The organism is Nocardia sp. CY41 (assembly GCF_009829325.1).
Lineage (GTDB): Bacteria > Actinomycetota > Actinomycetes > Mycobacteriales > Mycobacteriaceae > Nocardia.
On sequence record NZ_VUOS01000012.1, the window covers coordinates 111,984 to 282,279 of the forward strand.

At 68.8% G+C, this 170,296-nt stretch carries 183 protein-coding genes, 4 tRNA genes and 3 pseudogenes (1 of these 190 running past the window's edge); 116 read left to right on the top strand and 74 right to left on the bottom strand.

The annotated features are described in order from the left end of the window. Window positions 1-810, bottom strand: the 5' portion of a protein-coding gene (locus GVY64_RS14210; RefSeq protein ID WP_159841475.1) for an XdhC family protein. Its footprint begins 228 nt before the window's first position; 810 of the gene's 1,038 nt are visible here — the first part of the coding sequence; its start codon is at window positions 808-810; its stop codon lies beyond the left edge, outside the window. 13 nt (window positions 811-823) lie between these two features. Further along, window positions 824-1,420 (bottom strand): nucleotidyltransferase family protein, encoded by a 597-nt coding sequence (locus GVY64_RS14215; protein WP_159841477.1) that lies wholly within the window; start codon window positions 1,418-1,420, stop codon window positions 824-826. Window positions 1,421-1,555: 135 nt separating this feature from the next. On the opposite strand from GVY64_RS14215, the gene uraD reads away from it, so the two are divergent. The 9 genes from uraD (at window position 1,556) to puuE (ending at window position 12,317) form a co-directional block, all read left to right on the top strand. Continuing rightward, window positions 1,556-2,059 (top strand): 2-oxo-4-hydroxy-4-carboxy-5-ureidoimidazoline decarboxylase, encoded by a 504-nt coding sequence (uraD, locus tag GVY64_RS14220; protein WP_159841479.1) that lies wholly within the window; start codon window positions 1,556-1,558, stop codon window positions 2,057-2,059. Then, the gene (uraH, locus tag GVY64_RS14225; RefSeq protein WP_159841481.1) at window positions 2,056-2,373 is read left to right on the top strand and encodes a hydroxyisourate hydrolase; all 318 of its coding nucleotides are present in this window, start codon (window positions 2,056-2,058) and stop codon (window positions 2,371-2,373) included. Before uraD ends, uraH begins: the two co-directional genes overlap by 4 nt. A gap of 6 nt (window positions 2,374-2,379) precedes the next feature. Further along, complete coding sequence (gene pucL, locus GVY64_RS14230; protein WP_159841483.1) at window positions 2,380-3,285, top strand: factor-independent urate hydroxylase; 906 nt, start codon at window positions 2,380-2,382, stop codon at window positions 3,283-3,285. Then, window positions 3,273-4,631 carry an 8-oxoguanine deaminase gene (locus GVY64_RS14235; protein WP_159841485.1) on the top strand — a complete coding sequence of 453 codons (1,359 nt, stop codon included), beginning with the start codon at window positions 3,273-3,275 and terminating at the stop codon, window positions 4,629-4,631. Before pucL ends, GVY64_RS14235 begins: the two co-directional genes overlap by 13 nt. Before the next feature lie 288 nt (window positions 4,632-4,919). After that, complete coding sequence (locus tag GVY64_RS14240; RefSeq protein ID WP_159841487.1) at window positions 4,920-5,762, top strand: FAD binding domain-containing protein; 843 nt, start codon at window positions 4,920-4,922, stop codon at window positions 5,760-5,762. Further along, a complete protein-coding gene (locus GVY64_RS14245) occupies window positions 5,762-8,668 on the top strand; it encodes a molybdopterin-dependent oxidoreductase (protein ID WP_159841489.1) in 2,907 nt (968 codons plus the stop codon). Before GVY64_RS14240 ends, GVY64_RS14245 begins: the two co-directional genes overlap by 1 nt. Continuing rightward, a complete protein-coding gene (locus GVY64_RS14250) occupies window positions 8,665-9,882 on the top strand; it encodes a DUF6986 family protein (protein ID WP_159841491.1) in 1,218 nt (405 codons plus the stop codon). The genes GVY64_RS14245 and GVY64_RS14250 overlap by 4 nt, the downstream gene beginning before the upstream one ends. Window positions 9,883-9,902: 20 nt before the next feature. Beyond that, a complete protein-coding gene (alc, locus tag GVY64_RS14255; protein WP_159841766.1) occupies window positions 9,903-10,895 on the top strand; it encodes an allantoicase in 993 nt (330 codons plus the stop codon). A gap of 486 nt (window positions 10,896-11,381) precedes the next feature. After that, window positions 11,382-12,317 carry an allantoinase PuuE gene (gene puuE / locus GVY64_RS14260; RefSeq protein WP_159841493.1) on the top strand — a complete coding sequence of 312 codons (936 nt, stop codon included), beginning with the start codon at window positions 11,382-11,384 and terminating at the stop codon, window positions 12,315-12,317. 71 nt (window positions 12,318-12,388) lie between these two features. On the opposite strand, the gene GVY64_RS14265 is transcribed toward puuE, so the two are convergent. The 7 genes from GVY64_RS14265 to GVY64_RS14295 form a co-directional block, all read right to left on the bottom strand. Further along, window positions 12,389-12,877 carry a hypothetical protein gene (locus tag GVY64_RS14265; RefSeq protein WP_159841495.1) on the bottom strand — a complete coding sequence of 163 codons (489 nt, stop codon included), beginning with the start codon at window positions 12,875-12,877 and terminating at the stop codon, window positions 12,389-12,391. A gap of 391 nt (window positions 12,878-13,268) precedes the next feature. Next, window positions 13,269-13,664, bottom strand: coding sequence for a hypothetical protein (locus GVY64_RS14270; RefSeq protein WP_159841497.1), 396 nt, complete (start codon window positions 13,662-13,664; stop codon window positions 13,269-13,271). Window positions 13,665-13,696: 32 nt separating this feature from the next. Further along, entirely contained in the window at window positions 13,697-14,074 is a 378-nt protein-coding gene (locus tag GVY64_RS14275) for a hypothetical protein (RefSeq protein ID WP_159841499.1), read from the bottom strand. Window positions 14,075-14,424: 350 nt separating this feature from the next. Further along, window positions 14,425-14,568, bottom strand: coding sequence for a DUF397 domain-containing protein (locus tag GVY64_RS14280; protein ID WP_236566825.1), 144 nt, complete (start codon window positions 14,566-14,568; stop codon window positions 14,425-14,427). A 90-nt stretch (window positions 14,569-14,658) separates the two neighbouring features. Beyond that, window positions 14,659-14,868, bottom strand: coding sequence for a DUF397 domain-containing protein (locus tag GVY64_RS14285; RefSeq protein ID WP_159841501.1), 210 nt, complete (start codon window positions 14,866-14,868; stop codon window positions 14,659-14,661). Continuing rightward, a complete protein-coding gene (locus tag GVY64_RS14290) occupies window positions 14,865-15,746 on the bottom strand; it encodes a helix-turn-helix domain-containing protein (RefSeq protein ID WP_159841503.1) in 882 nt (293 codons plus the stop codon). Before GVY64_RS14290 ends, GVY64_RS14285 begins: the two co-directional genes overlap by 4 nt. A 313-nt stretch (window positions 15,747-16,059) precedes the next feature. Next, window positions 16,060-16,221 (bottom strand): hypothetical protein, encoded by a 162-nt coding sequence (locus tag GVY64_RS14295; protein WP_159841505.1) that lies wholly within the window; start codon window positions 16,219-16,221, stop codon window positions 16,060-16,062. A 116-nt stretch (window positions 16,222-16,337) separates the two neighbouring features. On the opposite strand from GVY64_RS14295, the gene GVY64_RS14300 reads away from it, so the two are divergent. The 6 genes from GVY64_RS14300 (at window position 16,338) to GVY64_RS38720 (ending at window position 22,952) form a co-directional block, all read left to right on the top strand. After that, window positions 16,338-16,697, top strand: coding sequence for a hypothetical protein (locus tag GVY64_RS14300; RefSeq protein WP_159841507.1), 360 nt, complete (start codon window positions 16,338-16,340; stop codon window positions 16,695-16,697). A gap of 134 nt (window positions 16,698-16,831) precedes the next feature. Continuing rightward, entirely contained in the window at window positions 16,832-17,035 is a 204-nt protein-coding gene (locus GVY64_RS14305; RefSeq protein ID WP_159841509.1) for a hypothetical protein, read from the top strand. A gap of 477 nt (window positions 17,036-17,512) precedes the next feature. After that, on the top strand, window positions 17,513-18,802 hold the full coding sequence (aceA, locus tag GVY64_RS14310) for an isocitrate lyase (protein WP_159841511.1): 1,290 nt from the start codon (window positions 17,513-17,515) through the stop codon (window positions 18,800-18,802). A gap of 297 nt (window positions 18,803-19,099) precedes the next feature. Continuing rightward, entirely contained in the window at window positions 19,100-19,969 is an 870-nt protein-coding gene (locus GVY64_RS14315; protein WP_159841513.1) for a 3-hydroxybutyryl-CoA dehydrogenase, read from the top strand. 440 nt (window positions 19,970-20,409) lie between these two features. Next, window positions 20,410-22,716 (top strand): 5-methyltetrahydropteroyltriglutamate--homocysteine S-methyltransferase, encoded by a 2,307-nt coding sequence (metE, locus tag GVY64_RS14320; RefSeq protein WP_159841515.1) that lies wholly within the window; start codon window positions 20,410-20,412, stop codon window positions 22,714-22,716. Then, on the top strand, window positions 22,599-22,952 hold the full coding sequence (locus tag GVY64_RS38720) for a TetR-like C-terminal domain-containing protein (RefSeq protein WP_159841517.1): 354 nt from the start codon (window positions 22,599-22,601) through the stop codon (window positions 22,950-22,952). Before metE ends, GVY64_RS38720 begins: the two co-directional genes overlap by 118 nt. Here the strand turns inward: GVY64_RS38720 and GVY64_RS14330 are convergent. The 4 genes from GVY64_RS14330 to GVY64_RS14345 form a co-directional block, all read right to left on the bottom strand. Continuing rightward, a complete protein-coding gene (locus GVY64_RS14330) occupies window positions 22,942-24,276 on the bottom strand; it encodes a tetratricopeptide repeat protein (RefSeq protein WP_159841519.1) in 1,335 nt (444 codons plus the stop codon). The genes GVY64_RS38720 and GVY64_RS14330 overlap by 11 nt on opposite strands. A 105-nt stretch (window positions 24,277-24,381) precedes the next feature. Beyond that, a complete protein-coding gene (locus GVY64_RS14335) occupies window positions 24,382-24,558 on the bottom strand; it encodes a hypothetical protein (protein WP_159841521.1) in 177 nt (58 codons plus the stop codon). Window positions 24,559-24,689: 131 nt separating this feature from the next. Further along, on the bottom strand, window positions 24,690-25,868 hold the full coding sequence (locus GVY64_RS14340) for an AI-2E family transporter (protein ID WP_236566827.1): 1,179 nt from the start codon (window positions 25,866-25,868) through the stop codon (window positions 24,690-24,692). Window positions 25,869-25,941: 73 nt separating this feature from the next. Then, a complete protein-coding gene (locus tag GVY64_RS14345; protein ID WP_159841523.1) occupies window positions 25,942-26,994 on the bottom strand; it encodes an NAD(P)-dependent alcohol dehydrogenase in 1,053 nt (350 codons plus the stop codon). Window positions 26,995-27,155: 161 nt separating this feature from the next. Here GVY64_RS14345 and GVY64_RS14350 point away from each other — a divergent pair, with 161 nt between their 5' ends. Beyond that, window positions 27,156-28,277: a S1C family serine protease gene (locus GVY64_RS14350; protein WP_159841525.1), complete on the top strand. Its 1,122-nt coding sequence runs from the start codon at window positions 27,156-27,158 to the stop codon at window positions 28,275-28,277. Between the two features lie 6 nt (window positions 28,278-28,283). Here GVY64_RS14350 and GVY64_RS14355 read toward each other — a convergent pair whose 3' ends face one another. The 3 genes from GVY64_RS14355 to GVY64_RS14365 form a co-directional block, all read right to left on the bottom strand. Further along, the gene (locus GVY64_RS14355; protein WP_159841527.1) at window positions 28,284-28,850 is read right to left on the bottom strand and encodes a vitamin K epoxide reductase family protein; all 567 of its coding nucleotides are present in this window, start codon (window positions 28,848-28,850) and stop codon (window positions 28,284-28,286) included. Continuing rightward, the gene (locus GVY64_RS14360) at window positions 28,847-29,626 is read right to left on the bottom strand and encodes a DsbA family protein (protein WP_236566828.1); all 780 of its coding nucleotides are present in this window, start codon (window positions 29,624-29,626) and stop codon (window positions 28,847-28,849) included. The genes GVY64_RS14355 and GVY64_RS14360 overlap by 4 nt, the downstream gene beginning before the upstream one ends. Window positions 29,627-29,734: 108 nt before the next feature. Then, entirely contained in the window at window positions 29,735-30,379 is a 645-nt protein-coding gene (locus GVY64_RS14365; RefSeq protein ID WP_159841529.1) for a TetR-like C-terminal domain-containing protein, read from the bottom strand. A 106-nt stretch (window positions 30,380-30,485) separates the two neighbouring features. Between GVY64_RS14365 and GVY64_RS14370 the strand changes: the two genes are divergently transcribed. Next, window positions 30,486-31,811, top strand: coding sequence for a carboxylesterase family protein (locus GVY64_RS14370; protein ID WP_236566829.1), 1,326 nt, complete (start codon window positions 30,486-30,488; stop codon window positions 31,809-31,811). A gap of 123 nt (window positions 31,812-31,934) precedes the next feature. Next, window positions 31,935-32,798 carry an LLM class flavin-dependent oxidoreductase gene (locus GVY64_RS14375; RefSeq protein ID WP_159841531.1) on the top strand — a complete coding sequence of 288 codons (864 nt, stop codon included), beginning with the start codon at window positions 31,935-31,937 and terminating at the stop codon, window positions 32,796-32,798. A gap of 31 nt (window positions 32,799-32,829) precedes the next feature. Here GVY64_RS14375 and GVY64_RS14380 read toward each other — a convergent pair whose 3' ends face one another. The 4 genes from GVY64_RS14380 to GVY64_RS14395 are packed head-to-tail and all read right to left on the bottom strand — an operon-like array spanning window position 32,830 to window position 35,530. Continuing rightward, window positions 32,830-33,678, bottom strand: a complete 849-nt coding sequence (locus tag GVY64_RS14380; RefSeq protein ID WP_159841533.1) for a polyphosphate kinase 2 family protein — start codon at window positions 33,676-33,678, stop codon at window positions 32,830-32,832. A 34-nt stretch (window positions 33,679-33,712) separates the two neighbouring features. Next, window positions 33,713-34,438, bottom strand: coding sequence for an ESX secretion-associated protein EspG (locus GVY64_RS14385; protein ID WP_159841534.1), 726 nt, complete (start codon window positions 34,436-34,438; stop codon window positions 33,713-33,715). Then, window positions 34,435-35,097, bottom strand: coding sequence for a hypothetical protein (locus tag GVY64_RS14390; RefSeq protein ID WP_236566830.1), 663 nt, complete (start codon window positions 35,095-35,097; stop codon window positions 34,435-34,437). Before GVY64_RS14390 ends, GVY64_RS14385 begins: the two co-directional genes overlap by 4 nt. A 40-nt stretch (window positions 35,098-35,137) precedes the next feature. Then, complete coding sequence (locus GVY64_RS14395) at window positions 35,138-35,530, bottom strand: hypothetical protein (RefSeq protein WP_159841536.1); 393 nt, start codon at window positions 35,528-35,530, stop codon at window positions 35,138-35,140. A gap of 182 nt (window positions 35,531-35,712) precedes the next feature. Between GVY64_RS14395 and GVY64_RS14400 the strand changes: the two genes are divergently transcribed. The 3 genes from GVY64_RS14400 to GVY64_RS14410 all read left to right on the top strand — a co-directional run bounded on the left by GVY64_RS14400 (window position 35,713) and on the right by GVY64_RS14410 (window position 36,897). Beyond that, complete coding sequence (locus GVY64_RS14400) at window positions 35,713-36,459, top strand: GntR family transcriptional regulator (RefSeq protein WP_159841538.1); 747 nt, start codon at window positions 35,713-35,715, stop codon at window positions 36,457-36,459. A gap of 61 nt (window positions 36,460-36,520) precedes the next feature. After that, the gene (locus GVY64_RS14405; protein WP_159841540.1) at window positions 36,521-36,712 is read left to right on the top strand and encodes a hypothetical protein; all 192 of its coding nucleotides are present in this window, start codon (window positions 36,521-36,523) and stop codon (window positions 36,710-36,712) included. A gap of 41 nt (window positions 36,713-36,753) precedes the next feature. Beyond that, window positions 36,754-36,897, top strand: coding sequence for a hypothetical protein (locus GVY64_RS14410; RefSeq protein ID WP_159841542.1), 144 nt, complete (start codon window positions 36,754-36,756; stop codon window positions 36,895-36,897). Window positions 36,898-36,952: 55 nt separating this feature from the next. Here the strand turns inward: GVY64_RS14410 and GVY64_RS14415 are convergent, their stop codons facing one another. From GVY64_RS14415 to GVY64_RS14430, 4 genes are all read right to left on the bottom strand, one after another. After that, window positions 36,953-37,585 carry a class I SAM-dependent methyltransferase gene (locus tag GVY64_RS14415; protein WP_159841544.1) on the bottom strand — a complete coding sequence of 211 codons (633 nt, stop codon included), beginning with the start codon at window positions 37,583-37,585 and terminating at the stop codon, window positions 36,953-36,955. A gap of 13 nt (window positions 37,586-37,598) precedes the next feature. Then, complete coding sequence (locus GVY64_RS14420; protein ID WP_159841546.1) at window positions 37,599-38,849, bottom strand: saccharopine dehydrogenase family protein; 1,251 nt, start codon at window positions 38,847-38,849, stop codon at window positions 37,599-37,601. A 36-nt stretch (window positions 38,850-38,885) separates the two neighbouring features. Next, window positions 38,886-40,298, bottom strand: a complete 1,413-nt coding sequence (locus tag GVY64_RS14425; protein ID WP_159841548.1) for an ABC1 kinase family protein — start codon at window positions 40,296-40,298, stop codon at window positions 38,886-38,888. Between the two features lie 222 nt (window positions 40,299-40,520). Then, on the bottom strand, window positions 40,521-41,204 hold the full coding sequence (locus GVY64_RS14430) for a TetR/AcrR family transcriptional regulator (protein WP_159841550.1): 684 nt from the start codon (window positions 41,202-41,204) through the stop codon (window positions 40,521-40,523). Between the two features lie 218 nt (window positions 41,205-41,422). Here GVY64_RS14430 and GVY64_RS14435 point away from each other — a divergent pair, with 218 nt between their 5' ends. The 5 genes from GVY64_RS14435 to GVY64_RS14455 all read left to right on the top strand — a co-directional run bounded on the left by GVY64_RS14435 (window position 41,423) and on the right by GVY64_RS14455 (window position 45,563). Next, window positions 41,423-42,757, top strand: a complete 1,335-nt coding sequence (locus GVY64_RS14435) for a DUF445 family protein (RefSeq protein WP_201298012.1) — start codon at window positions 41,423-41,425, stop codon at window positions 42,755-42,757. A gap of 104 nt (window positions 42,758-42,861) precedes the next feature. Beyond that, window positions 42,862-43,368: a helix-turn-helix domain-containing protein gene (locus tag GVY64_RS14440; RefSeq protein WP_159841552.1), complete on the top strand. Its 507-nt coding sequence runs from the start codon at window positions 42,862-42,864 to the stop codon at window positions 43,366-43,368. Then, complete coding sequence (locus GVY64_RS14445) at window positions 43,365-44,054, top strand: heparin-binding hemagglutinin (RefSeq protein WP_159841554.1); 690 nt, start codon at window positions 43,365-43,367, stop codon at window positions 44,052-44,054. The genes GVY64_RS14440 and GVY64_RS14445 overlap by 4 nt, the downstream gene beginning before the upstream one ends. Window positions 44,055-44,136: 82 nt before the next feature. Beyond that, window positions 44,137-44,427: a DUF2516 family protein gene (locus tag GVY64_RS14450; protein ID WP_040870424.1), complete on the top strand. Its 291-nt coding sequence runs from the start codon at window positions 44,137-44,139 to the stop codon at window positions 44,425-44,427. 92 nt (window positions 44,428-44,519) lie between these two features. Continuing rightward, the gene (locus GVY64_RS14455; protein WP_159841556.1) at window positions 44,520-45,563 is read left to right on the top strand and encodes an alpha/beta fold hydrolase; all 1,044 of its coding nucleotides are present in this window, start codon (window positions 44,520-44,522) and stop codon (window positions 45,561-45,563) included. A gap of 19 nt (window positions 45,564-45,582) precedes the next feature. On the opposite strand, the gene purU is transcribed toward GVY64_RS14455, so the two are convergent. Further along, window positions 45,583-46,473, bottom strand: a complete 891-nt coding sequence (gene purU / locus GVY64_RS14460; protein WP_159841558.1) for a formyltetrahydrofolate deformylase — start codon at window positions 46,471-46,473, stop codon at window positions 45,583-45,585. A gap of 148 nt (window positions 46,474-46,621) precedes the next feature. On the opposite strand from purU, the gene GVY64_RS14465 reads away from it, so the two are divergent. Then, window positions 46,622-46,873, top strand: a complete 252-nt coding sequence (locus tag GVY64_RS14465; protein ID WP_159841560.1) for a FitA-like ribbon-helix-helix domain-containing protein — start codon at window positions 46,622-46,624, stop codon at window positions 46,871-46,873. After that, window positions 46,870-47,286, top strand: coding sequence for a type II toxin-antitoxin system VapC family toxin (locus tag GVY64_RS14470; protein ID WP_159841562.1), 417 nt, complete (start codon window positions 46,870-46,872; stop codon window positions 47,284-47,286). The genes GVY64_RS14465 and GVY64_RS14470 overlap by 4 nt, the downstream gene beginning before the upstream one ends. A 114-nt stretch (window positions 47,287-47,400) precedes the next feature. On the opposite strand, the gene GVY64_RS14475 is transcribed toward GVY64_RS14470, so the two are convergent. Then, window positions 47,401-47,943, bottom strand: coding sequence for a GNAT family N-acetyltransferase (locus GVY64_RS14475; RefSeq protein ID WP_159841778.1), 543 nt, complete (start codon window positions 47,941-47,943; stop codon window positions 47,401-47,403). Window positions 47,944-48,097: 154 nt separating this feature from the next. On the opposite strand from GVY64_RS14475, the gene deoC reads away from it, so the two are divergent. Then, a complete protein-coding gene (deoC, locus tag GVY64_RS14480) occupies window positions 48,098-48,766 on the top strand; it encodes a deoxyribose-phosphate aldolase (protein ID WP_159841564.1) in 669 nt (222 codons plus the stop codon). A gap of 71 nt (window positions 48,767-48,837) precedes the next feature. Here deoC and GVY64_RS14485 read toward each other — a convergent pair whose 3' ends face one another. Then, window positions 48,838-49,560: an LmeA family phospholipid-binding protein gene (locus tag GVY64_RS14485; protein ID WP_201298013.1), complete on the bottom strand. Its 723-nt coding sequence runs from the start codon at window positions 49,558-49,560 to the stop codon at window positions 48,838-48,840. Window positions 49,561-49,659: 99 nt separating this feature from the next. On the opposite strand from GVY64_RS14485, the gene GVY64_RS14490 reads away from it, so the two are divergent. Beyond that, window positions 49,660-50,268, top strand: coding sequence for a type IV toxin-antitoxin system AbiEi family antitoxin domain-containing protein (locus tag GVY64_RS14490; protein ID WP_159841566.1), 609 nt, complete (start codon window positions 49,660-49,662; stop codon window positions 50,266-50,268). A gap of 12 nt (window positions 50,269-50,280) precedes the next feature. On the opposite strand, the gene GVY64_RS14495 is transcribed toward GVY64_RS14490, so the two are convergent. From GVY64_RS14495 to GVY64_RS14505, 3 genes are all read right to left on the bottom strand, one after another. Then, on the bottom strand, window positions 50,281-51,087 hold the full coding sequence (locus tag GVY64_RS14495) for a class I SAM-dependent methyltransferase (RefSeq protein ID WP_159841568.1): 807 nt from the start codon (window positions 51,085-51,087) through the stop codon (window positions 50,281-50,283). Further along, window positions 51,057-51,578: a DUF2505 domain-containing protein gene (locus GVY64_RS14500; protein WP_159841570.1), complete on the bottom strand. Its 522-nt coding sequence runs from the start codon at window positions 51,576-51,578 to the stop codon at window positions 51,057-51,059. Before GVY64_RS14500 ends, GVY64_RS14495 begins: the two co-directional genes overlap by 31 nt. 121 nt (window positions 51,579-51,699) lie before the next feature. Further along, window positions 51,700-52,185, bottom strand: coding sequence for a DUF2505 domain-containing protein (locus GVY64_RS14505; protein ID WP_159841572.1), 486 nt, complete (start codon window positions 52,183-52,185; stop codon window positions 51,700-51,702). 199 nt (window positions 52,186-52,384) lie between these two features. Between GVY64_RS14505 and GVY64_RS14510 the strand changes: the two genes are divergently transcribed. Together GVY64_RS14510 and GVY64_RS14515 are read left to right on the top strand one after the other, a co-directional pair. Then, window positions 52,385-53,479 (top strand): UDP-N-acetylmuramate dehydrogenase, encoded by a 1,095-nt coding sequence (locus GVY64_RS14510; protein WP_442939583.1) that lies wholly within the window; start codon window positions 52,385-52,387, stop codon window positions 53,477-53,479. Window positions 53,480-53,560: 81 nt separating this feature from the next. Further along, entirely contained in the window at window positions 53,561-54,784 is a 1,224-nt protein-coding gene (locus tag GVY64_RS14515) for a L,D-transpeptidase (RefSeq protein WP_159841782.1), read from the top strand. Window positions 54,785-54,790: 6 nt separating this feature from the next. Here GVY64_RS14515 and mscL read toward each other — a convergent pair whose 3' ends face one another. Next, window positions 54,791-55,264, bottom strand: coding sequence for a large conductance mechanosensitive channel protein MscL (gene mscL / locus GVY64_RS14520; protein ID WP_159841784.1), 474 nt, complete (start codon window positions 55,262-55,264; stop codon window positions 54,791-54,793). 127 nt (window positions 55,265-55,391) lie between these two features. Next, window positions 55,392-56,126, bottom strand: coding sequence for an SDR family NAD(P)-dependent oxidoreductase (locus tag GVY64_RS14525; protein WP_159841576.1), 735 nt, complete (start codon window positions 56,124-56,126; stop codon window positions 55,392-55,394). Window positions 56,127-56,196: 70 nt separating this feature from the next. Here GVY64_RS14525 and GVY64_RS14530 point away from each other — a divergent pair, with 70 nt between their 5' ends. From GVY64_RS14530 to GVY64_RS14565, 8 genes are all read left to right on the top strand, one after another. Beyond that, a complete protein-coding gene (locus GVY64_RS14530; protein WP_159841578.1) occupies window positions 56,197-57,018 on the top strand; it encodes an alpha/beta fold hydrolase in 822 nt (273 codons plus the stop codon). Window positions 57,019-57,095: 77 nt separating this feature from the next. After that, window positions 57,096-58,532 carry a D-inositol-3-phosphate glycosyltransferase gene (gene mshA / locus GVY64_RS14535; protein WP_159841580.1) on the top strand — a complete coding sequence of 479 codons (1,437 nt, stop codon included), beginning with the start codon at window positions 57,096-57,098 and terminating at the stop codon, window positions 58,530-58,532. Continuing rightward, window positions 58,529-59,032 carry a YbjN domain-containing protein gene (locus GVY64_RS14540; RefSeq protein ID WP_442939584.1) on the top strand — a complete coding sequence of 168 codons (504 nt, stop codon included), beginning with the start codon at window positions 58,529-58,531 and terminating at the stop codon, window positions 59,030-59,032. The genes mshA and GVY64_RS14540 overlap by 4 nt, the downstream gene beginning before the upstream one ends. Window positions 59,033-59,098: 66 nt before the next feature. Then, a complete protein-coding gene (locus tag GVY64_RS14545) occupies window positions 59,099-59,989 on the top strand; it encodes an ROK family protein (RefSeq protein WP_159841582.1) in 891 nt (296 codons plus the stop codon). Between the two features lie 81 nt (window positions 59,990-60,070). Then, window positions 60,071-60,808: a phosphoglyceromutase gene (locus GVY64_RS14550; RefSeq protein ID WP_159841584.1), complete on the top strand. Its 738-nt coding sequence runs from the start codon at window positions 60,071-60,073 to the stop codon at window positions 60,806-60,808. 214 nt (window positions 60,809-61,022) lie between these two features. Further along, complete coding sequence (locus tag GVY64_RS14555; protein WP_159841586.1) at window positions 61,023-63,080, top strand: CocE/NonD family hydrolase; 2,058 nt, start codon at window positions 61,023-61,025, stop codon at window positions 63,078-63,080. Window positions 63,081-63,268: 188 nt separating this feature from the next. After that, window positions 63,269-63,688, top strand: a complete 420-nt coding sequence (locus GVY64_RS14560) for a YciI family protein (RefSeq protein ID WP_159841588.1) — start codon at window positions 63,269-63,271, stop codon at window positions 63,686-63,688. A 15-nt stretch (window positions 63,689-63,703) separates the two neighbouring features. After that, window positions 63,704-65,005, top strand: a complete 1,302-nt coding sequence (locus tag GVY64_RS14565; RefSeq protein ID WP_159841590.1) for an RNA polymerase sigma factor — start codon at window positions 63,704-63,706, stop codon at window positions 65,003-65,005. Between the two features lie 11 nt (window positions 65,006-65,016). On the opposite strand, the gene GVY64_RS14570 is transcribed toward GVY64_RS14565, so the two are convergent. Further along, window positions 65,017-65,676 (bottom strand): NAD(P)-binding domain-containing protein, encoded by a 660-nt coding sequence (locus GVY64_RS14570; RefSeq protein WP_159841592.1) that lies wholly within the window; start codon window positions 65,674-65,676, stop codon window positions 65,017-65,019. Window positions 65,677-65,767: 91 nt separating this feature from the next. Between GVY64_RS14570 and GVY64_RS14575 the strand changes: the two genes are divergently transcribed. The 3 genes from GVY64_RS14575 to GVY64_RS14585 all read left to right on the top strand — a co-directional run bounded on the left by GVY64_RS14575 (window position 65,768) and on the right by GVY64_RS14585 (window position 68,229). Beyond that, a complete protein-coding gene (locus tag GVY64_RS14575; RefSeq protein ID WP_159841594.1) occupies window positions 65,768-66,166 on the top strand; it encodes a winged helix-turn-helix transcriptional regulator in 399 nt (132 codons plus the stop codon). Window positions 66,167-66,307: 141 nt separating this feature from the next. Beyond that, on the top strand, window positions 66,308-67,543 hold the full coding sequence (locus tag GVY64_RS14580; protein WP_159841596.1) for a sensor histidine kinase: 1,236 nt from the start codon (window positions 66,308-66,310) through the stop codon (window positions 67,541-67,543). After that, entirely contained in the window at window positions 67,540-68,229 is a 690-nt protein-coding gene (locus GVY64_RS14585) for a response regulator transcription factor (protein ID WP_039802162.1), read from the top strand. The genes GVY64_RS14580 and GVY64_RS14585 overlap by 4 nt, the downstream gene beginning before the upstream one ends. 192 nt (window positions 68,230-68,421) lie before the next feature. Here the strand turns inward: GVY64_RS14585 and GVY64_RS14590 are convergent, their stop codons facing one another. Both GVY64_RS14590 and GVY64_RS14595 read right to left on the bottom strand, forming a co-directional pair. Then, window positions 68,422-68,751, bottom strand: coding sequence for a hypothetical protein (locus tag GVY64_RS14590; RefSeq protein WP_159841598.1), 330 nt, complete (start codon window positions 68,749-68,751; stop codon window positions 68,422-68,424). A 108-nt stretch (window positions 68,752-68,859) separates the two neighbouring features. Then, window positions 68,860-69,732, bottom strand: coding sequence for a hypothetical protein (locus GVY64_RS14595; protein WP_236566833.1), 873 nt, complete (start codon window positions 69,730-69,732; stop codon window positions 68,860-68,862). 65 nt (window positions 69,733-69,797) lie between these two features. Here GVY64_RS14595 and GVY64_RS14600 point away from each other — a divergent pair, with 65 nt between their 5' ends. The 9 genes from GVY64_RS14600 (at window position 69,798) to GVY64_RS14640 (ending at window position 78,338) form a co-directional block, all read left to right on the top strand. Next, a complete protein-coding gene (locus tag GVY64_RS14600) occupies window positions 69,798-70,832 on the top strand; it encodes a Ppx/GppA phosphatase family protein (protein ID WP_159841600.1) in 1,035 nt (344 codons plus the stop codon). Then, window positions 70,829-72,409 (top strand): hypothetical protein, encoded by a 1,581-nt coding sequence (locus GVY64_RS37250; RefSeq protein WP_201298022.1) that lies wholly within the window; start codon window positions 70,829-70,831, stop codon window positions 72,407-72,409. The genes GVY64_RS14600 and GVY64_RS37250 overlap by 4 nt, the downstream gene beginning before the upstream one ends. A 115-nt stretch (window positions 72,410-72,524) precedes the next feature. Then, the gene (locus GVY64_RS14610; RefSeq protein ID WP_159841790.1) at window positions 72,525-73,403 is read left to right on the top strand and encodes a sugar phosphate isomerase/epimerase family protein; all 879 of its coding nucleotides are present in this window, start codon (window positions 72,525-72,527) and stop codon (window positions 73,401-73,403) included. Between the two features lie 133 nt (window positions 73,404-73,536). Continuing rightward, window positions 73,537-74,424 carry a thioesterase family protein gene (locus GVY64_RS14615; protein WP_159841602.1) on the top strand — a complete coding sequence of 296 codons (888 nt, stop codon included), beginning with the start codon at window positions 73,537-73,539 and terminating at the stop codon, window positions 74,422-74,424. Between the two features lie 32 nt (window positions 74,425-74,456). After that, window positions 74,457-75,275, top strand: a complete 819-nt coding sequence (proC, locus tag GVY64_RS14620) for a pyrroline-5-carboxylate reductase (protein WP_159841604.1) — start codon at window positions 74,457-74,459, stop codon at window positions 75,273-75,275. Window positions 75,276-75,420: 145 nt separating this feature from the next. Further along, window positions 75,421-75,723, top strand: coding sequence for a helix-turn-helix domain-containing protein (locus GVY64_RS37840; RefSeq protein WP_416382523.1), 303 nt, complete (start codon window positions 75,421-75,423; stop codon window positions 75,721-75,723). A gap of 226 nt (window positions 75,724-75,949) precedes the next feature. Further along, window positions 75,950-76,051, top strand: a complete 102-nt coding sequence (locus GVY64_RS14630) for a 30S ribosomal protein bS22 (RefSeq protein WP_003402602.1) — start codon at window positions 75,950-75,952, stop codon at window positions 76,049-76,051. Between the two features lie 209 nt (window positions 76,052-76,260). Continuing rightward, window positions 76,261-77,334 (top strand): NAD-dependent epimerase/dehydratase family protein, encoded by a 1,074-nt coding sequence (locus tag GVY64_RS14635; protein WP_236566835.1) that lies wholly within the window; start codon window positions 76,261-76,263, stop codon window positions 77,332-77,334. Then, on the top strand, window positions 77,331-78,338 hold the full coding sequence (locus GVY64_RS14640) for a lysophospholipid acyltransferase family protein (RefSeq protein WP_159841606.1): 1,008 nt from the start codon (window positions 77,331-77,333) through the stop codon (window positions 78,336-78,338). Before GVY64_RS14635 ends, GVY64_RS14640 begins: the two co-directional genes overlap by 4 nt. A 195-nt stretch (window positions 78,339-78,533) precedes the next feature. On the opposite strand, the gene GVY64_RS14645 is transcribed toward GVY64_RS14640, so the two are convergent. Beyond that, the gene (locus GVY64_RS14645) at window positions 78,534-79,481 is read right to left on the bottom strand and encodes an HAD family hydrolase (protein WP_236566848.1); all 948 of its coding nucleotides are present in this window, start codon (window positions 79,479-79,481) and stop codon (window positions 78,534-78,536) included. Between the two features lie 223 nt (window positions 79,482-79,704). Between GVY64_RS14645 and GVY64_RS14650 the strand changes: the two genes are divergently transcribed. The 5 genes from GVY64_RS14650 to GVY64_RS14670 all read left to right on the top strand — a co-directional run bounded on the left by GVY64_RS14650 (window position 79,705) and on the right by GVY64_RS14670 (window position 85,232). Beyond that, entirely contained in the window at window positions 79,705-79,965 is a 261-nt protein-coding gene (locus GVY64_RS14650) for a glutaredoxin family protein (RefSeq protein ID WP_159841608.1), read from the top strand. Between the two features lie 238 nt (window positions 79,966-80,203). Next, the gene (locus GVY64_RS14655) at window positions 80,204-81,049 is read left to right on the top strand and encodes a redox-sensing transcriptional repressor Rex (RefSeq protein ID WP_159841610.1); all 846 of its coding nucleotides are present in this window, start codon (window positions 80,204-80,206) and stop codon (window positions 81,047-81,049) included. Window positions 81,050-81,119: 70 nt separating this feature from the next. Continuing rightward, window positions 81,120-82,553, top strand: a complete 1,434-nt coding sequence (locus GVY64_RS14660; protein WP_159841612.1) for a glutamyl-tRNA reductase — start codon at window positions 81,120-81,122, stop codon at window positions 82,551-82,553. After that, window positions 82,550-83,605 carry a hydroxymethylbilane synthase gene (gene hemC, locus GVY64_RS14665; RefSeq protein WP_236566836.1) on the top strand — a complete coding sequence of 352 codons (1,056 nt, stop codon included), beginning with the start codon at window positions 82,550-82,552 and terminating at the stop codon, window positions 83,603-83,605. Before GVY64_RS14660 ends, hemC begins: the two co-directional genes overlap by 4 nt. Window positions 83,606-83,669: 64 nt before the next feature. Next, window positions 83,670-85,232 (top strand): uroporphyrinogen-III synthase, encoded by a 1,563-nt coding sequence (locus GVY64_RS14670; protein WP_159841614.1) that lies wholly within the window; start codon window positions 83,670-83,672, stop codon window positions 85,230-85,232. Window positions 85,233-85,408: 176 nt separating this feature from the next. On the opposite strand, the gene GVY64_RS14675 is transcribed toward GVY64_RS14670, so the two are convergent. Next, on the bottom strand, window positions 85,409-86,419 hold the full coding sequence (locus GVY64_RS14675) for a GlxA family transcriptional regulator (RefSeq protein ID WP_159841616.1): 1,011 nt from the start codon (window positions 86,417-86,419) through the stop codon (window positions 85,409-85,411). A 116-nt stretch (window positions 86,420-86,535) separates the two neighbouring features. Here GVY64_RS14675 and GVY64_RS14680 point away from each other — a divergent pair, with 116 nt between their 5' ends. Both GVY64_RS14680 and GVY64_RS14685 read left to right on the top strand, forming a co-directional pair. Beyond that, complete coding sequence (locus tag GVY64_RS14680) at window positions 86,536-87,411, top strand: NAD(P)-dependent oxidoreductase (protein WP_159841618.1); 876 nt, start codon at window positions 86,536-86,538, stop codon at window positions 87,409-87,411. Then, window positions 87,408-87,914: a pyridoxamine 5'-phosphate oxidase family protein gene (locus tag GVY64_RS14685; protein WP_159841620.1), complete on the top strand. Its 507-nt coding sequence runs from the start codon at window positions 87,408-87,410 to the stop codon at window positions 87,912-87,914. The genes GVY64_RS14680 and GVY64_RS14685 overlap by 4 nt, the downstream gene beginning before the upstream one ends. Window positions 87,915-88,203: 289 nt before the next feature. Here the strand turns inward: GVY64_RS14685 and GVY64_RS14690 are convergent, their stop codons facing one another. The 3 genes from GVY64_RS14690 to GVY64_RS14700 form a co-directional block, all read right to left on the bottom strand. Then, window positions 88,204-88,476, bottom strand: coding sequence for a hypothetical protein (locus tag GVY64_RS14690; protein WP_159841622.1), 273 nt, complete (start codon window positions 88,474-88,476; stop codon window positions 88,204-88,206). A gap of 119 nt (window positions 88,477-88,595) precedes the next feature. Beyond that, window positions 88,596-89,405, bottom strand: a complete 810-nt coding sequence (locus GVY64_RS14695; protein WP_159841624.1) for a tetratricopeptide repeat protein — start codon at window positions 89,403-89,405, stop codon at window positions 88,596-88,598. 45 nt (window positions 89,406-89,450) lie between these two features. After that, window positions 89,451-90,236 carry a hypothetical protein gene (locus GVY64_RS14700; RefSeq protein WP_159841626.1) on the bottom strand — a complete coding sequence of 262 codons (786 nt, stop codon included), beginning with the start codon at window positions 90,234-90,236 and terminating at the stop codon, window positions 89,451-89,453. 183 nt (window positions 90,237-90,419) lie between these two features. On the opposite strand from GVY64_RS14700, the gene hemB reads away from it, so the two are divergent. From hemB to GVY64_RS14730, 6 genes are all read left to right on the top strand, one after another. Continuing rightward, complete coding sequence (hemB, locus tag GVY64_RS14705; RefSeq protein ID WP_159841628.1) at window positions 90,420-91,397, top strand: porphobilinogen synthase; 978 nt, start codon at window positions 90,420-90,422, stop codon at window positions 91,395-91,397. Between the two features lie 5 nt (window positions 91,398-91,402). After that, window positions 91,403-91,918, top strand: coding sequence for a hypothetical protein (locus tag GVY64_RS14710; protein WP_159841630.1), 516 nt, complete (start codon window positions 91,403-91,405; stop codon window positions 91,916-91,918). Window positions 91,919-92,241: 323 nt separating this feature from the next. Then, the gene (locus tag GVY64_RS14715) at window positions 92,242-92,724 is read left to right on the top strand and encodes a hypothetical protein (protein ID WP_159841632.1); all 483 of its coding nucleotides are present in this window, start codon (window positions 92,242-92,244) and stop codon (window positions 92,722-92,724) included. Continuing rightward, window positions 92,721-92,981 carry a hypothetical protein gene (locus GVY64_RS14720; protein WP_159841634.1) on the top strand — a complete coding sequence of 87 codons (261 nt, stop codon included), beginning with the start codon at window positions 92,721-92,723 and terminating at the stop codon, window positions 92,979-92,981. Before GVY64_RS14715 ends, GVY64_RS14720 begins: the two co-directional genes overlap by 4 nt. 57 nt (window positions 92,982-93,038) lie before the next feature. Continuing rightward, entirely contained in the window at window positions 93,039-93,269 is a 231-nt protein-coding gene (locus tag GVY64_RS14725) for a hypothetical protein (RefSeq protein ID WP_159841636.1), read from the top strand. Window positions 93,270-93,436: 167 nt separating this feature from the next. Continuing rightward, entirely contained in the window at window positions 93,437-93,658 is a 222-nt protein-coding gene (locus GVY64_RS14730) for a hypothetical protein (protein ID WP_159841638.1), read from the top strand. Between the two features lie 19 nt (window positions 93,659-93,677). Here the strand turns inward: GVY64_RS14730 and GVY64_RS14735 are convergent, their stop codons facing one another. Next, complete coding sequence (locus tag GVY64_RS14735) at window positions 93,678-94,064, bottom strand: hypothetical protein (protein ID WP_159841640.1); 387 nt, start codon at window positions 94,062-94,064, stop codon at window positions 93,678-93,680. Window positions 94,065-94,256: 192 nt separating this feature from the next. Between GVY64_RS14735 and hemL the strand changes: the two genes are divergently transcribed. The 8 genes from hemL to GVY64_RS14775 all read left to right on the top strand — a co-directional run bounded on the left by hemL (window position 94,257) and on the right by GVY64_RS14775 (window position 101,626). Further along, entirely contained in the window at window positions 94,257-95,576 is a 1,320-nt protein-coding gene (gene hemL, locus GVY64_RS14740; protein ID WP_442939585.1) for a glutamate-1-semialdehyde 2,1-aminomutase, read from the top strand. A gap of 341 nt (window positions 95,577-95,917) precedes the next feature. Next, window positions 95,918-96,568 carry a histidine phosphatase family protein gene (locus GVY64_RS14745; RefSeq protein WP_159841798.1) on the top strand — a complete coding sequence of 217 codons (651 nt, stop codon included), beginning with the start codon at window positions 95,918-95,920 and terminating at the stop codon, window positions 96,566-96,568. Beyond that, window positions 96,565-97,206, top strand: a complete 642-nt coding sequence (locus tag GVY64_RS14750; RefSeq protein ID WP_159841644.1) for a TlpA disulfide reductase family protein — start codon at window positions 96,565-96,567, stop codon at window positions 97,204-97,206. Before GVY64_RS14745 ends, GVY64_RS14750 begins: the two co-directional genes overlap by 4 nt. After that, window positions 97,203-97,448 (top strand): hypothetical protein, encoded by a 246-nt coding sequence (locus tag GVY64_RS14755; protein ID WP_159841646.1) that lies wholly within the window; start codon window positions 97,203-97,205, stop codon window positions 97,446-97,448. The genes GVY64_RS14750 and GVY64_RS14755 overlap by 4 nt, the downstream gene beginning before the upstream one ends. 40 nt (window positions 97,449-97,488) lie before the next feature. Next, window positions 97,489-98,322: a cytochrome c biogenesis CcdA family protein gene (locus tag GVY64_RS14760; RefSeq protein ID WP_159841648.1), complete on the top strand. Its 834-nt coding sequence runs from the start codon at window positions 97,489-97,491 to the stop codon at window positions 98,320-98,322. Then, a complete protein-coding gene (gene resB / locus GVY64_RS14765) occupies window positions 98,319-99,965 on the top strand; it encodes a cytochrome c biogenesis protein ResB (protein WP_159841650.1) in 1,647 nt (548 codons plus the stop codon). Before GVY64_RS14760 ends, resB begins: the two co-directional genes overlap by 4 nt. 2 nt (window positions 99,966-99,967) lie before the next feature. Continuing rightward, window positions 99,968-100,933: a c-type cytochrome biogenesis protein CcsB gene (ccsB, locus tag GVY64_RS14770; RefSeq protein WP_159841652.1), complete on the top strand. Its 966-nt coding sequence runs from the start codon at window positions 99,968-99,970 to the stop codon at window positions 100,931-100,933. Window positions 100,934-100,972: 39 nt separating this feature from the next. Continuing rightward, complete coding sequence (locus GVY64_RS14775) at window positions 100,973-101,626, top strand: Uma2 family endonuclease (RefSeq protein ID WP_159841654.1); 654 nt, start codon at window positions 100,973-100,975, stop codon at window positions 101,624-101,626. Between the two features lie 123 nt (window positions 101,627-101,749). Here the strand turns inward: GVY64_RS14775 and GVY64_RS14780 are convergent, their stop codons facing one another. From GVY64_RS14780 to GVY64_RS39110, 8 genes and pseudogenes are all read right to left on the bottom strand, one after another. Further along, a complete protein-coding gene (locus GVY64_RS14780) occupies window positions 101,750-102,244 on the bottom strand; it encodes a hypothetical protein (protein WP_159841656.1) in 495 nt (164 codons plus the stop codon). A gap of 72 nt (window positions 102,245-102,316) precedes the next feature. Next, window positions 102,317-103,157 (bottom strand): annotated as a pseudogene (locus tag GVY64_RS14785) (alpha/beta fold hydrolase). A 626-nt stretch (window positions 103,158-103,783) separates the two neighbouring features. After that, window positions 103,784-104,137: a hypothetical protein gene (locus tag GVY64_RS14790; RefSeq protein WP_159841658.1), complete on the bottom strand. Its 354-nt coding sequence runs from the start codon at window positions 104,135-104,137 to the stop codon at window positions 103,784-103,786. Next, complete coding sequence (locus GVY64_RS14795; protein ID WP_159841660.1) at window positions 104,124-104,591, bottom strand: hypothetical protein; 468 nt, start codon at window positions 104,589-104,591, stop codon at window positions 104,124-104,126. Before GVY64_RS14795 ends, GVY64_RS14790 begins: the two co-directional genes overlap by 14 nt. 239 nt (window positions 104,592-104,830) lie before the next feature. After that, window positions 104,831-105,052 carry a hypothetical protein gene (locus tag GVY64_RS14800; RefSeq protein ID WP_159841662.1) on the bottom strand — a complete coding sequence of 74 codons (222 nt, stop codon included), beginning with the start codon at window positions 105,050-105,052 and terminating at the stop codon, window positions 104,831-104,833. A gap of 7 nt (window positions 105,053-105,059) precedes the next feature. Continuing rightward, window positions 105,060-105,554 carry a DNA-directed RNA polymerase subunit beta gene (locus GVY64_RS14805; RefSeq protein ID WP_159841664.1) on the bottom strand — a complete coding sequence of 165 codons (495 nt, stop codon included), beginning with the start codon at window positions 105,552-105,554 and terminating at the stop codon, window positions 105,060-105,062. A gap of 682 nt (window positions 105,555-106,236) precedes the next feature. Beyond that, the gene (locus tag GVY64_RS14810) at window positions 106,237-107,088 is read right to left on the bottom strand and encodes a hypothetical protein (RefSeq protein ID WP_236566837.1); all 852 of its coding nucleotides are present in this window, start codon (window positions 107,086-107,088) and stop codon (window positions 106,237-106,239) included. 135 nt (window positions 107,089-107,223) lie between these two features. After that, window positions 107,224-107,397 (bottom strand): annotated as a pseudogene (locus tag GVY64_RS39110) (helix-turn-helix transcriptional regulator); the annotation flags it as partial. Window positions 107,398-107,757: 360 nt separating this feature from the next. Between GVY64_RS39110 and GVY64_RS14815 the strand changes: the two are divergent. Beyond that, window positions 107,758-109,014: a lipase family protein gene (locus tag GVY64_RS14815; protein WP_236566838.1), complete on the top strand. Its 1,257-nt coding sequence runs from the start codon at window positions 107,758-107,760 to the stop codon at window positions 109,012-109,014. 466 nt (window positions 109,015-109,480) lie between these two features. On the opposite strand, the gene lppU is transcribed toward GVY64_RS14815, so the two are convergent. Further along, complete coding sequence (gene lppU, locus GVY64_RS14820) at window positions 109,481-110,131, bottom strand: LppU family putative lipoprotein (RefSeq protein WP_159841668.1); 651 nt, start codon at window positions 110,129-110,131, stop codon at window positions 109,481-109,483. 310 nt (window positions 110,132-110,441) lie between these two features. Here lppU and GVY64_RS14825 point away from each other — a divergent pair, with 310 nt between their 5' ends. Further along, window positions 110,442-111,050: a hypothetical protein gene (locus GVY64_RS14825; protein ID WP_159841670.1), complete on the top strand. Its 609-nt coding sequence runs from the start codon at window positions 110,442-110,444 to the stop codon at window positions 111,048-111,050. 191 nt (window positions 111,051-111,241) lie between these two features. Here GVY64_RS14825 and GVY64_RS14830 read toward each other — a convergent pair whose 3' ends face one another. Together GVY64_RS14830 and GVY64_RS14835 are read right to left on the bottom strand one after the other, a co-directional pair. Next, window positions 111,242-111,448: a hypothetical protein gene (locus tag GVY64_RS14830; protein ID WP_084488442.1), complete on the bottom strand. Its 207-nt coding sequence runs from the start codon at window positions 111,446-111,448 to the stop codon at window positions 111,242-111,244. Window positions 111,449-111,566: 118 nt separating this feature from the next. Next, window positions 111,567-111,776: a BldC family transcriptional regulator gene (locus GVY64_RS14835; protein ID WP_040783886.1), complete on the bottom strand. Its 210-nt coding sequence runs from the start codon at window positions 111,774-111,776 to the stop codon at window positions 111,567-111,569. A gap of 248 nt (window positions 111,777-112,024) precedes the next feature. Here GVY64_RS14835 and GVY64_RS14840 point away from each other — a divergent pair, with 248 nt between their 5' ends. The 5 genes from GVY64_RS14840 (at window position 112,025) to GVY64_RS14860 (ending at window position 114,781) form a co-directional block, all read left to right on the top strand. Then, complete coding sequence (locus GVY64_RS14840; RefSeq protein WP_236566839.1) at window positions 112,025-112,324, top strand: DUF4229 domain-containing protein; 300 nt, start codon at window positions 112,025-112,027, stop codon at window positions 112,322-112,324. Continuing rightward, on the top strand, window positions 112,321-113,406 hold the full coding sequence (locus GVY64_RS14845; RefSeq protein WP_159841674.1) for a PLP-dependent cysteine synthase family protein: 1,086 nt from the start codon (window positions 112,321-112,323) through the stop codon (window positions 113,404-113,406). The genes GVY64_RS14840 and GVY64_RS14845 overlap by 4 nt, the downstream gene beginning before the upstream one ends. Before the next feature lie 114 nt (window positions 113,407-113,520). Next, window positions 113,521-113,742, top strand: coding sequence for a helix-turn-helix domain-containing protein (locus GVY64_RS14850; RefSeq protein ID WP_040870358.1), 222 nt, complete (start codon window positions 113,521-113,523; stop codon window positions 113,740-113,742). After that, window positions 113,742-114,323: a Clp protease N-terminal domain-containing protein gene (locus GVY64_RS14855; RefSeq protein WP_159841676.1), complete on the top strand. Its 582-nt coding sequence runs from the start codon at window positions 113,742-113,744 to the stop codon at window positions 114,321-114,323. Before GVY64_RS14850 ends, GVY64_RS14855 begins: the two co-directional genes overlap by 1 nt. A gap of 74 nt (window positions 114,324-114,397) precedes the next feature. Continuing rightward, window positions 114,398-114,781, top strand: a complete 384-nt coding sequence (locus GVY64_RS14860; RefSeq protein ID WP_159841678.1) for a phage holin family protein — start codon at window positions 114,398-114,400, stop codon at window positions 114,779-114,781. A gap of 92 nt (window positions 114,782-114,873) precedes the next feature. Here the strand turns inward: GVY64_RS14860 and GVY64_RS14865 are convergent, their stop codons facing one another. Next, window positions 114,874-115,743: a 1,4-dihydroxy-2-naphthoate polyprenyltransferase gene (locus GVY64_RS14865; RefSeq protein ID WP_159841680.1), complete on the bottom strand. Its 870-nt coding sequence runs from the start codon at window positions 115,741-115,743 to the stop codon at window positions 114,874-114,876. A gap of 105 nt (window positions 115,744-115,848) precedes the next feature. Continuing rightward, entirely contained in the window at window positions 115,849-116,304 is a 456-nt protein-coding gene (locus tag GVY64_RS14870) for an SRPBCC family protein (RefSeq protein ID WP_159841682.1), read from the bottom strand. 131 nt (window positions 116,305-116,435) lie between these two features. Between GVY64_RS14870 and GVY64_RS14875 the strand changes: the two genes are divergently transcribed. Next, window positions 116,436-119,231, top strand: coding sequence for an AfsR/SARP family transcriptional regulator (locus GVY64_RS14875; RefSeq protein ID WP_236566840.1), 2,796 nt, complete (start codon window positions 116,436-116,438; stop codon window positions 119,229-119,231). 620 nt (window positions 119,232-119,851) lie between these two features. Here the strand turns inward: GVY64_RS14875 and GVY64_RS14880 are convergent. The 4 genes and pseudogenes from GVY64_RS14880 to GVY64_RS39115 form a co-directional block, all read right to left on the bottom strand. Continuing rightward, complete coding sequence (locus tag GVY64_RS14880) at window positions 119,852-120,688, bottom strand: ABC transporter permease (RefSeq protein ID WP_159841802.1); 837 nt, start codon at window positions 120,686-120,688, stop codon at window positions 119,852-119,854. Window positions 120,689-120,756: 68 nt separating this feature from the next. Then, window positions 120,757-121,738, bottom strand: a pseudogene (locus tag GVY64_RS14885) (ATP-binding cassette domain-containing protein). 89 nt (window positions 121,739-121,827) lie between these two features. After that, entirely contained in the window at window positions 121,828-122,514 is a 687-nt protein-coding gene (locus GVY64_RS14890) for a winged helix-turn-helix transcriptional regulator (RefSeq protein ID WP_159841684.1), read from the bottom strand. Continuing rightward, window positions 122,433-122,966 (bottom strand): alpha/beta fold hydrolase, encoded by a 534-nt coding sequence (locus GVY64_RS39115; RefSeq protein WP_201298014.1) that lies wholly within the window; start codon window positions 122,964-122,966, stop codon window positions 122,433-122,435. Before GVY64_RS39115 ends, GVY64_RS14890 begins: the two co-directional genes overlap by 82 nt. Before the next feature lie 103 nt (window positions 122,967-123,069). Here GVY64_RS39115 and GVY64_RS14900 point away from each other — a divergent pair, with 103 nt between their 5' ends. Beyond that, window positions 123,070-123,498 (top strand): organic hydroperoxide resistance protein, encoded by a 429-nt coding sequence (locus tag GVY64_RS14900; protein ID WP_159841686.1) that lies wholly within the window; start codon window positions 123,070-123,072, stop codon window positions 123,496-123,498. Between the two features lie 154 nt (window positions 123,499-123,652). Here the strand turns inward: GVY64_RS14900 and menE are convergent, their stop codons facing one another. From menE to GVY64_RS14915, 3 genes are all read right to left on the bottom strand, one after another. After that, complete coding sequence (gene menE / locus GVY64_RS14905) at window positions 123,653-124,813, bottom strand: o-succinylbenzoate--CoA ligase (RefSeq protein ID WP_159841688.1); 1,161 nt, start codon at window positions 124,811-124,813, stop codon at window positions 123,653-123,655. A gap of 337 nt (window positions 124,814-125,150) precedes the next feature. Further along, window positions 125,151-125,543, bottom strand: coding sequence for a VOC family protein (locus GVY64_RS14910; protein ID WP_159841690.1), 393 nt, complete (start codon window positions 125,541-125,543; stop codon window positions 125,151-125,153). Between the two features lies 1 nt (window position 125,544). After that, window positions 125,545-126,438: a 1,4-dihydroxy-2-naphthoyl-CoA synthase gene (locus GVY64_RS14915; RefSeq protein ID WP_159841692.1), complete on the bottom strand. Its 894-nt coding sequence runs from the start codon at window positions 126,436-126,438 to the stop codon at window positions 125,545-125,547. 188 nt (window positions 126,439-126,626) lie between these two features. Here GVY64_RS14915 and GVY64_RS14920 point away from each other — a divergent pair, with 188 nt between their 5' ends. The 3 genes from GVY64_RS14920 to menD all read left to right on the top strand — a co-directional run bounded on the left by GVY64_RS14920 (window position 126,627) and on the right by menD (window position 130,115). Further along, complete coding sequence (locus tag GVY64_RS14920) at window positions 126,627-127,283, top strand: PaaI family thioesterase (protein WP_159841694.1); 657 nt, start codon at window positions 126,627-126,629, stop codon at window positions 127,281-127,283. A gap of 74 nt (window positions 127,284-127,357) precedes the next feature. After that, window positions 127,358-127,804: a DUF6918 family protein gene (locus GVY64_RS14925; protein WP_159841696.1), complete on the top strand. Its 447-nt coding sequence runs from the start codon at window positions 127,358-127,360 to the stop codon at window positions 127,802-127,804. A gap of 667 nt (window positions 127,805-128,471) precedes the next feature. Continuing rightward, window positions 128,472-130,115 (top strand): 2-succinyl-5-enolpyruvyl-6-hydroxy-3-cyclohexene-1-carboxylic-acid synthase, encoded by a 1,644-nt coding sequence (gene menD / locus GVY64_RS14930; RefSeq protein WP_159841698.1) that lies wholly within the window; start codon window positions 128,472-128,474, stop codon window positions 130,113-130,115. A 21-nt stretch (window positions 130,116-130,136) separates the two neighbouring features. Here the strand turns inward: menD and GVY64_RS14935 are convergent, their stop codons facing one another. After that, window positions 130,137-130,364 (bottom strand): hypothetical protein, encoded by a 228-nt coding sequence (locus tag GVY64_RS14935; RefSeq protein WP_159841700.1) that lies wholly within the window; start codon window positions 130,362-130,364, stop codon window positions 130,137-130,139. Between the two features lie 137 nt (window positions 130,365-130,501). Further along, window positions 130,502-130,744, bottom strand: a complete 243-nt coding sequence (locus GVY64_RS14940; RefSeq protein ID WP_159841702.1) for a hypothetical protein — start codon at window positions 130,742-130,744, stop codon at window positions 130,502-130,504. 127 nt (window positions 130,745-130,871) lie between these two features. On the opposite strand from GVY64_RS14940, the gene GVY64_RS14945 reads away from it, so the two are divergent. Beyond that, window positions 130,872-131,465: a TIGR03086 family metal-binding protein gene (locus GVY64_RS14945; protein ID WP_159841704.1), complete on the top strand. Its 594-nt coding sequence runs from the start codon at window positions 130,872-130,874 to the stop codon at window positions 131,463-131,465. Here GVY64_RS14945 and GVY64_RS14950 read toward each other — a convergent pair. Then, window positions 131,462-132,094, bottom strand: coding sequence for a TetR/AcrR family transcriptional regulator (locus GVY64_RS14950; protein WP_159841706.1), 633 nt, complete (start codon window positions 132,092-132,094; stop codon window positions 131,462-131,464). The two genes, GVY64_RS14945 and GVY64_RS14950, sit on opposite strands and share 4 nt — an antisense overlap. A 113-nt stretch (window positions 132,095-132,207) precedes the next feature. Between GVY64_RS14950 and GVY64_RS14955 the strand changes: the two genes are divergently transcribed. Then, window positions 132,208-133,242, top strand: coding sequence for an aldo/keto reductase (locus GVY64_RS14955; protein WP_159841804.1), 1,035 nt, complete (start codon window positions 132,208-132,210; stop codon window positions 133,240-133,242). Window positions 133,243-133,609: 367 nt separating this feature from the next. Here GVY64_RS14955 and GVY64_RS14960 read toward each other — a convergent pair whose 3' ends face one another. The 5 genes from GVY64_RS14960 to GVY64_RS14980 all read right to left on the bottom strand — a co-directional run bounded on the left by GVY64_RS14960 (window position 133,610) and on the right by GVY64_RS14980 (window position 140,744). Continuing rightward, window positions 133,610-133,858: a hypothetical protein gene (locus tag GVY64_RS14960; protein ID WP_159841708.1), complete on the bottom strand. Its 249-nt coding sequence runs from the start codon at window positions 133,856-133,858 to the stop codon at window positions 133,610-133,612. Between the two features lie 91 nt (window positions 133,859-133,949). Further along, window positions 133,950-138,128: a bifunctional nitrate reductase/sulfite reductase flavoprotein subunit alpha gene (locus GVY64_RS14965; RefSeq protein WP_201298015.1), complete on the bottom strand. Its 4,179-nt coding sequence runs from the start codon at window positions 138,126-138,128 to the stop codon at window positions 133,950-133,952. A gap of 114 nt (window positions 138,129-138,242) precedes the next feature. After that, a complete protein-coding gene (locus GVY64_RS14970) occupies window positions 138,243-138,947 on the bottom strand; it encodes a demethylmenaquinone methyltransferase (protein ID WP_159841710.1) in 705 nt (234 codons plus the stop codon). A gap of 73 nt (window positions 138,948-139,020) precedes the next feature. Beyond that, a complete protein-coding gene (locus tag GVY64_RS14975; protein ID WP_159841712.1) occupies window positions 139,021-140,163 on the bottom strand; it encodes a glycosyltransferase family 4 protein in 1,143 nt (380 codons plus the stop codon). 110 nt (window positions 140,164-140,273) lie between these two features. Next, window positions 140,274-140,744 carry a DUF3592 domain-containing protein gene (locus GVY64_RS14980; RefSeq protein WP_159841714.1) on the bottom strand — a complete coding sequence of 157 codons (471 nt, stop codon included), beginning with the start codon at window positions 140,742-140,744 and terminating at the stop codon, window positions 140,274-140,276. A gap of 39 nt (window positions 140,745-140,783) precedes the next feature. Between GVY64_RS14980 and GVY64_RS14985 the strand changes: the two genes are divergently transcribed. Next, on the top strand, window positions 140,784-141,290 hold the full coding sequence (locus tag GVY64_RS14985) for a DUF2505 domain-containing protein (protein ID WP_159841716.1): 507 nt from the start codon (window positions 140,784-140,786) through the stop codon (window positions 141,288-141,290). 41 nt (window positions 141,291-141,331) lie between these two features. Here the strand turns inward: GVY64_RS14985 and GVY64_RS14990 are convergent, their stop codons facing one another. From GVY64_RS14990 to GVY64_RS15000, 3 genes are read right to left on the bottom strand one after another with little or no spacing between them, the layout of a single operon-like run. After that, a complete protein-coding gene (locus GVY64_RS14990; RefSeq protein WP_159841718.1) occupies window positions 141,332-141,769 on the bottom strand; it encodes a VOC family protein in 438 nt (145 codons plus the stop codon). A 58-nt stretch (window positions 141,770-141,827) separates the two neighbouring features. Continuing rightward, the gene (locus GVY64_RS14995; RefSeq protein ID WP_159841720.1) at window positions 141,828-142,256 is read right to left on the bottom strand and encodes a helix-turn-helix transcriptional regulator; all 429 of its coding nucleotides are present in this window, start codon (window positions 142,254-142,256) and stop codon (window positions 141,828-141,830) included. A gap of 14 nt (window positions 142,257-142,270) precedes the next feature. Then, entirely contained in the window at window positions 142,271-143,539 is a 1,269-nt protein-coding gene (locus GVY64_RS15000) for a geranylgeranyl reductase family protein (protein WP_159841722.1), read from the bottom strand. A 223-nt stretch (window positions 143,540-143,762) separates the two neighbouring features. Between GVY64_RS15000 and GVY64_RS15005 the strand changes: the two genes are divergently transcribed. Beyond that, window positions 143,763-144,794, top strand: coding sequence for a polyprenyl synthetase family protein (locus GVY64_RS15005; protein ID WP_159841808.1), 1,032 nt, complete (start codon window positions 143,763-143,765; stop codon window positions 144,792-144,794). A 94-nt stretch (window positions 144,795-144,888) separates the two neighbouring features. Then, window positions 144,889-145,770, top strand: a complete 882-nt coding sequence (htpX, locus tag GVY64_RS15010; RefSeq protein ID WP_159841724.1) for a zinc metalloprotease HtpX — start codon at window positions 144,889-144,891, stop codon at window positions 145,768-145,770. A gap of 12 nt (window positions 145,771-145,782) precedes the next feature. Here htpX and GVY64_RS15015 read toward each other — a convergent pair whose 3' ends face one another. Next, window positions 145,783-146,247 (bottom strand): MarR family winged helix-turn-helix transcriptional regulator, encoded by a 465-nt coding sequence (locus tag GVY64_RS15015; RefSeq protein WP_236566841.1) that lies wholly within the window; start codon window positions 146,245-146,247, stop codon window positions 145,783-145,785. Window positions 146,248-146,372: 125 nt separating this feature from the next. Here GVY64_RS15015 and GVY64_RS38890 point away from each other — a divergent pair, with 125 nt between their 5' ends. Next, complete coding sequence (locus tag GVY64_RS38890; protein WP_159841726.1) at window positions 146,373-147,395, top strand: nitroreductase/quinone reductase family protein; 1,023 nt, start codon at window positions 146,373-146,375, stop codon at window positions 147,393-147,395. Here GVY64_RS38890 and GVY64_RS15025 read toward each other — a convergent pair. Further along, a complete protein-coding gene (locus GVY64_RS15025) occupies window positions 147,386-147,877 on the bottom strand; it encodes a YajQ family cyclic di-GMP-binding protein (RefSeq protein ID WP_039802015.1) in 492 nt (163 codons plus the stop codon). The genes GVY64_RS38890 and GVY64_RS15025 overlap by 10 nt on opposite strands. 174 nt (window positions 147,878-148,051) lie before the next feature. Between GVY64_RS15025 and GVY64_RS15030 the strand changes: the two genes are divergently transcribed. The 25 genes from GVY64_RS15030 to rpoB all read left to right on the top strand — a co-directional run. Next, window positions 148,052-148,134 (top strand) — tRNA-Tyr (locus tag GVY64_RS15030). Between the two features lie 636 nt (window positions 148,135-148,770). Beyond that, window positions 148,771-148,843: transfer RNA gene (locus GVY64_RS15035), tRNA-Thr, on the top strand. A gap of 76 nt (window positions 148,844-148,919) precedes the next feature. Next, window positions 148,920-148,995 (top strand) — tRNA-Met (locus GVY64_RS15040). 42 nt (window positions 148,996-149,037) lie between these two features. Continuing rightward, a complete protein-coding gene (rpmG, locus tag GVY64_RS15045; RefSeq protein ID WP_011211653.1) occupies window positions 149,038-149,208 on the top strand; it encodes a 50S ribosomal protein L33 in 171 nt (56 codons plus the stop codon). A gap of 183 nt (window positions 149,209-149,391) precedes the next feature. Continuing rightward, window positions 149,392-150,459: a fused (3R)-hydroxyacyl-ACP dehydratase subunits HadA/HadB gene (locus GVY64_RS15050; protein ID WP_159841812.1), complete on the top strand. Its 1,068-nt coding sequence runs from the start codon at window positions 149,392-149,394 to the stop codon at window positions 150,457-150,459. A 222-nt stretch (window positions 150,460-150,681) separates the two neighbouring features. Then, window positions 150,682-150,754 (top strand) — tRNA-Trp (locus tag GVY64_RS15055). Window positions 150,755-150,862: 108 nt separating this feature from the next. After that, window positions 150,863-151,261 (top strand): preprotein translocase subunit SecE, encoded by a 399-nt coding sequence (gene secE, locus GVY64_RS15060; protein ID WP_159841728.1) that lies wholly within the window; start codon window positions 150,863-150,865, stop codon window positions 151,259-151,261. Between the two features lie 120 nt (window positions 151,262-151,381). Continuing rightward, window positions 151,382-152,170, top strand: coding sequence for a transcription termination/antitermination protein NusG (gene nusG / locus GVY64_RS15065; RefSeq protein ID WP_159841814.1), 789 nt, complete (start codon window positions 151,382-151,384; stop codon window positions 152,168-152,170). Window positions 152,171-152,267: 97 nt separating this feature from the next. Further along, window positions 152,268-152,702: a 50S ribosomal protein L11 gene (gene rplK, locus GVY64_RS15070; RefSeq protein WP_040783829.1), complete on the top strand. Its 435-nt coding sequence runs from the start codon at window positions 152,268-152,270 to the stop codon at window positions 152,700-152,702. A 151-nt stretch (window positions 152,703-152,853) separates the two neighbouring features. Continuing rightward, window positions 152,854-153,567 (top strand): 50S ribosomal protein L1, encoded by a 714-nt coding sequence (gene rplA, locus GVY64_RS15075; protein WP_063017222.1) that lies wholly within the window; start codon window positions 152,854-152,856, stop codon window positions 153,565-153,567. A 99-nt stretch (window positions 153,568-153,666) separates the two neighbouring features. Next, window positions 153,667-154,206: an NADPH-dependent FMN reductase gene (locus GVY64_RS15080; protein ID WP_159841730.1), complete on the top strand. Its 540-nt coding sequence runs from the start codon at window positions 153,667-153,669 to the stop codon at window positions 154,204-154,206. 417 nt (window positions 154,207-154,623) lie between these two features. Beyond that, a complete protein-coding gene (rplJ, locus tag GVY64_RS15085; protein WP_159841732.1) occupies window positions 154,624-155,163 on the top strand; it encodes a 50S ribosomal protein L10 in 540 nt (179 codons plus the stop codon). 55 nt (window positions 155,164-155,218) lie between these two features. Next, window positions 155,219-155,599, top strand: a complete 381-nt coding sequence (gene rplL / locus GVY64_RS15090) for a 50S ribosomal protein L7/L12 (RefSeq protein WP_062983816.1) — start codon at window positions 155,219-155,221, stop codon at window positions 155,597-155,599. A gap of 237 nt (window positions 155,600-155,836) precedes the next feature. Continuing rightward, window positions 155,837-156,913: an ABC transporter ATP-binding protein gene (locus tag GVY64_RS15095; RefSeq protein WP_201298016.1), complete on the top strand. Its 1,077-nt coding sequence runs from the start codon at window positions 155,837-155,839 to the stop codon at window positions 156,911-156,913. 98 nt (window positions 156,914-157,011) lie between these two features. After that, complete coding sequence (locus GVY64_RS15100) at window positions 157,012-157,719, top strand: MlaE family ABC transporter permease (RefSeq protein WP_228829281.1); 708 nt, start codon at window positions 157,012-157,014, stop codon at window positions 157,717-157,719. 3 nt (window positions 157,720-157,722) lie between these two features. Further along, window positions 157,723-158,586: an MlaE family ABC transporter permease gene (locus GVY64_RS15105; protein WP_159841734.1), complete on the top strand. Its 864-nt coding sequence runs from the start codon at window positions 157,723-157,725 to the stop codon at window positions 158,584-158,586. Next, the gene (locus GVY64_RS15110) at window positions 158,583-159,932 is read left to right on the top strand and encodes an MCE family protein (protein ID WP_159841736.1); all 1,350 of its coding nucleotides are present in this window, start codon (window positions 158,583-158,585) and stop codon (window positions 159,930-159,932) included. The genes GVY64_RS15105 and GVY64_RS15110 overlap by 4 nt, the downstream gene beginning before the upstream one ends. After that, entirely contained in the window at window positions 159,929-161,005 is a 1,077-nt protein-coding gene (locus GVY64_RS15115; protein ID WP_195084064.1) for an MCE family protein, read from the top strand. Before GVY64_RS15110 ends, GVY64_RS15115 begins: the two co-directional genes overlap by 4 nt. Further along, window positions 161,005-162,015 carry an MCE family protein gene (locus GVY64_RS15120; RefSeq protein WP_236566842.1) on the top strand — a complete coding sequence of 337 codons (1,011 nt, stop codon included), beginning with the start codon at window positions 161,005-161,007 and terminating at the stop codon, window positions 162,013-162,015. The genes GVY64_RS15115 and GVY64_RS15120 overlap by 1 nt, the downstream gene beginning before the upstream one ends. Before the next feature lie 37 nt (window positions 162,016-162,052). Continuing rightward, the gene (locus GVY64_RS15125; RefSeq protein WP_159841822.1) at window positions 162,053-163,285 is read left to right on the top strand and encodes an MCE family protein; all 1,233 of its coding nucleotides are present in this window, start codon (window positions 162,053-162,055) and stop codon (window positions 163,283-163,285) included. Next, the gene (locus tag GVY64_RS15130) at window positions 163,282-164,520 is read left to right on the top strand and encodes an MCE family protein (protein ID WP_159841738.1); all 1,239 of its coding nucleotides are present in this window, start codon (window positions 163,282-163,284) and stop codon (window positions 164,518-164,520) included. Before GVY64_RS15125 ends, GVY64_RS15130 begins: the two co-directional genes overlap by 4 nt. Further along, window positions 164,517-165,758 (top strand): MCE family protein, encoded by a 1,242-nt coding sequence (locus GVY64_RS15135; RefSeq protein ID WP_159841740.1) that lies wholly within the window; start codon window positions 164,517-164,519, stop codon window positions 165,756-165,758. The genes GVY64_RS15130 and GVY64_RS15135 overlap by 4 nt, the downstream gene beginning before the upstream one ends. Before the next feature lie 106 nt (window positions 165,759-165,864). Next, entirely contained in the window at window positions 165,865-166,572 is a 708-nt protein-coding gene (locus GVY64_RS15140) for a hypothetical protein (RefSeq protein ID WP_236566843.1), read from the top strand. A gap of 10 nt (window positions 166,573-166,582) precedes the next feature. After that, window positions 166,583-167,320 (top strand): hypothetical protein, encoded by a 738-nt coding sequence (locus GVY64_RS15145; RefSeq protein ID WP_159841742.1) that lies wholly within the window; start codon window positions 166,583-166,585, stop codon window positions 167,318-167,320. A gap of 409 nt (window positions 167,321-167,729) precedes the next feature. Continuing rightward, a partial coding sequence (gene rpoB / locus GVY64_RS15150; protein ID WP_159841744.1) for a DNA-directed RNA polymerase subunit beta occupies window positions 167,730-170,296 on the top strand: 2,567 nt, incomplete at its 3' end.

Genomic DNA, 170,296 nt, shown 5'->3' on the forward strand with positions numbered 1-170,296 from the left:
ATGCACCTGGCGTGAGCCCATGGCGCCGAGATAGCCGAGCTCGGGTAGTCGTAGCGCCACGGTGAGAAGCGGGATCTCGAAGGTGGGATCGTGCGATAGCACGACGATGGCCGTGCTGCTGTCGATCTCCCCGGCCGCGGAGAGCGTGTTGAGGTAGCGGTGTGGCCAGTCCACTACCACCTCGGCGCCTGGAAAAGATTCCGGCGTAGCGAAATTGGGGCGCGAGTCGCAGATGGTCACTCGGTAACCGAGCAATCCGGCCTGCACTGTGAGTGCGGCGGCGAAGGAATTGGCGCCGAAGATGATCAGTCGCGGCGGCGGGGCGAACGAGGAGACGAAGACGTCCGAATCCGGTAGCGCCAACAGTTCGGTGGCGTGCTTCTTGTCGGTGATCAGGTGCTGGCCGATCAGATCGGCATCGGAGTTCCACACCACCGTGAAGACGGTGACCCTGCGGTGCGCCGCGATCTCGGCGGCGACATCCGGGAACTCCGGGAAGTGTCTTCGGGAGAACGGTTCGGTGAAGACGTCCATCATTCCCTCGCCGTTCGCGCCCGCCTCCAAGCCGGTGGCCATGCCGAAGCGGTGCATCGCGCGCCTGCCGGTGCGCGCCGCCTGGAGCACCGCCTCGTACGCGATCTCCTCCAGCCCGCCCGCGGCGACCGATCCGTAGACCGCCCCGTCCGGATCGACCAACATCGCGGAGCCCACCGGCAAGGGGGCGGCGCCCACGGTGCGCACGATGGTGCCAAGTCCGCCGGTCCGGCCCGAGTGCCACACCCGCAACAGGTCGTCGACGATGTCCCGCATCAGCTAGCTCCGATCACCGTGCGGTCCTGGCCGGGAAGTCACGATCGACGCCCGTCGCCAAATCGTCGCACGTGACGCACACCATATCGTCTCTACCGGTCAAATATGTCCGGGCTCCGGAATCTCCCGCCGCCGCACCGCACACCGCATTCCAGTGCTTGTGGGCGATAACAACGGGGTGGCCGAGTGTGTTGTGAAACACAGCTCGAGCCAGGCCGCTGGGGGCCGTCAGGGCGGCGGCGAGTACCCGGGCGACCACGTCGGCGCCGACATCGGGGGTGTCCACCGGCATGATCGCGGCGTAGCGCGCGGGCGTGCTCGACGCGGCGATCAGACCCGCCCGCAGCGAGGCGCTCAGGCCGGTGGCCCAGTCCGCCGCCCAGACGTGGCGCACCCCCGGCGGCAGATCGATGATCTGCGGTGTGGGGCCGGTCGCGCCGAGCACCACGATGACCGGATCACATCCCCCGTCGCGCAGCGCGGTGACCGTCGTTCGCAACCAGGCGCCGCCCTCGGCGAGCACTTTGGGTTTTCCGTAGCGGGTTCCGGCGCCCGCGGCGAGCACGACGCCGGCGCACGGTGCGACGGCGGAGCGATCAGGGTCGGCCATGCGTAAACGGTAATACCGGCCGGTCTGCGCCGCACGATGGGAAACCGGTGCTCAGACGCGTCCGGGAGCGACACGCCGACAGCGATCCGTCCCCTTCCGGTGGCGGCGGGCCGGGGCGTATTCGATGCTGGTCCGATGACGGATCTGCGACCCGGGATCGCGGCGTTCGACGCGCTGTCCGACGACGCCGCCTATCAGGCGGTGCTCGGCTGCTGCTCGTCGCCGGGCTTCGCGCGGTCGCTGGTCGCAGGCCGTCCGTACCGGAGAGCCGAAGCGCTGCTCGACGCGGCGGAGGAGTTGTCGGTGCGGCTGCCGGAGCCGGAACTGGACTTCGCGCTGGCGGGTCATCCCAGGATCGGGGAGCGGCCGCATTCCACGGCCTCGGCGCGCGAGCAGGCCGGGGTGGCGGGAGCGGACGAAGCGGTACGCGCGGCACTCGCCGACGGCAACCGCGTCTACGAAGAACGGTTCGGGCACATCTACCTGGTGTGCGCGAGCGGAAAGTCGGGCGAGGAGTTGCTCGCACTGCTCACCGCCCGATTGCGCAATGATCCCGAAACCGAAAGGCGAGTCGTGCGAACTGAATTGGCCAAGATCAACCGCATCCGGCTGCGCGCGCTGCTGGCGGAGCTGTCGTGAGCACGCTGAGCACCCACGTGCTGGATGCCGTGCGCGGTACGCCCGCCGCTGGCGTCACGGTGACGTTGTACCACCAGGAGCGACAGCTCGATTCGGGCGAAACGGGCGCGGATGGGCGGATCCGGGCATTGGGCGAAGCGCTCGAACCGGGAACCTATCGGCTGGTGTTCGACACCGGCGCCTACTTCGCGAGGCAGGGGGTCGAAACCTTCTATCCGGAAGTGAGCATCGCGTTCGCCGTGACCGACGAGAAGCGCTATCACGTCCCACTGCTGCTGTCGCCCTTCGCATTTTCCACCTATCGAGGGAGCTGAGCGAGCATGGAGCTGACCGGACCGATCGAGCTGACCGACCACCGCTACGGCAAGGCGGAGAACCGGATCGTCCGTATCTACCGCCGGACCGCACGGCACGAGATCCGCGATGTGAACGTCTCCACCGTGCTGCGCGGTGATTTCGCCGACGCGTACGTGTCGGGCGACCAGGCGAAGGTCCTGCCCACCGATACGCAGAAGCAGACGGCCTACGCCTTCGCCGAGCAGCCGGGACTGCGGGCGATCGAGGACTACGCGCTCGCGCTGGCCGATCATTTCGTCGCCGACATCGAACCGGTGCGCAGCGCGCGCGTCGAGGTCGACGAATACGCCTGGCAGCGCGTCTCGGTCGGCGGCGTGGAGCACGACCACACCTGGGTGCGCAGCGGGCCGGACGTGCGCACCGCGGCCGTCACCGTGACCGGCAGCGGCGACGAACGGCGGGCCTGGGTCGTCGGCGGGGTGAAGGACCTGACCATCCTCAAATCGACCGGCTCGGAATTCGCGGACTTCCTGACCGACGAGTTCACCGTGCTCGCCCCGACCCGTGATCGGATGCTGGCCACCGCGCTGGTGGCCGAGTGGCGGTTCGCGGCCAGCACGGGCGTGGACTGGGACGAGGTCTACGCGGGCGTGCGGGCGCGGCTGGTGGAGACCTTCGCGACCCTGCACTCGAAGGCCCTGCAACAGACTCTGTTCGAAATGGGCAAGGCCGCGCTGGCAGCCTACCCGGTGCTCGCCGAGATCCGGCTCGCTGCGCCGAACAAGCATCATTTCGAGTACGACCTGGCTCGCTTCGGCATCGAGAACCATGGCGAGGTGTACCACGCCGACGACCGGCCCTACGGGTTGATCCACGCCACCGTGGCACGTGCCGACGCGCCGGAAGCGGGTCTGGCGTGGACCAGGTGACCGTCATCGCGGACTGCGCCGTCGCGACCGTGGACCCGCACGGGACCGAGTACGGCCGCGGCCACGTCGTGGTACGCGGCAACCGGATCGACGCGGTCGGCGCGGGCGATCCGCCGGAAGTGGGCAGTGCGCGGCGCATCGATGGGCGCGGCTGCCTGCTGACTCCCGGGCTGGTGAACACCCATCAGCATCTCTATCAATGGATCACCCGCGGCCTGGCCACCGACCACACGCTGTTCGAGTGGCTCGGAAAGCTCTACCCCCTCTGGGCGGGTATCGACGAGGACGCGGTCCGCGTGGCGGCCACGGGCGCGCTCGCCGCTCTCGCAGCCTCCGGGTGCACCACCACCACCGATCACCACTACGTGTTCCCCCGCGACGGCGGTGACCCGCTCGCCGCCGAGATCACCGCTGCGGCGCGGGTCGGTCTGCGGTTCCACCCCTGTCGCGGCTCGATGGACCTGGGGGCGAGTGCGGGCGGGCTGCCGCCCGATCACCTGGTGGAACGCCTGGACGACATCCTCGCCGCGAGCGCGGAGGCCGTCGCGCGCTGGCACGACCCGTCGTTCGACGCCATGCTCCGGATCGCGCTGGCGCCGTGCTCGCCCTTCTCGGTCACGCCGGATCTGCTGCGCGAGTCGGCGGCCCTGGCCCGCGCGACCGGGGTGCGGCTGCACACCCACCTCGCCGAGACCGCCGACGAACAGGACTACTGCGCGTCCGCCTTCGGCTGCACGCCGGCGCAGTACATGCAGCGGCTCGGCTGGTTCGGTCCCGACGTCTGGTACGCGCACGCCGTCCACCTGGACGACGACGCGATCGACGCCATGGCGGAAACGGGCACCGGCGTGGCGCATTGCCCCACGTCGAACGCGCGGCTCGGCGCCGGCGTCGCCCGCACCGCCGACTTGGTGCGCGCGGGCGTCCCGGTGGGTCTGGGCGTCGACGGGGCGGCCAGCAACGAGGCCGGTTCGATGATCGAGGAACCGCGCCACGCGCTGCTGTGGGCGCGCAACCGGGGCGGCCCGCACGCGATGACCGTGCGGACCGCGTTGGAACTGGCGACCATGGGCGGCGCGCGCGTGCTGGGCCGCGCCGCCGAGATCGGTTCGATCGAGGTGGGCAAACTGGCCGACTTGGCGCTGTGGCGGCTGGACACGGCCGCGCACGCCGGGATCGAGGATCCGGTGACCGCCCTGGTGCTCGGCTCGGCCCCGCCGCTGGCGGCGCTGCTGGTGAACGGACGCGAGGTGGTGCGCGACGGCGAGGTCCGGACGGTCGACACGGACGTGGTCGCCGCGGAGGTGGCGCGGGCCCAGGCGGCGTTGCTCGCGAAGGCGGGTTGAGCTGGTCGGGTGTCCGGCAGGCGGGCCGGATGTCACCGCGGATCTGGCGAGGTGTCGTGCCTGGTCAAGCGGGACGAGCAATACTGAAGCAAGGTCGGCTCGGACGCCCGTGCGGGCGGGTGGAGCTGTGGTGTTGTGGACGGTATGCCCGCTCGGCCGGGACGGGTTCCGGCGGCAGGTGGCCGTCGTGCGGTGCGGTAACCGCGGCGCAATCCGACGCGCGTCGCGCGCAATATGGCGGCAACCGACTGGCTCTACGGTGACGGAGAGGCAGGAACGAGGTGAGACGTGGACCTGGACACGATCCGCGAGGTGGTGATCGCCCGCGAGCGGGCCGACCTGGCGGCGCTCGGCGCTTCGGCCGCGGTGCTCGCCGGAGGGACCTTCCTGTTCTCCGAGCCGCAGGATCAGCTGGTGCGGCTGGTGGACATCACCGGCCTGGGGTGGCCTTCGTTCGAGATCCGAGACGATGGGCTGGAGATCGCGGCGACCTGCACCCTGGCCGAGTTCGCGGGCGCCGCGCCGGGACGCGAGCTGGGGATGTCGGTGCTGCACGATCCGTGGCCGGGGACCGCGCTGTTCGCGCGGTCGTGCCGGGCGCTGTTGGCTTCGCACAAGATCTGGCGCACCGCCACCGTCGGGGGAAACGTCTGCCTCGCCCTGCCCGCGGGCGCGGTGCTCGGCGCGCTGGTCGCGCTCGACGGGACGGCGCAGGTATGGGCGGCGGACGGTGTCGATCGGACGATTCCGCTGCGGGAGTTCGTCCTGGCGCCGGGACACACGGTGCTGCGGCCCGGTGACGTGCTGCGCTCGATTCACTTGCCGCGGTCGAGTCTGCTGGCGCGCACGAGTTTCCGGAAGATCGCGCTCGCTCCGCTGGGCCGGTCCGGCTCCGTGGTGATGGGACGGCGGGAACGGGACGGCCGCAGCGCGGTCACCATCACGGCCGCCACGACCAGGCCCGTCGTCCTGGACTTCGCCGCGCCGCCTACCGAGCGCGCGATCAGCGACGCCGTGGACGGCATCGATCCCGCCTTCTGGTTCGACGATCCGCATGGGTCGCCCGAGTGGCGCGAGCACGTCACGGGGATGCTCGCCCGCGAGGTCGCCGCGGAACTCGAGGAATCCTGATGCGGTTCGAGGTGGACGGCAAGACCGTCGACGTCGCGGCGCGGCCGGGCCAATGCCTGCGGACGGCGCTGCGGGACGGTGGCGCCCTGGCGGTGAAGAAGGGGTGCGACACGGGCGATTGCGGCGCCTGCTCGGTGCTGGTCGACGGAATGACAGTGCACTCCTGCGTCTTTCCCGCCTATCGCGCCGACGGGCGTTCCGTCACCACCGCCGCCGGGCTCGGGGCGCCCGAGCACCCGCACCCGGTGCAGCGCCGGTTCGTCGACAACGCCGCCTTCCAGTGCGGTTTCTGCACCGCGGGCATGGTGGTCACGGCCGCGGGGCTGGGGGTTGGTGAGCAGGCCGACGTGCCGAGCGACGACCTCGCCGAACTGATGAAAGGAAATCTCTGCCGCTGCACGGGCTACCGCGCCATCCGCGCGGCGCTGGGCGAGCCGCTCGATCCGGGCGACCCTGCGGTGTCGGCTCCCGATCAGGTATCGCTGAACGCTGTGGGTGCGGGATGCGCTGTCGGGGAGTCGGTGGGGCGGCGGGTCGTCTCCGTCGGTGGGTCGCTCGAGCGGGGCGATTCTGCGGCGTCGGCCCCCGGTCGACCCGCGACGACCACCACAGGTCGGGGCGCCGGTGCCTTGGCCGGGCCGCGCCTCGTGTCCGGCAGCGAGCCGTTCACGCTGGACCTACCGCAGGTCGGGTCCCGCGCGGAGGATCGGTCGCGAGTCGGCGAGAGCGCGCCGCCGACCGCTCCGCTGCACATCGCCGTACTGACCAGCCCGCACCCGCACGCGCGCATCCGCTCGATCGCCACCGCCGCCGCCGAGTCGCTGCCGGGCGTGCACGCGGTTTTCACCCATGCCGATGCGCCGGGCGTGCCGTTCTCCACGGCGCGGCACGAATCGCGCACCGACGATCCCGATGACACCTACGTGCTCGACCGGACCGTCCGATTCGTGGGGCAGCGGGTGGCCGCGGTGGTGGCCGACAGCGTCGCGCTCGCCCGCGAGGCATGCCGCTTGCTGGAAGTCGACTACGAGGTGTTGCCCGCCGTCTTCGAGCCGGAAGACGCGCTACGCGCCGACGCGCCGAAACTGCACGGGGACAAACCGGCCACGGCCCGGATCGTCGATCCCGGCCGCAACCTGGTCGCCGAGCTGCACGGGGAAGTGGGCGATGTCGCGGCGGGACTGACCGCCGCGGCTCAGGTGGTGCGCGGTGTCTGGCACTCGCCGCGCGGGCAGCACGTGCATCTGGAGACGCACGGCGGGGTCGGCTGGCTGGACGACGCGGGACGGCTCGTCATCCGGTGCAGCACGCAGGTGCCGTTCCTGGTCCGTGACGAACTGTGCCGTCTGTTCGGGCTGGAAGCGGCGCAGGTGCGGGTGTTCGCGGCCCGGGTCGGTGGCGGGTTCGGCGCGAAGCAGGAGATGCTGGCCGAGGACCTGATCGCGCTGGCCGTGCTGCGGACCGGCCGACCAGTGCAGTACGAGTTCACCCGCTCCGACGAGTTCACCTCCGCCACCTGCCGTCATCCGATGCGGGTCGAGGTGACGGCGGGGGCCGACGCCCACGGTGTCCTCACCGCCTTGGCCGTCGACGTGCTCGCCGACACCGGCGCCTACGGCAATCACAGCGGCGGGGTGATGTATCACGGCGTCGGCGAGTCGGTGGAGCTGTACCGCTGCGCCAACAAGCGGGTCGACGCGCGGGCGGTGTACACCAACAACGTTCCTTCCGGCGCGTTCCGCGGCTACGGCCTCGGGCAGGTGATCTTCGCGGTGGAGTCGGCGCTGGACGAGCTGGCGCACGCGCTCGGCATGGACCCGTTCGAACTGCGCCGCCGCAATGTCGTGGTGCCCGGCGACCGGTTCGTCGGCGCGGCGGTGAACGAGAGCGACCTCATGTTCGGCAGCTACGGCCTGGACCAGTGCCTCGACCTCGCCGAACGAGCGCTCTTGCGCGGCAACGACGTGCACGCGCCCGGTCCCGAATGGCGGGTGGGCACCGGCATGGCCGCCGCGATGATCGCGACCGTCCCGCCGCGCGGCCACCGGTCGGCGGCGACGGCCGCGCTGCTGCCCGACGGTCGCTACGAGATCCGTTGTGGAACAGCGGAGTTCGGCAACGGAACGACGACGGTGCACGCGCAGCTCGCGGCCGCCGCACTGGACACCGAGGTCGCCCGCATCGTGGTCCGCCACGCCGACACCGACCTGGTTGACCACGACACCGGCGCGTTCGGCTCCACCGGCATCGTGGTCGCGGGCAAAGCCGTGTACGCGGCGGCGTGCGCGTTGCGCGGGCTCCTGCTGGCCAGAGCGGCCGAACTGGCGGGCCTTCCGGAGCGGGACTGCGTGCTGACATCCGGCGGCGTGCACTGCGGTGACCGGCTGCTCCTCGCGGCCGAACTGCTGACCGGCGGCGATCTCGTCGCCCACGCCGAGCACGGGGGCAGCCCACGGTCGGTGAGTTTCAACGTGCACGCCTTCCGCGTCGCCGTGCATCCGGGCACCGGGGAGGTGCGCATCCTGCAGTCGATCCAGGCCGGCGACGCGGGCACGGTGCTCAACCCGGTGCAGTGCCGCGGGCAGGTCGAGGGCGGTGCCGCACAGGCCGTCGGCACCACGCTCTACGAGGACATGCGCAGCGCGCACGGCGTGATCGGCGCGCGAACCCTGCGGCACTACCACATACCGCAGTTCGCGGATGTGCCGCGCACGGAGGTCTACTTCGCCGAGACGGCCGACGCGCTCGGCCCGTTGGGCGCCAAGTCGATGAGCGAATCGCCGTACAACCCGGTCGCGCCCGCGCTCGCCAACGCGATCCGCGACGCGGTCGGCGTGCGGCTGTACCGGCTGCCGATGACCGCGGACCGGGTCTGGGCCGCACTGCGGGAGAAGGGATCACGATGACGAAGGTGCCGGAGAACGTCCGCGCGCGCATCGAGGCGCTACTCGACACGGTCGACGCCGAGCTGCGCCGCAGATATCCCGGCTCGAACGGCCCCCCGCAACCGATCCACACCGTGTACGTGCCGGCCGACCGGGTCGCCGAGCAGACGCCGGAGGTCTGGGGCGCGACCGCGGTCGAGTTGCTCGACCGCCACCAGGACTTGCTGGCCACGCTCGACACGACGGGTGCGCTGCCCGACGTGCGTAAGCGGCTGGAAGCCGCCCCGGTCCAGGACTTGCGCATCGACTTCGAGGACGGTTACGGCCTGCGCGCCGACATCGAGGAGGACCGCGCCGCCACGGCGGCGGGCACGGTGCTCGCGGGCTGGGCGCGGAGCTCCGGAGGCCCGGCGAACAGCGGCATCCGGATGAAAGGTTTGGGCGGCGGTGAGCGTCGCCGGGCGCTTCGCACGCTGGACCTGGTTCTGGAGGGCGCGGGCGGGGTGCCGGCGGGGTTCGTCTTCACCGTCCCCAAGATTCGGGCCGCGCAGCAAGTGACGGCTCTGGTGCAGTTGTGCGTCGGGGTGGAGCGCGCGTACGGCATCGCAGAGGGCAGCTTGCGTTTCGAATTGCAGATCGAGAGCCCGCAGGCGATCCTGGCCGCGGACGGCACCTCGCCGGTGGCCACCATGCTCACTCTTTCCGAGGGGCGGTGCAGTGCACTGCATTTCGGCACTTACGACTACACCGCCGCTTGTGGCGTCGCCGCGCCGGATCAAGCGCTCGACCACCCGGCCGCCGACTACGCCAAAGCGGTGATGCAGGTGGCGGCCGCGCAGACCGGGGTGTGGGTGTGCGACGGGTCCACCCAGATCGTGCCGGACGGCGATCCCGCGGCCGCGCTGCGCAACCACCACCGGCTGGTCACCCGCGCGTTGCGGCGGGGGTACTACCAAGGCTGGGACATGCATCCGGGCCACTTGGTCACCCGCTGGCTGGCCACGTACGACTTCTTCCGCCGGGCGATCGACGTGGCGGTGCCGCGCCTGCTGGACTACCTGGCTCGGCGCGGCGGCGACGTCGTCGACGAACCCGCCACCGCCGAAGCACTGGCCGCCACCGTGCTGCGCGGCATCGAGTGCGGCGCCCGCCCGGACGCCGGCGCTCCGGAACTCACCGAGGCGGTCCTGCGCGCCCTGGCGGCCCGGTCGCCGCTGCCTGTGGAGACGCCGTGACCGGCCATCCGAACGGGGCGATCCCAGGAGACAGCGCAGACGCGGGTTACGAGGACGCGGAGTTCACGCTGCTGCCGGATCTGGCGGTCCGGCCGCTCGGCGGCTCGGTGATCTGGGCGAACGACGAATTCTTCGCGGAGAAGGAGAACCTGATCAACTCCGGCCCCGCGCAATATCGTCCGTCCACGTTCGGGCACAAAGGGCAGATCTACGACGGCTGGGAGACCCGTAGACACCGCGGGCAGCCCGGCGACGACGCCGCGATCGTGCGGCTCGGTGTGCCGGGCGTGATCCGCGGGATCGTCGTGGACACCGCGTGGTTCAAGGGCAACTACCCGCCCGCCGTCTCGGTGTCCGCGCTGGAGATCGAGGACTATCCGACCGCGGAAACCATTGCCGCGCGCGATGATTGGGTGATGCTGGTCGATCGCTCCCCGGTCGCGGGCGACAGCCGGAACCTGTTCCAGGTCGAGAACGAGAAGCGCTGGACCCACGTGAAACTCGAGATGCATCCGGACGGCGGCGTGGCCAGGCTGCGGGTGCACGGCGAGGGCAGGCCCGATCCGCGCCTGCTCGGGCTGGGCCCGCTGGATCTGGCCGCCTTGGAGAACGGCGCGCTGGTGCTGGACTGCTCCAATCGCTTCTACAGCTCGCCCAACCAGCTGCTGTATCCCGGCCTGGCCCGGTCCATGGGCGAGGGCTGGGAGACCGCCCGGCGCCGGGACGACGGCAACGACTGGGTGCGCATCCGTCTGGCCGGACCCGGACTGATCCGGCTCGCCGAATTGGACACCTCATACTTTCTCGGCAACAGTCCGGGGGCCGCCCGGCTCACCGGCCGCACCAACGACGGCACCGAACTGGAACTGTTGCCGCGCACCGCCCTGCTACCCGACACCAGGCACCGGTTCCCGATCGCGCCGATGGCCGCGTCCGTGGAGGAAGTGCGCCTGGACATCTACCCGGACGGCGGGTTGGCACGGTTGCGACTGTACGGCGAGCTCGGCGGATGAGCGAGCGGGGTGAGCGGAAGTCGATACAGCACACCGCATCTGCCGGAGCCGAGTGCCGGGGAGGTGCCGTCGTGAGCAGTCCAGACCTGGGGCCGGGCGGGTGTCGATCGGACCGCAGTCGTGGGGCAGGCGAGTGTGGGGGAGTCGCAGTGGTGAGGGGCGCAGATCTGGTGGTGGCGGCCGAGCGTCGATCGGGGGCAGTCGTGGGGCAGGCGAGTGTGGGGGAGGTGCCGTCGTGAGCAGTCCAGACCTGGGGCCGGGCGGATGTCGATCGGGCCGCAGTCGTGAGGTAAGTGACTGTGGGAGAGTCGCAGTGGTGAGGGGCGCAGATCTGGTGGTGGCGGCCGAGTGCCGATCGGGGGCAGGCGAGTATGGGGGAGGCGCAGTGGTGAGGGGCGCAGATCTGGTGGTGGCGGCCGAGTGTCCATCGGGCGCAGTCGGGGGGCAGGCGCGGAGGCGGCAGGCAAGTGTGGGGGAGGTGCAATCGTGAGCAGCGCGGACTCGGGGCGAGCAGCCGAGGGTGCACGGGATTTCGTCGGGTACGGCCCCAACCCGCCGGACCCGCGGTGGCCGGGTGAGGCGCGGATCGCGGTGCAATTCGTGCTCAACTACGAAGAGGGCGGTGAGAACAACGTGCTCGACGGCGACGACTTCTCCGAGACCTTCCTCTCGGAGATGACGCCCGCCGAAGCGTTCCCGAACCGTCATATGAGCATGGAGTCGCTTTACGAGTACGGCTCCCGCGCCGGGCTGTGGCGAGTGCTGCGCGTCTTCGAGCGTCGCGGTCTGCCGCTGACGGTCTTCGCGGTCGCCCGCGCTCTGCAACGCAACCCGGAGGCGGTGGCCGCTTTCCGGGAACTGGACCACGAGATCGCCTGCCATGGCCTGCGGTGGAAGTCCTACCAGCTGACCGACCGCGACACCGAACGCGCGCACATGGCCGAGGCGGTGCGCATCCTCACCGAGCTGACCGGCGCGCCGCCGCTGGGCTGGTACACCGGCCGCGACTCACCGAACACCAGAGAACTGGTGGTCGAGCACGGCGGCTTCGCCTACGACGCGGATTCCTACGCCGACGACCTGCCCTATTGGGTGCGCGTACACGACCGCGACCACCTGGTGGTGCCCTACACCCTGGACACCAACGACATGCGCTTCGCCTCACCCGCCGGTTTCCCCACCGGCGAACAGTTCTTCGCCCACGTCCGCGACGCCTTCGACGTCCTCTATCGCGAAGGCGCGGAGGGCAGTCCGAAGATGCTCTCGATCGGCCTGCACTGCCGCCTCATCGGCCGCCCCGCCCGCACCGCCGCCCTGGAACGCCTACTCGACCACATCCAGTCCAACGACCAGGTCTGGATCACCCGCCGCATCGACATAGCCCACCACTGGCACTCGGCCCACCCCCCGCCCGCTCGATAGCCGACGAGTGGCACACGGCTGCGGCAAAACGCGAGAAGGCCCCTCGCTGATGTGCCACTCATGTGTGCCACTCATGAACTGCGGTCAGGGGGGTTCCGGGTCAGAAATTCGGATAGCGCGGTGGTGATTGCGGCGTCTATGGCGGCGCGATTGTCGGGCTCATCCTCCCATTGGGTGCACCACGCGTGCATCGGCTCGCAAATGCCGAACGGATCGTCAGGTTCGTAGATGCGGAGCGTTCGAATCGCGACGGCCGCGAGATAGGGGCGCTCTACGCGTTCCAGCACCGCCGCCGCTTGGTGCTTGCAGACGAAGGCGAGGCCCGCGTGCGGCTGCCCCGCCGTCAATCCGAACTTCTCCATCACCTGTGCGACAACCTGGCGTGTCACAGCTTCCAACGCGTCGCTGTCCGTATCCGATTCAGCCGCGTAGTCGACCACGAACTCGCGTGCACAGCGGATACACAGCTCCTCATAGGCGGAGTGGGTGTGCAGCTGTTCTGCATCATCGAGCAGAGCAGCCACGTCGCGGGCGGCAGCCGATACCGTCGACGCCGGCACTTCCCACACCGTGTGATACCCACAGGCAGTGAAGAAGTCGGTCAGAGCCCGTCGCATCGTCCATCGGGGGTCGGCGGTCCGCCGAGCTTCCTCCGTGGCGCGTGCTTGTCGAACTCGCGCGAGAACACCTGCCGGTCGTTCAACGCCCATTCGAACATCCCACCCAGTCGTCGTCCGGATCCGTCATTGACGGTCCCGATTTGGTTGGACGTCGCGGACGACCGATCGGTTCGGCCGATATCTGAATCGAGTCGGTTTCCGTAGTGCGGCAGCGGCGGCTCAACCAGGCCCCAAAGTTGTAAACCGCACCACATTCGTTGACGTGAATAGTTCGATGCGATCGAAGTGAGCTCATGCCGCGCTGAATTTATCGGGAAGTGTCGAACGGCGGCTAACCTCCGATTGTGAATTCTACGTAATCATGTCCTGGGACCTTTGAGCTCAGTACGCCATTCTGGAATTCCAGTGTGTAGCGTATTACCGGCTCCCCGAACGGATTGATGGGAATCGAAATCGAAATCCCTGACTCGATAAGTGATTTCACGATAACGAGGATGTCGGATAGCTCGAACGGATCGTCTCGTGGTGCCAGGAACGACACATTGAGTCCGAGATCAACGCGAATCCCCTCCTCTTGTTCGGTCAAGGCGATGGATAACCCCGATCCGCCTCTGGGAATCGCTGTAACGATATCCGAACCTGCATCGAAAAAGATGTGCCCGACGGTCCCGTACTCTGTAGACAGCCACGAATACAAGTCCGACATGACATGATCGAAATCATCCACGAAGTCTGGTCACCTCTTTCTTTGTCGGCGAATCAGCAGGTCACCGTCGATCGTGGCCCAAACCCATTCTGATAGTTCTTGGTTGTCTTCCCGTCCACGGTGAGATACCCTTCTGCTACTCCAATGTACTCCCCTGGTGCGCAGGGAGTTCCATTCTGCGACATGACGGTATATTTCTTTCCAGCTGTAGGCGAATGCACCGTTCTCTGGGCAATGCTGCTCTCGATACGAACCCACTCCGCCCCGTCCACTTTGACGTAGTAGATGAACACATCTGCGCGTTCGACATCACCCTGGCAGATGAGCGTTCCTTTGACGTCCATCAGGCCAGGTGAACCTTTCGATTGATGCACGTTATGAACGTTGACCTCGCGAGCTGCCGACACCGGCGCTTGCAACACTCGTTCCAACGCTGAAAATCAATCCAGCGGACAAGATCAGAAATGATCCGAGAAATTTCCACAACTGCACATTTGAATAGAAGCGCATCGAGTACATCGTTCCCCCTGTTTCTCGGATGTATATCCCGAGGTAGATCCCCGACTCGGGTTGCGTATCGACTTCCGCATGGTCAAGGTTGAAACCTATTGACCGCGTGGGTCTCTGGCTCACGGCAACGACATGTACGCTGATCTCGACGAGGGGATAAGTTCAGCCCGCGAGGAATGGCTGGACTGCGACTCGCTGGAGGATCGACGGCTGACCTGCCGAAGCACTCCGTCAGTGTTTCCGGCGTCGTCATCGACTCCGAGAACCGAGGTCAGGCGGGCGGGTGGAACTGCCCGTACTGCACGCCAGAGATGACGGCGTCCCACGCGCCTGGAGGGAAGACCAGCGCCGGGCCGGTGGGGTTCTTGGAATCACGTACTCCGACCATGCCCCCGTCGAGGTGCGCAACCTCCACGCAATCTCAGCCGGTGCCGTGAACCTCCTGGACGGCGGCCGGGTCGGCGGTGGGTAGTGCCGCGACGGCGTCGTCTATGGGGAAGCGTGCTCACCCCGAGAAATCGAACCCGTCGCCGGCGATGGTTGCTGTGAAGGCATCCCACTCGGAGGGTGTGAAGATCAACGCTGGTCCGGTGGGGTTCTTGGAGTCGCGGACGCCGACCATGCCCCCGGTGAGATGTGCGACTTCGACGCAGTCCCCGCCGGTGCCGCTGTGGCTGCTCTTGAACCACTCTGCCGAGGATAGGTCGACACTCAAGCTTCGTACTCCTCTGCGATTGCCACCAGCCACGCCCTGGACTCAGCCTCATCGAGCGCTGCCCGCTCGATATTCGAGCGCGCGATGCGATACCGATCAATCTCGTCGGGTTTGTCCAGGTACAGCGCCCCAGTGTAGCCCTCGACGTAGACGACAGGCTGTTCGGTCAGTGCGGGATTTGGGTGCTCCGGAAACTCGAGAAACACGAACGAACGAGCCTCCAACGCGAAGTGGTCACCGCTGGTCAGAGGAATGATCCTGACGGATACGTTCGGGCGGTGGCTTTGCTCCACGAGGTGATGTGCCTGGGCCGCCATGACGGCAGCTCCGCCGATGTGGTGGCGCAATGCCGCCTCGCTGAGCCGTACATCCAGAGCGAAGTGGTCCGGCGATTCGTCGAGGCGTGCTTGTCGTTTGATGAGAAGTTCGATGTGTCGGTCTATCTCTTCGTTCGTCAATGCCGGGATGTAGCTTCGGGCCATCGCGCGCCGATAGTCAGCTGTCTGCAGCAAGCCCGGCATCAGCGTCAGTTGAAACGATGTGACACGGCGCGCAGCCTGTTCGAGCACGACGAAGAGGTCTTTGTTTTGGAACATCGCATCGCTGTAGGACTGCCACCAGCCGGTCTTGCGTGCCTCTTCCGCCAGCCAGAGCAGCGCCTGCCGGTCGTCGTCGCTCGCGTCGTACACGTCGCAGAGCGCTCGGATCACCATCTTCTTGACCATCGCGACCTGACCGTTCTCCAAGCGCCACAACGTTTGTGAACTCATCTCGGACAGCTTGGCCGCCTTGTCCCTGGTGAGTCCGGCGTTGTCGCGCAGCTCGAGCAAGCGCCGAGCCAGCAGTCTGCGCGGAAGAGTCGTCGTCTGGGCTGCCATCCGAACCCCCATCTTTCGTCAGCAGTGCTAGGCAGTCATTCCAGTTGATCTGGAGTGAATCTATCTGTGTCCAATCATATTGTTATCAGTCCATTTTCGGGCTGAATGGTGCTGTACTCGGTGTGCGCCAAGCGGCTGGTTCGATCGAGGAAACCCGCCGATGCCGCAGGTCGGACGAATCGCTACGAAGATGTTGGGGGTATCGATGAACAGGCAAGTCGTGGATGCCGGGCCGGGTCTCCGCTCGGCCGCGAGTCGGAAGGTACCGAAAGCGATCGGGCTCGTTCGCAGTGACGTGTCCGGTGCGGATGCGCTACGGCATGCCGATGCGGTGCTGCGGCATGCTCTCGCGCTCGGCTACCGATACGTTTACACCGTTCGCCCACCGGCCGCCGTCGTCGATCCGGTCGGGTACGTGCTCACGATCGCGAGAGGGCTCGCGGTCGAGGTGATCGTGGTTTTCGATCTCGGGCATGTGGATAACCGGCCCGCGTTGGTCTGTGATGTCGGTTTCGATCTGGAAACCGTTTGTCCGCAGAGCACTTGGGTGCGGTCGGCGCAGACTTCGCCGACCGCAGGAGCGGGGGCGGCGTGACGAATCGACACGTGATCGTCGCTCCGGCGCGCGTCTGCGCGTCCGCTGACCTCGAGTTGGCGCACCAGCAGATGCAGCGTCATCGTGCCTGCCGGATCGAGCGGTGCGCCTGGAAGTGGGTCGCCTACTGCACGCTGGTGCGGGGCGGCCGGATCGTGCCGCAGCGGTTCAGCCCGCGAGAACGTGCTCATCGTCGCGGTATCGCTTTCCCGCTCGACCACAGCGGGCGCGGACCGGCGCTCGAAGAGATGCCGGGAGTGGCGACCCTTCAGCAAGTGCTCGACGGCCTTTCCGCACCGGACCTGGACAACGGCTGTGCTGGGAAAGGCGAGCGGCCGTGGGCTTGTGGCAAATAGTGCACAGCATTATCGCCGTGGTCGGGGGTGGCGTGTTCGTCATGGTCGGGGTCGCGTGTGTCTGGCCGATCGCGCGGCCGCGCCGTCCCGCCCGCCCGCGCCGTCCCGCCCGGGCCCGTTGTTCGTTGCGGCCTGTGACCTGGCCGGAGGCGTGGACATGTCACCGTCCGCAGCAGTCGTTCACGCTCGCCGATGCTCATCGCGCCATGCAGTTGCATCGCGACCACGACTGCCCCCGTAAGCGCGCCGCCTTCGCGGCGTTGGTCGCGGCCGGGCGCATCACGCCGGACTCCGCGCGACGGCACCGGCTATGGGGATGGTCCGAGGAATCCGACTGACGGCGTGGTGTGCGGAGCGGCTATCGCGGATGGGCAGACGAAGGGACCCCGTTCGGGATCGGAACTTCATTCTGTGCCGCGTGCGGTGGGGCGGAATCGGAGCCCGCGATCGAGAGGTGGCGTAGGCCACAGCGGCCGTGTGAAGGTCCTCACAGTTGGGAATGGTGGCGTCGGGGTAAGGGGGACCGCCCGGTGATCGCTAACAGTACAAGCGTTACGCTAAAACCCCACGTCAGGGCTACCGGCTAGTAGATTGCGCTACTGCTATTCGGGGGCAAATTTTGCAGAGTTAGCAAAGGGGGCTGAAAACCTAGCTCAGATTCACATTAACAACAGGTAGACGGCTATTTCTTCGTGTGCCATCGTGTGGAAGTACACCCCAAGGGCCTAGCAAGCCTGCAAATTGCCGCTCCAGCAGTACGAGCTGCTTCGTAGCTCGACCGGGCGGCAGCACCAAACGAAGAAGTGGAGTCACAGATGTCGACCACCGGCACCCCGAGGACCGCCGCGGAAATCCAGCAGGATTGGGACACCAACCCCCGCTGGAAGGGCGTCACCCGTAACTACACCGCGGAGCAGGTGTCGAAGCTCCAGGGCACCGTCGTCGAGGAGGCCACCCTCGCCCGCCGCGGCTCGGAGATCCTGTGGGATCTCGTCAACAACGAGGACTACATCAACTCCCTCGGCGCCCTCACCGGCAACCAGGCGGTCCAGCAGGTCCGCGCCGGCCTGAAGGCCATCTACCTGTCGGGTTGGCAGGTCGCCGGTGACGCGAACCTGTCCGGCCACACCTACCCCGACCAGTCGCTGTACCCGGCCAACTCGGTGCCGGCCGTGGTCCGCCGCATCAACAACGCGCTGCTGCGCGCCGACGAGATCGCCAAGGTCGAGGGCGACACCGCCGTCTCCAACTGGCTGGCGCCGATCGTCGCCGACGCCGAGGCCGGCTTCGGTGGCGCGCTGAACGCCTACGAGCTGCAGAAGGCCATGATCGCCGCCGGCGCCGCCGGTGTGCACTGGGAGGACCAGCTGGCCTCCGAGAAGAAGTGCGGCCACCTGGGCGGCAAGGTGCTGATCCCGACCCAGCAGCACATCCGCACCCTGACCTCCGCGCGTCTGGCCGCCGACGTCGCCGACGTGCCGTCGGTGATCATCGCCCGCACCGACGCCGAGGCCGCCACCCTGATCACCTCGGACGTGGACGAGCGCGACCGTGAGTTCCTGGACGGCACCCGCACCCCCGAGGGCTTCTTCGGTGTGAAGAACGGCATCGAGCCCTGCATCGCGCGTGCCAAGGCCTACGCCCCCTACGCCGACCTCATCTGGATGGAGACCGGCGTGCCGGACCTCGAGGTCGCGCGCAAGTTCGCCGAGGCCGTCCGTGGCGAGTTCCCGGACCAGCTGCTGGCCTACAACTGCTCGCCGTCCTTCAACTGGAAGGCCCACCTGGACGACGCGACCATCGCGAAGTTCCAGCGTGAGCTCGGCGCGATGGGCTTCAAGTTCCAGTTCATCACCCTGGCCGGCTTCCACTCGCTCAACTACGGCATGTTCGACCTGGCCTACGGCTACGCCCGCGAGGGCATGACCGCCTTCGTCGACCTGCAGGAGCGCGAGTTCAAGGCCGCCGCCGAGCGTGGCTTCACCGCCATCAAGCACCAGCGTGAGGTCGGCGCGGGCTACTTCGACACCATCGCCACCACGGTCGACCCGAACACCTCCACCGCGGCGCTCAAGGGCTCCACCGAAGAGGGCCAGTTCCACTGAGTTGACGGGCCGCGCCCCGGGCGCGGCTGGTCGAATGCCCCGCGCGTCGTGGACCGCGCAGAGAAACGACGCGCGGGGCACTCGAAAACACATCAGGTGCTTGCCGAGGGAAGTGAGGTTCCCGACGTGAAAACCGACAATCCTCTACTCCGGTAGGGGTGTACTGCCCTCCCCGCTGAACAGCCCCGGCGGGGAGGGCATCCCTATACCTTGGACCATCGAAGGGCGCGCTCACACCGGAGCGACACCTTCGCAGACCAGCCACCCCAGAGCCAGACAACCCAGCAGGAGCGGGACGTGAGCAGCGAAAAGATCCAACGCGTCGGCATCATCGGCGCCGGCCAGATGGGCGCAGGAATCGCGGAGGTGTGTGCCAGGGCGCACGTCGACGTACTGGTGTACGAGCAGACCCGGGAACTGGCCGCGGCGGGCCGCGCGCGCATCCTGCGGTCCCTCGATCGTGGCGTCAGCAGCGGCAAGATCACCGAGCGCGAACGCGAACAGGCGGCCTGGCGTCTGCGGTTCACCTCCGACCTCGGCGACTTCGCCGACCGCCAGCTGGTGGTCGAGGCGGTGCTCGAGGACGAGAAGGTCAAGACGAGCATCTTCGCCGAACTCGACAAGGTCGTCACCGATCCCTCGGCCGTGCTGGCCTCCAACACCTCCTCCATCCCGATCATGAAGATCGCGGTCGCCACGGCGAACCCGGAGCGCGTGGTCGGCATGCACTTCTTCAACCCCGTCCCGGTGCTGCCGCTCGTCGAGCTGGTCACCACGCTCAAGACCAGCGAGTCGGTCTCCAAGCGGGCCGAGGCCTTCGCCGCCGACGTGCTCGGCAAGCAGGTCGTGCGCTCGGCCGACCGCTCCGGCTTCGTGGTCAACGCGCTGCTGGTGCCCTACCTGCTGTCGGCGATCCGCATGGTCGAGTCCGGTTTCGCCACCAAGGAGGACGTCGACAAGGCGATGGTGCTCGGCTGCGCCCACCCGATGGGCCCGCTGGCGCTGACCGACCTGGTCGGCCTCGACACCGTGAAGTCCATCGCCGACTCGATGTACGGCGAGTTCAAGGAGCCGCTGTACTCCGCGCCGCCGCTGCTCATGCGCATGGTGGAGGCGGGACTGCTCGGCAAGAAGACCGGCGCGGGTTTCTACCAGTACCGGGCCTGATTTGCTGTGTTGATTTTGCAGCGCCTGCGGCGCTGCGTGTTCGCGGCCCCTGGGAGTCTCGCGTCCGAGCGTCCGCCGCTCGCGCCTGCGGCGCATGCGCGACGGACGCTCGGACGCGAGACGGGCCGCGAACGGTGCTCGTAAGACTCGCACCCGACGGGACGGGAAGAAGAGCATCGGAGGATCGATCGATGCACGGCCCCGTGCCGGTGCGGAACGCGAGGGTAGTAACGCGAGGGTAGTTAGGAAACGGCACCGCCCGACCTCGATGCGGAGCCGACCAGAAGTCGGTGTCGCCGAGCCGGTGAGGGCAATCGGCATAAGCTGCACAACAGCCGGGCCATGGCGACGGTTCGGCTGGGTATCCGGAGCGCAGCGCCGGATCGATCCGTCGATCTCGGCAAGGGCCGCGCAGGTGATCGAAAGAAGGTATCCCGCTCATGGTGAACGTGACCGACGGCTACGGGTCGAGCATCCTCGGCTATCCCAGAATCGGGCCGCACCGCGAGCTCAAGCGGGCGCTGGAGGCCTACTGGCACGGTTCGCTCGAGCGCGAGGAACTGCTGGCGGTGGGCCGCGAGATCCAGGAGACCCAGTTCAACGAGCTGGCCGCCACGGGCCTGACCCAGGTGCCGGGCAACACCTTCTCCTTCTACGACCACGTGCTGGACAACGCGCTGCTGTTCGGCGCGGTGCCGAGGCGGTTCGAGCCGTACCGCGAGGGCCTGCATCCGCTGGACTTCTACTTCCTCATGGCGCGCGGCCGTCCGGACCTGCCGCCGCTGGAACTGGTCCGGTTCTTCGGCACGAACTACCACTACCGCCAGCCGGAAGTGGACGCCGACACCGAGTTCTCGCTGCATCCCGAGGCGCTGCTCGACGAATTCGATCGCGCGAAGGCGGTCGGCATCGAACTGCGGCCGGTCGTGATGGGCCCGGTGTCGTTGCTGCTGTTGGCCAAGGCGGGCCACATCCCCGGCGAGTCGGGCGGATTCGACACGCTGAGCCTGCTGGACAAGCTGCTGCCGGTCTACGAGGAGCTGTTCGAGATCCTCGCCAAGCGCGGCGCCACCTGCGTGCAGCTGGACGAGCCCGCGTTCACCAGCGAGCGCACGCCCGCCGAGCTGGCCGCGTTCGAGGCGGCCTATCACCGGTTGGGCAAGGCTCCGCTGCGCCCGCGCATCCTGGTCACCGGCCAGTACGGCGATTTCGGTGAGGCGCTGACCATCCTCGCGGGCACCAACGTCGAGGCGATCGGCCTGGACCTGGCCAGCCACCGGATACGTCCCGAGGACCTCGCCGAGGTGCCCGGCATCCGTCGCAAGCGCCTGTACGCGGGCGTGATCAGCGGACGCAACGTCTGGCGCGCGGACCGCTACGTCACGCTGGAATATCTCAACGAGCTGGCCCAGGTGTGCCCGGATCTGGTCGTCTCCACCGGGACCACGCTGCTGCACGTGCCCTACGACCTGCTGATCGAATACGACATCGAGGGCCACGTCGCCGACCGGCTGGCGTTCGCGAAACAGAAGGTCGGCGAGGTGGTCTCGCTCGCCAAGGCCCTCACCGAAGGCCCGTCGGACAAGTGGCGCAAACGGCCCACCGAGGTGCACTTCAAGCAGAAGCACGCGGTGCGGCAGCGGGTCTACGCGGTCACCCCGGACATGCGCTCGCGGGAGCCCTACGAGGTGCGCCGGGAAGCCCAGCAGCGCAAGCTGAACCTGCCGCCGGTGCCCGCCACCACGCTCGGCTCGTTCCCGCAGACCGCCCGGATCCGTCAGGCGCGTTACGAACTCGGTCAGGGCCGGTTGTCCTACGAGGAGTACCGCAAGCGGATCGAAGCCGAGATCGAGGCGACGATCCGGCTGCAGGAGGACATCGGCCTGGACGTGCTGGTGCACGGCGAGCACGAGCGCAACGACATGATCCAGTACTTCGCCGAGCTGCTCGACGGCTTCGCGACCACCCATTTCGGCTGGGTGCAGGTGTACGGGTCGCGGTGTGTGCGGCCGCCGATCATCTACGGTGACGTCTCCCGCCCCGCGCCGATGTCGGTCGAGTGGATCACCTACGCGCAGTCGCTCACCGAGAAGCCGGTCAAGGGCATGGTCACCGGTCCGGTCACCATGATCGCCCGTTCCTTCGTCCGGCAGGACCAGCCGCTGCACGAGACCGCCGACCAGGTGGCGCTGGCCATCCGTGACGAGGTGGTGGACCTGGAGAAGGCGGGCATCGCGATCATCCAGGTCGACGAGCCCGCGATCCGGGAAATGCTGCCGCTGCGGCCGGAGGGCCGCGCGGAGTACCTGCGTTGGGCGATCGGCGCGTTCCGGTTGGCGACCTCCGGGGTGCGGGCGGAGACCCAGATCCACACGCACATCGGCTATTCCGGCCGTGCCGAGGTGGTCGAGGCGATCGAGCAGCTCGACGCCGACGTCACCGCCATCGTGGCGACCCGCTCGATCGAGTGGGTGCTGCGGGCGCTGAAGGAGGATTGCGCCTCCGGGCACGGCCTGAGCCACGGCGTCGGCCCCGGCGTGTACGAGAGCCGGTCGGCGCGCATCCCGGACATCGACGAACTGGACGAATTGCTCACCGCCGCGGCCGCGGCCGTGACGCCGCAGCGGTTGTGGGCCAATCCCGACGGGGGTCTGAAGACCCGGCACTACTGGCAGCTCGAACCGTCGCTGCGGAACATGGTCGCCGCGGCGCGTCGCATCCGCAGGCGGGTGGACTCCGCGGAGTAAGACCGCGCACCGAAGGCTTCCTGAGCACCGTCTTCGAACCGCGACGGCGGACCACGGCCGCCGCGTTGCGATCTGCCGTCGCACGCGGCGAAGTGGACCCCGGCATCGATCTGGATTTCGTGCTGGACGCGGTCGCCGAGCCGATCTACTACCGGGCATTGTTCGGGCACCTGCCGCTGACCGACGAACTCGTCGAGCAGTCGGTCGCGGCGGTGCTCGGAGCGATCACCCGCTGACGGTGGGCAGCGCGCTCAGCGTCGCGAGCACTTCGGTGGCGGCGTTGGCCACCGCCTCGGCCTCGGCCATGGCCAGTGCGGCCGATGTCGCGGCACGCACGCGCGGCAGCAGCGCCAAGCAGGCCGCGGCGGCGGCGCGGTCGGCCGCGGTGAGTTCGGCGTCGTCCTCGGCGGCGGATTGCCATGCCGCGGTGGCCATCACCTCGTGCAGCCAGTTGAGCAGCTCCAAACGCAGCGGTTGCGGCTCGCGCACCCAGGCGCGGGCATAGGTCACGTCGGTGCGCTCGTGCAGCAGGGCGCCGAGCACGACCTCGGCGGCGGGCGCAGTGACGGAGTAGATCGATCCCTGGTGCAGGACGGCGGAGAAGAGGAAGACGATGCCGCGCACCTGGTCCTCGACGGTCGGGCCGATCAGATCGGCGAGCATGGCCGGAGCGTCGACCGCGGGTCCGTCGGCGTGCGCCAGCCCCGCCCAATCCGTCTCGCGCAGCACGGTCGCGGCGCGTTCGTGATAGATCGGTGCGAGCGCGGCCGCCGCGCGGACCCGAGCTTCGGCGTCCGTCGAGTCGAGCGCGCGCTGGAAGGCCGCCAGCGCCACGTCCGGCTCGCCGAGCCGCTCGCTGAACAACCCGACGTCTAAGCTGGCGCGCGCGGCGACCGCGGGATCGTCCGATTCGGCCAGCGACCGGCTGACCTCCCTGGCCCCCGCGAGATCGCCTGCCTCGCCGAGATGCTGGACCAGGTCACCCGCGACGATGAGCGATTGATCGGCGGGCCAGCCGTCGATGACCGCGCGGTAGGCGGCTTTCACACCGTCCAGGTCGTCCTCGGTGCGCAGCAGGTAGGCCAGGTTGGACAGCGCGAGCCGGGCGATGTCGCCGGGACCGGCGTCGATCGCGTGCCGGTAGGCCGTGCGCGCCGCGTCCGAATCCCCGCGCTTGGCACGGGAATAACCGAGGTTGATCCAGGCCCGCGGCGCGGCGTCGGGATGGCCGGATTCGGCGGCGCGCTCGTACATCGCTTCGGCCGCCGCGGTATCGCCGCGTTCGGCCAACAGCAGGCCGAGGTTGTAGGCCGCGCGCGGCGCCGCGTCTTCATGACCGGAATCGACCGCGACGTGGTACGCGCCTTCCGCGGCCGGCTTGTCGCCCACCGCGCTGAGCAGTCCGCCCAGCTCCGCGGCGGCCAGCGGCGCCCAGTTCGGATGGCCGGAGGCGATGGCGATCTGGAACGCCTCGCGCGCGGCCGCCACGTCGTTGCGCCTGCGGTGCATCTTGCCGAGGTCGAAGGCCAGGTCCGGCGGCCGCTTCAGCATTGTTCCCATCCAGCCTTCGGCACCGGAGTCGGTGCGAATCGTTTCCGAGAAGTTCTACATCGGCGCGCGATCCCTGGCTACCCATGGCGTGCGATACGCCGGGCGCGGGACGGTTCAGTCGGCGCTGATCGCGCTGGCGAGCGTGCGCAATCCGGCGATCAGGTCGTCGGGAGACGGCGCGTGTTCGGGGTCGACCAACCACTGGGCCATGAGACCGCCGATCAGCGCGCGCAGCACCGCGCCGACGGCAGATCCGCGTTCGCGCTGCTCGCCGAAGCTGACCGTGTTCACCGTCGGCGACCGGATGACCACTCAGGTGGAGTACGACACCGCGCGCTACAGCCGGGCGCAGCTGCGGCAGGTGGGTCAGGCGCTGAGGCGTACGTTGGCCACGGTCCGCGCCGTCTAGCTGCGCGCTCGGCTCATTCCGCCGGCGGCTCGTGACGGCCGGTCCGCCGAAGCATCCACTGCCTGCCGAACTTACGGCGGCGTTTGGGTGCCCCCCCGCGCTCCACGTCGGCCTCGACGTCGTAGCGGCGGATATAGGCGCCGGCGAACGCCTGCACCGTCGCGGTGACCGGAATGGCGAGCAGTGCGCCGGTCGCGCCGAGCAGCGCCGCGCCCGCCAGCACCGCGCCGAAAGCGACGGCCGCGTGCATGTCCAAGGTGGTCGCGGTGATGCGCGGTTGCAGTACGTAGTTCTCGAATTGCTGGTAGAGCACGATGAACCCGAGAATCCACAGCGCGGTGCTCGGCCCGTGCACCAGCCCGACGATCACCGGCAGCGCACCGGCGAGATAGGTGCCGACCGTGGGGATGAACTGGGAGACCACGCCGACCCACAGTGCGAGGGCGAACGCGGACGGCACGTCCAGGATCCGCAACATCACGTAATGCGCCAGCGTCGAGATCAGCGCGAGCAGGCCCCGCGAGAAGATGTATCCGCCGGTCTTCTCCACCGCGATGTCCCAGGCGCGCAACACGTGCCGCTGGCGCCGCGGCGGCAGCAGCGAGCAGACGGCGGTGCGGATCCGGGGGCCGTCGGCGGCGAAGTAGTAGGTGAACAGCAAGATGCCGAGCCCCTGGAAGAGCGCGCCGATCGCGGCGGTGCCGATGCCCCAGACGTTGCCCGCCAACCCCGTGAGGTAGCCCTCCAGGGTCGAACTCCAGTCGGTGGCGTACTTCTGGATGTCCGTACTCGACAGATCCTGGTGGAAGGTGTGGTTGATCCACTCCACGCCCCGATCGGCGTATTCGGGGGCGTTCTTCACCAAGGTGGTGACCTGCTCGACCAGCAGCGCCCCCAGCGTCCAGAGGAAGGCGACCACGAGAGCCGTCAGCCCGAGGAACACCAATCCGGTTGCGGGACCCCGCCGCATGCCGCGCCGCGCCAGCCAGTTCACCGCGGGCTCGATCGCGAAGGCGAGGAACAGCGAGACCAGCAGAACCGTCAGCAGGCCCTGCAGCCGCTCCAGCACCCAGAACGCCGCCAGCAACCCGGTGATCGTCGCCGCGGCCAGCAGGAACGCACGCGGCAGCCACGAGGGCATGTCCCGCGCGCCGTTGGCGGGTGGCGTCTCGTCGTCGTCCTGCACAGGCACACCGCCAAGGTACCCACGCCGCGACCGGTTCGCGGCCGGACGACGCGGGGCCGCGCCGGTGCGGCGAGCAGGCTCACATGGTTGAGACGTCGATGACGAATCGGTAGCGCACGTCGCTGGCCACCACCCGGTCGTAGGCGCCGTCGATCTCGTCGGCGGCGATGAGTTCGATCTCGGCGCCGATGCCGTGCTCGGCGCAGAAGTTCAGCATCTCCTGGGTCTGGGCGATACCGCCGATCATCGAACCTGCCAGCGAACGGCGGTACCCCGCGAGATCGAACGGCCTGACGCTCACCGGGTTGTCGGGAAGGCCGAGGATCACCAGGGTGCCGTCCAGGTTCAGCAGGCGCATGTAGTCGCCCATGGGCAGGTCCGCCGAGACGGTGTTGAGAATCAGGTCGAACCGGCCGCGCAGCTCGCGGAAGGTCTGCTTGTCGCTGGTCGCGTAGTAACCACTGGCGCCGAAGAGCTTGCCGTCGTCCTGCTTGCTCAGCGAATGGCTCAGCACGGTGACCTCGGCGCCCATGGCGGCCGCGAGCTTCACCCCGACGTGGCCGAGCCCGCCCATGCCGATGACCGCGATCTTCTTGCCCGGTCCGGCGCCCCAGTGCCGCAGCGGCGAGTACACCGTGACGCCCGCGCACAGCAGCGGCGCGGCCACGTCCAAGCCGATCCCTTCGGGGATGGCGACCACGAAGTTCTCGGTCACCACGATCTGCGTGGAGTACCCGCCGAGGGTGTGCCCGCCGGGCTGCACCGCCGGGTCGACCGCGGTGTTGTAGGTCATCGTCGCGCCCACGGCGCAGTACTGCTCCTCGTCGGCCAGGCACGGCCCGCAGACCCCGCAGGAATCGACCATGCAGCCGACGCCGACACGGTCGCCGACCCCATGCCTGGTGACCGCGGATCCGACCGCCGCGACCACGCCCGCGATCTCGTGCCCCGGCACGCAGGGGTAGCGGGTCCGGCCCCACTCGTCGCGGGCGGTGTGGATGTCGGAGTGACAGATGCCCGCGAACTTGATGTCGATCAGCACGTCGTGCGGACCCAGGTCCCTGCGTTGGATCGTGACCTTCTCGAACGAGCCGTCGGAGGTGGACAGGGCGTAGGCGGCGGCGGTGCTCATGAAGACATGCCTACCGTCGCATGGGTGCCGTTGCCAACTGTGACACGAGAAAGGCACGCTCGAGGGCCTTTTTCCGGCGCGGTCCAGCGTTCGATGATCTTCGGCGGCGTTCTCCGGCGACAATGGAATCGGTGAGCGGTTTCGGCCGAGGCGGGAGAGCCATGGACGAACAACGGCAGCAATGGACCGGGGCGCGGCGCACACCGCGCGGTGGCCGGGTGTTCGTGTCGGTCCTCACCCTCGTGCTCGCGGTCACGGCATTCCTCGGATATCGCGCCGATCTGCCGGACCCCGCCCCGCACGACCCCGCCGGGACCGCGGCTTCGGTCGCATTCGCTCCGCCCGCGCCGCTGGACCCCGGCATGGTCACCGCGGCGGTGCGGCCCGCGCTGGTCAACATCAACGCCTCGGCCGAACGATCGGGGCCGGGTGCGGCGGGATCCGGCATCGTCCTGACCGCCGACGGAGAGGTGCTCACCAGCCATCACGTGGTCAAGGGCGCGGACACCGTGACGGTCACCGACGTGGGCGACGGCAAGGTCTACGACGCGGTGGTACTCGGCTACGACGCCGAGGCCGACATCGCGTTGCTCGACCTGGCCGCCGCCGGGCTGCCGACCGCGCATATCGGCAGTTCGGCGGGATTGCGGCTGCGGGAGGAACTCGTCGCGATCGGCAACGCGGGCGGAACCGGCGGAACGCCGACCGCGGTGCACGGCCCCCTCACCGACTTGGACAGCGCGATCGTCGCGGTCAACACCGCCGATCTGTCCCGCAAAGCGCTCAGCGGGATGCTGGAGGTCGCCGCGGCGGTCACGCCGGGACAGTCCGGCGGAGCCCTGGTCGATCGCAACGCCTCGGTGGTCGGTGTCATCGCCGCGGCCTCGGGCGACGGGGCGCGCCCGGCAGACCATCCGGCGAACGGGTACGCGGTGCCGATCGACGCCGCGATGCGGGTGGTCCAGCAGATCCGCTCGGGGACGCCCACCGACACCGTGCACATCGGCCCCACGGCCACCCTCGGCGTGCTCATCTCCAACGCGCTGCCGGTCGGGACGGGCGCGCGGGTGGACGTGGCGATCTACGGCATGCCCGCGTATACCGCCGGTCTGGCCGCCGGGGACGTCATCACCTCCGTCGACGACCGCATGGTCACCAGCGCCCAAGCCCTGCGCGCCGCACTGAACAAGCGCAAACCCAACGACACGGTGCGATTGGGCGTCACCGGCGCGGGCGGCGCGCGCACGGTGCCGGTGGCGCTGGTCGCGGGCCCGCCGAACTGAGCCGGATCAGACCAGCGACAGCCAGTAGTCCTGGAAGCGCAGGAACACCAGCAGCAGCACGACCGCGAAGAACAGCGCGACGATCGTCCACCGCCATTCGGCGAGCACGCCCAGCGGCCCCCGGGAGCCGCCCCACAGCTGGTCGGTGGTCACCGCGAGCAACGGTGTGACGATCGCCCAGACCACCATGCAGTACGGGCACAGCGCGTTGATCCGGTACAGGCTCTGGAAGATCAGCCAGCAGACGAAGCCGACCCCGAGCAGCGTGCCCAGCCACAGTCCGCCCCAGATCCAGCGCGGGAAACCGACCGCGGCCACCGACAGCACGCCGAGCGTCACGACGACCGAGAACGCGACGATGCCCATCAGAGGGTTCGGGAACCCGAAGACCGCGGCCTGGTCGGTCACCATCACCGACCCGCAGGACAGGATGGGGTTGATGCTGCACGACGGTGTGTAGCCGGGATCGGTCAGCAGCTTGAACCGTTCCACGGTCAGTGCCACCGCGGCCAGCCAGCCGGCCAGCCCGCCGATCAACAGGACCCAGGCGGCCCGGGGTCCCGCGGTGATCATCGGCCCGCGGCGGCGTTGATCGCGGGTGCGAGGCCGCCGGTGCCGAAGATCTCCTGGCTGGACTCGACCTTCTTGCCGTTCACGAACACCGAGGGCGTCGACTGGATACCGCTTTCCAGCACGTCCTTGGTGCGGGCCTGGATGTACTTGTCGAACTTGTGGTCGGTGATGCACTGGGCGACCGCGTCGTCGGTGTAGCCGGCGCTCTTGGCGATCTGCACCAGCTGCTCGTCGGTCAGGCCCGCGCCGCCCTCCGGCGGTTGCTGCGCGAACATCGTCTGCAGCCACGCCTGGTACTTCGACGGGTCGGCCTCGGCGACACAGTAGGCGGCGTTGGCCGCGCGTGTGGAGTACCGCGTGGTGGAGGCCTTGTCCAGGAAGGCGATGATGTTGTATTCGACGACCGCGGTGCCGTTGGCCACCGCGTCCTCGAGCACCTGTCCGTTGGCCGCCTCGAAGGCTTTGCAGGCGGGGCACTGGAGGTCGGCGACGACGCGCACGGTGACCTTCGCGTCCGGCTTGCCGATCCGGACGGCGCCGTTGTCGGTGAGCGAGCCGGGCACGCCGCCCGCGTTCGCGGTGCCGGTCGCCGTGATGGCCGGGGTGGGGCCGGGATCGTCGTTACGGGCCTTCTTCACCGCGATGCCGATGCCGATCGCCGCGATCAGCGCGACGAGCACGGCGGCGACGGCCACCTGGATCAAGATCTTGCGGTTGCGGTCGGCGCGTTCCGCCGCCAGCAGCGGGTTCGACTTCCCACCCTGGTTTTTGCTCACCGTGCGCTCACCACGCCTTTCGCTCGCCGGACGGTTCCTGCCGCCTCGATCGTAGATCCGCCGACCACCTTGCCCCGCGATCGGCCCACAGCGGTCATCATGGTCGGCCTACCTGAGAGATTCCGAAACATCCGTCCCGCTGCCGGTGACACCGGCCGAGTCGCGCCCGGCGGCGGATTCGGCACGGGTGATGCCGGTGAGGATGAGATCGACGGCGTCGCGGGCCAGCCCGGGCGGCAGGTCGCCGCCCAATTGCGTGACGTGCAGATGGACCAGGCCGCCCAGGGTCAGCACGGTCAGCCGGGGATCCACCGTCGCCGCGACGTCGCCGCGGGCGATGGCCCGCCGGACGATCTCTTCCGACGCCGACAGCCGCCGCACCCAGAATTCGCGCCGGATCGCCTCCACCTCCGGATCGGCCTCGGTGATCACACTGCCGCGGATCAGAGCCCGGCCCGAAGGCGTCCGCGCGAAACGGATGAGATCGGTCATGAACCGCTCCAGATCGCCGCGTAGCGATCCGGTGTCCGGTAGCGGGATCTCTTCGGCCACGCGGGACAGCAGGGCCTCCAGAAGCAACCGGGGCAGCGTCTTCCACCGGCGATAGATCGAGGTCTCGTGGACGCCCGCGTCCGCGGCGATGTCGGCGATCCGCACGGCGCCGATGCCCGCCGACTCGATGCGGGCCGAGGTCGCGTCGAGCACGGCTTTCCGTAGACGTGCGCCGCGGATCTGTCCGGGGGAATCAGCCATGCGGCGATTATCGCAAGTCCACTTGCGTTCATGTCGGACGCGGCTTTAGCGTGGAGCTATCGCAAGTCGTCTTGCGATGGAAAGCGAGAGTGGCATGGAGCATGTCATGGCGGCCTCCGGGCGCTGGCGAGGCGAGTCCCGGGCCGGGGTCGCGGTGTTCCGGGGCATCCCGTACGCCCGGGCCGAGCGGTTCGGCCCGCCGGAGCCGGTCGAGCCACCGGACGGGGTGTACGACGCGACACGCCGGTACGCCATAGCACCGCAGCTGCCCGGACGGCTCGAGGTTGTGCTGGGCCGGGCGGAGGCGCTGGCGCAGTCGGAGGACTGCCTGGCGGTCACCGTCACGGCCCCCGCAGGTGCCGAACCGGGCAGCTGTCCGGTGCTGATCTGGCTGCACGGAGGCGCCTATCTCGCGGGCAGCGGCCAATGGAACCTGTACGACGCGGACCGGCTCGTGCGCGAGACCGGCATCGTGGTGGTGTCGGTGAGCTACCGGCTCGGTGTGCTGGGGTACCTGCGCGCACCGGGTGTCTCGGCCGGAAATCGCGGCCTGGACGATCAGATCGCGGCGCTGCGCTGGGTGCGGGAGAACATCGCCGAGTTCGGCGGCGATCCGGAGCGCGTCACCCTGGCGGGACAGTCCGCGGGCGCGCAGTCGGTCGTCGCGCTGCTCGGCATCGCGGCGGCCAGGAGCTTGTTCGCCCAGGCGATCGTGCAGAGCGCGCCTTTCGGCGTCGGGTTCCGGAGTCACCGGCAGGCCGAGCGGGTGGGGGCGATGTTCCGCGCCGAACTCGGCGCCGATCCGCGTACCGCACCGGTGGCCGACCTGCTCGCCGCGCAGGCACGGACGGCCCGCCGGATAGCGGGGCCCGCCGCGCTGAATCCCGCACCACCCTTCTCGCCGGTGGCCGATGCGGGCGCACTGCCCGGCGAGCACGCGTGGCGGCATGCGGTGCGGGACACGGCCACCGAACTGCCGGTGCTGCTGGGTTGCACAGCCGAGGAGGCCCGGGCGTTCTACGGTGGCCCGCATCCGGTCTTCGGCAGACTACGGCGACTGCCGGTGACGGGCGCCCGGCTCGACGTGGCGATCCAGCGGCTGATCGGGCGAAAAGCGTTCGAGGACGGACTGTTCCGTTTCGCCGACGAACTGGCCGACGCCGGGGCGCGCGTGTACTGCTACCGGATGGGACAGCTCCATCCGGCGAATCCGTACGGCGCCTGCCACTGCATCGACCTACCGCTGCTGTTCGCCGACGGTGACACCTGGCGAGCCGCGCCGATGCTCGCGCCCCTCACGGCGGGCGAGATCGACGCGCTCGGCCGCCGAACCCGCAGCCACTGGGGCGAATTCGTGCACACCGGACGGATCACGGGCACCGGCTGGACGCCGCACCGGCCGGGCTCGCGTCTCGCCCGGCAGCTGCCCTGAGCGCACCTCGGGTGAGGTCACCGAACTGTTCGCCATCGACGTCGCGAACCGACCGGCCGCACATGCCGCCGCGCTCGCCGGTTATCCGCGCTCGATAGATCCGCAGCCGGTAGGAATAGTGGGATGACTGTTCTCGGTGCTGTGTTCCGTCCGCAAAATCCGCCCGAACTGCTGCGCGAGGCGGCCCGTGTGGCCGAGGCCACGGGCCTGGAAGAGCTGTGGCTGTGGGAGGACTGCTTCCTGGAGAGCGGAATCGCCGGCGCGGCGGCCGCGCTCGCCTGGACCGAACGAGTGCGCGTCGGAGTCGGGCTGCTGCCGGTGCCGCTGCGCAACGTCGCGCTCACCGCGATGGAGGCGGCGACGCTGCACCGGCTGTTCCCGGACCGGTTCCTCCTCGGTGTCGGCCACGGCGTGCAGAGCTGGATGGCGCAGGTCGGCGCACGCGTCGAGTCGCCGGTGACGTTGCTGAGCGAGTATGTTGCCGCGTTGCGCGCCCTGCTGGCCGGCGAGCGGGTCACCGTCTCGGGCCGCTATGTGCGGCTCGACGCCGTCGCGCTGGACTGGCCGCCCGCCACGCCGCCGAAGGTCTACGCGGGCGCGCGCGGACCGCGCTCCATCCGGCTGTCGGGGGAACAGGCCGACGGCACCCTGCTGGATTCGATCACCGACGCCGACGGCGTCCGTGCGGCGCGCACGCTGATCGACGAGGGACGTGCCGCGGCCGGGCGCACCGACCGCCACCACGTGGTGGCGAACCTGCTGGCGGTCACCGGCCCGGACGCCGAAGCGCGCCTGGCCGCCGAACGCACCCCGGCGCACGCGCCGAAGGCGGGCGTGGCGGGTGACGCGCACGCGATCGCCGAAGCCGTGACCGCGCTGGCCGAGGCGGGCGCCGACACCGTCGTCCTCCAGACCACCGCCGACGATCCGGATGCCGCCGCCTACCTCCGGTTCGTCGCCGAGGAGGTCCGGCCACTGGTCGCTTGAGTTCGCCCGCGTGAAGCCGCGCCGCGACGCCCTACGCTCGGGCCAGGCGACGTTTCTGCGCCTCGACGTCGAACGTCGGCCCGGGCCAGTCGAGGTCCAGCCGCTCGAGGGCGGCGATCAGCAGTTCGGTGACCGCGAGCCGGGAGAACCACTTGCGGTCGGCGGGCACGACATACCAGGGCGCGTACTCGGTCGACGTGCGATCCAGCATCGCCTGGTACGCCTCCTGGTAGGCGGGCCAGTACGCGCGCTCGTCGATGTCGGCCGGGTTGAACTTCCAGAACTTGTCCCTGCGTTCCAGTCGCTCGGCGAGCCGTTTCTTCTGCTCGTCGAGCGAGACGAACATGGCCACCTTCACCAGCGTGGTGCCCTCGTCCACCAATTCGCGCTCGAACGCGTTGATCTCGTCGTAGCGCGGCTCCCACACCGTGGGCGGCACCAGGTTGTGCACGCGCACCACGAGCACGTCCTCGTAGTGCGAGCGATCGAACACCCCGAGCTGACCCGCGCGCGGCAGCGCCTTGCGGATGCGCCACAGATAGTGATGGCGCCGCTCTTCCTGCGTCGGCACGCCGAAGGCGGCGTGATCGACGCCCTGCGGGTCGACGGAGCCGATGACGTGCCGGACGATGCCGCCCTTGCCCGCGGTGTCCATGCCCTGCAGGATCAGCAGCACATTGCGCCGGTCGCCGCCCGACCTGCCGTTGGCGTACAGCTTCTCCTGCAGATCCGACAGCACCTGGCTGCGTTCGGCCAGCAGCTCGAGTCCTGCTTTCTTGTCGCCGGAGAACCCGGGCGTCCCGGAGGTGTCCAGCTCCGCTACGCGCAGGCCATCGGCTTTCATGGCTTCGGTAGCGCACGTCGTCCACTGTTCGGGCATGGTCTCAACCTACCTACGCGGCCCTCGCGCCCGGTCAGACTTGCGCGAGCCGCAGCAGCTGGGCGGCGAACTCTTCGTCCGAGACGGGGGTGAGAACGAGATCCTGCGCCGTGGTGAGCAGATAGCGGCCATCGCCGGTGAAGTCCAGCCAGGTGCGGTGGCGGGTGGGCGGTGACATCGGGTTCTCGGGCTCCACCGTGACGGTGATGAAGCCGCGTCCGTCCACGGGTTTGCGCAAGGTTTGGCGGAATTTCGCCGCCCCGCGATGACCATTGGCGACGAACGGCTCGGTGTGGTCCGGACTCAGCACCGCGTCCTGCGGCTCGCGCATCGGGGCCAGCTTGCCCGGCCGCGCCGACCCGATGATCTGGACCAGGCGCTCGCCCACAGCGCGGGCATGGCACATCTGCACGGTCACCCGGTCGGGCGTGGCGACCAGGATGCCCGCGTGGTTGTGCACCACCGCGGCGAAGGCGAGGATCTGTTCGGCCGCCGCGCCGTCTCCGTTCCGGGCGAGCGGCGTGCGTTCGCCGGAGACGGTGATGGTGGTCGCGTCGTTGCGCGCGCAGAGCATCAACGCGGCGGCCAGGTCCGGGTCGGCTTGGCGGGCGAAGCGCTGTGGCAGACGGAGGGCCAGGTATTCCGACTCGGTCCGCGCCGTGGCCGAAGGGACCATGTTGACCGGGTAGGGCCTGCGGTCCAGGCTCGTTTCGTTCGTCCAGACATGCGTGAATTCGTCCGGGGTCAGCACCCATTTCACCGTGCGCCGCCTCCGCGGACGGAATCCGGATCGCCGGGTGCGTCCTCGGTCGCGGAACCTGCTCGCGGCCGGGGGAATTCGGGAACGTGATCGCCGGTGGCGGGCATCGTCGGGGTGTAGACGTACGTCATCGTGTCCCGGACATCCGCCTCGATGTCTGCCGCCGCACTATCGTGTTCCATCCTACGTTTTCCACCGTAAACCGCTTCGGCGGCCGGGTCGGCCAGCGGGCGATACCGCTGCGGCGGCGCGATCGCGCCCCGGACCGTTTGCGCGGCATCGCTATTCAACTCCATCAGCCGGGCGACCGCCCGGCACACGTCGTGCGCGTCCTCGCCCGCGCGGACGAACTGCCTGGTCGCGCCGACCGCGGCATCGGCCGCCCGGCCGGACCAGCGCGCGAACTCCCGGTTGGTGGCATCGGAGAACGCTTGGAACGCTTCGGCCACCGCGGTGGCGTTCGCCTGCCACGCCGCGGCGACCCGGCCGAGCGCCGCCGGGTCGAGCGCTTCGTGCACCAGGTCCCAGATCTGCTGGTGGGTGTAGGCGCCGAACAGTTCCCGATCCGGCGCGTAAGCGGGATCGGTGGCGCCGCTGGTGAATCCGGCCAGCTCCTGCCGGATGCCGTCGGCGGCGGCGCGTGCCGCGGAGTCTGCCATCGGTCCTCCCCTCAGTCGGTTCCGGCGCGTGGGCGCGTGCTCACCGGGGCTCCAAGTAGTCGGCGACCAGCCGCAGCGCGGCCTGGTTAGCCGCCTCGGCGTCGGCGAGCCGGTCGGCCGCGGCGAGATAGGCGGCCTTGAACAGCAGCGCCGTCTCCTGGAACGCGGTCAGGGTGTCCAGGTACTGGCGTCCTTTCGCGGCGAACCCGCGGGTGAGACCCTGGCCGGTGGGCAGGTCGGGGAACCCGGTCACGTCGGTGACCAGGTGTTCGTCGGTCATCGCGCGGCGCAGATCGTCGACGAGCCGATCGCAGGCGGCGGCGAGGTTCTCCGCGACCGCGGTGTCCAGCTCGAACCTCTCGCCCCCGCCCGCGCCGACGGCCGCCGCGTACAGCTCTCGCGCCGTCCCCTGTCCGGTATCGGGTACCGCCACGTGGAACCCCCTTCGGCTCGGTCCTGTTCGTACCGCGCTGTACTGGACTCGCACTTTACCGGTCGGTACAGCGCCACGGACCGCGTCGGTGCCGGGCTTGTGCGCGTCACCCGGCGCCCGGCTCCGCCGTTGTTACACTGACCAGCGGTCCGAGGGGCGGTGTCCGCAGGGGAAGGCGACCGGTGACCGGAATCGAGGGCGTGGTCCCGAAATACCTGCAGATCGCAGCGCATCTGCGGGAACTGATCGAGCGCGGCGAGCTGGCCGCGGGCGCCGAGGTGCCGTCCGAGCGCGAACTCGCCGCCCGCTGGAAAGTGGCCCGGCCCACCGCCGCCAAGGCGCTGAATACGCTGCGCCAGCAGGGCATCGTCAGGTCTCGCCGTGGGTCGGGCACCTATGTGGCCGAACAATCCGCGCTGCTGCGGGAGAGCGCGCCGCGATACGAGTCGTCTTCACCCGGGGATTACTCGGTGCGCGTGCTGCGTGCGGAGGTGGTGGAAGGACCGCGGGAGGTCACCGACGCGCTCGGCCTGCCCGCCTCCAGCGCGGTGGTCGTCCGGAAGTTACTGAGCGAGGAGCATTCCGGCGGCGCGCGGCTGATCACCTGCTGGTATCCCAGCGAATTCGCTTCGGCCGCCACACTGTTGCTCGAACCCGAGCCGGTGCCCGGGGACGTCTCGCGGTACCCGGAAGCCGTGCTCGGGCGTGGTGTCGCGATCGTGCGGGAAAGCGTCGGCGCCCGGCTGGCCACGGAGGACGAACGCCGCCATCTCGGGCTCGCGCCCCCGGCGGCGGTGCTGGTGGTGCACCGCATCGGCCTGGACGCCCACGGTGGCGCGCTGGAGTACCGCGAAAGCGTCCACCCGCCCGGACGGTCCACCTTGCATCGGGAGTATTTCACCAGCTCAGCGGCCAATTTCCGCCGTTGACACCCGTTCGCCGCAACTGGCATAGTCCACTTGTCGGAAGTGTCGAAGGGTGGGAGGGGCGATGTCCGATCAATTGACCGTCGGCGGCTGGGTGATCGTGGGGGAGCAGTGCTCGGTCCGCCTGGCCCCGGTACCTCGCGGCGACTACCTCGCATTCGTCTTCGAAAGCAGCGGAAACGAATTCGAATTGGCCCTGGCTCCCGCCATCCTGCACCGCATGGTCGATCTCGGCGTCGGTTCGCTTCCGTCCTGACGCGGACATCGGCGGCCTGCCGCGCAGGCTCGGCCTACGAGGTGCTCGATGGCGACGAGGCGGTGGTGCTCGGCAAGGTCGTGTCGGTGGCACCGCCGGCCCTGACCTCGATCGTCGTCGGGGCGGCGATGTGCCTGGGCGAGCGTGGCATCCGCCCGCCGGGACCGTGGACGAGCACGAATTGACGATCCGGTCGGCCCCGGCGACCCGCACCGTTCGTGCGGCCGGGAGGTCGCGCGATCAGGCGGGCTTCGTCGCGCTGACGTACTGGAGCAGGCGATGGACCCGCTGGTCGATCTCCACCAAGCCCTGCTCGGCGAAGAGGGTCGGAAAAGTCCGCGTGCCGAACACCCGCAGACCGCTCAAACCGCCGACCACGCGGCTCACCTCGCCGATGGGGTTGGCGGCTCGGTAGCTGGTGGTGATCGCGATCCGGCCACCGGGAGCCAGGACGCGGATCATCTCCCGCGCGGCGACGAGCGGATCGGGGATGAGGTAGAGCGCGCCGAAACAGCAGACGGCATCGAAGGTTCCGTCCGCGAACGGGAGCGAGCGGGCGTCGCCGCGCAGATACCCGACGCGCGGTCCGGCGTTGTCGGCGACGGCGCGCGCCAGCATCGGCTCGGAATAGTCCAAGCCGATCGCGTAGCCGTCGCCGGCCAGTGCGTCGCTCAGGTGTCTGGTGAAATTGCCCGGCCCGCAAGCGATGTCGAGCACCTTCTGCGGGCCGCCGAGCCGCAGGGTCGTCACCGCGTCGCGCCGGTCCGACGCGGTCGTCCGCCCGCTCGCGAGATAGAACAGCGTCGGCCGCCAGGCTCGCTCGTACACCGCGGCGAGCGCGGGGGCGTTCATCGTCTTCCGTGCGAGGTTCACCGGAGCGAGTCCCTCAGGCCCGGTCCACGGTGATGGTCATGCCCGCCGCGCGCAACCGCTCGGTCAGCGCGTCACCCATCGCGGCGGCGGGCGTGAGGATGCCCGCGAGTTCGGGTTGCTTGTCGGTGTCGAACGCCAGGCACAGGCCGCTCTCGCCGAGCAGCACCGCGGTGGCCTGGTAGCCCGGGTCGCCGGTGCCGGAGAAGGTGGCCACGTACTTCGCGCCGGAGGTGGTGTGCGCGAACGTCTTCATGGTGAACCAGCCGCTCTTGCGAGCCTTTTCGTCCGGTCCGGTGCCCGGCTTGGGCAGCACGCGGTCCAGCAGCTTGCGGCCCGCGGCCGCCCGGGACAGCAGCGCGCCCGCGGTCATGCCCGCCACGATGCCGCCCGCCATGCCCGCCGCCACCAGTGGCGCCACCCGCGACTTCCCCGCGCTCATCACTTCGCGGTAGCGGAAGTTCTTGCCGTAGACCCAGCCGAGCAGTCCGTTGGTGCGGCGCACGACTTTCGTGTTGTGCGTGGCCATCACGAACGTGCTCACCCATCCGTCCAGGCTCGGGTCGATGGCGCTGGCTCGCGACAGCGCCTGATCGGACTGGCGGCCGACGTCGGGATCCATCGCCTTGTCCGGGCTCAGCGAGTACGGGTGCGACAGCACCTTGCCCTTGGCCGGGTCGGCGGCGATCGCCTCCATCATGGCGCGGCCGGAATCGATGGTGCCGCCGCTGACGCCGCCCTTGAGCGAAGCCACCAGCGTGGTGTCGACGAGTTCACCGGCGTTGTCCTCGACCGTGCGGCGATAGAGCTGGTACACGCTCAGATCCGACGGAATCGAGTCGTAGCCGCAGGAGTTCACGATCTTCGCGCCCGTGGCGACGGCCTGTTCGTGATAGGCGTCGATGGCGTCGCGGATGAACAGCGGCTCACCGGTGAGGTCGGCGTAGTGGGTGCCGGCCTTGGCGCACGCCGCCACCAGCGGCATCCCGTAGCGCAGGTACGGGCCGACCGTGGTGACGAGGACCTTGGTGCGCACCGCCAGCGCGTCCAGCGCGGCCTGGTCGGTCGAGTCGGCCACCACCAGGTCCCAGCCCGCGGCCTTCGGGCCGAGATCGGCACGAACCGACGTCAGCTTGTCCAGTGACCGCCCCGCCAGCGCGATCCGGGCGGATTCCGGCGCGGCCCCGAGGAGGTACTCCGCGGTGAGTTTGCCGACGAAACCCGTCGCGCCGAAGAGGACTAGGTCGAATTCCCGTGTGTCTGCCATGGTCTTCCGTTCTGGGGTCGGGTCGCCGGTCGGCGGCTACTTCGTGGTCTTCTTGCGCGGCCGTTGCGGCGCGGCAGTGGGACGGTCGGCGAGCCAGGCGTGATGGGCCCGGCCGAGCTCGGTGACCGGCGGTTCGTCGTAGAGCCATTCCCGGGCGACGCGATGCCAGTTCGCGGTGCAACCGAGCTGACCGAGCATGCCGAAGGTCAGGAAGTCGGCGCGGCGCGAGAAGAGGTGTTCCGGCGGCAGATTCTGCTGCTTCATGCCGGTGAACTCGCTGGCCCTCGGGTCCACCGCGAGCAGGAACGCACCGCTGGCCAATTCGGGGGTGATGGTCAGTTCCTCGTCGACCAGACACCATTCCGAGGCGGCCAGCACGTATTCCAGGCACTCCTCGGCGCCGATCTCCTGCGGCGAGTCGATGACGCCGCGCCGGATCATCAGCTCGCGCAGGTCTTCGGCGCGATCCTCGGCGGCGGCGCGCAGACAGACCAGTTCGAACTGCACGTGCTCGGCGTCCATCCGGTTGAACAATCCGAAATCCAGGAAGCCGACCCGGCCGTCGGCGGCCAGCAGGACGTTGCCGGGATGGGGGTCGCCGCAGAACTCGTTGAAGGTGAACAACGATCCCACGTAGAACCGGTAGATGATCTCGCCGATCCGGTCGCGCTCCGCCTGCGGCAGCTGCCGGATCGCGTCGAAGCCCTGGCCCTCCACGTACTCGGTGACCAGCACCCGCGTGGTGGAGAACTCCGGCAGCGAGCGCGGCACGATGACGAACGGGTGCCCGGCGTACAACTCGGCGATCTGCAGCTGGGTGGCCGCCTCGGCCCGATAGTCGAGTTCGGCTTCCATGTTCAGCCGCAGCTCGTCCAGTACCGCGGGCGTCACCCAGGGCATCGCGGACTGCAGCACGCGCCGGAACATCGCGAGATTCTTCAGATCCGCCCGTACCGCGGCGTCGATGCCCGGGTACTGCACCTTGACCGCGACCTGGCGACCGTCGTGCAGCCGCGCCCGGTACACCTGGCCGATCGAGGCGGCGGCGACCGGCTCGGCGTCGAACTCGGCGAAGACCGCGTCGAGCGGCTTGCCGAAGTCGTCCTCGATGACCTGGCGCATGGCCGCGAAGGAGACCGTCGGGGCCGCGTTGCGCAGCACGGCCAGGCGTTTCTGGAATCGTTCCCGGTGGTCTTCGGGCACCAGATCCAGGTCGAGCACCGACATCATCTGGCCGAGCTTCATGGCCACGCCCTTCATGGTGCCCAGCACCGTGACCACTTGCTCGGTGGTGCGAATCATGGATTCCTCGGCCATCTTCGCCCGGACGGCCTCGGATCTGCCCCGCATGGTCAGTCGCGTGCGCTGGGTGCGAAGCACGGAACTGGCAGCCACCGCGCCCAGTTTCGTGCCACGAGCAAGCCGAGAAGTCGGTACTTGCTTCGCCATCGAGGTACCTCCGTTGGTGCCGCGGTCGTAGCGACGGACACGCAGGCGGCGACGCACGGAACCGGGAGGTCCCGCGTGGACCGCCGTCGAGTACGGCGCAGGCGGTGACGCAGCGCACTCGGCGCACCGCTCGGGTTCAGACTAGCCAAGGTTTCGACAAAGTCGAGAGTGGCAGTGAACTTTTGCAAGCGGTCCAGCTAGCGGCCGGGGCGAAGGGCCGATTCAGTCTTGCGCGGGCGACTCGGGCACGGGCAACACATGCTGCTGCGCGTTGAACGCCGCGGGCGAACCGCCGGCGCGGGCCATGCCATCGATCGCGCTCCAGGCCAGCATGGTGAGGTAGTCGATCACGTCCTCGCGCGACAGCGACTTGTTGGTGGTCCACCAGTGCGTCGCCAGCTGGATGCCGCCGACCAGCACGTACGACGCCAGCGCCGCGCCCTCGGTCGCCACGCCCCGATCCTTGGCGCGTTCGGTGATGACCGCGCACACCACCTCGGCGAAGAGCTTCTCGAACTCCGCGAGCGAGGACTGGTCGGCCGAGCCGTTGCCCATGATGAACCGGTAGACCTCGGGATCCTCGTCCACCGTCCCGACGTACTCGGCCAGCGCGGAGCGGACCAGCTGATACTCGTCGGCGTCCAGGCTGATCGCGCCGTACACCCGCGGCATCAGCGTGGTCTCGATGAACCGCTGCATGGTCGCGTGGACCAGGTCGTTCTTGTCGGAGAAATAGCGGTAGAGCACGGTCTTGGAGACGCCGATCTCCGCGGCGATCTCGTCCATGCCCGCGTTGGAGCCGCGGGCGCGTACGGCGGCGAGGGTGCCGTCGACGAGCTCCTCGCGGCGATCGATCTTGTGTTGCCGCCACCGGCGCTTGCGGCCGTCCATCCGGCCGCCGCGCACCGCCGACGGTCGCTCGCCGATATCGACAAGGTCTTCGGTGGACAGCGTGGGCTCCCTCGTTCGTATGTGCTCCGGTGGCTACCAGCTTAGGTCCCCGTTACCCGTGATATGCGCTTTTGGGCCCGGATGCGGCGGGAACCACAGTGTCGGGCGCGTCTGGCGTGTCCCGCTCCGCTCGCCCGCTCGCCCATTTCGCCGCGCACAGCAGAATGGGAGGCATGGAGAAAGCTCCCGGCAACACCGCGGTGGCGGACGCCCCCGCCGCGCCTGCCGCCGCGCCCTTCGGCTTCGCCGCTGTGCTCGACGAGGCGGCCAAGCGTCGTGACCTCTGGCGGATGAAGGCGCTGGCCACCGGCCTGCTCGCCCTGGCAACCGCGATCTATCTGTTCTGTCGCTGGACCGAATCGCGCGGAGCGGGTGGCGACTGGGTCGGCTACCTGCGCGCCGCGTCCGAGGCGGGCATGGTCGGCGCGCTGGCGGACTGGTTCGCGGTGACCGCCTTGTTCCGTCACCCACTCGGCCTGCCCATTCCGCACACGGCGATCATCCGGCGCAAGAAAGACCAGCTCGGCGCCAGTCTCGGCACCTTCGTCGGCACGAACTTCCTCGCACCGGAGGTGGTGTCGGCGAAGCTGAGTTCCGCTCGGATATCCCTGCGGGTCGGGCGCTGGATGGCGGACCCCGGTCATGCCGCGCGGGTGGCGCAGGAGAGCTCGACGCTCCTGCGGGCCGTGGTCGGCGTGCTGCGCGACGAGGACGTGGAACAGGTCATCGACAACACCATCGTCAAACGGATCGCCGAGCCGCTGTGGGGCCCGCCGATCGGGCGCGTGCTGGCGGAACTGCTGGCCGACAACCGGCAGCTCGCGCTGCTGGATCTGCTTGCCGAGCGCGCGCACCAGTGGGCGCTCGGCTCCCAGGAGACGATCGACCGGATCGTGCTGCGCGACGCTCCGCAATGGGCGCCGAAATTCGTCAACATCCTGCTTTCGGAACGGATCTATCGCGAGCTGGTCGAGTTCACCTGGAAAATCCGCTCCAATCCGGAGCACGAAGTGCGCCTCGCCGCGAATCGGTTCCTGGAGGAATTCGCCGAGGACCTGCAATTCGACGACGCCATGATCAAGAAGGCGGAGCGCATCAAGGCGCAGATCATGGGCCGCGAGGAGATCACCGGACTGGCCTCGGCCACGTGGCGCGCGGCGAAGCGGCTGATCCTGGAGTCCGCCGACGATCCGGGCAGCACGCTGCGGCGCAAGGTCGCCGAGAACGTGCAACAGCTCGGCGAGCGGTTGCGCGACGACGCGGACATGCGGGCCAACGTCGACGGCTGGATCGATCGCGGCGCGCGGTACTTGGTGGAAAACTATGCCGGTGAGATCAGCACCCTGGTCACCGACACGGTTGCCCGGTGGGATGCCGACGAAGCGAGTAAGAAGATCGAATTGCAGGTCGGCCGGGATCTGCAATTCATCCGGATCAACGGAACCGTGGTCGGTTCGCTTGCCGGACTGGCGATCTACACGATTTCCCATCTGATGTTCGGCGGCTGATCCGCGGCACGCGGAACGTTTGCCGAAACACTGCTAGCAGACTGCTTGCAATAGCTAGCACCCTGACCTAGAATCGAACCCGTACAACCGCCAGAAGGTGAGTGATGGCAGACCAGCCCGAGGTTTCCGCCGAGTACACCGACAGATCGGACGAGCACTCGTCCGGCGTCGGAGAACGAGCGGGTCGCGTCGTCAACGCGGCGCACGACATCGGAGGCTTCATCAGGGCGCAGCGGGAAGCCGCGCAAGTCTCGCTGCGTCAGCTCGCCCAGCTGGCGGGGGTGAGCAATCCGTACCTCAGTCAGATCGAGCGCGGACTGCGTAATCCGTCCGCCGAAGTGCTCACGCAGATCGCGAAAGCGCTGCGGGTCTCCTCGGAGGTCTTGTACGTACGGGCCGGCTATCTCGAGCAGCGGCCGCACAGTCCGGTCCGGGACGCCCTGCTCGCCGACACATCGATCAGTGAGCGGCAGAAGCAGGTGCTGCTGGACATCTATGAGTCGTTTCGCCGGGAAAACGGAGGAAACGAGGCAGGGGGGGACGTATGGGACAGCGACGTTCCGCGCACGACAACCGACACTCCGCCACGCCAGGAGAACGAAACCTTATGACCGAGAAGAACGCCACCGTCACCAAGCCCTTGCTCGCCACCGTCGGTGCGGGTGACGCCCTCTACGCCGCCGTGAACGACGTGTTCGCCCAGGTGCGCGAGCGCGCGGCCGCCACCGAGGTGCAGGCCCGGGTGGAGGAGGCGCGCGAGCGCTTCGCCAACGTCCCCGCCGACGTGCAGGCGCAGTTCGACACGCTGCGCGAGCGGCTGTCCGGACTGCCGTCGGAGCTGCCGGACGACCTCGCCGAGCTGCGCGAGAAGTTCACCGCCGAGGAACTGCGCGCCCTGGCCGAGAAGTACTACCGGCAGGCGCTCGACATCTACGCCGACCTCGCCGCCCGCGGTGAGGAGACCATCGAGCGGCTGCGCGCCAACCAGGCCGTCGAGGAGCGGATCGGCAAGGTCGAGACCCTCTACGGCGACGCCGTGAGCCGCGCCGAGGACGTGGTCGGGCGCGTCAACGGACTGCTCGGCCGCCCGGCCAAGGTGGACACCGAGGCCGAGGTGGAAACCGAGGCGGACATCGTCTCGGCGCCGGTCGTCGAGGCCGAGGTCGTCGAGGTGACCACCGAGTCCACCCCGGCTCCCGTCACGAACGGCGCGGCGAAGAAGGCTCCGGCCAAGAAGGCCGCCACGCCCGCCGCCAAGAAGGCTCCGGCGAAGAAGGCCGCCCCCAAGAAGGCCTGAACGGCCCGCCGCTGAGGCGATTCGACGCCCTCGCGCACCCCTGGTGCGCGGGGGCGTTGCTTCTATGATGGGTGGGGTGAATATGGTGCACGGATTGACCGGGATGATCCTGCTGGTGCTGTGGCTGGCGGCGCTCGGTGCGACGATTTTCGCGCTGATCCACGCCGTGCGTCAGCGTCCGGACGCGTTCACCGCGGTGGACAAGCTGACCAAGCCGATCTGGCTGGCGATTCTCGGGGCGGCTGTGCTCGTGCTTCTTCTCTCGCCCGCGGGGCTGGGCCTGCTGTCCTTCGCGGCGATCATCGCCACGGGCGTCTACCTGGCCGATGTGCGGCCCAAGGTGGACGAGGTGCAGCGCGGTCCGCGCTGGTGAGAGGGAAGACTGCCGACAGGTAAGGGTGCTTGCACTAGCAAGCGGCGCGAATCGGGGTTACTGTATCTAGCAGTAACACAAAGGAGTGTCCGATGCGTGCCATGCTGCCGACCGCGTTGACGAGCTTCCCGGGACTGCTCCGGAGCTTGCGCGCCGCGCACAGCGCCGACCTGCGTTCGCGTACCTACCAGACCGCCGCGTTCAATCCACCGGCCGCGCCGCGCGAGGTGATCCCGGTCCGCGCCGGAGACGGAGCGCGGCTGCGGGTCCACGCCTATGGTCCGCCGGACAAGCAGGCCGTCGTGCTCGTACACGGCTGGACCTGCTGCCTCGAGTACTGGAACCCGCAGATCAACGCGTTCGCCGGCGATTATCGCGTGATCGTCTACGACCAGCGCGGCCACGGCGAGAGCGAATACGGCTCGAGCGAGCTCACCATGGACCTGCTGGCCGACGACTTGGCCGCGGTGCTCGACGCCGCGCTCGCACCCGGGCAGCGGGCCGTGCTGGTCGGCCACAGTCTCGGCGGCATGACGCTGCAGGCGTGGGCGGGACGTCACCCGGAGCAGGTCGCGCGCCGAGCCCTCGCGGTGCTGCTCACCAACACCGCGGCCGATCGGCTGATCCTGGAGACCACGGTGGTGCCGCTGCTCAACCGGCCGATGCGGCTGCTGCAACTGAAAGTGCCGCTGCCGTTCCTGTTCGGCAGGCTCGGCCTGGGCGCTCCGATCGTCTTCCCGCCCATCGCGCCGGTGCGCTGGCTGTTCGCGCGCCAGATCCTCAGCACCGCGGCGAAAGGCGACCTGCTGGACTTCAGCATGGCCATCGTGCGGTCGTGCCCGGCCTGGGTGCGGTCCAAGTTCGGGTTCCTGCTCGCCACGATGGACGTCGGGGAGGCGGCCAGGAGCTTGGTGGTGCCCACGACGGTGCTGTCGGGGCAGTTCGACGACATGACGCCGCCGGTCCACTCCGAACGCATCGTCGAGCTGCTCCGGCAGACCGGCAGCCTCGTGCGCTACCAAGTGCTGCCCACCGGCCATCTCGGGAACGTCGAGGCCTACGAGCGGTTCAACGAGGAACTCGCCCGCGTCCTCGCCGCGGCGGGCAAGTCCGCCCGCGCCGACCTGGCGGGCTGACGCGCCGAGGGCGCGCCGGTCAGGAGAAGACCACCGTCCGGCGGCCGTGCACCAGGACGCGTCCTTCCAGATGCCAGCGCAGCCCGCGCGCGAGCACCACCCGCTCGATGTCGCGGCCCTGGCGCACCATGTCGCGCACTTCGTCCGCGTGGTCGATGCGGATGACGTCCTGTTCGATGATCGGGCCCGCGTCCAGTTCGGCGGTCACGTAGTGACAGGTCGCGCCGATCAGCTTCACCCCGCGGGCGAACGCCTGGTGGTAGGGGCGGGCGCCGACGAACGAGGGCAAGAAGCTGTGGTGGATGTTGATGGCCTTGCCCGCCCAGTGCTCGCACAGTTCGGCGGGCAACACCTGCATGAACCGCGCCAGCACCACCGCGTGCGGGTCGTGCGCGTCCACCAGGGCGCGGACCTCCTCGAACGCGGGACCGCGCTCGGCCGGGTCCTTCGGGAACGGCACGTGATGGAACTTCACCCCGTGCGCCTCGGTCATCGCCGCCAGATCCGGGTGGTTGCCGATCACCGCCTCGATGGTGGCGGGCAGCTCACCGCTGGCCGCGCGCCCCAGCAGGTCGTGCAGGCAGTGCCCGTCCTTGCTGACCAGCAGTACCGCCCGGCGGCGCGACCGGGAGTCCAGCAGCTGCCATTCGGTCTCCGGCCCCAGGCCGGCCGCTACCCCGGCGAACCGGTCCCGCAGTTCCGCGATCCCGAACGGCACCGTCGCGGCCTTGATCGCCTGGCGCGTGAAGAACCAGCCCGTCTCCACGTCGGAGTGATACCCCGCCTCCACGATCGAGCCGCCGAACTCGGCGATGAACGACGTGATCCCGGCGATGATGCCCGGCCGATCCTTGCAGCCGAGCGTCAGCACGTAACGGCGATCGTCCAGAACGGGAGAAGCGGAACTCATGCGTACATCTTCCCAGGTGCGCCGCGCACGGCTCGCCGCACCTTCGTCCGGGTGCGCGTGAAGCTGTTCTGCGGCTCAGTGCCGTCTACACTTGCAGGCAATGAAGGCATTGGCGCTATTGCCGTCAACCGGGAGTGGGTGAGTGGATATGGCAAGGCTGACCGTTCGTGATCTACCTGACGAGGTGCGCGAGGCGTTGCGTGTGCGTGCCGCACAGCACGGGCGCAGTACCGAGGCGGAAGTCCGGGCAATCCTCATCGAAGCCGTCACTCCCGTGGCGCCGGTCGAACTCGGGACATTGCTGGCCGAGATCGGGCGCGAAGTCGAACTCACCGACGACGAGTTCGACGCGCTGAACGCTCGGGATCGACGGCCGGTCCTCCCGGTGGAGTTCGAGTGATCGTTCTCCATACAAACGTGATTTCCGAACCGCTGCGCAAGGCACCGGACCCTGGCGTAGTCGCTTGGATCAACGCTCAACCTTTGCGCACTCTGTACCTGTCGGCCGTCACCGTGGCCGAGCTACGGTTCGGGATTGCCGCGATGCCTTCTGGCAGGCGGCGAGACAATCTGCGCGAAAAATTCGAAGCTCGCGTGTTGCCACTGTTCGCAGGGCGAGTCCTCGCCTTCGATGTCACCACCTCCGCGGTGTACGCGGAACTCATGGCCGCGGCCCGCGCCAGTGGAGCCGCGATCGGCACTGCCGACGGCTATATCGCGGCTACCGCCAGCGCTGCGCGGATGGCCGTCGCCACTCGCGATACCGCGCCATTCCGAGCTGCTGGAGTGCCCGTCATCGATCCGTGGGCCTAGCGCCGTCGCGCTGGTACTGAGGATGGGCGTGGAACTCGCACCGGGTCGGCGCGCGGGATATTTCAGAGCCCAGGTCGTCTGCGCAACCCGGGCGTCTGAACTCAATGGTGGCGCTCAAAGGTTGTAAAACGGCTCCGCGTAATGGAACTCGCCGACGATTCGGGAATCGTAGGCGGACAGGGAGCGGACCTGGAAGTGGCTGATCCAAGCCGGGTCGTCCGGTGTGATGCCGAGGCGGGCGGCGGGGACGAAACCGAAGCGGGGATAGAACTCCAGGCTGCCGAGCAGGCCGATGAGGGGCTCGTCGAGGGCGTCGGCGGCGCCCAAGGCCGCGTGCATGAGGGCCGAGCCGACTCCAGCGCCTTGGTGATCGGCGAGGACGCCGACCGGACCGAGTGCCAGCACTGGGAACGGGCCGACGGCGGCTCTGGTCAGGCACAGGTGGCCCACCACGCTGTCGTGCTCGATCGCCACCAGCGACAGGGTGGGGATCCAGCCGTCGTCGCTGCGCAACTGCGCGACCAAGTCCACCTCGGGCGGATCCGCGCCGAGGCGGTCACCGGAAGTACCGGCAGAGGCATAGTGCGGTGCGAAGGCACTGCGATGCACCGCCGCGATCGCAGCGGCGTCGTCGGCGCGTTCGCGACGGATCAGCACGGTCGTCTCCTCCCGAACGAAGTAGGCCCATCCGCACACGTTGGTCAGTCGACCGTGGCGTCCCGCTCTCCGATGCGCCATCAGCTACGAGTGTGCGGGAAGTGCCGCCAGGCGCGCAACGGAATTCGCGTCGGGTGTGCCAGACTCTGGACCCATGGCAAGTTCCACGTCGCTGACCAGGTCCGAAGTGGCCGCCATGATCGATCACACACTGCTCGCCCCGGAGGCGACGCGCGATGAGGTGGACGCGCTGGTCGAGGACGCGCGGGCGTTGGGCGTGCTCGCGATCTGCGTGTCGCCGTCCATGTTGCCGGTGCGCGCGCCCGGGCTGGTGGTCGCCACCGTCGCCGGATTCCCTTCCGGCAAGCATCATTCGCTGGTGAAGGGCGCCGAGGCGCGGCTCGCGGTGGACCAGGGCGCCGCCGAGGTCGACATGGTCATCGACGTCGGCGCGGCCCGCGCGGGTGATTACACCGCGGTGCTCGCCGACATCGTCACGGTGCGCGAGGCGGTGGGCGATCGGGCGCTGCTGAAAGTGATCATCGAATCCGCCGCGCTGCCGGACGAGGCGATCGTGCAGGTGTGCCGGGTCGCCGAACGCGCGGGAGCCGATTTCGTGAAGACCTCCACGGGATTTCATCCCGCGGGCGGCGCGAGCGCCCACGCGGTGGGATTGATGGCCGAGACGGTCGGCGGCCGGCTCGGCGTCAAGGCCAGCGGCGGCATCCGGACCGCGGAGGCGGCGGCGGAGATGATCGCGGCGGGCGCGACCCGGCTCGGACTGTCCAGGTCGCGCGACGTGCTCGACGGTTTCCCGGCCTGACCGGAGCCGGACGGCTTCGCGGCTGTCCGGTTCGCCGGCGAGCATCCCGGAGCTGTTGTGGCGCGGCGTGTTCAGCAGCGCATGTCGGAGCTGTTGCCGGCGGACTCGAGTTGGGTACGCCCACCCGACAGATGGACGTCGACGCCCGAGTCGGTGACCTTCACCTCGGTCGCCGTCATGCCGAGCGGATAGCTCTGCAGGCTCTGGGTGAACAGGTCGACGATGCTCTGCACGAAATCGGCGGGCAAGCCGATGCCGAGGAGTTCCGCCGACATCGTTTCCACCTGCACGGCGCCGTTCACGATCTGCGGCTTCAGCTGGAGTTCGGCGATGCCGCCGAGCACCGCCAGGGTCAGCATGCCGGAATCCGCCGAGGAGGTCACACCGCTGACCATGCCTCCGAGGGTCTCCTTGATTCCTTCGTTGCTCCAGGTGACGTCGGCGGAGGAGCTGCCGATCACGCTGCCGTTGGGGTCGGCGACGTCGACGTCGTGGAAGACGGCGTGCACCCCCATCCCGACGGCGGGGCCGAACTTGGAGTCGGCGCTGTTCACCCGCACCGACGGCACCTTGCCGTCGATCCAAGTGACCAGCATCGGCTTGGGCCCGAAGCTCACGTCGATCTTCGATCCCATTTCCTTCTCGAACTGCGAGCTGATGCAGCTCGAGACCGTGTGCCTGGCGTAGGCCTCGCCGCCGACCAGCACCGTGGCGAGCAGAACCGCTACCACGGTCAGGGCGATCAGCAGGCCTCGCCGGGTGATCCTCGAGGTGGAGGTTGCGTTCGTACTCATGGTCAAAATTCTTCCCGACCTTTCTGAGCCGTCTCTGTGGAGGCAGTGAGGGGTTCGAATGTGACATGAAGCACAAAATCCGAGCGTAGCCTGATCTCCATGGCCGGCGATGTGGCAAGCCGCGCGATCGGATCCGCGGAACAAGGATGGCGTGTTCTGCGCCGTTGGGCCGGTCGGCACGCCGGTTTCTTCACCACTCGGCAGGTGCTGCGCACGGGGTGCGGGGAGCGGGTGCGCGCAGCCCTCGGCGACGGTTCGGTGACCAGGGCGGGAACCGGCATGTTGCGGTTGGCGGGGTGGCCGGACGGCCCCCTGGACGAATACGCGATGTGGGCGGCCTGGTTCGACGGCGCCGCGGTCGTCTCCCACCAGAGTGCGGCGGAACTGCACGGCCTCGGCAGCCTGTGCCCGCGTTTCCTGCACCTGTCGGTGCGCACGGGACGTCCGCCGGTCACGCCGCGGCTGGCGGTGGTGCGCCGGTCGCTCCCCGGCGGCGACGTGGAATCGGCGGGCCCGTTCCTGGTGACGACGCCGGTGCGCACGGTGCTCGACCTGGCCGAGGCCGATATCGGCCAAGCAGCTCTGAACGAGGTGGTCGCCGACGCGGTCGCCATCCACCGGTGCGCGGGTGAGGAGATCACCGACGCCGGGTCGCGCTTGTCGCCGCGCGCCGCGCGACGGATATACCAGGCGCTCGCCGTAGCGTGACGAAACCGGCCCTCAGCCCGCACCGAGCGGAGCGACGGCCCGCCACGGCACCGAGAGCACGTTGTCGCGCAGGCGACGGCGGTAGTGGCGGATCGGGAAGCCTTCGGCGCGCAGCGCCTGCGCCGCCGAGCGCCAGCGGACGCGAGGACCGAAAGGCGCCATCGGCGCCGCGCGGGCCCACGCGCGATCGGCGGCGGCGAGCAGCGCGTGAATCGGCTCGCCCGGGACGTTGCGGTGGATCAGCGCCTTCGGCAAGCGTTCGGCGAGATCGGAGGGCCGCTCGACGGTGAACGGGTCCCAGGCCAGCGTGAGCGAGCGCGGCCCGTCGCGGTCGAGCAGGACCCAAGCGCACCGCCTGCCCAATTCGTCACAGGTACCGTCGACCAGCAGACCGTCCGGCGCCAGTCCGGCCAGCACGGTCGACCACGCCTCCGGAACCGCCGATTCCGGATACTGCCGCAGCACGTTGAAGGCACGCACCAGAACGGGTCGCAACCCGGCCAGTTCGAAGCCGCCGCGCGCGAAGGTGACGCCGTCGCGGCCGGGCACCACGCGCTGCGGATCGATCTCGAGCCCGACCACCCGCACGTCGGCGCGGATTGTGCGCAGCCGCGCGGCCAGCTCGAACGTGGTCCAGGGGCTCGCACCGTAGCCGAGGTCGACCACCAGCGGATCGGCGGCGGCACGCAGCCGGTCGGCGACGAATTCGTCGTTGATCAGCCAGCGGTCGCTGCGGCGGAGACGGTTGACGGCGGTGGTGCCACGGGTGATGGTGCCGACCGGTTTGGTCAGCGAGTGGAGTGCTGTTCTTCCAGCCACCGCACCGTGAACTCTGCCTCGCCACGGAACAGGTCGACCAGGTTGACCAGCATCAGCTGTTCCAGGCGCGGCCCGACCATGGGAATGAACACCTTCGCCTCCGACGAGAAGCGCATGGTGCAGCCGGTCTCGGTGGGGAACAGGCGGATGGCGCCGCCGAGGCTGCCGGGCCCCGCCGGAATGGACGCCGAGTACTTGCCGGTGGTCTCTTCCGCGTCGTACGGGCTGTAGGACTCCTTGCGGGTGATCACCATGTCCTTGCGCATCACCGTCTGGGCGATCTCCGGCAGCATGTCGCGGGGCAGGACGTGATGCAGTTCGACGTCGATGCCACCGTCGCCCGCCTCCAACCGGACCACCTGGTTGCCGGGAGTGAGCTTCCGCATCTCTTCCATCCGCGCTTCCCAGTAGTCGCGGTTCGACAGCGCCGCGTACAGCTCTTTCGTGGTGTGCAGCGGATAGCGGGCGGAGTAGTCCAATCGGCGTGCCATGGGCTCACACGTTACTGGGTGCGACGGCGGCGACCTCGGCGGGCGGGGGGAGTGCCCAATAGCCACGAATGCCGGGGCCGCATGGTGTGACGTGGAACAATACCCGCGCGCCCCGGGCGGATCAGTGCTCGGCGAGCCAGGTGCCGGTGAATTCGGCCTCGTTCTTCAGCAGCTCGGTCAGGTGCTCCGCGATCGCCTTCTCGATCTTGCCGCCGAACAGCGGAATCTTCACCTCGATGGTGCCGTCGACCGTGGCGACGGCGCCGGAGCCCTCGGCGGCCAGCCCGATGGTGCCGCGCACCTCGGCGGGCGCGCCCTCGACGCGGGCCTCGAAGGTGGCCTCGTCCCCGGTCCACTGTTCGACGCGCGGGATGATCAGATCACCGGGGCGCACCGCGGTGATCGCGGGCGGCAGCTGTTCGGCGGCGATGGCCTGCACCATCTCGACGCGCACCTGATCACCGCTGACGGTGACCGAATCCAGCCGGGCGTTGGGGCCACCGACCGCCGCGATGCGATCCTTCCAGTACTGGTCGTTCGCGAACGCCGCGCGCACCGCGGCGGGCGGATGGGAGTAGTGGGCCGTGTACGCCAGCGGTGTAGCCATGGGTGCACACGCTACCGTGTGGCGTTCGAGCCGCACGAGTCGTGCCGCCGGAGCCGCTAGCGGTGGAAATATGCCGTCGAGTAGCTGTCAGCGGGCGCTACAACTGGGCAATTCGAGCTTCCGGAGTGCAGTCTGCGAGCTGCGCGAGGCGGAATACGCGAGCGTGCGGTCGTCAGGGCGCACGCTACCGTTGAGCACCGTGCGAACTTCACGAGTGGTGCCGTCGGACCTCCTCGCCGGTACCGGTGCGCGGCTGCGCGCCGACGTGCGGCTTTCGGAGTTGACCACCTTGCGGGTGGGCGGCCCCGCTCTGGTCGCCGAATGCGCGACAACCGAGGCGCTGGTCGCGACGGTGCGCGCGCTGGACGCGGCGGGCGTCCCGGTACTGCTGCTCGCGGGCGGCTCCAATCTGCTCGTGGGTGACGAGGGCTTCGACGGCGTGGTGGTGCGGGTCGCCACCACCGGTGTCGAGATCGGCGACGGCGGCGTGCTCGCCGAGGCCGGCGCGAACTGGGACGACGTGGTGCGCGCGACGGTCGCCGCAGGTCTCGGCGGACTGGAGTGCCTGTCCGGGATTCCCGGCTCGGCCGGTGCGACGCCCGTGCAGAACGTGGGAGCCTACGGCGCGGAGGTGGCGAACCTGCTGCGCCGGGTTCGCCTGCTGGACCGCGCCGCCGGGGAGATCCGCTGGGTGGAACCGGGCGAACTCGGGTTCGGTTACCGCACCAGCGTGCTCAAGCATCGCGACGACGCCGTGGTGCTCGCGGTCGAATTCGCCTTGCGCCGTGATGGTTCCAGCGTGCCGCTGCGGTACGGCGAACTGGCTTCGGCGCTGGGCGCCGCGGACGGCGAGTCCCGGCCCGCGGCGCAGGTCAGGGACGCGGTGCTGCGGTTGCGCGCGGGCAAAGGCATGGTGCTCGATCCCGCCGACCACGACACCTGGAGCGCGGGATCGTTCTTCACCAACCCGGTGGTCGCGCCGGAACGGGAGGCGCAGGTGCGCGCCATGATCGCCGCGCACGTCGGCGACGTCGCGGTTCCCACCTACCCGGCGCCGGACGGGGTCAAGTTCTCCGCGGGCTGGCTGATCGAGCGGGCCGGGTTCGCCAAGGGGTTCCCCGGCGACGGGGCGCCCGCCCGGCTGTCCACGAAACACACACTGGCGCTGACCAATCGGGGCGCCGCCAGTGCGGCCGATCTGGTGGCGCTGGCCCGGACGGTCCGCGACGGCGTCGCCGAGCGTTTCGGGATCCGCCTGGAACCGGAACCGGTCACCGTCGGCATCACGCTCTGACGCTGAGGCCGACACCACACGCTGCGACGACGGGATGGATCACGCGCCGAGCGTAGATTCGACGAAGTGAACCACCGCCCGATGCTCCGCCGATCGGTTGCCGTGGTGGCGGCCGTCCTGCTGGTGGTCGTCGCCTTGGCGGCCGGGTGCACGATCGACCGCGACTCCGGCAAGCCGAGTTCCGCCGCCGGTCCGATCGCGAAAGCGACGTTGGACCCAGCCGACGACGCCGCGAACGTCAACCCGACCGCGCCGGTGTCGGTGACGATCAGCGACGGCGCCATCGATCAGGTCGCCCTGACCAACGCCGCGGGCAAGCAGGTTCGCGGCGAGCTCGCGCCGGACCGGCGCCGCTTCACCATCACCGAGCCGCTCGGCTACGGCGCCACCTACACCTGGTCGGGTACCGCCGTCGGCACCGACGGCAAGGCGATCCCGATCGACGGCTCGTTCCGCACCCTCGCGCCCAAGAGCACCGTCCCCGCGACGCTGAATATCGGCGACAATCAGGAAGTCGGCATCGCGGCGCCGATCATCCTGCAGTTCAAGTCCTCCGTCACGAACAAGGCGGCGGTGGAGAAAGCACTGACCATCACCACCGACCCGCCGACCGAGGGCGCGTGGGCCTGGTTCCCGGACGACGGCGGCTCCCGGCTGCACTGGCGTCCGAAGAACTACTGGACGCCGGGGACGAGCGTGCACGTCTCGGCCCGGCTCTACGGACTCGACCTGGGCGGCGGCAATTACGGCGATTCCGATCTGACCACGGATTTCCGCATCGGCCGCAGCCAGATCGTCAAGGCGAGCGCGCCGAGCCACCGCATGCAGGTGGTGCGCGACGGGCAGGTGGTGTTCGACTTCGCGGTCAGTTACGGCGAGGGCAACGAACCGCGCAACGTGACCCGCTCCGGCGTGCACGTGGTCACGGAGAAGTACGAGGATTTCATGATGTCGAATCCGCCGTACTACACCAATGTCCGCGAGCGTTGGGCGGTACGGATCTCCAACAACGGCGAATTCATCCACGCCAACCCGGAATCACTGTCGGCGCAAGGATCGGCGAACGTCACCAACGGATGCATCAATCTCTCGCCCGGTGACGCCCAGGCGTATTTCCCCACGGCCTTGTACGGCGATCCGGTCGAGGTCACCGGGACATCGATTCCGCTGTCGGCCGCCGACGGCGACCTCTACGACTGGACCATCGACTGGAGCACCTGGAAGACCATGTCGGCGTTGCAGGGCGCGCCGTCGGCCGTGGTCTCCGCCACGCCCTTGCCGCCGCAGCCGGCCGGAGCGCGCTGACCGGTTCTAGCGGACCTTCACATTCTGGGATTCGACCTCGTGGTCGTCCGAATGCTCCGCTTCCACTTCGCGGTTGGCGGCGCGTTCGGCGCGGATCGCGTCGTGCCGCTCGGCGAGCAGGTCGCGGATCTCGGTCAGCAGCTCGATCTGGGTGGGCTCGGCGGCCTTCGGGGTGCCGAAGCGGTTCTTGATCGTCTTCATGGGCAGGATCAGCACGAAATACAGCACCGCGGCGACCATGACGAAATCGATGGCGGCGGTGATGATCGGGCCGATGGCGATGAAGGTGGCGGGCTTGGAGGGGATCAGCTGCACGCCGAGGCCGAGTTGGTTGGTGCTGCCGAAGACCGCGAGCAGCGGATTGACGACGCCTTTCGTCACCGAGGTCACCACGGAGGTGAACGCGGTGCCCATCACGACGGCGACCGCGAGGTCGATGACGTTCCCGCGCATCAGGAACTCTTTGAAGCCCTTGAACATGAGCCGAATCACTCCCATCCGATGTCCTTACCTTGCGGCTGCACGGATGCTAACGGCTCAGGGCGAACAGCGACGTCCCGGCAATTCGCGGCCGGGTCGACGGAACCGGCCGGATCGTCCGCTCGCGCTATGGACGGCGGGCGAACCGGCCCGCGTCCGCCTGGTCCCGCGGCTTGATGATGATCTGGTCCAGGTTGACGTGCGCGGGCCGCGACGCGACGAACCCGATGACTTCCGCGATGTCCTGGGCGACCAGCGGGTCGATGCCCTCGTACACCTTGGCCGCCCGGTCGGCGTCGCCGCCGAAGCGCACCAGCGAGAACTCGGTTTCCACCGCGCCGGGAGCGATCTCGGTCAGTCGCACCGGCTGCCCGAGCAGTTCTCCGCGCAGCGTGCGGTGCAGCACGGCCTGCGCGTGCTTGGCGGAGGTGTATCCGGAACCGTTGTCGTAGGCGGTGAACGCGGCCACCGACGTGACGGTGACGATCAACCCGTCGCCGGAGGCGATCAGCTTCGGCAGCAGGGCCTTGGTGACACGCAGCGTGCCGAGCACGTTGGTCTCCCACATCCAGCGCCAGTCGTCCAGGTCGGCCTCGGCCACCGGAGCCAGCCCCTTGGCGCCGCCCGCGTTGTTGACCAGCACGTCGACGCGCTCGACCGCTTCGCCGAACGCGCGCACCGATTCGTCCGAGGTGACGTCGAGTTCGACTGCGGTGCCGCCGATCTCGTCGGCGAGGCGGCGCAGACGATCGAGCCTGCGCGCACCGACGTAGACGTGATAGCCCTGCTTCGCCAGCTCGCGGGCAGTGGCCTCCCCGATTCCCGAGCTGGCTCCGGTGACGACGGCGGTGCGAGTGCTCATGTCCAGAGATCCTAGGTGCGCGACGTTTGCCGGGTGCGGCCCGGTCGCCGCGCGCGGTTAGCCTCGGGGCATGGCTATTCGGGACGTGGTGAGTGCGGACGGAACGAACATCGTCTATCGGGTGAGCGGTCCGGCGCACGGCAGGCCGCTGGTGTTGCTGCACGGTTGGTCGGCGAATCTGCGCTGCTGGGGCGCGGCCGCGGACGACCTCGCGGCGCGTTTCCGGGTGATCGCCGTCGACTTGCGCGGCCACGGCTACTCCGACGCGCCCGCGGCGGGCTACGACGATCCGAAGAACTGGGCGGCCGACGTCGCGGCGGTGCTGGCGGCCGAGAGCATCGCGTCCGGCGCGGTGCTGCTGGGGTGGTCCTACGGCGGGATCGTGCTGTCGGACTACCTGACCGCCTACGGCACGGAGGCCGTCGCGGGCGTCGTCTACACCGGCTCGATGGCGAACATCGGTCCCGGCGTGCCGGGTGCGGCGACCGGCGACATGATGCGCGAGGCCATTCCCGGCGTCTTCGAGGAGAGCGCGGGACGGGCGGTGCGCGCCTTCGGCGCGTTCGGCAACGCCAACACCGGACCGGGCACGGACAAGGGCCCGGACGCCCAGCGCCTGTTCGGGGCCAGCCTCGCCACCCCGCCCGCGGTGCGCAAAGCGCTGTTCTACCGAACCGTCGACAACACCGAGACGCTGCGCACGCTGGACGTTCCGGTGCTCGTGCTGCACGGGACGGCCGACCGGGTGGTGCCGATCGAGAACGGCCGCTACATCGTCGAGGCCGCCCCGGACGCGCGCGCGTCGTTCTGGGAAGGCGCCCAGCACGGGCTGTTCATCGAAGACCGCTCGCGGTTCGTCGCCGAGGTCGGTGCGTTCGCCGAGAGCCTGTGATCGGATTCATGTCTGCCCTGTGATAGCTCTCACTTGCCGCGGATAGCGTGTCTGGGCCGGGGAACGCAACGTGCACTATGGATAGTGTGAGCCAGCGCCTGGGCCTACGGCCGAACCGTATCGCCGTGTTATCGGTGCACACCTCACCACTCGCTCAGCCGGGCACCGGAGACGCGGGCGGCATGAACGTCTATGTCCTGCAGACGGCCGTCGAACTGGCCCGGCGCGGCACCGAGGTGGAGATCTTCACCCGGGCCACGGCGTCCAACGTCCCACCCGTCCAAGAGGCCGCACCCGGCGTGCTGGTGCGCAACGTGGTGGCGGGCCCGTTCGAGGGGCTGGACAAGCACGATCTGCCCACCCAGCTGTGCCCCTTCACCGCCGAGGTGCTGCGGCAGGAAGCCAGGCATCTGCCCGGTCACTACGACCTGGTGCACTCGCACTACTGGCTGTCCGGCCAGGTCGGCTGGCTGACCAGGGACCGCTGGCGGGTGCCGCTGGTGCACACCGCGCACACGCTGGCGGCGGTGAAGAACGCCGCGCTGGCCGAAGGAGACTGTCCCGAGCCCGCGACCCGCGAGATCGGCGAGAAGCAGGTGATCGCGGAATCCGATCGGCTGGTCGCCAACACCGCCGAAGAGGCCCGTCAGCTGGTCGAGCTGTACGGCGCCGATCCCGAGCGCATCGACATCGTCCCGCCCGGCGCCGATCTGACCCGCTATCACCCCGGCGACAAGGCCGCCGCCCGCGCCGAGTTCGGACTGGCCGCCGACGAGCAGATCGTCGCGTTCGTCGGCCGCATCCAGCCGTTGAAGGCGCCCGATGTGCTGGTGCGCGCCGCGGCCGAGGTGCTGCGCGCCGACCCGGAACGCAAGCTGCGCGTGCTGATCGTGGGCGGTCCGTCCGGCAGCGGACTGGAGCGGCCCCACGCGCTGATCGATCTGGCCGCCGAGCTGGGCATCGCCGAACGGGTCAGCTTCCTGCCCCCGCAGCCGCCGCAGCAACTGGTGCGGATCTATCGCGCGGCCGACCTGGTTGCGGTGCCGAGCTACAACGAGTCCTTCGGCTTGGTCGCGATCGAAGCGCAGGCCAGCGGTACTCCGGTGCTGGCCGCCGAGGTGGGCGGCCTGGGTACGGCCGTGCGGCACGAGGTGTCCGGCCTGCTCGTCCCGGGACATCGCACCGCGGACTGGGCGAACGCGCTGCGCCACCTGCTGGACGACCCCGACCGGCTGCAGCGGATGAGCGAGCAGGCCGTCACGCACGCGGCCAATTTCTCCTGGGCGCACACCGCCGACGGGCTGCTCGCCAGTTACGCCGCGGCTCTGGCCGGTTTCCGGGACGAGCGGGCCGGGCTCGGTGGCCGGGGGCTCGCGCACAGCGTGGTACGCGACGATGCCTACGACCGGGTCGCCACCGGCCCGGCCGGTGAACGGACCGCCGCCCTGCTCGGTGAGACCAGCCAGTCCAGATCGCGGGCGCTGTGGCGGCGCCGGATGGGAGTACGCCGGTGAACGAGATACAGGTGACCGCGCAGCTCATCGACCAGACGCTGCGCGAAAGAGAGATCGAGTACACCCGGCCGGGGGAGGAGACGTTCGTCGTCGTCCTGCCCGGCGAGCGCAAGCTGAAGACCACGGTGATGGTCACGGTGGGCAAGCACGGCGTGCGGTTCGAGGCGTTCGTCTGCCGCAAGCCGGACGAGAACTCCGAGGGCGTCTACAAGTTCCTGCTGCGCCGCAACCGCAGGCTCTACGCCGTCGCCTACACCCTCGACCGGGTGGGCGACATCTACCTGGTCGGCCGCATGTCCGCGCACGCCGTCACCGCCGACGAACTGGACCGCGTGTTCGGGCAGATTCTCGAGGCCGTCGACGCCGACTTCAACGTGCTGCTGGAACTCGGCTTCGCGGAATCCATTCGACGGGAATGGAAGTGGCGCGTCTCGCGCGGGGAGTCGCTGCAGAACCTGCGCGCATTCGAGCACTTGGTGGACTCCGCCGACAAGCCGTAGCCGGTCGCCGGACCTGGCCCGCCGGGTGACAATCGCAGGCGTTCGGATCGGCGGAGGGATACGGCGTTGGCGATTCTCGCTCTGGACATCGGCGCGACGAAGTTCGCGGCCGGGGTGGTAGGCCCCGGCGCCGAAGTGCGCGACGTGCGCAGGGTGGACGTGCCGGCCGCCCGTGTATGGGACACCTGTCGTGAGTTGCTGCTGGCGGTGGCCGGTGGGGAATCCGTCGCAGCGGTGGGGATCGGTGCGGCGGGACCGGTGGACGTGCGGACCGGCGTCACGGGTCCGTTGAACATTCCGGAGTGGAAAGCGGGCTTCCCGGTGGTCGCCGCCGTGCAGGAGCTGTTTCCCGCCGCCGCGATTCGTTTCGCCATCGACGGCGCCTGCCTCGCGCTGGCCGAACATCGCCTCGGCGCGCTGCGCGGGGTGCCGGACGCGCTGGCCATGACGGTGTCGTCGGGGATCGGCGGCGGGATCGTCGCGGACGGGAAGGTACTGCTCGGGCGCACCGGTAATGCCGGGCACGTGGGCCACATCGTCGTGCCCGGCTGGGACACGCCCTGCGGGTGCGGTGGCCGGGGTTGCGTCGAAGCGGTCGCGAGCGGCATGTCGTCGGTGCGCTGGGCGCGCGAGCAGGGCTGGTCCGGCACCACGGGCGCGCGACTGGCCGCGGACGCGCACGCGGGCGACGAACTCGCCGTCGCCGCACTGCGCCGGGCGGGCACCGCGCTCGGCGCGGCCATCGCCTCGGCCGCGGCTCTGCTGGACGTCGACCGGGTGGTCATCGGCGGCGGTTTCGCGCAATCCGGTGCGCCGCTGTGGGATCCGCTGCGTGCCGCGCTGGACGCGCACGCCGGGCTGAAGTTCCTGCGCGGGCTGCGAGTGGAGCTCTCCGAAATCACCCACGGCGCCACCCTGGCGGGCGCGGGGGTGCTCGCCGTCGGCGAACCCGTCTGACTTCGCGCTTTCCCGCGCAGGCCGGGGCGAGGTGGCGGGAACCGATGCGACCCGGTCGAGCGCGCATGGGAGGATGACCGCATGACGTGCACCCTCGTGCTGCTGCGCCACGGCGAGAGCGAATGGAATGCCATGAACCTGTTCACCGGCTGGGTGGACGTGCACCTGACCGACAAGGGCATCGCCGAGGGCAAGCGCGCCGGGGAACTGCTGGCCGAGCACGGCATCCTGCCGGACGTCGTCTACACCTCGCTGCTGCGCCGCGCGATCTCCACCGCGAACATCGCGCTGGACGCTGCCGACCGGCACTGGATTCCGGTGATCCGGGACTGGCGGCTCAACGAGCGGCACTACGGCGAGTTGCAGGGCAAGAACAAGGCGCAGATCCGGGAGAAGTACGGCGACGAGCAGTTCATGTTGTGGCGTCGCAGCTACGACACCCCGCCGCCGCCGATCGACCCGGCCAACGAGTACAGCCAGGAAGGCGACCCGCGCTACGCGGGCATCGAGGTCCCGAAGACCGAATGCCTGCTGGACGTGGTCAACCGGATGGTGCCCTACTGGGAGTCGACCATTTCCAAGGACCTGCTGTCCGGCAAGACCGTGCTGGTCGCCGCGCACGGCAACTCGCTGCGCGCGCTGGTCAAGCACCTCGATCGGATCTCCGACGACGACATCGCCGGCCTGAACATCCCCACCGGCATCCCGCTGCGCTACGAGCTGGACGAGAACCTTCGCCCGGTGCGTCCGCACGAGTACCTGGATCCCGAGGCGGCCGCCGCGGGAGCCGCCGCCGTCGCCGGGCAGGGCGGCAAATAGCCCGCACAGCGCGAATCCGCAACGCGCCGTCACCCGCCGGGGTGGCGGCGCGTTGTCGTTTTCCCGCGGGCGACAGCGTTGCCGGGCGACACGCCGGGGGGATGACATCGACCTGCGACGCGGCCGCGCCGAATTAAGTTACCCACTGTTTTTACCGGCAAGTAGATAGGTACACTCTGGTCCGTTCGACCAGCCGAGAGGTGGATCACGTCCGATGAAGCACGCGTTGCGGGCCACGGTGGCGGCAGTTGCCGTCACGATGCTCGTTCCCTTCCTCGCCGGCGGCGCGGATGCCGTCGCGCCGCCCACCGGTCCGGACGGCGGCGCCGCGGGAGCGTCCTGGGCGGCCACCCAGGACGGCCCTCAGCAGTACCCGAACATCTACATCCAATGGGACGTCCCCATCACGATGAGTGACGGGACCGTCCTGAAGGGCAATGTCTACCGCCCCGCCGACGCCTCCGGCCGCCCTGTCGACGCGCCCACGCCGACGATCGTCAACCTCACGCCGTACACCAAGCTGGTCTCGAACCTGGCCGATCACGCGCAGTCGATCCCCGGCCTGTCCGACGCGCTGATCGAGTTCTTCCGGCAGATCGACATGAGCGGCACCCCGCTGTCCGGCGTCACCGATCTGACGAAGGCGTTCGGCGGCGGCGAACTGCGCAACTTCACCGTCGACCGGCAGCTGATCAAGAGCGGCTACACGCAGGTGGTCGTCGACGTGCGCGGCACCGGTTTCTCCCAGGGTGTCTGGGACATGCTGCGCGGACGCGAACAGCAGGACACCGTCGAGGTGATCGACTGGGCCTCCCGGCAGCCGTGGTCCAACGGTCGCGTCGGCATGAACGGCATCTCCTACTCCGGGATCAACCAGGTGCAGGCCGCCGAACAGCGGCCGCCCGCCCTCCAGGCGATCTTCCCGGTCGTGCCGGGCAGCGACCTGGTCAACGACGTGCTCGCGCCGGGCGGCGGCTTCGGTTTCAACTTCATCCCGCTGTGGCTGACCGCGATCAACGGTCTCAAGCTGATCCCCGACCTGGCCTCGGTGCTCAACGGTCGACTGGACACCACATGGCTGGCCGACCGCGCCCGCGACCCGTTGACGTTCATGGACGTCCTCCTGAACGTCTACACCACCGCGCGGCTGGAGGACCTCGACCCGCGCGCCAAGGAACTGCTGACCGACGGCTCCGCACCGCGGCAGGACTGGCTCGGTGATCCGGGCGGGATCCGGACGCCGACCTTCGTCACCGGCGGCTGGCACGACCTGTTCACCTATTCGGAATCGAAGATCTACAACGAGATTCCGCTGCCGCCGGGCCAGAAGCAGTTGCTGATGGGCAACACCTACCACCTCAACTCGGGCAACGAGTACGGCGAACCGGGCCTGCCGCCGCGGCTGGACGTGCTACAGCGCGCGTGGTTCGACAAGTGGCTCAAGGACGTCGACAACGGCATCGATCAATACGGCCCGATCACTCTGCGCCAGCAGGGCGGCGGCTGGATCACCACCGACTCCTTCGCCGCGCCGACCGCTACGGCGGATCCGGCACAGGCGGTGCACCGCAGGATGTATCTGTCGGCCGCGCCCAGCGGCACCGCCGCGAGCGTCTACGACGGTTCGCTCAGCCCCGAGGGCAGCGGCGAGCCCGCCCGCCTGACCGTCGCCCCCGGCCTGACCAGCCTGTGCTCCAACGACGCGGCTCAGGGCACCGCCGGTGTGCTGTCGGTCATCGACGGTTGCGCGAAGGACTCCAGGGTCGAGGAACTCAACGGGCTGACCTTCACCAGCGCCCCGGTCGCCGAGCCGACCTCGATCTCCGGGCGGATCGCGGTGCGGCTGAACACTGTCCAGGACGCGGCCGACGGCTACTGGGTGGTCACCGTGAACGACGTCGCGCCGGACGGGCAGTCCAGCGTGCTGTCCTCGGGACAACTCATGGCCTCCCTGCGCGCGATCGACGAGGCCAACAGCAGCAAGTCGGCCAACGGCGACTACACCGACCCGCGGCCGTACACCTCGCTCGACCAGCGGCAGCCGACGGTCCCGGGCGAAGTGACCACGCTGGACATCGCGCTGCCCGCCACCGAGGCGCTCCTGCAGCCGGGCCATCGCCTGCGCGTCGACGTGTACGCGGGCAACTTCCCCAAGGGCCTGCCGATTCTGCCGATGCTGATCGACACCGGCCTGCGGCCGCAGCATCTGGAGCTGGATCCCGCTCGTCCGAGCTTCGTCAACATCCCGGTTCGGGGAAATCCGGGCTGGTAGACCGGGGCGTGCGCCCTCGCGCATCAAGGTTGACGCCGCGGGGTATGGGTGAGGGTGCACGCTCCGACCGGGTCTGTGGAAACAGGCCGGAAAAAATTTCCGCGTGTGTGTCGATCGTCTGGATCTCCCGTTCGACCTATGGGTGAGAGGGTCCGGTCAGGGACCCGGACAGCCAGAGGGAGACAACGATGAAGTTCATGCTGATCATGCGCGCCACCGATGAGGCCTACGCCACGATGGTGAACACCGACTTCGACCAGATGCTCGACACCATGGGCAAATTCAACGACGAGCTGATCCGGGCGGGCGTGCTGCTCGCGGCGGAGGGGTTGGAGGACGCCGCCGAGGGCGTGGTCGTCGACTACTCCGCCGAGACCCCCGTCGTCACCGACGGCCCGTACGGCGAGACGAAGGAGTTGTTCGGCGGGTTCTACCTGCTCAACGTGGCGTCGAAGGAAGAGGCGATCGAGTGGGCCAAGCGGATGCCGATCAGCGGCCCCGGCTTCAAGACCGAGATCCGCCGGGTTCCCACGATCGACGAGTTCCCGCAGGACAATGTGTGGGTCCAGAAGGAGCGGGCGTGGCGCGAGGCCACCGGTCAGCTCTGAGCGGATCGAGGGGCGATGGGCGACCACACCGGCCGTGAGGCCGTCGCCGCGGTCTGGCGGATCGAGTCGGCCCGGATCGTCGGCGCGCTCGCCCGCTACACCGGCGACTTCGCGCTGGCCGAGGACCTGGCGCAGGAGGCGCTGGCCGAAGCGCTGGTGACGTGGCCGCGGGAGGGGGTGCCGCGCAATCCCGCCGGGTGGTTGCTCACCGTCGGCCGCCGCCGCGCGATCGACGCGTTCCGCCGGCGCTCGGCCCTCGATGAGAGATACGCCGCCTTCGCCCGGGACCTGGGCGAGGGCGGCGCCGTCTCGGGTGGCGCAGCGGTCGATCCCGTCCGGGACGCCCAGGACGTGCTGTGGGATCCGGACCGCATCGATGACGACCTGCTCGCGCTGATGTTCGTCTCCTGTCATCCCGTGCTGTCGCGGGAGGCGCGGGTGGCGCTCACCTTGCGGGTGGTCGGCGGTCTGACCAGCGACGAGATCGCCAAGGCGTTCCTCGTTCCGGCCGCCACCGTGCAGGCTCGGATCACGCGCGCCAAGAAGACCCTCGCGGCGGCTCGGGTGCCGTTCGCCGTGCCTCCGGCCGACGAACGGGCCGAGCGTCTCGGCTCGGTGCTCAGTGTCGTCTACCTGATCTTCACCGAGGGGTCCTCGGCCAGCTCCGGTGCGGATCTGATCCGGCTCGACCTCGCCAGCGGGGCGTTGCGCCTGGCCCGGGTGCTGGCCCGGCTGATGCCGGAGGAGCCCGAGGTACACGGCCTGCTGGCGCTGCTCGAGCTCACCGCGGCGCGTTTCCCCGCCCGTACCGGGCCGGACGGCGAGCCGGTGCTGCTGGAAGACCAGGACCGCCGCCGCTGGGACCGCGCGGCGATCGGCCGGGGCCGGGCGGCGCTGGCCCGCGCCGAGCAGGCGGGCCGGGGGCTGGGCGCCTACGGCTTGCAGGCGGCGATCGCCGAATGCCATGCCGTAGCCCCGTCGGTCGAGGAGACGAACTGGGAGCGCATCGTGCTCGTCTACGAGGCGCTCGGCCGCCTCGCGCCGTCGCCGGTGGTCGACCTCAACCGGGCGGTGGCGGTCGCCATGGCGCAGGGACCGGCCGCGGCGTTGCGGATCGTGGACGAGCTGGCGGCCACCGAGGCGCTCGCGCGGTCGCACCTGCTACCGAGCGTCCGCGGCGAACTGCTCGTCCGACTGGGACGCACGCAGGAGGCGCGCACCGAACTGGAGCGCGCCCTCGGCCTGTGCGGCAATCAGCGCGAGCGGGTGGTGCTGGAGCGTAAGCTCGCGGACCTCGACGCGGCCGATCCGGCCTGAGCGCCCGGCAGTCAGTCCGCGACGGCGAACGCGGCCGCCAAGGGCGGAAACATCGCTCGGACGTCGTGCCCGGCGAACCAGAGGCCGACGGCGAATACCGACGTTGCCTCCAGGTACCGCGCCCGGTGCAGCCCGCCCGCCGGAAATGGTTGTGCGCCGAGGTCTTCGGCCAGCGTCGCGACCGCTCGCACCGCGGCCGCGTCGTCGCCGCAGAGCGGCACCGCCAAGCGGCGCTCGTCGAAGACGCGCGCCGCCGCCTGCCATACCTCGGCGGCACAGAGATTGAACGCTTTCACCACCTTCGCCCCCGGCGCCTGCGCCGCGATCCGTTCGGCGACAGCGTCCTCGGTGAGCACGAACGCGGTGACTCCCTCGGGCGCCGCGGCGTCCGGGGCGAAGGCGTTGGTGCAGTCGATCACCGTGCGGCCGGTCAACAGCTCCCCGACGGCGCGCAGCACTTCTGGCAACGCGGGGACCGGTAACGCGAGCAGCACCACATCTCCGAAAACCGCGGCGTCGCCGATCGTTCCGGGCCGTGCGCCGATGGCGGCCGCCAGTTCCGCGGCGGCTCCGGCGTTCCGGGCGCCGACCAGCACCTCGTGACCCGCCGCGCGCCAGCCGCCGCCGAGCGCCCGCGCCATCGCGCCCGCGCCGATGATTCCGATTCGCATCCGAACTCCTGACTCGAAAGGTTTCCGGCGACGAGGCTAGGAACTCTGATAGGCACCCTGGGGTGCGCAACGGCGCTGGCAAGCTGGAGCAGTGAGCGCAGAACCGATCACCGCCGAACGGGTGGAATTCGCGCCCTACGGCGACTTCGAATCCGACTGCCCGGCCCGGATGGGGGTGGACATCTTCGGCAACTCCTGGTTGCCGGTGATCGTCTACCTGCTGCGCGAGGGACCCATGCGTCCCGGTGAGCTCCGCACGGCCATCGGGGGGATCAGTCAGAAGATGCTGACGCAGACGCTGCGCCGGATGGAACGGATGACGCTGGTACGCAGGCGCCGCTACGCCGAAGCGCCGCCGCGCGTCGAGTACGAGCTGACCGCCGCGGGCGCGGACCTGCTCGTCCCGATCTACGCCCTCGGCGACTGGGTGGACAAACACGGCCGCGCGGTGAACGAGGCGCTCGCCCGAGCCGACGACCACGAAGACTGACCGGTCGGTGAATACGCTGCGGGTACGCCATGTCGAACAGTGCGTAAACATGCGGCTAACGGGGCCGGAAGGGGCTATGACCTGCGCGAAACTTCGTGTACCCCGCGTTGGCCGACCGGTCGGCGACCGTACGATTCAAGGGTGAGTGTTCCCCAGGCCGTGCTGCTGGCCATCTTGGCGGCTGTCGTCGGCCTGGCAGTCGGCGGGCTATTGATCCCGTATGTGAATGCCAGGCAGGCCGCGCGCAGGCAGGCCGAGTCCGGTCTCACCATGTCCCAGGTCCTCGACCTCATCGTGCTCGCTTCCGAGAGCGGGATCGCCGTCGTCGACGAGTACCGCGACGTGGTGCTGGTCAATCCGCGCGCGGAGGAACTCGGGCTGGTCCGCAATCGCCTGCTCGACGAGCGCGCCTGGGCCGCCGTGGAGAAAGTGCTCGCCACCGGCGAATCCGCCGAGTTCGACCTGACCGCGAAGAATCCGGTCCCCGGTCGCGGCCGCATCGCGGTGCGCGGCGTCGCCCGGCAGCTCTCGCGCGAGGAGACCACGTTCACCGTGCTGTTCGCCGACGACGATTCCGAGCAGGCCCGCATGGAGGCCACCCGCCGCGACTTCGTCGCAAACGTCAGTCACGAGCTCAAGACCCCGGTCGGCGCGATGAGCCTGCTCGCCGAAGCTCTCCTGGAATCCGCCGACGACCCGGAGGCCGTGCGACACTTCGGTCAGCGTGTGCTCGGCGAATCGCGCCGCCTCGGCAAAATGGTGACCGAACTCATCGCGCTCTCCCGCCTGCAAGGCGCGGAGAAACTGCCCGAACTCGAGGTGGTGGATGTGGACACCGTGGTGATGCAAGCCGTGGATCGTTCCCGCACCGCCGCCGAAGCCGCCGGGATCACCGTCAGCACCGACCGCCCGAGCGGACTCGAGGTGCTCGGCGACGAAACCCTGCTGGTCACCGCCCTGTCCAACCTGGTGGAGAACGCGATCGCCTACTCACCGGCCGGCTCCCACGTGTCGGTGAGCCGCTCGCTGCGCGGCGATCACGTGGCGATGGCGGTCACCGACCGCGGCATCGGCATCGCCAAGGAAGACCAGGAGCGCGTGTTCGAGCGCTTCTTCCGGTCCGACAAGGCGCGTTCCCGCGCCACCGGCGGCACCGGTCTAGGCCTGGCTATCGTCAAACACGTGGCCGCCAACCACAACGGGGAAATCACCCTGTGGAGCAAGTTGGGCACCGGATCGACGTTCACCTTGCGCATACCCGCTCACCACGAAGCAGGCGCCGACGACGACCACGACGGCGCCGTGGTGGGCATGAAAGAAACAAGCCCGCGTCCCACCGGGCCGGGCCGACCGAATGGTGTGGAGGCACGCAGATGACGAGTGTTCTGATCGTCGAGGATGAGGAGTCGCTGGCCGATCCGCTCGCGTTCCTGCTGCGCAAGGAGGGTTTCGAGGTCACCGTGGTGGGTGACGGGCCGTCCGCGCTCGCCGAGTTCGACCGGTCCGGCGCGGACATCGTCCTACTCGACCTCATGCTGCCCGGCATGAGCGGCACCGACGTGTGCAAGCAGTTGCGCACCCGCAGCGGCGTCCCGGTGATCATGGTCACCGCGCGCGACAGCGAGATCGACAAGGTGGTCGGCCTGGAACTGGGCGCCGACGACTACGTCACCAAGCCGTATTCCGCGCGCGAGCTCATCGCGCGCATCCGGGCCGTGCTGCGCCGCGGCGCGGGCGACGAGCTGGAAGGCTCCAACGAGAGCGGCGTGCTGGAAGCAGGCCCGGTCCGGATGGACGTCGACCGGCACACCGTGATGGTGAACGGCAAGCCGGTCACTTTGCCGCTCAAGGAGTTCGACCTGCTCGAATACTTGCTGCGGAACTCCGGGCGGGTGCTCACCCGCGGTCAGCTGATCGACCGCGTGTGGGGCGCCGACTACGTCGGCGACACCAAGACTCTGGACGTGCACGTCAAGCGGTTGCGCTCGAAGATCGAGGCGGACCCGGCCAAGCCGGAACACCTGGTCACCGTGCGCGGCCTCGGTTACAAACTCGAAGCGTAAACCCCCGAAGCGAGGTCGGTTCCGGCCTCGATCCACGCCGACGCCCCATGTGCTCACGAAACGCAACAACTGATTTCGTGAGCACATGGGTAACTCGCCGGGGACGCCCAGAACGTGCGTGGCATCCAACGCAGGACCTGAACGCGGATTTCGCGCTCCCGACCAGTACGGCCTGAAGACGCGGAGAGGCGGCTACGGCAAGTAGATCCAGGTGGTGCCGAGCGGCGTCTCGGTCTTCTGCAGGGTGATCCAGCCCAGATCGTCTTCCTGCATGCAGTCGTAGAGGTCCGCGGTGTTGGTGCCACGGCAGGCGATGGTGTGCGAGGTGCCGTACGGGCTCGCGATCAGGAGCTTGCCCGCGGCCTTGGCGTTGACCGCGGCCGGGTCGGTGGCCGCCACGAACTCCGTGGTGAAGTCGTAGAACTTGTGCGGATCGCCGTTCGGCTCGGCGTGGGCTACTCCGGTCAGCGAGAGGGCGGCGCCCAGGGCGATGGTCGCCACGGTGAGAAGTTTCTTGGACATAACGGCACATCAAACCCGATCCGGGTAAAGCTCGCATGGCGACGGGGTGAACCACCCGCCGAACCGGGCAGCCCCGGCCTCCCGACCGAGCGCTCGACCGGCAAACCCTCAGGCGAACGGATCCGCGCAATCGCGCATACGGTCGGCGTGCACCGTCGCCGGGTGGACGGCGATCAAGCCCAAGCCCTCGCGGCGCTTGCAGTGCCGGGCCAGTTCGGCATACGCGGGCGCGCCGATCAGCTCGGTCAGCTCGGGAGCATAGGACTGCCACACCGGCTTGCTGCCGACATGTGCGTCGGGGGAGCCCGAGCAGTACCAGTCCAGATCGGCCCCGCCCGGCCCCCATCCGCGGCGGTCGTACTCGGTGATCACGGTGCGGAGAATCTGCACGCCGTCGGGCCGGTCCACCCAGTCCTGGGTGCGGCGGATCGGCAGCTGCCAGCACACGTCCGGCTTGACCTCCAGCGGCTCGATACCGCGCCGCAGCGCCATGGTGTGCAGGGCGCAGCCGACTCCGCCGGCGAAGCCGGGACGGTTGAGGAAGATGCACGCGCCCTCGAACCGCCGCGTGCGCAGCGCGGGTTCGTCGTCCAGCTCGTCGAGTTCCAGATAGCCGCTCTTGGTGATCTTGCCCTGCGCGTTGGTCGCCTCCTCCCGCAGTTGCCAGTCCTGCGGTGTGAGCATCTTCACGGCGCGGCTCAGCCTCTTCCGGTCGTCTTCATCGGAGAGGAACGCGCCGTGCGAGCAGCAGCCGTCGTCCGGCCGGTCGGACAGGATCCCTTGACAAGCCGGGGTACCGAAGACGCACGTCCACCTCGACAGCAGCCAGGTCAGGTCGGCGACGATCAGATGCTCGTCGTTTGCCGGATCTACGAACTCGATCCACTCACGGGGAAAGTCGGGGTCGACTTCGGGGGCTGGGTCGATCTTCCCCGCTGGTCGGGGCCGGGTCGGGCTGCTCGGGGATGCGCCTACCGTCACGAAATAGGACGCTAACAGTTCAGTCGCCTGGGTTGTAGTGCCGGATCACCCAGTACCGTGTTCATGTGCGGCTTGGGGTACTCGATGTCGGAAGCAATACCGTTCACCTGCTCGTGGTGGACGCGCACCGTGGCGGTCATCCCTTGCCGATGAGCTCGACGAAAGCCGCCTTGCGGCTGGCGGAGAACATCGACGACGCGGGGTGCATCACCGAAGCGGGCGCGCAGCGGCTGATCGACACCGTGGCCGAATTCGCCAGCATCGCCGAGACCTCCAGATGCGTCCAGCTGATGCCGTTCGCCACCTCCGCGCTGCGGGAGGCGGCCAACTCCGACGAGGTCCTCGGCCGCGTGCGCGCGGAGACCGGCGTCGACCTGCGGGTGCTGACCGGCGTCGACGAGGCCCGGCTGACCTTTCTCGCGGTGCGCCGCTGGTACGGCTGGAGCGCCGGGCGCATCCTCAACCTTGACATCGGCGGCGGCTCGCTGGAAATGACCAACGGCGGCGACGAGGAACCCGACGTCGCGCTCTCTTTACAACTGGGCGCGGGCCGGTTGACCAGGGAATGGCTGCGCGAGGATCCGCCCGGGAAGCGCCGGGTGGCGGTGCTGCGCGACTGGCTCGACGCCGAGCTGGTGGTACCGGCGAAGAAGCTGCTCGAGCCGGGTAAGCCCGATCTCGCCGTCGGCACTTCGAAGACGTTCCGGTCCCTCGCCCGGCTGACCGGAGCGGCGCCCTCGGCGGCAGGCCCGCGGGTGCGTCGTACACTCACGAGCTCGGGCCTGCGCCAGCTGATTGCGTTCATCTCGCGGATGACCGCGGCGGACCGTGCAGAATTGGAAGGCGTAAGTTCCGATCGGTCACAGCAATTGGTGGCCGGTGCGTTGGTCGCGGAGGCGAGTATGCGGGCACTTTCGCTGGATTCCTTGGAGATTTGTCCGTGGGCGCTGCGTGAAGGGCTCATCCTGCGCAAACTGGATACCGATATGAATGGTGGACCCGAAGCAACGTACTCAGCGGGCTCGGCGACCGGAGACGGTCGACCGGCGTCCGGCAGCGGCGCCCCGGCGCCGGGCTCGATCGGGACGGTGTCGTCATGAGTGAGGACTCCAAACAGTTGTCGGTCGCGGAGCTGCTGGCGCGCAACGGCCAGCAGAGCGGCGCCTCCTCCGGTGGTGGCAGACGCCGCCGCAGTGGGCGCGGCATCTCCGTCGCCGAACTCACCGGCGACCTGCCGGTCATCCGGGAAGGCGGCGGTCACTCCGCGCACGCGGCGCCCGATGCCGGCGCCGACGAGCAGGCCTACGCGCCGCCCTCGTACGATCCGCCCGCGCCGGAGCCGGTGTCCTACTCGCCCGACCCGCAGCCCGACCTGTCGTCGTATTCGCCCATATCGGGCCCGATCTCGATGTACGACCCGCTGGCCGGTTACGCGCAGCCCGACCCGCCGCAGCCCGATCCGCCGCCCGGGCGATCCAGCCGGGTCATGCCAGGCCGGGAGATGCCTTCCGCGCGGCACGGCACGTCGTTCGATCCGCTGTCGCCCGATACCCCGGTGTCCGACCTGTTCTCGGCCGCCCCCGTTCCGTACGTGCCCGACCCGCTGCCCGAGACACCTCCGCGTTCGGGGCGCAGGCGCAGGCGGGAGGAACCCGACGAGCAGGCCACCGAGGTCCGCTCGTGGCACGATGTCTCACCCGAGCCGTTCGGCGGCGGCGCGCTGCCCGATCGCGGTTTCGGCGAACCGGGGCGCAACAGCCACGCGGAGTTCGACGAGCCCGCGTTCGGCCGCTCGCCCCTTCCCGAGCGCAACGGCGCTGGAGGCGGTCGCGCGGCCAGGCGCAGAGCGGCGGAGGCGGCGGAAGCGGCCGAGGATCTCGGCCCGTCCACCGCGGCTTGGTCACCGTCCACCGGCGGCTTCGCCCCGGAATCGGAACCGCTGCCGCTCCCGCCGCCACCCGACCCGCGACCGAAGCCGGGCAGGCCCGCTCCGCCGGACCCACAGCCGGAGGGACATCGCCGACCGGCCCGCCGCGAGGGCGTCGGCGAGAACGGTCTCCCGGCCTGGTCCGCGCGGCGGCATAAACCACAGCCCGATCCCGCGCCGGAATCCGGCGGCCTTCCGACCGCCGCGTGGTCGCTGGCCAGCCAGGACCAGCAGCTGCTCTCCGGCCAGACGGTCGCGGGTGACCTGTTGCGCGATGGCGTCGACCGGGCCGAGCGCGGGGCGGCGCGACGGCGCGGGCGCGGTGGGCGCGCCGCCGTCGACGTAGCGGAAATGGACGGCGTCACCGACGTCTACGAGCCGATCGAGCTGGACGAGGACGACGAGGACGATCTCCCCGACGAACCTCGCGCCGCCACCCGGGCGGCGTCGCGGCGGTCCCGGACCGCCAAGAAGACGGAGGACGACGACAACCGGCGCCAGTGGATGATCCTCGGCGGTCAGAGCACCGGCGCCGCCGTCGCGGGCATGTTGCTGTTCAAGGGCTTCGAACGCATGTGGGAGATGCTTCCCTGGGTGGCGCTGGCGCTGGCGATGATCGTGATTCTCGGCCTGGTGGCCCTCGTGCGGATTCTGCGCAGGACCGACGACATCCTCAGCACGGTGATCGCCGTCGTCGTGGGCATCTTCGTCACGCTGGGGCCACTGGCCTTTCTTCTCAGTACGAACTGAGCAGGGAGCAGTTGTGGCGAATATCGGACAAGCGAACGAGACCGGGGTGGGGTCGCGCGCAGGCGCCGGACCGCCGGGGGCCGACGAGGGCGCGGCCCGGACGCGCCCGATCCGTGTGGGGCTCTCGACCGCCTCGGTGTACCCGCAGAACACGGAGGCCGCGTTCCGGTACGCCGCCGAGCTGGGCTACGACGGCGTCGAGCTGATGGTGTGGGCCGAGCCCGCCAGCCAGAGCATCGCCACCGTGCAGGCCTACTCGCGCAAGTACGACGTTCCGGTGCTCGCGTTGCACGCGCCGTGCCTGTTGATCTCGCAACGCGTGTGGGGGTCGGACCCGGTGGCCAAACTGGAGCGCAGTGTGCACACCGCCGAGGCGCTGGGCGCGAGCACTGTGGTCGTGCATCCGCCGTTCCGCTGGCAGCGCCGCTACGCGGCGGGGTTCGCCGCGCAGGTGGCCGAGCTGGAGGAGAACAGCCCGGTGATCGTGGCGGTGGAGAACATGTTCCCGATGCGGGCCGACACGCTGTTCGGCCGACGCGAAGGCGCGGTGAAACGGCTGGAGCGCCGTGGCGGTCCCGGCCCCGCGGTCACCGCGTTCAGCCCCTCCTACGACCCGACCGATACCGGCTTCCGCCACTACACGCTGGACCTGTCGCACACCGCCACCGCCGGAGTCGATCCCTTGGCGCTGGCTGCGCGGATGGGCTCGGGTCTTGCTCATCTGCACTTGGCCGACGGCCGGGGCGCCGCGCACGACGAGCATCTCGTTCCCGGCGAGGGCACCCAGCCGTGCGTCGAGGTGTGCGCGAATCTGGTCCGTACCGGCTTCAGCGGCCAGGTCGTCGCCGAGATCAACACCCAGAACGCGCGCACCACCAAGGAGCGGGCCGAGATGCTGCACCGCACGCTGGCCTTCGCCCGCAAGCACTTGGTCGTGGCTGCCGCGCCCGCCCCTGCCGGCGCGAGCCGGAGGTCGCCCGACCGTCCGATGTGACGCTCGTCGCTTCTGCGCCATGCGGCGATGCGGTTCGTCACGGAGTGCGTTGTACGCTGTACGAACCCTGGCGTCGATGCGGCCGCGCCCGCGAACGAAGCCATCGGGTGGAGGTCGACGGACAGGAGTGAGGATGACGATGGAGCTGATGGCCGAGTTCGGCCCGGCCGCCACGACCGACGCGCCGTTCAGCCGGGTGTGCGCGGTGCGTGAAGCTTCGCCCGCCACCGCGGAGACCGGCCGCTATCTGGGTGTCATCGACGACATCTGGACCATCGGCCCGAAGGTGCACGGCGGGACGATGGTCGCGGGCAGCGCCGCGGCGGCCACGAATTGGCTGCGCGCCTCCGATCCGGCTCTGGTCGGCATGGCGCCGATCGCCGCGAGTTCCGACTTCCTCGGCGCCCCGAACCCCGGTGAGGTCGAGTACGAGGTGCGCGTCCGCAAGATCGGCCGCCAGATCTGCCTGGCCGACACCGACCTGATTCAGGACGGCCGCGTCCTGGTGCGCACGGCGCTGACCTTCAGCCGTCTCGACGACGCGGAACCGAGCTACGCGCCACAGCACTCCGACATGCCCGTGCAGCCGCCCGCCGACGCCGTCGGCTACGAGCCCGGTTCTCAGATGGGCGACATCGTGCACGTCGGCCGAGGCGCCGAAATCTACCTCGATCGCGAGTGGGCCCGCTTCCTCGACGGAGAAAAGGGCGAACCGCGTCTGCGGATGTGGATCCGCCCGCGACCGGGCGACGAACAGGACCCCGACGTCGCGATGTACTTCGCCATGATGTGTGCCGACATGAGCCCGCCGGTGCCGATGAACCTGGGCCACTTCGGCTGGGCGCCCACCGTGCAGATGACCACCTACCTGCGCCGCAGGCCCGCGCCGGGCTGGCTGCGGATCATCGCCACCACACACGAGGTGGGCGGGCGCATGTTCGACGAGGACCAGCTGGTGCTCGATGCCACCGGCGCGGTCGTCGCGCAGAGTCGTCAGTTGGCGCTCGTTCCCCAGCGCTGAGGTCCGGCGCGCGCCGTCTAGCCTTGAGGCCCATGACGAGAATTGCGGTGATCGGTGGCGGGCGCATCGGGGAGGCGTTGGTCGCCGGTTTGCTGGAGTCCGGGCGGCTGACCAAGGACCTGGTCGTCGTGGAGACCCATCGGGAACGGGCCCATCAGCTCGCCGAACGCTTCGGCACCCGGGTCACCGACGACTTGGCGGATGCCGCGATCGGCGCGGATCTGCTGGTGATCGCGGTGAAACCGAACGACGTAGACGCGGTGCTCGCGCCGCTGGGCAAGGCGGAGATCGGCAGCGACCGCGATCAAGTGCTGGTCTCACTGGTGGCCGGTGTGCCGACCGGTCGGCTGGAGGGCAAGATGCCCGCCGGGTTCCCGGTGGTCCGGGTGATGCCGAATACGCCGATGCTGGTGGGGCAGGGTATGAGCGTCATCGCGCCGGGACGCTACGCGCGCGAGCAGCATCTGGAACTGGTGACCGAGGTGCTCGGCGCGGTCGGCAAGGTGGTCATCGTGGCGGAGAGCCAGATGGACGCGGTCACCGCGGTGTCCGGATCGGGGCCCGCCTATTTCTTCCTGGTCGTGGAGGCCATGGTGGAGGCGGGCGTCGGGCTCGGGCTCACCAGGGACGTGGCCACTCAGCTCGTCGTGCAGACCATGGTCGGCTCGGCCGCCCTGCTCGACAGTTCCACGCAGACCGCCGCGGAACTGCGCGCCGCGGTGACCTCACCGGCGGGCACCACCGCGGCGGCGATCCGCGAGCTCGAGCGTGGAGGACTACGCTCGGCGTTCTACGAAGCCCTCGTGGCGGCCAAGGAAAGGTCACTCGAACAGGGCGCGTCAGCGGAGTGACCGGTCTGTTTCAAATCGGAAAACCCGATTTCTCACTCCCGTCGCAGTAACACCACTGGTCCCGCTAAGCTTCAAGGAGCACGTGCGTGTCTGTTCCGCCGGTGGGGAAGCCGGCGGCGCGGACGTGCCGGAGGTCAATGGTGCAATGATGTCTGCGAACAAGATGTCTGCGAATTCCGGAGGGTCCGGCGGCTCCGGTCCCGCGGGCGGTCGGGGGAATTCCCGTACACAGCGTGAGGCCGCGACACAGGGGCAATCCGTGCTCGGCGGCGGCACCCAGTTTCTCACCGTCGCCGAAGTGGCGAATCTGATGCGGGTGTCCAAGATGACGGTCTACCGGCTGGTGCACTCGGGCGAGTTGCCCGCCGTGCGCGTCGGCCGATCGTTCCGGGTGCACGCCAAGGCGGTGCACGACTATCTGGAAACGTCCTACTTCGACGCCGGATGAGGCGGTTTCGGGACCACTGGGGAGTGCCGGTACGATAGCTCCTCGGTTCGTGTTCGCCCGCCGGTGGCATCGCTGTTCGTTGCCCCGTGGTATCCGGCGGCGCGGACACGGGGCGTGAGCTTGCCGAGTGACCCCGGCCCGTCGGCCGGGGACTCGGCGGACGGGCGTCCGGCAATCGCGCACGGGCAGCGTGCGCGCCGAGTAGAGAGAACGCGAGGACAACCCTATGGGTTCTGTGATCAAGAAGCGCCGCAAGCGCATGTCGAAGAAGAAGCACCGCAAGCTGCTTCGCCGTACGCGTGTGCAGCGGCGCAAACTCGGCAAGTAAGCTTCGCTGCGTGATAGCTGCGGGAGCCCGTCACCAATAGGTGACGGGCTCTTTTGTTTGAAATTCGAAATTTTGGAATCCTCGTTTGTATCACGTGACTGAAGTCATCGTTAGATCCTGGTTAATACTCTCGGTGAGCGGGTAGGCAGCCGCTACGCTAGGCACTGGGAATAATCACAAGGGCGGCTGGCAAGGGAAAGCGGGTGCCGGTGGGTTCTGAGAGTCGGGAAGGAAACGCGCCGAAGGTCGTGCTGGTCACTGGAGCCAGCCGCTTCTTCGGTGGCACGGTCGTCGCCCGGCTCGCCCAGGATCCCGGGATCGAGCGCATTCTCGCCGTCGACACCATGACGCCGAGCCGAGAGCTGCAGCGGCGCATGGGCCGCGCCGAATTCGTGCGAGCGGACATCCGAAACCCGTTGATCCGTAAGGTGATCGATGGTGGCGAGGTGGACACCGTGGTGCACACCGCCCTGCTGACCCGCCCGCCCGCGGGCGGCGGGCGCGCGGTGATGAAGGATCACAACGTCCTCGGCGCGATGCAGCTGTTCGCGGTGTGTCAGAAGGTGTCTTCGGTGCGCCGGGTGGTCCTGCGCTCCTCGTCGGCGGTGTACGGGTGCAGCGCGAAGGATCCCGCGAAATTCAGCGAGGAAATGAGCGCGCGCACACCGCCGCGCGGCGGGTTTGCCCGCGACCTGATCGATATAGAGGGTTACGTTCGCGGGCTCGCCCGGCGCCGTCCCGATATCGCCGCGTCCATTTTGCGATTCGCACCCATCGTCGGCCCGCGGTTGGCCGCTCGCGGCGTGCAATATCTGCGTTCGCCGGTGACCCCCACCGTATTCGGCCGGGACGCCAGGATGCAGCTGCTGCACGAGGAAGACGCCGTGGCCGCGCTGACGCACGCGGCGCGGCGTACGGTGGGAGGTACGTACAACATCGCGGGCGACGGCGCGCTGTCGCTGTCCCAGGCGGTCCGGCGGGCAGGTCGGATCGAACTACCCATTCCCTTCACGGTGTTTCGCACCGCTGGTCGCCTGCTCATGGGCCCGGTGATGCGGGAGTTCTCCGCCGAACAGCTCGATTATTTCCACTTCGGTTGTGGTCTGGACACCACGCGCATGCGCACCGAACTCGGGTTCGTGCCGCGCTGGACGACAGTGCAGGCGTTCGACGACTTCATCGGGGGCGCAGCGTTGCGGCCCGTGGTCGATCCAGCCTGGATCGACGCCGCAGAACACAAACTGCTCGGCCTGCTCGGGGCCGGTACGGGAGCACACCAATGAATGACGTAGCGAAAGTCATCCAACTCCACGACCTCCAGGTCGAGGCGCGGCAGCGGCATGCGCCACGACGCCTGGCCGCGGCGAGTCCGGTGACCTCGCTGGTCGAGCGCCGCGCGGCGGTGACGCCCGCCGCGCCGCAGTCGCTGTCGGGGATGTTGCGCGGCGCGCTCGGCAATCAGATCACCAAGACCGCGGATTTCGCGCGCCGCAGGCTCACCGGCGACTATCAGGTCGACGAGTTCGGTTTCGACGAGCATCTGCTCGAGTCGGTCATCCTGCCCGCCCTGCGGCCGCTGTCGGACCTGTGGTTCCGGGTGGAGGTCAGCGGAATGGACAACCTACCGGAGGCGGGCGGCGCGCTGATCGTGGCCAACCACGCGGGCACCGTGCCGCTGGACGGCCTGATGCTGCAACTGGCCGTGCACGACCGCCACCCGAAGCAGCGTGCGTTGCGCTTGCTCGCGGCCGACCTGATCTTCGAGACGCCGGTGCTCGGGGTGCTGGCCCGCCGAGCGGGCCACACACTGGCCTGCCGGGAGGACGCCGAACGGCTGCTGCGCTCCGGCGAGCTGACCGGTGTGTTCCCGGAAGGGTTCAAGGGCGTCGGCAAGCAGTACACCGATCGCTACAAGCTGCAACGCTTCGGCCGCGGCGGCTTCGTGGCCGCGGCGGTGCGCACCGGCGTGCCGATCATCCCGTGCTCCATCGTCGGGTCCGAGGAGATCTATCCCAAGCTGGCCGATCTGAAGCCGCTGGCCCGGCTGCTCGGCCTGCCGTATTTCCCGGTGACGCCCCTGTTCCCGCATCTGGGCCTACTCGGCGCGGTGCCGCTGCCGTCCAAGTGGTACATCGAATTCGGCACCCCCATCCCGACCACGCCCTACGAGCCGGAGGCCGCCGACGACCCGATGACCATGTTCGAGGTCACCGACCAGGTTCGCGAGACCATCCAGCAGACGCTCTACAAGCTGCTCACCAAACGCCGCAACGTCTTCACTGGTTAATTGGCCGCGCCTCCGCGCGGCGTGTTCGCGGCCCTCTTGTGGCTCGCGTACGGCGGATGCTCGATCTCGCTTCGCTCGAAACCGGTGGTTGCAGTGCGCTGGGCGCGTACGGCATTCCAGCTTCGGATGGAGTGCGCCCGGCCGTAAAGGGGCGTGCCGGACGGATGATGTTCGTCGTTCCGCTCTGGTGGCCCATCAATGATCATCACGACGGCGTGTAACTGCCGCCGCGACCGCGCCGCCCGCCGCGCCCAGGGCCAAGGCGGTGGGGACGCCGATCTTGGCGGCCTTGCGGCCGGTGCGGAAGTCGCGGATCTCCCAGCCGCGGTTCTTGGCGACTTCGCGCAGATCCGAATCGGGGTTGATCGCCACGGCCGTGCCGACCAGTGAGAGCATCGGCACGTCGTTGTGGCTGTCGGAGTACGCGGTACACCGCTTGAGGTTCAGGCCCTCGCGAATGGCCAGCGTGCGCACGGCGTGCGCCTTGCCGAGGCCGTGCAGGATGTCGCCGACCAGCCGCCCGGTGAACGTCCCGTCCACGCTCTCGGCCACCGTGCCCAACGCCCCGGTGAGGCCGAGCCGCTTCGCGATCACTTGCGCCAGCTCCACCGGAGTCGCGGTCACCAGCCACACCTGCTGGCCCGCGTCCAAGTGCATCTGGGCCAGCGCGCGCGTGCCGGGCCAGATCTTGTCGGCGATGATCTCGTCGTAGATCTCCTCGCCCAGCGCGGCCAGCTCGGCGGTCGAGCGCCCGGCGATGAACGCCAGCGCCTTCTCCTTGCCGCTGGCCATATCGGTGCTGCTCTCCTTGCCGGTGACCCGGAATTTCACCTGTTTCCAGGCGACGTCCACCAGATCGGAGGTCTTGAAGTACTTGCGCGCCGCCAGACCGCGAGCGAAATGCACGATCGACGCGCCCTGCACCATGGTGTTGTCGACGTCGAAGAACGCCGCCGCGGTGAGGTCGCGCGGGGCCTCCGGGCCGACCGCCTCGAACTCGCCCGCGGCGAGTTCGGCGTCATGCAGGGTCAGCGCCGCGTCGGCGCTCGCCTCACCGGCCAGATTGGCCCGCAATTCCTCTTCACTCGGGCCGAAAGGGCTGCGCGAGATGCGGGCGAGCTGGTCCTGCAATCCCTGGCCCATCTGGCTCAGGTTCCACCGCGCCGGAAACTCACCGAACCGTCCCGCGATGAATCCGGCCCTCGCCACCTTCGATCGTTCCGGCACCAGTACCTCCGCCCGTCGCGCGAACCATGTCAACAGTAGCCGGATGAGCCGACAGTCACGGCAGAAGGCGGCGCGCGACACAATCGCGTGGCGCGTACCGGGCCGCCCCGGCGTGCGGCCCGCGGATTAAATTCCGGTCATGACCAATCCCACACATTCGGTGACATTGCTGACTCGCGCGGGCTGTGGACTGTGTGCGACAGCACTGGAACAGCTGCGCGTGATCTGCGCCGAATTCGGTATCGAACCGGGGACCGTCGACGTCGACGAAGCCGCCGTTACCGACCCTGGCCTGCGGGCGGAGTACGGCGACCGGCTTCCCGTCGTCCTGCTCGACGGCCGCGAACACAGCTATTTCGATGTGGACGAGACCCGATTGCGGGCGGACCTGAAGCGCTGAGCGCGCCGTTTTCCGTCCGATTCGGCCGCTGTGCTGGTCGCGGCGGAAAATGAGGCCAATTTCACCGACTTTGTGCAGGGCTTCACAAGCAGTTACGGTGGTGGCACGCGACCCGCATGCCGAGGCTGCGGAGCCGCCCCGAAATCCGAAACTTCGACACCCTGGCACCGGACCGTCCCCGGTGCAGCGGGTCGAGCGACGAACCGGAGCCCGAGGCCCGGGACGAGGAGCCGACGACGTGACAGAGCAGCATGAGGCGCCGAGCGGCGTCTCCGGCAGGGCTCTGCAGAAGGACATCCCGCAGGCCACTGTCGCGCGGCTGGCTACCTATCTTCGGGTCCTCGCCATGTTGGCCGACGACGGTGTTGCCATCGTATCGAGTGAGGAACTGGCTGTCGCGGCGGGTGTCAATTCGGCCAAATTGCGCAAGGATCTCTCCTTCCTCGGCCCCAACGGTGTTCGCGGCGTCGGCTACGACGTGGCCAAGCTCCGCTCCCGGATCGAGGACGTGCTCGGCTTGTCGCAGGGCCACCGCGTCGTGCTGGTCGGCGCGGGGAATCTGGGCCGCGCCCTGGTCGGCTACGGCGGGTTCCGGCGGCGCGGTTTCACCGTGGTCGGCATTCTCGACAGCGACCCCGCGGTGATCGGCATGCCGGTCGCGGGCCTGGTGGTGCGCGACGTGGCCGAGCTGGCCGCGGCGGTCGCCGAACTGGAGCCGACCATCGCGGTCATCACGGTTCCCGACGACGCGGCCCAGGACGTGTGCGACCGGCTCGTCGCCGCGGGCCTGCAGTCGATCCTGAGCTTCGCGCCCTGTGAGCTGGTCGCACCGGCGACCGTCGAAGTCCGGCGCGTCGACCTGGCCGTCGAGATGCAGATGCTGTCGTTCGAACGGGTGCGCAACGCCGAGCAGGCCCCGCTGCCGGAGGTCGCGCACGCCGGATCCAGCCGCATCGCGCACCGCCTGCCGACCCCGCACGCGGCGCAGGCGCACCCGGCACTCCAGCACTCGACAACCCCGCATACGACAACCTCGCATACGGCAACGGAGCCAAGCAGCAAGGGATCGGTGGTCACACCATGAGTGAGCGCAGCGAGCGGATCATGCAGCACAGCACGGCGGAGCGTTCCGTCCGTGCCGGGACGGTGGCGGCATGAGCGTTCTCCTCGTCGGCATCTCGCACCGCAGCGCGCCGGTCCCCGTGCTGGAGAAGGTGGCCGTAACCGACGCCGACCGGCCGAAGCTGATCGACCGGCTGATCGCCTCCAGCCATGTGTCCGAGGCGATGATCGTGTCCACCTGCAACCGGGTGGAGGTCTACGCGGTGGTCGACGCCTTCCACGGCGGTCTCGCCGAGATCGGTGACCTGCTGACCAAGCACTCCGGCCTGCCGATGCCCGATCTGACCAAGCACGCCTACGTGCGCTACTCCGAGGCCGCCGCCGAGCACCTGTTCGCGGTGGCCAGCGGCCTGGATTCGATGGTCGTCGGCGAGCAACAGGTGCTCAGCCAGATCCGCGGCGCCTACGCCTCCGCCGACGCGCAGAGCGCGGTCGGACGGACCCTGCACGAGCTGGCGCAGCACGCGCTGCGGGTCGGCAAGCGGGTGCACGCCGAGACGGGCATCGACCGCGCGGGCGCGTCGGTGGTGTCGGTCGCGCTGGACCGCGCGCAGCAGGTTCTCGGCCCGCTGGCCGGACGGACCGCCGCGGTGGTCGGAGCCGGCGCGATGGGCGGGCTCGCGGTCGCGCATCTCTCACGCGCCGGGATCGGCCGGATCATCGTGGTGAACCGCACCATCGAGCGGGCCCGCAGACTCGCCGAGACCGCGCGCACGCACGGCGCCGAGGCCGAGGCGATGGAGCTGTCGCGGCTCACCGAGGCAATGGCCGCCACCGACGTGGTGGTCACCTGTACCGGTGCGGTCGGCGCGGTCGTGACGCTCGCCGATACCCACCGCGCGCTCACCGATCGGGAGCGCGGCGAGGAAGCCACGGTGGAGCGGCCGTTGGTGTTCTGCGATCTGGGGTTGCCGCGCGACGTCGAGCACGCCGTGGCCGGCCTGCCCGGTGTCACGCTCATCGACATCGAGACGTTGCAGCGCGATCCGGCCGCGGGCGCCGCCGCCGACGACACCGCCGCCGCCCGGTCGATCGTCGCCGACGAACTGGCCAGATATCTGGCCGGACAGCGGATGGCCGAGGTCACCCCCACGGTGGCCGCGCTACGCCAGCGCGCCGCCGAGGTGGTCGAGGCCGAACTGCTCCGGCTGGATTCGCGGCTGCCCGGCCTCGCCGACCCGGAACGCGACGAGGTCGCGCGCACGGTGCGCCGGGTGGTCGACAAGCTGCTGCACGCGCCGACGGTGCGGGTCAAGCAGCTCGCGTCCACGCCGGGCGGCGACAGCTATGCCGAGGCGCTGCGCGAATTGTTCGAACTGAAGCCCGGTGCGGCCCAGGCGGTCGCCGCGCCGATGGAGATCACCACGCTCGCCGGCGATCACGCCGAGCTCAGCGACGGGGAGATCGCGCTGGCCGACGATTTCACGGCAGGCCATCGCAGCGAAGAACAGGGGCAGACGGCATGACCATGGTCCACCAAGAAGGCAACGCCACCGCGGACGGCACCCGCGCCCCGTGGCGGATCGGCACCCGAGGCAGCCTGCTCGCGCTCACCCAGGCGGGCACGGTGCGCGACGCGCTGATCGCGGCCGGGCAGCCCGCCGAGCTGGTCGTCATCAAGACCGCCGGTGATCTGTCGTCGGACCCGGTGCAAAAGATCGGCGTCGGCGTGTTCACCTCCGCGCTGCGCGACGAGCTGGCCGCGGGCGCGATCGACATCGCCGTGCATTCCTACAAAGATCTGCCGACCGCGCAGGACCCGCGCTTCACCATCGCCGCCATCCCGCCCAGGGAGGACCCGCGCGACGCGCTGGTCGCGCGCGACGGGCTGGTGCTCGGCGAGCTGCCCGCGGGCGCCAAGGTGGGCACCTCCGCGCCGCGGCGCGCCGCTCAGTTGCGGGCGCTCGGACTCGGCTTGGACGTCGTCCCGCTGCGCGGCAACCTGGACACCCGGCTGCGCAAGGTCAGCGAGGGCGAGCTGGACGCCGTCGTGGTGGCCAGAGCCGGACTGGCCCGCATCGACCGGCTGGACGCGGTCACCGAGGCGCTGGAGCCGGTGCAGATGCTCTCGGCTCCCGCCCAGGGCGCGCTCGCGGTGGAATGCCGCAGTGACCACGCCGCCCTGGTGGAGATCCTGTCCGGGCTGGACGACGCGGCCACCCGGGCCTCGGTGATCGCCGAGCGGTCCCTGCTGGCCGAACTGGAAGCGGGCTGCACCGCGCCGATCGGTGCGCTCGCCGAGGTCGTCGAATCGCTCGACGACGAGGGGCGGATCGTGGACGAGCTGTCGCTGCGCGCGTGCGCCGCGGCCGTCGACGGATCCGACGTGCTGCGGGCGTCGGTGGTCGGCGCCCCGGCCGACGCGGCAGAGCTCGGCCGCGCGCTCGCCCGCGAGTTGCTCGACATGGGTGCGCGCGAGTTGCTCGCCACCGAACCGGACGACGGTTCCCCCACCCGGGCGGTGAGTTCGCCCGCCACAGACTTGCCCAACCCCAGCCCAATGGAGAACAGCCGATGAGCCAGCGAAGCACAGGCACCGTGCCCTCGGGTTTGCCGGAGCCGAGCGCAAGCGAGGTGCAGGCATGAGCCGAGCCGCGAAGAAGCACCCCGGTCGCATCCTTTTCGTCGGATCGGGTCCCGGTGACCCGGCGCTGCTCACCGTGCGTGCGCGTGAGGTCATCGGACGGGCGACGCTGGCGTTCACCGACCCGGACGTCGACAAAGGAGTGCTCGCCCTGATCGGCACCGCCGTGGAGCCGGGCCCCGACGGGGAACGTTCCGTCGACGTGCGACCCGCGCTCGGCGAACCCGCCGAGGTGGCCAAGACGCTGATCGCCGAAGCGCGTGCCGGGCACGACGTGGTGCGTGTGGTCGCGGGCGACCCGCTGACCACCGACTCGGTCATCGCCGAGGTCAACGCCGTCACCCGCTCGCACATGGTCTTCGAGGTCCTGCCCGGCCTGCCCAACGGCTCCGCGGTGCCCAGCTACGCCGGCATCGCGCTGGGTTCCGGGCACACCGAGGCGGATGTGCGCGGGGAGGTCGACTGGGCCGCTCTGGCGGCCGCGCCGGGCCCGCTGGTGCTGCACGCGACCTCGGGGCATCTCGCCGAGACCGCGAGTGCTCTGGTCGAGCACGGTATGGCGCCGCAGACGCCGGTCGCGGTGACGGTGCGGGGCACCACCCGGCAGCAGCGCACCATCGAGGCAACGCTGGCCACGCTGAACAGCGCGGCCTCCGAACTGGTCGGCCCGCTGGTGGTGACCATCGGCAAAGTGGTCGCGCAGCGCTCGAAGATGTCCTGGTGGGAGTCGCGCGCGCTGTACGGCTGGACCGTGCTGGTGCCGCGCACCAAGGACCAGGCGGCGGAGATGAGCGAACGACTCGTCACGCACGGCGCCATCCCGATGGAGGTGCCGACCATCGCGGTCGAGCCCCCGCGCAGCCCCGCCCAGATGGAGCGCGCGGTCAAGGGTCTGGTCGACGGGCGCTACCAGTGGGTGGTGTTCACCTCAACCAACGCGGTGCGCGCGGTGTGGGAGAAGTTCGCCGAGTTCGGCCTGGACGCGCGGGCGTTCTCCGGCGTGAAGATCGCCTGCGTGGGCGAGGCCACCGCGGACAAGGTGCGCTCGTTCGGCATCAACCCCGAACTGGTGCCAAGCGGTGAGCAGTCCTCCGAGGGCCTGCTGGCCGACTTCCCGCCCTACGACGACGTGTTCGACCCGGTCAACCGGGTGCTGCTGCCGCGCGCCGACATCGCCACCGAGACGCTGGCCGAGGGTTTGCGCGACCGCGGCTGGGAGATCGACGACGTCACGGCCTACCGCACGGTGCGCGCTTCGCCGCCGCCCGCGGAGACCCGCGAGATGATCAAGACCGGCGGTTTCGACGCGGTCCTGTTCACCTCGTCCTCCACGGTCCGCAACCTGGTCGGCATCGCGGGCAAGCCGCACGCGCGCACCATCGTGGCCTGCATCGGCCCCAAGACCGCCGAAACCGCCATCGAATTCGGCCTGCGCGTGGACGTCCAGCCCGACGTGGCCCAGGTCGGTCCGCTGGTCGAGGCCCTGGCCGAGCACGCGGCTCGGTTGCGCGCCGAGGGTCTGCTGCCGCCGCCGCGCAAGAAGAGCCGCCGCAGCAGGTGAGCTGTGCCCGAGTCCCAGCGCCTGCGGCGCTGGGTGTTCGCGGCCCCTGACGGCCCGCGGTTGCGCGCCCGCAACGCGAGCGGGGCCGCGAACGGAACAGCTGGGTCCAGCTTCGTAGCTTTCCTTGGGCAGGCATGCTGTTGTTCGGTGCCGCCGATGGCGGGGTCCCCCACGCCTCACGCCCGAGCAGGGCCGAGCCGGGACCGGTCGGGTTGGCGGGGGAAGGCGCGGCGGTAATCGCTGGGGCTGACGCCGATGTGTTTGAGAAAGTGGTGGCGCAGGTTGTTGGCGGTGCCGAGGCCGCTGAGTTCGGCGATCTTCTCCATCGGGAGGTCGGTGGCTTCCAGCAAGGTTTGGGCTCGGCCGAGGCGCTGGTTCAGCAGCCACTGCAGGGGTGTGGTGCCGGTTGCCTCCTGCAGCCTGCGGTAGAGGGTCCGGGGGCTCACGGCGGCGCGGCGGGCGAGGTCTTCGATGGTGAGCGGTTCGTCGAGATGGGCTCGGACCCAATCCAGTACGGGAGCCAGACCCTGGCCGTCGGTGTCGGGTACCGACAGATCGATGAACTGTGCCTGGCCGCCGGGGCGGTGCGCCGGGACCACCATGCGGCGGGCCAGCTGGTTGGCGACGTGTGGGCCGAGGTCGCGGCGGACCAGATGCAGGCACAGGTCCAGCCCGGCGGTCATGCCCGCGCTGGTGAGCACGTCGCCGTCGTCCACGTAGAGGACCGAGTCGTCGACCTGGACCTTCGGATATCGTTGCGCCAGTTGAGCGGTGTGCATCCAGTGCGCGGTGGCGCGCCGGCCGTCCAGTAGGCCCGCCTCCGCGAGCGCGAAGGCGCCCGTGCACAGCGAGACCATGCGTGCCCCGGCCGCGGCGGCCTCGCGCAGTGCCGCGGTCAGCTCGGCGGGGACCGGTTCGCCATGTTCTACACAGGCGTCCGGTACCGACGCCACGATCACCGTCTCCGCATCGGCGAGATCATCGAGCCCGTACTGCGATCGCAGCGTGAAGCCCGGCGCCACCGAGGACGGCTCGGCGGTTCCGCACAACCGCAGCTCGTACCAGGGGTCGGCGAGGTCGGGCTGCGGCTTGCCGAAGATGGTCGCGGGGATGCTCAACTCGTAGAAATCCCAGGAGGACACGGAGATCTCGGCGGGAACCACCAAGGCGACGGAACCGGCGCTCATGCTTGCCATCGTATGGCAAGAATTTGGTGGAGGCCGTCACCGCTGTCACTGGTTCAGTCGCTGGAATGTTGCGAGTCTGATTGCCGCACCTGGATCGCAACCCGAGGAGAGACACAATGAACTCTGGCCCGCAGCCCGTGACGGTCATCGGACTGGGATCGATGGGCTCGGCACTGGCCGCAGCGCTGCTCGACCGCGGCCACCCGACGACAGTGTGGAATCGCTCGCCGCGCCGGGCCGAACCGTTGGTAGCCCGTGGCGCCCGGCTCGCGGGCACCGTCGCCGACGCGATGGCGGCGAGTCCGCTGATCATCGCGTGCGTGCTCGATTACGAGAGCCTGCGCGCGGTCGTGGAGCCCGCAGCCGAGGCGCTCGCGGGCAGGGCGGTCGTCAATCTGACCTCCGGTTCCCCCGAGCAGGCGCAGGAGACGCTCGACTGGTTCGGCGCGCACGGCGCGGAGTATCTCGACGGCGCCATCATGACCACCCCGCCGGGCGTCGGCAGCGCCGAGATGATGTTCCTCTACAGCGGGCGGCGTGACGTCTTCGAGACGCATCGCGCCACCCTCACCGCGCTCGGTGACCCGTTGTACCTGGGCCAGAAGCCGGGGCTGGCCTCGCTGTACGACTCGGCGCTGCTGGGCTTGATGTGGTCGGCCATGACCGGCTGGCTGCACGGCACCGCGCTGGTGGGCGCCGAGAAGATCGCGGCGACGGCGTTCACGCCCATCGCGATCCGCTGGCTCGGCGCGGTGACCGGATTCCTGACCCGATACGCGCCCCAGGTGGACGAGGGCTGCTACCCGGGCGACGACGCGACCATCGACGTCCAGATCGCGGCCATCGATCACCTTCTGCATGCCGCCGCGGCCCGCGGTCTCGACAACGCTTTGCCCGAACTCCTGAAATCCACCATGCAACGGGCACACGCCGCCGGTCACGGCTCGGACAGCTTCGCTGCCGTCATTGAAACGCTGCGGGGCGGCCGGTGAGCTCCAGGGTGCACGAATTCGCCCAACTGGAATCCGAATTCAACAGCTACATCGGCGCGATCAACTACGCCACAATGGTCACCGTTGACGCCGAGAACCGCCCACGCACCCGAATTCTCATCCCGGTCTGGGAGAACGTCGACGGTCGACCCGTCGGCTGGCTGGCCACCTATCGCACACCGGTGAAGGCCGCTCATCTGGCCCGCAACCCGCACACCAGCTTCTCCTACTGGTCACCGGGAAACAATTCGGTGGCGGTCGAAGCCATTGCGGTGTGGGCGAATTCGCTCTCGACCAAGCAACACGTGTGGGAGCTCTACCGCAAAACCAGTCCTCGTGGCGCGGGGTACCACCTCGGCAACTTCTGGAAGTCACCGGCTGATCCCCGCCTGCACGTGCTTCATCTCGATCCTTGGCGTATCCAGGTGATCCGCGGCCGCGACCTCCGCAGCCGAATCTGGCAACCCGCGATCGAGGATCGGCCGGTCATCGACCGGAATTGAGCCCATTTCCGCCCGCGGCAGGGCAGCCCTGCGGCTCTGGGTCCTCGGAGCGAACGTGGCAGCAGGTCTGTGGCCGACTCCTCTGAACCAGGCGCTGCACGAGGGCGCTCGCCGCATACCTCGAGCCGCGGGTTCGGATGGCCCGACATCCGGAGCCGGATTCGGCGTGAATCAATCGGTCGGGTGCCGTACCGCGCATCGCCCAGAGATGAGCTGGACCGGCACGCCGCGGTGTGCGCTGTGCCGGTCCGGATGTCCGAGTAGCGCGGGACAGCGCAGTTCGCAGGTCTCAGTACCGCCTGCGCATCAAGGTGCGGACCATGGAGCAGGTGGCGTCGGAGGGCGGCCGGATGCCGATCACCTCGGCGGTGTGCCTGATCCGCTGGTTCGTGGCGTAACTCGGTGCGTAGACACCGGAATCGAGCAGTGCGATCGCCAGGCGCATCGCCTTGAGCCGCCGGTTGTGCAGGACGTACCAGGCCCGTGGGCGGCCCGCGGGCAGCGGACGCTTCTGCAGCGGGGTGTAGGGGCGATCGATGAGAACGGTTTGCGGTGTGCGCATTGGCATCCCTCCCGTGGCGATCGGGGGCAGACGAGCCCCCTCGAACGTACCTTCGATTCTACCCGGGGGGTCTGACAAACTTGGCTGGCCAGAAGGTTTTCGAACGCGGAACGGGCGGGTCACAGGTCGTGCAGCAACTGCAGCGACTGCGAATGGCCCAGTGCGGCCGCGCGTTCGAGCCACTGCCTGGCTTCCAACTGCGCCGGGGTGCGGCCGGTCGCGATGGCGGCGGCGGTCCGCAGCACCTCGGGGTCGGCGAAATCTCCTGCGAGATAGGGCGTGTTGGCGGCGCGCAGCAAGAGCGCGAGGTGGAACATCGAGTCCGCGTCGCCCGCTTCGGCGCCCTTGCGCAACCAGCGCTCGCCCTCGATCGGTTCGCCGCGGTCCAGATACAGCGCGCCCAGTACTGCCATCGCATCCGTTCTTCCCCGCCGTGCGGCCTCGGTGAGCAGGTCGATCGCGCGCTCGAATTCGCCGCGGCGCGCCAGGCGAAGGCCGAGACTGCGCATGGCCGTGGGATTACCGGCGCGAACGGCTCGTTCGTACCACTGCTCGGCCTCTTCGTCGCGCCCGCGCCGGTTGGCGATGACGCCCATATTGCAGAGAGCTTCGGGCAACCCGAGCTCGGCGGCGGGTCGCAGCCAGCGCTCGGCCTCGTCGAAATTCCCCCGCTCCACATGCAGCAGCCCCAGCTGTATCCCCGCCGCCTTGTTGCCGCGCGCCGCGGCGGTCTCCAGCCAGCGGATGCCCTCGCCGATCCTTCCGTCCGCGCCCAGCAGCGCGCCGAGCATGCCCATAGCGGGCGCGCTGCCACCCGAGGCGGCCCGGCGCAGCCAGTGCTCGGCGCCCGCCGCGTCGCCGGCGTCCCACAGCGCTTCGGCGCGCCGCTGCATGGCGAGCAGTTCCACCTCGCTCGGTAGGTCGCTCATCTCAGCACCCGGCCTGGCGGTATCGCGCGGACAACACGCAGTCCATCATCGCGCCTGTTCGAGCGGGGCGCGGTACCCGTTCGCCCGCGCGTACGCGGTCAACTGCTCGTCGTAGTTGCGGAGGCTGTCCAGCAACCAGGTGTGTCCGGTGTCCTTGACGACCACGATCGGCCCGCGGCTGCCCGGCGGGAGCGTGGGAACGGAGCCGTCGAGGTACCAGCTCGTGGTCGACCAGGGGAAGATGTACGCCCAGCCGATGTCGGCCACCCGTTGCGGCGGCCCGAGCTGCAAGGGGTCGGCGGGAGTGGCATGCCGCGCGCTGTGCTGGGCGAGCAGGTGCCGGGCGCTGTTGCGGGCCACCCGCACGTCCAGCGGGCCCGAGGTCGTGCAAGGGAACCGCAGACTGATCTCCGCCCCTGGGCGCAGCAGCCGGCCCGCCTCTTGCATCACTTCGCACGGCCTGCTCTGCAGGCGCAGGAAAACGCTGTGGGCGGTGTCGGAGAAGCGCAGCTGGACGGTGGCGTCCTCGGTGCCGCCCACCAGGTGCGTCCCGCGGCTGCGTGCCCACTCCGACTCGTCGGGACGGATGCCGAGCGTGGCAAAGGCGACGTGCGCGCCGGGCATCACGCCGGGCGCGGCCGACTGACGCGCGACGAACTCCACTCCGAAGTTCCGCCCGGTGGCGTCTACGGCGCGCCAGATGCGCAGCACCGTCGTCGGCGGAGGCAGGTTGTCGGTCAGCACGGGCCACCAATCCGACAGCAGTACCGCCACCCACGACTCGAAGTCGGCGGCTCTGGCCAGCGAGATATCGATGTGCGGATCGGTCATGCTGTCCCCCAGCGGGTCTCGCCCCTAGTCGGAGTATGCGCCTTCGGGCGCGGAACCAGGTGTGATTTCACACACCGTTATCAGTCGGATGACATGGCCGATCGCCGCATAACGGCCCGGGGTCCGCGAGCACGCCCACGGGCGCTCGCGACAGCGGATCGCACCGGGCGTATCGTGCGATTCATGACCGGAATGGACCGCCCACGGCGGTTGCGCCGTACCCCGGCTATGCGTCGTCTCGTGGCCGAAACAACTCTCGAACCACGGCAATTGGTACTACCGATGTTCGTGGCCGACGGCTTGGCGGAGCCGCGCCCGATCGGTTCCATGCCGGGCGTGGTGCAGCACTCGCTGGACTCGCTGCGAAAGACGGCCGTCGAGGCGGTCACGGCGGGGGTCGGCGGCATCATGCTGTTCGGTGTGCCGCGTCCGGAGGACAAGGACGCCGTCGGCAGCGCGGCCTGCGATCCACACGGCATCCTCAACCGCGGACTGCGCGCGCTCGCCGACGAGGTGGGCGGCTCGACGGTGGTCATGGCCGACACCTGCCTGGACGAATTCACCGACCACGGCCATTGCGGTGTACTGGCCGCCGACGGCGCGGTCGACAACGACGCGACGCTGGACCGCTACGTCGAGATGGCGCTGGCCCAGGCCGAGGCGGGCGCCGACCTGCTGGGCACCAGCGGAATGATGGACGGCCAGGTGGGCGCGATCCGGCGCGGCCTGGACGCGGCCGGGCGCATCGATACCGGCATCCTGGCCTACTCGGCGAAATACGCGTCGGCGTTCTACGGCCCGTTCCGGGAGGCGGTCGGTTCCTCGCTGGAAGGCGACCGACGCACCTATCAGCAGGACCCGGCCAACCGCCGCGAGGCGATCCGCGAACTGGAACTGGACCTGGCCGAGGGCGCGGACATCGTGATGGTCAAACCGGCCATGTCGTATCTGGACATCCTGCGCGAGGTCGCCGATCGCTCGACGGTCCCGGTCGCGGCCTATCAGATCTCCGGTGAGTACGCGATGATCACCGCCGCCGCCGAGCGCGGCTGGATCGATCGCCGCGGCGCGATCCTCGAGTCGCTGCTGAGTATCCGCCGGGCCGGCGCGGACATCGTGCTCACCTATTGGGCGACCGAGGCCGCGAACTGGCTGTCGTGACGAATATGGCGGGACCGTTCGCCGCGGGCCCGGCCCGGCCCCCGATGCCCGAGGACGTCGGCACCGCGCGGCAGCTGTGGTGGGGTGTGATCGGCTTCGGCGTAGTGCAGTTGATCGCCTCGATCCTCGCCGCGCTGGATCAGCGGCGCACCTTCGCCGAAGAGGTCTTCGAGCAGGCCAAAGTGCAGGATCCGCAGGTCACCATGGCCAGCGCCGAGCTGATGGTGTCGCTGGTCTACATCGTCGTGGTCCTGATCGGGCTGGGCGTGGCGGCGCTGGCGTCGGTGATCGTGCACCAGTTCGGTCGCGGCAAGTCGTGGGCGCGCACCGTGCTGACGGTGCTCGGCGCGTGGGTGGTGGTGATAGGCGTCGGGGCGCTGCTGGCGATCGACGCGGTGACCGGGACGGCGTCGCTCGTGGCGGGCGGCGCTTCCATCGTGCAGGCGGTGCTCGCGGTCGGCGCCGTCTATCTGTCCCACCGGCCCGAGTCCACCGCCTACTTCCAGCCGGGCGGACGCTGAGGCGCCGATGGAACACGTTGCCAATTTGTCCCAGACATTCCGGCATGTATGGTGAGGGTTGTCACAGTGGACGTGGGAACCGGAAGCTACTTGCCGCCCTTTTTCGTGGATTACGCGCGGGAACTGGGCAGATGGCTCCGGAGGATCGGAGGCAACGATGCGAGTGGTGATCCAGCAGCCGCACAGCATTCGGCGAGATCTGGCCGTCTTGAGCCTGCTGATTCTGTTCGCCGTGCTGACCGTCGCCGTGCTGTTGCTGCCCGGCTCGATTCACTGATTCCGCTTTCCGCCGTGCCGGCGCGCGCTGCCGTGGGGGGCCCGGCGTGACCGCAGCGGCCGTCTTGTTCTCCGAACCGGGTGCCCGGTGGCGTGCGGTGGCCTACGGGCCGATCCTGTGCCTGGCCGTTCTCGTCCTCGAACTCGTCACGGGCGGTGATGTGCACTGGTTCGCCCTGTTGTTCTGTGCCGCGCTGATCGCGGGCTTCGTGGCGCTGCAGGTGGTGGCGGGCAAGCGGCACGTCAGCGTGGAGCTGACTCCGGAGACACTGCGGTCGGGCGCCGAGTCGCTGCCCTTGAGCTCGATCGCGGAGGTCCTTCCCGAGCGGGACGAGGACTCCTGGGACGACGAGGAGTGGGAGTCGGCCAGGGCGCTCGGTGAGCTGACCGGCGTGCCCCGCCGCCGCACCGGCATCGGGTTGCGGCTGGCCGACGGCGGCTTGGTGCAGGCGTGGGCCAGAGACCACAAGGCGCTGCGCACGGCGTTGACCGACGCCGTCCAGCGCAGTTCGGACGGAGTGGACCGTTGAGGCGCTGGATCGTCGCGGTGCTCGTGGAAGTGGATCTGTTCGTGCTCGCCCTGGTCGGGGCGGCGCTGAGCGCGCACGCGGGCGTGCGCACCACCGACTTCGGGCCCTCCGGCGACGCCCCCGGCTTCACCGCCACCCGGTACGCCGGCCCTTGGTGGCTGCTGGCCGCAGTGCTCGTCGCGGTGGCAGGCGTGCTGGCCATCGACGCCGCGGCCCGGCTCGTGCGCGGACTCCGCAGCGCCGAGGCCGGGCGCTGATCGGCGCGAGTCCGCTTGCGGCCGTTTGATCCCGCGGTGCGCGGGAACGCCCAGCATATGAAACCAACTGTCCAGCGAACACTTTTCGGTGCGGTGGCGGCCGGTGTGATCGGCGCGGCCGCGGCCGTACCAGCCACCGCGTCCGCCGAAGCCGTTCCGGGAACGCCTGTTTCGGTGGCACCGGTTTTCGCGGCGACGCCGCCCGCGCCCTTGCTACACGCGCTGCCCACGCCGTTGGCGTGCCTGGTGACCACCGGGTTCGCCAAGTTCTGCCTCGGTCTGACGTAGCCACGGATTGCCTGCGAACCGCTGCGGACGGCGCGCGAACGCGTTACCGTGCAACCGCGCGCCGTCGGGCGCAGGATGTCGCCGACCGCGCGCTTTGGCTGGAATGACCCTGGGGCAGTTAGTATTTCGGCCGTAGTTCGGAATGTGTCGATGAAGGATAGTGTTCGATGAACCGGTTCGCCGTGAAGATCTGTGCCGCGTTTGCCGTGGCCGCCGCCCTCGGGATGGGAACCGCGCCCGCGGGCGCGACCCCGGGATTGCCGTTGGAGGATGCGAGCCCGGTCGACGCGCCGATCCTGGTGCCGGATTCCGGTTCCGCGGGCCCCTACAACGGGTTCATGTGCGTCCTGCACACCATGTCGGCGCAGGTTCCCTGCATGTACGCCTGATCTCCAGGCCCGCGCCCGGTCAGTTCCAGTGCTGGTAGACGTCCAGCACGCGGCCGTTCCGGGTACCGGGCGCGTTCAGGTAGACGGTGACCGTCCCATCCGGATGGCCCGCGGCCTCGAGCACCACTTGGCGCAGCGTCGCGTGCACCGCGCCGCGGTCGTCGCGATAGATCTCGGAGTCGCTCTTCAGCCCGGCGCCGATCCGGTTGGGCGGGACGAACATGGTGACCACGGCGGGAATCGGGCCGCCGGCCAGCGCGGTGGTCAGCGTGTGGTCCAGCGGGATGGCCAGCCGCGCCTCGTCGAGTTGATCGAGCGGCTGCGCGGCGGCGGACCCGGCGCCGAGTACCGCTGCGGCTCCCGCGACGACCGCGAGCACACTCACGCTGACGATGGCAATCCGCATGCAGACCCTCCCGGATGATGGACGAATGTGAGCTGAGACTACGCACCGGCAACCGTCCAGCGATCGAAATCCGCGCGAACCCCACCTCGGCGTGTTGCCGGGCGGCTGCGGCCTGCATCACTGCACTACACCCTGTCGTCAAACGGATTTTTCGGTGCTGAGAGACTGGAACGCGTGAGTTCTTCTCCGCGCGTGACCAGTGCGACTGTGCCGGTTTCCGCTCACCTCTTCGACCGGGCGAGTTCGGTGATTCCGGGTGGCGTCAACTCCCCGGTGCGGGCATTTCGATCCGTCGGCGGCACACCGCGATTCATCGCATCGGCCGACGGCTGCACACTCGTCGACGCCGACGGCAACGAGTACGTGGACCTGGTCTGCTCCTGGGGGCCGATGATCCTCGGTCACGCGCATCCCGCGGTCGTCGAGGCGGTGCGCCGCGCGGCGAGCGGCGGCCTGTCCTTCGGCGCGCCGACCGAGGCCGAGATCGAGCTCGCCGAGGAGATCGTGCGCCGGGTCGCGCCGGTGGAGCGGGTACGGCTGGTGAACTCCGGCACCGAGGCCACCATGAGCGCGGTCCGGCTGGCCCGCGGCTACACCGGGCGCACCAAGATCATCAAGTTCGCCGGTTGCTATCACGGCCATGTCGACGCCCTGCTCGCGGACGCGGGCTCCGGTGTCGCCACGCTCGGACTGCCCACCTCCCCTGGCGTCACGGGCGCGCAGGCGGCCGACACCCTCGTGCTGCCCTACAACGACCTCGACGCCGTCGCCGCCGCGTTCGCCGCGAACCCCGGCGACATCGCTTGCGTGATCACCGAGGCGGCGGCGGGCAACATGGGCGCGGTCGCGCCGATGCCCGGATTCAACGCGGGCCTGCGCGCACTGACCACCGAGCACGGGGCGCTGCTCGTCATGGACGAGGTGATGACCGGTTTCCGGGTCAGCAGCGCGGGCTGGTTCGGCCGGGAAGGCGTCGCGGGCGACCTCTACACCTTCGGCAAGGTGATGAGCGGCGGCCTGCCCGCGGCCGCGTTCGGCGGACGCGCCGAGATCATGAACCACCTCGCGCCGCTCGGGCCGGTCTACCAGGCCGGGACGCTGTCCGGTAACCCGGTGGCGGTGGCCGCGGGCCTGGCCACACTGCGGGCGGCCGACGAGGCGGTCTATGCCGCGCTGGATCGCAACGCCCAACGGCTCGGCGAACTGTTCTCCTCGGCGCTGACCGCCGCGGGGGTCGGGCACCAGGTTCAGTTCGCGGGCAATATGGTGAGCGTGTTCTTCGCCGAATGCCCGGTCACCGACTACGCCGCCGCCAAGGCGAGCGAGACCTGGCGCTACCCAGCGTTCTTCCACGCCCTGCTCGACGGTGGCGTGTACGCGCCGCCGAGCGCGTTCGAAGCGTGGTTCGTCTCCGCGGCGCTCGACGAGGACGCGTTCGACCGTATCGCTGCCGCCCTGCCCGCCGCCGCGCACGCGGCGGCGGCCGCCACCCCCGAAGGATCCCGCGCGTGACCTCCGACCTCGATCAGCCCGATGCCGACCGGCGCGAGCCGGCCCAGCCGTCCGCCGAGCCGGACGTGACCGCGACGAACGGCGCGGCCGCTGTCGCGTCGGTCATCGACCAGCTCGCCGAGGCGACCGTGATCGACGCGGGCGAGCACTTCGCCGCCGCGAGCGCCGCCAGGACCGCTACCACCGACGCCGTCGCGTCCAGTCTGGTCGACGCGGGCGCTCACTTCGCGGCGGCCGCCGGCGCGCAGGCCCGCAAGAACGACGAGGCCGCCCCCACCGAGAACGAGACCGCCGCGCCCGACCCGGTCGAGCGCGCCGACAGCAGGGCCGGCGCCGAGCGGGTGCACGACGGCGGCACGGCTCCCGTCGAGACGATCGTGCACGTGCTGCGGCACGGCGAGGTGCACAACCCCAACGGCATCCTCTACGGCCGCCTGCCCGGCTTCAGCCTTTCGGTGGCGGGGCGCGCGCAGGCCGCCGCGGTCGCGCGCACCCTGGCCGATCACGACATCGCGTTGGTCATCGCGTCGCCGTTGCAGCGCGCCCAGGAGACCGCCGAGCCGATCGCCGCGCAGCACGACGTCATCGTGCGCACCGACGAGAACCTCATCGAGGCGGGCAACACCTTCGAGGGCCTGCGCGTCTCGGTCGGCGACGGCGCGCTGCGCAAGCCGCGGCACTGGTGGAAGCTGCGCGATCCCTTCACCCCGTCCTGGGGCGAGCCCTATCTGCAGATCGCGCACCGCATGCTGGCGGCGGTGAACAAAGCCAGGGTCGAAGCGGCCGGGCGGGAGGCGGTGCTGGTCTCCCACCAGCTACCGGTGTGGACGCTGCGGCGGTTCCTGCAGGGGCAGCGCCTCTGGCACGATCCGCGCCACCGGCAGTGCTCGCTCGCGTCGCTGACCTCGCTGGTCTACCACGGCGACACGCTCGTCGACATCGTCTACTCCGAGCCCGCGGGCGGTTCGGACCCCTCGGTCCACGGCGCATGATGCACCGCACCGCGTTCTCCTTCCCGCCCTCGGCGCGCGCCGGGCGGGTGCTGCCGGTTCTGCTCGCGTGCGTGGCGCTGATCGCCGCGCTCGCGGGTTGTTCGACCGGTTCGGACGCGGTGGCCACGGGCGGCACCTTCGAATTCGTCTCGCCCGGCGGCAAGACCGACATCCGCTACGACCCGCCCGCCGCGCGCGGGACCATCGGCAAATTAGCGGGTCCCGATCTGATGACGGCGGGCAAGACCACGTCGGTCGAGGACTACGCGGGCAAGGTCGTGGTACTCAACCTGTGGGGGCAGTGGTGCGGTCCGTGTCGCGCCGAGGCGCCCGCCCTGGAGCAGGTCTACGAGGCGACGAAGGACAAAGGCGTCGCCTTCCTGGGGATCAACGTCCGCGATCCGCAACAGGACAAGGCCCAAGATTTCGTGGTCGACAACAAGGTCGGCTACCCGTCCATCTACGACCCGTCGATGCGCACGCTCTTGGCGCTCGGCGGGAATTTCCCAACCAGTGTCATCCCCACCACTCTCGTCCTCGACCGGCAACACCGGGTCGCCGCGGTCTTCCTGCGGTCCCTGCTCGCCGAGGATCTGCAGCCAGTGGTCGAAAGTATCGCCGCGGAGGAACAACAGTGAATCGCGACCGTCGTACCCGCCACCTGCGCGCCTGTCGGCCACGGCAGGGCGCCCGACGCATCGGCGGCGGATGGGCCGTCGACGACCGGTGGGCGGGCATCGCCACCGTGCCGCGCAGCGTCGCGGCGGAGTCCCTGCTGGACTTCGCCGTGTTCGAGGAACCCCAGGCCACCGAGCGGACGGTGGCGCCGCGCCGCGGGGCCGGACGAGCGCCGGAGGATACGCGGGAGGACTCGGTGTGACCTTCGCGCGCACCGCGCCGCGTACCGGGGAGGACCTGTGATGGTGCTCGCCGGAGTCGGTGATTCGTTCCAGCAGACGGCGGCTTCCGGGCCGCTGCTGCTGGCGCTCGGCGCGTGCCTGCTCGCGGGTCTGGTGTCGTTCGCCTCGCCTTGCGTGGTGCCGCTCGTGCCGGGATACCTTTCCTACCTGGCCGGACTGGTCGGCGCCGAGGCCCCGCCCGCCACCGTCGCGGAGGCCACCGGGACCCGGCGCGCGACCGTGGCCGCGGCGCCGCGACTGCGCTCAGGACGGATGCGCGTCGCCGGCGCGGCGGGCTTGTTCGTCGCCGGTTTCACGGTGGTCTTCGTGCTCGCGACCGCGACCGTGTTCGGCGTCATCCAGACCCTCAACGTCAATCGGGAGCTGCTGCAACGCATCGGCGGCGTGGTGACGATCCTGATGGGCCTGGTCTTCATCGGCCTGGTGCCCGCGTTGCAGCGCGACACCCGCATGGAACCGCGCAGGCTCACCAGCCTCATGGGCGCACCGCTGCTGGGCGGGGTGTTCGCGCTCGGCTGGACACCGTGTCTGGGACCGACGCTGTCCGGTGTCATGGCGGTAGCCGCGGGCACCGACGGGACGACGGCGGTGCGCGGGGTCGCGCTGATCGTCGCCTACTGTCTGGGGCTCGGTCTGCCGTTCGTCGTGCTCGCGTTCGGGTCGGCGAGCGCGTTGCGGGGCGTGGGCTGGTTGCGCCGTAATTCCCGCACCATCCAGATCATCGGGGGCATGTTGCTCGTCGCGGTCGGCGCGGCGCTGGTCACCGGGGCGTGGGACCAGTTCGTCGCCTGGGTGCGCGACGCGTTCGTCTCCGAGGTGACCTTGCCGATATGACCGTGACCGATCACACTGCGATCGAAAGCCCCGAACAGCCGCCGCGCCAATCCGTCGCTGGACGGGCGTGGGCGTTGCTGCGCAATACCTGGCGCGGGCTCACCAGCATGCGCACCGCCCTGGTGCTGCTGTTCCTGCTCGCGCTGGCGGCGATTCCGGGGGCGCTGCTGCCGCAGCGCAACCTCAACGAGCAGAAGGTCGAACAGTACATCGCCGACCGGCCCACGCTCGGTCCGTGGATGGACCGTTTCGAGCTGTTCGACGTGTTCTCCAGTTTCTGGTTCACGGCCGTCTATGTGCTGCTGTTCATCTCGCTGGTCGGTTGCATCCTGCCGCGCACGTTCGATCACTACCGCGCGCTGCGCACCCCGCCGGTGCGCGCGCCGCGCAACCTGACCAGGCTGCCGCATCACTATTCGGGGCGGGTCGAGCGCTCGCCGCAGGAGCTGATCGATCACGCCCGCGCCCAGCTGCGCGGATGGCGCAGCGAGGTTCGCCCCGGCCCCCGCGAGGGGGAACTGGCGCTGTCGGCGGAGAAGGGCTACACCCGCGAGCTCGGCAACCTGGTGTTCCATCTCGCGCTGGTCGGACTGCTGATCGCCATCGCCGCCGGCAAGCTGTTCGGCTACGAGGGCAGCGTCATCGTTCTGGCGAACAACGGCCCCGGCTTCTGCACCACCTCGCCCGCGGTGTTCGACTCGTTCAAGGCGGGCAACGTCAACGACGGCACCGGCATGACCCCGCTCTGCGTGCGGGTGAAGGATTTCCGAGCCGACTACCTGACCAACGGGCAGGCCGAGATGTTCACCGCGAACCTCGCCTACCAGGCGGGCGACGACCTGCGGACGAACACTTGGCGCGACACTCAGGTGCAGGTCAACCACCCGCTGCGCGTGGCAGGTGACCGGCTCTACCTGCAAGGGCACGGCTACGCTCCGACCTTCACCGTCACCTTCCCGAACGGTCAGACCCGCACCGAGTCCATCCAGTGGCGTCCCGACGACGCCTCGACGTTCCTGTCCAGCGGCGTGCTGCGAATCGACCCGCCCGGCGGTATGTACGCGACCGACGAGGAGCGCCGCAAGAACCAGATCGCGATCGAAGGGCTGTTCGCGCCCACGGCGCTGTTCCACGGATCCTTGCTGAGTTCGGCGTTTCCCGCGATGAACGATCCCGCCGTCGCGGTCGACGTCTACCGCGGGGACACCGGCCTGGACACCGGGAAGCCGCAGTCGTTGTTCGCCCTGGATCCCGAGCAGGTCAAGCAGGGCCGGCTGACCAAGGAGGCCAGGGTCAATCTCCGTCCCGGTGAATCGACCACGCTGCCGAACGGCACCAGGGTCACCTTCGACGGCGCGCAGGAGTTCGTGAACCTTCAGGTGTCGCACGACCCCGCACAGCAGTGGGTGCTGGTCAGCGCGCTGCTGATGATGGCGGGCCTGCTGGTGTCGCTGCTGATCAAGCGTCGCAGGATCTGGGTGCGGGTCTACCCGGCCGAGGACACAGCCGGTACCGTTGACCAACGACGCACTGTAGTAGAGATGGGCGGGCTCGCCCGGACCGACCAGGCGGGCTGGGGCGGCGAGTTCGATCGGCTGCGCGCCCGCCTGCTCGACCAGCCCGCCGAGACCACGGGAGAGTGACGATGCCGATCGACGAGACCATCGCCAGGTACAGCGATTTCGCCTTCAAGACGGCGATCGTGGTGTACGCGCTGGTGCTGGTGCTGCTGATCTGGCAGTACGCGACGGCCCGCAGCCGCCAGGTCAGCGAGCGCGAACTGGTGACCGTGGGCGGCGGATCGACACCGCAGGGGCCCGGCCGGATCGTCGAGCCCGCGCGGCGGCCGCTGTCGGAGCGGCTGGGGAACATGGCGTTCTCGGTGCTGATGGTCGCCATCGCGCTCCATGTCGGCGCGATCGTCCTGCGCGGTTTCGCGACCCACCGTTTCCCGCTGGGCAACATGTACGAGTTCGTCACCATGGCCACGGCCGCCGCCGTGCTGGTCGGGCTCCTGCTGCTGCGGGAGCAGCGCTACCGCGCCATGTGGGCGTTCCTGCTTGTTCCGGTGCTGATCCTGCTGTTCCTCGCGGGGACGGTGCTCTACGCCGACGCCGCGCCCGTAGTGCCCGCGTTGAAGTCGTTCTGGCTGCCGGTGCACGTCACCATCGTCAGCGTCGGCAGCGGCGTGTTCTTGTTCGCGGGTGTGGCGAGCATGCTGTTCCTCTACCGCCTGCGTCAGCCGGACGGTCAGGAGTCGGACAACGTCCTCGGCGCCATCGCCCGCCGCCTGCCCGACGCCCGCACCCTGGACCGCCTGGCCTACAAGGCCACCATCATCGGCTTCCCGCTGTTCGGCGCGGGCGTCATCCTCGGCGCCATCTGGGCCGAGGCCGCCTGGGGTCGTTTCTGGGGCTGGGACCCGAAGGAAACCTGCTCCTTCATCGCCTGGGTCCTCTACGCCGCCTACCTGCACGCCCGCGCCACCTCCGGCTGGCGCGACACCAAGGCCGCCTGGATCAACATCGCCGCCTTCGTCGCGATGCTGTTCAACTTGTTCATCATCAACATGGTGATCAGCGGGTTGCACTCGTATGCGGGGTTGAACTAAGGCGGCGTAGCGGTCCGCACCGGCCATTACCATTGCGGCATGTCGGTGCCACATATTGAGCGGCCGGAACTTCCCAAGTCGATGACTTGGGAGGAGTTGGAGCGACTTCCTGAGGAGATCGCGCAGCAGATCGAGTTGTGGGATGGTCATGTGGTCTGGATGCGCCGCGGTCCGGCCGAGCATCAGACCTTCTCCAACCGGCTTTGGGCCACGCTCGAGCGCTGTGCGCGGAAGTACATGTCGCAGAAGCCCGAAGAATGTTGGCGCGTCACTACCGAGACGAACGTCTTCCTGGGTCACACCGGCAAGTCCAACTTCCTGACACCGGACTTCCTGGTCCACCGCTGTCTCGGTTCCGCCTATCAGGATGTGCGCGGCAGTGACGTCGTCCTGGTCGGCGAGGTTCTGTCGCCCGGCAACTCGCAGACGGACATCGAAGCCAAGAAAGGACGCTACGCCAGCGCGGGCATCCCGTGGTACTGGGAAGTGACGCTGGCCCGTGAGGTCAGCGCGATCGCCACCGTCCGCGCTTATGGTCTCGATATCGGCCATGCGCAGCTGCCGGACGGGGTCCACCCACTGCGCGCGGCCAACTACATCCTCGCCGCCGAGTGGACCGACGAGAACCCGGGTGGAATCGAGTTCGACTTCCCGTTCCCGATCAGCATTCCGTGGACCGAACTCGAATACTGACGTCTGCGTCAGCCGTCATCATCGGTACGTAGTCCCGGTTGCCCGGACCGGGGCTCAGAATGGCGGATCAGCCGATTCATGCGGCCCGCCAGTGTGCGGGCCGCGCGTCGGCGCCTTGTTCGGTCACATGATCCCCGGCCCGATGAGCCGGGAGTGAGGTCGGTGGGGAGGACCCGAATCGAGGTTGCTGTGGCCGCCCGGGGCCGGGCTGTCCTGCGGGACGCATACCAGGTTGGGCCCGGAACAGGTGGTTACGGTGGCGTCCTGACCGGCCTGGGCCACTCCTGCGGTCACCACGCCGCTGCCGAGTAGGGCGGGTATCGCGGCGATCGCCAAAGCGCGGGTTGATCGATGCCTGCGGTGGGTCGAGCGCTGGTCCGTCGTCATGCGGGCTCCTTCGTGTTCGTGTCGCGGGACGATCCCGCTGTCGAGGTGACGCGGTAAAGCCTCATCGACGCCGGATCCCGCCGAAAGGACACCAAGGGTGCCCGGCAGTGCACCCGTGCGGTACGCCGATTCCGCCAAGGTGGGGTTGCGGCCCAGATCCTCCGCCGGTTTGTCAGCGGCCTCCTTGGGGAACGCGAAGCCCGTCACGGTCTCGTCGAGGGAGAACGCCACGTAGACGATTTGCTCGACGCGGAACTTCAGCCTGCCGGTTCCGCCGGCTCGGGATGCCTCCCAGCCGGGCGGTTACAGGGCGAGCATGGCGGCAGCGACCTGGTCGGCCGCCGCTGGGCGCAGAGCGGTGCCCATGTCGTCGAGGACGAGCAGTCGCGCGCCGGGGATTTCGGCGGCGAGGACTTCACCGTTGCCGACCGGGAAGAACGGGTCGGCGCGACCGTGCACCACGAGCGTGGGCACGTCGAGTTCCCCGAGCCGCTCCCGCCAGCGTGGGGCGCAGTCGATCCGGGAGAACACCATCCCGAGCTGGTTCGCCTGGTGCACTGCGGGATCGCTCGACGGTGTCCGGTCCCAGATTCGGGCCGCCGTCGTCCGTGCCTGGCTGCGGATCGTTGCCCATCGGCTCGGCGCCCTCGGCGGCGAACGCCGCGACAGCATTTCGGTCGGTCCAGTCCGGCCGTGGGCGGGAGAACAGCGCGCCGATGACCGCGCTGTCGTGGTCGGGCAGGTCCTCGTCGACCGGGCCCGGCGCCACCGGCCGGGTGCCGACGAGGGTCAGTGCGGAGAACATGTCCGGGTGTTCCAGCGCGGCGACCTGAGCGACCATCCCGCCGACGCCGACCCCACCGAGGTGGGCGGTCCCGGCGCCGAGCACCTCGACCAGCGCGGCCGCGTCGGCGGCGAGATCGCGCAGGTTGTATCCCGGGTTCTCCGGGTCGAGGGTCGTCGACGCGCCGGAGTCACGCAGGTCGTAGCGGACCACGCGCCGCCCGCCCGAGGCGAGCCGCTCGCACAGCGCGTCGGGCCAGGACAACATTGTCGTGCCACCGACCAGCAGGATCAGCGGATCGTCCTCGCGGCCGAAGCTCTCGATGCCGAGATCGACACCGTTTGCCCGCACCGACGTCATGCCCAACCGAAACGGCCCCATGCCTGAACTCCTGTCTGCCGGTGTCTCCAGAGGTGTTGACGACAGGTTCACCCCAAAGTCATCGGTGCAGCCGAGATCGCGTCCACACTCCCGCAATCGCCACGAACCCGACAACAGCGGGTTGTCCCGACTGAATGCTCGCGGTATGCCATATCGCCACAACTGGCCGCTCGCGGGGAGTCGCAACTGGCCGTACTCGGGGAACTGCCGGTGGCCGCTGACACCGGTTGGACACCGACAACCCGCGACAGCCGAATCCGGCATCCCCCACGTTCCCGGCTACAGCCCTACGTGAAACCGTGGAAGGTCACGCCCGTTCGGCCCGAACAGGCAGGGCTTCTAGAGGGTGTTCGAGGAGTCACCGACGGCCACTCGGTGACGTCGAATCGAACCAGAAGTTCTGATCACACTCGATGATCAGACGGTCCGGGATGTCCCGGCCCTGCCGCCCCCATCCAGGCGCGCGGGTCCACGACGGCATCACAGTAGTCGGCGGCGTCGTAGAGGACCGGCCGGCGGGCGAGGTCGCCGGTGCGGGCCAGCGGCGCCAATTCCCAGCACATCCGCAGGACTTCGCTTACGCCATCGCGAGGCCCTGCGGTGTTCTACACCGGTTCGGCCCAGAATCCAGCCCTATCGATCACGATGACGCATGGCTGGTTCAGCACCCCCACCTTGTAAACGGCCTCGCTGAGGTGGGTCGACATCAGAACCATCCACGTCTTCCACGGCGTGCTCTCGCCGGTCGGTGTTCCAGCTTTCGCTGCGAGGCGCGCGTAGTAGTCGCGGAGTTCCTGGTCGCTGAACCGGAACTCGACGGTGGGAACCACCGGCGATTCGCCTACAGCCGTGAGTAGCAGCCGACCTGCGCTGTCGCGGCCGATCCGGTATCCCCACTCGTTACCGGCACGAATCACCGAATCGGTGAGTTCATCCAGATCGGGATCAGACTTTTCCACCACAGGCTCCTCCCGGGTAGGCGGTGATGACCTTGCCTTTCTCGTGCACGATCACGGTGGGCTGAACCGTCTTGGCTATCGCTCCCGTGGCACGGTTGACGAGATAAATCTGCCCCGTGTAACAGTACTTGCCGCTCCCAACCGAGCCATGCCAGTCGGGTGCGTCGTGAGCTTTGGCGATAGCCATGTCGGTGATGTCCCTCCAATTGCGACCTTCGATTCCCGCGAGGCCTTCCCACTCGCTCATGTGCCTCTGCTGGATGTGCCGATAACCTGATTCTTCGTCCCCACACAGCAGTTCCCAGTCGCCGAAGGTTGTGACGACCTTGTCCGCAGGCGAGCTGATTCCGCACGCTCCCCAAGGGAATGACGCTCGAGCCGGTGGGCTTTGGATCGCCCCACCGATCAGGCTGAACACCACTGCTGCGGCGACTATCAATGCATGTGTCTTCATCTCAACCCCCACGTAGTCGCACCGGACCGGTGCCCATCTGAAACGTCGTTGCTTCTCCAGTGATGGCGGGTCAGCGCCCGAGACGGCTCCATCGCCTCAGCGGGTGGCGCAACATCCTGACTGCCAACTTCATTGCTTTCCAACATGCTTTGACGCATCCGCCACGGTTTCGGTTCCCTGGGTTCCCCGAGTGACTCGGTCGCTTCTCTGGCCCAGTCGGCGGACACCGCCTGGCCTGTTCAGGATTCGAGGTAGAGCCGTTCATTCGGGAGGCGGGGGAGGCCGGTGGGGTTGCCGGGGAGGACGGTTACCGCGCCGGGGCGGTGGCGGGCGTTCCAGTCCTGGATGAACACCAGTGCGGCGGCCAGGCACGCGGCGAAGTCCATTCGCTGGTCGTGCAGGTAGACCGAAAGGTGGACGTGGGGTTCTTCTGGGTGCGGAGATTGGGCGAGACCGGTCATGAGGCTGTCAACGGGTTCGTTGGTGGCGGGATCGATCCGCGAGCAGGCACGCGCGCACCGCTTCCACCACCAGCCGCCCCGACGGTCGGTAGGTGTCGCGGGGCGCTTCGAGCCATGCGCGATACGCGGTGTCGCTGTCGGCCGGGGAAGGGAGTGCGATCAACCCGCCGTCGCGGATCACCTTCACTCGATCCCGGAACAGGCCCGCGAAGACTCGAGGGTCGTCGGGCAGATCAGGTCGCACCAGAAAGGTCCAGGTCCGGGAATGCGGGTGCGTGATGATCGGGCCGAGGCCATAGCCGCCGCTTTGTAAGCGGTCCGTCACTGCCCGGCCCAACGGCTCGGGTACCGATACAGCCCAGACCATCGAACCCGCCCGCATCACGATCCGGCCGCGGGTTTCGGGATCTACCTCGGCTGGGAGCTGACAGACCAGCTTGTAGAAAGCGCACCGCCCGTTCGGTGTGGTCGGATCGAAACCGCTTATGCCCGCTGCGCTCATCCCTGCACCTCTGCGTCTTCGGCGCCGCCGGGCACTGTCGTCGGGTACAGCGCGCGGCCGAGCATCACGTGCTCCGGCATGATCACGCTGCACACCCATGAACTCGGCCGGGACCGACCCGCCCAGATGCGCCATCCCAGGGACGATCACCGCACCCGCGCGGACCACGTGCACCATCTCGAGCACGTTCGCTGCCGTGACCAGCGGCGCAGTGTCCGGCGCAACCACGTACACGGCAACCAGCGTGTACCTGTGGCGACGTGCCGGCATCGCAACCGTGGCTTGATCACCGGCCGCGTCGGCACCCGGGACCGCCATGCACCGCAGCCCGATAGCCAGTGCGCCGTCCGTATGTGCCAACGCGCCGGGCAACGGTATCGACTCGTCTTTCAAATACGCTGTGATCCGTTGCAATTCGGCGATCCCCGCCGAATAGAACCCCTGCCGACTGCTCGCATCCATCCCCTGCGCCTCCCTGCAATCCGATTGGAAAGCACCCGACGCCGAGGGCATCGACCCCACCAGCGGCCATTACCGCCCTCGCGGCCGAGAGGAAATCGGCCCGCTCACCCCGGCGTCGGGGCCGGTGACAGCGTCACAGTCCGAGAAGCCCCGCAACAATGGCACTCTCGGTGAGTGGCCCGATGAAGTGCCATCGGGCCATCGAAACTTGTTGTAAAGCTTAGTATTCGAGGTGAATCAAATCGGCGAGGGACCGCATCTCCGGGGTAAGGGTGCGTCGTCTGGAGATGATCCGGCCGAGTAGTTCCTTCGCGTACCGCTGTTCGATCAACCACGGGCGCGCCTCGCGGGACAGCTGGACCAGGACGTCGAACGCGGTGTCGTAGCTTCGAAGTTCGATGTGTGCCGCGGCGACATCGAGCAGGTGTCTGTTGCGGTTGTCGGACGTCGGCCGCAACCCTGGCGGCACCTGTCGGGCCAGTCGTAACGCGAGGTCGGAACGGTCGTCCACGATGGCGTTCTCGACCCGCTTCATGGCGACCGTGGCGGGCCCGAATGTCGTCCAGTATTGGTGATAGCTTCCCGAATCACGTTTCAGCGCTGCCGCTGCCGCGTTGGCGAGCCGCATCATGTCGTCCGCCTCATCCGGCCGGTTGTCTCGTATTGCCGCCGCTGAGCCGCGCAAGAGTAACCACCCCCAGGTCGACAGTTCTCGAGTTGTGGCCACGGACAGGCGCGGCTCGATCCGATCTGCCCACGACGCGGCCAAGGTGCGGACTTGGCCGAACTGTCGTTCCACAAGTAGGAGCCAGCACAGAGTGATCACCGCCGACGCTGCGTCGAGCACGTTCCCGGTCGATTCCGCATCCCGCAGCGACTGATCGAGCGCGGTTTTCGCGGATTGGAGTTGCCGCGTCTGGACCATCACCGACCCGGCCAGTTGCAGAATCCGGGATCGCATGAGCGGCGACGCGGCGCGCCCGTCGAGTATCAGGTGGGGAAGCAGTCGGCTCAACTGGTCGTACTCGTTGTGGTGGTAGAGCTTCACCGCGGTGACAAGTGACTCGTTCATGCTCCGTTCTGGAGGCGTTTCGGCCGCTTGTCCATCTGCGATCGAAAGGAGAGCCCGCCGCGTGGGAAGCCAGGCTTCTCCGTTTTCGGTCTCGGGGCGGTAGGGGTCCGGACCGAGAAGCGCAGACAGCGGGCAACTCATCGCCACGGCCAGTCGTCGAAGTGTCTGCACGCGAGTGTCGTCGCGCTCGCCCTGTTCGATCTTGCGAATCAGTGATAGCGATACCCCTGAACTCAGTGCGAGTTCACGTTGCGTCAGACCGCTCCGCTTGCGAACCGATCGCAAGCGTTCCCCGAGATCTGTGCTCATGGCCCGAGGCTACGGGAGCTCTCAGTTCTCGTCAGGCCGTGTCGGCATGAATTGTGCGGGTGATCGAAGCGAGGCGAATCGCGAGCGGACGCGCCGAGTCGCCGTCGGCACCTGTCCCGATGTCATGCCCTGACCCGGGGCTGGCGAAGCCCTGCGTGGAGATCCGCCTGCGGGAAAGACCACCTCGGCGGTCCGCTCGAGACGTGGCCGAACGATTCGCCTCATCGGGATGACTCGGGCGGATTCCTTGCGTTTCCGCTCGCTGTCCGGCGTGTCGCTAAAGGTTTGCCCGCTGCGTCCGATTTGAATGCAGGCTGGCTGATCGACGAATGCCGCCAACTACCCGTGGAGGTCGAGGCCGTGATCAGGCAGGTTCTTTCCGCCGACAGCAGGCGCGGTGGTGTCCGGGTCCTCGGCTGTCTGGTACTCGGGCTGCTTCTCGCGGCCAAAGCAACCGCGGAACCGCTGTACCCACGGCCCGATCCGGACCCGTTCTACGCCGCCCCGGCGGATCTTGCGGCACACCGACCAGGAGATGTGCTCGGTGTGCGCGCGCTGCCGCCCTTGGCGATGTTTCCCGGCTCGACCGTCACGCTCGTCAAATTCCGGTCCAGCAACTCGCATGGAGCGCCGATCGCGGCGACGACGACGGTGCTCACCCCCTTCGGCCGTCGGTCCGACGGGCCACTGCTGTCGTATCAGCACTTCATCAATGCGCTCGGCACCGGCTGCGCGGTGTCGCACAAGCTGTACGGCGACGACCTGAATCTGAACGTGACCACGCCGATCTTGAACGTGGCGCTGGCGCAGGGCTGGGCCGTCGCGCTGCCGGATCAACTCGGACCGCAGTTCGCGCTGGGGGCCGCTCGCCTGGGTGGCCAGATCGTTCTGGACGGCATCAGAGCGGTGCAGCGCCTGCCCGCGCTCGCCGCGCAGCACAGCGCGACGGTCATGGCGGGTTACTCCGGCGGCGGTCTGGCCGCCGCATGGGCGGCCGCGCTACAGCCGACGTACGCGCCGGAGTTGCAGCTCGCGGGCGCCGCCATCGGCGGCGTCCCGATGAACTTGGTGACGATGGCGGAGGCGCTGGGTCTGGATCCGCACCCCTCGTTCGGGTTGGCCATGGCGGCGGCGATCGGACTGGAGCGGGAGTATCCGGACCGGCTGCCGATCAGCTCATATCTCACCCCGCGCGGGCGCGAGGTCGCTGACGCCATGGCCAACAGTTGCAGCAACGAGATTCTCACCGCGGGTATCAATGGCAGCGCTCGGGAGTACGTCACCGACACCTCGATCTTCGACAGCCGCCAAGCACGCTCGGTGGTGGAGGAGAACAGTCTGGAACTCTACGGCGGGGTACCGGACACGCCGATCTTCGAATGGCATTCGCCGGAAGACCGGCAGATTGCGGTCGAGGCCATCGAGAACACCGTCCGCCGCTGGTGCGCGGCGGGGGTGCGAGTGCAGACACTGCGGGTCCCCGCGATCGAACAGCTGCCGGAAGCCGAGCCGCTGTCCGGAGCCGAGCATCTGACCACAGCGGTACTGGGTGCGCCGGCCGCGATGATGTGGCTCGGCGCGCGGGTTCGCGGCGAGCCCGCGCCCAGCAACTGCTGACGAGGCGGGCGGGTGGACATCAGTGCGGGCGCGGTCACCGCAACTTGGCGACAACCGTGAACCTACTACGCGGAGGAGGGACGCACTTGCTGTGTTGCGAGATGATTACCAGCACCGCAGGAGCGACCAGTGGGACGCGGTGCCGTCGGGGGACGCGAGCGCGGCGGCCTGACAAGACGCATGCCTCCGATTATTTGGCGGAATAGTAGGGTATTTATTAACGCGCTTGCGCCGAAAGATCGAATACGACCGTTTCAGATTGTGTCGCACAAATATGCGAGACCGTCTTGGTGCGCGATGCGAGTAAGACGCAGATCAGCATTCCGCCGAAATATGGACCGCCGGAATCGATAACACTTCGAGTTCCGCTGTCTTAAGGGACACGCGACTTCGCATGTCTGCTAAAGAGCTGCTCTGGGTGGCTACGCCGCGGACGGCCGACGCGGAGGACGGCCGAGCGATGTTCCTACAGCCGGGCTACGCAGACGACGAAATGTCGCTGGCCGTAGACGATTCCGCTGTCGGCCGAGCCGCAGGCGTTCACGTCGACGGTGTTCTGCTTGATGTCGATCACGCGGACGGCGCCCGGGGTGTGGGCTGCGCAGTCGAGACGCTTGGGGCTGCCGGGCGTGAGTTCCATGCAGCCGCCGACGACCCAGTCGATGTCCAGGCACAGCGCGGCCTGCGCCGCTCCGTGCAGGGTCTCGTTGTAGGTGTGGTCGGCGTCGGTGGGGCAGGTGGCGTTGGCCGGGGCCTTCTCGACGACCTTGTAGACCGAGTTCGGGCTGCCACAAGCGGTTTTGTCGATCGCGCCTGCGCCGCCGAACTGCACGCAGTCGCCGATGTTCACCTGCAGGCTGGTCGCGCTCTTGTTCGACGCGCCACGTAACGCCGACGTGGTCGGCAGTGCCTCCGTGGTGGTCGGCAGCGGCTCCTCGGTGGTCGTCGGTGGCGCGGAGGTGGTTGCCGCGTTGTCGGCCTGAGCGGCAGCCTTGGCCGGCTCGTCGGCGGGGCCGGACATCGATAGCGCGGCGACGACCACGAGAGTGGCCGCCAGCCCGGTCCCGACCATGAAGGCGGCCAGGGTGATACCGGCGCGGACACGTTGGCGCGACACGTACGTCCTCCAGAGCTCTGAACCCTTCGAACCCACCTAGCGACCCGAAGTTGTGAATCTTGCGGATTGAAGACCACGCCATGCTTACACTACGCGGCACGTCCGCGTCGAGTTTTGCTTCCCAAGGGGAGCGAACCGTCCTGGGAATTCACTCGTGTCCGGCATCCGGGGCAGCAGTGATCACGATCGGATAACGAACTTCGTGATCATGTGTGCCGGCCGCCAGGTCTGGAAACAAGTCACGGGCGCTGTACAGTCACACGCCATCCGGCCTCCGGAGCCGGGTGTCTCGGTGAGAAGGAATTCCAGAATGAAGTTCGGCACTATTGCCGCCATTACGCTCGGTGCGGTTGCCGCAGTGGGCATCACAGCGGGGGCCGCGAACGCGAAACCCATAGAACCGGAGCGGGAGACCACGACAGCGGGCGTCGAGCAGGGCGTCGACTACCGCACCACGGTTTCGCGCGAGACCGGGGCCATCACGACCGCCGTCGAGCACGGCACCTTCGCGGTGGCCGACGACGGCACCAAGATCAAACTGACCTCCGATACCGGAGCCGTGGTGGCGGAAGTGCCGCTGACTTTCCAGGTTTCCGGTAGCAAGCTCTCGGTCGCGCACGAAATCAGCGACGGCGGACGGCGTCTCGCGCTGACGCCGACGGCCGGCGCCAAGGAGATCGGCGAGATGCAGCCGATCAGCTCGATGAACCGCCTCATCGCCGAGCTGAACCAGAACGTCGTCGGCGTGGTCGCGGGCGCGCTGCTCGGTGGACTGCTCGGGGCCCTGATCGGTCTGGGCTTCTTCAGCATCATCACCGGCCCGATCGGTCTGGTCGTCGGTGCGATCGCGGGCGGAGCCATCCAGGGCGGGCAGCCGTTCATGGACGCGCTGATGGCGGTCGTCAACGGCGAACCCTGATCGGGACCGCACGGATCGGATGCGGCAGGCGCACCGCAGCGCGCCTGCCGTACCCGGACCGGCTTGCCGATCGCCGTGGCCGCCGGACGGGAGCTCGGTCAGGCCGCCACGGCTGCGGCGCGGGAGCGAAGAGAACGCGCGAACGCCCGATGCCGCTGGACGCGTGCTATCGCGCGGGTGACGCGAAACGATCAGCGCTCGGTGGAACCGGACTCGCCGTCGCGGTGCTGGCGAGATAGTCGCCAGAGGAACTCCGGGTCGTCGTCGGGTCCGATGACGCGCTTGCGCTGTGGTGAACGCGTCTGCGGGGCAGTGGGTCCAGTCCGCTCGGGGCCGAACGCCTTCCAGCACAACACCGCTATCGCCACCACCGCGATGAGTGCCAACAAGTACGTCACGTCGCTCACCTCCTGGTTACGAGGGTAGCCGCGGACGTGACTCCCGCACACCGTAGACGCAGAAAATGGTCTGCGGGCGAGCGCGGACCCGAGCACGACGGGCCCGCGCGCCCTGCGATCAGCGTGCGGTCGCCTCGGTGGTCAGCGACTTGAGCAGCTGGAGTACTTCCGATTCGCGGAACCGGCGATGTCCGCCCGGTGTGCGCAGCGACCCGAGGCGCCCGGCGTGGGCCCAGCGCGTCACGGTCTTGGGGTCGACGTGGAACAGGGCAGCAACCTGGCCCGGAGTCAGCAGGGTGTCCTGGCCGCCGACGGTGATCGCAGTCATAGCAAACCTCTCCGTTCTCGACAGTTCCCTCATCAGATGGCGCCATCGTCGCACTGAAACCCCTAGGTACTCGAACCACCTACAGTTGGTAAAGGGGAGGTAATAGACAAAACGGATGCGCGCCCCACCCCCGGCTGTTGGGCGTGCACCGGGGGCGGGCAACAGCTTCGCATAGGCTGAGGGATGTGCGTGACGCAACTCCACCAAAAGGTGCTTCCGGACAGCAAACGGCTGGCGCAGGTCGTCGGTTGGCCCGCAATCTGGCGCTATACACCGTCGCCAGGTTGGGTCTTGTGGTAGCGCTCGCCGCTGTGATCAAGCTGGCCGCGTGGCTGGTGGGGGTGGACATCCCGGTGGTGGTCGCGGCCCTGTTCGCGTTGATCATCGCGATGCCGCTGTCGCTGACCCTCTTCAAGCGGCTGCGGGCCAAGGTGAACGAGGACATCGCCCTGGTCGACGAGCGCAGGCGACGGGACAAGGCCGAGCTTCGGGCGCGGTTGCGCGGCGACGAGCCGCCCACTCCGCCGGAGGCCGGGGCCTCTTCGTGAAGTCCTGTGATCACACCGCACCGCGCGATTGGGTCGACAACGCGGTGCGGTTGATCGACGCCGACGCCCAGCGCAGCGCGGACACCCACTTGCTGCGCTATCCGCTGCCTGCCGGGTGGAACGTCCAGCTCTATCTCAAGGACGAGTCCACCCACATCACCGGCAGCCTCAAGCACCGCCTGGCCCGCTCGCTGTTCCTGTACGCGATCTGCAACGGCTGGGTCACCGAGGGGACGACCGTGGTGGAGGCGTCCTCCGGTTCGACCGCGGTCAGCGAGGCATACTTCGCCAAACTGCTCGGCCTGGACTTCGTCGCGGTGATGCCGGCGAGCACTTCCCCGCAGAAGATCGCGCTGATCGAGGCGCAGGGTGGGCGCTGCCATTTCGTGCGCCGCCCGCCGGATATGTACACCGAGGCCGCACGGCTGGCCGCCGAGTGCGGCGGTCACTACATGGACCAGTTCACCCACGCCGAGCGCGCCACCGACTGGCGCGGCAACAACAACATCGCCGAGTCGATCTTCCAGCAGATGTTGTTGGAGACCAACCCGGTGCCGGAATGGATCGTGGTCGGTGCGGGCACGGGCGGCACCAGCGCGACGATCGGCCGCTATATCCGGTACCGCAGGCACGCGACGAAGCTGGCCGTGGTCGATCCGGAGAACTCCGCGTTCTACGGCGGGTACGAGACCGGGGACGCGGCTTATCAGACCGGAATGCCTTCCCGGATCGAGGGCATCGGCCGTCCGCGCGTGGAGCCCTCGTTCGTCGGCCAGGTGGTGGACCGTATGTTCGAGGTGCCCGACGCGGCGTCCATCGCGGCGGCCAGGTTCGCGAGCGCGCGGCTCGGCCGCCGAGTCGGTGGATCGACCGGGACCAACCTGTGGGGCGTGTTCGCCTTGATCGCCGAGATGCTCTCCGAAGGCCGCGGCGGCAGTGTCGTCACCCTGCTGTGCGATGGCGGAGATCGTTACGCGGGAACGTATTTCGATGATGCGTGGGTCGCGGGCCAGGGATTGGATCTCGCCGCGCCCACCGCGGTCTTGGAGAAGTTCACGGCGACCGGGATCTGGGACGCCTGATCGGTTCGCGCCTCGCGTGGGTGCTGTTCGCCGCAAGCGGAACGGGGCCCTGTCGCGCCCTATCGCGTCAATTTTTATTGACACTGCGCGCTGACGTCAATCAAAATTGACGGCATGACGGAAGCAACCACTCTGGCGGCCGCCGCGGGCAGCCCCGATCCCAAGGTCGGGCTGCGCGCGGTGCTCGCCCTACGCAGGCTGCTCGAGCGTCTCGAAGCGATCCAGGTGGCCAACGCCCGTGCCCAGGGCTGGTCCTGGCAGGCGATCGCGGAAGCGCTCGAGGTCAGCAAGCAGGCAGTCCACCAGAAATACAACCGGAAAGGCAGGAGCCGCTGATGTTCGAACGGTTCAGCAGGTCGGCGCGCACGGCGATCGTCGCCGCTCAGGAGGACGCGCGCGAACTCAACGCGTCGACTATCGAGGTCGAGCACGTGCTGCTCGGACTGCTCGCGCAGGCCGAGCCCGCGGTGACGGCTTTGCTCGCGGAGGCGGGACTCACTCGCGACGGCGTGCGCCGCGCGCTGGCCGAACAGGGCAACGGTGTGCCACTCGGTCCCGAGGACGCGGAGGCATTGCGATCCATCGGCATCGATCTGGACGCCGTCCGGGAATCGCTGGAAGCGAATTTCGGCGAGGACGCACTCGACCGCGCCGCGCCGGACCCGCGCCGTGGGCCGTTCCCCTGGAGCCGCGGCGGGTACTACGGGCACATTCCGTTCACGAAGGAAGCGAAGAAGGTGCTCGAACTCTCCCTGCGTGAGGCGCTCGGCCGCAAGGACAAGACCATCGAATCCGGGCACATGCTGCTCGGCATCCTGCGCGCTCCCAACCAGACGACGGTGCGCCTGTTCGGCGGCCCCACCGCGATCCAGCAGTTGCGGCCCAAAGTGCACGCCCTGCTCGACCGTGCGGCCTGAGCCGGCGGACATGCGCTGGCGGAGTTCGGGTTTTCCGGCGGCGCGTGTCCGCATCCGACGCCTAGCATTGGGCCATGCAGCTCGTGATTCGCTTGATCATCAACGCGGTGGCCATCTGGCTGGCCGCCTTCTGGATCGACAAGATCGACATTCTCGCTCCCGAAGGCGGCAACGGCGCGAAGATCGGCGTGGTCCTCGCCGTGGCCGCGGTATTCACGGCGGTGAACGCGGTGGTGAAGCCCATCGTGAAATTGCTGTCACTACCGCTGGTGATCGTCACCCTCGGCCTGTTCCTGCTGCTGATCAACGCGCTCATGCTGTGGCTGACCGCCGAGATCACCAAGGCGTTCACCGAATACGGCCTGCGCGTCGAGGGTTTCTGGGCCGCGGTGTTCGGCGGCATCATCGTCTCGCTCGTGAACTGGGTGCTCGGCATCCTGGTTCCGGACGAGGACTGATTCACGGCGCAGGCGCACGCGCGGTCGCGTTCCGCGCGGAGGCCGTCAGCGGGTCGGCGCGTCGGCCCGCGGCCGGGGAACGGGTTCGGACGTCAGCCCAGCCCGACTGCCAGCGCGGTGACGGCCGACCACACCAGGAGAGCCAGACCGGAATCCCGCAGCGCGGGAATCAGTTCCAAGCCGCCCTTGCCGCCGCGCACCGGCGCGTTGGCGCGCACGGCGAGCGGCACCGCGAGCAGTCCGGCCAGGGCCAACGGCGTGCGGGCGACCAGCGCCAACGTCACGAGGAACGGCACCGTGAGCAGCGCGAGGTGCAGGGTCCGGGTGCGCGGGTCGCCGAGTTTCACCGCGAGGGTGACCTTTCCGGAGCCGGTGTCGGTGGGGATGTCGCGCAGGTTGTTCGCGACCAGCACGGCGCTGGAGAACGAGCCCACCGCGATCGCGAGCAGCACGCCCACCCAGTCGATCCGGCCCGCCTGCACGAACTGGGTGCCGAGCACGGCGACCAAGCCGAAGAAGACGAACACCGCCACTTCGCCGAAGCCGCTGTAGCCGTACGGGTTGCTGCCTCCGGTGTAGTACCAGGCCCCGGCCAGGCAGGCGGCGCCGACGAGCAGCAGCCACCACGCGCTGGTGAACACCAGCACCGAACCGAAGACGGCGCCGATGACGAGGCTGACGACAGCGGCGGTTTTCACCGCGGTGGGGGAGGCCAGCTTCTGCCCGACCAGACGCAGCGGGCCGACCCGGACGTCGTCGGTGCCGCGGATGCCGTCGGAGTAGTCGTTGGCGTAGTTCACGCCGACGATCAGCGCCAGCGAAACGAGCAGCGCGAGAATCGCTTTCCACCACACCGCGCCGTCGACGGACGCGGCGGCGCCGGTCCCGGCGAGCACCGGGGCGATCGCGTTCGGCAGGGTGCGTGGGCGCGCGCCCTCGATCCATTGCGCTGCAGTAGCCATGTCCGCAGCATAATGGGCGCAGTCGGAGGCAGTCCGTCTTCAGCCCGCGCACGGTCGGAGCGAAGGCGCAGGTACCGCCTGGTGCGCGTGCGGCGATCAGGCCGTTTAAGCGGTCGCCGCCTCTTGCAGGCGCGCGAGTCCCTTCTCGAAGTCGCGGCCGACGAACTTGTCCATCGGGATGAACCTGCCGATGACGCCCATCAGGCCGGTCTGCTGCCCGGTCATCCGCCAGGTCACCTCGGTGCCGGTCTCGACCGGGGACAAGAGGAAGGTCACCATATTGGTCGCCTTCATCGGCTTCAGGAATTCCAGGCGCACCCCGATCTCGCGGTCGGCGCTGCCGATGATCTCCATGCTGCCCGCGCCGGCCTTGCGGTTTCCGCTCCAGGCATAGCGCGCACCCACGCCGGAGTCGGCGCCGGAATAGCTGCGCTGCAGCTGGGGGTCGAGATCTTCCCACGGCGACCACTCCACCCATTTGTGGAAGTCGTTGATCAGCCCGTGCACACGCGCGGGGTCGGCCGTGATCACGGCCGATCGGACCACCTCGAACTCAGCCATGGGGTCAGACTATGCGACCGATTGCGCACAGTCGCGGCAAAGAAATCGTGTCGGCTCGCTCCGGCCTGCTCGCCTACGATGACCACGGGATGTTTCCGGAGCACAGCGGCCCGCACGGCCACAGTCGAGCAGTGACGACGCCCGCAGGCGAATCGGTCGTGGTGGCCCTGCTGGGCGAGGTCGCGCTGCGCCGCGACGGAACGCTGACGCCGCTACCCGGCGCGCGCTCCCGGCTCCTGCTCGCCGCGCTGGCCCTGCGGCCCGGCCGCAGCCGCGGCGCGCAAGCCTTGATCACGGACGTCTGGGGCCAACAGCCGCCGCGGGCGCCGATGAACGCGCTGCACACCCAGGTATCCCGGTTGCGTTCGGCGCTGCCGGAGGGCGCGCTGGAGATCGGCCCGGCGGGATACCGGTTGACGCTCGCCGCCGAACAGGTCGACTTGTCGTCGGTGGGCGACCGGGTGACGCGGGCGCGCGGGCTGCACGCCGCAGGCGATCTCGCCGGCTGCCTGGCGGAGATCGCGGGGGCGCGGGCGCTGTGGCGCGGGGATCCCGGTGCGGACCTGCCGCCGGGTGAGCTGGCCGACGAGTTGCGCGTCGCGGCGGGGCGACGCCTCGCCGAACTCGACGAGCTCGAGCTCACCGCCCGCGAAGCCGACGGCGACGTCGACGGTGCGTTGGCTCTGGCTCGTGGACGCGCCGCCGCCGATCCGCTGGACGAACCCGCGCAGCTGGCCTTGATGCGTCTGCTCGCGGCGGCGGGACGGGCCAACGAGGCGCTGGAATCGTTCGCGGCCTTCCGCTCCCGGCTGGTCGACCAGCTCGGCGCCGATCCCGGGCCCGCGCTTTCCGCGGCGCACACGGCGATCCTGCGCGGAGAGCCGGCCGGGCCCGCAGGGCCGCCGCGACCCGGTGCGGGCGGTGCCGGGACGCCGGTGACGGGTCTGCGCAGGGAACCGGCGGCTCCAGCCACCCCCGCGGAACCACCGCCCGTCGCGATGGGCCTGCGCGCCGCGCCCAACGCGCTGCTCGGCCGGACGGACGACCTCGCCGCGTTGACCGACCTGCTGCACACCTGCCGGGTGGTGACCGTGCTCGGCCCCGGCGGCGCGGGGAAGACCAGAGTCGCCAACGAGCTCGGTGCGCGGGTGGCGCGCACCCGCCCGGTGGCGCTGGTCGAGCTGGCCTCGGTGCGGGCCGAGGGCGGCGACGCCAGAGTCGAGATCGAGGCGGCGATCGCCGCGGTGCTCGGCCTCAGCGAGGTCACCTTCGACACGGCGTCGCTGCGCTCCGGGCAGACCGTCGATCTGCGCAGGCGGTTGCGTGACGCGGTGTCGGCGCGCCCGATGCTGCTGATCCTGGACAACTGCGAGCACCTGATCGACGCCGTCGCCGTGGTGGTCGCCGACCTGATCGGCCTCGCGCCCCGGCTGACCGTGCTCACCACGAGCCGCTCGCCGCTGACGATCACCGCCGAGACGGTGTATCCGCTGCCGCCGCTGACCATCGACCCGGCGGGGTCACCGGCCACCGAGCTGTTCGCCGCGCGTGCCAGGGCCGTGCGCCCCGCGGTCCGGCTCGACCCGGAGATCGTCGCCCAGCTCTGCCACACGCTCGACGGGCTGCCGCTGGCCATCGAGCTGGCCGCCGCCCGGGTCCGGACGATGAGCGTCGAGGAGATCAACGAGCGATTGGCCGACCGGTTCGCGCTGCTGCGCCACGGCGACCGCAGCTCGCCCGAACGGCATCGCACCCTGCACGCGGTGATCGAATGGAGCTGGAACCTGCTCGACCGCGAACAGCAGGCGGCGCTGCGCCGATTGTGCCGGTTCCCGGCCGGGTTCACGCTGTCCGCCGCCGAAGCGGTCGCGGGCGGAACGGACGTGACCGATGTCGCCGCGGCCGTCGACGGCCTGGTCAATCAATCGCTGCTCACCGTGCTGGACGACGCGGTGCTCGGCACCCGCTACCGGATGCTGGAGACGGTGCGGGAATTCGGCGAAGAGCAGCTGACCGCCGCCGCGGGGGAGCCGGACGCGGTCGATACCCGCATGTTGCGGTGGGCCGAGCGCTACGCCGATGACGTGGCGAGCCGGTACATGACCGGCGATCAGTTCCGCCTCGCGTTATCCGTGGCGGCGGAACTGGACAACTTGCTCGCCGCGCTGCGCTGCGCCATCGAACGACGGGACGCCGCGACGGCCTACACGGTGTTCCCCGTCGTCGGCACGCTGTGGGTGATCCGCGGATCGCATATGGAAGTGATCGCGTGGGCCCAGCGCGTCATCGAATTGGATGCGGCCGGTCTCGGGCCGGAAGGTCCGCGTGCGGACCTCGTGCTCGTCACCTATCAGATGATGTTCCTGCATCTCGCCTACACCAACGGCAGCGCCCGGGCCCTCGCCGAATTGCGCCTGCGTGTGCGCCGATTGCTCCGCCCCGGCGTGGAGCTCAGCGAGAACAGCCGTTTCATCGGCCGGGTCGTGCTCACCAGAGCCGACGGACGCGGAATCGGCAGGCTGCTCGCCGAGGCGGTCCGCTCGGACGATCTGGAGACCAGGGCCTCGGCGCTGCTGTTGCGGGCCAACATGCGAGAGAACCTCGGCGACGTGCGCGGCTCCACGATCGACGCGATAAAGGCGCTGAATGTCCTCGGGCGCGAGAACGTCTGGAGCGTGGCCATGGTGAGCAGGCACCTGGGACAGGTCTGTGGACAGATCGCCCAGTACGCCGAATCGGTGACCTATTACCGCCGCGCGCTCGACGTGCTGCAACGGCTCGGCGCCTACGAGGACACCGCCTGCTGGTGGCTTCGCTGGTCGGCGTCGGCGAGCTGGAGCAGGCCCGCCGCGAACTCGACCTCGCGTTCGGCACGCCGGACCTGGACAGCTCGTCCCTGGGACGGAATCGACTGCTGTCCACGGTGATGCACAGTTCGGCCGAGCTGGCGTACGCGGAGGGCGACATCGCGGGCGGATCGGCTCGCTACGAGCGCGCGCTGGAGCTGTTCGGCTGGCCGGAAAACGCCCTCGGCCCCGGACCCGGCGCCCTCATGCTCGCCGCGGCGGCGCTCGGCGCGCAGGTATTGCACGGCGGGGCGAGCGCAGCGGCGGTCCTGGCGGCACAGCTGGCCGAGCTCACCGTGCCGACGATGAGCCAATATCGAGATCTGCCGCAAATCGGCGCCGTCGCCTGCGCGATCGGCTCGTACCTCGTCGCCGCCGACCGTGAGCCGAGCATGGGTCTCGACTTGCTGGTGCTGGCCCCGAATGTCTTCTGCCGACAGGATTTCCCCTCGATGCGTTGGCAACGGCACCTGGACGCGGCGATCGCGAGACTCGGTGCCGACCAGGTCGCGGAAGCCCGCAGCCGCCTCGGCCGGCTGCGCCGGAACGATTCCGCCGACCGCATCATGCGGATGCTGCGAAGCATTTGCGCCGCCCGCTGACCACGCGTCCTCCGCAACGGCACCGATGTGCGCGAGCTGGTATGCGGAAACAGGCCGGGTAACCCGTGGTCACCCGGCCTGCTCTGGTGTGCGGATGGCTCATGCCCGCCGCATGTACGCCTTGACCGTGAGCGGAGCGAAGATCGCGATGACGACCACCGCGCCGATCAGCGACCAGGCGAGGTCGCCGCCGAAGCCTGCGCCGTTCATCAACCCGCGGCACGCGTTCACCATGTAGTACACGGGGTTCACGTGATTGAGGCCCTGCATCCAGCCCGGCATCGTGCTCACCAGCGCGAAGGCGCCGGACATGAAGGTCAGCGGGAACATGATCATCATCGAGATGCCCTGCACGCCCGCCGCGCTCTTGCCGGTGACCCCGACCAGCGCCCAGATCCAGCTGATCGCGAACGAGCAGATCACGATGACCAGGCCCGCCGCGACGACCCCGACCACGCCGCCCTCCGGTCGATAGCCGATGGCGACGCCGACGACGATGGTGAGCACGGTCGCGATGACGTAGCGCACCATGTCCGCCAGCAGCGCGCCCGCCAGCGCCGAAATGCGGGCGACGGGCAGGGATTTGAACCGGTCGAAGACGCCTTTGTCCATGTCCTCGCGCAACTGGGTGCCGGTGACGACCGAGGTCAGCACCACGGTCTGCACCAGGATCCCGGGAATCAGGACCGGCAGGTAGTCGTGCACGCTGCCGCCGATGGCGCCGCCGAAGATGTAGGCGAACAAGGCGGTGAACAGGATCGGCTGCACCGTCACGTCGAACAGCTGCTCGGGCTTGTGCTTGATCTTCAACAGGCCGCGGTAGGCCATGGTGAACGAGTTCGCCGCCGCTTGGGCGAGCGGAACGCGGTTGCTCACTTCGGGAATACTCGTCGGCGCCGCTCGGCGCTTCTCGGTCGCGGTGATGGTGGTGGTCATGCTGTGCTCCTCGTCGGCATGCGCGGGCTGTTCGTGGTGACGCAAGCTGCCGCCTGCGGGCCGGACGCTCATGCCGCGCTCCTGTCGGACTCGTCGGTGGTGTCGTCGGCCGGGTGGCCGGTGATGGTGAGGAAGACCTCGTCCAGGCTCGGCTTCGTCACGGTGATCTCGTCGACGCCGATCTCCCACTCGCGCAGGCGGATCAGCAGGTCGGCGGTGACACCGGCGTCGGTGAGCGGCGCGGTGAGCCGCCCGGCCTCGGGGGTGATCTGCGCGTCGACGCCGAGGAAATCGCCGATGATGCGGCGCGCCTCGTCGAGCTGACCGCGATCGATCAGGGTCAGGTGCAGCGACGAGCCGCCCACCGAGGCCTTCAGTTCGTCGGCCGTGCCGTCGGCGATCACCTTGCCGCGGTCGATCACCGCGATCCGGTCGGCCAGCTGGTCGGCCTCGTCCAGATACTGCGTGGTCAGCAGCACCGTCGCGCCTTCGCGGACGAGGCGGCGGATGGTCTCCCACATCTGGGCGCGGGTGCGCGGGTCGAGCCCGGTGGTCGGTTCGTCGAGGAACAGCAGCGGCGGTGTCGCGATCAGGCTGGCCGCCAGGTCGAGCCGGCGCCGCATGCCGCCGGAGAAGTTCCGCAGCGGCTTGTCCGCCGCCTCGGTGAGGTCGAACTCTTCCAGCAGGTCGGCCGCCTTACGCCGGGCATCGATCCGGCTCAGGCCGAGCAGGCGGGAGAAGATGATCAAGTTCTCGGTGGCGGACAGGTCCTCGTCGACCGAGGCGTACTGCCCGGTGACGCCGATGAGCGAACGGACGGCCGTCGGCTCCGCGACCACGTCGTGGCCGAAGATGCGGCCGCTGCCGCAGCAGGGTCGCGAGCATGCGGATGGTCGTGGTCTTGCCTGCGCCGTTCGGACCGAGCACGCCGTACACCGAGCCCTGCGGCACCGCCAGGCTCACTCCGTCGACGGCCCGCTGTTCCCCGAACACCTTGACCAGGCCGTCCGCCTCGACGGCGAGCGCTGAAGTTGGTGCGAAAGAAGTCATGTGGACAACTGTGGACACCCGCACTTGCACGGCTCTTGCACAGCGCTGTCACACCGGCCGCGACTGCGCCGCGGCGTGTTCGGGGCCTCTCAGGAGGCAGGCGGCATCGCCGCACGGGTGCGCGGCGACGGCAGCCGGAACAGGTTCCGCAATCGGCGCAGCGCCGCGCTGTCGCCGGTCGCCGACGCCTGGCCGCTCTCGATCGCTTCGGCCAGGGTGAGCTCCTGGCTGGTCAGGCGCAGGAACGCGGCAGTGCCGATGGTGATGGTCGCGTCCGGGTGTTGCGCGGGGCCGTGTAGCGCCTCGATGGCTCCGTCCTGGATACGGGCGTGGAAGACCTCGTCGTCGATGTGGAATTCGTAGACCGCGCGCAGGTCTGCCGCGGCCTCGGGATCGAAGCACGCCCGCAGGCCGAGCACGGCCCAGCCCGGGTGGAAGGTTTCGGTTGCACGCGGTTGTCCCATCGCCCATTTCAAGCCCCATCGGGCCAGCGCCAGAATCGCGGGAGCGAGTTCCGCACCGGCCTCCGTGAGCGCGTAGGCGGGAGTGCGGGCGGGCGGCGGGAGCGTGACCTTACGGGCGAGTCCTTCGGCTTCCAGGTGCTTCAACCGGGCCGCGAGAAGCCCGGTGCCGAGTCCGCGCAGGGCCGCCTGCAGGTCACCGAACCGTTTGGGGCCGGTGAGCAGCTCGCGGATCAGCAACAGGGTCCAGCGCTCACCGACGATGTCGAGAGTCCGAGCGGTGGCGCAGTACTGGTTGTAAGTCCGCTGGTCCACTTCCTCACTCTAGACTTCGCACTTCTCGATTTTGAATGCGCGACGCGTCCAGCAGCATCCCGGCGAGCGGTTCGGGTCTGGTGAGCATCACATCGTGGGGCCCGTCCAAGGGCCGGGTCCGGTATCCGAGGGCGGCGCCGAATGCCGACGCCATCCCGCCCCGCCCATCCGTCCACGAGGACGATGTGGTCGACGGCCTCGGGACGGGCATCGGCTGCTTCCCGCGCGACCAGTCCCGCGTAACTGTGTCCGACCAGCACGATCTCCTCGTCGCCCGGTACGGCGTCGAGTGCGGCGGCGACGATGGCGGCGTGGTCGTGCAGGCCGTAGTCGCCGACCGCGCTGATATCCGGGGTAACAGTGTGCGCCCCGGCGGCGCGCAGCAGCCCGACGACCCGCTCCCAGGCCCAGGGGCCGTGCCAGGCGCCGTGGACGAGAACGAACGTGGTCATTGTGAACCCCCTCCGGGGCGATGTCCGGTTCCCGAGCCTAGCGCTTGACTTCCTGTTTTTGAAGTGCGAAGTTCAATTAGCAGTAGTAATGAAGGGAATCGAGATGACGAAGGTGCTGTACCGAGCACAGGCGCACGTGACCGGTGGCAGGAACGGCCGCGGACGAACGTCCGACGGAAGTCTGGATCTGACTTTGCGCCAACCGAAGGAACTGGGCGGTGACGGGGAGGGCGCGAATCCCGAGCAACTGTTCGCGATCGGGTACGCAGCCTGCTTCGGGACGACGCTCTCCCTCGTCGGGCAGCGCGGCGGACTGCAGGCCGACGACGCGGAAATCGACTCGTCGGTGGCGCTGATCCCGATCGACGGCGGCCGCTTCGAACTCGGCGTCGAACTGCGTATCGGGCTGCCGTCGGTCACCGACGAACAGGCGATCGAACTGGTCCGAGCGGCCCACCAGGTCTGCCCGTACTCCAACGCCACGCGCGACAACGTCGCCGTCGCGCTGGTGATCAACGGCATCCGGCTGTAGCGACCGGCCCTGCTGAGGACGAACTCGCTCGATCCGAGCCCGGCTTCGGATCGAGCGAGCACCGAAGTGGCGCTGCCCCTCGGTAGTTGGATCGAGTCAGCGGTGGCGCTGCGGTCGCGGGCAGCGCTGGTAGCGGGCGCTGCCCGGGGATCCGCTAGCGGTGCGAGTCGGCCAGCAGGTACTCGCGGAGTTTGGCGCGGTCGGGCTTGCCGGGGCCGCGGAGGGGGAACTCGTCGAGGACGGCGAGTTCGCGGGGGGCCGCGATGGAGTCGAGTTCGTCGGCGACGTATTCGCGCAACTCGGCCAAGTCGGGTGTGGCGCCGGGGGCGGGAATCACCGCGACGGCGACGCGCTGGCCGAGTCGTTCGTCGGGCAGGCCGAGGACGACCACCTCCCTGATCGCCGGGTGATTGATCAGCACGGCCTCGACCACCTGCGGAATCACCAGCAAGCCGCCGGTCGTGATGGCCTCGTCGAGCCGCCCGGTGATACTCAGTACGCCGTTGTCGAAGGTGCCCGCGTCCTCGGTGCGGAACCAGCCCGGTTCGGCGAAGGCGGGATGGTCGGGCTGATTGCGATAACCCGAGGCGATCATCGCGCCGCCCAGCACGACCCGGCCGTCTTCGATGCGGACCTTTGTGCCCTCCAGCGGCACGCCGTCGTACACGCAGCCGCCGCAGGTCTCGCTCATGCCGTAGGTGCGCACGACGGCGATGCCCGCGGCTCGCGCGCGCTCGTAGACCGGCAGCGGAGTGGCCGCGCCGCCCACCAGCACCCCGTCGAGCTCGGCCAGCGCGGTGGTGGCGACCGGCGACTCGAGCGCCTTGATCAATTGGGTCGGCACCAGGGCCGTGTAGCGGCGCTCCCCGCGCATACCCGAGATGGCGCCCCCGAGGGCCTCCGGCAGGAACCCACCGGACACGTCCAGCACGGTGGGCTCGGTTCCCGCCAGGATGCTGCGCAACAGCACCTGGATGCCGGCGATGTGATGGGTCGGCAGGGCCAGCAACCAGTTGCCGGGGCCGCCGAGCCGGTCGTGGGTCGCGGTGCCGCTTGCGCGCAGCGCGGCCGAACTGAGCATCGCGCCCTTCGGCACACCCGTGGTGCCGGAGGTGGTCACCACAAGAGCGATGTCCTCATCGATCGGCTCGCCCGGCGACAAGGCGTCGCTCAGGCGTCTCGCTTCGCGCCGATCGCTCGTGGGAATGGGCAGCCACGCCGCCCCGCTACCTTCCAGCGCCTCCCGCAGGTGGGGCATGACGTCGCCGAGACCGGATCCGGTGGGCATCGGCAAGGTACGCAGTGTCTTGCTCATGCCGTGCCTCGCCGCTCGCCGGAATCGGTGGTGCCCAGAGCCGCAGTGCCCATGGCTCGCTCGCTGCACTCCCTCACGGTAGGGATCGTGTCATGCTCGCGTCACCGCGTGCGGAACGGGTCGGTCTGCCGGAGTGGCGCGCCCGCGGCGCGGCCACCCGGTCGGATCGGGGCTCGGATACGACAGACATCGAGACTGCGATTCACTCGTCGGACGGGACACGGACACAGCCGGCCCGGACGTCGGCGGTCGGGTGGCCATCCGAGCGTTATCGTCCTCGCCGGTCGACCCGTTGGCAACTCGGCGCGGCCCGCGCAACTACCGAACGGAACCGTTGTCACGACGCAGGCCAGCGGGAATCCCGTCGGATCGGATGCGTCGGCGGAACCTCGACGAACACGATCGGCACACCGTCGGGATCGCGCACCCACATCTCGTGCAAACCCCACGGCTCCTCGACCGGGGCCCGATCGATCGCGATGCCCTTCAGCGCCAGTTCCGCGGCGGCGTCCGTCACGTCGCGCACCTGGAGCCAGATCGCGCCCTCGAACGACGACGACCTGCCCGACCCGCCGTGCGCGGCCACCTCGATCAGCGACTGTCCCGCGAAGAAAACCGTGCCGCCCGGATACTCCCGCGCGACGGCAAGTTCCAGCCCGTCCCGATAGAACGCGAGCGTGGTCTCGTAGTCGGCGGGCCGCAGGATGACCCGGCTGCTGAGGATGTCCATGTCAGAAGTACCAGGGGTAGGGGGTCCAGTCCGGCTTGCGTTTCTGCAGGAACGCGTCGCGGCCTTCGACGGCTTCGTCGGTCATGTAGGCCATCCTGGTCGCCTCGCCCGCGAACAGTTGCTGGCCCACCAATCCGTCGTCCAGCAAATTGAACGCGTACTTCAGCATGCGCTGCGCCTGCGGCGATTTGCCGTTGATGTCGGCGGTCCATTCCAGGGCGACGTCCTCCAGTTCGGCGTGATCGACGACCTTGTTCACCGCGCCCATCTGGTGCATCTCCTCGGCGGTGTACGGACGGCCGAGGAAGAAGATCTCCCGTGCGAACTTCTGGCCGACCATCTTGGCCAGGTACGCGCTGCCGTAACCGCCGTCGAAGCTGCCCACGTCCGCGTCGGTCTGCTTGAAACGCGCGTGCTCGCGGCTGGCCAACGTGAGATCGCAGACCACGTGCAGGCTGTGCCCGCCGCCCGCGGCCCAACCGTTCACCAGCGCGATCACCACCTTCGGCATGAAACGGATCAGCCGCTGCACCTCCAGGATGTGCAGGCGGCCCGCGCGGGCCTGGTCGACGGTGTCCGCCGTCTCGCCACTGGCGTACTGATATCCGCTACGGCCGCGGATGCGCTGGTCACCACCGGAGCAGAAGGCCCAGCCGCCGTCCTTGGGGCTGGGGCCGTTGCCGGTGAGCAGCACCGCGCCGACATCCGGAGTCATCCGGGCGTGGTCGAGGGCCCGGTAGAGTTCGTCGACCGTGTGCGGGCGGAACGCATTGCGCACCTCCGGCCGGTCGAACGCCACACGCACGGTGCCCTGCTCGATGTGCCGGTGATAGGTGATGTCGGTCAGGTTCTCGAATCCCGGAACGGGGCGCCACAGCTTCGGATTGAACGTCACCGGGCAATGCTAGGTCTCGTGCGGCTCGAAAGTCGTGGTCGGGCCCGTGAGCGGCGACGCTCCCGGGGCACCGGCGCCTCGCCTCCGGCAGTCTGCGGTGCCGTGCGGTCGCCAGGAAGCCCGGCTGTTCCCCCGGGATCGGCGAGACCTCGATTTGACGGTGTAAAACAACGCGTTACCGTGCAGGTATGAGCGAGCGAGTGAAACCGGTTATAGACCGGAGCGCGGTGGACCGATCCCGGTACGAGAAGCACGGCGGATTCCCGAAGGTCAGGGCGGCGAAGGTCGGGCCGGAATTCGGCGGGTTCGTGGAAGCCATGCGGACGTTGCAGGATCTCGCGGTGTCCGTGGACGCGCCGGACGACGTCTTCGGGGCCGCGCAAGCCAAAGCCCGCGAGCTGATCGAATTGCTGGAGCCCTACCGCGCCCCCGAGTTGCAGGGACCCGCGGGCCGCGCCGTCGAATTGCCGGGACGAGGAAGCCTTCTGCTGCTGCCGTGGCAGGTGGTCGCGGCGGGGCCGGACGGCATCGAGATGACGGGCGTGTTCCGCCGCTTCCATCTCGGCGGCAACGGCGCCGCGCACGGCGGCGTGCTGCCGCTGCTGTTCGACGACCTGCTCGGCATGATCGTGCACTACGCCGGACGGCCGATCAGCCGCACCGCGTACCTGCACGTGAACTACCGCAAGATCACTCCGCTGGAAACGCAACTGACGGTTCGCGGACGGGTCGACCGGATCCAAGGACGAAAAACTTTCATCACCGCCGAATTGCTCGATGAGCAGGGCGATCTGCTCGCGGACTGCGAAGGTCTGATGGTCGAGTTGCTTCCGTGGCAGCCGTAGCCGGGTGAATGCTGGCGCGGGTGCGTATAGTTGCCCTCGCTCGTTCATCGATACCGATCCGGAGGAACCTGAAAGTGGTTGCAGCACTGTCTGAATCCCTGCTCGACGACGCGAAGCGCCCGGCTTTCCTTGCCGATGCCGTCGAGGTTCTCGACGCCGAGGTGTCGGACAAGGGTGGTGCGTCCGGCCTGGCTGTGAAGGGTGGCTACGCGGCGGTCAAGAAGATCAGCCCGTCCATCGTCCCCGATGCGCTGGAGTCGTTGGCGCCCAAGCTGGTCGCGCAGCTGGAGCCGTTCTGGCAGGAGTACACCGCCTCGGGCAACGGCAAGTTCGCCGACCTGCTCGTCGCCAAGTCCGATGAGGTCGCCGAGGCGTTGCTCGCCGTCACCGACGCCCGGGCCGAGGCCTCCAGCCGCCCTGCGTTGCAGAAGGTCTACTCCTCGATGCGTTCCTCCGCCAAGAAGAACGTCATCGAGGCGCTGCCGCGGGTCGGCGACCTGATCGAGAAGCACGCCAAGTAAACCTTCATGGCTCGCGTCCGAGCGACCACCGCTCGCGACTTCGTCGCCTGCGCGGCGGCCACTCGGACGCGAGCCGGGCTGTGTTCGATTTCCAGCGCCTGCGGCGCTGGGTGTTCGCGGCCTTGTGGCTCGCGTTTGCGCGACCACCGCTTGCTCCTTCGTCGCCTACGCGGCGGCCGCGCAAACACGAGCCGGGCCGCGAACCGGCAATGCTCGGTCTCGCTCCGCTCGAAACCGGTAGTCGAGCCGGTGCCGTCGGTTGAGGAGGTAGGGCGACGACATAGGGCCTGCCCCCGTGATGTCGCGGCCGTGCGACGTCCGTCGGCAGGTGCGTCGTCGCCGTGGTTGTCCCCTCGTGGCGTAGGCGGAATGCCGCTTCCGGCTCGGCGTGAAGTGCTCGCCGTGCGGCGGTTGAAGTGAAGCTGCCCGGTATGCGTGGGTCCATCGAGGCGGGAGTACCTCGCAGCGAGCCGCGAGCCCCCCGGGTTGACGCAAGCCCGGTCTTGCTTCGGGGGAGTCGAGACGGTGCCGCCACCGCCGATTGCTTCGTCGTGGACCCGGCGGCCGGGGAGTGAGCCGGGCTGCGGACGGACAGTGGGCGAGGACACAGTGTGATTGCGAGCCTCCCGGCGGGGACTTCTCGTTGGCTGTCTGCCAGTCTGGAGGCGTGAACCCGTCTACAGCACAAGCGCACGTCGTCGTCGACGAGCTCGTGCGCGGGGGCGTGCGGGATGTCGTCCTGTGCCCCGGCTCCCGGAACGCTCCGCTGGCTTTCGCCCTTCAGGCTGCCGACGCGGCCGGGCGGCTGCGGCTGCACATGCGGATCGATGAGCGCACGGCGGGCTTCCTCGCCGTCGGGCTCGCGATCGCGAGCCGGCTGCCGGTCCCGGTCGTTATGACCTCGGGGACCGCAGTGGCCAACCTGGGACCTGCCGTGCTGGAAGCGAACTATGCCCGGGTCCCGCTGGTGGTGCTCAGCGCCAACCGGCCCTACGAGTTGCTCGGGTCGGGCGCCAATCAGACCGTGGAACAGTTCGGCCTGTTCGGCAGCCAGGTTCGGGCCACCATCTCGCTCGGTCTCGCGGAGGAGGAGGCGGGCGACGCCGATCACCCGCCCTACAGCCAGCAGAACAGCCAGTGGCGCTCCGCGGTCTGCCGGGTGCTGGCCGCGGCGCGCGGCACCCGCTCCGGCAACGCGGGCCCGGTGCACTTCGACGTCCCGCTGCGCGAGCCGCTGGTCCCGGATCTCGGGCCGGGCGAGACGGCGCCCGCGGGCCGCACGGGCGAGTGCGCTTGGACCGAGACGCAGTACGCGACCCTGGACGTGCCGCTCGATCTCGATCTCACGCCGGACACGGTCGTGATCTCCGGGCACGGCGCGGGGCTGCGGCCGGAGCTGGCGGAACTGCCGACCGTCGCCGAGCCCACCGCGCCGATGCACGGCCCAGCGCTGCATCCGCTCGCGCTGCCCTTGCTGCGGCCGAAACAGGCGATCATCACCGGCCGCCCGACCCTGCACCGGCAGGTCTCCAAGGTGCTCGCCGATCCGGACGTGCGGGTCTACGCGCTGACCACCGGCCCGCGGTGGCCCGACGTGTCCGGCAACGTAGTCGGCACCGGAACGCGCGCCGTCACCTCCGGGGCTCCCAGTGCGCAATGGCTGGAACACTGCCGCGAGTTGAACGCGAAAGCCGACCAGGTGGTGCGCGCCGAACTCGCACGGCACCCGAAACCCACCGGGTTGCACGTGGCCGCCGTCGTGATGGACGCGCTACGCGACGGCGACCAACTCCTGCTCGGCGCCTCCAACCCGGTGCGCGACGCCGCGCTGGTGTCGCATCCACGTCCGGGGATCAAGGTGCTGTCGAATCGCGGCGTGGCCGGCATCGATGGCACCGTGTCCACCGCGGTCGGCGCGGCGCTGCACCACGGCGGGCGCACCGTCGCGCTGATCGGCGACCTGACCTTCCTGCACGACGCGTCCGGCCTGCTGATCGGGCCCGGCGAACCGCGGCCCGCCGATCTGACCATCGTCGTGGCCAACGACGACGGCGGCGGCATCTTCGAACTGCTCGAGCAGGGCGACCCGCAATACGCGGGGGTGTTCGAGCGGGTCTTCGGCACACCGCACGGCATGGATCTCGCGGCGTTGTGCGCCGCCTATCGCATCCCGCACCGGCAGGTCGATCCGCAGCAGTTGGCCGTCGAGCTGACCGGGCGCGCCCATGGCATGCGAGTGCTCGAGGTGGCCACCGAGCGGTCCAGCCTGCGGGAACTGCACGCGGCGGTGCGGGCGAAGATCCAGCCCTGAGCGGCCGCCCGCGCGGGGCGGTCAGTAGCCGAATTCGTCCTCGGGGTCGTCGTCGAGCGGAACCGCGATGGACTGCTCCATCACGTCCGCCGGGTTCGCCTCCAAGACGTCGCGCTCCAGAACCGCTCGTCCGACGGTGTCGTCCTGCTCTGGCAGGTCGTCGGCGAGCACCGGTTCCTCCGGATACGCCGGAACGGACTGCTCGGCGAGATCGGCCTCCGGGACCGCGTCGGCAAGGGGATCTGACATCGTTGCGCTCCTCTCCGCGTGGGCCTCTCGATCGGCATACCCGTCGCGGGCCGCCGCAATCGAGGCGGACGATCAACTTCGACTGGATCGAGGATGCCTGTGGTCCGCCGCTACGGCAAGCATCGGTCCGGTCATGTTCACCGCTCTTCTCCGGCTTGCGGCGCGGTTCCGTTCGCGGGGTGCTCGACCACCGCGAGGGCGCGCCCGGCCATGAACCGCGCGGTCCGCACCGCCACTCCCGATCGCGTCACTTCGCTGACTTCCACCACGCCGCGCGCGATCCGTACCTCGACCCGCCGCCCCGCCCGGGTCGCCGCGATCTCGTAATTGCGAGACCCGCCGCCGACGTCGACGACGATCTCCACTCGATCACCCTTCATCTTTCAATTATCCGCTTATCCAGGACTTTTCAGCGCTACGAGTTGGTTGCGGAAAGACCCGCCGCTCAATTTCGCCGCCTCGCTTCGTCTCCATTCCCGGAGACGTCACACACCCCGAGGAGGCCAGATGAATCCCGAGTTCGACTTCGAGCCCGCGGCCGCCGCTTTGGCGAGCGTCGTCGGCGGCATCACCGACGATCAGCTCGCGGCGGCGACGCCGTGCGCCGACACCACGGTCCGCGATCTGCTCGCACACGTCATCGATCTGACCGAGGCGTTCCGTCAGTCGGCCACCAAGGAGGCCGTCGGCGGTTCGGTCGCGCCGCCTCCGCCTGCCGGGCGCGTCTTGCCTGCGGATTGGCGCGGGCGCATTCCGGCGCAGCTGGACGCCTTGGTGGCGGCGTGGCGGGAGCCCGCCGCCTGGGACGGCGTGACGGAGGCGGGCGGAGTGAGCGAGCCCGCGCCGGTGATGGCGAGGATCGCCCTGGACGAGGTGGTCGTGCACGGCTGGGATCTCGCGAAAGCCACGGGTCAGCCCTTCACCTGCGACGCCGGGCATCTGGGCGTCCTGCTGGACATGCTGCGTGACACACCGGCCGAAGGCGTGCCCGGCCTGTTCGGCCCGGTGGTGCCGGTCGCGGCGGAAGCGCCGGCCCTGGAGCGGGTCCTGGCTTTCACCGGCCGCCGCGCGGACTGGAACGCGGCGGCGGTGCTCGGCTAGCCGACCGGCGGGGAGCCCGCGGACACGAACGTGCCCGCGGCCACGGCGTCGACCGCGGCGCGCGCGGCCGTATCCGCCGCGGCGTCGTCTATCGGGTCGCCGCTGGCGAGCAGCCGGTAGTAGAGCGGTGCCGACACCGCCGACAGCACTGCGCGCGCGTCGGTGTGCTCCGGCGCTTCGCCGCGCGCGACGGCGGCCGCTACACATGCCGACCATTCGGTGAGGCGCACGTCGTAGAAGCGGCGCAGGGCGGTTGCGGCGGACTCGTCGCAGGTGGCGGCCGCGATCACGGCGCGAAACAGCCGGCCTTGGCGAGGATCGGACAGTGTTCTCGCGACCAGGCGGGCGTTGGCGGTGAGATCGCCGAGCAGGGAGCCGGTGTCGGCGCGCGGCAGCGACTGCTCGGCCATGTCGACCAACAGGTCGGCGATCAGGCCCGTGGGTGTGCGCCAGCGGCGGTAGACCGTGGTCTTGCCGACTTCGGCGCGCGCGGCGACCTCACCGAGGTCGAGGTGGGCGAAGCCGCGTTCGGCCAGCAGGTCACCGGCCGCTCGCAGGACGGCGGCGCGGACTCGCGCGGTGCGTCCACCGGGGCGAACGGATCCCGGGGTGGTCTCTTCCGACTCCATAACGGCACTCCAGTTTCATTTGTGCGCGAACGGGTGTACCGTTCGAAGTGTTAAAGGAACTATAGACCCTTTAGGAGGGTGATCCAGTGAATGTTCGGACGGAGGACGCGCAGATGGAGTACCGGCGGCTCGGCGCATCGGGGCTGCACGTCCCGGCCTTGAGCTTCGGCGCGGGCACCTTCGGCGGTCGCGGCGAGCTGTTCGGCGCGTGGGGCGACACCGACGCCGGCCAGGCGCGGCGACTGGTCGACATCAGCTTGGACGCGGGCGTGTGCATGTTCGACACCGCCGACGTCTACTCCGACGGCGCATCCGAGGAGGTACTCGGCGCCGCCGTGAAAGGCAGGCGTGATCGCGTGCTGCTGTCCACCAAGGCGACGCTGCCCACCGGTCCCCGGCCGGCGGACGCCGGTTCCGGGCGGGCCAGGTTGATCGGCGCGGTGGAGGGCTCGCTGCGCAGACTCGGCACGGACTACATCGATCTGTTCCAGTTGCACGCCTTCGACGCGGGCACGCCGGTGGAGGAAGTCGTCGCCGCGCTCGACGATCTGGTGCGCGCGGGCAAGATCCGCTATGTCGGCGCGTCGAACTTCGCGGGCTGGCAGCTGATGAAATCCCTTGCGGCGGCGGATCGCAACGGTCTGACCAGGTATGTCGCGCATCAGGTCTATTACTCGCTGGTCGGGCGGGATTACGAGTGGGAACTCATGCCGCTGGGCCGCGACCAAGGCGTCGGCGCGGTGGTCTGGAGTCCGCTCGGCTGGGGGAGGCTCACCGGCAAGATCCGGCGCGGGCAACCGCTTCCGGAAGGCAGCCGTCTGCACCGGACCGCCGAGGCCGGACCGCCGGTGGACGACGCGAAGCTCTACGACGTGGTGGACGTCCTCGACGAGCTGGCCGCCGAAACCGGCAGGACGGTCCCGCAGATCGCCCTCAATTGGCTGCTGCGCCGCCCCACCGTCGCCACCGTCATCGTCGGCGCCCGCAACGAGCAGCAGTTGCGCCAGAACCTCGGCGCGATCGGCTGGGAACTCGACGCCGACCAGATCGCCCGCCTGGACAAAGCGAGTGGAACCACCCCGCCTTACCCCTACTACCCGTACTACCGCCTCCCGGACTTCACCCGCCTGAACCCGCCCGCGGTGTGAGCGAATTCGAAGGTGGACCGTTGATCCGTTCGGATAGGCGTGGCTGTGAAGCCGAACTCGCCAATAGTGATCTCGGCCGGCCCATCCAAGCGGTCCAGGTCGTACATCGCCTCTCCCAGGTGGGTGGACATCAAGTCCATCCACCACTCCCAGGGAGATTCGGGCCTGCCGTGCAGAGCATCCTCCGCGATCTTGCGGTAGTACTCCCGCAGTGTGCCCGGGGCGAATCGCATGGGTATCGGAGTTGGCAGCGCCACGCTATCGCGTTCGATGATGTACGGAACGCCATCCCGTAGCGCGATTCTCAACCCTTCCCAGCTGCCGGCTCGAACGATCGAGTCTGTCAGCTCAGAGTACGTCGGCTCAGTCACGGCAAGCCTTTCCCTCCCGGGTAGGCAGTGATGATCGCTCCGTCACTGCCAACGATAACGGTGGGCTCCATTGTTTTCGCGATTTGCCCGGTGACGTGGTTGACGAGGTAGATCTGACCCGAGAAGCAAGTCTTTCCTCCTCGCGCCGGGGCGGTCCGGTCTGGTGCATCGAGGGATTTGGCAATCGCGATATCGGCGATATCGCGCCAGTTCTCTCGTTCGATGCGAATCTCGAGTTCGATCACAGAGTTGGACGGCGGTCGGCGTAACCGGGTTCACGAATGTGACTGCGATCACCGAAGTCGTGCGAGGCGTGTGAGGAGTCGGGATGAACAGTCAGTACACGTCGCGGACGTAGCGCTTTTCGGCGACGAGTTGTTTCTTGAAGGCCAGGGCGCCATCCTCGTCGAGTTTGCCGTGGATGCGGGCGATGCGCAGGAGGGCCTCGTCGACGTCGGCGGCCATGCGGCCGGCGTCGCCGCAGACGTAGAAGTGGGCGCCGTCGCGCAGCCAGGACCACAGCTCGGCGCCGTGCTCGAGCATGCGGTGCTGCACATAGATCCGCTCTCGCTGGTCGCGGGAGAAGGCCAGGTCGAGCCGGGTGAGGAAGCCGGAACGGAACATGTCCTCCAACTCGGCGCGGTAATAGAAGTTCTGCGCCGCGTGCTGATCGCCGAAGAACAGCCAGTTGCGCCCCGTGCAGCCGAGGGCCCTGCGTTCCTGCAAGAACCCGCGGAAGGGCGCGATGCCGGTGCCAGGGCCCACCATGATCATCGGCACCGACGGGTCGGCCGGGGGACGGAAATGCGGCGCGCGCTGCAGGAAGATCGGCACCGCCGCGTCGGCGCCCGCTCGATCGGCGAGGAAGGTCGAGCACACTCCGCCGCGCCGCGCCGCCGACCCGGTGGCGGCCGGGTCACCGTAGCGCACGACACCGACGGTCAGCTCCACCTCATCCGGGCTGACCAGCGGGCTCGACGAGATCGAATACTGGCGCGGCTGCAGCTTCTTCAGCGTGCCGAGCCACTCCACCAGATCGGCCCGCACCGGGAAATCGCGCAGCACGTCCACGGCCTGCCGGTCCCACAGGTAGTTCGCCAGCTCGTTGCGGTTGTCCCGGCGCAGCAATTTGGCGAGTTTGCCGCTGTGGTTGCGCTCGGCGAGGAAGCCGAGCAGGTCGTGGCCGACCTTGGTGATGTCGTAATGCGTGCGCAACGCTTCGGCCAGGGTGAGTTCGCGTTCGTCCACCTCGACCGCGCGGCGACCGTCCAGTCCGGTGGCGGCCAGCCATTCGGTGACCAGCGCATCGCTGTTCACCGGCCAGACGCCCAGGGAATCACCCACCTCGTACCCGCCGTCCAGGCCGCGCAGATCGAACCCGAAGCGGCGCACCTCTTTCGGCGATCCTTCGGCCGACAGCAACTCGTTGCGCAGCAGCGGAGCACGCAGCGGTGCGGCGCGGGTGAACGGCGCGGGAGCCGTGCGGGTTCGTACCGGCGCCGGTGCGGCAGCGGGCGATTCCAGCGTCGCGACGCCGCCGCGGGATGGGGAGCGACCCGGACCGGTTCCGCCGCGCACCGGCAGATCGGCGGGGGAGCCGGGCTCCGCGTCACCGAACGCGGCGAGCACGTCGTCGAGCCAGCGCTGCGCCGCGTCTTCGTAGTCGGGTTCGCTGTCGACGCGCGGCAGCAACCGGATCGCGCCGAGTTCGGCGAATTTCTCGTCGAGTTTGCGGCCGTAACCGCAGAAGTCGTCGTAGGAGGAATCGCCGAGGGCGAACACCGCGTAGCGCACACCGGTCAGCCGCACGACCGCGCCGGCGAGACGCTTCCAGAAGTCGGTTCCGTTGTCCGGCGGCCCTCCGTCGCCGAACGTGCTGCTGACCACCAGCACGTCGCCCTGGATCGTGTTCAGGTCGCAGGAGTCCAGGTCCAGCAGTCGCGGCACGAAGCCGTGCCCGGCCAGATGCGCCGAGACGGCGGCCGCGAACTCTTCGGCGGTGCCGGTCTGCGAGGCCCACAACACCGTGATCGCGCGAGCGGCCGCGCTCTCGTCCACCGCGGGCGCCGGGGCCGCAGTGCCACGCGAGTACATCCCGGCCAGCAGCCCGTCGACCCACAGCCTGCTGTGCGCGGACATCGGCGCCGAGTCCGGGAGCACCGGCTGACCGGTCACCGGAAGCGCCTGCAGCGCCGCCAGATAACCACTCAAGTAGATCCGCTCGGTCTCGCTGAGCGTGGGCGCGGTGCCGCCGTCGAGACCGAGCACGGCCGCCAGCGGGTGCACCGCCTGCGCCGCGGGCAGCGCGGCGGGGACCTCCGGTTGCGGCACCGCCGCCACCCGGCGCAGCGCCACCGCACACGCCTTGAACTCCGGTTGCAGGGAGTCCGGATCGACCGCGTCATTCGTGACCGCGTTGATGGTCAGGTATTCGCCCTGCTCGTCGTTCCAGTGGAAAGGCACGAAGCAATCGCCCGGCCGCACCCGATCGCCGATCAGCACCGGTAGCACGGCGCGGCCACGGCGCGAGGCGATCTCGAGCTGATCGCCGGCACGCAGGCCGAGACGCTCGGCGTCGGCCGGGTGCACCTCGACGAACGGCGCGCCGTTCAGCTTGGTCAGCTTGTCGATCTTGCCGGTCTTCGTCATCGTGTGCCACTGGTGCTGCAGGCGGCCGGTGTTCAGCAAAAACGGGTAGTCGTCGTCCGGCATCTCCTCCGGCAGCATGTGCGGCCGCGGCCAGAACACCGCGCGACGGCTCGGCGTGGCGAAGGCCAGCCGGGGCCGGTGCCCGTGCTCGTCGGCGAACAGTGTCTGGCTGACGCCGTCGTTCAGGTAGCGAATCGGATTACGCCTGTGTTCCGGCCGCGCGCACGGCCACTGCATCGGCCCTTCGCGCAGCGCCTCGTAGCTCACACCGCGCAAGTCGTAGCCGGTCGCGGGATTCGCGAAACGGGTGATCTCGTCGAACACTTCGGCGCTGGAAGCGAAATCGAAGCCGGGGAAGCCCATGGCGGAGGCGATGTCGGCGATGATCCGCCAGTCCGGCCGCGCGTCGCCGGTGGGGTGCACCGATTGCTGCAGCAGGGTGAGGTTGCGTTCCGAATTGACCATCACCGCGTCCGCCTCCGCCCACAGCGTGGCGGGAAGCAGCAGGTCGGCGTAGGCGTTGGTCGCGGTCTCGGTGTAGGCGTCCTGGGCGATCACCAGTTCGGCCGCTTCCAGTCCCGCGATGACGGTCTTGCGGTTGGACACGGTGGCGACGGGGTTGGTGCAGATGATCCAGGCCGCTTTGATCGTTCCTTCGGCCAGTTCACGGAACATCTCCACGGTGCCGGGCCCGGCTTCGGTGCGCAGCGTGCCGGGCTCCAGCTCCCACACGGTCTCCACGAACGCCCGGTCCTCGGCGGAGAGCAGGCTGCGCTGACCGGGCAGGCCCGGACCCATGTAGCCCATTTCGCGCCCGCCCATCGCGTTGGGCTGCCCGGTGAGCGAGAACGGCCCGCTCCCGGGACGGCAGATCGCGCCCGTGGCCAGGTGCAGGTTGCACAGCGCGTTGGTGTTCCAGGTGCCGTGCGTGGACTGGTTGAGCCCCATCGTCCACAGCGACATCCATTCGCCGGCCTCACCGATCCACCGAGCCGCGGTGCGGATGTCGGCCTCGGCCAGCCCGGTGATCTCCGCCACTCGCCGCGGCGGATAGTCGGCGAGGAACTCCGGCATCGCGTCCCAGCCCTCGGTGTGCTCGGCGATGAACTCCTCGTCGATGTGGCCGTTCGCGACCAGCAGGTGCAGCAGCCCGTTCAGCAGCGCCAGGTCCGTGCCGGGAGCGATCTGCAGGAACAGGTCCGCCCGCGCGGCGGTCTCGGTGCGCCGCGGGTCCACGACGATGAGCTTGGCCCCGGCCTTCAGCCGGTCGGCCATCCGCAGGAACAGGATGGGATGGCAGTCGGCCATGTTCGCGCCGATCACGAAGAACAGGTCGGCGTGCTCGAAGTCGTCGTAGGATCCGGGCGGCCCGTCCGCGCCGAGCGACTGCTTGTATCCGGTCCCCGCGCTGGCCATGCACAGGCGCGAGTTCGCCTCGATGTGCATCGTGCGCAGATAACCCTTGGCCAGCTTGGTCGCGAGGTACTGCGCCTCCAGCGACATCTGCCCGGAGACGTAGAGCGCGATCGCGTCCGGCCCGTGCTCGTCCAGGATCGCGCGCAATCGGGTGGCGGCCTCGTGCACGGCCTCGTCCACGGGGAAGGGCACCGGGACCTGACCCCGTTCCGAACGCCGGTAGGCGGTCTCCATCCGGCCGGTGGTGCGCGTCAACTCGGCGTGCGTCGCGCCCTTGGTGCACAGCCTGCCCGCGTTCGCCGGATGCAGTTTGTCGCCGCTGACCTTGGCGATCACCGGCTTCCCCGCGCCGTCCGGCGCGGTCGCCACCGTGATCCCGCAGCCCACGCCGCAGTACGAGCACGCCGTTCGGGCGATGCCGTCGCTGTGGCCGGTCACTGGGTCGGACATGCCTTCGATCATGCGGATCGCCGATTGCGCGGGATTTACCCCGCGTTATCGCCAGGTGACATTCCACCTCACCGTGCTCGAAATCGGCGGTGAGGTGTGACCGAGGTCTCCGGCTCAGCCCAGTTTGTACGCCCGATGCAGCGCGACGACGCCTCCGGTGAGGTTGCGCCACTTCACCGACGACCACCCGTTCGCCGCGATCCGCATCGCGAGCCTGCGCTGATTGGGCCAGTCCGAGATGGATTCGGCCAGGTAGACGTAGGCTTCGGGATTACTGCTCACCATGCGCGCCACCTTGGGCAGCGCCTTCATCAGATACTCCAGGTACACCGTGCGGAACAGCGGGAGAACCGGCGCGGAGAACTCGCACACGACCAACCTGCCGCCGGGTTTGGTGACCCGCAGCATCTCGCGTAAGGCCAGGTCGGTGTCGGCCACATTGCGCAGCCCGAAGGAGATCGTCACCGCGTCGAAGGAGTCGTCGGCGAACGGCAACGCCATGGCGTCGGCCGCCACCATCGGCACGTCACGAAAGCGGCCAGCGCTGAGCATGCCCTTGGAGAAGTCGGCCGCCAGGCACCAAGCACCGGATTTCTGCAGCTCCAGCGTCGATACACCGGTGCCGGCGGCGAGATCGAGCAGCCGTTCGCCCGGCCGCGGCGACAGCGCCCTGCGGGTCGCCCAGCGCCAGTAGCGATCCTGCCCCGCGGAGATCACCGTGTTGGTCAGGTCGTATCGCCGGGCGACGCCGTCGAACATCGCCGCGACTTCGTGCGGCTGCTTGTCCAGCGAGGCCCGGTTCGATTGCGTTTTCGCCACGCCAAGACCCTAACTCGCGGTCTGTTACGAACCGAGCGCGGCGCGTGGATACTTCCGTCACGCCCGAGGGGCCTCAGGCCGTATGCGGCAACCGAATCCGCGAGCCGGTCACTTCGGCGTAATGGCCGATCAGCTGGGTGCAGATGGCGGGCCAGGTCCGCGACAGCACCGACTTCCTGGCCGCTCCGGCGAAGCGGTTGCGCAGCTGCGGATCGTGCAGCGCCCCGACGGCGCTGGGCAGCAACTCGCCGAAGCGATCCACCGGAAGCAGGTAGCCGTTGCGGCAGTGGGCGATCAGGTCGCGCGGACCGCCCGCGTCGGGGCCGATCACCGGGACACCCGACGCCAAGGCCTCCTGCACGCCCTGGCAGAACGTCTCGTGCTCCCCCGCGTGCACCATCACGTCCAAGCTGGCGTACGCCCGCGCCAGCTCGTCGCCGCCGAGTTCGCCGGTGAACACCGCGGTCGGCATCGGTCGCGCGAGCCGTCGGCGTTCCGGCCCGTCGCCGACGATCACCAGCTGGACACCGGGGTCGGCGCCCAGCACCGCCAGCCGCTCGACGTGCTTCTCCGGCGCAAGCCGCCCGACGAAGCCGACCAGCAGCCGGTCCCGGCCCGCGCGCCAGGCGTCGCGCAGCTCGGCGGAGCGGGCGCTGGGCGTGAAACGCGCGGTGTCGACACCGCGTCCCCACCGGTGCACGCGCGGGATGCCGTGCCGGGCCAGATCCTCGGCAGCCGCCCGGGACGGCGCGAGCGTCCTGGTGGCTCCCTCGTGGATACGCCGGGTCCAACCCCATGCGGCACGACCGGCCAGCCCCAGTCCGTAGCTCTTGGCGAAGCCGGCGACGTCGGTCTGATACACCGCGACGGTCGGCAGATTCAGCCGCAGCGCCGCACCCAGACCGCCTGCGCCGAGCAGGAACGGCGAGGCCAGGTGCACCACGTCGGCATCGAAGTCCTCGATGGCCGAGACGATGCCCGGCTGCGGCAGCCCGACCGGCAGCGAACTGATCTTCGGCACCATGACGGCGGGCACCCGATGGACCCGGAAACGCTGGTGCTCGCGCGGAGCCGGGGGCTGCCCCCTCGGGGTGTCGGGCGCGATGATCAGCGCGTCGTGCCCGTGCCGGTCCAAGTGCTCCAGCACCCGCAGCACGGAGTTGACGACGCCGTTCATATTCGGCAGGAACGACTCCGCGACGATCGCTACACGCACCTCCTCAGCCTGACCGGTACACCGCGCCGCGCCGCCACACCGAAGTGAAGCGCACGGAAAGATCCGGCGAACTGTCGGAGCGCCGCCGGTCTTCGCCCGGCGCCGGGAGGTCAGGCCTGAGGCGCGGGGCGAGCCACCGGCTCGGCACCTCGGCTCCGGCGGGAGAGCAGCCACAGCGTGGGGAGCGCGAGCAGCCACACCACCACGATGACCGACAACGCGGGCGGAATCGCGACGCGCACATCGCGGCCTTCCACGCGCACCAGGTCGGGGTCGCTGCGGCTGTATTCCACCCGGATCCGCTCACCCGCGGTCAGGTTGGTCGGGTACAGCACGCCGACCTTCGGATTGTGTGTCTCGCCGTCCGGTGTGACGTACATGACCGCCGAGCGCAACCGCCCCGCCGAGAGCACTTCGGCCGTGGTACTGCCCTTGTCCGAGCTGATCAGGTAGTCGTTGCGCCACGCGGCCAGCACCAGCAGCCCGACGAGCACGCTCACCGCCGTCGCGGCGATCAGCACCCCGATCCTCGCCCGTCGCAGGCGGATCGGCCGCCCTCGAGACTGGCTGGTTTCCGACACCGCCACAGGCTACCGACCGGCTCGGCTACGGTGGCGGCCATGTCCCGAAAATTCAGCTTCACCGTGCCATATACCGTCCCGGTCGAAGATCTCCACCGGGCACTCACCACCGACGACGTCTGGCGGGCCCGCTTCGCCGACGCACCGACCGCGACGCTGGACCTGTCGCACCCCGATGGCGCGGGCACCATTCGCATCCATATGACCGAAAAGGCCGCGGAGGACAAGGTACCCACGCTGGTCCGCAAGGTGCTCAAGAGCGACCTCACCTTCTCCCGCACCGACAACTGGCAGGCGCTGGTGGGCGAGGTCGCCAAAGGCACCTTCGAGGCCACCACCGGCGGCATCAACACCGCGATGTCCGGGTCCTACGAAATCCGTTCCACCGCGGAGGGATCCGAGATCGAGGTGGCGGGCACCGTGCAGGTGAAGGTGCCCGTGGTCGGCGGCGCGATCGAGCCGCTCGCCGAGCAGTTGCATCATCGGGTGCTCAACAGCGAGCGCAAATTCATCGAGGAGTGGTTGTCGGCGAAGCCGACCGCATGAACGCGCGTTGCCCCGGCCCGGCCGGGGCAACGCCGCCGGCCCTACGCGAAATCCTGCGGTGAGTACGCCTTCGGCTCGACCAGAACCAGCCAGTTCCCGGAATTGTCCCGGACGATCGCCTCGGTGCCGTAGGGCCGTTCGGCGGGCGGCTGGACGAACTCCACGCCCTTGGCGGTGAGTTCCTCGAAGGTCTTCTGGCAGTTCTCCGTCCGCAGGCCGAGAGAGCCGTGTGTGCCGTTGGCCAGCGCGCGCCGAACGGCGTCGGCGTAGTTCTCGTCCAGCGGCGGACCCGGGAGCATCAGGGTGATCTCCAATTCCGGGTGCGCGGGATGCGCGACGGTGACCCAGCGGAAACCGTTGTCGCCCATCGTGACGTCGCCGGTCTCGACGAACCCGAGCTTGTCGACGTACCACTCCTTCGCGGCGGTTTGGTCCGTGACGTACACCGTGACCAGGGAAACATTCGTAATCGTCGTCATGCGGGCCAGGCTATGGCGGCCGCCCCGGCACCGGCTTCTCCGAAATTGCGCCGTTTGCTCAGCCGCGCGGCTTGCGGTCGGAGAGCCCGTGCATGAAGACGAAACAGCCGGGAACGCGCGGTGCGCCGTCGGCGAACTTCGCCTGGTACTCCGACGGCGTGACGCCGACCAGCTGCCGGAACTTGCTGCTGAACGAGCCGAGGCTGCTGTAGCCGACCAGCATGCACACCTCGGTGACGGTGAGATTGGTCGCGCGCAGCAGGTCCTGGGCGCGTTCGATGCGCCGCTCGGCCAGATACGCGGCCGGGGTCAGGCCGTAGACGGCGGCGAACGCGCGCAGGAAGTGGTATTTCGACACCCCGGCGGCCGCCGCGAGCCCGTCCAGATTCAGCGGGTCGGCGTAGTGCCGGTCGGCCAGGTCCTTGGCGCGGCGCAGATGCGGCAGCAGATACAGCGCGGGCAATCCGCGCGCTCGTCGTCCGCTCATCGCGCCTCCCGTGCCTAGGCGAACGGCGGACGCTCGTCGAAGCGCAGCGACGCCCGGCCCGCCATCCGCCAGGCCCGCGCGGTCAGGTCGACGTCCTCGTCGGTCACCAGATTCCCCATCACCCGGACGGCCGTGCGCTGCAAGTATTTCGAGCGCAGCACGGGAGGGCCGCCCAGCGGCACCATGCGCGGATGCGTGGCCAGGCCCGCGATCCGCCGGGCGACCGAGAACGTGCGTCCGTAGCGGGCACGCAGCACCTGCGGCCAGACCGCGCCGAGGTCGGGTTCGTCCAGCAGGTCGGCCAGCATGTGACCGCCCTCCAAGCCGTAATCGATGCCTTCGCCGTTGAGCGGGTTCACGCACCCGGCGGCGTCACCGATGAGCACCCAGTTGCGTCCCGCGACGTTCGACACCGCTCCGCCCATCGGCAGCAGCGCCGAGGCCACCGCGCGCAGCGAGCCCTCGAATTGCCATTCCTCCCTGCGCAGCGCGGCGTAGTGCGCCAGCAGCGGCTTCAACGCGACATGCGAGGGCCTGCGTTCCGTCGCCAACGACCCGACACCGATGTTCACCTCGCCGTTGCCGAGCGGGAACACCCAGCCGTAGCCGGGAACCAGCTCGCCGGAGGCATCGCGCAACTCCAGATGCGAGGTGATCCACTGATCGTCGCTGCGGCCGGACCGGATGTAGGCCCGCGCCGCGGTGCCGTAGGCGTATCGCCGATGCCAGACGCGGCCGAGCAGCCGCCCGATCGGTGAACGCACGCCGTCGGCGACCACCAGCGTCCGGCAGGCGATCGCACGCGTGCCGTCGGCGGTCCGCACCGTCACGCCCGTGATCCGGTCGACCTCGCGGGTGACATCGACCACTTTCGTGCCGTCCACCATGCGCGCGCCGGACTTCACCGCCGTCTCACGCAGTTTGTCGTCGAGTTCGTTACGCGGAACCGCGCTTCCGTACGTCGGGAAGGAACCGCCCGGCCAGCTCAGCAGCGCCTCGCGGCCGAAGCCGGTCATCCGGAGGCCGTGGTTGACGATGTGCGCGCGCACCCACTCGCCGAGACCGAGCTGCTCCAGTTCCGCGGTCGCGCGCGGAGTGAGCCCGTCACCGCAGGTCTTGTCCCTGGGAAAGACGGCCGAATCGATGAGCAGCACGTCCCGTCCCGCCCGAGCCGCCCAGGCCGCCGACGCCGATCCGGCCGGGCCCGCGCCGACGACCAGCACCTCGGCGCGGCTGGGCAACGCGTCCTCGTCGCTCGCGGGACTCGCTTCCGGTGCACCCATGCGCTCCATACTCGCAGGGCCGTCGCACCCATGTCGACGGCGGTCGCGCTCGCGTCGTGGACGATCACCGCCGACGCGCCGCGATCGTGGCCGATCCACCACAGAGTGACGGTGTTCATGGGCCATCCGACCGGGACACGCTAGGTTCTCTACCGTGGGGTCGGACGCATCGCTGGGAGAAGAAATGAGCACATCGGCCATGAGCGAGCGGAGCGAGCGAATCATGGACACGGCGCACGGCGGAGCCGGGAGCGACGCGAGCACGGTCGTGGCCGGAGTCGACCTCGGTGACAGCGTGCTGGCCGACACCGTGCGCAACGGCCTGGCCGAAGTCGAGAAACTCCTGGTCGAGGAGCTATCCGACGGTGCGGAATTCCTCCAGGAGGCCGCCCTGCACTTGGCCAAGGCCGGCGGCAAGCGCTTCCGCCCGCTCTTCACCATCCTCACCGGGCAGCTCGGCCCACGCCCCGCCGATCCCGCGCTGATCACGGCGGGCACCGTCGTCGAGCTCGTGCACCTGGCCACGCTGTACCACGACGACGTCATGGACGAGGCCCCCATGCGCCGCGGCGCTCCGAGTGTGAACTCGCGGTGGGGCAACAACATCGCCATCCTGGCGGGCGACTACCTGTTCGCGCACGCGTCCCGGCTGACCTCCACCCTCGGCCCCGACGCGGTGCGCATCATCGCCGAGACCTTCGCCGAACTGGTCACCGGTCAGATGCGCGAGACCATGGGCGCTCGGGAGTCGCAGGACCCGGTCGAGCACTACCTGCGCGTGGTGTGGGAGAAGACCGGATCGCTGATCGCCGCGTCCGGCCGCTTCGGCGGCACCTTCTCGGGGGCGGACCCCGAGCACGTCGAGCGTCTGGCCCGCCTCGGTGACGCGGTCGGCACCGCCTTCCAGATCTCCGACGACATCATCGACATCTCCTCCGCCTCCGAGCAGTCCGGCAAGACTCCCGGCACCGACCTGCGCGAAGGCGTACACACCTTGCCGGTGCTGTACGCGCTGCGCGAGGAGGGCGCCGACGGCGATCGTCTGCGCAAACTGCTGGCCCGTCCGCTGGAGACCGACGACGAGGTGGACGAGGCGCTCGCCCTGCTCGCCGACTCGCGCGGCATGACGCTGGCCAAGGAGAAACTGCAGGGCTACGCCGACCTCGCCTACGCCGAGCTGTGCGCCCTGCCCGGCGGTCCCGCCAACGACGCACTCGAGCGGCTGGTCCGCTACACCATCGAACGCGTGGGGTGAGCGCGGCGCGGATGCACCGGAACTTTGCCTGGAGCTTCTATCGTTTATCTGCTGTAAGGCGACTCGGTGAACGGGGGAGCGGCAAGGGAGACGTATGCACGGGCACGGGTTTGCGAACGGGCTGAAGACCTTCGGGCTGATGGTGGGCCTGTCGGCCCTGATCGTGGTGATCGGCGCGCTGTTCCGCAACCCGACGATCCTCGTCGTCGCGATCCTGCTCGCGGTGGGCATGAATGCCTACGCGTACTTCAACAGCGACAAGATCGCGCTGAAGGCCATGCACGCGCAGCCGGTCAGCGAGTTGGAGGCCCCGGTCATGTACCGGATCGTGCGGGAGCTGGCCACCATCGCGCGGCAGCCGATGCCCCGGCTGTACATCAGCCCGACGAACGCGCCCAACGCCTTCGCCACCGGACGCAGTCCACGCCACGCCGCGGTCTGTTGCACCAGCGGCATCTTGCAGCTCCTCGACGAGCGGGAATTGCGGGCCGTGCTCGGTCACGAGCTCTCGCATGTCTACAACCGCGACATCCTCATCTCCTCGATCGCGGGTGCGCTCGCGGCGGTCATCTCCGGCGTGGCGAACCTGGCCATGTACCTGTCCATGTTCGGCGGCAATCGCAACGGCGAGGGTCCGAACGTGCTGGCCGTGCTGCTGGTGTCGCTGCTCGGCCCGATCGCCGCGACGCTGATCAAGCTGGCCGTCTCGCGTTCGCGCGAATTCCAGGCCGACCAGTCCGGCGCCGAGCTGACCGGTGATCCGCTGGCGCTGGCGTCCGCGCTACGGAAGATCGAACGCGGCGTGCAGACCGCCCCACTTCCGCCCGAGCCGCGGCTGGCGTCGCAGTCGCACCTGATGATCGCCAATCCGTTCCGTGCGGGTGAGCGGGTCGCGCGCTGGTTCTCCACGCATCCGTCGATGAACGAACGCATCGCCCGGCTCGAGGAGATGGCGGGCGGCCCGCGCCGGTACTGAGTCCTCGGGCGCTCAATCCTCCATGGCCAGCTGGTCTTCGTAGGCGCGAAACGTCTCGACGAACAACCGCCGCTGCTGCGCGGTGAGCGGCTCGAGCACCGTGCGCCAGGCGCGAGCGCTGCGCCCCAGCCATTTGTGCACGGCTTGCTCGTGCGCCGGTGCGATGGCGACGATGGTGCGTCTGCGGTCGTCCGGGTCCGCGCCGCGTTCGAGCACACCCTGCTTGCTGAGTTCGCCGACCATCAGACTCACCGTCGTCGGCGCCACCTCCAGCCGGGCGGCCAGATCCGTCACCGTGGTCGGTCCGTCGAACACCAGATTGGCCAGTAGCGACAGGTGCCGAGGCGCCAGCGAGAACGACTCCAGCTCCTTCGGGACGCCCAGTTTCTTGGCTCGCCCCACCACGCGCGGCATCAGCAGCAGCAACGTGCGGATGCCTTCGTCCACGCCGAGTCCCGGCCGCTCCTCGGTTGACACGCCGACCACCCTCCCAATACCTTTGTCTACAAAACAGATTTGCTTGCAAAGCAAAATCCTGTCTTCTCATCAGGCTATAACCAGCGGTCGCGGCGGCTGCGTCGTACCGCGGAAGGGTGTCGGACATGACCGATCCGGAGCGCAGTGGGCCGAACGAGTTCAACCAGGCGATCATCGCGGAGTTCCGCGCGAACGCGGGCCGCGTCGGCGGAATGTTCGAGGGAGCGCCGCTGCTCCTGCTCACCACCGTCGGCGCGAAAACCGGACGCGACCACACGGTGCCGGTCGTCTACCGCCGAGACGGTGGGCGCGTCTTGGTGTTCGGGTCCAACGCGGGCGCGAACACGCATCCGGCCTGGTTCCACAACGTGCGGGCGAATCCCGAGGTGACCGTCGAGATCGGCGCGGCGGAGCGGCTCGAGACCTACCCCGCGAACGCCCGAGTGCTCGAGGGTGCCGAGCGGGACCGGCACTATGCCGCCCAAGCCGACGACGACCCGGCCTTCGCCGCCTATCAGGCGGCGACCGACCGGGTGATCCCCGTCGTAGCGTTGGAGCCGGTCACGCGTCCTGGGCGCGGCAGGCGCCGCCTTCTGGCGGCAGCCGGAGCCGCCGCCGCGGCGGGCGTCGCGGGTGCGGCAGTGCTGACCGGATCGCCCGACGCGGCCACGCCCGCGCGACAGCGCGTCGCGGCCGTCGGCGATCACCTCCGGCACGTGCATGCTCAGTTGCGTCGCGACCTCGCCGCCGTCCGAACGGGTCTCGAGCAGTACGTACGCGCGCCGGACGCGGCGGGCAAACCGGCGCTGCCGCAGGATCTACGCGCCCACTGCGTCGCGTTCTGCGGCGCGCTCGGCGAACATCACACCAGCGAGGACGGCGTCTTCCCCGCCCTGGTCCGGCTGCATCCCGAACTCACCGCCGTGATCGACCGACTCAACCGCGAGCACGGTGTAGTCGCCACCGCGCTCACCGAGCTACGGGAACTCCTCGACGCGCCGGAACCCGGCGATCCGGCCAGGCTTCGCACGGAATTCGACCGCCTCGCGACCGAATTGGAGACCCACTTCACTTATGAGGAGCAGACCCTCGTGGACACGCTGAACGCGACCGATCCCGCCGCGCTTCGGGCCGGCGGTCAGCGGTAGTTGACGAATTGCAGCGCGATGCCGAAATCCTCGCCCTTCAGCAGGGCGATGACGGCCTGCAGATCATCGCGCTTCTTGCTGCTCACCCGCAGCTCATCGCCTTGGATCTGCGCCTTCACGCCCTTGGGGCCCTCGTCCCGGATCTTCTTGGAGATCTTCTTCGCGTGCTCGGAGTCGATGCCCTGCACCAGTGAACCGGTGATCTTGTACACCTTGCCGGAGGAGACCGGCTCGCCCGCGTCGAACGCCTTCAACGAGATGTCGCGGCGGATCAGCTTCTCCTTGAACACCTCCAGCGCGGCCTTCACACGCTCCTCCGCCTCCGCGGTGAGCACGATCTTGTCCTCGCCGGACCATTCGATCGACGCGCCGGTGCCGCGGAAGTCGTAGCGGGTGTTGAGCTCCTTCTCCGCCTGATGCAGAGCGTTGTCGACCTCCTGCCGATCGACCTTGCTCACAACATCGAAAGACGAATCAGCCACGCTGCGCTCCTGTTCTGACGGTCCGACGGGTGAGCTGAACCCGATGCTTCCAGCCACCGTCAGTTCTACCCGGAGACCCGAGGGTAGTCGTGTCGCAGGGCCGATAGCCAGCCGGTTTGCATTCAGGGTGCGGGTTCGATGTATTCTGCTCAGCGCGCGAAACAATGCGCGAACGGCAGGTTGCCCGAGCGGCCAATGGGAGCAGACTGTAAATCTGTCGGTGAAAGCCTACGTAGGTTCGAATCCTACACCTGCCACCGTCGTTCGCTGAGTGAGCCCTGTACGCAAAAAGCGCGTACAGGGCTCACTTTGTCTGTCTTGTGGGGGTGCAACCCCCACACCCCGCCCGGCGGGGCTTCGCCCCCCGGACCCCCTTCGGTGGTTGCGTTGGTCACGGGTGGTTCGTTGTGGGAGTGCATGGAGAAACGACGTCTTTCCAAGGCTCGATCTTGTGATCCGCACATCCGAACGATGCCCACCCTCCATTCCTCCGCACCCCTCCGCCTCGATCGTTTCGCTCATCGAGGGATCGTTTGCTGTGATGGTCGATCGGTCGCTTCCTCCTCATCGGCTTCGATCGGGCGTTGGTCCGGTCATCGCGCTTCCGGTCGGAACGCTTTGCGTTCCTGGCTGCGTTGGCTGCGTGTGACGGGGCTGCCCGCGTGGTCAGGGTGGCGTCGGGATGGTTATCGCCGATTTCGAACAATTCTTTGGTTCGCGAGCGGGCGGGCACTTCCGAGTGGGCCGTGAAGGCCCGCGAACCGTGGCCGCGAACCGTCGAAAACATTGCCCTGACCACGCGGTTTGGTGCTGAGACCGGTGAGTGTGTAACCTCGTTCAAGACTTCACCGCGCTGGGGTCGAGCGTTCGAGGCTCGGTGCGGAAGCAGTCATGCCCCCTTAGCTCAGTCGGCAGAGCGTTTCCATGGTAAGGAAAAGGTCAACGGTTCGATTCCGTTAGGGGGCTCGCCGGATTGCCGGTGGTGACCGACTCGGCATCGCTCCCGTAGTGCGGGCTCGGCACCATGGCAATGCGACGCCGTGGCGGTGTAGCTCAGTCGGTAGAGCAAACGACTCATAATCGTTGTGTCGCCGGTTCAAGTCCGGCCATCGCTACCACAACCGATACAAGCCCATCAGGTACCGGAAAGAAGGCATATCGTGGCCGCGAAGTCCACCGATGTCCGGCCAAAGATCACCTTGGCCTGCGAGCAGTGCAAGCACCGCAACTACATCACCAAGAAGAACCGGCGCAATGACCCGGATCGTCTGGAGCTGAAGAAGTTCTGCCCGAACTGCGGCACACACCGGGCGCACCGCGAATCCCGCTAGTCCTCCACGCGTGAACTACCGCGTGGACTAACGCCGGGAGTCGCCTCCCGGTATCTCGGGCCGTGGCACCGCGAGGGCCGGACAACTGTCCGGCCCTGACGCATTTTCACGGTGTGGGTGCGGTGGTGAGCGCTCCGCAGACTCCGGGTGACGGGGTCAGATAGGTACAGTCCTCCCGTGACAATCAACACCGGTACAGACGAAGCGGTCCAGACGGGCGAGGCGCTCGACCCCGCGGCGAACGCCGCGGCGATGGTCGGTCACCACTACCGCGTCGACGACTACTACGAGGTCGGCCGCGAGAAGGTGCGTGAATACGCCCGCGCCGTGCAGGACTACCACCCGGTGCACTGGGACGAGGACGCGGCGCAGGAGTACGGGTACGACAACCTGCTCGCGCCGGTCACCTTCATCTCCCTGGTAGGGATTCTCGCGCAACGCAAATTGTTCGAAGAGGTCGTCACCGGCTACGACCTCAGCCAGATCATGCAGACCGACCAGATCCTGGAATTCCATCGCCCGATCCGGGTCGGCGACCAGCTCACCTGCGATGTCCATCTGCATTCGTTCCGGCAGGCCTTCGGCGGCGACATCATCGTGACCAAGAACATCGTCACCGCGCAGAACGACGAACTGGTGCTCACCACCTACACCACGCTCGTCGGCCGCAGCGGCGGCGACATCGACCCGAACCTCAACGCCGCCGTCCGCAACGTGCTCATGCACGGCATCGGCGAGGACGCGCCGGGGCACCACCCGCGCACGTCGCTCGCGGTGACCGAGGCGCCCGCGCCGGTCGTACCGCCCGTGGAAGGGGTGCGCACGAAGCACGCCATCCGGTTCGAGGACGTCTCGGTCGGCGACGAGCTGCCCGCGCGCATCGTCCGGCTCACCCGCGGCGATCTGGTGAACTACGCGGGCGTCTCCGGCGATGCCAACCCGATCCACTGGAGCGACGAGGTCGTCAAGCTGGTCGGCCTGGAGAACGTCGTCGCGCACGGCATGTTGACCATGGGTCTCGGCGGCGGATTCGTCACCTCGTGGCTCGGCGACCCCGGCGCGGTCAAGGAGTACAACGTCCGCTTCACCAGCCCGGTCTACGTGGGCTCCGAGGAGGCGGCCGAAATCGAGTACACCGGTAAGGTGAAGTCGGTCGATCCGGAGAACCGGACCGCGGTCGTGGCCATCGTGGCGAAGGCGGCGGGGAAGAAGATCTTCGGCCGCGCCACCGCGACGGTGCAGCTGGCCTGACCAGGGACAGCGACCCGGATTGGCTAATGGCGCGCACGGTAACGTACACTCAGGTTTCTGGGGTCGCCAGCCGCTGCGCGCTGCTCTGAGGGGCTGGTTCCAGGCGGTCCGTGTGGATCGCCCACGGGGCCGGCAACTGCCGGAGCGGCGCGCGTGTTGTGTGACACCAGGACACAACTGAATATCGGAACAGTGGTTGGACAGCCGACATCGTCCAACCGAAGGGGCGTAGCTCAACTGGCAGAGCAGCGGTCTCCAAAACCGCAGGTTGCAGGTTCAAGTCCTGTCGCCCCTGCCCTGGATGCCAGCGACGAGAGAGGATCGACGTGAGCGAGCGTAGCGAGCGAGCCATTGGCACAGCGCGCATCGCGCACGACGGCACCAAACGGAGCGAGGAGAAGGCGTGAGCGACGAGCGGGACACTCGCCGCGGCGCACATGCCGCCGACGAAGGCGATGGCACCGCCGCAGCGACACGACCGAGCGGAAAGCGATCCGCCCGGCGGACTCGCGCTGGATCCTCACAGGTCGACACGGGCGCTATCGCCACGCTCGACCGTCCGTCGCGGAAGGCAGCCAAGGCGACCGATCGGGCCGAACGCAAGAAGTCGGGTAATCCGTTCAAGCGTTTGATCAAGTTCCTGCGTGAGGTCATCGCGGAACTGCGCAAGGTGATCTGGCCCAACCGGAAGCAGATGGTCACCTATACGAGCGTTGTTCTGGTGTTCGTGATTTTCATGGTCGCGTTCATCAGCGGGTTGGATCTGGCGTTCATCAAGGGTGTCAACTGGCTGTTCGGCTAGCTGAACGACGCCGACGCCGGTAGCCGATCCCGGGGCGGACACGGGTGGCAGTGATGTCGCCGCGCGCCCGGCCCGGCCACGCAGAGGATGTACGTGACGACACAGGAAGCGAGTGCCCCAGTGAGCACCCCGGAGAACGACACACACGACAAGTTCCCGGCCGACGACGCGGTGGCCGAGCCCACCGACTCCGTCGAGGAGTTCGCGACCGACGAGCCCGCGGTCGAGGAATCGGAGCCCGCTGAGCCCGCCCCTGCCGCCCCGATCGATGCCGAGCCCGCCGATCCGGTCGCCGAGATGAAGGCAGCGCTGCGGCGCGCCCCCGGCGAGTGGTACGTCATCCACTCCTACGCCGGCTACGAGAACAAGGTGAAGGCCAACCTCGAGACCCGCGTGCAGAACCTGGACCTCGAGGACTACATCTTCCAGGTCGAGGTGCCCACCGAAGAGGTCACCGAGATCAAGAACGGGCAGCGCAAGCACGTCAACCGCAAGGTGCTGCCCGGCTACATCCTGGTCCGCATGGAACTCAACGACGAGTCATGGGGCGCGGTGCGCAACACACCCGGCGTCACCGGTTTCGTCGGCGCCACCTCGCGCCCGTCGCCGCTGTCCATCGACGACGTGGTGAAGTTCCTCGTTCCGGCCGCGCAGCAGCAGAAGAAGCCCGCCGCGGCGGCCGCGGCGGCGGCCACCGAGACCGCGGGCGGCGAGGTCGCGCCGAAGCCGGTCATCGAGGTCGACTTCGAGGTCGGCGAGTCGGTGACCGTGATGGACGGTCCGTTCGCCACGCTGCCCGCCAGCATCTCCGAGGTCAACGCCGAACAGCAGAAGCTCAAGGTGCTCGTGTCGATCTTCGGCCGCGAGACTCCGGTCGAGCTGGCGTTCACCCAGGTCGCGAAGATCTAGATCCGTTCCGTCGACGACGGGATGAGTCGACCCGTGCCGCGGGTCGAGTCACCAGACTTGCAAAGAGCAAGGGACACCAAACACCTAGGAAAGAAAGATGCCCCCCAAGAAGAAGAAGCTCGCCGGGATCATCAAGCTTCAGATCCAGGCCGGCCAGGCGAACCCGGCCCCTCCGGTCGGCCCCGCGCTCGGTCAGCACGGCGTCAACATCATGGAGTTCTGCAAGGCGTACAACGCCGCGACCGAGTCGCAGCGTGGCAACGTCATCCCGGTCGAGATCTCGGTGTACGAGGACCGGTCGTTCGACTTCAAGCTGAAGACCCCGCCGGCCGCCAAGCTGCTGCTCAAGGCCGCAGGCGTGCAGAAGGGCTCGGCCGAGCCGCACCGCAACAAGGTCGCCAAGGTGACCATGGACCAGGTGCGCGAGATCGCCAAGACCAAGCAGGAAGATCTGAACGCCAACGACCTCGATCAGGCGGCCAAGATCATCGCGGGTACCGCGCGTTCGATGGGCATCACCATCGAAGGCTGAGCGGAATCGCTCCCTGGTGGGAGGGCCGGCCAGGCCCGATAACCACGTCTGAACTACCAACACAGCGGCGCGAGCGACGGGCTCGGAGGCGGAAGCCTGCGTGACCACGGAGAGCCCCGGGAGCGCCGCGGATCGAACAGGACAGAGAATCATGGCAAAACGAAGCAAGGCGTACCTCGCCGCGGCCGAGAAGGTCGATCGCACCAAGCTCTACTCCCCGCTGGCCGCTGCGCGCCTGGCGAAGGAGACCGCCACCACCAAGACCGACGCGACCGTCGAGGTCGCCGTGCGTCTGGGTGTGGATCCCCGTAAGGCCGACCAGATGGTCCGCGGCACGGTCAACCTGCCGCACGGCACCGGTAAGACCGCGCGCGTCATCGTGTTCGCCGCGGGCGAGAAGGCCGCCGAGGCCGAGGCCGCCGGTGCGGACGCCGTCGGCGCCGAGGACCTGATCGAGCGGATCCAGGGCGGCTGGCTGGACTTCGACGCCGCGATCGCCACCCCGGACCAGATGGCCAAGGTCGGCCGGATCGCGCGTGTTCTCGGCCCGCGCGGCCTGATGCCGAACCCGAAGACGGGCACGGTCACCACCGACGTGACCAAGGCCGTCAACGACATCAAGGGCGGCAAGATCAACTTCCGCGTCGACAAGCAGGCCAACCTGCACTTCGTCATCGGCAAGGCGTCCTTCGACGACAGCAAGCTGGTGGAGAACTACGGCGCCGCGCTGGACGAGATCCTGCGGGCCAAGCCGTCGACCGCCAAGGGCCGCTACGTCAAGAAGGTGACGGTCTCGACGAACACCGGACCGGGCATCCCGGTGGACCCGAACCGCACCCGCAACCTCCTCGACGAGGACGCGTAAGCAGCGGCTGAGCCGACCGTGACGGCGGGAACGCGTAATGCGTTCCCGCCGTCACGCGTTTGCGGACTAATCCGCGCGGCGACGTGGTTGGGGTTCGATGTGACCGTCGTTCTGTTGATCTCCGGCAGCACTCGCGCCGCCTCCACCAATTCGGCCGCTCTGCGGACCGTCTCGGCCATCGCCCCCGAGGGTGTCGAGACCGTCCGGTACGACGGTCTCGTCGACTTGCCCGCCTTCGACCCGGACGACGACGGCACCGCTCATCCATCGGTTCTCGCACTCCGCGAACAACTTTCGCGCGCCGCCGCCGTGCTGTTCTGCACGCCCGAATACGCGGGCACCTTGCCGGGCAGCCTGAAGAACTTGTTGGACTGGACGGTCGGCACGGGAGATCTCTACGGCAAACCGGTCGCCTGGATCACCGTCGCGGTCCCCGGGCGCGGTGACGGTGCGACCGCGACGCTGCGCAGCGTGCTCGGCTATGTCGGAGCCGACATCGTTTCCGATGCCTGCAGCCGGCTGCCGGTGCTGCGCGAGGAGGTCGGCCCGGACGGATTGGTCGCCGACGCCGAATTCCGGTCCGGCGCCGTGACGGTGCTGCGCGAACTCGTCCGGCATGCCGAGACCGCGATAGCGTGAGAAGCGTCACCGCCGAAGCCGCTTTCCGCTCGGTGGTCGAGCGGCCGTAGCGGAAATATCAATCGCCACACAACGACGGCCGGACGGTTGCGGTCCGGCATTGTGTGGTGCCCCGTTTTGGCAGATGGGAACCCCTCCGGGTACATTGGAGGTCGGTTATCGACGAGTTCGATCGCTACCCAATCCGTTCTACCGAAGACCGTTGGTCGCCGATCCCGTATGGGTTCGGTCGAAGGTCCGGCGACATTGCCGGCGGCCCACGCAGGGAGAGCCGAGGCTGGGAATTGATCCGGGCATGCTCCGGATCGATTTTCTGTTGCGCCCCGGAACGCTCTGCGTTCGGGGCGTTTGTTTTGTCGCCGGCCCCTGATCGGTAGTTCGCGTATACGAACCGACCAATCAGAGAGGAGGCGAAGTATGGCAAAATCCGAGAAGGTCACCGCGGTCGAGGAGATCGCGGAGCAGTTCAAGAGCTCGACGGCCACCGTCGTCACGGAATACCGTGGCCTGTCGGTCGGCAAGCTCACCGAGCTGCGGCGCGCGCTCGGCGCCGACGCCACGTACTCCGTCGCCAAGAACACCCTGGTCAAGCGTGCCGCCGCCGAGGCGGGCGTGGAAGGCCTCGACGACCTGTTCGTCGGGCCGACCGCGATCACCTTCATCACGGGTGAGCCGGTCAACGCGGCCAAGGCCCTGAAGACCTTCGCGAAGGACAACAAGGCGCTCATCATCAAGGGCGGCTACATGGACGGCGCTCCGCTGTCCGTGTCCGAGGTCGAGCGGATCGCCGACCTGGAGACCCGCGAGGTGCTGCTGGCCAAGCTGGCGGGTGCACTCAAGGGCAACCTCACCAAGGCCGCCGGTCTGTTCAACGCTCCCGCCTCGCAGGTGGCCCGCCTGGCCGCCGCGCTGCAGGAGAAGAAGCAGGCCGAAGAAGGCGCAACTGCCGCCGAGTAATTCCGTGCGGCACGACTCGCCCGCATAGACAGCAACTACCGAAAGGAAAACAACAATGGCCAACGTTGACGAACTGCTCGAGACCTTCGGCAACATGACCCTGCTCGAGCTGTCGGACTTCGTGAAGAAGTTCGAGGAGAAGTTCGAGGTCACCGCGGCCGCTCCGGTCGCCGTCGCCGCCGTCGGCGGTGCCGCCGCTCCGGCCGAGGCCGCCGAGGAGCAGGACGAGTTCGACGTCATCCTCGAGGGTGCCGGCGACAAGAAGATCCAGGTCATCAAGGTGGTCCGCGAGATCGTCTCCGGCCTGGGCCTGAAGGAGGCCAAGGACCTCGTCGAGAGCGCTCCCAAGCCGATCCTGGAGAAGGTCGCCAAGGAGGCCGCCGAGGCCGCCAAGGCGAAGCTGGAAGAGGCCGGCGCCAAGGTCTCGGTCAAGTAATTCACGACCGAACACGCCGAACGGGCGGTCCCCTTTGTGGGGCCGCCCGTTTGCGTTTTCCGGCTATCTCGCCGCTATTGCTGATACCAAAAGGATTGCGGAGTTACTCCGCAGTCAGGTAGGGGTGTGCCCCGTCTCGCTCATGAGTTACAGTGACCGAACCCACACGTGACGCACCGTGATGACCGAGCGCGCGGTTCGCCGGTGGGCAGCTCGCTGAGAATTGTGGAGGTTGGCGTGGGCGTCGAGGTCAGGACCGAGAGTGTAACCAAGTCTTTCGGTTCCCAGCGAATTTGGCAGGATGTGTCTCTGACGTTGCCCTCGGGCGAGGTCAGTGCGCTGCTGGGCCCGTCGGGTACCGGTAAGTCGGTGTTCCTGAAGTCGCTGATCGGACTTCTGCGCCCCGAACGCGGCTCCATCTTCATCGACGGCACCGATATCACCACCTGCTCCAACAAGGAGCTCTACGAGATCCGCAAGCTCTTCGGTGTGCTGTTCCAGGACGGCGCGCTGTTCGGTTCGATGAACCTGTTCGACAACGTGGCCTTCCCGTTGCGCGAGCACACCAAGAAGAGCGAATCCGAGATCAAGAAGATCGTCATGGAGAAGCTGGAGCTCACCGGTCTGCTCGGGGCCGAGGGCAAGCTGCCCGGCGAGATCTCCGGTGGTATGCGCAAGCGCGCCGGGCTGGCCCGCGCCCTGGTGCTGGATCCGCAGATCATCCTCGTCGACGAGCCCGACTCCGGCCTGGACCCGGTGCGCACCTCCTATCTGTCGCAGCTGCTGATCGACATCAACGCGCAGATCGACGCCACGATCCTGATCGTCACGCACAACATCAACCTCGCGCGCACGGTCCCGGACAACATCGGCATGCTGTTCCGCCGCCAGCTGGTCATGTTCGGCCCGCGCGAAGTGCTGCTCACCTCCGAGGAGCCGGTGGTCAAGCAGTTCCTCAACGGCCGCATGATCGGCCCGATCGGCATGTCCGAGGAGAAGGACGAGGCGCAGATGGCGCGCGAGCAGGCGCTCGTGGACGCCGGGCATCACCACGGCGGCGCGGAGGAGGTCGAAGGGATCATCCCGCAGATGCGCGCGACCCCGGGTATGCCGGTGCGCCAAGCGGTCTTGCGGCGTAAGGAGCGCGTCCGCGAGATCATGCACACGCTGCCGCACGCCGCGCAGGTCGCGATCCGCGAATCACTTGACGAAAACGACGACACGCAGGTGATGGCGTACAACAGCGGCGACCTGGCTAATTATCAAGGCGGCGCGTACGACACCACCGTGCGGCACAACGCAACTAACGGGTAACATCTGCGATCGTGAATTCGACCCTGGCGCGATTGCGAACTCCCCTGGAGTCGGGGTTTGCCCAGGCCGGCAATATATTTGCGCTGCTCATCGACGTTATGCGGAAGACATTCCGTCGCCCGTTCGAGTGGCGGGAGTTCATCGAGCAGTCGTGGTTCATCGCGAGTGTCTCGATCCTGCCCAGCGCGCTGGTCGCGATTCCGTTCGGCGCGGTCGTCGCATTGCAGACCGGCTCGTTGATCAAGCAGTTGGGCGCGGAGTCCTTCACGGGCGCAACCAGTGTGCTGGCAACCGTCCAGCAGGCCGCTCCCGTCGTGACCGCGCTGATCATCGCGGGCGCGGCCGGTTCGGCGGTGGCCGCCGATCTCGGCTCGCGCACCATCCGCGAGGAGATCGACGCGATGGAAGTTCTCGGCATCGACCCGGTGCGAAAGCTGGTGGTGCCGCGCGTACTCGGCATGATGCTGGTCGCACTGCTGCTCAACGGCCTGGTCTCGGTGGTCGGCATCGCCGGGGGGTACTTCTTCAACGTGTTGCTGCAAGGCGGCACCCCCGGCGCCTACCTGGCGTCGTTCTCCGCCCTCGCCCAGCTGCCGGACCTGTGGATCGGTGAGATCAAGGCGGCGGTGTTCGGCCTGCTCGCCGGCGTCATCGCCGCGTACAAGGGGCTGCATCCCAAGGGGGGCCCGAAAGGAGTCGGTGACGCGGTGAACCAATCCGTGGTGATCACGTTCATGGTGTTGTTCTTCGTGAACCTCATCCTGACCCTGGTATACCTGCAGGTCGTCCCGGCCAAGGGTGCCTGACGGATGGCCACGTCGTACCGGACCCCGGTCGCCAAGTCCATGCGCCGGGTGGGTGAAGTCGCTCGTATGCCGCTCAACGTCATCGATCGCGCGGGCGAGCAGATGTCGTTCTACACGCGGGCCATCGCGTGGATCCCGCGGACCGCGGTGCACTACCGCAAGGAAGTCATGCGGTTGCTCGCCGAGGTCACCTTCGGCTCCGGCGCGCTCGCGGTGATCGGCGGCACCATCGGCGTCATCGTGTTCATGTCCGGCTCCGTTGGCGTCGTCGTCGGTCTGCAGGGCTTCAAGGCCCTCGACGCGCTCGGCAGCTCGGTGCTCACCGGCTTCCTCACCGCCTACATCAACACTCGCGAGATCGCTCCGCTGGTCGCCGCGCTCGCCCTGTCCGCCACGGTCGGTTGCGGGTTCACCGCGCAGCTGGGCGCCATGCGGATCTCCGAGGAGATCGATGCGCTCGAGGTGATGGCGGTGCCCGGCGTGCCGTTCCTGGTGACCAGCCGGGTGATCGCCGGATTCCTCGCGGTGATCCCGCTCTACATCGTCGGGCTGCTCGGCACGTTCCTGGCGTCGCGGTCGATCAGCATCTGGTTCAACGGCCAATCCAGCGGGTCCTACGACCACTACTTCAGTTTGTTCCTGCCACCGGAGGACGTGCTCTATTCGTTCCTCAAGGTGCTGGTCTTCGCGTTCGTGATCATCATGGTGCATTGCTACTACGGGTTCCACGCCACCGGCGGCCCCGCGGGCGTCGGCGTCGCGGTCGGCCGCGCGGTCCGCGCCGCGATCGTCCTGGTGAACGTGCTCGACTTCTTCCTCAGCCTCGCGATCTGGGGCACCACCACCACGGTGCGGGTGGCCGGATGAGCCGCACGCAGGCCTGGCGCTCGACCGCGAAGCTGCGAACCCGAGCGCTCGGCATCGCCTTCTTCGTCGTGGTCGCGTTGTTCCTCTGGACCACCGTCGCGATCTACAACAAGCAGTTCGTGAAGACAGTGCACGTCGATCTGATCACCGACAGTGTGGGCAACGCGCTGACCCGAAACGCGGACGTGAAGGTCCGCGGCATCACCGTCGGCGAGGTGCGCTCGAGCAGTTCCGAGGGCGGGGAGGTGACCTTGGACCTGGCCATCAATCCGGACAAGGCGCAGCAGATCCCGGCCAACGCGACCGCGCGCCTGCTGCCCAAGACGTTGTTCGGTGAGCGCTACGTGGATCTGGTGATCCCGGAGAACCCGAGCCCGCAGCATCTCACCGACGGCCTGACACTGCACCAGGACGTCAGCGGCAACGCCATCGAGTTGAGCAAACTGCTCGACGACCTGTTGCCGTTGCTGCAGGCCATCCCGCCGCAGGATCTCGCGGCCACGCTGGGCGCGCTGTCGCAGGCGCTGGCCGGTCAGGGCTTCGCGCTCGGCGAGACCGTGGACAAGCTGGACGACGCCTTCCGCCAGGTCAATGTCGTGCTTCCGGACCTGCAGGCCGATCTGCGCAGCTTCGCCGAGGTGGCGGCCACCTACTCCGACGCGGCGCCGCAGCTGATCCAGGCTCTGGACAACCTGCGCACGACCAACGCCACGATCGTGCAGCGGCGCACCGACATCGACGTCCTCTACGCAACGCTGACGCCGGCCTCGGCCAGCACCACCGATTTCCTGATCGCCAACCGTGACAACATCGTCGACGTGGCCGCCGACTCCCGGCCCGCGCTGGAGCAGCTGGCCTACTACTCGCCGAACTACGCCTGCGCGCTGGCGAACTTCGCGCAGCTGAAGCCGCGCATCGACCGGATCTTCGGCAAGGGCACCGACCTGCCCGGCTCGCGGGTGACCATCGAACTGGTCAACACCCGCGGCAAGTACCTGCCCAACCAAGACGAACCGCGCTGGCTGGACACCCGGGGGCCGTGGTGCATCCCCGAGATGCCGCTGGGCGTCGACCCCGGCCAGTACACCGGCGGCCCGAACAACGACGGCTCCTACGCCGTGCCCAGCCGCAACCCCGGTGACCAGGAGACCGGCCACCTGGAGCCGCCGCAGTTCGGCGTCCACCCGGCGAGCAAGATGCCGACGATCGCCGGTTCCCCTATGGAGCAGCAGTCGCTCGGCGCGATCTACGGCGCGGCCAACGGCGTCGCCCCGGATCAGGTGCCGGGCTGGGTGACCAGGGCCGGCGCGCCCGCGTTCCGCGGAAGCGAGGTGAGCGTGCGATGAAGCAGCATCTGCGCGGCTTGGGCGGTCCGCTGACCAAGCTGATCATCTTCGTCGTGGTGACCCTGTTCGTCACCACCGTCCTCGCGCTGTCCATCGCGAACTACGGCGGTGGCGGTACCGGGTTCAAGGCCAGATTCACCGACGTCACCGCGCTCAACCCCGGCGACGAGGTCCGCATCGCGGGCGTCCGGGTCGGCAAGGTCACCGACGTCTCGATCGTGGACAAGCGGCTGGCCGAGGTGAAATTCGACCTCACCGACCGCGACTGGCTGCCCGCCTCGACCACCGCGACGATCAAGTACCGCAACCTGGTCGGCCAGCGCTACATCGCGCTGGAGCAGGGGACCGGGGAGCAGGGCCGCAAGCTGAACAAGGGCGGCACCATCCCGCTGGAGCGCACCAGGCCCGCGCTGAACCTGACGACGCTGTTCAACGGCTTCCGGCCGCTGTTCCGGACGTTGACCGCCGAGGACGTGAACAAGCTGTCCTTCGAGATCATCCAGGTCTTCCAGGGCGAGCAGGGCACCATCCGCGATCTGGTCGCGACCACCGCGAACCTGACCAACAAGATCGCGGACAAGGACGCCGTGATCGGTGAGCTGACCCGCAACCTGACCGCCGTGCTGGACACCGTCAACCAGCGCGACGACCAATTCGATCAGTTGATCGTGAACACCGAGGCGCTGATCAGCGGCCTCAACGCCGAACGCGACACGATCGGGCGCTCGGTGACCTCGCTGGCGAACCTGACGTCGGCGACCTCGGACCTGCTCGTCCCGGTGCGTCCGACGCTGCAAGGGTCGATCGCGGGTCTGAGCCAGCTGACCGGCACGCTCGACGAGCGTGAGGACGAGGTGAACGAGGCGCTGTACAATCTTCCGCTGAAGATGGAGAAGCTGGGGCGCGCCGCGAGTTACGGCTCTTGGTTCCAGTTCTACCTGTGCGGCATCGACATCGTGGTCGGGCCGGGCGCCGTCGAGGCGCCGCAGCTCAACCTGCCCGCCGGCCTGCCGACGATCAACCAGCCGTTGTACACCAACGCCGCGCCGCGCTGCCATGGGAAGGCTCGCTGATGGACGACCGCATTCTGCTCGGCAAGCGCAGCCCGGCGTTCCTGGGCGCGCTCGGCATCGCCGTCGTGCTGTTGGTGACGATGTCCGCTTTCTTCCTGGATCGGCTGCCGATCATCGGGGCCGGGACCAAGTACACCGCGGAATTCAGCGAGGCGGCGGGTCTGAAGAAGGGCAACGAAGTCCGGGTGGCGGGCGTCAAGGTCGGCTCGGTCTCCGACGTCCGGCTCGACGGTGACCGCGTGCTCGTGGACTTCCGCACCAAGGACACCTGGATCGGCAACGAGACCACCGCGTCCATTCAGATCAAGACGCTGCTCGGACAGAAGTACCTCGCGCTCGACCCGAGGGGTTCGAAACCGGCCACGCCGAGTTCGCGGATCCCGCTCTCGCGCACGGTGTCCCCGTACGACGTGGTGGACGCGTTCACCGATGCCGCGCGCACCATCGATCAGATCGACACCACACAGCTGGCCAAGAGCATGCAGGTGCTGTCGGAGGCGTTCGAGACGACGCCGCCGGAGATCCGCGGGTCCATCGACGGTGTGGCCCGGCTGTCGGAGACGCTGGCCAAGCGCGATCAGGAGCTGAAGAAGCTGTTCGCCGCGACCAGGCAGACCACCCAGATCCTGGCCGACCGCAACGCGCAGTTCGAGCGGCTGCTCGGCAACGGCGGTCAGCTGCTGGCCGAGCTGAACATCCGGCAGCAGTCCATCAAGCAGCTGCTGTCGGGCGCGAGGACGGTATCGGCGGAGCTGAGCGCGCTCGTGCACGACAACGAGCAGCAGATCGGGCCCGCGCTGACGAATCTGCGCGCCTCCATCGATCTGCTCAACGCCAACCAGCAGAACATCTCCAAAACGCTCGAACTCGCGGCGCCGTTCTACAGCCTGTATGCCAGCGTGCTGGGCACCGGACGCTGGTTCGACGCGGTGATCGTCAACGTGGTGCCGCCCGCACTGCCCGAGATCCCCGGCTACCGTCAGCCGATCCGCACCTTGGGAGGTAACTGACGTGGCGGACAACTGGCGTAGCGATCCGGTCGGTGCGGTGCGCGGCTCCAGCCGCGGCGCCAAGGTGGGCATCGCGCTGGTCGTCGTCCTCGCCGTGCTGGTGGCGGTGGTGCTGTGGTGGTTGTTCAACCGGCTGTCCACCACCAAGATCACCGCGTACTTCGATCGCTCGGTCGGCATCTACGAGGGCTCGGACGTCCGGATTCTCGGCGTGCCGGTCGGCTCGGTGGATTCGGTGGAGCCGCAGGGCGATCAGGTGAAGATCGTGATGAGCGTGGACCGCAAGTACGATGTTCCCGCGGGCGCGCGGGCCGCCCAGATCACGCCCTCGATCGTGTCGGACCGCTACATCCAGCTCACGCCCGCCTACACCGGCGGCCCGAAGATGGCGCGCGACGCGACCATTCCGCGCGAGCGCACGGCGACGCCGGTCGAAGTCGACCAGCTGTACAAGAGCATCACCGAGCTCTCGGACGCGCTGGGACCCAACGGGGCCAACGCCGAGGGCGCGGTGAACGAGCTGGTGCGCACCGGCGCGGCGAACCTGGCCGGCAACGGCGAGGCGCTGGCCAACAGCCTCACCCAGTTGTCCAGGGCGGCCCGCTACCTGTCGGACGCGCGCGGCGACATCTTCGACACGGTGAAGAACCTGCAGGCGTTCATCACCATGCTGGCGCAGAACGACCAGCAGGTGCGGCAGTTCAACACCCAGCTGGCCGATCTGTCGACGTTCCTGGCCGACGAGCGCGAAGATCTCGGTGCGGCACTGCATCTGCTGTCGATCGCGCTGGGCGATGTCGCCCGCTTCATCGACGACAACCGGGACCTGATCGCGAGCAATGCCGAAGGGCTCGTCCAACTCACCAAGACGTTGTCCGATCAGCGCAACGACGTGGCCGCGCTGCTGCCGGTCCTGCCGGTGGCGTTGAGCAACCTGATCAACGTGCACAATGCCGAATCGGGCACACTCGACATGCGCGCCAACTTCCCCGAGCTGCAGGACCCGTTCGGCGTGGTGTGCAAGATGCTCGACTTGTCCAAGCTGAAGCCCGGCGATCCCAAGTTCGAGGCGCTCGGCAGGCAGATGCAGCCGATCCTCGACCACTGCAAGGAGATCACCGACCAGATCACCGCCGGGGTACAGACCCCGACGCTGAACCTGCCGTTCGGCATCCTCAGCGGCGAGAACCAGCAGCGTGACCCGGTGCCGGGCACGGTGCCCGGCACGCCGTCGGACCGGCTTCCGCCGTCGCAGGGAGGGGAGCGATGAGCATCCGAATCCGTTTCGTCGCGCGCGGGCTGGGCGCGGCCGTGGCACTGGGATTGTCCGCCGCGCTGGTCACCTCGTGCGCCGCTGACGGCATCTACAGCGTGCCGCTGCCCGGCGGCGCGGACGTGGGCGACCATCCGATGCACATCGACATCCAGTTCGACGACGTCCTGGACCTGGTGCCGCAGTCGGCGGTCAAGGTCGAAGGTGTGCCGGTCGGCCGGGTCGAGAAGATCAGCATCGGCAAGGACCAGTGGACCGCCACGGTGCGCACCGTGGTCAACTCGTCGGTGGACCTGCCCGCGAACGCGCGCGCCGAGGTCCGGCAATCGAATCTGCTCGGCGAGAAGTTCATCGAACTCTCCAAGCCCGCCGCCGATCCGGAGCCCCGCAGGCTGGCCGACGGCTCGGTCATCCCGGTCGACCGCACCCGGCACGCCACCGAGGTCGAGCAGGTGCTCGGCGCGCTGTCGCTGCTGCTCAACGGCGGCGGCGTCGCGCAGTTGCAGCCGATCGTCACCGAACTGAACAAGACCCTCGGCGGTCGCGAAGACCGGGTGCGCTCGCTGATCGAGCAGGCGAACACGCTGATCGGCGGCCTGAACCAGCAGGTGGACGACATCACCCGCGCGCTGGACGGCCTCGACGTGCTCAGCAGCCGGGTGAGCAAGCAGACCGATCAGATCGGCAAGATCCTCGACCAGTTGCCCCAGGGCATCAAGATCCTGGAAGAGCAGCGCCCGCAACTGGTGGCGCTGCTCGCGCAGCTGGACCGGCTCGGTGCGGCGGGCTTCGACGTGCTGAACACGTCGAAGGACGACCTGATTCGCGATCTCACCTCACTGCGGCCGACCTTGCAGGAGCTGGGCCGGTCGGCGCCGGATCTGGTCGCCGCGGTCCCGCTGATCCCGACCTATCCGTTCCCCGACTCGGCGCTGGAGAGCACCTTCGGCGGCAGCGTGAACACCTGGCTGTCGGTGGACCAGCAGATCGGTGTCACGCTGAGCAATCTCGGTGTGGGCAAGCCGGATCCGGTGTACATCCCGCCGGTCGGCCCGCCCGTGCCGGTGAACCCGACCAACCCGTACTACAACGGCAACGGCCCGCGTCCGGGCTGGCCGACGGTGTCGATCCTGCCGTTGCCGCCGCTGATGGCGCAGCCGCCCGCGCCCGGCGTGCCCGGTCCGGTCGGGGCGATTCTCGAGCAACTCGGCGTAGGGAGTGGTCCGCGATGACCCGTCTGGTGCGGTGGCAGCTCATCGCGTTCGTGGTGATCGCGGTGCTCGGCGTCGTCTATGTCGGCGGTAAGTACATCCGGCTCGACCACATGTTCGGGCTCAACGAGTACACGGTGAAGCTGCGCGCGGCGCAGACCGGCGGCATCTACAAGGGCGCGGAGGTGACCTACCGCGGCGTCCCGGTCGGCCGGGTCGGTGAGCTCGAACTCACCGGTGAAGGCGTGGTGATGAATCTCGTCATCGACACGAGCGCGCCGAAGATCCCGGCGTCGGCGAAGGCCGTGGTGGCCAATCGGTCGGCGATCGGCGAGCAGTACGTCGACCTGCAGCCCGATTCGAACGAAGGCCCGTATCTGCGGGACAACTCGGTGATCACCTCGGCGACGCTGCCGGTGCCGGTCGAGGAGCTGGTGTCCAGCGTGGACACCTTCGCGGGCTCGGTGGACCTGGCCGCGCTCAACACGACGGTCCGCGAGCTGGGCAAGGCGTTCGACGGCAAGGGCGACGATCTGCAGGTGCTGATCGACTCGCTGAACAAGTTCACCGAGACCTTCCACGCGACGCTGCCGCAGACGATCCAGCTGATCCGCGACGGCCGCGTCGCCCTCGGCACCCAGGCCGAGCAGTCCGCGGCCATCCGCGAGTTCAGCGACGGCCTGGACAAGCTCACCGCGCAGCTGCGCTCCAGCGACCCCGACGTGCGCAGGCTCATCGGCACCGGAACCGACGCGGGCGAGCAGCTCGGCGCGCTGATCGACGAGAGCGGCGGCTCGCTCACCCAGGACCTGACCAACTTGCGGTTGCTGTTGCAGGCGATCTCGCCGAAGTTCTACGCGATCAAGCCGTTGCTGCAGATGCTCCCGCAGCTGTCGGTGGGCGGGTCCTCGACCGCGCCCGGCGACGGGACCAGCCACTTCGGTCTGGTGCTCGAGACCAACAACCCGCCCGCCTGCACGGTGGGCTACGAGGGTACGTACCGAATTCTGGAACAGATGAAGGCGCAGAACCCGAACTTCGACGACACGCGCGACGAGTTCCCGTTCAACAAGGACGCCAAATGTCTTGTGCCGTTCGGTAATCCGACCGCCGTCCGGGGTGGCGAGCGCGCCGAGCTGGCCGACCCGGCCATCGTCCAGCCCTGGGACTCCAACCCCAAGACCGATCCGGAAAAGCTGAATCTGACTCCGGTGGCCGTGCAGTTGTCGACCCTGTTGGGGGTCACGCCGAAGCGGTGACCAGGAGCAATGACGTTAGGGTGTCTCGCGTGAGTGACTGGAGCGAGCGAACCACGGCCACCCGGCCCTGGGGCGCGACCGAGCCGACCGACGGCGAGACGCTGTCGTGACCGCCGACCTGACCAAGCGATCCGACCAGGCGTCGCCGGATACCGAGACGACCGCGCCGGGCGCGCCCGCCTCGTCCGCGCAGCCGGTCGCGGGCGATCGGAAGGCCACGGCCGACCAGGCGGGCGCCGCGTCCGCGCTGAGCCGCGTGGCCTTGGTCTGCTCCGCCGTGTTGCTGGTGATCGCGTTGATCGGCGCCGCGTGGTTCGGCGCGGGCTGGGCGCGGTCCGCGCTGACCGACGGCCCGCGCGGTGACGCCAGGGACACCGCGCTCGACGCCGCCCGTCAAGCCGCGCTCAACATGACCTCGATGAATCTCGACGACGTGCCCGGCTCGCTGGCGCTGGCCCGGACCTCGATGACCGGCGCGCTGCTGGATTCGGCCACGAAGAACAAGGACCAGGCCGAGCAGATGGCCCAGCAGAGCGGAGTCGGGATGACCTCCAAGGTGCTCGGCGCGGCGCTCACCTCGCTCAACAGCGAGCAGGACAAGGCATCGGCGCTGGTCGTGCTGCAGGTCACCGAGAAGGGCAAGGACAAGCCGTCCGCCGATTACCGCTACACCTGGACCGTCGACCTGGCCAAGGACGGCGACGTCTGGAAGGCCGAGCAGATCTCCTCGCTGAGCCAGCCGGTGTTGCTCAGCGGCGGCCCCGCCGCGTCGGCGGCCGACCAGCCGCCTGCCGCGCCGAAGCCGGGATCGTAGGAGGAACCTCATGACGTCTCGCCGACCGGTCAACCGGGTCACCTCCAAGCGCAGGCCCGCCACGGAGCAAGCCCGCGCCGCCGCCCCGCGGAGCGAACGGCCCGTAACGGCCCGCAAACCGCGAGTGGCGGGTGTTTCGCGGCCCGCCGCGGAGCAGGACACCCCCCGCGCCGAGCAGCGCCCTGCGGACGCGGGCGGTTCGTCGTGGCGCAAGCTCGTGTCGCGCGGCAACGACCGTCCGCGGCGGCGCCCGACCGGACGACCGCGCTGGGGCGTCACCGCGGCGTTGCTGCTCGCCGCTCTCCTGCTCGGTGGGTTCGCCTGGTTTGCCGCGCAGAAGCCGGGAGTGGACACGTCGAACAAGGCGTACGTGGACAACGAGGCCACGCAAGAAGTGCGAGCGGCCGCCGACAACGCGTTGCGGACCGTCTACGCCTACGACGTCAAGAACATCGACGGCTATCGGGACACCGCGAAGCAGGTGCTCACCGGAAAGATGCTCGCCGACCTGGACAAGTACGCGGACACCACCATTTCGGCGGTGAAGCAGGCTCGGACCAGTGCCGACGCGAAGGCCGACCCGATTGCTGTGACATTGCTCACCGACGATCGCGCGGAGTTGATCGTCAACTTGGTGGTGAGCGCCACCAAGGACGGCGTGGCGCAGCAGAGCGTCGCGGGGCCGGTGGTCCTGCACATGCATAAGGTGGACGGTCGCTGGCTGGCCAGCGACATCGTCGACCAGTAACAGCTACCACGTCGGCCGGGATGACGCAGCGCGCCAGGCGATCTCGCCGGCTCCCCGGCCGGGCCTGCCACTTGACGAGTTTCGCCCGAACCGTCACGCTATTCACAACAGCGGCAGCTGTCACAGTGGCTCCCAGCGCACCGCGCCTGAAGGACGCAGCCAGCGACTTCGGCCCGGCGCGCCAGCCATGCGGACGATCACACGGGTGGTACTTTGACACCCCCGTGTACTTGGGTGTAGGTTTGGACGTTGCGCTGGCTGCCTCCTGTCCATACCTCGATTTGCACACGTAAGTTCACCCTTCCGGTGTTACTTCCGTTGTTGCCTGTTCGAGTTTCGTTCGGGTAGTAACCAGCGGAATTCGTAGCAGACAAGCGACGGTCGCGGACCACCACGCGACGCGCGTGAGGTGCTGGAAGGACGCATCTTGGCAGTCTCCACCCAGACCAAGGCAGTTGCCGGAATCCCCGGAGCCCCGTTGCGGGTGTCTTTCGCGAAGATCCGTGAACCCTTGGAGGTGCCCGGGCTTCTCGACCTACAAACGGAATCGTTCGCCTGGTTGATCGGTTCGCCGGATTGGCGTGAGCGCGCGGCCGCTCGCGGCGACGTCGGCCTAGTCGGTGGCCTCGAGGAGGTGCTCGAGGAGCTGTCCCCGATCGAGGACTTCTCGGGCTCCATGTCGCTGTCCTTCTCCGACCCGCGCTTCGAAGAGGTCAAGGCCTCGATCGATGAGTGCAAAGACAAGGACATGACGTATGCGGCTCCGCTGTTCGTGACGGCGGAGTTCATCAACAACAACACCGGTGAGATCAAGAGCCAGACGGTCTTCATGGGTGATTTCCCGATGATGACCGACAAGGGCACGTTCATCATCAACGGCACCGAGCGGGTCGTGGTGTCGCAGCTGGTGCGTTCGCCGGGTGTGTACTTCGACCACAGTGTGGACAAGGGCACGGAGAAGGATCTGCACAGTGTGCGGGTCATCCCGTCGCGTGGCGCGTGGCTGGAGTTCGACGTGGACAAGCGCGACACCGTGGGTGTGCGCATCGACCGCAAACGCCGCCAGCCGGTCACCGTGCTGCTCAAGGCGCTGGGCTGGACCACCGAGGAGATCGTCGAGCGCTTCGGCTTCTCCGAGATCATGATGTCGACCCTGGAGAAGGACAACACCGCCGGTCAGGACGAGGCGCTGCTGGACATCTACCGCAAGTTGCGTCCGGGTGAGCCGCCGACCAAGGAGTCCGCGCAGACCCTGCTGGAGAACCTGTTCTTCAAGGAGAAGCGCTACGACCTGGCACGGGTCGGCCGCTACAAGATCAACAAGAAGCTCGGCATCCACGTGGGCGAGCAGGTCGTCGGTTCGGTGCTGACGAAGGAAGACATCGTCAACACCATCGAGTACCTGGTGCGCCTGCACTCGGGTGACAAGACCATGACCGCCCCCGGTGGCGTCGAGGTCCCGGTGGAAGTGGACGACATCGACCACTTCGGCAACCGTCGCCTGCGCACCGTCGGCGAGCTGATCCAGAACCAGATCCGGGTCGGCCTCTCCCGCATGGAGCGCGTGGTCCGCGAGCGGATGACCACGCAGGACGTCGAGGCGATCACGCCGCAGACCCTGATCAACATCCGCCCGGTCGTCGCCGCGATCAAGGAGTTCTTCGGAACCTCCCAGCTGTCGCAGTTCATGGACCAGAACAACCCGCTGTCGGGCCTGACCCACAAGCGCCGCCTGTCGGCGCTGGGCCCGGGTGGTCTGTCCCGTGAGCGCGCCGGTCTGGAAGTCCGTGACGTCCACCCCTCGCACTACGGCCGGATGTGCCCGATCGAGACTCCGGAAGGTCCGAACATCGGCCTGATCGGCTCGCTGTCGGTGTACGCGCGGGTCAACCCGTTCGGCTTCATCGAGACCCCGTACCGCAGGGTCGTCGACGGCCGGGTCACCGACGAGGTGGTCTACCTGACCGCCGACGAAGAGGACCGCCACGTGCGCGCCCAGGCGAACTCGCCGGTCGACGCGGACGGCCGCTTCCTCGAGGACCGGGTGCTGTGCCGCCGCGGCAACGAGGAGAACGAGCTCGTCGCGGCCACCGAGGTCGACTTCATGGACGTCTCGCCGCGCCAGATGGTGTCGGTCGCGACGGCGATGATCCCGTTCCTCGAGCACGACGACGCCAACCGCGCCCTGATGGGCGCCAACATGCAGCGTCAGGCGGTTCCGCTGATCCGTTCCGAAGCGCCGATCGTCGGCACCGGCATGGAGCTGCGCGCGGCCGTGGACGCGGGCGACGTCGTGGTGAACGAGAAGGCCGGTGTGGTGGAGGAGGTCTCCGCCGACTACGTCACCGTCATGCATGACGACGGCACCCGCAAGTCCTACCGGATGCGCAAATTCGCGCGGTCCAACCAGGGCACCTGTGCCAACCAGCGTCCGATCGTGGACGAGGGGCAGCGGGTGGAGCGCGGCCAGGTGCTGGCCGATGGTCCGTGCACCGAGAACGGTGAGATGGCGCTGGGTAAGAACCTTCTGGTGGCGATCATGCCGTGGGAGGGTCACAACTACGAGGACGCGATCATCCTGTCGCAGCGGTTGGTGGAGGAGGACGTTCTCACCTCGATTCATATCGAGGAGCACGAGATCGATGCTCGTGACACCAAGCTGGGTGCCGAGGAGATCACCCGCGATATCCCGAATGTCTCCGATGAGGTGCTCGCCGATCTGGACGAGCGTGGCATCGTGCGCATCGGTGCGGAGGTGCGCGACGGTGACATCCTGGTGGGCAAGGTGACCCCGAAGGGTGAGACCGAGCTGACTCCGGAGGAGCGGTTGTTGCGGGCGATCTTCGGGGAGAAGGCGCGGGAGGTGCGTGATACCTCGTTGAAGGTGCCCCACGGTGAGTCCGGCAAGGTGATCGGGATCCGGGTGTTCTCTCGTGAGGACGACGACGATCTGCCGCCGGGTGTCAACGAGCTGGT

Bases quoted from the DNA above. Each gene is read 5' to 3' on its own strand.
- GVY64_RS15100 (WP_228829281.1), top strand. From the start codon at position 157,012: ATGCGGAAGACATTCCGTCGCCCGTTCGAGTGGCGGGAGTTCATCGAG.
- GVY64_RS14950 (WP_159841706.1), bottom strand. From the start codon at position 132,094: ATGGAGTCGGAAGAGACCACCCCGGGATCCGTTCGCCCCGGTGGACGC.
- GVY64_RS14585 (WP_039802162.1), top strand. From the start codon at position 67,540: ATGACGAGTGTTCTGATCGTCGAGGATGAGGAGTCGCTGGCCGATCCG.
- GVY64_RS14825 (WP_159841670.1), top strand. From the start codon at position 110,442: ATGAAGTTCGGCACTATTGCCGCCATTACGCTCGGTGCGGTTGCCGCA.
- GVY64_RS14920 (WP_159841694.1), top strand. From the start codon at position 126,627: ATGAGCGAGCGAGTGAAACCGGTTATAGACCGGAGCGCGGTGGACCGA.
- GVY64_RS14365 (WP_159841529.1), bottom strand. From the start codon at position 30,379: ATGGCTGATTCCCCCGGACAGATCCGCGGCGCACGTCTACGGAAAGCC.
- GVY64_RS14645 (WP_236566848.1), bottom strand. From the start codon at position 79,481: ATGGGCCAGGGATTGCAGGACCAGCTCGCCCGCATCTCGCGCAGCCCT.
- htpX (WP_159841724.1), top strand. From the start codon at position 144,889: ATGCACGGGCACGGGTTTGCGAACGGGCTGAAGACCTTCGGGCTGATG.
- GVY64_RS14215 (WP_159841477.1), bottom strand. From the start codon at position 1,420: ATGGCCGACCCTGATCGCTCCGCCGTCGCACCGTGCGCCGGCGTCGTG.
- GVY64_RS14515 (WP_159841782.1), top strand. From the start codon at position 53,561: ATGCTCCGCCGATCGGTTGCCGTGGTGGCGGCCGTCCTGCTGGTGGTC.
- GVY64_RS14525 (WP_159841576.1), bottom strand. From the start codon at position 56,126: ATGAGCACTCGCACCGCCGTCGTCACCGGAGCCAGCTCGGGAATCGGG.
- GVY64_RS14380 (WP_159841533.1), bottom strand. From the start codon at position 33,678: ATGCCCGAACAGTGGACGACGTGCGCTACCGAAGCCATGAAAGCCGAT.
- GVY64_RS14990 (WP_159841718.1), bottom strand. From the start codon at position 141,769: ATGACGACGATTACGAATGTTTCCCTGGTCACGGTGTACGTCACGGAC.
- deoC (WP_159841564.1), top strand. From the start codon at position 48,098: ATGGCAAGTTCCACGTCGCTGACCAGGTCCGAAGTGGCCGCCATGATC.
- rplA (WP_063017222.1), top strand. From the start codon at position 152,854: ATGGCAAAACGAAGCAAGGCGTACCTCGCCGCGGCCGAGAAGGTCGAT.
- GVY64_RS14250 (WP_159841491.1), top strand. From the start codon at position 8,665: ATGACGAAGGTGCCGGAGAACGTCCGCGCGCGCATCGAGGCGCTACTC.
- GVY64_RS14880 (WP_159841802.1), bottom strand. From the start codon at position 120,688: ATGACCACCACCATCACCGCGACCGAGAAGCGCCGAGCGGCGCCGACG.
- GVY64_RS39115 (WP_201298014.1), bottom strand. From the start codon at position 122,966: ATGACCACGTTCGTTCTCGTCCACGGCGCCTGGCACGGCCCCTGGGCC.
- GVY64_RS14435 (WP_201298012.1), top strand. From the start codon at position 41,423: ATGGAGAAAGCTCCCGGCAACACCGCGGTGGCGGACGCCCCCGCCGCG.
- GVY64_RS14935 (WP_159841700.1), bottom strand. From the start codon at position 130,364: ATGTCAGATCCCCTTGCCGACGCGGTCCCGGAGGCCGATCTCGCCGAG.
- GVY64_RS38890 (WP_159841726.1), top strand. From the start codon at position 146,373: ATGACCGATCCGGAGCGCAGTGGGCCGAACGAGTTCAACCAGGCGATC.
- GVY64_RS14910 (WP_159841690.1), bottom strand. From the start codon at position 125,543: ATGGACATCCTCAGCAGCCGGGTCATCCTGCGGCCCGCCGACTACGAG.
- GVY64_RS14690 (WP_159841622.1), bottom strand. From the start codon at position 88,476: ATGCGCACACCGCAAACCGTTCTCATCGATCGCCCCTACACCCCGCTG.
- GVY64_RS15145 (WP_159841742.1), top strand. From the start codon at position 166,583: ATGACGTCTCGCCGACCGGTCAACCGGGTCACCTCCAAGCGCAGGCCC.
- GVY64_RS14465 (WP_159841560.1), top strand. From the start codon at position 46,622: ATGGCAAGGCTGACCGTTCGTGATCTACCTGACGAGGTGCGCGAGGCG.
- GVY64_RS14640 (WP_159841606.1), top strand. From the start codon at position 77,331: ATGAATGACGTAGCGAAAGTCATCCAACTCCACGACCTCCAGGTCGAG.
- GVY64_RS14985 (WP_159841716.1), top strand. From the start codon at position 140,784: ATGTCCCGAAAATTCAGCTTCACCGTGCCATATACCGTCCCGGTCGAA.
- GVY64_RS14615 (WP_159841602.1), top strand. From the start codon at position 73,537: ATGACGATGGAGCTGATGGCCGAGTTCGGCCCGGCCGCCACGACCGAC.
- GVY64_RS14695 (WP_159841624.1), bottom strand. From the start codon at position 89,405: ATGAGCGACCTACCGAGCGAGGTGGAACTGCTCGCCATGCAGCGGCGC.
- ccsB (WP_159841652.1), top strand. From the start codon at position 99,968: ATGCCGATCGACGAGACCATCGCCAGGTACAGCGATTTCGCCTTCAAG.
- GVY64_RS14350 (WP_159841525.1), top strand. From the start codon at position 27,156: ATGGACGAACAACGGCAGCAATGGACCGGGGCGCGGCGCACACCGCGC.
- GVY64_RS14800 (WP_159841662.1), bottom strand. From the start codon at position 105,052: ATGACCGGTCTCGCCCAATCTCCGCACCCAGAAGAACCCCACGTCCAC.
- menE (WP_159841688.1), bottom strand. From the start codon at position 124,813: ATGAGCAAGACACTGCGTACCTTGCCGATGCCCACCGGATCCGGTCTC.
- GVY64_RS14590 (WP_159841598.1), bottom strand. From the start codon at position 68,751: ATGTCCAAGAAACTTCTCACCGTGGCGACCATCGCCCTGGGCGCCGCC.
- GVY64_RS14405 (WP_159841540.1), top strand. From the start codon at position 36,521: ATGTCCGATCAATTGACCGTCGGCGGCTGGGTGATCGTGGGGGAGCAG.
- mscL (WP_159841784.1), bottom strand. From the start codon at position 55,264: ATGTTCAAGGGCTTCAAAGAGTTCCTGATGCGCGGGAACGTCATCGAC.
- proC (WP_159841604.1), top strand. From the start codon at position 74,457: ATGACGAGAATTGCGGTGATCGGTGGCGGGCGCATCGGGGAGGCGTTG.
- GVY64_RS14630 (WP_003402602.1), top strand. From the start codon at position 75,950: ATGGGTTCTGTGATCAAGAAGCGCCGCAAGCGCATGTCGAAGAAGAAG.
- GVY64_RS14330 (WP_159841519.1), bottom strand. From the start codon at position 24,276: ATGGGAACAATGCTGAAGCGGCCGCCGGACCTGGCCTTCGACCTCGGC.
- GVY64_RS14850 (WP_040870358.1), top strand. From the start codon at position 113,521: ATGACGGAAGCAACCACTCTGGCGGCCGCCGCGGGCAGCCCCGATCCC.
- GVY64_RS14900 (WP_159841686.1), top strand. From the start codon at position 123,070: ATGACGAAGGTGCTGTACCGAGCACAGGCGCACGTGACCGGTGGCAGG.
- GVY64_RS15110 (WP_159841736.1), top strand. From the start codon at position 158,583: ATGAGCCGCACGCAGGCCTGGCGCTCGACCGCGAAGCTGCGAACCCGA.
- GVY64_RS15135 (WP_159841740.1), top strand. From the start codon at position 164,517: ATGACCCGTCTGGTGCGGTGGCAGCTCATCGCGTTCGTGGTGATCGCG.
- GVY64_RS14570 (WP_159841592.1), bottom strand. From the start codon at position 65,676: ATGCGAATCGGAATCATCGGCGCGGGCGCGATGGCGCGGGCGCTCGGC.
- GVY64_RS14675 (WP_159841616.1), bottom strand. From the start codon at position 86,419: ATGAGCGCCGGTTCCGTCGCCTTGGTGGTTCCCGCCGAGATCTCCGTG.
- rplJ (WP_159841732.1), top strand. From the start codon at position 154,624: ATGGCAAAATCCGAGAAGGTCACCGCGGTCGAGGAGATCGCGGAGCAG.
- GVY64_RS14810 (WP_236566837.1), bottom strand. From the start codon at position 107,088: ATGAACGAGTCACTTGTCACCGCGGTGAAGCTCTACCACCACAACGAG.
- purU (WP_159841558.1), bottom strand. From the start codon at position 46,473: ATGAGTTCCGCTTCTCCCGTTCTGGACGATCGCCGTTACGTGCTGACG.
- GVY64_RS14555 (WP_159841586.1), top strand. From the start codon at position 61,023: ATGAAGCACGCGTTGCGGGCCACGGTGGCGGCAGTTGCCGTCACGATG.
- pucL (WP_159841483.1), top strand. From the start codon at position 2,380: ATGGAGCTGACCGGACCGATCGAGCTGACCGACCACCGCTACGGCAAG.
- GVY64_RS14855 (WP_159841676.1), top strand. From the start codon at position 113,742: ATGTTCGAACGGTTCAGCAGGTCGGCGCGCACGGCGATCGTCGCCGCT.
- mshA (WP_159841580.1), top strand. From the start codon at position 57,096: ATGGATAGTGTGAGCCAGCGCCTGGGCCTACGGCCGAACCGTATCGCC.
- GVY64_RS14245 (WP_159841489.1), top strand. From the start codon at position 5,762: ATGCGGTTCGAGGTGGACGGCAAGACCGTCGACGTCGCGGCGCGGCCG.
- GVY64_RS14750 (WP_159841644.1), top strand. From the start codon at position 96,565: ATGATGCACCGCACCGCGTTCTCCTTCCCGCCCTCGGCGCGCGCCGGG.
- GVY64_RS14455 (WP_159841556.1), top strand. From the start codon at position 44,520: ATGCGTGCCATGCTGCCGACCGCGTTGACGAGCTTCCCGGGACTGCTC.
- GVY64_RS14955 (WP_159841804.1), top strand. From the start codon at position 132,208: ATGGAGTACCGGCGGCTCGGCGCATCGGGGCTGCACGTCCCGGCCTTG.
- GVY64_RS14710 (WP_159841630.1), top strand. From the start codon at position 91,403: ATGGCGGGACCGTTCGCCGCGGGCCCGGCCCGGCCCCCGATGCCCGAG.
- GVY64_RS14485 (WP_201298013.1), bottom strand. From the start codon at position 49,560: ATGAGTACGAACGCAACCTCCACCTCGAGGATCACCCGGCGAGGCCTG.
- GVY64_RS14450 (WP_040870424.1), top strand. From the start codon at position 44,137: ATGGTGCACGGATTGACCGGGATGATCCTGCTGGTGCTGTGGCTGGCG.
- GVY64_RS14390 (WP_236566830.1), bottom strand. From the start codon at position 35,097: ATGGCAGACTCCGCGGCACGCGCCGCCGCCGACGGCATCCGGCAGGAG.
- GVY64_RS14995 (WP_159841720.1), bottom strand. From the start codon at position 142,256: ATGAGCGGACGACGAGCGCGCGGATTGCCCGCGCTGTATCTGCTGCCG.
- GVY64_RS14295 (WP_159841505.1), bottom strand. From the start codon at position 16,221: ATGCCCGAGATCGAAAACCACGATCACCTCGACCGCGAGCCCTCTCGC.
- rplL (WP_062983816.1), top strand. From the start codon at position 155,219: ATGGCCAACGTTGACGAACTGCTCGAGACCTTCGGCAACATGACCCTG.
- GVY64_RS14805 (WP_159841664.1), bottom strand. From the start codon at position 105,554: ATGAGCGCAGCGGGCATAAGCGGTTTCGATCCGACCACACCGAACGGG.
- GVY64_RS15000 (WP_159841722.1), bottom strand. From the start codon at position 143,539: ATGGGTGCACCGGAAGCGAGTCCCGCGAGCGACGAGGACGCGTTGCCC.
- GVY64_RS14730 (WP_159841638.1), top strand. From the start codon at position 93,437: ATGAACCGGTTCGCCGTGAAGATCTGTGCCGCGTTTGCCGTGGCCGCC.
- GVY64_RS14290 (WP_159841503.1), bottom strand. From the start codon at position 15,746: ATGGCAGCCCAGACGACGACTCTTCCGCGCAGACTGCTGGCTCGGCGC.
- rplK (WP_040783829.1), top strand. From the start codon at position 152,268: ATGCCCCCCAAGAAGAAGAAGCTCGCCGGGATCATCAAGCTTCAGATC.
- GVY64_RS14650 (WP_159841608.1), top strand. From the start codon at position 79,705: ATGACCAATCCCACACATTCGGTGACATTGCTGACTCGCGCGGGCTGT.
- GVY64_RS14965 (WP_201298015.1), bottom strand. From the start codon at position 138,128: ATGTCCGACCCAGTGACCGGCCACAGCGACGGCATCGCCCGAACGGCG.
- GVY64_RS14355 (WP_159841527.1), bottom strand. From the start codon at position 28,850: ATGATCACCGCGGGACCCCGGGCCGCCTGGGTCCTGTTGATCGGCGGG.
- GVY64_RS14370 (WP_236566829.1), top strand. From the start codon at position 30,486: ATGGCGGCCTCCGGGCGCTGGCGAGGCGAGTCCCGGGCCGGGGTCGCG.
- GVY64_RS14835 (WP_040783886.1), bottom strand. From the start codon at position 111,776: ATGACTGCGATCACCGTCGGCGGCCAGGACACCCTGCTGACTCCGGGC.
- GVY64_RS15105 (WP_159841734.1), top strand. From the start codon at position 157,723: ATGGCCACGTCGTACCGGACCCCGGTCGCCAAGTCCATGCGCCGGGTG.
- GVY64_RS14500 (WP_159841570.1), bottom strand. From the start codon at position 51,578: ATGGCACGCCGATTGGACTACTCCGCCCGCTATCCGCTGCACACCACG.
- GVY64_RS14550 (WP_159841584.1), top strand. From the start codon at position 60,071: ATGACGTGCACCCTCGTGCTGCTGCGCCACGGCGAGAGCGAATGGAAT.
- GVY64_RS14565 (WP_159841590.1), top strand. From the start codon at position 63,704: ATGGGCGACCACACCGGCCGTGAGGCCGTCGCCGCGGTCTGGCGGATC.
- GVY64_RS14865 (WP_159841680.1), bottom strand. From the start codon at position 115,743: ATGGCTACTGCAGCGCAATGGATCGAGGGCGCGCGCCCACGCACCCTG.
- aceA (WP_159841511.1), top strand. From the start codon at position 17,513: ATGTCGACCACCGGCACCCCGAGGACCGCCGCGGAAATCCAGCAGGAT.
- GVY64_RS14725 (WP_159841636.1), top strand. From the start codon at position 93,039: ATGAAACCAACTGTCCAGCGAACACTTTTCGGTGCGGTGGCGGCCGGT.
- GVY64_RS14560 (WP_159841588.1), top strand. From the start codon at position 63,269: ATGAAGTTCATGCTGATCATGCGCGCCACCGATGAGGCCTACGCCACG.
- hemC (WP_236566836.1), top strand. From the start codon at position 82,550: ATGACCATGGTCCACCAAGAAGGCAACGCCACCGCGGACGGCACCCGC.
- GVY64_RS14345 (WP_159841523.1), bottom strand. From the start codon at position 26,994: ATGAGCACCGCCGCCGCCTACGCCCTGTCCACCTCCGACGGCTCGTTC.
- GVY64_RS14440 (WP_159841552.1), top strand. From the start codon at position 42,862: ATGGCAGACCAGCCCGAGGTTTCCGCCGAGTACACCGACAGATCGGAC.
- GVY64_RS15005 (WP_159841808.1), top strand. From the start codon at position 143,763: ATGGACACGGCGCACGGCGGAGCCGGGAGCGACGCGAGCACGGTCGTG.
- GVY64_RS14445 (WP_159841554.1), top strand. From the start codon at position 43,365: ATGACCGAGAAGAACGCCACCGTCACCAAGCCCTTGCTCGCCACCGTC.
- GVY64_RS15120 (WP_236566842.1), top strand. From the start codon at position 161,005: ATGGACGACCGCATTCTGCTCGGCAAGCGCAGCCCGGCGTTCCTGGGC.
- GVY64_RS14775 (WP_159841654.1), top strand. From the start codon at position 100,973: ATGTCGGTGCCACATATTGAGCGGCCGGAACTTCCCAAGTCGATGACT.
- GVY64_RS14670 (WP_159841614.1), top strand. From the start codon at position 83,670: ATGAGCCGAGCCGCGAAGAAGCACCCCGGTCGCATCCTTTTCGTCGGA.
- GVY64_RS14490 (WP_159841566.1), top strand. From the start codon at position 49,660: ATGGCCGGCGATGTGGCAAGCCGCGCGATCGGATCCGCGGAACAAGGA.
- GVY64_RS14505 (WP_159841572.1), bottom strand. From the start codon at position 52,185: ATGGCTACACCGCTGGCGTACACGGCCCACTACTCCCATCCGCCCGCC.
- GVY64_RS14375 (WP_159841531.1), top strand. From the start codon at position 31,935: ATGACTGTTCTCGGTGCTGTGTTCCGTCCGCAAAATCCGCCCGAACTG.
- GVY64_RS14680 (WP_159841618.1), top strand. From the start codon at position 86,536: ATGAACTCTGGCCCGCAGCCCGTGACGGTCATCGGACTGGGATCGATG.
- GVY64_RS37840 (WP_416382523.1), top strand. From the start codon at position 75,421: ATGATGTCTGCGAACAAGATGTCTGCGAATTCCGGAGGGTCCGGCGGC.
- GVY64_RS14795 (WP_159841660.1), bottom strand. From the start codon at position 104,591: ATGAAGACACATGCATTGATAGTCGCCGCAGCAGTGGTGTTCAGCCTG.
- metE (WP_159841515.1), top strand. From the start codon at position 20,410: ATGGTGAACGTGACCGACGGCTACGGGTCGAGCATCCTCGGCTATCCC.
- GVY64_RS14420 (WP_159841546.1), bottom strand. From the start codon at position 38,849: ATGGCAGACACACGGGAATTCGACCTAGTCCTCTTCGGCGCGACGGGT.
- GVY64_RS14735 (WP_159841640.1), bottom strand. From the start codon at position 94,064: ATGCGGATTGCCATCGTCAGCGTGAGTGTGCTCGCGGTCGTCGCGGGA.
- GVY64_RS14530 (WP_159841578.1), top strand. From the start codon at position 56,197: ATGGCTATTCGGGACGTGGTGAGTGCGGACGGAACGAACATCGTCTAT.
- GVY64_RS14860 (WP_159841678.1), top strand. From the start codon at position 114,398: ATGCAGCTCGTGATTCGCTTGATCATCAACGCGGTGGCCATCTGGCTG.
- GVY64_RS14940 (WP_159841702.1), bottom strand. From the start codon at position 130,744: ATGAAGGGTGATCGAGTGGAGATCGTCGTCGACGTCGGCGGCGGGTCT.
- resB (WP_159841650.1), top strand. From the start codon at position 98,319: ATGACCGTGACCGATCACACTGCGATCGAAAGCCCCGAACAGCCGCCG.
- GVY64_RS15115 (WP_195084064.1), top strand. From the start codon at position 159,929: ATGAAGCAGCATCTGCGCGGCTTGGGCGGTCCGCTGACCAAGCTGATC.
- GVY64_RS14425 (WP_159841548.1), bottom strand. From the start codon at position 40,298: ATGGCGAAGCAAGTACCGACTTCTCGGCTTGCTCGTGGCACGAAACTG.
- hemB (WP_159841628.1), top strand. From the start codon at position 90,420: ATGACCGGAATGGACCGCCCACGGCGGTTGCGCCGTACCCCGGCTATG.
- GVY64_RS14660 (WP_159841612.1), top strand. From the start codon at position 81,120: ATGAGCGTTCTCCTCGTCGGCATCTCGCACCGCAGCGCGCCGGTCCCC.
- uraD (WP_159841479.1), top strand. From the start codon at position 1,556: ATGACGGATCTGCGACCCGGGATCGCGGCGTTCGACGCGCTGTCCGAC.
- GVY64_RS14760 (WP_159841648.1), top strand. From the start codon at position 97,489: ATGGTGCTCGCCGGAGTCGGTGATTCGTTCCAGCAGACGGCGGCTTCC.
- GVY64_RS37250 (WP_201298022.1), top strand. From the start codon at position 70,829: ATGAGTGAGGACTCCAAACAGTTGTCGGTCGCGGAGCTGCTGGCGCGC.
- GVY64_RS14700 (WP_159841626.1), bottom strand. From the start codon at position 90,236: ATGACCGATCCGCACATCGATATCTCGCTGGCCAGAGCCGCCGACTTC.
- GVY64_RS14870 (WP_159841682.1), bottom strand. From the start codon at position 116,304: ATGGCTGAGTTCGAGGTGGTCCGATCGGCCGTGATCACGGCCGACCCC.
- GVY64_RS14945 (WP_159841704.1), top strand. From the start codon at position 130,872: ATGAATCCCGAGTTCGACTTCGAGCCCGCGGCCGCCGCTTTGGCGAGC.
- GVY64_RS15130 (WP_159841738.1), top strand. From the start codon at position 163,282: ATGAGCATCCGAATCCGTTTCGTCGCGCGCGGGCTGGGCGCGGCCGTG.